Genomic DNA, 222,927 nt, shown 5'->3' with positions numbered 1-222,927 from the left:
GGGGTCTTGGTTGCCCTAGTTTATTTAGTTACTGTGGAGAAAGAAGAGATTGTAAAAGAGGGTTACAATCCGTTGGTCGTTAACACATCTTTTTCAGCGGATGATGTTAGGAAAGTGCTCTCTATTCCAGGGTAGTGCCCCATTATAAAAATTCTTCAAGCCATTTGATCTGAGTCACAGTAGAAGGAAGGGATCTTAGATTTCAATCCCCACTTTAATGCCCTTTTCTTTTTCCAAACCTTTGAGGAGGAACATTATCTTCTCCCCATCTAAGGGAACCCCTCTTAAGTGCCGATATGCTTCGAGTAATTCGGTTTTTTCTTTTCCCTCAGCCCTCTCTGCCAAGTATAGCAGGAGGGAAAGCAGAACGCCTTTCATGCTCTTCTCGATTAGGGGAACTAATTTCCATCCGTTGTCGTATACGTAGAGGGCTTGTGGAATTTCATCACCGCTTAGGTGCTCCAGAAGGAAAAATCCTGGTCTTATCGTGCTTTGTAGGTATGAAAGTAGATAATCTCTCGAGTAGCCCCTTGCCTTGAGCATCTCAAACCCCCAATCAAAGGCCTTTAGGTAACTGACGTATTCTTCCAGCGAGGTGATCTTCTCCTTTGAGAGAAAGCTGAGTTTTAGGGAGCTCTTTTCGAAGGGCTCGTTGAAGAGATCTATCTTTAGAAGAACCCTCTCTTCAAGAGTGGAGTTTTCTTCGAAGGACTTCACTACCTTCCACTGTATGCCGTTTGTTAAGATGCCGTATTTGACTCCGTGAGAGAAGCAGTATTTTGCGAGCTGTCTTAGAGGCTTTTCACTTCTCAAAACGTTCACGCTTAAATTTTTAGCCTCCAGATAAGCTACCACTTTGTCATGAATTACAAGGGCATAATCGGCCCTCCCCTCTTCCGTCCTCTCTTCGGGTCTTACCTCCTTTGGATTCTCCCAGTTCCATCCTAGGGCTTTGAATATCTCCCCTATAAGGTGCTGTTTTACCGCCTCCTCGTTCCTTTCATAGAGCAGTCTGTGTTCTCGAACCTTTTTGAGAACGCTTATTACAGCCCTCTGGATTTCAAGCATCTCTCACACCTTTCAGACTCCAATAACATACTTCTTGCTCTGCTTCCCGAATCCTCTAAAGCTTCCGAGCTTTAGATTTATAAGGGCTTTCTCCACATCGATAACCTTTGCAGAGGCCAGATGGGTAATCCCTGTTCCGTTAAAGAATTCTGGTAGGGCTTGGGCTGTTGCTCCTGTTAGCACAATCTTTTTTGCCCTTTTACTTCTCTCGACTATCATATCAATGGTGCAGTTTAACAAAGCGGAACCACTCACGATTACAGCGTCCATCTCGGGGAGAAGAACGTACTCAAGGGCATCACTTAAGGTCTCTCTGTCCCAGAGCTTGGGGTTTCTCTCGAACACGAACACCTCTTTGTTCTTATCTTTCAACGCTTTTACGATAGGCGGCATGTTTCCTATAACCGCAACTTTTTCTTCCTCTATTATATCTACGGCGTCTCTCTCCTCATCCACCTCCAAGTAGTACTGAGAGACCGCGTTGATCGCAGCGAGCCCAAGGGTTCTCTCTATGATGTTAAGGCTGTCTGCCTTTTCTATAAACTCCTCCAAGCTTGGCTTTGTAAAGGTATTTTTATATTCGCCAACTTCCTCCGGGAGAGTCATGGCCAGCCCTACGGATTTTCCCTTTTCCCCTTCAATAACAACGTAAGTGTATGGTAAAGCGAAAGAAAAGTCCACCAGCTTAAATTCCTCTTCGATTGCTTTTATTGCCCTCTCTTTTAACAGCTTCAGCATCATTTCTACTCCTCCAATCTTTTTAAACAGTATTGCCTAAAAAAGTTTGGTGGATAAAATGTGCAGGGTGCTGTTTGCAGTTGGAAATGGAGAAGCGATGAAAGACCTTGTAGATGCGCTGGTAAAATCCTCTGAAAATGACCTTTATAAAGTAGCATTAGGTAAGAGTCCCTCCCATAAAGATGGATGGGGATTCTTCTGGATGTCCAAAGACAAAGCCGAACATTACAAAACGATCAAACCTATTTTTGAGGATAAAGAAGGAGTTGAAAAGCTTTTAGACTCCTTAAAAGGTTTTGGAGTTTTATTGGCCCACACGAGAGCTGCAAGCCAAGGAAGTGTCAACCTATTCAATGCTCAACCGTTTTCTTATTCGTCTCCAAAGGGCTTTGCATTTTGGTTTTATCACAACGGCGACCTAAAAAAGGATGAACTTATAAAAATGGCGGGGCTTAGGGAAGAAGAACTTAAAGACGCTTCCGACAGCTATGTATTTGGCCTATATCTTTTGAGCAAATTGTCCTCATTTGAGGAAAGTGAGGTTCTTAGCGCATTTAAAGCTGCCCTTCCCGTAGTTAAGACCACGCTCAACACGGGCACCCTTTTAATAACTCCGGATGAGGTTAGGGGGTTTGTAACTGCCTACATGGTGGAGAAGAGAGAGAAAGACCCGCTGTACAGGAGATATTCACGCCTTTTAAAAGTTGAAGAAAAAGGTCTCTTTGCCATTGTATCTTCAACCTTTGAGCTCTATTCGTCCCTTCCCTTTGAAGAAATTCCAAACGGAAGGGCATTTTACACAACCATAGACTTAAAGGAGGAAAAGTTCGAGGTGAGGGAGCTCACTCTCTAAACTTTTTTATGAAGTTCGCCATCTTTACGGCATCGAGGGTCTCTTTAACGTCGTGGGTTCTTACAATGTTAACACCATTCCATACTGCTATCGCTGTTGCACTTAAACTTCCGGCTAATCTTTCCAGCGGGTCTTTTCTTCCGGTTATGGCTCCTATAAACGACTTCCTCGATACTCCAACCAGGATGGGAAGCCCAAAGACTTTTAGCAGGTTCAGGTTTGCGATAATCTTAGCATCCCACTCATACCATGGAGGATATTTAGGCCTTAGAAATCCAATTGCCGGGTCAATTGCTATTCTCTCTTTTTCAATGCCGTTTTTATATGCAATCTGGAGGCTCTCTTCGAGGGCATCAATGACTTCATGAACTGGATCTGTGAAGTTCTTTACTTCTTTATGGGCACAAACTATCACCGGAACATCGTACTCCTTGGCAACTTCTGCCATCCTTGAGTCTCCTTTAAGACCGGTAACGTCGTTTATGATGTCCGCTCCCACCTTGATAGCTTCCTCGGCAACCTTTGCATTAGTTGTATCTATGCTTATTGGAACTTTAACATGCTCCCTGATGGTGCTTATCGCCCAGACTGCCCTTCTAATCTCTTCTTCTACGGGTATCTGGGTTTCTAAGTACGGTGCTGTGGACTTCGCCCCGATGTCTATAAAAGAGGCCCCTTCCTTCACCATTTGAACTGCAGTTTCTATCAGCTCCTCCTCATTTTGCCTAACGCTTCCCTTATAGAAGCTTTCTGGGGAAACGTTAATAACTCCCATAATTTTTGGCTCATCTAAACTTACCCCTGCAAACTTCATGCTCTCACCGAAAAGTGTTTTAATGCCCACACTATAAAAATTTGGGGTGAGAAAATGTTAATCGAGACACCGAAGAGGCTACACTTGGGTTTGATAGATCCTTCCGGATCATTGGGGAGGAGATTTGGATCACTTGGAGTTGCCCTTGAGGGAGGGTACAGAATAAGGGTAATGCCCCATGATAAGCTTGAAATAAGGGCAAGTGAAGAGGACACTAAAACAATACGCCATGCTGTTGATAGAATGAATCAGAAATTTACAACGGGATTTAACTACCTCATTGAGGTTGAGAAAGCCATCCCAAGGCACGTCGGCTTAGGCTCCACTACTCAGCTAACGCTTGCTGTAGGATTGGGAATAGCAAGGCTTAACTCCCTTAGGATTGAAATCGAGGATCTGGCTCATCTTCTTGGCAGGGGAAAAAACTCTGGTGCTGGAATTTACGCTTTTAAGTACGGTGGGTTTGTGATAGACGGTGGTGTTAAAGGCAAAATTTCACCTTTAATTATCAGGGAGGAGTTTCCAGAGGAGTGGGGATTTCTCTTAATAATCCCGGAAGCAAAGAGGGGCTTTGACGAGGAGGAGGAAAAACCAATAATGCAGAGCGTGAAAGGAGAAAGCAGCATAGCGGAGAAAATCTCCCACAGAGTTCTTTTGGGACTGTTGCCGGCGTTAAAGGAGAGAAACATCGAAGAGTTTGGAAAGTATCTGAGTGAAATTCAAAAACTGGTTGGGAAGCATTTTGAAGAGTATCAAGGTGGAGAGTTCAGGGAGGACGTTAAGCTCATCATGGAGTTCCTGAATGAGAACACATACGGCTATGGACAAAGCTCCTGGGGACCAACGGTCTATGGACTGATAAAAAGGAGTGAATATGGGAATATAAAAGCAAAGGCTCATGATTTTCTCAAGGAGCATGGGATTAGAGCTACTATCGACTTAGGCATCCCAAGAAACAGGGGAGCAACAACCGTTGAAGAGAACACTTACATCTTGAGGCTCATTAACAAAGTTGCCCAGAAGTAGTGCAATTTTGTTTTTGAGGTGGGTCTTTCAAGCCCTACTTTGCTTCATCAAAAGTAACCCCATGGACGCGGTTATTGTTTTTGCCATTGACAGGCTCGGGAGGAATATGGAGGACAGGGAGGCTAGGAAGCAGAAAGAGAGAGCTCCAAAGCTGAGTGATGCGACACTCAAGCGCTACTTCAAAAAGTGCCCAGACTTGCCTATCAAAAGCCTATGGAAGATCATGAAGGCGGATGGGGTTGATATAAGCTACGATTGGCTTAGGAAGAGGATTAAGAGACTGAAAAAGAAAGAAGTTAACAAGCGCTAACTCATGCGAACTTATAATTTCTGTCCTTTTCACAAGAAGCACAATAAAAAGAAAAACTCAATTGAGAAAGTCAGACCAAGTTACAAAATTGCTTTTCCGGTTTTCTTGTTGAAGACGTGCGCCTTCCGCATGTCGAAGACCACGTCAACCTCCTGACCCTCCTTAACTCTCGACTCCGACCTGAAAGAGCCAACAAAAGTCACATCACCAACACGCAAATGCACAATCCTCTCACTACCCAAATTCTCCACAATCTCAACCACAGCCCTAACCAAATTCTCCCCAGGAACCTTCACCTGAGCAAACACTGCATCGTAGAGATCCTCCGGGCGAATGCCGAAGATAACTTCCTTACCGATGAGGTTGGCCTCCCTGAGAACCTCCACCTGCTCTGGGAGGAGCTTGAGTTTGAATTCTTCAAAGTCGGCGAAACCGTCTTCGGTAATGCTCGCGTCCATGAAGTTCATCGGAGGCGAGCCGATGAAGCCTGCCACGAAAGTGTTTGCGGGCTTATCATAAACCTCATCCGGCGAACCGACTTGCTGTAACTCGCCAGCGTTGATGACGGCAATCCTGTCGCCCATGGTCATTGCTTCAACTTGATCGTGGGTTACGTAAATTGTCGTGACGCCTAATTGCCTCTGGAGTTTTTTCAATTCGGCGCGCATTTTCACCCTAAGTTTAGCGTCCAGGTTGCTTAACGGCTCGTCCATGAGAAAGACCTGGGGTTTCCTCACGATGGCCCTCCCGAGGGCTACTCTCTGCCTCTGTCCTCCGCTTAATTCCCTGGGTTTTCTTTTGAGTAGTTCTGTTAAGCCGAGCATTTCCGCGACTTCTCTAACTCTTTGATCGATTTCTTGCTTTGGGACTTTTCTTAGCTTGAGTGGAAAAGCAATGTTGTCGTAAACCGTCATGTGGGGGTAAAGCGCGTAGCTCTGGAAGACCATGGCGATGTCCCTATCCTTGGGTGCGATGAAGACTCCTTTTTCCGGATCTGCGACGAGTTTGTCTCCAATGTAGATTTGGCCTTTTGTTGGCTCTTCTAAGCCTGAGATCATTCTCAGGGTGGTTGTTTTACCGCAACCGCTTGGGCCGAGGAGTATCATGAATTCGCCATCCTTAATGTCTAAATTCATGTTCTTGACTGCGGTGACTTCCCCAAACTGCTTCCAGACGTTAACAAGCCTCACACCAGCCATAAAATCACCTCCTCTCTTTACTCGTTTGAACGTTCTTTGGGTAAAGGATAATTCCTACCTCTTCATAGTCCTCAAGTATCGAAAATGGCCCTCCGACAAGAACTTTTCTTTTTCCTGTGTCTAAGAGTAAATTGTTTATTATTTTGGTGCTAGTAAAATCAAGCACCTTTCCTTTGAGTGTCTCCCCTGAGGTAGTGTAAACTTCAGCATCAAATTCAACTCCCTCAGTGAACAATTGCTCAATAGTCTGGAGGGCATGAAAATATATCGCAAATTTTATCTCTTTGTTTCTTTTCAAAACGGAGGAAATAAGAGTGGATTCTTCAAAAATGTCCCTGAGGTAGATATAATACGAGAAAATTATCTCAGGAAAGTTTGATTTGAATCCCGAGGGGAGTTCCTCACCAACGTTAAAAACGAGGCTGGGGGAAACTAAAACCTCCCTGATATCATTCATAGCAATAATATGTCCAGTTTTGTTAGTTCTCCTAACAAATAAGTTTCCATTGGTAGGTATGCTAACTTCTTCGTTAGTGTATATTGAGACAGTAATTCCTCTGTTTAAAAGTACCTCCAATTCGTCTTTAATTCCTGAAATGAAATCAGAAGGTGCTAATAATGTGAATTCAAACTTTGTGTCTTGCATCATGTTTTTTAGGCTTAATATGGCCTCTTCTGGAGAAGAAAATCTCCATATTGCATACTTTTTCCTCTCTACCTTCATATCTTCGGCAAACTTTTTAATTTCGTCAATCAGCTCCCTTAGCGACTTACTGTAGCGGTGAAAAGCTATTTCGGGCTCAACTGCAACAAATGTTCTTGTCTTACCTTCCAGTTCCTCAACAAATCCCCTTTCCTTAAGAGATGTCAAAACATCGTAGGTTCTATTGTAGGGTATTTGAGCCAACTGAGATATTCCTCTAGCAGTAAGAGGGCCATTAGCCAAGAGAGTAATATATGTTAAAGCTTCGTACTTTGTGAATCCAAACCTCTTTAACTTTTCTAACAGACTTTCCACATTACCTCACCTTTACCAATGTTCCTTCTCTACTAACTACCTCCGAAGCAACTTCTACTCCAAACCATATAGCTTCTTCCATGTCATATCCTTGTGAAAGCTTTGCCAACACTGTTCCCAGGAGAGAATCACCCGCACCAGTAGGATCGACTAACTTAACTTTCTTGGCGGGTATTTGAATAAATTTTCCATCCTCCGTTAGAGCCAAGACTCCCTTAGAGCCCATACTGAGGATAACATTATTTGCTCCGAGCTTCTTAAAATTTTGTAAGACATCTATTGGATCCTTGGTTCCAAAGAGCTCCTTTGCATCATCAAGAGAAGGCTTAACAAAGTCCGCAAGCGAAATTGCTTCAAGCAGAGCTTTTTCATCAGCTCCCCATCTTTTCCAGATCTCCCTTCTATAGTTGGGATCAATGGAGATTAGGGCCCCATTTTCCTTGGCTTCTTTTAAGACTTCTAAAATCACTTCTTTAGAAGGAAAAAGGGAGAGGGCAAAAGCAGAAGTATGCACAATCTTCGCGTCTTTCCAGTTCTTTTCTACCTGTTCTTTTGTTATAAACCTATCAGCATCTCTGTAGATTACTGGGATAGGACTTTCTTTCTCGGTCTTTATTAGTACCAAAGTTGTATTGCTGTCGACGACTGAAAGCATGGGCTTAAACTCAAGCTCGTTGAGTTCCCTTATTATATAATCTCCCAAGAAGTCGTTGCCTATGGTACCTATAAAGGAAGAACGAGCCCCTGCCTGACTAGCATAAAAAGCAACATTGAGGCAAGAACCACCAGTGTGCATGCTAAGCTTACTGTCTATAATTTTCAGGTCAACCAATACTTCTCCAATTGAAAGTACATCGAGCATCTCTTTCACCTCACAGCTTTTGATAGAGACTGCGCATTTCTTTAGCAACAACCTTCCACGAGTACTTTTCTCTGACTTTTTGGTAAGCCCTTTCTGCGAAGATTTTCCGTAATTCATTATCCTCAAGAAGTAGTGCTATTTTCTTCCCCATCTCCCTTGAGTCCTTCGGGTCAACGAGAAAGCCGTCGTATCCGTCCTGGAGAACCTCCGCCGGGCCGCCGAACTTGGTGGCGACTATGGGGGCCTTGCATGCCATTGCCTCGAGCATGACTATCCCGAAGGGCTCGTAGGGGGAGGGCAATACGAAGACGTCCGCCGCGGAGTAGTACCTAGGAACCATGGTAATGGGCTCTATGGCAGGGATTATCTTGACGTGCTCCTTCACCCCGAGGCTCTCGATGAGGTTCAAGAGCTTGTTCATCTCCTTCTCCTCTTCCTTCGCCCCGGTGCCTGTGCTTATGAGCACGAGGAAGTCCCCCGAGTAGTATTCCCTTATGTACGGGACGCTCTTTATGAGGAGGTCGAGCCCCTTCCTCGGGTCGAGCCTCGCTAGTGCAAACACCAGAGGGACGTCCGGGAGGCCGAGTTCCCTCTTCAGCTCTCCCTTCTCTCCCATCGGCCTGTAAAATGCTGTGTCCACGCCTATGGGAATCACGTGGATTTTTTCTCTTGGTATCTCGTAGAGGGTTGCTATGTCGTTCTTTTCAATCTCGGTCGTTGCTACTATAGCGTCGCTCGTCTCGTAGATCTTCTTTTCGAGCTCTATCCTCTCCTTATAGGGCTCGAAGTCTCCTAAGGCCTTCGCCTTTAGTATCCCGAGCGAGTGGGAGGTGTGCACCATTTTGGCCCCGTGGCGCTTCTTGAGCTCCATCCCTACGAAGCCGCCGTCCCAGTAGTGGGTGTGAATGACGTCATAGGCTTCCCTCTCGAAGTACTCCGAGACCCTGTCCGTGAACTCCGGGAGGTACGGCATGAGCTTTTCCTTGGGGATGAATCCCTCGGGCCCGCACTCTATCCTGATGACCCTAACGTTCTCGTTTATGTGCTCTATCCCCTTTCTTCCGCCCCTCTGCCTCGTGAATATGTCCACTTTAACTCCGAGCTTTCCGAGGTGTTTGCTGAGCTCCTTGACGTAAACACATTGCCCGCCCGTGTCGGGTTCGCCGAGCTTTCCGAGCGGGTCACCATGGGGAGTTATCATGGCAACCTTCATCATTAATCACCCCTTAACTCCTGTTGTAGCAATACCCTTGATGTAGTACCTCTGGCCGATGAGGAACAGTAGTATCGAGGGAAGTGATACAAGTATTGTTGCGGCAGTTAAGAGATGATACTGGGCTATAAATTGCTCTTGGAAGATAATAAGGCCTAGCTGTACGTTTCTTATCTCCGGAGATTTTGTTAAGATTAGCCATTTGAAAAGAGAATTCCATTCTGCTATAAACGTGAACATTGAAAGCGTTAACACTGCAGGAGTTGCTAGCGGAAGCATTATCTGCCAAAGTATCCTAAATCTCGAAGCTCCATCTACTATAGCAGCTTCTTCTATGTCCCTTGGAATTGTTAAAAAGAACTGCCTGAATAAGAACACACCAAATCCATTAAAAAACCATGGAATTGCAAGTCCCCTGTAACTGTCGATCCATCCTAATTTTGCCAATATTAGGTACAAGGGTACAATAATTATCTGCTCTGAAAGAAGCATTGTTGCTATTGCAATACTGAATATCAGGTCTTTGCCTTTGAATTCCATTCTGGCAAGGGCATATCCGGCCATTGCCGATGTTATAACCTGACCCAGCGTTACTGTGAAAGCTACTATTAAACTGTTTAGGAACTTTCTTGGAAACTCACCTTGGGCCCATGCCAGCTTATAATTTTCCCAGTGCCATACTTTGGGCAATAGCCCCCCTTGAGCGATCTCTATCGGGTCTTTGAGTGATGTGAAAAATGTCCATATGATTGGGATTAAGACTATTATAACCACGACCAAAATAATCCCGTGAATTACAATATTTTTCCACTTCATATCCCCCACCTCAATATATTGCCTCCTCCCCAAACGCCTTTCTCTGGAGATACTGAACAAAGAGGACAAGAATTAGGAGTATCACTGCCACAGTCGCTCCTTGGGAAAATCTAAAGCGCTCAAAGCTTAGCACGTATATGTAATACGCAAGCGTTGTAGTTGACATCATGGGGCCTCCTCCAGTCATAGCATATATCTGGTCGAAATCTCTGAAAGAGAAAATCGTTAGCATAACAAGAACGAGCACATGAGTTGGCTTTAGCAGAGGCAGTGTTATTTTAATGAACCTCTGAAGTGAGTTTGCACCATCTATGCTGGCAGCTTCATAGTAATCTTCGGGAATTGTTTGAAGCCCTGCCAAATAAATGACCATGAAATATCCAACCCTTGCCCATACCGTCGCTATTATGACGGCAACCATAGCCCACCGTGTACTTCTAAGCCAGTCTATACTTGAAATTCCAAAATACTCCAGAACTCTATTAACGAGACCATAATCTGTATTAAACATCCAAACCCAAATTATCCCTGTAGCAACAAAAGATATTGCAGTTGGAGAGAATATTGATGTTCTGTATATGCTCCTCATTCTTATTTTTGAGTTTAAGAAAACAGCAAGAAAGAGGGATATTACCATTGTGGTTGGGACAACTCCCGCCAAATAAACCAGAGTATTCTTAAATACATTCCAAAATTCAGGATTTGTCAAGATATTTTTATAATTCTCCAGAAAAACGAATTCCTTACCTCCTAGCCCTCTCCAGTCAAAAAAACTGATATACACTAAATAGACTACAGGATAAGCAAGAAACGATAACATGATTATAAGTGCCGGGCTTAAAAACATGTAGGCTTCAAGTTGTTGTTTGAATTCCCGGATTGCCATTTTTCTCCCTCCAAAAAAATTAGAAGAGAAGTATCAAGAACTAAATAACGACATTATTTTTTCCTGTGCTTCTTTTAATGCTTGGGCGGGATCTTTTTTCTGAAGTAGCGCTGCTTCAATTGCTTCACCGATTGCGGCAGACATATCTGGGTACTGTGGAACTGGTGGTCTAGCTTTTCCGTACTGTAAGTTTTCTACATAAATCTTAATGAAGGGATTCTCCTCAAGGAATTTCTTGTATTCTGGATCCTCTGCAGCGCTCTTACAAACTGGAAGGTACCCAGTTTTTAAAGCCCATGTGACCTGGAATTCAGGACTCATAATGTATTTTGCAAATTCCCAAGCGGCTTTTTCTCTCTCAGGTGTAGTTTTAAAGATGAAAAGGTTCTCACCACCAATGTTTGTTGCAATTCTTTTGTCGTAGGGCATTAGCATAACTCCTACCTTGTCGAGCCAATTTTGCTCTTTAAGGACTGGGAAATTCCAAGGTCCGTTTATTGTCATTGCAACCCTTCCGGCAAAGAAGTCATCTAGCTTGTAACCTGCATTGGGTTCGCTAAGCTTAGCAACTTTGTCTTTGTAAACAAGATCGACCCAGTATTGAAGTGCCTTAACTCCAGCATCACTTGCAAATGCAGGTTTTCCATTTTCATCAAGTAATTCTCCACCTGCTGACCATAAGAAAACCTCCCAAGTCCAGACTGTCCACTCATATCTACCAAAAGGAACCATAAAGCCGTACTGATCTATTTCACCGTCTCCATCTTTGTCCTTTGTGAGTTTTCTTGCAAGTTCTCTAAATTCCTCCCAAGTTAAGGCTTTACCCATGTAAGCCTCGGGGTCGAGACCTGCTTCTCTGAAGAGCTCTTTGTTATAATAAATCGCCAAGTTGTTTGTATCAAAGGGGGCCGTATATATCTTTCCTTTGTATGTTCCAAGCTCCCAGAGCCCCTCGTATATGTCATCCTTGTTAAATGACGGGTCGTTCTTTATGAAATCCTCAACAGGAGCTAAAACTCCTGCTTCTGCAAAAAAGCCAGTCTGGGCTGGGTTCAACCATACAAGATCTGGAGGAGTGCCTGCTTGTACAGCAGCCATAATCTTTGGAACAGCCTTATCTTGGGCTCCATAGTTGACAATCTTTATCCTAATGTTTGGGTGTTTCTCCATAAATTTGTTGACTAGTTCTTCGAGAACCTTTTGATTTTCTGGGGCTTCAATCCCATGCCAGAATTCGAGTTCAATAATCTTCTGTTCTTCTTGGCTTGAAGACTGTGTTTGTGTTGCTGTGCTAGTTGTTTTGCCACCCCCAATGCACCCACTTGCTATTACACTAAAACCCAAAATTCCAAGGAGCAACACGGCAAACACTAATTTTCTCATGTTTAGCACCTCATGTACTTGTAGTAGTATATAGTACTTTCAGTAAATTAACAACCAACTTCATATATAAGCTTTTCTGAACATATGTGTACATATAATGCTAGGGTATACATTAATGTTAGCTCTTCGATTTTTCCAATTCCTGATTCTCTTTGTGATGTTTTTGCAAATGAGCTCTCAAGTTAACAGACAATTTAACATAACCATTATGGAGAAGAAGCCATGTCTTCTACAATAAGAGTAGAAACAGGGGAGAAAGGCTCACGCTCAATTCTTTTAAAGTCTTATTGGAACTCGACTAAGCCGTATTCTTCCGCTCCAAAACTCACCGACTTTCAATTCTTTTAAAGTCTTATTGGAACCATTGTTGAAACCTTCGATATATACCCTATAAGGAGCGCTTTCAATTCTTCTAAAGTCTTATTGGAATGTTTTTAACTGTGATCGAGAGCATTGAGAATATTTTCCTTTCAATTCTTCTAAAGTCTTATTGGAACAGCACAAGTAGGGCTGGAGGGACGAGCTCCTCAGGGAACTTTCAATTCTTCTAAAGTCTTATTGGAACATGGAAACGGGAACATTAATAGCAAACTTAACTGTCGACTTTCAATTCTTCTAAAGTCTTATTGGAACAGAGATCAAAAGGCCGTCTCATTCGTCAAGGAGATCGCTTTCAATTCTTCTAAAGTCTTATTGGAACAAGACATTCTCACGGGTGCGCTGGTCGGTTTGATTGGTACTTTCAATTCTTCTAAAGTCTTATTGGAACCAAGGCTCTTGTGCTCAACGATGACTTCCTTTGTTTCGGCTTTCAATTCTTCTAAAGTCTTATTGGAACAATCTTGCGTTCCCGGCACTTGGCGAGCTTGTCGTGACTTTCAATTCTTCTAAAGTCTTATTGGAACTCGATGGATCCTGGATTGCAAAGACTCCACCACCCTCTTTCTTTCAATTCTTCTAAAGTCTTATTGGAACCGAGTCATCATCTTCAAGGCATACCTCAATCTTCAGATCTTTCAATTCTTCTAAAGTCTTATTGGAACACCACCCAATATCTCCGATCTCAAAAGATAGTAATACTTTCAATTCTTCTAAAGTCTTATTGGAACCCTTCACCACTATCCCGGTCCTTTCCTCGAATTCCTTACTTTCAATTCTTCTAAAGTCTTATTGGAACCCCCTACACTTCTTTATAAACTTCGAATACAAAATCCCTTTCAATTCTTCTAAAGTCTTATTGGAACTCAGACGATGTTCCGAACCTGCTCGTTGCAAAGATTCCTTTCAATTCTTCTAAAGTCTTATTGGAACCACAAATTGGGGCGGCGATAGTGAACGGAATAAAAGCCTTTCAATTCTTCTAAAGTCTTATTGGAACCTTTTGAAGAGAACGTTAAAACGATTTTGCAGAACATTCTTTCAATTCTTCTAAAGTCTTATTGGAACACCCTTGTCGACGACCCGAACCTTCTCGTCATCCTGCTTTCAATTCTTCTAAAGTCTTATTGGAACTGAGCTCCTTGAGTGCTCCAAAATCTCCCTGCGCCATCTTTCAATTCTTCTAAAGTCTTATTGGAACATGCAACTATTATGATGAAGACGCTCAGCATCACGCCAGTTGCTTTCAATTCTTCTAAAGTCTTATTGGAACGATTTCGTTTTTCTCTCGTCTTTGCGAGGTGAGGAAAACTTTCAATTCTTCTAAAGTCTTATTGGAACGCATTGCAGGCACTGAAAGAACCATTAACAGGCCCCACTTTCAATTCTTCTAAAGTCTTATTGGAACGGGTTACGAGCTCGCAAGAACCATCGCAGCACTACCACCTTTCAATTCTTCTAAAGTCTTATTGGAACCGGTACAAACGGTATACACGCTATCGCTTCAACAGCTTTCAATTCTTCTAAAGTCTTATTGGAACATTTTCCACCACGCACAGGTAGTTCATCATCGACTGACTTTCAATTCTTCTAAAGTCTTATTGGAACTGCAATATATACCGGTGATACAGATTTTCCACCACGCACCTTTCAATTCTTCTAAAGTCTTATTGGAACAGTCCATCCGTTAAGCCATGCCATTTAAACCCCTCATCTTTCAATTCTTCTAAAGTCTTATTGGAACCAAACATAGCGCAAAGTCTCGTGTACATGTCATATGCACTTTCAATTCTTCTAAAGTCTTATTGGAACTCAGCCACACCCCTCGTGCGGGGAGGTTAATTATTACCTTTCAATTCTTCTAAAGTCTTATTGGAACTGCCAAAACAACAACGTACATTCCTCCTGCTATCAGTATCTTTCAATTCTTCTAAAGTCTTATTGGAACTTTTGGACGAAGCCGATATACTTATCGCTAAAATGCCTTTCAATTCTTCTAAAGTCTTATTGGAACGAGATATACTGGAATTGGAGGTTCAGGTTTAAAGCTTCTTTCAATTCTTCTAAAGTCTTATTGGAACGAAGTTAAGCCAACATACAAAACTAATGAACAAATTACTTTCAATTCTTCTAAAGTCTTATTGGAACAGAAAAATATACGGGCGTTAAAGCTACTAAATTGACCTTTCAATTCTTCTAAAGTCTTATTGGAACGAGTGAGTAATTTCTCATAGTAAAATCCCAAAACCCTCCTTTCAATTCTTCTAAAGTCTTATTGGAACAAGGTTGTCCTCTGGATTAGCCGGCACAAGCCGTTGCCTTTCAATTCTTCTAAAGTCTTATTGGAACGCCATTAGCAAAATTCCATGCAAGCATAAACGTTAACTTTCAATTCTTCTAAAGTCTTATTGGAACCTCGTCTATTTTGTGCTTGCCATCGCTGTGTAGTGTTCCTTTCAATTCTTCTAAAGTCTTATTGGAACTTGTAATATACTCATACTATGAAAGTGCAATATATACCTTTCAATTCTTCTAAAGTCTTATTGGAACCTTTTGAGTTCAATGGCGATGATGGCGAAGGCGTAGTTGCTTTCAATTCTTCTAAAGTCTTATTGGAACGCTCGCTCAGAAGTACAACGTCTCGCTCGATGAGATCCTTTCAATTCTTCTAAAGTCTTATTGGAACAAGCTTGATCGGAAGGTTCGTGAGCTGAACTCTCTGTTTCTTTCAATTCTTCTAAAGTCTTATTGGAACCTCTTTCGGAAGACGAAATTAAACTTCTCTACTATGCCTTTCAATTCTTCTAAAGTCTTATTGGAACTTAACCGTTCCCTAGCTTATTTGACTGAATTAGAATTCTTTCAATTCTTCTAAAGTCTTATTGGAACTTAGGCCGTCCCCTTTCGCTGGGACTCCCAAATAAACCCCTTTCAATTCTTCTAAAGTCTTATTGGAACATAACGACATCGAAAGGCTGGCGGACGAAATAGAAAGACTTTCAATTCTTCTAAAGTCTTATTGGAACGCCGACGGTCTAACCGGTACGGCCGCGGTTACTGAATACTTTCAATTCTTCTAAAGTCTTATTGGAACAATGGGGACTGTCGAGAGCCTTGAAGATGTGGGGAACTTTCAATTCTTCTAAAGTCTTATTGGAACTCCAAACACTCCGTATCCAGTGAGTGCTGATTTCTCCTTTCAATTCTTCTAAAGTCTTATTGGAACACTTTATAAAAACGGTGAGTTAGTCGACACAGCTGATTTCTTTCAATTCTTCTAAAGTCTTATTGGAACAATGTTCTGCAAAATCGTTTTAACGTTCTCTTCAAAAGCTTTCAATTCTTCTAAAGTCTTATTGGAACATTATCGACTGATGGTGACATAATACCAAACCCAACCTTTCAATTCTTCTAAAGTCTTATTGGAACTAGATCACCTCTTTTTCATGTACTTAAACATGATACCTACTCTTTCAATTCTTCTAAAGTCTTATTGGAACCTCAAGCAACCTCCTTTTGTTGTGCCGTCCCCACCATGCTTTCAATTCTTCTAAAGTCTTATTGGAACTAAATCAAATATCCGTTATGAGTTACGTCCACGATATCTTTCAATTCTTCTAAAGTCTTATTGGAACCAAACCAAAGCACCAGCCCGTCCTGCGGTGGGTGCAACCTTTCAATTCTTCTAAAGTCTTATTGGAACTTTGTGCATTGTCTATTGTGCTGAGTTTAGTAATCTTTCAATTCTTCTAAAGTCTTATTGGAACAGATGACTTTCCCCATTTGACCACCTGTTAGTAATATCTTTCAATTCTTCTAAAGTCTTATTGGAACTGGGGGGAATTCTAAAGTCGACCATTTCTCATCACCTCTTTCAATTCTTCTAAAGTCTTATTGGAACTGGTAACAATACTCGCAGACAGCATAAGGCGTAATTTTCTTTCAATTCTTCTAAAGTCTTATTGGAACGAGAAGAAGGGAAAACATTGCAACGAAAGGCTACTTTCCTTTCAATTCTTCTAAAGTCTTATTGGAACACCACATGAGGGTGGTGTTGTGATGTTGGACAATGAACTTTCAATTCTTCTAAAGTCTTATTGGAACTAATTGACCCGTACGATTTTGAGATAGAGCCTATATTTCTTTCAATTCTTCTAAAGTCTTATTGGAACGCACCCTCCCCGCAAAATAAAGTTAGCAACAGTGTATGAACTTTCAATTCTTCTAAAGTCTTATTGGAACCGTAGTTGATGAGTTGCTTGATGCTATAGACCACATGCTTTCAATTCTTCTAAAGTCTTATTGGAACTAACGTCGATTCAAGCATTGTTTACGTCTACGTGGACTTTCAATTCTTCTAAAGTCTTATTGGAACGTCTAAATAGAAGTCCTACCATAACCCCTGCAAGCCCAACGACCTTTCAATTCTTCTAAAGTCTTATTGGAACCTCTATTGTGAATATGTCGGCATAGCTATCGTAAAGCTGAACTTTCAATTCTTCTAAAGTCTTATTGGAACGAGTGTTTGGACGCTCTCGAAAGAAGAGCTTGAGTTCCCTTTCAATTCTTCTAAAGTCTTATTGGAACTGTGTAGTTTTCTGACTCCATTGCCACCATAACTGCTCTTTCAATTCTTCTAAAGTCTTATTGGAACACGAGGTCCGCGTCTACAATCGCGCCCTGAGCCCTGCTTTCAATTCTTCTAAAGTCTTATTGGAACACAATAGCACGAGATGAAAAAGAACTGAAAGTTCAACCTTTCAATTCTTCTAAAGTCTTATTGGAACGTGGCTCAGCCTGGTAGAGCGACGGACTTGTAATCCGTCTTTCAATTCTTCTAAAGTCTTATTGGAACAGAACCTTTGTGTTCAAAGTTGATAAAGGTGCGAATACTTTCAATTCTTCTAAAGTCTTATTGGAACTTAATATCTCCATCCTTGCCAACATGTACCGTTCATACCCTTTCAATTCTTCTAAAGTCTTATTGGAACGTTGAGGATATCCTCACATACGTTGATAGCATAAACCTTTCAATTCTTCTAAAGTCTTATTGGAACTTTCCCCATCCCTCTCTCCAGTGATCGCGACCGCGTAACTTTCAATTCTTCTAAAGTCTTATTGGAACATACATAAGCTTTTACGAAGATGAAAGCAAACAAACCTTTCAATTCTTCTAAAGTCTTATTGGAACCACCAACAAACGCATCTAGGCTTTACTTCTATGATAGCTTTCAATTCTTCTAAAGTCTTATTGGAACTCGTTATCACTGGATACGACGCACCGAGCCAGCCAGCCTTTCAATTCTTCTAAAGTCTTATTGGAACTTAGTGGTTATCCTAGCTGTTGCAATAGCGATAGAGCTCTTTCAATTCTTCTAAAGTCTTATTGGAACGTAACTTTGCGCGTTCAATCTTTAAGTGATGTGAGTGCTTTCAATTCTTCTAAAGTCTTATTGGAACTCCCCAAAATGTACTTCAGGTATGTGATTTCCATTTCGCTTTCAATTCTTCTAAAGTCTTATTGGAACGTTGTTCAATCTCCTTTTCGTATGCCGCTAAATCACACTTTCAATTCTTCTAAAGTCTTATTGGAACTGCCCTCTCCTTAGCATTTCTGCTATTTTTTACACCTTCAACAACTTTCAATTCTTCTAAAGTCTTATTGGAACGCCGGCTTTCTGCAATTTTCGTTTCCATTTCCAAACTTTCAATTCTTCTAAAGTCTTATTGGAACGCAGTAACGCTTGTCTGGTTTGGAAGAATTGATGATGTCTTTCAATTCTTCTAAAGTCTTATTGGAACAGGGGCGAATTTTCCTTTAAATCCCTTACAAAGTAATTAGAGAGCTTGAAATTTATAAGCTTTTCCTCAAAGGGGGGCGTGTTTATAGTAACCTTTATTAGGGTTTTTGCTGAATTCTTTCGGGTGGTTGTCGTGATCCCCAGATGGGATCACAGACTCAAAGACCCTGAAAGCGTGGCATTCGCAATTCTTGACGTTTTAGCAGACTTCGAATCAGAAGGAAAGCTGAAGAACCTGCCAAAATCCAAAAAATTTCCAGTAAAAACAATACTGGCAATACTCCTCTTTAAACAATACTACAACCTACCTCTCAGAGACGCCCAGCACTACGGCAGAAAATTCTTCGGAGCAAACATTCACTACTCAACCCTCCACAACTGGGAGAAAAAGCTGAACCTCGAAGAACTGACAAACCACCTCCTGAAAAAACTCCAGAAATTACCCTACGCCAGCACTCAAGCAGACTCAACCATTATTACAAATAAAAAAAGGGCAGGATAGAAGTTCAGGCAATAACGAGAATCCTGCCGGGTTTACTGTATCCGGTTGCTGTGAAGATCACAACTTCTGAGAACGAGCTGATTGAACTCCTGCCGGGGGGTTCTGGGAATTTTTATGCTGATGGGGCTTATGATTCAAAGAAAGTTCTGAACACTGTGGTGGAAAAGGGTTATCGGCCGATTGTTAAGAAAACTAAGAACGCTCCAGGTGGTTTTGGTAGTAAGAAGAGAGACAGAGTGTTTTCTGAAGAAGAGTACAGGCGTAGGAATCCTCATGAGGGGTTCTGGGGTGCGTTTACAACGTGGTTTGGCAGTAGGATCCCCTGTTTTCTGAAAAAGACTACTGTAACCCGAATCCTGCTTGGGGTAATGTGTTATGGTCTGAAAATCCTCCTCAGAGTCAAATACTGTTTAAATAACAGGGGGTGAAACTAAACACGCCCCCTCAAAGGGTCAATAAAACTCCCCTCAAAAAGCTCGGATTCGAGCCTTCAGGAAAGATTTCGAAGCACTCACTCGTCTGAACTTACTTCTTTTCCCGCATGCACGAAAATGTTCATGAGACTTCCAGAGACAAAACAAAAGCCTAAACCAAAAACAAGTCCATAAAAAAGCATTAAATCCAAGAAGGTTAAATTTCCACGAGGAGAGAATATCAAAGAAGTCCTGATAAGCCTCCGCTCAAAATTCCGAAAAAATTTCGTTACAAAAACCTCAAAATACCATAACTCTTTGTTTGATAGTAACTTATGGTTACTAAAGACTTCCAGAGCAACCTTAGAGCCTTAACATCAAAACTGACCCACCAGAAGAAAGAAAATCCAAAAAAGGAAAAGCTAAACGTGATACAAAGAATCTTCGGCTATTCACTCACGTAGTAGTACTCCCCTATCTCCTTCTGTTCTCTGTCCTTGACGCTTCCCTCTTTATTTGCCCTCGGCCTTCCAGTGTCTGGGTCTCTCCTGAAGGTTATGCCCACGTTTGCTAAAAACCTGTTCATTCCTTCTCTCATACCCATTGGAGGTAGAGCCCTACCGTGTTTGCCTGGCTCGCCTTCAAATACCATTATGCGGTCGCTTATGTAATCTATCATCAGCACATCGTGCTCAACTACAAGTGCGGTTTTCTCGTTCTTTTCCATTAAATGCCTTATAGCCCTTGAAACCGCCAACCTCTGCTCGACGTCGAGATAAGCGGAGGGCTCGTCGAGAAGGTATAAATCGGCATCCCTTAACAGGCAGGCAGCTATTGCTACCCTTTGCAATTCACCACCACTTAGGTCGTTTACGGTTCTATCGTAGAGCTCTGGAATTCCCAGAGGATTGAGAAGCTCGGTTTTGTAGAAGTTGCTCATGAGCTTTGTAGCATCGATTTTACTTAAGAGCTCATAAACTGTCCCTTCGTAGTCGGCTTTTATATACTGGGGCTTGTAACTCACTTTGAGCTCCCATTCTACTTTCCCTTCCGTTGGTTCTTCAACTCCAGCCAGCATTTTTACGAAAGTTGTCTTACCTATACCGTTAGGCCCCACTATGCTCACAACTTCTCCCTTGTACAGCTCTCCCCCCTCTGCTTCGAGCCTAAAGCTTCCATAGTCTTTAACTAGTCTTGGATACTCTACAAGAATATCTCCAGCTTGACTGTGCCTCTCGCTGAGCTTTGTGAACCTTATTTGGTAAGGCCTGAACCTTACGTTTTCCTCGGGGAGATAGCCCTCCAAGAAGGCGTTTATACCGACTCTGGTTCCTTTGGGCATTGAAAAGATACCATATGCTCCGGGCTTACCATAGACTATGTGAATGATGTCGCTCAAATAGTCAAGAACCGCTAAATCGTGCTCAACGACCATAACGGATTTCCCTTCTTCTGCAAGTTTTCTAATTGCTCTTGCAACTTTAAGCCTCTGCCTTATGTCAAGATATGAAGACGGCTCGTCAAAGAAGTAGAAATCTGCATCCCTTGCCATGGCTGCCGCTATCGCAACCCTTTGCAATTCACCACCGCTCAAATGTTGAATTTCCCTGTCTAGGATATTTGAAAGCTCAAGCTCCTCGACGAGCTTCTCCAGAATACCCTTTTCATCTGCTTTCTGAAGGAGGTCTCTTACCTTCCCTTTAACGACCTTGGGGATTAAGTCAACGTACTGGGGTTTAACTACCTTCTTTATGTTGCCCTCTTTGAGCTTTTCAAAGTAGTTCTGGAGCTCATTTCCCCTGAACATCCTTATGACATTGTCCCAGCTGTCGTTGGAACCGCAGAGGTTAGGGATAATTTCTCCAGAGAGTATTCTAACAGCAGTGGTCTTACCGGTACCGTTTGGGCCCAAGATACCAACTACCATGCCTTCCTTGAGCACTGGTAATCTGTAGAGGGCAAAGCCGTTAACTCCGTATCTGTGTACACACCCTTCTTCCAGCTCCTCTGGGAGGTTAACTATCGTTATAGCATTGAAGGGACATTTGTGGACGCATATCCCACACCCAGTACAGCTTGCCTCTTGAATAATGGGCTTATAGTTGTCTTCGTCGATGATTATAGCTTCTCCACCCATTCTATTTACTGGACATACCCTCTCACACAGGAAATGACCGCACTTGTCGGGATTACACTTGTCGTAATCGATGACCGCGATCCTCATAAGCCTCACCGGTTACCATTTCTGGAATGCCTTTAAAAAGTTGTTGAAGAATTGGCCTCTATTTGCTGGAGTTGGCCATTTTTGACCAGTATTTCCCTGTAGTGTGATGTAGTGATGTTTGGCTTTGAGGGTTTGAGAAGGTTTTGGAAAAATGAGAGGAAACCTGAAGTTCAGAGAGAATACGTGAAATACCTGGCAGTGAACTTCCAAAGAAGGCTATTGTGATATAGCTATTAAGGAAGGATTTAAGGATTTTTAGTATTTAAATTATGTTGACCTATCAACCACCATTATTTTTAATATTAATCATCTGAGATCGTTAGTATGGTTTAACTATGTCAAAATGTTTTTATACTACTTTTAGATATAATATTATCGCAATATCTCATCTGGAGGAGGAGTAGATGGAAAGGAAGAGCAAGGTTGTAGTAACTGCATTAGTTATTGTTTTGGTGGTGTTTGTAGGGATTCCTATAGCTCAGGGAGTCTCTCCAGAGAACTCTGATGTTCTTTACAGCGTATACTTAGACTGGCTTCAAGGAAAGCCTGTAGGGCTTGCAAGCATTGAGATAAAAGTTAATAAAAGTCTCCATAATCCGGTTGTAATAGTTCAGGACTATAGCAAAGAGCATCCAAGGACTTTGTACTCAGGTCCTCTTCTCTCACCAACTGTAAAAATAGAGAGAATACCCATTGATACATATGTGGAGAATGTGCAAGAGAATGGAAAAAGTGAGAGCGTCCTTAAGACGAGGTTCAGACCAGTTTCTCTCTTAGTAATAGTTGCAGATGAAAATTATTGGGGTGCACGAGTGATAAGTTTCGAGCCTAAAAAACCCTTGGCAAGAATCTCTGCAGAGATTCCCCTTCATTATGAACCTGCCAAAAAAGGAAATTACGTTCAGACTGCTTCGGTCACAGACCATGGCACGGTCAGGATGAATGGAATAAAAACAGCCATAATAAGAAGTATTCCAGGAGTAGATGTTAAGTGGGTCATTGAAAGAAACGATGCAGTAACCTACGAGAGCTTTTCTCAGGAAACATGGGGTGGAACGCCGGATCCAAACGGTTGGTTGAGTAATGGCCCCACCTTGGTTCAAGACAAAGACGTGTGGATAACTTACACTGCTTCCAATGGTGATGTTAGGCTGGTGACTTCTGATGTTCTTTACCAGATAACTGAAAACGAAATATGCACCTCCCTGTGGTGCAGGGACATTTGGTCCTTAATCCCTGTGAGAATAAAAAACTTTCACTCTACAGTTACGGGCTCTTACAGCGGAGGAATACCCTCAAACCTTGAGAGAGAGACAAGATATAAATGGGAGGGTGCAAATGAGTTCGCTATAAGCTTTGACGCACCAACAGACAATGGAGGGGTTTACTTCAGTACTTCTCTTTCAGTATGCGGTGGTGAAGGAGTACAAGTGTGCTTTACAGGGAACGTTGAAACATACAGAGAGAGTAAATCCAACTACAGGCCACATTATGAAGTCAAAATTAATAATTGGGGAAGCCATGATGTTCTTTACTATGCATATCTAGACAAGAGTAGCAGAAACTATTACGAAATATTCTTGGAGTGGGGTTAACAACAGCAGATCCTTTTTTGTTTTTAAATTTTAAATATCACTTAGTGGTGACAGTTTTGATTCTAGATATCTCAAGTTTTTCAATCTCGGCAAAAAGTACTTTAACCAAAAAGCAAAATTATTCTTGTCATGCTGAGCATCTTTGAGGGATTAAAAAGTGAGATTGTAGCCCTTAAAGAGTTTAAGCCTAAGTGGGGTAAATACGGCTCTTTTGAGTTTAAAAACCCTGAAGTGAACAAGCTAGTTGAAGAAATGGGCTTTAAGCTCTATAAGCATCAGGTTGATGCCTTGAAAGCCCTCTATTCTGGAGAGAACATAGTGGTGACAACCCCAACCGCCTCCGGCAAAAGCGAAATTTTCAGACTGGCTATATTTGACAATTATCTTTCAAATCCTCAAGACACGTATCTGCTCGTTTATCCAACGAGGGCATTAATAAACAACCAATACGAAAAGTTCAGCATTGAGAACTTCCACTTTTTCCAGCTTACAGGAAAGATGGTTAGTGCAAGAATTCTAACGGGCGATGTTGAGTGGAGCGAGAGGAGAAAACTCATTAAAGAAAAGCCGAGGGTTGTTTTCACGACTCCGGATATGCTGCACTATAACATTCTAAGGAACAGAAAAGATTACGAGTGGCTTTTAAGGAATGTGAGGTACCTCGTAGTTGATGAACTTCATATTTACAGAGGTGTTTTTGGAACTAACGCTGCTTACGTTTTTAAAAGGCTTCTCAAGGCGCTGGAGAGATACGGGAGGAGACCACAAATAATAGCCCTCTCAGCAACACTTAGGAATCCAAAAGAGTTTGCGGAAACCTTTTTTGGAAAGCCCTTTGAAGCTATCACAAAGCCTGCAAACCCCTTTCCAAAACGATACCTCGTGATGTTCGAACCAAGAAGGCTTAATGAGATGCAGCTTTTAAGGGCAATCGTCGAAAAGCTGGCTGAGGAAGGCATTAAAACCCTTGTTTTCTTTGATTCAAGAAAAGGGACTGAAAAGCTCATGAGGTTTCTTTTGACGTCTCCAGCGGTTTACAAAACCACTACTTACAAGGGCACCCTTCCAAAGAATATCCGCTGGGAAATCGAGAGGGACTTTAAGGAGGGAAAACTTCTCGTGCTTTTGACGACAAACGCTCTGGAGCTTGGAATTGATATAGGCGACCTAGATGCCGTTGTAAACTATGGAATACCACCTGATGGGCTGTTCTCCCTTATCCAGCGCTTCGGAAGAGCAGGAAGAAAACGGGAAAGGGAAGCCATAAATGCAATCATCTTAAGAAAAAACGGCCTAGACTATTACTATAAGGAGCACGTTGAGGAGCTGGTAGAAAAACTTGAGAAAGGGATAATCGAGTACATGCCCATAAACCTCAAAAACCGACTCGTTGTGAAAAAGCATCTCCACTACCTCTTGAGTGAGCTCAAGATTCTTGATTGGGACGAACTGAACGAGTTCGAGAAGGAGCTTGCCATGGAGCTCGTGGATGAGAAAAAAGCAAAGCTCTACGATAATCCGATTACGGGTAAAAGGGAAATCCGCATCCTGAGGCCAGCTTTTAACTACTCCTCTATAAGAACGGCAAGTGATGAGAGCTATTTCCTCCTGCTCGATGAACCATGGATAAGGTACAAACTTTTGGAAAAGTCCAGTGCAAGGGACTTAATCCGATTTATAAACTGGCTCAAGCTTAAGGGGTATGTAATAGAGGAAGTAGATAAGCCTGAATACTACAGGTCGCTCTTGCCGGGAATGGCGTATTTCTCGAGGGGAGAGCTGTACATCACAAGGGACAAGCTCAGTCTTGGAAAGTTTCACTTTATCTTCGCCTATCCACTCAACAAGTTCTGGGAAGTTGATACGTTCCCGTCAAAGAGAGAAGAAGTAGAGGTTCTTAAAATCTATGACAAAAAGGAGTACAAAGGAGTAGAGATTTATATCGGCCGGCTGAGGGTTAGGCACCACTATTGGGGATTTGCAGTCAAAGGAAAAGATACGCCTCAGTATCTTCAAGAACTGTTGAAGCTCAAGGAAGAGGGAATTTTGAAAGGGGAGCTTTACTCTCCAATGCTGGAGCTCAAAGAGAGTGCTGAGGTTGATGAGGAGTGGAGCATTCTTAACTGGGAGAAGTTTGCGAAGGTTGAGTTTGATGAGCCTTTAATGTGGGAGTTTGAAACGGATGGAATATGGCTTGTATTTCCCGAGAGCATTAGGGAGATTGCAAACGAGGAGTTTAGAGAGTTCTTTAGGATTGCTGTGGAAAAGGGCTATGAAGATATTGCCTTTAGTCTTTACGAGCGCTTGGATAGGAAGTCTCTTTTCCCCGAACTTTTGGGCGCAACGAGTCACTACCTAAGAAACTACATCAAAGAGAGCCTAAAGAATTCGAAGATTGAAGATGAAGAGCTTGCTTTTGCAGTAAAGAAAATGGTGGACAGTAAAGATGGAATCGGAAGCGGACTTCATGCAATAGAGCACAACATGATTAAAATCGCCCCAATTTTCACATATGTGGACAGCAGGGAGCTCGGTGGATACAGTTATGAAAGTTTTCCAAATCCTCCCTTTGTGGGCAAGCCTATAGTGTTCATATACGATGGAAACGAAGGTGGCTTTGGATTGGCAGAGATCCTCTATAAAAACGCCGAAAAGCTCATGGAGAAGAGTCTTGAACAAATGAAAAAGTGCGAGTGCAAAGACGGCTGTCCGTTGTGTGTTTATTCGCCAAAGTGCGGTACGTTTAACGAGTTCCTTGACAAGTGGCAGGCCATAAGGGTTTGGGAAAAACTCCTTAGCGGAGATAGTACTGAATGAGCTTTCTCAGCTCTGGATTTCTCTCTATCTTTTTTCTTAAAAAGCGCTTTAACTGGAAATTTTCTGCAAGAAGGGCGTTAAGCTCGATAGCCAAGATTTTGTTATCTTCACTAACCCCATACGCTTTGTATCTTAACGGTGCCCACTCCTTCTCAAGCTTTCCCACTTTTTTCTCAAGTTCCTTGACCTTGTTTTCGAGTGTCTCTACATTGCCTTTTGGTTCTTTGAAGTCCCCAGAAAGTATTATCTCGAGAACTTTTTCCTCACTGACGCCATAGCGCTTGCTGAGAGTTTTTATCTTCTCCACAAGTTCATTGGGAAGATCAACTTCGATTTTTCCGAGGCCCTTTTTAGGTCTTATTATCAATTTCACGCTTCCTCTCCTCCAGTTCTTTTTTAAGTTCTTTGTTCTCCTTTCTCAGTTTTTCTCTAATGTTTGTCATCAGCTCTTTATCTTTCAAAGCCTTTCTGTAGAAAATCCTGAGCTCTTCTAATTCGTCCTCGATTTCCTTTAACTTCTCCTCGAGCTTTGCTTTTTTCTCAAGAAGAAATGCCTCTCTCTCAGCCTGCAAAGTTTTTTCAGCTTTTAAGAGGTTGTTTTCTATCAGCTCTGGAATATCCAGGTCTTTTAGCTCTCTAAACCTTTTTCTTTCTACCTTTATTTCTACTGGCATTTTTCATCATCTCGGTCTTCCTGTCATAGCAGAGAATATAAAAAGCAAGCAGGGACTTCCATTTCCCGTACGGCTCGATGATTTCTCTAACATCTTTCTCTTTTACCTCCTTAGGATTCAAATGAAATATCTTCGCTATTCCTCTTCTGAGTCCTAAATCTCCAGCAGGATACGTGTTTTTCCCAAGGCCATAGGCCAAGAAAAGCTCAGCACTCCATTTTCCAATGCCTCTGAATTTTGTGAGGTATTTTATGGCTTCTTCCTCGCTGAGTTCCTCAAGGTCTAACTTTAAATTCCCCTTAACATGCTCTTCTGTAAGGTATTTTATGTAAGCCCCTCTATAACCAAGCTTAGTCTTCCTAAGCTCTTCATCACTTAAATTTAAGATATCTTCCGGCTTTGGAAATAGGTAGAGGTCTTCAATTTTCCTTCCCGCAGTTTTTACGAGGTTGTTAATTGTCTTCATTGCAAACTCGAAGCTTACCTGCTGCTGAGCTATTACCTCCACGAGGGCTTGATACCTGCTAGGTGCCCTCGGAATGGTTAATCCATAAAACTCCTCAATTAAAAACGAGAACTTTGAGTCCTCTATCTCTGAATAAAACTTCTCAAGGTCGATCTCCAAACCGAGTATGAATTCAAGCTTCTTTTTGGCATTTTTTCGCTCTTTCTCTGAAAAGTGCTGTGGAAAATAGAAGCTTTCTCCATCAAAGCCCACTATTCCACTCTCTAACGCTTGTTTGAAGACCCCATTTTCAAACTTCCAAGTGCCGTTTTTTATCATCTCGTGAGCTACCTTCTTGAGGTCGATCACTTTAACCATCTGTCCAGCTTAACAGGGTTTTCCTTTATATCCTTTAGCGTTGATACGTAGAGCCTCTTCCCATCCACGGAACGGTGAATTCCAAGTTCTCCGACCTCTTCCAGAAAACGCATGATTTCTTTAACGTCTTTTTCTCTTATTCCAAAGTTTTCTCTTAAGAACTCCCAGTAAGGCTCTGTATGGGAGTATTTGGCTACCTTTCTAATTAAACTCCAAGCAGCCTTGATTTTCTCATCTCCTTTGGATAGTTTGAACTTTCTTATCTCCTCTTTCATGCCCCCTCATATGATTTTGGCTTCTATTCTTATTAACTTTTCTTGAGAAAACTTAATTAAGCTGAAGAACTATATTTACACAAGGTGGTGGTTATGAGAAAAATCATTCTCATCTCGTTGTTTCTGCTCATATTCTTAGGCCCAGCGCTAGCTGAAGCAAAAACCGTTTACGTTGCTCAAATAAAAGGCGAGATAACGCCCTACACGTATGATCAGTTTGACAGATACATAAGCGAGGCAGAGAAAGTGAATGCAAATGCAATAATAATTCTCCTAGACACCCCAGGAGGCAGGGCAGATGCAATGCAAAACATAATTGAGAGAATAAAGTCTGCCGATGTTCCCGTTATAACCTACGTCTATCCCCCTGGAGCTATGGCGGCCTCTGCTGGAACATATATAGCCTTGGGTTCACATTTAATAGCCATGGCACCCGGAACAAGCATCGGCGCATGCAGACCTATTTTGGGTTATTCCCAAAATGGAAGCATCATAGAGGCTCCCCCGAAGGTCGTTAACTTCTATATCTCCTACATAAAGAGCTTAGCAAAGGCCAGTGGAAGAAATGAAACAATAGCGGAAAGGTTCATAACAGAGGATTTGGCCATAGATCCTGAAGAGGCCCTAAAGTACGGGGTTATTGAAGTTGTTGCAAACGATATAGATGACCTTCTGGAAAAAGCAGACGGCATGAAGACTAAGGTTCCCGTAAGGGGAGAATACGTTACTTTAGATCTTAAGGGGGCTGAAGTCAGATATCTAGAACCGAGTTTAAAGGATAGGGTGATAACATACATCACTGACCCAGCCGTTGCCTACGTTCTTCTAACACTTGGCATATGGGCTCTTGTTTTAGGCTTCCTAAGCCCAGGATGGCATGTTCCAGAAACGGCTGGAGCAATAATGATTGTCTTGGCTATAATAGGCCTCGGATACTTCGGCTACAGGAGTGCAGGATTGCTCTTGATCATCCTTGCGGTGATATTCTTCATAGCAGAAGCTTTAACGCCTACTTTCGGTCTCTTTACTGTTGCAGGCTTTATAACGTTTGTTTTGGGTAGCATAATGCTCTTTAGTGGGGGTGGGGGAGTGGACTACCTGATTTCAAGAGAAGTTTATTCCCAGATTAGATTGATAATAATAACAATCGGCGCACTGCTTGCTTTGTTCTTTGCCTTTGGAATGGCTGCAGTGATAAGGGCTCATAGAAGAAAAGCCCAAACAGGGAAGGAGGAGATGATAGGCCTTTCGGGAGAAGTGGTAGAACCTTTGGCCCCAGAAGGGATGATAAGAGTCAGGGGAGAGCTTTGGAGAGGGGTAAGTAGGGATGGTGAAACAATAAATGTTGGAGAAAAGGTTAAGGTTGTTGGGATGGATGGACTCAAACTTATAGTGGTTAGGGAAAAAGAAAAAAAGCATGAAAAAGAAAATACTAATGAGGTGAAGTAGAATGGCCTTTGAGTGGATTGTGTATGTTATTATTTTAGTTTTTATTTTGGTGTTTTTAGCCTCAGCTATAAAGATAGTGAAAGAATACGAGAGAGCAGTGATCTTCAGGCTTGGTAGGGTTGTTGGGGCAAGAGGACCAGGATTGTTCTTCATAATTCCAATCTTCGAAAAAGCCGTGATAGTTGATTTGAGAACCCAGGTTTTAGACGTCCCGGTGCAGGAGACAATAACAAAGGATAACGTACCCGTAAGAGTTAACGCCGTTGTTTACTTTAGAGTCGTCGACCCGGTAAAAGCCGTTACCCAAGTTAAAAACTATATAATGGCAACATCCCAAATCTCTCAAACAACTCTGAGGAGTGTAATTGGTCAAGCGCACTTGGATGAGCTCCTTAGTGAAAGAGAAAAGCTTAACAGAGAGCTGCAGAGGATAATTGATGAGGCAACGGATCCATGGGGAATAAAAGTTACAGCGGTGGAAATCAAGGATGTTGAACTACCTGCTGGAATGCAAAGGGCAATGGCAAGACAAGCAGAGGCGGAGAGAGAAAGAAGAGCAAGGATTACGCTCGCTGAGGCAGAAAGACAGGCTGCTGAGAAGCTTAGAGAAGCTGCAGAAATTATCTCTGAGCACCCAATGGCACTCCAGCTTAGAACCCTCCAAACAATAAGTGACGTAGCGGGAGACAAGAGCAACGTTATAGTTTTGACGCTTCCAATGGAGATGTTAAAGCTGTTCAAGAGCCTTTCTGATACAGCTGAAGTTGCAAAGAAAAAATTAGAGAAAGAGAACGAGTAGGCTTTCTTTTATGTTTTTAATTGCCCTTTAATTCTTTTTTAAGAGCAATTGAGTTAACTATAAAAAGTTAAACATCAACATATAAGTTAGATGCATTGATTACAAATTTCGTACATTGGAGTTAAAAGACATGGAGGGATTAAATTGGGGAGGTCTATCGTTTTCGCCTCTGGAAAAGGTGGCACGGGTAAAACCACAACACTAGCAAATGTTGGTGTTGCTTTGGCACAGTTTGGAAAGGAAGTCATAGTGATTGATGCAGATATCACAATGGCAAATCTGAGCTTAATCCTCGGCATGGAGGACATTCCAATAACCCTCCACGACGTTCTCTCAGGAGAAGCAGAGCTCAGGGATGCCATCTACGAAGGCCCAGCAGGCGTTAAAGTAATTCCGGGTGGACTGAGTCTTGAAAAAATAAAGAAGGTAAAGAACCCGGAGCGATTGAAGGAGCTTATAAGAGAGATCTCATCAATGGCGGATTTTGTTTTAATCGATGCTCCTGCTGGTCTTGAAATGACTTCAATCACTGCTCTGCTCATAGGAAAGGAGCTTATTTTGGTAACAAATCCAGAAATTTCCGCGATTACAGACTCTCTTAAAACAAAACTTGTGGCAGAAAAGCTTGGAACCCTTCCGCTAGGGACCGTTTTAAACAGGGTAACAAGTGAAAAAACAGAACTAACCAGAGAGGACATTGAAGCCATCTTAGAGGTTCCGGTACTTGCAGTAATACCAGAAGACCCAGAAGTTAAGAGAGCCAGTGCTTATGGAATCCCCCTTGTTATCAAGAATCCAATGTCGCCGGCAGCAATAGCCTATAAGCAGCTTGCTGCAAAGCTTGCGGGAGTTAAATACAAGCCTCCAGAACCAGAAAGTCCAATAAAGAGGGTCTTCAAAGCCCTGTTTGGAGGGGGAAGAAGATGAACCCGCTTACTTTCTTGGTCATTATTCTCCTAGCTACAAACATAATCCTTGCAATATTGTACATAGCGGAGAGAAGGTCCCCAGCCTATACTGTGTATGACACAGAAACGAAGAATACCTTAAAGAGGAGGGTTACCCACCTGAAAGAAGAGCTGGAGTCAGAATTAGTTGAATTTGACGTTGAGGAATGGGAAAGAGCCCTTGAGGAATCTCTGGAGGAAGAAATACGGAACTTATGACCTTCTCTGCCCTTTAACTTCTTTTTTCTCTTAAAGAAAAGCTTAAGTATTCTCGAGTAATATTGTTATACCCCCACTCATTTAGGAGGGTGAAAACATGAGGGCAAAAGTGAAGATTTTGGATGTAGAGACCGGGAGGTTTATGGTAGTAATCAACGAGGAAGACGCTAAGAAATCAAAGCTTCATCCGGAGGATCTGATTAAAATAGAAACCGCAAAAAGAACGATATATGGAGATGTGGTCATAAGCAACATGGTTCAGCCGGGAGAGATAGGAGTTACAAAGGACATAATGCGTGCTTATGCATTTTCTGAAGGAGAAATGGTAAACGTGGTTCCTGCAGGAACTCCCGAAAGTGTAAGGTATGTCAAGAAAAAGATGAACGGTCAAAAGCTTAAGAAAGTTGAAATAGAGGCTATCGTTAAAGACATTGTCGATAGAAAGCTTAGGGACATAGAGATAAGTTCTTTTGTGACTTCTCTTGAGATAAACGGGCTTGATATGGATGAGATTGCATGGCTTACAATGGCAATGGCCGAGACTGGGGATATGTTGGATATAGATAGAAAGCCGATTATGGATGTTCACAGCATAGGTGGAGTTCCTGGAAACAAGACAAACGTGCTTGTAGTCCCAATCGTTGCTGCAGCTGGCTTGACAATCCCCAAAACATCCTCAAGGGCAATAACAAGTGCCGCTGGAACGGCAGATGTAGTAGAAGTTCTTGCTCCAGTAACCCACTCATTGGACGAAATAAAGAGGATTGTGGAAAAAATTGGTGCCTGTTTGGTGTGGGGTGGAGCCCTTAACTTGGCCCCCGCTGATGACCTAACGATTAAAGCCGAAAGGGCATTGAGCATTGACCCCAGAGGCCTTATGCTTGCGAGCATAATGTCAAAGAAGTACGCTATGGGTTCCCAATACGTTCTTATAGACATTCCAACGGGCGAGGGAGTAAAGGTTGAAACCATAGAAGAGGCAAGATCTTTGGCAAAAGACTTCATAGAGCTGGGGAAGAGACTTGGCCAATATGTGGAAACAGCGATTACCTATGGAGGCCAACCCATAGGACACACCGTTGGCCCTGCGCTTGAGGCTAAGGAGGCCTTAGAGACCATAATGACGGGCAAAGGGCCGGGAAGCTTGGTAGAGAAGGCCACAGGATTAGCAGGAATTTTGCTTGAAATGGGTGGAGTAGCACCTGCGGGGATGGGTAAAAAGATGGCAAAAGAAATCCTCGAAAGCGGAAAAGCTTACGAAAAGCTAAAGGAGATAATAGCCGAGCAAGGTGGAGATCCAAACATAAAGCCGGAAGACATCCCGATAGGCGACAAAACTTACACATTCGTAGCTCAAACTTCAGGATATGTAACAAAGATTGACAACAAAGCAATAACGACGATAGCAAGAGCCGCTGGAGCCCCGGAAGACAAAGGTGCTGGAATTCTACTCCACGTTAAAGTTGGAGAAAAAGTTAAGGAAGGGGATCCCCTCTTTACGATACATGCGGAGAGCGAAGTTAGGCTTGATCAGGCAATAATTCAGGCAAGGAGAATGGAACCAATAAGAATAGAGGGTATGGTGCTCCAGAGAATCGGAAATATCTAACGTTTTCTATGCCTCTCGTACCATCCCCATTCTTTCTTGCTTCCAAAACTTCTTACCCCTTCTTTCACAAGCTTTATTCTGAGTTCTTTGGCCAGTTCAGGAGTTATCTCTCCATGCTCTTCCATCCAGTTAATAATCTCTAATGCTTCCTCATCTGTCTCGCATCTTCTTATGAAGTCAATGACCGTTGGATTATATCCGGAAAAGTCCATCAATTCCTCCTCTTCTTCCTCTTCCACTCTGTACCCTTCAATAACAAGGCCTGGCTCTTCTTCAAGCTCTTTAGCTAGGTGGGGATATTTTTCCTCAAATTCTTCCTTATCATATTCCTGCCAGGGAAATTCATCAATAGGACGCTTTTTCTTTTTATCTACCATATTGGGGCACCTCTCTTCAAACTTTACTCTGCTGGTCTGCTTTATATACTTTGTTGCTTTGCCCTTGCAAAGCCCTTATATATCCTCTCATCGATCACCGAACATGAAGGGTTCGTATCTTCTTGTAATCCATTTAGAAAGAGACACAAACATAAGGACAAAAGCCCGAGAGTTTCGCTTGAAGAAGGGGTATTACATTTACGTTGGCTCTGCGATGAACTCCCTCGAAAAAAGAGTTGCGAGACACTTTAGAGAAAACAAACGTCTTCACTGGCACATTGACTTCCTCCTTCAAAAAGCACAGCTTTTGAGTGCTTATTTAATACCCAGCGGGGAGAGAATTGAAGAGACACTTTCTCAGATCGTGGGGGAGGTTTTCCAAGGGGTTGAGGGTTTTGGGGCAAGCGATATTAGTGTGAAAACGAATTTATACTACTCCTCAACTCCTCCAGATGAAGCAATATGTAACATCTTAAGCTCAAAGGGCTTTTGGTGGAAAAGGGTTAAAAGTCCTGAGGAAATTATGAAGTGGAGGGAGGAGAATGCTGAGGATAGGAAAAGTTGAATCTTATATTCACAAGAAGCTCGAAAAAGAAAAACTTCACTTTGTTCTCTTAGACCCGGATGATGTTTCTCCCGAAGCTGCTGAGAAGCTTGCTAAAATGAGTGAGGAACTCGGCGTGGATGCGATAATGGTGGGTGGCTCCACAGGGGCGGAAGGGGAGATCCTTGATGAAGTAGTTAAGTCAATAAAAGAGAGCTCCAGCTTACCTGTGATACTTTTTCCGGGTTCACACGGTGGAATAAGCAAGTATGCAGATGCGATATTCTTCATGAGTCTTCTCAATTCGCGAAATCCCTTTTTCATTACCGGAGCTCAAGCACTTGGAGCTTTTACAGTAAAACGCTATGGAATTGAGCCAATACCGATGGCGTATCTAATCATTGAGCCAGGTGAGACCGTTGGATGGGTAAGTGATGCCAAGCCAATTCCGAGACATAAACCAAAAATAGCTGCCGCTTATGCCCTAGCTGGGCAGTATATGGGGATGAGGTTCGTTTACCTTGAAGCAGGAAGCGGTGCTCCAAAGCACGTTCCTAATGAGATGATTAAAGCCGTGAAGAGTGTTATTGATGTCCCTCTTATAGTTGGAGGGGGCATAAGGAGCTATGAGGATGCAAAAGAGGTTGCCCAGAGTGGTGCAGACATAATTGTCACCGGAACTGCAATAGAAAAAGCAGGTTCTCTGGAGGAAGCCAAAAAAAGGCTTGAGAGAATAATAAAAGGCGTCAAAGAAGTTAAACCCTAATCTCAATTTTTGACGACACCAAGTGTCGTTTCTATTTCTTTGATATGCCAAAAATATCCTCAACAACTTCCGAAATCCCCTTCCAAAATCCTTGAAGAAACAATAAAATGAACGCTATAACAACTATCCATACAATAAGTCCTATGAGTATTCTCAAAAACTCAACTATTGCACCCATAAAACCACTTGATTGAGGTTTGCTCTCATGATATTTATTGATTTTGATAAGATATTTAACTTCTCATCATCAAATTCATGTGGTGATTTAAATGCGGGCCTTTATTTCTGTAGATTTAGAGGGGATGCCATTTGTAGTTAGTCCCCATCACTTAGTGGAAAAAGGTGTCCTCTACAACGAAGCTCGAAAAATAGCTACAGAAATAACTTTAACCGCTGCAGAGGCTCTTCAAAGGGCAGGTTTTGAAGAGGTGGTGATAGCAGATAGCCATGGCCCTATGGTGAACCTTCTTCCAGAAGAGCTTCCCGAATATGTCCATCTGGTTAGAGGGTATCCAAGGCCTATAGCCATGATTGCTGGGGCTGAAGGATGCGATGTTGCACTGTTTTTAGGGTATCACGCAAAGGCTGGAACAGCTTATGGGATCTTTGATCATACCTACAGCGGAGCAAACGTTGGCAAGCTTGAGCTAAATGGCATTGAAGTTAGTGAATTCCTCCTAAACGGCTATGCTGTGGGGCATTTCAACATCCCTGTGATCCTTGTTGGAGGAGACAAAATGCTTCTTGAGGATGATGTAAAGAGATTTGCCCCGTGGGCCGAGAGAGTTGTATTTAAAAGAGCTTTCTCTCGTTATTCTGCAATAAGCCCAAGCATGAAGAGAATAAAGAAAGGCCTCGAGGAAGCTGTCTTTAGAGCTGTTGAAAAATACAAAAACGGGGAAACAAAGCCTCTAAAACTTGAATATCCCGTTAAAGTGAAACTCGCCTACAACAACAGCGGCATGGCAGATGTGGGAGAACTTCTACCTGGGGCAAGAAGGATAGATGGAAAAACGATAGAGTTTGAAGCAAAGGACATTATCGAGGCATACAAAGCATTTCAGCTGCTGGTGTTTGCCGCCACCGGAGTTACATCAATACTAAGGCGTTAAGCTTCACTCAGTACCCTAAAGCTGACTTTTCCATCCCTTACTATCTTTTTGATATCCGCAAGGAGCTTTTGAACGTTCTCTTCTGCAACTTCCATTCTGATTTCACTAACACCTTTGCTTGTGGGGGGCAAGAAGTGTATGTCCTTAATTTTTCCCCTAACCTCATTTAAAATCCTAGTCAAAATTTTTCCCCTTTTCTCATAAGGCAATTTTATGTCCAGTTCAACAATTTTCATAGCTGTCACCATTTTATTTTAGAAAAGAAGCCCTATATAACCTTTTTCATAAATCGGAGGCATGAAGCTTTTGGGCATTTATTCCTCCGGGTTATAGGAAGGTTTTTGATTTTTTCATCTAACTACTAATGCCCCGGAGAAACCGCGGGGGATGAGCGAGGGGCGAGCTGTGAATCCCCTTCGCTCCTCCGGGGCACACTTTAAATGTCGAGTGGCTTAAGAATGTTTATCCTGAAGCCCTCTTTTTCCTCGATTGAAATAACCACCGTTGAAATCTCCTCCATAATAGGTAGAACTTCTGGAACCGCTGACTTTATCAAATCTGCGTTGATGAAGTAGAAGGCAATCCTCTTTTTGTTTCCAAGGTATTTCAGCATTCCATATATGCTGGGGATAAACTCTTTTCTCTCGCTGTGAAGAATAAAAAGCTTATCAAAGCCCAATACAAGATTTATCATTTTCTCTTCGGGCAGAGTTTTAAAGATTTTATCATATTTTCTTTCCAAAACCGTGCTCTCGGTTATTGGGACTTTTCCCAAAACCTTTCCTATATTTATGGCCCCTCCCATCTTTATTACGTTAAGGTCGTCGAGAAGGGAGGTATCTATTCCGGCAATCTCCATCTGGGATTTATACATGTGAAGCGTGTCCAAGAAATCGTCTACAAGAACCGGATAATTCTTTTCCTTGCTCCACTGTATAAGTTCATGAAGGAGCAGATAAATTGGGGCTTTTGAAGAGTATTCTATCAAAACGGTCTCACCAAATTTTAGTTTTTCCAATATAGAAAGAAGGTTGTGCACAGCAACACCCCCTTGTGGTTTCTTTTATTGGTTAGATAATTTTGAAAATCTTATATATTTTTCTCTTCCTCCTCTTCATATGGTGCTGTTATAACTTTTCTTATTTCTCTGGCGATTTTCTCTCCAATCCCTTCTACCTGCATTAATTCGCCCTCTTTTGCTGTGAAAACCCGCTCCACACTCCCAAAATGTCTGAGAAGTCTCCTTGCCAAGGTTGCCGATATGTATGGGAGCCCTTCAACAATTAGTCTCTGCCTTTCCGCTAATGTTAACGCCTTCTTCTCACTTCTAACGGCCACCTCTTTCTTTCTTTCCTCCTGTTCGCGTTTGGCTATGAGGTAAATGTAGCTGGCAACTTCACTCGGATCTTTAGCGAAAAGAACCGGGATTTCCCAATCTACAGTTAAAGCGGCTAAGGCACCTCTAATAGCATTGGGATGCACGTTCCTAATTCCGTAGAGCTCTCCTTCGATAATAATGACCGGTCTGAGATAGGCCTCTTTTAAACGCTTTGCTTGATCGAAGAGCCTTCCATCTATTATTGACTGGATAAAATCATTGGCTGCTTTCCTCTCTATGGCCACATCTTCACTCACTATGTAGTCCCCAACGTCGAGGGTTCTAACTTCCAAATGGGCACCGAGTTCCTTTAGCACTTTTGGAACTTGACTTTTAAGTTCACGTGAATCAACATAAATGACGATTCCTTTTGGCCTTTTCACAAAAATTGGCTTTATGGGGAGCTTTTCATAAACTTCCTTTGGCTCCTCCCTCTTTTCGGCAACTTCCTCAGATTTTTCTTCTTTTTCCTTAGGCTTTACAAAACCTAAGAGGGAGGCCTGTTTCTCTTTTTTAACCATATCCTCCACCTTCTTTAAAATAGAGATCATCTGCTTCTCCTTATGACGGGAACTCCAGTAATAAGCTTCATCCCTTGTGCCCTTTGCCATTAATATAACAACCCTACCCGGTCTGTGTCTTCCGGTTCTCCCCCTTCTCTGAATGCTTCTTATGGCAGAAGGCACAGGTTCGTAAAAGATAACCAAATCCACTTCAGGAACGTCCAAGCCTTCTTCACCAACACTTGTGGCAACAAGAACGTTGAATTCCCCCTGAGAGAAAAGATCTAGGATCTGTTTTTGCTTCTTTTGGCTTAAGCCCCTGTCATTTTCTCTGTTAGCTTGTCCCACAAAACGCATGCTCTTTATTTGCTCTTGAAGGAGCTCTTTTACGATCTTTTTTGCAGTTTCTCTGTAGTTTGTAAAGACGATTATCTTTGAGGCAGGTTTCTTGCTCAACTGCTCTTTAATTAGTTCTTTCATTTTATCTAGCTTTGGATGGTCAATTCCCAATTCCTTTGCTTGGACGAGAAGGGCTATTGCCTTTTTCATCCTCTGATCCTGCATCAGCTCTTTTGTTGATTTTGTCTTCCCCCTCTTGGCTTCTTCATAGAGCTTTTTGAGATATGCCCTCAAAGCAGATAAACCCTGGGTTTCAAGGAGTTCTATTGCATGGTGGAGCTTCAGAGCTTTTGCTTGATAGAACATGAGTTTTCCAATGTCGTAGTTGCCCTTTGCCATTTCTGCATTTATTATCTGTCCCGCCTTGAGTATCTCTTTTTTTGGAATATCCGGGGAAGCGCTCTCTATAAGGGCCTTCTCAGCCAAAGGCTTCAATGAATCTCTGAGCATTTCTCTTAGAATTTTTCTAACCTCTTTGTAAATCCCCGGTAGTTCCACCTTAACCCATTCAAACTTTATTCCTTGGACGTAAGGTCTAACATCGGGAGAATTCTCAGTTCTAACTTCAATGTGCTCTATAAAGAGATTCCTAACAATCTCCCTAATCTTCGCCTCGTCACTTCCGGGGGAAGCTGTAAGGCCCAAAATGAGGGGATGCTTTGCCTGTCTCATATATTCTTTGGCTATGTAAACGTACGCATAGTTTCCCACTGCCCTGTGAGCTTCATCAAAAACTAGTAAAACTACATCTTCAAGGGTTATTCTTCCAACAACAAGGTCGTTTTCTATTGTTTGCGGAGTAGCGGTGATGATGATGCTTTTCCTCCATATTTCCGCTCTCTTTTCTGGCTGAATCTCGCCGGTCAAGGTGTTTATCTTCTCCTCAGGAAGGTCAAAAAGTCTCAAAAAGCTTTCTCTATGCTGAAGTGCCAGGGGTTTTGTTGGTGCGAGCATTAGGACCTTTCCCCCGTACTTAGAAAGCCTATAGTCGGCTATCATCTGAGCTATTAGAGTCTTACCTAATCCGGTTGGCAGAACAACTAAGCTGTTTTTGTCTTTGCACTTCGCGTATATTACTTCTTGATAAACCCTCGGCTGGATAAGGTCTTTTCGCAGATACATTAATCTATATTTTTGCGAAGAGGTTTATAAATACGCCGTTGCTAACTGTTCTTGGAAAAAGTATAGAAGTTCTAAGGTGGAGCGGGGTTTAGATGTGGGGCTCTGGAGTTACCCGAAAAATTCCCCATAGGAAGAGCCTGCCACACAAAACCTAAAAAGGGAAAATTTAAACTGTAGTTTAGGTGTTAAAATGCCGCGCGGGATGGGATGGAGAAGAGGAAGAAGGCGAAAAATGAGATTTATAGGATTTATTCCCGAGGTTAGGCATTTCTACCCTGCTAAACCTCCTTTTGGCCCTCCACAACCCCCGATTTTCATGAGCTATGAAGAGTTTGAAGCATTAAGATTGGTGGACTACGAGGGCTTAACTCAAGAAGAGGCTGGCCAAAGAATGGGGGTTTCTAGGGGTACTGTGTGGAGAGCCCTAACATCTGCAAGGAAAAAAGTTGCCCAGATGCTTGTTGAGGGGAGAGAGCTTATAATTTTAGCTCAAGGAAATGAAATTCCCAGATTATCTCAGGAGCCAGATATTTCCAATGAAGACTCGTTTTAGTCCTTCTTTTCTAGCTTCATTGTAAACATTTTCCATTTGTTTTTTGCTGGTAGTTGGGATGTCGTGCATAAGATGCTGGGGAGCAAATGCCAGAAGAATATACGGTATATTCGGATCTAGCTGGGCAAGGTATCTTGCTATTCCACCGACTTCTTCCTCATCTATGTAATGAGGCACAACAAGGGTGCTTACAACTAGCAGGGGAGGCTCTTTTCTCTTGTCCATCGAAGCTATAATTCGTATATTTTCCTTTATTCTTTGGAGGGCTTTTTCTCCGCTAACACCTGTTAAAGCCTCATAGACACTTGGGGTATATGCCTTCCAGTCGATTTTTAGTATTCCCCCACTTTTCAAGCTTAATCTTGCCATCTCTTCCATTATTTTTGGGTTTTCAAGGCCATTTGTTTCCCAGCAAATCCTCTTTGTTGTTCCAATTTTTTCGGCCCTTTTGAGGACATCTCTTGAAGTTTTTATTGCATATGGAGAATGAGGTGTTGGGTCTCCTCCAAAGTAACATACACATGAAACCTTACCCCTCATTGCTATATCTGCTAGCTCCTTTGAGCCTATGACGATTCCCTCAAAGGGATCTATACTCCCATTTTTTATCATATATTTATGCTCTATGTTCTGGCAGAAGAGGCAATCTAAGTTGCACCCAGCGAAGAAAACGGCGAGATTATAAAAGCCTCTATGTTCTCTTTCGGGGCAAACTGGTCCTGCAACGCAGTTTGTTGGATGAGGGTCAAGGTACCAGTGGAGATATGCTTTACCAAAGCTTCCGGTTATAGGAATTAGCCTTCCTCTTTTGTTCCATATTATTCCACAGTATCCAGAGCTCTCTTCTGGAATTTTGCACTCGTTTACGCAGATTGAACATTTGATCCCCTCTTTCGGGGGCTTAAGGGGTAATCCTATGAGTTTTCGCCATTTTTGGTGGGAGTCATTTGCTATTTTCAGCGCCTCTTGCGGATTTTTTCTTAAACAGTTAACGCAAACTCCAATTGATTCGCTAATTTCCTTCGATTCATATCCGCATATTTTGCATCTCATTGATATCTTATACGTCTTCTATCTTAATGAAAGTTTCCGAAATCCTTAAGCACATTTAGACCAATCTAATTCTGGTGATCTCATGATAGCTTTTGGTCCAGTACCCTCAAGACGACTGGGCAAGAGCTTGGGAATAAATAACATTCCTGATAAAGTCTGTTCCTATGCATGTGTTTACTGTCAGATTGGAAGAACTCTAAGAATGGAAGTTGAAAGGAGGACTTTTTACTCTCCTGCATTCCTTTTTGAAGAAGTTAAGAAGAAAGTCAGGGAGGCTAAAGAGCAAGGGGAACATATAGACTACCTCACATTTGTGCCTGACGGAGAACCTACCCTTGATGCAAATTTAGGAGAGGAAATAGAAATGTTAAAATCTCTCAATATTCCATTGGCTATTTTGACAAACTCCTCCCTTATATGGAGGGAAGATGTTAGGGAGGACCTCCTAAGACTTGACTTCGTTTCTTTAAAGCTTGACGCGGTGACTGAAGAACTCTGGAGAAAAATAGACAGGCCTCATAAGAGCCTGAAACTTGATAAAATCCTTGAGGGAATGCTGGAGTTCAGGAAAGAGTTCCAGGGCAAACTTGTAACTGAGACCATGCTTATAGATGGAGTAATCTATGGGGATGAATTTGAGAGAATTGCTGATTTTTTAAAGGAATTAAGGCCAGATGTGGCTTATATAGCAGTTCCTACTAGGCCTCCATGGGAAAAATGGGTCAGACCTGCTGAGGAGAGAACTATTAACTTGGCTTTCCAGGCGTTTGCTAATGCTATCGGAGAAGAGAGAGTTGAATACCTTATAGGATATGAAGGGAATGCCTTTGCGTTTACTGGAAACGTGGAGGAAGACATACTCAGCATCACTGCGGTTCATCCAATGCGCGAAGAGGCTATAAGGGAGCTTTTGAAAAAAGCTGGTGCTGGGTGGGACGTTATTGAGAAGCTTCTTGCAGAGGAAAAGCTAGTAGAACTAGAATACGAAGGAAAGAGGTTCTATATGAGAAAATTAAAGAGCCGAGAGTTATCCTAAAATTTGCTCTTTAATGATCTCTGCAACTTCTTTGAGGGCTTTTGATGCTTTGGAATTGGGAAACGCCTCCACTACCGGTTTAAGCATTGTCATACTCTGTGGGATCGCCCTGTCGTAGGGTATTTCACCGATTATTGGTATTCCCTCTTCCTCAGCAAATTCATACAGCCCTCTGAAGCTTGGATTCAAGTCGGCTTTGTTTATTATAAGATATGCTGGCTCTCTGAAGTGCTGGACAACTTTGTAAATCCTCTTCACGTCACTTAGAGATGCTGGGGTGGGCTCTGCCACAAGGAGTGCTACATCTGCTTCACCAAGGCTTGCTATCACCTGACATCCTATTCCAGCTGCAGAATCCACTATCATATGTTCTAGGTTTTGCTCTTTCATAATTCTCTTTGCCCATTCTTTTTCTTCTGTAACAAGTTTCCCACTGTTTGGCCTTCCTACGTCAAGCTGGGCTGAAATTAATGGAAAGCCATATTTGGTTGTTGTTTTTCTAATTATGCCTGAACGGACTTCTTCTAAAGTGATTGTCCCCTCCACAGGACATACAAGCTTACAAACTCCACAGCCTTCGCATGTTAGTTCATTAACCACATAATTTCCATCAACGATCTTTATGCAGTCATAAGGGCATCTTTCGGCGCAGATGCCACATCTTACACAGGTGGTGGTGTTTATTCTTGCGACTTTTGCACCTACGAGCTCTTTTTCCTCTTCCCACTTTTCAACCCCAAAGAGTAGGTCGAGGTTTGGAGCATCGGCATCAGCATCGACCGCTATTAGGGAGTATTCATCTTTGAGGAGGTATATGAGTGAGGCAGCCACACTTGATTTTCCTACACCACCCTTTCCACTTGCTATTGCAATCTGCACTTTAATCACCCCAAATAATTGGCTATTCTCTCAGCAAGGTTTTTGAAGATCTCCGCTTCTTTTTTATCGGTTAGAACTATAGGCTCTCCTTTAACATAACTCCTGATAATAGCTTCACTGTATGGAATTTCTGCAACTATCTCGGCGTTATATCTTTGGGCTATCCTTTTTACTCCATCCTTTTCTCCAAGGTCGCTTCTGTTGATAACAACCCACGCTTCTATATCCATAAGCTTAGCAAGCTCAAGGATAAGGGCCAAATCGTGAAGACCCAATGGAGTGGGCTCTGTAACTGCTATGAGAAGCTTTGAATCCTCTAATGCCTTGGAAACAGTGTTGCTTGTGCCTGCAGCAGTATCTACAAGTAGGAATTCCTTGTTAAGGGAAGCGGCTCTCTTTTTTGCTGCAGTTACAATAGGCATTGCTCGCTCTTCTCCTTCTAACAGTTTTCCGGTAACCAAAGGAAATCCATAGGGTGTCTCGGTGAGGTAGGTGTGTCCCATAAGCTTTTCTCCTTTCAATATTGCTCCCGTAACAGGGCAGACTATCTCGCAAGCCCTGCATCCGGAGCATAGGGTGGGCATAAGGAAAGGGGTTCCATCCTTCATTGTGATTATTGCGTTTTCTTCACAAACCTCTGCACATTTTCTGCATTTTATACATTTCGAATACTCAAAGCGCGGCATGAACATGTTAACCGGTTCCTCGTTCTGCAACTCAACCTTAAGGAGGATGTGATCATTCGGTGCCTCGACATCTAAGTCCGCCAAGGCTAAGTCAAAATATTCCCGTAGGGCTATCGCAAGGTTAACTGCTACCGTTGATTTTCCCGTTCCGCCTTTACCTCCACTTACGGCTATCTGCATCCCTCCACCTCCACAGTTAGGGGAACCTAAAACTTTAAAAATTTTGTGCATATGCTATGTTGGTGGTAAAAGTGAGGTGCTTAAAGATAGCATTCGGAATGGAAGATGATAATACCCTTACCGGTGCCCATTATGGGGATTCAGAGTTCTTTGCTATCTATGAAATTTGTGAAGACGGTAGCTTTAAATTTCTAGAACGGAGACCAAACAAGGCTAAACATATGAAAGAGCATGACGAGGGGCATGGAGACCCAAAAAAGTTTAAAGCTGTGATGGATCAGCTGGATGACGTGCACGTCCTTGCGGCATTTAGAATGGGTCCGAATTTTCTTAGAGTGAGAGGTGAGGGTAAAAAGGCTGTGTTCTTCACAAGAACTCGGGATTTAGAAAGTGCCATCAGGAGAGTTATTGAACACTTTGAAGAACTCTTGGAGGAAATTTGAGGGAGGAATCTAAATAAAATATGTGTGTATTGGCTACTTCACTCTTATCAATTAGGCTAACCGAAAAACTTTTAAGTTTTTGTGCATATGCACATAATAGAAGGAGGTGAGAGGTATGAGGATTGCAATACCAAGTGCAAATGGTGGAGGGTTGGAAGACACAATTGCCCCTGTATTCGCAAGGGCACCAGTTTTCACAATAGTTGATGTTGAAAACGGAGAAATAAAGAACGTAAAGGTAATTCAGAACCAAGCCGCATATGCTGGTGGCGGAGCAGGCCCAATGGCTGTGCAGATGTTAATAAACGAAGGGGTGGATACAATAATAGCCCCACAAGTAGGCCCCAATGCCATGGGAGCTCTCCAAGCCGCGGGAATAGCCTATTATCTCTTCCCCGCTGGAACCCCCATTAAGGAAGCTGTGGAAAAGGTAATTAAAGGGGAAACACAACAGGTAGCACAACAAACTTACCTTCCAGTAGTTCCGGCAAATCCCCCGGCATATGGTCCAGCTCCAGCCCCCTCTTATCCACCCTATGGGTATGGATGGGGTAGAGGTAGAGGTTTTGGCAGAGGATTTGGACGTGGATGGGGCAGAGGAGGAAGAGGATGGGGAGCAGGGTTAGGTTATTGCCCTTGGACAGGAATGCCAAATAGAAGGAGCTGGCTTTCTAGGTATTTTGGCTGGTGGTGAACTTTTTCTTTTAAATTTTTGGAGGACGCAAAATGGCGCGTGTATTTGGAGGACGTCATCGCAGAAATTTGTTAAATTCTCAGTTTAAAGGCTTTTATAGTATTTTAGATTTGCTTCTTTTGATTGGAGTGCTATATTTTTTGGTGAAGCTCTTCTTGGTGGCCTTGCCCTATGCATTGGGCTTTTTAGTTATTTTTGTCGTTAGGGATCTTTTGAAGCCAAGGCCAGGCAGATTTTTTTGAGCTTATGCAAAATTTTTTAAATTCGGTTTTCCTAATTTGTTTGGAGGTGGTAAGATGAGGATAGCAGTTGCAACTGTAAATGGAGGTTTAGACGATTTTGTCAACCAGCACTTTGGGAGAACTCCAACCTTTACGATAGTTGAGATTGAAGACGGTGAAATAAAGAGCGTTAAAGTGGTTCCAAATCCGGGCGCGAGTGCTCCTAGAGGTGCTGGGGTTCAAGCGGCTCAGTTTTGCATAAATGAAGGGGCAGACGTTGTGATAGCTGGACAATTTGGACCAAATTCCGCCCAAGTGCTTCAAGCTTCAGGTATAAAGTTTGTCTCAGCTCCCCCCACAATGAGGGTAGAGGAGGCTGTAAGAGCATTTCTGAGAGGGGAATTAACCCAGGCTATATTTGGATCTGAAGGAGGTGGAGGAAGTAGAGGGTATGGTATGGGAGGTGGGAGAGGCTTGGGGAAAGGTCAGGGAATGAGAGGCAGAGGACAAGGAAGGTGGTGATCTCTTAACTTCTAAGGGAAAGCCGTTTATACTTCTTTCTCCTATTCTCTTTGGTGAGCCTTATGAAGTACAGCAAACTTGCTGTAAAGATTCTGGAGTATGAAGAGAAGGAGATATACTACGACCCAGTTTACCATGGCAGAACTCTAAAGGTTTTCGGCATAGATGATGACCCCACGAGGGTTATAGACTACATTGGAGACCAATTTCTGGAAAAAGAGTATGGACTGATTTTCTTTGATACGAGGGGGAAGTATCCCAAGGAGAAATTCGACACCATAATAGGAATAGAGGACAATAAGCCCACAGGCCTTGACCCTATAAAGATGGTTAAAAAAGGCCTCTTGAAGGATTTTTACACTGCGGCGACGATAATTCAAACCATATATGGGTTGGATCGCTCTCTTACCGACAAACTCTACGCCGACATTTTAGGGGGTAAAGTTAAGAGTGTTGCAGATGCTGCCAAGTCAAAGGAACAATACGGAGAAGTTATAAGGGAGGTCTACACTTCCCTCGATGAGACATTTTTTGAGGGGGAACCTCCAGAACTTGGCAAGAGCATTTTGGTGGACTTTGGAAAAACCTACAGTATAAGCACCGTGGGAATGGCTTTTCTAATCCTCGCGGCGGCGGTTAAAGATAGAAGGAGCACGTTAATTGGAATCGATGATGCTGCAGTGCTTTTCTACACAACTCCTGGAAGTGCGGCAATTCCTCTATTGACTCAGCCCATGAGGGGCAGAATTACAGTGCTGGGTTCCAGATATGTTGCAGAGAATCTTCTTAACATACTAGGGCCAACTTTAGTCCTGTATAACGACCCAGATCTGCAGAGCATGATTTATGAAGCTAACGGGGTTCCACAGGGAGACATGAGAAAGCACGTTCTTAAAGGGGAAGGGGCTTTTATCTGGAGAACAACGCAAACGCTGGAAGTGGAATTTGGCAAACTTCCCTTTGAGGGATGAAAATGGAGATGCTGGTGCTATTTGAAAATCATGCAGGATTTAAAAAGGGCCTTCTTGGGACCCATGGTTTTTCTCTTTTTGTGAAGCACGGCGAAAAGAATATTTTGGTAGACGTAGGCACAGACGGCATTGTTTTGCTCCACAATATGGAGGCTCTCAATATCTCTCCCGACGAGATTGATGCAGTATTCCTCACTCACGGTCACTACGACCACACGGGAGGATTAGAGGAGTTTTTAAAAGCGAGAAAAAGTTCTGTAGACATCTACGCCCATCCGGATATATTTTTAAGAAGGATTGCCCTAAAACCAAAGCGCAGGGAAATTGGGATTCCATTTTCGCAAGAGCATCTAGAGAGACTTGGAGCCAACTTTATACTAAAAGAAAAACCAGTTAAGATTTTTGAAGGAATGCACACAAGCGGTGAGATAGAAAGAACGACTTGGGATAGGGCAGTTGGCTATATCGTGGATGGGAAAAGACTGGTAAAAGATCAACTAAGGGACGATATGTCCTTGCTCATTGAGATTGGAGATAAAATAGTTGTTATAACCGGCTGTGGCCATAGTGGAATTTTGAACATAGTGAATCACTCAATGAAACTCATGAATAAGCCAATTTTTGCTCTGGTAGGTGGATTCCATCTAACTGGAGCCAAGAGGAATATCTTGGAAGATGCCGTTAAAGGCATTAATCTCTTTAGGATTGAGAAACTCTATCCTGGCCACTGCACAGGGTTTGATGGGATTTGTGCCTTTGCGTCTGCTTTTGGGAGCAAAGTAGAGCCTTTACACGTAGGGAAAGAGGTCAAATTTGTCCACTAACCTTTTTATCCTATGAGTATTCTCTAATTATGGTGGTCCCCATGTTGAGCATAGATCTCTCTGGAAAATTAGCCTTCACTACGGCCTCAAGCAAGGGCATAGGCTTCGGCGTCGCGAGGGTTCTGGCAAAGGCAGGAGCGGACGTAATTCTGCTGTCGAGGAGCGAGGAGAACCTGAGAAAGGCGAGGGAGAAGATAAAGGCCGAGAGCAATGTAGAGGTCAGCTACATCGTTGCGGATTTAACGAAGCGCGAAGATCTTGAGAGAACGGTTGAGGAGCTGAAAAACATCGGCGAGCCGGATATATTCTTCTTCTCCACAGGCGGCCCAAAGCCCGGCTACTTCATGGAGATGGACATGGGGGACTGGGAAGGAGCGGTTAGGCTACTCCTCTATCCGGCGGTCTACCTCACTAAGGCCCTCGTCCCTGCCATGGAGCGGAAGGGCTTCGGCAGGATAGTCTACTCCACGAGCGTGGCAATAAAGGAGCCAATACCGAACATAGCCCTCAGCAACGTGGTTAGAATTTCCATGGCCGGCCTAGTGAGAACTCTCGCCAAAGAGCTCGGCCCGAAGGGCATCACCGTGAACGGTATAATGCCGGGCATAATAAGGACGGACAGAATGATACAGCTGGCGAAGGACAGAGCTAAGAGGGAAGGAAAGACCGTCGAGGAGGCTCTCCAAGAGTACGCGAAGCCAATACCGCTCGGAAGGCTCGGAGAGCCCGAGGAGATAGGATACCTCGTTGCCTTCCTCGCTAGTGATCTTGGAAGCTACATAAACGGTGCCATGATTCCGGTCGATGGAGGGAGGTTGAACTCGGTATTTTAGTTGTCATATTAAACTTTTCTTTTTACCATTAATTCGATTTTTAAACGAAAGTGTTTTATAGTTTGACAACTTACTATTAAATATAATCACATGGTTTTTTGACGTTTTTGTCGCCGTGTGAAAAAAGATGGTGAAAGTATGAGAGGCAGGTTTGCAGGCTTTGCCCTGCTTTTGAGTGTAGTATTGCTTGGAGCGTTCATCTCTGGATGCATAAACCAGAGCGTACAAACAGAAACCACCAGCAGGCCAACAGAAACCGTTACAGAAACAAAGACCGAAACAGAAACTACAACATCAACAGAAACCAAAACAGAGACAGAAACGGAGAGCCCGATAACGGACACAAAAACCCCAACTGACACTGAGACAAAGACGGAAACAGAAACAAAGACACAAACACCTACAGAGACGCCCACAGAAACCCCCGCCAAGGGACTCTGGGGCAACATGACCGAGGAAGAGGTTGAGAAGTGGCTTGAAGAGATGGTTAGTATTATAGAGTTCTACAACGACGACATTGAATACAGCAAGGGGCTTCTGGAGAAGCTCGGGGCGTCTCTGGATACGATGATGCAGAGCCCGGGGATAGTGACCCCAGATGATGAGTTCGCCGCCCTTATGGAGCTTGCCGAAAATACGGACAACAAGACCCTTAAGCTCGGCTACCTCATCAACGCGTCCCTCATAAGGTTCAGGCAGGCAATGGCAATGAGGAACCTTGTCACTGCAGTTGCTGTGGAAAAGAGCTACTGGGATGCCTTTAGCGAAGGTGCCCCTCTGGAGGAGTACTACAGGGACAACAGTGGGAGACCGGTCCTCTCCATGGTGTTTGAGGTGCATTCGGACGCAGTTTTTACCCAGCAGCTCACAGGAGAGGAGATGGCCGAGGCAACGAAAAAGCTCATCGGGAACAAGGAAGTGGTTGGAGTCCACATAATTCAACCCTCAAGCGACCTTGGGGCCATTATCGGCGAGGGAAGAAGGGATATCGAGCAAAGGGCAGTGCCGAGCATCGTCCTCTCAAGGGACAGACCCACAACCTTCAGGGTAACCACGCCGTCGGGAAAGGTTATCATAAAAGATATAAAGAAGAAGTTCAATATTATGGAGTTTTCCCCTCAAGAGCCCGTGAAAGTGGACTTTGAAGTAGGGGGCATTTACACTGTAGACGGCGTTAACGGGTGCATTCTCATACCCCCCGAGAACCCCTTTGAGGTAATCCTAACCCCCGCTCCGCCCTTCAACCCGTGCCCCTACCCGACAGAGAGCACGTTCTTCGTTGTGGATAATTATACGGAGCCTACCAAGCTCAGCGAAGAGGAGGTCGCAAAGCTCTCAGCGACGGGAGTTTTTGGGCCCGAGTGCTGGAGTTGTAACGTCATAGGCGTCCCACCGGGGACGTATCAAATAGCCACCAAAGACTTCAACACCGCGATAGTCGTCGACCCGAGGACGGGGGAGATCATCCACAGGGCCGACATGAGCAGAGGATCCTTTGAACTTCCACCCCTCGATGGAGAGGCCGTCCTTTACATACCCTACGCAAAGGGTAACACCTGCAGGAGAATACTCCCTGAGGTCTCGGAGGATGCGGTCTACATAAAGTTCGAAGCTGTCAGGAGCGACTGCGGCTACCCACCCGATGACTGGCTGATCCCAGACCCGGAGAACATGCTTGTAGTCGAGCCGGAAAAAGGTGAGCCCTGGGAGACTAAGGACATACCACCCTACATCGTTTACCGTCAGCCCCAGGAGGGCTACCTCGAACCCGGGAACTACTCGGTAATAGCCATCAACGTCACGGTAACGCCAGAGACAGTGGTTGTTGAAGAAGTCATCCCCACGCAAACGTTCGCTGTCGGCCCCGGGAAGACCATAGAAGACCTCCTGAAGCCATCGCCGACCTTCCCCGACCCGCAACGGGTTTCGGGCAAGTTCGAGAACGCACCGTGGGGCTACCCCATGGAAAGAAGGGACTCGATACTGGCCCCGGCATCGGACTTCGGGAGTCTTGGGATGGTCTACAACGACACAATTGGCTCCCCAGGGCCTTACAACCCCATTGAGATTCCGCCGCTCATGATAAATGAGAGCATAGGTTCCCCTGGCCCCTACGATCCTTTCGGCCCATCAAGAGTCGGGCCTATAACGATCGAGATAAAGATAGTCATCAAACTAGGCAAGAGCACAATGATGGGAAGCGAGCAGCCGGAGGTACTCATAACCATAAGCGAGGAAGATATACACAATGGCACGAACAAAATGATCAACCCCTACTATATACCACACTTCTCCCTGGACAGGCTCATAATAGAGGTTTTGACGCTGAGGGACCCCAAAACGGGAGAAGACAGCCAGGCGGCCTTTGTAAAGCTGATAGGGATCGACGGAAAGTTCGATGCAAGAAGTACACTGAGCTTGGCCGGGAGTCCAAAGTACGGAATCCTCGACTGGCCGGGAATAACCATAAACGAGGAAGAGAAGCACAAGTGAAGGATGAACCGGACGTTATCTCCCGCACCCTTTCATTTTTTATCGCTGAGCCTTTCGTAGGCCCCCTTTATCTTTTCGTAGTCGCTTTTCGTGAAGGTGCACTCCTTTATGCAGACCGAACAGCCTAGCGTCCTGGAGAATACCACGGCGCACCTCTTGTAGTCCACGTGCACCTCCGCCCCGTTCTCAAGGACTTTGGGCTTAAGGTAGATTGCCTGGGCAGGGCATGCCCTAACGCAGGCGTTGCCGTGGTCGCAGAAATCGAGAATCCAGGCGTGCTCTTTCGCCCCTCCGTCCGTGTAGTGGAGCTCAAGGTCGGTGTAGACAGCGGTGATTCTCACGCTCGGCCCGTACTCCGGGGTTATCAAGAGTCCGTGCTTCCCAATCCCCCCGAGGCCGGCCTTCTGGGCCAGCAGGGGAAAGTTTGTGCTTCCCCCAACGGCCGGATCGGGCTGGGCTCTGTAGCCCCTCTCCCTCAGCCACTCCGCTATCCTGTAGGCCGCTTTGGTGAGGCGGTAGTATGTCCTCCACACCTCGATGCCCGCTCTAACGCCGGGGGCCTTTGAGATCTCGCCCTTCCTCATCTCGCCTATCAGCACTATGGCGTTCTCGAAGAGCACGGCCCTGTTGGAGAAGACCCGCTCGGGGGTTAGCTTCGTGTAGCCGACCTTTGAAACACCGAGGGATTTTGCATAGCCCTCAAGCTCCTCGAAAAACTTATCTCCTGCTTTCTTCCTGCCCCGCCGGGGGTTTCTCTTCACGCTTGTGACGCATTTTCTGGAGTAGTAGGCGGTGCCAATGAGGTAGGGCAGGACGAGGAGCATCTTGAGAATGTGAATCCCTGGCTTACCATATAAAGCGACCACCTCGGGCACTAGCCGGCCCTCTGGAGAATTGGGGAAGTTCTCGAAAGCCGGCTTTACGTCAGTGAATTTCCTTACGTCCGGAAAGACGGTATAGACAAACCTTCTCGCGAGCTCTGCCTTGAGGCTCATAAGGACCCACCTTCAAGGGACTGTGGAGAGGAAAGAATAAAAGGATATTGTAACTACTTCGGTTACATAAATTTTATAGTTCTGCATCGGATCCAAGATTAAGGGTGGTATCATGGAGTACATCAGAGACCTTGCGAGTGTGAGAAAAGAGGACGTTAACATAGCGGGCGGGAAGGGGGCGTCCCTCAGTGAGCTGGTGAATTCAGGCTTCCCCGTGCCAGAGGGCTTCGTGATAACAACTCACGCTTATGATGCATTCATCAAAAGAACAGGGCTTGAGGAAATACTCAGGGAAGCTCTCAAAAAGAGGCCAGTTGAAGTGGAGAGGATCCAGAAAGCGTTTCTGGAGGCCGAAATACCCGGTGATGTGGCCAACGAAATCATAAGGGCCTACGAAAAAATGGGTTTCCCATCCGTCGCGGTTCGCTCCTCTGCAACGTCCGAAGACCTTCCGAACGCCGCGTTCGCCGGCCAGCACGAGACTTTTCTCAACGTAAAGGGAAAGGAAGAGCTTCTCAACGCTGTTAAGAGATGCTGGGCGTCACTGTGGAGCAAAAGGGCCATAGAATACCGGGAGAAGATGGGCATTCCCCACGAATCAGCCAAGATGGCCGTTGTTGTGCAGAGGATGGTCAGGGCAGAGGTTTCGGGTGTTATGTTCACGGCCAATCCCGTTACTGGAAGGAGGGACGAGGTGATCATAAACGCCAGCCCCGGTCTCGGTGAGGCCATTGTTTCAGGAGTGTGGTTACTCCCGACCATTACGTTCTCAGAAAAACGCGGTTTGGATGGAAGGTTGTTGAAAAGCGCCCCGGAAGAAGAGAAGTTGTGATAGGGGCTGGAAGGAAGAAAAGCATAAAACCCGGAGAACCGGTACTCACCGAGGGTATCCTGAAAAGGCTGGCCAAACTCGGGGTAAAAATTCAGGAACATTTTGGCAGGCCTCAGGACATTGAGTGGGCGATGGAGGCAGGAAAAATTTTCATCCTCCAGGCCAGGCCGATAACCACCCTGCCTGAGCCCCTGCCACGGATGGGCAGGCTTACAAGAACGCTGATAAGGACGCTGGCCGAGATCGTGCCCGAAAGACCGTACCCAATGGACCTTGAATGGATAAGGGCCCTGTTTTCAAACGCTGTGGGCAAGGTTGCGCGCTACTTTGGAATGGGCGTTCCGACTATAGACGAGATATTCGTTATAGAAGATGGGATTGCGGTGGAAGTTAATCCCCGTTTCAGGGTGAGACCCACACTCCGCATTCTCGGAGCGCCCCTTATAGCCCTCTGGCTTGCACTGAAATACAAACCACTGGAATGGGAAAGGGGTCCTCTCCTGAATGAATACCTGCACAGGATTGAGGCCATAAACTCCAAAGATTTTGAAAACCTCGATATGGGGGAGCTTAAAAGGGACTTAAAGGACCTTCTCTCAAATCTATCCCTAATCGGGGAGATTAGAAAACACTATCTGCCCGGCATTGCCTTCTCGTACCTTAAAGTGCGCCTCATGCTGAAGCTCGCCCGCATGGATGAACACGCCTCAACTCTCCTCTTTACCTGTGTGGACACAAAGGTTACCGAAGCCAACAGAGAGCTTGAAAAGCTTGCCCAACTCGTCAGAAGCCAGCCCGAGCTAAGAGCCCTCTTTGAGAACCACGAGCCCGGCGAGATACTAAAACGCCTTCCAGAAATCCCAGTGGGGAGGGAGTTTTTGAAAAGGTTCTGGAGGTTCTTGGAGAAGTACGGCCACAGGGAAGCCGCAGGTTCCGCTTTAATATCCCGCGGAACGTGGAGTGAAAACCCAGAGGTTGTAATAGGAATCATAAAGGGACTCTCCGCGGCTGAGCTTGGAAAAAACGAATCTTGCAACAGGTTCCAGGAGGTACTCGATAGGGTTCTCTCGGGTTCGTTCCTTGGAAGGTGGCCCTTCAGGAACTCCTTCCTGAGAAGCCTTGAAAACGCCCGCCAGCTCCACAGACTTCGTGAGAACACGAGGTTCTACGCGATGAAGACAATACCCGGGGTAAAGAGGATTTTAAAGCACGTCGGCGAGCGGTTGAGCAGAGGAGGGGCACTCGATAGCCCTGAGGACGTGTTTTACCTTACCGTTGACGAGCTTGACGAAAGAATTGGAGAGCTCAAGAAAAAGGTTCAGCGGAGAAAGAAGAGATGGGATGAGCTTAAGAACAGGCCCTTCATTAACCCTCAGTTGCTCCTGGAAAGTACCGGAAAAGGAGAGGCTGTACTGAGAGGACTCCCGGGAAGTCCTGGAATTGCTGAGGGAACTGTGAAAGTGATAACAAACCCCTCAGAGTTCCACAAGCTCAAACAGGGGGACATACTTGTGGCTCCCTACACGACTCCCGCATGGACTCCCCTGTTCAGGCTCGCGGCAGGAGTTGTCGTTGACACCGGTGGGCCACTGTCCCATGCTGCCATAGTTGCAAGGGAGTACGGAATCCCGGCAGTTATGGGGACTGGGAGTGCAACAAAGGTTCTTCGAGACGGCATGAGAGTAAGGGTTGACGGAACGAGGGGACTGGTTTTCCTCCTGGAGGAGTGAAAAATGGACTTTGACGGCTTCTTTACTGTTCCTAACCACCATCATCCTAATCTCGCAGATGCGTGAAGTAATTAAAGGATGAAAACAAAAACCAAAAAGTGAGTGGTAATGCTTGACGACAAACTCCTCAAAAACCTCATGCGCCTCGGCCTGACGGAATACGAGGCGAGGGTCTATGCCACCCTAGCATTGCTTGGTCCATCAAAGGCGAGCGAAGTCGCCAGAGAAAGCGGAGTTCCAAGACCGAAGGTCTACGATGTCCTCAAGGGGCTTCACAAAAAGGGCTTCGTTGACATCAGTGAGGGAAAGCCGGCATTCTTCCGGGCGGTTGAGCCAGAGAAAGTCATAGCGGCCTTAAGGGATGAGTACATAAAGTCGGCGGAGGAAGTCATTGTCTCACTTAAGAGCGGGAAGAAAGGAGAGGAGGAGTGGTCCCCGGTCTGGTACCTTCAGGGAGAGTGGAACATCAGAGGGAAGGGGGAAGAGCTCATAATGAGGGCCGAAAAGGAAGTTATGGCGGCTTTTACGGAGGGGAGGTTCTCCCGAAAGTTCGCGAGGGCCTTGAAGAAGGCTAGAGAGCGTGGTGTTGATGTCAAGGTTATCCTCCCTCAGGGCGGGAAGACGCCAAAGGCCCTTGAAGGGCTTGAGGTGGCAAAGGTGAACCTCAAAAACCTTAACGAGGCTGGCGACTTCAGGGACTCCCTCGCCCGGTCGCTGTTTGGAGGAGAGACATACGCCCCCAAAGCACTCCTAATTGCGGATTCGAGGGAATCCCTAATGATCTATGAAGAGGCCGGCTTCCTGAAAGGAATCTTGGTGACTATGCCCTTTATTCCAACGTTCCAGCGCATCGTACTCTTGCACCTCATTAGAGAAAAGCGTTGAATTCACAACAGCTATTGCATGATAACCAGCAACACCGAAAAAGCCTAAGTACTCCAGGACAAATATTGAGTGGGAGTTCCGATGCCAGCCACCGCTAGGGAAAGCCCAAAGAAACTTCAAAGATACGTCTTCTGGTTAATCCTTGGGGCGCTGTCAACTTACTTCGCCGAGGTCGTGACTGCCTCGACGCCTTTCCCGTTCTTCACTCCCTCGGGAATCCTCGTGACCTACCCCTTCTACACCCTGAACGTACTGGTTTTTTCACATATAGCCTTTCGGAAGAGGAAAGTTGACCTCTACACCCTTTTTCTTGCCGGCCAACTCTTCGGGCTTTTCGAGGCTTACGGCACTAAAATGCTCTGGAGCCCGGGCTGGGGCATGGAACCAAAGTTTCTCGGAATCTCTGTTGTCCCGTTTCTTTTACTCGTGTTCTTCTGGCACCCCCTCATGTCGTTCACCCTCCCCTTGGTGCTCAGTGAGGCCTATCTCACGGACTCCCGCGAAATACTCTCCGGGTTCCCGCCCAAGATTCGAGCCATTCTTGAGAGAAGGGCACTTAGAGGGGGTCTCTTCCTATTCTTTATATACACCTGCGCGATCAATCAGGCCGTCAACTCCCCCTCAAAGCTGGTCTCCCTGCTCTCCCCCTCCCTCTCGTGGGCACTCATAGTCTCGGTGGTGTGGTTATGGAGGCGAAAGGGCCTTAGTCTGGGTCTCAGAGAGCTTTTACCCACAAAACGGGAGATTTTGGTTATCTTTCCCTTTTTCTTCCTGATGTACGCCCTGCTCGGATTTTATCTGTTCCCCGGGGGTCTGCCCCCGCTGAGGGAGCAGGTGGGAGTGTGGATTCTGTACCTGTTCTTTGGAACCCTTCTTTACCTCGACCTCAAATCGCCCCACTCAGAGAGGTCAGAACCTCTCCCGGAGGTCCCTTGGAGGGTTTTTGCGTTCTTGGGATTTGTGGTTGCGTTTGCCTCTTATTTGCTACCAAAATCCGTGCCCCTGGTAGTCATCTCCTGGGTTCCGGGTGTTGCCCTTGGGATTTTCCTTTTCTGCTGCGCCGTGGGGAGAACACTTAAAATTCTCCCGAACCATAAAGGGTGATCGAGATGAAGCCGCAAAAAAGATACGCCTTCTGGTTCATTCTCGCTTCCCTTTCGGCGCTCTTCGGCGAGGTAGCACTGGGAGCGACCCTTTATCCGTTCTTCTCTCCCTGGGGTATTCTCGTCATTCTTCCACTCTACGGCCTCCACGCGCTCGTTCTGGCGTCCATAGTTTACCGCTTTGGGAGGCCGCGCTTCGAGACGCTCTACCTCGCGGGTGTTATCTTTGGTCTCTATGAAACGTACATCACGAAGATAGTGTGGAATCCCGACTGGGAGTCTCCCATCCAGGTGGGAGGGATCAGCGTCCTTGAGCTCCTCGTTGTGGTATTTTTCTGGCACCCGTTCATGTCCTTCATGATGCCCCTCGGGGTGGCCGAGCTGATGACATCGGGGAGAAATCTACTCCCGAAGTTTGTTTTAAAGCGGCCCCTGCTCTTTGCTTTCATCCTGGGGGTCCTGGAAAGCTCAAACTCCCCGTCACCGCTCCACTCTTTCCTGTCCCTCACATCTACACTAACGGTAGTTCTCCTCCTCGTGCGGTGGTGGAGGAGGCACTATGAGGGAGAAGACCTGGACAACCTCCTGCCCACCGTGGGGGAGTTGAAGGCTCTCATCCCTCTCCTCCTGATGTATTACGTTGTCCTCGGCTTGGGAATAAAGAGGGAAGCAATACCAGGGGTTGGGCCTCAGGCCTTCATCTGGTTTCTCTATGCCCTCACGGGCTTTCTCCTTTACAGGGCACTCAAGAAGTCAAGGGGAGCAGAGGTGGATCGTATCGTTGCTCCCTCCTTGAGAGGGCTGGCCGTGTTTTCAGCCGTCTGGACTCTCTCGGGGGTTGCTTTCTCCACCATGGAGCTCTCCATCCATGAGCTGAAGTACGTGATAATTGCAGCCCTCTGGCTCTCTGGAGCCGTGATCGGGCTCGTAAGTTTCTTCAGGAGCACCAGATGGGCACTGACAAAATGAGATACCTTTTTATAGGTCAGTGGGTTATATAGTGGAGGTGTTAAGTATGGCAATTATGAGGCTCTGGCACGGCAGAGTGCCGAGAGAGAAGGGCGACGCCTACGAGCGCTTTCTGGTGGAGAGGGCCGTCCCGGACTACGGCTCGGTTGATGGCCTCCTGAAGCTCTACTTCACGAGGAGGGACGAGGAAAACGAGACCCACTTCCTTCTCGTAACCATCTGGGACTCGTGGGAGTCAATAAGAAAGTTCGCCGGCGAGAACCCCGAGCTGGCCAAGTACTATCCGGAGGACGACGAGTTCTTGCTGGAGAAAGAAAAATATGTTCAGCATTACTGGATTTTCTACGAAAAAGTGATGGGAGGATGCGAAAGCGATATAAAACAGAAAAGACAATAATGAGTTAATCCGAAAACTGCCCTTAGGTGATTATCATGGGACTAATAGAGGATAAGGCCTTAGTGGAGGCTGCCCTGTTTGTTGCGGGACGACCGTTAAGTGTTAAAGAGCTTTCCAAGGCCCTTGGGATTAAGTCTCTCGACTATCTCGAAAAACTTATTGAGCTTATAGCGGCCGAATATGCTGAGAGGAAAAGCGCCATAGAAGTTGTAAGGGTTCTCGGCGATAAATACGTGATGCAGGTTAAACAAGAATACTCCCAGAGGGTTATTCATCTCATGCCAAAGCCCGATCTAAGAACTGGAGAGCTCAAAACTCTCGCTTTGATAGCTTACCTCCAGCCAATAGAGCAGAGCAAACTGGTAAAGCTCAGGGGAAGCCAAGCTTATGAGCACATAAAACACCTATTGGAAATGGGCCTCATTTATGCAGAACCCTATGAGAGGACTAAAATCCTTGGAACAACCCAAAAGTTTGCAGAACTCTATGGATTTCCAGAAAACGACCCATTGATAATAAAGGAAGCCTTTAAAAAGGTTGTTCATGCCGAATATTCCGACTTGATAGCAAAAATAGAGAAGCAACAAGAAGAGAAAAACGTGGAGTAGTAATTTCTTATACCCCTCGTTTTTCTTTTTCTGCACTATGAAGAAATTTTAAGGGTCTATTGAAGATTCAAAAACTTTAAATACCTGTTCTGCGAATTACTATTCAGGTGAGTGTATATGACGGTTATAACAAAAGAGGAGATTGTGAATAGGATAAGGAAAAAAACGGGCATGAGCCTAAAGGAAATAGAGCGTAAAATCAAGGAGATAGCTCAGACTAATGAAATCTCCGAACATGCAGCCGCGCTTCTTTTGGCAGAGCAGCTAGGAGTAGAAACTGAAGAAGAGGAACCCACTCTAATTCATATATCCGATTTGGTTCCTGGAATGAGGAACATAAACGTGGTCGGTAGAGTTTTGCGCAAGTATCCTGTTAGAGAATACACTAAAAAGGATGGCTCAACGGGAAGAGTTGCTGCTCTTTTAATTTACGATAACACTGGAAGAGCAAGAGTTGTTTTGTGGGATTCCGAGATTGCAAAGTATTATAATGAAATCCAGCCCGGTACAGTGGTCAAGATCATAAATGCAGATGTGAGGGAAAGCCTAAGAGGCCTTCCAGAGCTTCATGTTAACTTCAGAAGCAGAGTTATAATAAACCCTGAAGATCCAAGGGTCAAGGAAATCCCACCAATTGAGGAAGTCAGGAGCTACAACTACACTAGAAAAAGTATAGGGGACTTAATGGGTGGAGAAAAGTTTGTCGAAGTTAGGGGTACAATAGCGAAGCTTTACAGGGTTATAGCTTATGATGCATGTCCTCAATGTAGACGAAAAGTGGACTACGACCCAGCAACGGAGACTTGGGTGTGTATAGAGCACGGTGAGATTAAACCTATAAAAGCTACCATACTGGACTTTGGTCTCGATGACTCAACAGGCTACATAAGAGTTACCCTCTTCGGAGACGATGTAGTGGAGATTCTTGGGGCTGAGCCGGAGGACATTAGTGAGAAGCTTAAAGAGCTTGTAAACTCTGGATTAACCATGAGAGAGGCTGGAAGAAAGTTGGCAGAGGAAGAGTTCTACCATGTTCTCGGAAAAGAGATAATCATCAGGGGAAACGTCGTTGAGGACAGATTCTTAGGGCTTATATTGAAGGCCTCCTCATGGGATGAGGTTGAGTACGAAAGAGAAATTGAAAAGGTCAGGAGAGAGCTCTTGAAGGAGGTAGAGTGAGATGGAAGAGGTTCCCCAAGTTAGAAGGAGAAAACCTGCGGTTGAAAAGAAAATTGCAGATATAACCCCAGAAGATGTTAGGGTTTCACTGGTCGGTAAGGTTGTTAAAGTTGACAAAATAGACTATATCTTTTGGCTTGATGACGGGACTGGAGTGATTGCGATTGAATGTGAGGAAAATATCTTGCCAAAAATTGGACAAATGGTTAGAGTTATCGGCAGAGTCATTAGGAATGAGAAGGTGCACATCTACGGAGAGGTGGTTCAAGATTTCAGCAATGTAAATCTGGAATACCTTGAGGAAATTCAAGAACTCGAGAAGAAACTCTTGCCCAAACTTGAAAACGCTCTTGTGTGGTGGTTAGAATGAAAAAGAGGCTACCTTCAACAAGGGTTTATATAAAGGATATCTTGGAGGGGTTTTATGTTAAGAGCGAGGGGGACTTTGAACCAAATTATCTTATCACAAAGGATGCAAGAAAGGTGTATAGGGCAAAGATAGTGGGAACTGTAGTTAGAGAGCCCATAATTGCGGAAGATGAAACTTATGGAAAATTCCAAGTAGATGACGGAACTGGAGTGATATGGGTTCTTGGATTTAGAGACGACACAAAGTTTGTTCGCCTGGTAAAGAGGGGGGACATGGTTCAGTTAATTGGAAAAATAGCCGAGTGGAGAGATGACAAGCAAATACTAGTCGAGGGAGTTAGCAAAGTTGATCCCAACATGTGGATACTGCACCGATACGAGGCACTTAGAGACAAAGTTGAGCACATCAAAAAAGCCAGAACAGCGTTTGAGATATACAATACATATGGAATTACCGCAAAGGCTAAGGTTATTGCAAAGAACAAGGGGATAAGTGAAGATTTGCTCACTACAATAGATGAGCTTTACAGCATAATAATGGAACAAAAAGCCGAAGAGGCAGCTTTTGAGGAGGAACTGTTTGAGGAAGAATCTGCAGAAGTTAGTAAAGAACTTGAAGAGGTCAAGAAGGCCGTGTTAGAGATACTTAGATCAAAGGGCACTGCAGTTTCATTGAAGTTCATCCAGAGAAAGCTTCAAGATAAGTACGATCCGGAGACAATTGAGGACGCAGTTAGGGTCCTTCTTGCGGAAGGAGAAATTTTTGAGCCTGAGGTCGGTTATTATCAAATACTCGAATAGCCTTTTCTTTTAAATTTTATTAAAAAAGAAGATTAATATTGTTCTCTCATTGTCCTAATTACCGGGTCGTAGATTAGGGTTGAAGTTATTCCATCTATAAGTCTATAGAACTCGTTTTTGCCCTTCTCTAAGTCCATGCTCTCTATCTTTAAAAGCTCGCACTTGTTGCCCAGTATCCATCTTCCAAGCACGATCTTTTCTCTTCCATCCTGCTCGATATCTATTCTTATAACTCCGTAAGGGATATCTGCAGTCCACCAGTTAGCTTTAAACATAATCTGCCAACCAAGCTCTTCTAAGATATTGGCAAGTCTGTCCATAGTTTCCCCAGGGCCGTAGGGGGTTTTGAATGTGATGACCATCCACAATTCCTTATCAGATAATTTATCTTTGATCTGCTTCTTAAATTCCATGTTCTCACACCTCCTTTGTCAATGATCCTAACAAAAAACTGAATACAGCTAAATAAATGGCAAGCTTTAACTTTCTTTGAACTTTCCCAGCAGTAATTGGGGAGGGGTCTTTTAAAATTTCGTATGAGGAGAATAAGATTATCCCGTCTACGGCTATTATCGGGAGGTATCCAAGGCCAATTCCAGCTTTCACTGGTAAGAATGAAGCGATTACAGTCGCAATACTAAATAGAACACCGAGTTTTGAGGATTTTTCAACTCCCCAAACGATAGGAAGGGTTTTAGCTCCATGGGCTTTATCGCCCTCAACGTCCTCTACATCCTTAAATATCTCCCTCGCGACGTTCACTAAAAATGCGCAAAGTGCAAGATAACCGGCAAGACCAATTTTACCTACAGCAATAGCTCCATAAAGAGGGGTAGCTCCCGTAAGGGTTGCTACTGCAAGATTCCCAACAAGGGGTGTGGGTTTGAGCTTCCAAGCGTAGAGGTACATCAGGAGATATGCTCCAAGGGCAAAGAAAAATGCCCCCAGATTAAGCATATATGCTATCAAAAGCCCCAATGCCGCTAAACATACTCCATAAATGAGGGCAACTTTTCTTGATAGTGCTCCTCGGGGAAGTGGTCTGCTGGGCCGATTGATTTTGTCGATCTCATAATCAAAATAATCGTTGATTATATTGCCCCAGCTACACCCCAAGAATACCACAAGAAAAATCATCAAGCTTTTTTCATAGCTGGGAAGACTACCTAACGCCACGGTAGCGCCTAAAATTCCAACTAGGCCTGCCACAATACAGTTAGCTGGCCTTAGAATTTCCAAGAACCCTTTAAGTTCCATTAGGCACACCTAATATTAAAATGGTTAAGCGGTTAAAAACCTTTCTCTAAAGGGCATCCCTGTTTAAAAGTCCAAGCTCCTCTCCATCTTCCCTTACTCTGATTCTCCCAAACCTTATTTCAACGGCATTTTTAACTTCGTTTTCATTTAAAGGCGTTAGCACATGGGCTTTGAGCTCTTTAAAGTTTATTAGCTTTAGAATCCCAAGCCCCAGGCAAAAACCGTCTTTGTCTATAAAACCAATAAGGAGATTGCTCAGATTCTCCAGGTCTACTGCATTCATGGCATTTTTATCAAAATTTCTCGGGAAACTTCCGACATCTGCCTTTACAACAAAATACTTGCTGGCAATTTTTCTCCCATGAAAGATGAGCCATCTAAATAGACTCTCTAGGATATTTCTTTCCTCTTCGCTTATCTCCCTTCCCTGAAACATCAGGGTGCCACTGATGTAAAACTTTCGAAGGTCTAAAATGTGTTCTTTGGAGTTTTCGAAGTATTTTTTCCACTTTTCTTTTCTTATCTTCCTTCTTTCCTCCCTTGTATGGAGCTTTGCATTTTCACTGATTACCAGTCTAATCACTCTTGTTTTGTTTTCAAAAGGTCTAAGGATGTCCTCAAGCTCATCTTTTCTTTGTAAAGCAAGTATCAAATCCGGCTTAACGACCTCTATTTTCATTCTTTTTAGCTCAACTCCGGAACCATGCACTAAACCAGTAGTGTCTATTATAATAATCTCAGCTCTTCTCTCCATAGCTTCATTCACAAGGAGCTTAACTCCAGTTACCATTTCCCCAAAAAACTGATTTGGGGTTATTGTGCCGACAAAATAGTGCTTTACAGGCTTTATTTCCTCCATTGATGTAAAAATGTTCTCGGGAAGTCCAAGACTTATGAGGCCAGGAGGCAAAATGCCTTTTTGGCCGATATCACTGTCCACAATTGCTACTCTAAATCCTTGGGAGAGAAGTTCATTAGCTAGAAACACAGTTAGAGTTGTTTTCCCACTATCAACCCCACCTAATATCATAACCTTAAGGGGCTTTTTCTCTTCTTGGATGATCTTGAGGACTTCGTTTCTATCTTCTGGAACTTCCTGTGTGTATTTCGCCTTATTCATGATTGAAAGTAAAAAGAAAACAATTAAAAAGTTAACCCCCAGAATCTATGGGGGACTAAGTAGCGGAATCAATTTACAAAGACCAAAAGATTTATTAAACTATTAAACCTAATAGTTTGTGATTGCAAAACAAACAAAATGAGGTGGTAAAAAATGAATACCGAAGCCACACTTACATCAAGACAAGTGGAATTGCTCAAAAAGCTTTACAAAGAGGGAAAAACCATAGAAGTGCATACTGTTGAAAAAACCCAAGATGAAATAGCTGAGGAATTGGGAATAACGAGACAAGCCTTAAGCAATCATCTCAAAACCCTCAAGGAGCTTGGATATATAAGAACGGGCAGAGGGTTTATAGACCTCACTGACAAAGCATTGGAGTTTTTGGGTGAAAAGAAAGGAGATGTGTTCATTTTTGTCAGAATTGAACCTACGAAGAGAAAATCCGTTTACGATGCAATCAAAAAGCTCAAAGTTAAGCGCGTTTACAGGGTTACTGGCGACATAGATCTTATTGTTGAAGCAGATAAAACCAGACTTGATGAGATACTTGAGGAAATAGCCTCCCTTGATGGAGTTAGGGAGACAATCACCCACGTTGTTCTCGAGACTCTTTGATCTTTTCTTCTATCAATTTTCTAAGCTGGTCTAAATTTGTCCCAAATTTTGCAGAGATTGGAACAAAGGTATCTTTGTAATCTTCCCACGTTCCATTGAGCCCAAATTTCTCTATGAGACGATTTATGGTTGCATTTAAGTTTTTCACTTTGTCCATCTTGTTAACTGCGACTATGGTTGGTATGTTGAGTTCCCGGAGAAACTGGAAGAACTCGACGTCGATGGGTATTTCCCCTCTTTTCTCCCATCGTTCGATAATTTCAAGAACACTTTTCCCATCCACAACCAAAACCGCAAGCTCAATTTTATCGGCGTTGTCTTCTATAAAGCGCACTATTTCAGTTTTTATCTTTTCTTGAACATGTTTTGGTAATCCACTCATAAACCCAAAACCTGGCATGTCAACTATCGTTTTCCCTCGCCATCCTATTTCTACTGGTTTTCTCGTTACGCCCGGCCTCTTGCCTCTTTTAACATACTTCCCAGTAAGCCTAAATATCAGCGTGCTTTTCCCAACATTTGACCGTCCAACAAAGATTATCATTGACTCTCACCTTTTGACCTTGGAAAGGCTTAAGTAGAGTAACTTCAAAAATCTTTCTTAGGTGAGTGCCATGGAGAGCCAACAGGGGAACCAGCTTGTTAATAAGTTTGTTGTTTCATTGACCGATGGACAGATACTCGGTTATGTGACTGACATTAACGTGGAGGTTGATCACGACCAGTTTTATTTCATTCTAAAAATCAAGCCCTTGGAGAACATAAGCAAGAGCGGTGAACTCCAGCCCGGCATGTTCTCAAGTGAAAGAAAGATAAAGATCAAACCCACCGATATTGTCAGCGTTGGTCCAGATGTCATAATACTTGGAAACGGCCAAGTTCCACCAATAAGGGAGATAGAGAGACTTCACAACATAGCATCAGAATATAACGCTTTAGTGAAAGAACTGGAGCACAAGGAAAAAGTTATTGCAGAACTTAAGGAGGAGAATTCAAAGCTGATTAAACAAATTGACGAACTTAGCAGGGAGGTAAAGAGACTTCAGGTTCTTAAAGAAGACTTTGAGCACCTAAAAGAACAGCTTATAAAACAAGAAGGGCAGCTCGAGATGGCAAAAGAATATATAAAGCTCTTGGAAGGGTTAAGGCACGATATAGACCAGATAAAAGCAGACGTTGAGACCCTCATCAAGGGATACATCGAGGACGTCATTAGAAAGATAGTGAATGAAGAGTTAAACGCGAGGGGTTTGAAGAAAACTCTCCTCTAACCAAATATCTGATGACCAAACACATTGAGCAGTATCTCAATAGCCACAAATATCAATACTATTGCTATTGCCCCTTTGGGGCTTATTTTTATTGCCCTTGTGTCTTCATCAAAGAATCTCATCAAACCTGCACCAGTTGGGGGTAAGGTTGTTTTTTCCTTGGCCATTGTCTCACCTCTTGTTGGGAGGATAACCATAAGAATATAAAAAAGTTTTGTTGAAGAAACCTTTTTAAATGAAGCCGCTTAGCCCATGGTGGACAAGGGGTTTACCCAATGAATCCCGCTAATGAACGTGGAGGTGGGAGGAAATGGCAACATTTAAGCTTGTAATATCCGACCCAAAGAGTGGTGTAGCAAAGCAGATTGAAATCACTGGGGCTGAAGCGGATAAGCTAATTGGCCTTAGAATAGGAGACGAGATAGAGGCTAAGGAGTTGGGGCTTAATTTGAGTGAAATCTTTGGAAGTGAAATCCCAGCGGATGTTAAGCTCAAAATAACCGGTGGGACTGACAAGGATGGCTTCCCTATGAGGCCTGACGTTCACGGTCCAAGGAGGGTTAGAATTCTCCTTTCAAGGGGTCCCGGATTTAGGCCTCAAGAAAGGGGAGAAAGAAGGAAGAAAACTGTCAGGGGCAATACAATAAGCCCTGAAATTGCCCAGATAAACGTTAAAATTGTCTATCCATGAAGCTTCCTTCTCCATTCTTTAATCTTTAATCGTCATCGATTAATTTAAAAGTCCTTGTGGTAAGGTTAATAAGGGAGAATAAACCCTTAATTTTGGAGGCGAGGAAAAATGGCAAAGAAGAAGTTTAAGCAGGCTGAGGTTAATATTGGTATGGTTGGTCACGTTGATCATGGTAAGACAACGCTAACAAAAGCTCTAACCGGGATTTGGACTGATACACATAGTGAGGAACTGAGAAGAGGTATTACGATCAAGATAGGCTTTGCCGATGCTGAAATAAGGAAGTGTCCGAGCTGTGGAAGGTATTCTACTTCTCCAAAATGTCCGTATTGTGGTGCTGAAACTGAGTTCGAGAGGAGGGTTTCTTTTATAGATGCTCCGGGACACGAGGCTCTGATGACTACAATGCTGGCTGGAGCCTCTTTGATGGACGGTGCGGTTCTAGTTATTGCGGCAAATGAGCCCTGTCCAAGACCTCAAACGAGAGAGCACTTAATGGCACTGCAGATAGTAGGCAATAAGAACATAATAATCGCCCAAAACAAGATTGAACTGGTAACAAAGGAACAGGCTATAGAAAACTACAAACAGATTAAGGAGTTCATTAAAGGTACCGTAGCGGAAAATGCCCCCATAATACCGATATCCGCCCTTCACGGAGCAAACATAGATGTGCTGATAAAGGCTATAGAGGACTTTATTCCAACACCCAAGAGGGATCCAAACAAACCACCGAGAATGCTTGTTTTGAGAAGTTTTGACGTCAATAAACCTGGAACTCCTCCGGAGAAGCTTGTTGGTGGAGTTATTGGAGGCTCAATTATCCAAGGAAAGCTCAAAATTGGAGATGAAATTGAAATAAGACCGGGGGTCCCCTATGAAGAGCACGGAAGAATAAAATATGAACCCATAACCACTGAGATAGTCTCCCTTCAGGCAGGGGGAAGGTTTGTAGAAGAAGCATATCCCGGTGGATTGGTGGGAGTTGGAACTAAGCTTGATCCCTTCTTGACTAAAGGAGATTTAATGGCTGGTAATGTCGTCGGAAAGCCGGGCAAGCTCCCACCGGTTTGGCGGGATCTTAGGTTAGAGGTGCATTTGCTGGAGAGAGTAGTTGGAACTGAAGAAGAACTTAAAGTAGAGCCGATAAAAAGGAAGGAAATACTCCTTCTCAACGTGGGAACGGCAAGAACAATGGGTCTCGTAACGGGATTAAGCAAAGACGAGATCGAACTCAAGCTCCAAATTCCAATATGTGCAGAGCCTGGAGAGAGAGTTGCAATCAGCAGACAGGTAGGCTCAAGATGGAGGCTTATCGGCTATGGTTTCATAAGGGAGTGATTCTTTCCCTTTTTTGGTGATTTTATGCGCAAGTGGATTGTTATTCCGGACACGAATTTTCTTTTAATCCCTGGCCAGTTTGGGGTTGATATAGTTGGTGAACTCCATAGAATCCTTGATGTAAAGTTTGAGATACTTATTCCGAACGTTGTTCTTGATGAGCTCAGTGTAATAGAACGTAAGGTCAAAGGAAAAGATCTCATAGCTGTTAGAATGGCCAAAAGGCTTGCTGAAAAGTTTAATACTGTGGAAATAGGCAGGTTTGGAGAAAAACCCATAGACCAGCAGATACTTGAGTTTGCACTAAAAACTCCAAATGTGATAGTATGCACTAATGACAAAGCATTAAAGAGAAAACTCCGTGAAAGCGGTATTCCTGTGGTATATTTACGACAAAAAAAGATTCTTGAGCTTGAAGGTATGCTCTCTTAAGGTGGAGAAAGGTATATAACTACGTTTCACCTTAATTCGGCTTAGGTGTTAAATATGCCCTATGTAGAGAGACTGGAGATGAAAGGTTTCAAATCATATGGAAACAGAAAGGTTGTAGTTCCTTTTTCTCGTGGGTTCACAGCGATAGTTGGTGCCAATGGAAGCGGTAAAAGTAACATCGGTGATGCTATTCTCTTTGTTCTCGGCGGTTTATCAGCGAAGGCGATGCGTGCAACAAGGATAAGTGACCTGATATTTGCCGGCACGAGGGAAGAACAGCCGGCCAAATATGCAGAGGTTGCGATATATTTCAACAATGAGGACAGGGGATTTCCAATAGATGAGGATGAAGTAGTCATAAAGCGACGCGTTTATCCGGACGGGAGAAGTGTTTACTGGCTCAATGGAAAGAGAACCAGCAGAAGTGATATCCTCGATTTGTTAAGCGCTGCAATGATATCTCCCGATGGTTACAACTTAGTTCTCCAAGGGGATATAACCAAGTTTATTAAAATGAGCCCAACCGAAAGGAGAATGATAATAGACGAAATTTCCGGGGTAGCAGAATACGATGAGAAGAAAAAGAAGGCTCTGGAAGAGTTGAGGCAGGCAGAAGAAAATTTGGCGAGAGTTGATCTGCTGATTAGAGAAGTGAAAACACAGCTCGACAAGCTCGAGAAAGAAAGGAACGATGCTTTAAGATACTTAGATCTAAAAGAGAAGCTGGAGATAGCTAGGACAACTCTGCTAGTAGGAGAAGTGAAAAGACTTGAAAGCCTAATCGCAGAAAGCCAGAAAAGAGACAAGGAAATTGAGGAAGAAATCGGGGAGATTAGCAAAAAGCTGGAAGAGATTGCAAAGGAGATAATCGAAAAAGAAAGGACCCTTAATCAGATTGAAAGAGAGCTCGAAGAAAAGAGCGAAGATGGCATTCTTGAAGTAACAAGGAAGATAAGTGAAGTTACTTCCAAAATAGAGCTGGCGAAGAGAAACATTGAGATAGCGAATAGGGAAATTGAAGAAAGTCAGAGAAGGCTTATGAAAACGAAGGAAGAACTTAAAGCTGTTTCTGAGGAAATCGAAAAGAGCAAATCTGCAATAGAAAGATGGAAAAAGAGAAAAGAAAAGCTTCTCAAAGAAATACAAGAGAAAGAGAAAGAAAGGAATGAACTCGTTCTAAAGCTGGCAGAGATAGACAAGAACTTCTCAATAGCTAAGGAGGAATTTGACAAAGTTGAAAAGGAACTTGAAGACTCAAAGAAGGAGTACTACCTCAAAGAAAATGAAATAGAAAAGATGAATGATGAAATAGAGAGAATAAAGACCAAGAATGCTCAGTACTCTGCAAAAAGATTGGCGCTTAAGAGTAAGATTGAGGAAACTAAAAAGGAGATCGAGGAGAAGAAATCCAAATTGTCTGAAATAGAAGGCAAGATGGAAAAAATCATCAGCAGGCTAAGAAAACTTGAGAAAGAGCTCGAAGAAAAGCAGCAAAAACTGGAAAAAACCCTTCCCGAGATTAAAAAGGTGAATGAAGAGCTGATAAAGGCCGAAGCGCAGAGAGAAATTAGTGGCAATAAGACCCTTGAGGCATTAAAGAGAGCGGACATCCCCGGGATTTACGGTTCTCTAGCGGAGCTTATAAAGGTCAAGGATGAGAGCTATCTTACTGCGGTTGAAGTCGCCCTTGGCTCTCATGCTGACAACGTGGTTGTTGAGGATGATAAAGTTGCAGAGAAAGCAATAACTTTCCTCAAGAGAAACAAGCTTGGAAGGCTTACGTTCCTTCCGCTAAATAAAATAAGGCCGCGTAAACTGACTGAGACTTCAAAAGGAATTCCCGTTATGGAAGTTATTGAATACAATCCGAAGTTCAAAAACGCTGTTTCATTCGCTGTTGGGGATACTTTGATAGTCACAGATATGAATGAAGCCAGAGAAGTTGGAATTGGGAAAGTTAGGATGGTCACGCTTGAGGGGGAGCTCTTAGAGAGGAGCGGAGCAATCGTCGGAGGATATTACAGACCAAAGGCAAAGCTTGGGATAAACACAGATGAGATAAAGAAACGCTTGGAAGCTCTGGAGAGAGAGAAGGATTCTCTGGAATCCAAGATAAATGCCATCAAAGTTGAGCAGAAGGGACTGGAGAGGGAGCTATTTGAGCTGAGAATGAAAAAGAGCGATCTCTCAAAAGATCTCCAAGTTCTCCAAAAGGAAATGGATAGACTGCTAGGTGAGGACAGTGCATTAAAAGAGGAAATCGAAGAGGGAGAGAATAGAACAAAAGAGCTCGAAAAAATGATTCATCAGACAAAGGGTGAACTTGCAAAGCTCAGCGGAAGAATAGAGAGACTTGAGAGAAAGAGGGAAAAACTGAGAAAAGCACTCGACAACCCAGAGGCAAGAGAGCTCAACCAGAAGATAAGAGAAGTGGAGCATGAGCTGAGTAGCCTTAGGGAAGAGCTCAGCAAAGTTGAATCAAAGCTTGAAAACCTCGATATTAGAATTAACGAGGAGCTAATCCCAAGAAAAGCAGATCTGGAGGAAGAGATTGAGGGGCTTATAAACAGAATAAATGCTTTCAAGGCCAGCATAAGCAAAAATGAAGAGGACATTGCCAAACTACAAGAGGAACTCAAGGAGCTACAAGAAGCGGAGGAAGAAGTAAAAGAGGAACTTAAGCATCTTAGGGATGAGAGGGAGAAAGTTAGGGAGGAAATTTCCCAGTTAAGAAGGAAAAAGGAAGAGCTCAAAGATACTTTACAAAAACTCAGAATTGAGGCAAACTCCCTCAAGATAAAAATCGCCCAGTACGAAAATCTGCTTCAAGAGAAGAACAGAGAGCTTAAGCATCATGATGTTAAGCTTGTTAAGGAAATTCCTCTCGACTTGGAGAAGCTCAGAGAAGAAATAGACGAGATGGAGGACGAGATTAGAAGGCTTGAGCCCGTTAACATGAAAGCCATTGAAGACTATGAAATCGTAGAAAGGCGTTATCTTGAACTCAAATCAAAGAGAGAGAGGCTCGAAGCAGAAAAAGACAGCATTGTTGAGTTTATAAATGAAATAGAGGCACAGAAAAAGAACGTCTTCATGAGAACGTTGAATGCCATAGCAAAGAACTTCTCAGAGCTGTTTGCAAAGCTCTCTCCCGGTGGAGAAGCTAGGCTAATACTCGAAAATCCTGAGGATCCTTTTAGCGGTGGACTCGACATAGAGGCAAAGCCAGCTGGAAAGGAAGTAAAGAGAATAGAAGCAATGAGTGGTGGAGAAAAGGCACTGACGGCATTAGCTTTTGTCTTTGCAATCCAACACTTTAAGCCAGCCCCGTTTTATCTCTTTGATGAAATCGATGCCCACCTTGATGATGCAAACGTAAAGAGAGTTGCCGATTTGATAAAAGAAGCCTCTAAAGACAGCCAGTTCATAGTAATAACCCTCAGAGATGTTATGATGGCCAATGCAGATAAGATCATAGGTGTCTCAATGCGCAACGGGATTTCAAGGGTTGTCAGCCTGAGCTTGGAGAAGGCGATGGAATATTTAGAGAAGGCAAGGGCGAAAAATGCAAACGCAGCAATCTAGGTGAAGGAAAATGGAACACAAAAGAGAAGAAGAGATAACCCCTATTGACATCCTCCTTCAGCTCGTCACAATGGGCAAAGTTGATCCTTGGAACATAGACATAGTTGACCTCACAGAAAAGTACATTGAACGGATTAGAGAAATGCAGGACCTTGACTTAAGGATATCCGCTAGAGCTATTCTTGCTGCTTCAATTCTCCTTAGGATGAAAACTGAAGCCTTGCTCTATGGCAATGGTGAAGAGGAAGAAGAAAAGGAGGAAGAAAGGATAAGGGTTGATGTAGAGCCTTACGTGCCGCCGCTGAGAAGGGTGGAGCGTTATTACACTCTTGATGATCTCATTGAGGCCCTCATGGATGCACTAGAAGAGGCAGAGAAGAAAAAACCCCGGAAGAAAAAGAAAGTTGAGATTGAAGAGGAGATATTCGTTGTTGATGACTTCAGGGTGGATATAGAAAAACACGTGAACAGGCTTTACGCGATAGTCAAAGAGCTCTACGAAGAAACAAAGGAAAAAATACCCTTTTGGGAGCTGATATTTGATCCAACTCCTAAGATAATAGCAAGAACATTCCTTTACTTGCTGTTTTTAGCAAACATGGGCAAAGTTGAGTTAATTCAAGAGGAACCCTTTGGGGAAATATTTGTAATCCCTACGTAGTCCCTCTCTTTCCTTTTTGCAGGTCTGAATGTTATGACGAGCAAAGGCTCTTCTTTTCCAACATAGATAACCCTCTTCTCCCTGTTTATGTAGAAGTAAAAGCTGTCATTAGGAATTTCGTTTAAAAACTTCCGTGGAGTAGTTTTCTTTGCGACCTTCTTGTCTCCCCAAAATACGCACTCGTAGGTCTCTTCAATATCTTTGACTTTCTCAAAAATTTCTGCAGTGGGGAGTTTTCTCCATTCCAGTTTGGAGCACACAAGGGACTTTCTTTTATCCGTGAATATAACGATCTTATCATTAACCTCAATTTTTTCTGCTCCTCTAAGGAAATCCAAAAGAGCCGAGTAAATCTTTTCATATCTTCTGCTTTTTGAAAGGCGTTTGATTATCCTCTCCTTAGCATGGTTTGTGAGTAGCATAAAAACACCAAGAAAAATTTTAATGGTGCCGGGGGCGGGCTTTGAACCCGCGACCTCCCGGTTTCTCAGGCTCCCCCGAAAGGGAGCGGCCCTATGAGCCGGGCGCTCTGACCAGGCTGAGCCACCCCGGCACTTCCGCATATACCTCTCTGTGATTCATTTTTAAATCTTTCGCCTAGGAGGATTAATGTTAAGAAAGTTGAAATTAAGGTGAAGGAGTAAGAGTTAAACTCCCTCTTAAACCCCAAAAAGACGATTAGCAAAAAACTAAAGCGTATGGATGACTCCAGCATTCTTCACATCCCACCTTCCTATTAACTCCTTTTTTTATTTTCCTTGTCTTCCCCTCAGCTCTTAAAGACAACAAATCCCATGAAGCCGTGGATTGACATGTTAAGCTTTCTTCCAGCCCATTTTCCAAATCATTTCAAGGTACATGCTGATTAGGCCAAATTCAAATGCTGCTAAAAGCAATGTTAATGCGGGAAGTTTTTTGACGTTTTCAACTGCCAAATACGCTAGAGGAATGCTTAAGAGGACTCCAACCGTGCTGATGAGTATGATCTCCTTTACAATCCCAGGCAGGGTAACTAAAAGAGGCATACGGTACAGTACGTAGAATGGGTGTTTAACTTGGCCAGTTAGGAACGCTAATATTCCTAAGAGAATGCCAAAAATGGAAGCAAAAATTATGGAAACATCAGATTTTTTTCATTTTGCATCCCCTACTTTGATTCTTTTTCTTTTTATGAAGTGGATGAGGATGCTAAGTGCTCCTGAAGTGGTTGCTACTATGCCGTAGTATCTTAAGGGTATTTTGTTTCCATTAGAGTAGAATGAAGCGAAAATTAAAAGAAGGCCGATCACAAGGACAAGCACCCGAAGAGTTTGCAATGAAGGCACCCCAATCACCTCAATGTCCAGGCGAAAATTCTTTTCTACCACACTTTTTCTCCCACTCTTCACAGCACGCCCATGGAACAGCACCGGACGCAAAGACGCATGCTAAACAACACCACACATCTCCACTAATACAGCAAGTACAAACAGCTCCCTGAGCAAGTCCCGCATAATAAAGACATAGGGTATCCCATTGGAGACATGTATCCCCACAAGCTGAAGTACAAACATACCCACTTGGACATTGAGAGTCATATTCACATACAGTGGAAGTGCATGTCCAGTCCGTAACCATAGGTGTTATTTTTTCTTTGCTTATACCATTATTTTGAATAATCTTTGTTTGCTTTTCTGATATCAATATAACCACGCTATTTTTACGTTCGAGGGGTATTCTGGCTTCTGTAGTCATGCTATCTGTTATTACTAATACCATAGTAGTTTTATTTAGAGGAATTCCGACTACAGTTCTTTTTATTAATTCGCTGTTAATTTTGAGTAAAGATGTCTTAACTATTACTTTCGAAAAATCGAGAGTAGTAATCTTTTCAGAAAACACGCTCTGATTCTGAAGTACTATCAAAGCATTTTTAATGCCTATATCTCTTGTAATCCCTGATGCTTCGGTAAGAGAAATAAGAGCACCTCCTGGTAACCTATTACATTCCCTAGAATATCCTAAAGGAGTAAATTCTGGTTGGCTCATTGCATACGCGGTGTACGCTCCCACTAAAAGTAAAACCACAAACATGCTTAACAATGCACGCTTTCTCATTCTCCCCCCCCAAGCATGAGGAAACCTTCACCAATAATTCGCATTTAAAATATATAAAACTTACGCATAAAGAAAATATACATTATTACAAGAATAATTTGCGCATTACTTTCTAAAGCTATTTAGTAACCACACTAAGCAAAGAACCAAACAAGAATAAATTCCAATGAAATTATGCCAGAAAGCAAACAAGAAAGCAAACTCACAAAATCCTTGACCATCTCAAATTACCGCACGCCATCCCCAGGGTTCTTCTAACTTGCCTGTAACTCAACCCGTGTGAGTACAAGTTTATTACCAACTTTCTTCTTTACTAGAACTTTAATCCAGCAAGAAAGTCTTTAAGACTGAAAACAGACAATTAAAAAAGTTTTTAGGGAAGAACTCTATTTTGTCATGCCTCTTTTTCATTCTTATTGTTTGCATCGTGATAAGTTAGTCTTTCTAAATATCTATGTAATTCTGACAATTATTATGCTAATTTAAAAGTAATGCATAAATACAGTCAAGTACAATATAGAAAAACAAGGGATAAACATGGGGAACATTCCATCACTTATTCGTAGCTGGGTATCCCTCGTACTGATCGCCTTTATGGTAGTCGGATGCATAAAAAGCCCTTCGCAGCCTTCAACAAGTGAAACTTTACAATCGTCTCCTGGATACCATGGGAAAGAACTTTTAGTGACTTCTCTACCTCCCGAGCAAGTTATACAAAAGCTCTTGCCAAATTTGAACTTTTCTTGGCTTCTGGAAAGGGGAGATGAAAGTAACTCTATGCATAGTTATTCTGAAATTCCAAGGATTCCAGAAGTCTTGTTAATTAAAAACGTCACAGCAAATCTTCATGGAGAGGTTGCAACTCCTTTGGTGGAGGATGGAAGAATATTCCTTTCTGATGGTAAAGCGGTTTACGTCTTATCAGAAAGCGGTGAGAAGATATGGGAAGTCTCTATATATGAGAGATTTGATAGATTTGTATCGGCATATGGCCTTGGCAAGTATCTTTTTATTGGAACGACATCATATTTAGACATGGGAAATGGATACCTTCTTGCCCTCGATAAAGATACAGGAAAGATTATGTGGAAACAAGAGTTAAAAGTTGATCCTGAGGCATTATCAAAATCTTCAGTAACATCAAACTTGCTTGTAATAGGGGACAAAATCTTTTTGGGGTCTATAAGAGATGAAGGCTATGTATTTTCTTTTACTCAGGATGGAAAACTTCTATGGAAGACCAAGCTAGGAGGCACTATAAGAGGTCTGGCTTATGGAGAGAACATCCTTTTTGTGACATCTGAACCATTGAAAAATGTTTGGGCCCTTGACGCCGAAAATGGAAAAGTGCTTTGGGTCTACAAGCACGATTCCAGCGTTTCTACTCCAGTGTATACAGACGAAAACCCTATGGCGGAAGGAGGTGAAAAACTATTTTTTATTGATGGCAGGGGCCATCTTGTATCTCTGGACGCTTTGACCGGTAAACTTGAATGGAGAAAAGGAATTGGGGGAGGAAGCGATGTAAACACAAATGCATTTCTTGGAATTGATGGGATTGGCGGGAGAATATATGCCCCACGAGTTATAGGGGAGAGGCCATTAACTCTCCATACAATTGGCTTTGATGGGGAGGTTCTTGGTACATTCCAATTAAAGGAAGATGAAAGGCTTGGAATCCCGTTAATTGCCAGGCAAATTGTAATATTGCCAGTTATTGCCAACAATTACTTCAAGCTCTACTTTCTTTGGAAGGGAGTTAGCAAATTATATGAGTTCAAAATGGAAGGAGAAGAAATTTACATGCCAAAGGTGGCAGTTGGTTCGGGAAAAGTGTATGCAGTATTTTCTTATGATAGAATGCACCAGGTGCTGGTGGTATTTGGGGACACCAAAAAACCTGAAATAAAAAATGTGGAAGAGAAAGAACACGATGGAATTTGGGAGGTGAAGGCCCTAGCCCAGGATGAACAAAGCGACATCTACATGCTTGTAATCGCATATAAAGAGGGAGAAAATTGGCATTACGTAGAAATGGAGCTTTCAAGGAGGTACGTTATGGAGCCTATTGGAGGATATGGGTTTAATGAAGAAGAATATGTGGCAACAATCCCGACTCGAGAATACCTTTTGATCTGCATAGATAATGTTGGGAATTATGTCTTGTGGAGGAGCTAACTCTCTTTCTCAATCTTTAAATTTCTTCGAGTATCATTTTGAGGAGTCTCTCATCGTTCGCTGCTATTATGTTGAGCTTCTCAGATGCAGTTAAATTAAACTTGAGCTCTTTTCCGCTGTCATCGGTTATAATAGCTCCAGCTTCTTTTGCGATTATGTAACCTGCTGCTATGTCTGTCGGCCTTACATAGTTCCTTATGTCTATTACACCGTCTAGAGAACCTCTAGCGAGGTATGCAAGCTCAACTGCTATAGCACCTAAAACCCTCGTTCTCTTAACTTTCTCAACGAGCTCTGCTCCCCTACCTCTTGTGTAGAAGCTTATTGAGATAGATTTTTCATTTAAATGCCTAACTCGTATTCTCTCCCCGTTTAGATAGGCTCCTTCACCGGGAATTCCTTCATAAACGTTCTTTGTGATGAATTCGTAAATCATAGCATAGACGGGTTTTTCATTTTTGAAAACTGCAAAGCTGAATCCAAAGATAGGGATGCCTTGGATAAAGTTGAAAGAACCATCGATGGGGTCAACGACAATAGTGTATTCACTTCCAACCTCTATGTTCCCTATCTCCTCACTTATCACGTTTACGCCAAGGGGTCTGAGGTACTCCAGAACAACATCTTCTGCAACTTTATCTACGAGTTTAGTTTTGTCACCACTCGGACTAAACCCGATGAATTCTCCAGCCTTTTTTGTCCCAAAGAGAGGCATTACTTCTCTTTCAATATCCTTTGCGAGATTTAGGGCTATTTCATTCCATTCATACATATCTAAACCCCCATAAGCATTCTTAGAAGATTTCTCGTTCCAGGGGCAAAGCCGAGGATAAACATTACCATCTTTATAAAATCCATAAGCTCCTTCTCACTTTCGCTCTCCTGAAGCTCTTCCATCAGGTAGAGGGCGACCATTAAAACGGAAAACTTCAAAAGGTACATAACTGCGGCAGTTCCGGTTAGGCTCATGAGGTATCTTGGCAGCACGTGTTGTTCCCAGTAACCGAGAAAATCAACCCCTACAAACGTTGTCGTTGCGTCGTAAAAGTGGGCATAGAAAAGGTAGGAGTTTTCTCTTACGAGCCTTATCTTCTTGGAAAGGAGATAAACCACAGCCAGGGCAAGCGATGCAAAGGGCATGAAGTACTTTAAAACCTCAAAGTTAAAGTGTACCTTATTCAAATTAAAAAGCAGAAGCAGGACTTCTCCTCCAACAAGGCTCCACCCAAGGTAAAGGAAAATTTTTCTCCAGTCTTCAAAGAATTTGTGAGTTATTAAAAGAGCAGAGAATGTTATTGCAAACACGACAAAATATATGCCCGGTGTAACTGTAAGGTAAGTCCTAGGTATTATCGTTGCATCTGTAAGGGCTCTTCCGAAGGCGCCCAGGATCATATAAGGAATCAAGGCTCTAAAGAACGCGTTGTCGTATTTTATGCCAAGTTTTTTAAGAACCTTATAAACCCCAAGGGCTGCCAACCCAAGAACTATTGCATAGGTAAGGGTGTTTACAACGTTGTAGCCTTGATTATACCTTATTGGGTCTATGAAATATCTCTGAAAGATTTCTCCAATGCCCATTTAATCACCTGAATGAATATTCCGGGATTAGTTAAAACTTTTTCCTCCAATTATTTTTTAAGCTCTGAGGGAGAAGAATAAAAGGGGGATGATCATGCATTTAATGGAACTGCCAAGGGAGGTTCTTCTTGGTGAAAACCTTAAGGATAAGGTTAGCCAAGTTGCCAAGCGGCTCAAATTAGGTGAAAAAGCTCTAATTCTTTATGGCTCAAAAACAAAGGAAATTGCTGGAAGAGATGTAGAGAAGCACTTAAAGGATTTCTTTGACGTAAAGAGCTTGGTGGTGAAGGAGGCCTCAATGAGAGAAGTTGAAAAGACCCTCAGCATGATAAAAAATGAGGGCATAAACTGGGTTATCGGTGTTGGGGGAGGAAGTATAATAGATGTAGCAAAGCTGGCTTCTTTTAAGGCCGATATTCCCTTCATAAGCTTTCCTACAACTGCTTCTCATGATGGTATTGCAAGCGCAAACGCTTCAATAAAGGACCTCGACACCAAAACTTCAGTAAAAGCCCGTCCTCCTGTAGCGATTATTGCAGATGTTGAGGTCATAAAAACAGCTCCCTATAGATACCTTGCAGCTGGAGTTGGGGATATGATAAGCAACCTCACGGCGGTAAAGGACTGGGAGCTGGCCCATAAGATTAAGGGGGAATATTTTAGTGAATACGCTGCTTCGCTTTCTCTTATGAGCGCAAAGATGGTTATCAAAAACGCTGACATTATACGATTGGGCAACGAGGAAAGCGTGAGAAAGGTGATAAAGGGATTGATCTCAAGTGGTGTAGCAATGAGCATAGCCGGTTCCTCCAGACCTGCAAGCGGTGCAGAACATCTCTTCAGCCATGCATTGGATGCAATAGCTCCAAAGCCTGCCCTTCATGGAGAGCAGTGTGGAGTGGGAACGATAATAATGGCCTATCTCCACGGCCTTAAGTGGCAAAAGATTAGGGAAACCTTAAAGAAGGTTGGGGCACCTACTAATGCATACGAGTTGGGAATTGATCCAGAGTACATTGTGGAGGCATTAACAATAGCCCACACAATTAGGCCCGAGAGGTACACGATTTTGGGTAAAGATGGCCTCACAAGGGAAGCGGCTGAGAAAGCGGCTAAAATAACGGGTGTAATATGATCATCCTTCATAGGAGGTGTTAAAATGGTAATCACGCTGGTTGGAGAAAAGCTTGCAAAACCCGGGGTAGAGTTCATTTATTATGGTCCGGCAGATCCATGTAAAAGCTGCAGATTGGCAAGGGTCTGTGTAGGTAACCTCGAACCTGGAAGGAGGTACAAAGTTGTAAGGGTCAGAAACATAGAGCACTCCTGTCCCCTCCACGAGGGGAAAGTAAGAGTGGTAGAAGTAGTGGAACCAGCAATAGAAATAGCAATAGAGCCAAGAATTGCAATAGTCGGATCAAAGATAAAGCTGAGTTTTGTGGATTGCAGTGATCCGGAGAAGCAAAACCTTGTTAGACCCGAGGGGCTTTTTGAAGGTGATAGTGTCAAAATTCTTGAAATTCTCGGGGATTTTGAATGTGATGGGAAAAAATACAAACTTGCCCGTGTTATGCGGGAAAAAGAGTGACTACCTCTTCTTTTCTATTTTTGTGAAGGCTATTAGCTCTTCTTCAAACACTTTCAATTTGTAAGCCCTCAGCTTCCCGAGGAGGAACATCTTTATGGCCTCCATGATTGTCTCGCGTCTTCTTAAAGCCTCCTGAGCCTCTTCAACGCTAGCGGCTCTAAATTTGAGCTTTCCTCCCGGCCTTGTTTGAGCTACTTTTGGGACATCTATCCTAGCAACAACTCCGATCTTCGCGTATCCTCCAGTTGTTTGTCTATCAGCGAGCATTATTATCGGCTTGCCACTTTTTGGGACTTGAATAGAGCCAAGGGGAATGGCATCGGTAATTATATCGGCACCTCTTTCCGAGTGTTCTATTGCCGGCCCTTCTAAGCGATACCCCATCCTATCGGATTCTGGGGTGACCACATAGGCTGAGCTGAGAAACGTCTCTATTCCCTTTTCCGTGAAGTGATCCTCCTGAGGACCTAAGATTACCCTTACCTCGCTCTCGTTCGTGTATCTGGGGGTAAACTCCTCTGGAAGCTTTCTGCTTTCTCTCCCAGGCAGTAGGGCGTACCCAAGCTTTAGGACATCGCCGTTTTTCAATACTCTGCCAAACTTTGCTCTCAGATAGGTGGAGCAGCTGCCAAGAATCGGTTCGCACTTTATGCCCCCACTAAAGGCTATGTATCCATACATGCCGCTCTTAAGCGTCCCTATCTCCAACACATCACCTCTTTTTGCCCAGTAACTCTCCCATGGGTTAATAGGAATGCCGTTTAACCTGACATCGACATCTCCACCTACTGCAAAAACCGCCGATGCGTGGAATCTTATTGTCGGCCCTCTTAGGACAAATTCAAGCAATGGGGCATTGTCCTCATTTCCCACAAGGTAGTTTGCAAGCCTTGCAGATACTTCGTCCATAACACCGCTGACAGGGACTCCGAATTTTTGGTAGCCGTGCCTTCCCAAATCCTGAATGGTTGTCAGTGATGGAACGCTCACAAGCTCGATCATTGCTTTTCACTCCATTCTTGCTTATAGAGCTCCCAGAACTCCTCTTCACTTATGGGCTTAAACTTCACGTAATCGCCGGGCATAACAATACTTGGCGGGCTTTTGGAAGGGTCAAATGTTTTCAATGGTGTTCTTCCAATTAACCTCCATCCTCCTGGGCTCTCTATGGCATACCATCCCGTTTGCTTCCCAGCTATGCCCACACTCCCGGCTGGAACTTTTAAGCGAGGCTTCTCAAGCCTTGGTGTTGCAATCCTCTCGTCCATCCCGCCAAGATAAGCAAACCCCGGGAGAAATCCAAGCATATAAACTCTATAGAGGGGCTTTGAGTGTATCTCAATGACTTCCTCAACCGTTAGTCCATTGTACTCCGCAACGAACTCTATGTCCGGGCCGAACTCTCCTCCATAGGCAACAGGTATCTCGATGATTCTCTTTTTCTCCTCTCTGGGCTCCGCAGAAAGGAAGGGCTTTACGGCTTCGAGAACTTCAGAGTATGAGATTTTGAGGGAATCATAGTAGATATAAACGCTTGTGTAAGTTGGCACAACTTCAATGAGCCACTCTGGAGCTGCTTCCTCAATTGCTTCCGCAACGGCATGGACTTTTTTATTAACATTTTCATCGATTTCATTGCCAAAAATTATTGCTATGGCTGAATCGCCAGCCGGTTTAAAAATTGGAAACATAGAAATCACCTATAGTCGGGTTTTAGAATATTCAGCCCAGAAATCTTTTTCAAAATGCCTTGTGTTGTAGGTTACAATTGTTAGTCCATTTCGTAGTGCAGTGGCGGCTATTAATGCATCAGCAATACCTACTTGGTAATCTCTTCGAAGCTCGCCCCCGAGGATTGCTATCTCTTCGTCAAGTGGAATTACATTAAAGTGGGATAGAAATCTCAGTATCTTCTCTTTTTTAACGACGTCTCTGGTTTCTTTTCCTGAAAATATCTCTGCGATTGTTATTGTCGAAATGTGTATCCCTTCCTTCGAGATTTTTAGTAAAAATTCCTTTGATCCAGCTACTCCTCGAAGGATATCAATTATTATGTCAGTATCCACTAGATACATCTCGATCCCACTCTTTTCTGAGCTTTTTGAGATCTATTTTCTCACGTATAATCCCAAATACTTCTTCAATGTCTTTTTCGAGTTCATCTATTATGACTAGCTTGACTTTCTTTGGAGCTTTTACCTTCTTCACTGGCTTAAATACTCCATTTTCATATATGGCATCAACAATGTTCGGCATATTCCTTCCCTGCAGATGTTATTGTGTTGATTCATTATTAAACTTTTCAGGAGCCTAAACAAACTTTCCCATAGGAACGACTTTCACTCCCTCTTCTTCGAGGCGCTTTCTTATGTATGCTGTTATCTCAACAGCTTGAGGATTGTCTCCATGAACGCAGATTGTGTCCGCTTTGAGCTCAACCCATTCGCCGTTAATAGCTTTAACACCCCCGTCTTTGACCATTGAGATTACTCTCTCGGCTATAAGCTCTTTATCATGAATAACTGCTCCCGGCTTTCTTCTTGAGACGAGGGTTCCATCTGGATTGTATGCCCTATCGGCGAACACTTCGTGGGCTACTTTTAGCCCCATCTCTTCTGCAATCTCCAATGGCTTTGACATTGAGAGCCCAACGAAAATAAGCTTCTTGTCGAAATCTGCAATTCCCTCTAGGACTCCCCTTGCAAGCTCTTCGTCTTTAACCAGAGCGTTGTAAAGTGCTCCATGGGGCTTAACGTGCTGGAGCTCCAGCCCTTCGGTCTTCACGAACGCATATAATGCCCCAACCTGGTAGAGAATGTAGTTCCTTGCCTCTTCCCGCGTTATGTCCATGTACCTCCTTCCAAAACCCATTAAGTCTGGATAACCCGGATGTGCCCCAACAGCGACGTTCAGCTCTTTGGCAAGCGTTACAGTTTTTCTCATTACCATTGGATCACCAGCATGCCAGCCGCATGCAACGTTTGCCGATGTTATGTACTTCATAACCTCTTCATCAAGACCCAGCTTGTACCTCCCAAAGCTTTCACCAAGGTCAGAGTTGAGGTCTACTCTCATTGTTTCCACCACCCAATAATAAAGCGATAACCCTTTAACCCTTTTCTCCAATCACACATTATGCTTGTTATAGACGCCGCAATATTCATTCAAGGAATTGATGTTGAAGGTGTTACAAGCCCAAAGGTGCTTGAAGAGGTTAAAGACCCGGAATCCAAGGTATTCGTTGAAAGCTTGATTAGTGCGGGAAAGGTTAAGGTTCTCGTCCCCTCGAGGGAGAGCATAGAGGCTGTTAAGAAGAAAGCTTTAGAGAGTGGGGAGCTTGGAGAGTTAAGCGAAGCAGATATTGAAATCTTGGCCTTAGCTTATGAACTCAAGGGAGAGATTTTTACCGATGATTACAACCTTCAAAACATTGCAACCCTTCTCGGCTTAAAGTTTAGAACGCTGAAGCGTGGGATAAAGAAGGTCATAAAATGGCGCTACGTCTGCATTGGCTGTGGGAGAAAGTTTGAAACTCAACCACCAGAAAACATATGCCCCGACTGCGGGAGTAAGGTTAGACTGCTTCCAAAAAAGAAGAGAACGAAGCGTCAGCGCTCATAGGGTTCTTCATCACTCCGCCAGAGTTTCTCATCATCCGCCTCTCTTAACTACTCCTGATTACCTTTTAACTTTCCGGAATTGTTGTACAATTAACTAAACTCCTCAACCCCTAAGCGTTGCTATTAACCTTTTCTCATTTAGCAGCAGATTAATAGCATCTTTAACATCCTTAACCACTATATCACTTGCCAGCAATGCCTCGACGCTGGCTCCTTCTTCCCCTATTACGCATATGGCAAGCTTGGCATTCTCAAGCATTCTGACGTCGTTATTGCCGTTGCCAACTCCAATGTAGGGTTCATATTTTAATGCTTTCTGGAGCTTTTCGTTGCCATCTTTGACCTTTTCTATTTTAACTTTCATGCCCTTAAACTCGTCTTCCAGAGTCCCAAATGTATCGGAGCTTAGAACAACGATCTCGTATTTTTCGCCAAGTTTCCTTAAAAGCTCCTTTACCTCTTCCCTTACTTTTCCTTCAAGGCCTAGTGTTCCATTTAGGTCAAATATAATTGTTCGTGCGCTTATTTTTCCATAGTTTGGGATCTCCATTCTGTCCACCAGAGGAAGTTTAGCAAAAATGCTTAAAACTTTGTTCTCAACATCCAAGTGGTGGAAGAGTTGTGAGAGTGGCATGGGGAATCAGTGGGGCTGGGCACTTGCTTCTGGAAAGTGTTGAGGTACTAGAAAAATTAAAAGACAAGCATGAGATCAAAATATTCCTATCCTCGGCTGGAGAAGAGGTAGCCAGAATGTATGGAGTTCTCGAAAGGATAGGAAGCTTCCCTCTCGTTAGGGAATCCAAACAGGGGCATTCGTTTCCTTCATGCGGTGCTTTTAATCTGGGTAAATTTGACGTCTTTGTAATATCCCCCGCAACTTCAAACACGGTTGCAAAGATAAGATTGGGCATAGCAGATTCTTTGCTTTCATGCTGTGCATCTCAAGCCTTAAAAAGTAGAGTGCCGTTAATACTAGTCCCAACAGATTCCAAACCAGTTGTGGAAACCAAAGCCCCTAACGGGGAAATCTTTAAAATCTATCCACGCAGAATTGACCTTGAGCATCTCGAAGCGTTAAGAAAAGAAGGGGTAGTAGTTCTTGATCACCCTTACGATGTGGAAAAAGCTTTAGAGCGGTTTTTGTGGATGTAGTAGAATTTTCCATCTTTTGTTACTGTTACGTAGTCTGGGGTGTATTTTGGACCATAATAGAGGTTGTGTCCATCCAGTCTGTACCATAAAGCTCTTGCCGCTTCGAGCTTGTTAAGTTCATCTAAAACGCTCAAGTTCCCTTCCTTTACCATCTCCAGCAACCCCTGCACATATTGCTCGCTTATGTTGAAAGTCACGTAAGAGGCAAAGAACTCATATCCTGTGATCAGCTCTTCCATGAGGTTTTTGTAGGGATACGCTGGAGTTACAGATATATTAAAGCGCTTGTAAAAATCCTCTACTGCAGTAACGTCGGGCCTGTAGGGAAGTATCCCAAGAACCATCATCTCTACTGTATCATCATAGTATCTCCTAAACCAATCCCGATCATATGGATAGAAAAGGTTCTCATTTGATATGTAAGGGTCTTTTCCAAGGACGTAAAGGGCTCTATAGTTGCTTCCAACTAGAAGGGGCACATCCCATATTACTATTATCTCTGAGTGATCGAGCTTCCATCCGCTAATGCTTGCCGGGATCTGAAGTGCCCACGCTTTGAGGTTGAAGTCCATGAAAAAGTTGTTCATGAGAACAACTTGGGTTTCTCCATCGTAACCACATATGCCTGATCTTAGGGTTTTTATTACGGGCAAATCGTAGGAGTGGACGTAGCTGTTTACAAAATAGGCTATGTGTAGGGGGGTTATGGAGTAAAAGGGTAAAGGTTTGTTGTAAAATCGGAAGAAGTCTTCTTTAGCTCTTTCGTAAAAGAATTTCATGGCTCTTCCCATCTTAATCTTGCCGTACCTATCAAACCCCAAATCCGGATAAATGATCTTGTATATGTGGAGGGGTTTGTAAGTAGCTGCCGATCGCCATATGTGCTCCAGCTCTTTCCTGCTATAAGGATGAGCATTCTGAAACCATTCGCCGCTTTCATCAAATTTTATCTCAAAAATTTCCGGATAATGGGAAAACTCCACTCGGATTGAATTGGAATTTCCATGATAATCTCTCCCTTTTATCGTTATGTTGTACTCTCCCCATCCCAGCGAAAACTCTATTATTGAACTGTAGGTAAGAGATTGCGTTTTAATGTTGACTTTGTATTCTCTCTCCCCCACATTAATAACGAGCTCCTTCGGGGGATTCACATTGTCCCTTATTGTAAACGCAACTTTAACTTTCTCCCCTTCACTTTCTATAGTTCCCCATATTTTAGGAGCTTTCTTATCGCTTTTCTGCTCTTTTTGAAAAACTTCCCAACTAAGATTTACCTTGGTGATTTCAAATCTCGCCGAGTTTTCTATGAACCACTCCCTAAAGGTTTGATTGGTGATTAGGTAGCTCTCTATTGAGCCAAGGCTTTCAAGAAATTCTTCTATCTCATAAGGCTCAAATCCATCTATTATTCCATTCATGTTGTCTATAGCGTTTTTCACGTCAGGGGGAAGTTCATAGAGGGCCATGTGAAGATCCTTTATTAGGGCAATATAATTCTGCAACGTACGGGCGGCGTAGATGTTTTGAGAGTTTTCTATGCCGTTTCTAATCCTAGGTGGCAACTGGTTGTAAGTTTCAAGGAATTCGCTTACCTGATCCTCAAATATTGTTACCTTCTTAGAGAATTCTTCAAGCGTATAGGGGCTTTCTGAAAAAAGAAAACGAATCATGTCATCTCTTAGGGGGTATGGAACTTCTTCAAGAACTCTGCTGACCCTTTCGCTTAAATTTGCGAGGAGAATTAAGTTGTCGGTCTCTACTTCATCAAGCAGTGTACTCCTGTATTTGTAGAGAGGGTATATTTTATTTGCTATGTCTTTCTCTTCTTCGCTTAACTTCCCATCATCAAGAAACCCCAGTTTTGAGGCAATCTCATATATCTCCTGGTCTCTTTGGGTGATCTGTTGCGGAGGAGGCTGTACAGCTCTCATGCTCCAGAAAAGGAGGATTAAATACGCCAAGAAGAGTCCAATGAGAATTTTTTTGGCATCAACAACAAATTTTTTCCCCATGTTTTATCATTATCTCTCAATGCTTATCTACTTTTCTTTTGCCAAAATTTAAATATCTGGGATATAAAAATACAGTGGTGATTGTAGTGAGGATAATCCGTTTTGGTGTCTCGATGCCGGAAGATCTCCTAGAAAAGTTTGATGCTATTATAGAGGAAAAGGGATACGCTAACAGAAGTGAGGCTATTAGGGATCTGGTGAGGGATTTTATAGTTAGACACGAGTGGGAGGAAGGGGATAAGGAAGTTGCTGGAACTATAACCATTGTTTACAACCATGATGAGGCCGATGTGGTGAAAGAACTCCTTGGCATGCAGCACGATTATGTGAATGAAATTATCTCAAGCCTTCACGTTCATATGGACGAGCACAATTGCCTTGAGGTCATTGTAGTTAAGGGAAAAGCCAGCAGGATAAAGAGAATAGCCGAGAGGCTAATTAGCCTGAAAGGGGTAAAGCATGGAAAGCTAGTCATGACCACTACGGGCAGAGAACTGGTATGAAAAAGCTTATAAATTTCTCTTTTATCAACACACTTGGGTGTGCCGGGGTAGCCTAGCTCGGTAGGGCGGCGGACTCGTAATCCGCAGGTCCCGGGTTCAAATCCCGGTCCCGGCTCCAGACATTACCTTCTCCATGAATCAAATTCCCAAAGTAATTCTTCTGCTAAAGTTTGTTCTCTTCAAAGCCCTTTATTTTCCTTTCAAGTTTTCATCTAAATGTTTTATAATTGTAAAATGGGTTTGTCCTCCACTATCTCTCAAATTTTGACTTAATTTTTTACTTTTTGTTATGGTTATTTTTAGTACAATTTATAATGTTTCTTTTTATTTATTTGTAAATTAGTAAAATATCTAAATATGCTCAACTCATAGAAATTACATAATATAATAGTAAAATACTGCGAATTTTTACTCCTATAGAGAATAATAGAATTTACTCGCTGGATGTTTGGGATTCAGTGGTACTTCCTTCTGTTTTAGAGTCAGTATGTGCCATTAGATATACTTTTAAACTCTGGATGTGTTATAATATGAGGTGATAAGACGTGTTGGACATACTCGGTTTTATTTTCTATGCTGGGGCCTCGCTTGTTATCCTATTTATAGCAGCGTTTTCAGGAGGTATATCAAGAATACTAGCTCTTCCAGCAGCGCTTGGATACATCCTGCTGGCCTTTTGGTCAATTGAGCAGGCAAGCTCTGACATAATGAGGAAGGATAGAAAGAGAGATGCAAGGATTATACTCCTTTTGAACATAGTCTCCTTTGGATTAGGAGCATTGTCTTTCTATATCTACATGAATAGTATAGTGACGCCAATACTGCTCCTCGGACCCGCGTTTGTGATTGGTCTCTGGAGATCCCTACGAGAAAATAAGGGGCCTTGAACTCTTCATTCTTTTTTGTTTTCAATGTTCTTCTTCGTACAGGAGTTTTGGATATAAGGCACATTATATCCCAATTATGTATAGTAGTAAAATCAACAACTTTAAAAAGAGTTCAGGATTATCAATAAGAGGCGCAGGTGATTAAAATGGCAAGAGCGGATATTCCAAAATACCCTTCCTTAATAGCCCTTTCAAGGGAGATAATTGTGGCAAAGCTCCAGGAGGCCGTTCTTAATCGGAGTAATACTAAACCATTTTTCAGAGAAAACCAGAAAAGCGGTCGACTAGAGCTGGTGATCCCAGTTGGTTGTCTTTCTTCATTGGAAAAATGTGTATTGGATGAGCTTAATTATCCAAAGAAGCCTGTGAGAGTTGGAAATGGCTTTGTTAATGCGTTTATAATAGACCCTCGCAAAGAAAGTGATCGTGGGTTAGCCCAAGAGGTAATCAATACCTATAATAAACTCCTAGGATAGAGCCGTATTGCCCCTTGTTACAACTATAAAGCCGATCAGCTTTAATAAGAGGTTTTAAACTGGGTTTCAATTCTATTTATCAGCATTTGTCTCTTGTTTCCTTTAAATCTCCTCTTAGCGTTTGCTAACATATTTTGATTTCAACGGAATATAGTGCGTAAAACTGTCCAAGATTCTCCTCATATCTGCCGTAACTTATATATCTCACCTGGCATATGGAATAACTGGCAACAAAGCAAGGATATACTTTCTAATTATTACCACCTGGCATTGTAAAGGAAAAAATTGGCGATGATGCCGGCTTATACAAGCACAACCCTATAACCTTGTGAAGCATCACCTCTAACCCAAAACCCATGCAAGCTGCTAAATTTCCGGTTATTCAACTCTAGATCGTAAAAATTTGTGTTTTGCAACTTATAAAAATAGTAATATAACTCATAATCAAATTCTGAAAAATACTAGTAGACCATCTAGATTAATGAAAATTATATTTTTACTTGTATCTATTTTTACAATCTTCTATATTAAATATTAAAACTCTTCATTATAGTAGCAATTTCAAGTAAAAGTTAAGAGATAATTGGGAAAGTTGCCCCTAAAAATACTATTTTAAGTAGTAAAAGATTCCGGAGGGTATTTATATCACGAAGCTGTTACAATCTCTCAGGGGATAAATATGGAGAACACTCAAACATTTGTGTGCCCGTTTTGTGGGTATAGGGCAAAAAGCCTAGAGGAGTTGAAGCATCATATCCTTGAAAAACACACGCTGAATAGAGAAGATGTGAGAGGAGTCAGATTTATTCAAAAATATTAAAAGCATCTCTTGCTTCTTATTTATGGTGATGTTTATGTTCAAAATAGTTGAGAGGAAAATTGGGTGGCACAAAGACTTTGACAGCTCCCATTTCTTGGCCTTGCCTTATGAGAGCAAATGCCTTAGAATTCATGGACACACATATAATGTCGACGTGGAAATATGGGGTGAGCTGAACGAAAATGGCATGATATTTGATTTTAATCATCTAAGCAACCTCATCAAACTCCTCGATCATAAAATACTCATCAGTGAGAATTGGGTAACCAACAAGAATGACGGATACGTTGTTGTGGAAAAAAACGGCAAGCGCTTAGAGCTTCCCGAAAATGAAGTTGTGATCCTCAACAAGCCAAACGTAACTGCTGAACTAATAGCGGAGTGGTTTGCCGAGAGGATAGCAGAAAAGGCAGGAGAGAACGTGAGGAGGATAAAGGTAAGGATCTGGGAAGATCCGAGAAGCTATGCCGAAATTACCTTGAGCGTTTGAGGATTTTACCTAAAAAGTTAACCCGCTATAACTTAGGAGGTGGTTGGGATGAGGTTCTCAAAGGGTAGAAACTTTCTGTTTAGAATACCTGCAGGGAAAGAGTTTTTGAGTGCTGTAAACGAGTTCGCAAAAAAGCACAATGTCTTGATCGGAACTATCAGCGCAATTGGAACCCTCAAAAATCCAAAAATTGGGTATTTTGAAGAGGAAAAGGGGCGATATAAAGTAATTGAACTAGAAGGAACCTATGAATTGGTATCTGCTTTGGGGAACATAAGCATAAAAGATGAGGAGCCCTTTGCCCATATTCACGTAAGCTTAGGGGACAAAGAAGGGAAGCTATTTGGCGGCCACTTAGTTGAAGGGGAGGTTTTTGTTGCTGAAGTCTATATTCAAGAGCTCCTTGGTGAACCGTTGATAAGAAAGCCCCAAGAAAACGGGCTAGCTCTATGGGATGTTGAAGAAGAGTAAGACGAGTATCAATCCAATTTCCGTTTCTTAAATCTTTTAAATGCAATTCTTAAGTAAAGTATTTTAGGGATGAGTGAGATCCAAATATCATGTTGAGGATTTTCAAAATTAAAGCCAAACTGGAGCGAGAAAACTCTGAAGTTGAAGAGGTTAGGTATGTGTCTCTACTTGTGCTGGCAAGTAATGAATGGGAAGCAAAAACCCTTGTGGAGAAGTATTTCTTGGAGGAGGGCATTAAAAAGGAAAATATCAAAATTTTAAGCGTAGAAGAAATGAAATTTGAAAAGGCTCAGGTTTTGGGAGTAATTATTGGTTAACCGCTTGTAAGAACACCTGCTTATCTTAAAGTTGACCTTCAAGATTTGGGGTCGACATATTTTAGAAAAAACTATTTAGGCACTAGATATAATTTAGCTGGAGGTGAGAAAATGAAACCAATTATTGGAATTGTGGCTTCCTTTGATTGGGAAACTGGTGCCCTCACCATAAATGATACTTACGTCAAAAGGATTAGAGAAGCTGGTGGGATACCTGTAGCAATTCCGCCACTTTTGGGGATAACTGATGTTATCGAAGCAATAGATGGACTTATAATTCCCGAGGGGCCCGATATTCACCCAAGGTACTATGGAGATACTCTCTCTGATAAAATCGAATGGCTTGATATACAGAGGGATGAATTTGAGCTTACACTCATTAAAGCTGCTCTAGAGAAAGATTTGCCCATGCTGGGGATAGGCAGAGGGGCACAGGCAATAAACGTCGCCCTAGGGGGTAGCCTGTATCAAGATGTTGGAGAAATTCCAAAAGCTATAAGGCACAATTGGCTTAAAAACGGAAAATTCTTGGTACACCCTGCCGCAAAGGTTCATGAAGTAAGGATAAAACTGGATTCTTTACTCTTTGAGATACTCAAGGAAAACCTGAACGTTGAGTCTACGAGCGAAGTTTTCATAGGTGTTAACAGCTTCCATCACCAAGCTATTAAGAAACTTGGAAATGATGTAAAGCCAGTGGCATATGCAGAGGACGGAATAATAGAGGCCATTGAAGTAGAGGGGAAGTTTGCAATAGGAGTTCAGTGGCTTGCTGAGTACCTTGACGAGATGGAGCCACTTTTTAGAGCCCTCGTAGAGAAAGCTCTTGAATACAAAAAGAAAAAGCTTGGTCTGTTAGACCCTGAAAAGAATTCAATTGATCTTCCTGTGGAAGAATTGTGATACCAAATGAGAGCCATCGCAGCTGGGGTATGAATAATAACCCTCTCTGCAGGATCCAAAAGTTATGTCTTTCCCCTCTATCTTTTTTCTCGCTTCATCTAGAATTTTAAATCTTAGGTCTCTCGGCAGGTAATAATAACCTCCTATTCTCTCCCCTTTTTTGTAAAGGGGGGCGAGCTTTTTCATGACTTCTGGGAACTTTGCTTCCATTCGCTTCCATGAATCCGGTCGAAGTTTTAAAGTGGAGACGGTTATGTGAGACACAAAGCTCAATGCATTAAGGGTTTCATCAAAGTCCTCCCATGTGTAGAAGGGTATTATTGGGTCGATTCGAGCATAGACGGGAATGCCTTCTTTCTCTGCTTTTTTCAATGCTTTGACTCTTTCCCTCGGCAGGGGTGCATTTGGCTCCAAAAGTTTTGCTTTTTCTTCATCTACGGTTGTAACGGTGATTCCAACGGCACATTTTAGAGTTTTCAAGATGTCCAAATCCCTTTCGAACAAATTTGATTTTGTCAAGATCAGGCAGGGGATGTCGTATCTCTTGAAGAGTTCAAGCACTTTTCGGGTTATCCCGAGATCCTTGTCTATTGTTGGGTATGGATCAGAGGAGTAGGAGAGGGCCACTATGAATTTTCTGTTAAATTTTCGGAGCTCTTTTTCTAGGTTTGGGAGGAGGTTTTCCTTTATCCTTACCTTAAATGCTTTGGGAATGTAAGAGGTTATGTAGCAGTAGACACAGGCATGATCACAGCCCGTGTAAATGTTGAGGGTATACTTAAAGGGACATGTGCAGAGTTTTGACTTCCAGGGATCGAAAGGCCTTATGTACATACACCATAGGTTCACAAAAGACATTTAAAAATTTCCTGCCATCTCAAAGTGGTGGTTTTATGAAGGGAAAGGTTAGATGGGTAGGAGATTCTAAGTTTGAAGCGCTTACAGAAGAGGGTGGAAAGATACTCTTTGGAGAGAAAGGCATCTCACCGATGAAAACACTTCTCCTCAGCGTGGCTGGTTGTACGGCTATAGATGTTGTAATAATCCTCCAAAAGATGCGCGAGCCTCTTGAGAATCTTGAGGTCGAGATAAGCGGAGAGCGAAGAGAAGAACATCCGAGAATTTACACCAAAGTCCACATTCATTATAAAATTTATGGAAATGTAAATGAGGAAAAAGCAAAAAGGGCTATAGAGCTTAGCCAGGAAAAGTACTGCTCCGCCTCAGCTCATCTGAAGCTCAGCGGAACTGAAGTTACTTACTCCTATGAGATTATTAGGGAAAAAGTTTAAGTCTCTTTTTCCCATTATATTGTGGTGAATTGGATGAGAGGGGAGCTTATTAGGGTTCTAAGTGCCGTTGAGGAAAAGGCTAACGAGCTTAAGATGGATGGATTTGAGCCAGATTTGGTGCTCTTTGGAAAGGAAGCTTACGAGTTTTTAAAAGAACAGGTCAATGAAGAGTTTGGGGGGGAGGATGCAGTTTCTGAAATTTCCGGGCTCAAAGTTAAGGTTGTTGAAGAATTTGGGAAAGATGCCGTTGTCATTGACTCGAAAGTCCTAGGCATGGGTCTTGGAGGAGCCAAAAGGATCAAGATCATCAAAGAGTAAGGGAGTAGCCGCTTAAGATTAACAAGCTAAGTGAAACCGCCATTATATCAGCTAAGCTTCCAGGATTCCTCAGGTCTTTCTTTTCCCTTAAAAATTCATCAAACTCTTCAAGAGTGAGCTTTCCGGCAAGCGTTTCCTTTGCTTTCTTTTGAACGAGCTTCGCCTCTTCAACTCCGGCTTTTCTCATGATTAGGGTGTCTATATGGCGAGAGAGAAGCTCAAGAAATGCCTTGATGGTAGCCTCTTCAAGCGAAAGATTGGAGGTTAGGTCTTTAAGCCTGTAAAAAGTTGAATAACTGAGCCTGTAACCTGTGAGCCATTCCTTAAAAATTAGCTCCCTTTCGCTTGAAATCTCGGCAAGTTTTTTGAGATTGATCTTATCTCTGAGAAGCTCCTCAAAGGATGCATCATCATAAACGTCGTATTTTACACCTTTCTTAACTCCCTTTGGATTTGCGGTTCTTATGGCTTTGTAAAATTCTACGCTGTCTTGCGGGGAGGAAAAGGCAATGACACTCTTAACTTCTTCCGCTGCTTCAATGTTGTCTGCCCAAGTTAGTGCGATTATGAGTGGGATTTCGAGGGTGATTATTCCAAAATTGGGGTTTGAGTTTTGGACTTTCTTGGAGTTTTCAATGGCTTTTCTTATCAACACCCCTATTCCGGCTTCCTCTGGGGAGATTTTGCCTTTTCTAATTAATTCACCCTTTTCTGCAGCCTCAAAGAGAACGTCTATGACAGAGGTATTTGCAAAAAGAAAATGGTAGAGGGTAAGGTCTTCAAAGTCTCTATATCGGTTTACGTTGCCTGGTTTGGGTATTGCAGCTTCGAGCAGAGGACCGAGGATAAAGGCTTTGACTACTTCCCACTTCTCCATGCTCATCATTCCACGACTATTTTTCCAATGAAGTTTTTAACTGTTAGTTTTAGTGTTTTCTCCCCGGTTTCAAATCCTTTGTTTATGGTGAGCGAAGTTAGAGAGCCTTCAATTATGGGAACTACCTTAGTGCGATCTGGAACGGAAATATTGACTTCCCCACTTCCCCTGTATATCTCAATTTGGGAGCAGTACTCTTTGCTTTCTATTTCTGGGCATCTTTCCAGCTCTACTCCCATATCCCCAATGAAGTTCCTTGCAACGAGTGAGCTGAATACCCCTAAGATAGTGACATCACCAACGACGTTGTCCAATGTAAGCGAGGAGATCTCTCCTAAATCAAGGTCTACGTCCCCAACTGTGTTCCTTAGGGTTAATGAAGTTACTTTGCTTTCTCCAATTTTTATCAGAAGTTTTCCATTTTCATAGTCTCCACATTCAGCGCATGAAATTCTCAAAGTTTCGTCATTCTCTATCTTCACCGGCAGATTGCTGAGAACTTCTATTGCATCTCCTGATCCTCGTTCTACTGTTATTTTTGCGGCAATGTTCTCTATCAGTATCTCCGAGGAGTTAAATTCTCCGAGCAGTGAGATCTCTCCGGCATCTCTAGAGGAAAATCTCCATGAATAATATGAGCCGGGAGTTACGAGAAATATGGCCAAATATAGAATAAGTGCCAGTGCTAGGATTGTTCTTGCGGTTTTGTTCTTGATTAGTACATAAAGTCCTGCAGCAAGAAGCAATACTCCCCAAAATGCTTCTCTGATATAGGGTGCATATGGGAGGAGGTAATTGTACAAATCTGGTCTGATGCTTTTTAAAAGGATTAGCAGGCCTAAAAAGGTTAAAAAGAGTCCAAGAAGTTTTTTCATTTTTCATCCCCTCACTACTAGGTATAAACCTAAAACAAGTATGAGGACTGCTACAACCTCTCTAAGACCCAAAAATGGGAGGTCGATAAATTCCTTCAGGAGTAGTAGCGCGCCCAGAAGGACAAGGGCGATTCCAAAAAGTTTGGTCTCATCCCTTTTCTCCACTTTTGGGACTTTTTTGGTTAATTCCTCAACTTTTTCTCCAGCCTCCCCAGCTAACTTTTCGACTTTTTCCGGGATCTTCTCTGCAGTTATCACTTCTTCCTCTTCTTCAGGCATGACAATGGCCATTAGGAAATACGCCAGAACGAAAACTGGCTCGATCAAGCAGAGGAGTATAAAAAGCACTCTGATTATTGTGGGATCAATTTCTAAGTATTCTGCAATTCCCCCTAACACTCCCAAAAATATTTTATTCCTTTTACTCCTCTTGAGTCTCTTCTCCACCTAACTCACCTCCATTTTCAGGTTCCTCTGGCATTACAATCGCTAATAAAAGGTACAACAATATCGCAGTCCCTACACTTCCCAGAAGCAGGATTATAAAAAGTATCCTGACAAGGGTGGGGTCCACGTTAAAGTACTCGGCAAGCCCTCCACAGACTCCAAAAAGCATCCTGTTCCTTTTACTTCTGTAGAGCCTCTTTTCCATCAAACTCACCTCGTCTTTGACACCTATACTGGGATTGTTCGTTCCCCTATATAATTTTAATCTTTTACAAGTGTAGTGTTACTACGAGTTTCAATGGTCAAAAGAAAATATCCTCCCCTCATTCTTGAACAGAAAGACCTTTATACTAACCCACCAACAATTTTTAGGTGAGCCTAATGAGCAAGCTTATACTGATAAGACATGGCGAAAGTCTGTGGAATAAGCTAAATCTTTTCACAGGCTGGGTTGATGTGCCTTTAAGTGAAAGGGGTATTGAAGAGGCTTTAAAGGCTGGAGAGCTTCTAAAAGGCTGGAGGATAGACGTGGTATTTACCTCAGAGCTTGTAAGAGCAATCCAGACTGCAATGCTCGTTATGAGCAAAAATACATCGGGAGTTCCAAAGATAGAGCATGAAAAAGGAAAGATGAAAGATTGGGGAATAGTATATGGGGAACACGGGAAAAATTACATCCCAGTTTATAAGTCGTGGCATCTCAATGAGCGCTATTATGGTAAACTGCAGGGTTTTAACAAGGATGAGGCGAAGAAAATCTATGGGGAAGAACAGGTTTTGTTGTGGAGGCGGAGCTATGACATAGCCCCACCTGGAGGGGAAAGCCTTAAGGACACTGCTGAAAGAACAATTCCTTACTTTAAGAAAAAAATAATCCCTGAGCTTGAAAAGGGAAAAAACGTGCTTGTTTCTGCCCATGGAAATAGCCTGCGCTCAATAGTCATGCACATAGAAAAGCTAACTAAAGAGCAGGTTTTGAGGCTTAATATCCCTACCGGGGTACCGCTTGTTTATGAGTACTCCGAAGGAAAACTTGAGAGGGTAGGTTATCTCTATGAGTGGGGATATGATAGGAGTCTTCACATAGAATAAAAGGGGGAGAAGAAGGCGATCATAATCAAATTATCTCAACTTCAAATCCGATAATATCTCTCCCCGACTTCTCTCTCGCTATTTTGAGGGCCTTTTCCACTCCGCTAACCACAACTATCTCCTCTTCGGGTATGGAATTCCTCTTGTAGTATACTATTCTCGCGAGCATGTTTTTCACCCCTTGTATCACTTCAAGTGATAATACAGGAATACCAAACCTTGATGATTGTAAACACATTTATAAGCTTTTCTGTATTAATTTGTTCATTAATGAACAAAAAAGATTTAAAGATCTGAGGAAAAGAAGCACTCATGAGGAATCTTTCCATAAAACGTGCACATTTGGAGGAAATCCTAGCCAAGGCCAGAGAGAGCGAAGTTGAAATATGCGGATTTTTGATAGGGACGATAAAAGGAGGAGAAGCTTTTGTGGAATATGTGGCCTTTGCAAAAAATCGGCTAAACTCTCCAGTTGGGTTTGAAATTGATCCTCTAGAGACGCTCAAGGTTCTTGAAAAAGCTGAAGAAAAGGGAAAGGAAGTCGTTGGAATATTCCACTCTCACCTTAATTGTCCACCGTATCCCTCATCTAGGGACTTGAGAGGGATGGACTTGTGGAGAAACGTATGGTTGATAGTGAATAACATTGGGGAGTATAGGGCGTTTATTCTTGAAAACGGTCAGATAAAAGAAGTTAATGTAGAGGTGATTTAGTCTCCCTGAATTATGATCTCTATTTTTCTTCCTTCTTTGTAGCCTTTCATGGCAGAGAGCATGCCCTTAATGGTTTTTTCTACAACCTCCTGAACCCAATCTTTCATTGGGAGCTCTTTTCCATCGACCCTAACAATGACTTTTGGTTTTGAATTCAAGACAACGCAGTTATCTGTGCTCTTTTTGCCCTCTACGATGAGCTTTGCCATTTCATAACAGTCAAATCCACACAATCCGCAGTTAATGTTAGGCAGCATAAACGCTTTCTCCTCTATTAAATCAGCCAGTCTTCCGGGATTTTCGAGAGGGTTTATCACCTCGAGACCTTCGATGCTTTTGGCTTCATTTGATATAACACCGCTAACAGCTATTGCAAGCCCATCGTTCAGTACTTTTACTTCCTCTTCGCTTCTGGCACATATTACCTTAGGCAAATGCTTGGCATCTTTGAAGCCCTCAAGGAGGAGAAAATCTACTTCTGGCATCGTTGAAAGAAGGGCGTTTAAGTCCTTTGCCTCAAAAAGAAGAGCATCTGTGTCTTGGGCTCTCACTACTACATAATCGGCCACTCTCTTTAGCTTCCAAGTGTCGCTTTCCTTTCTATCAAAGTTTGTGTGCATACTCTTTGCTACTCCCACCTTATAGCCTCTTTTTTTGAGCTCTTTTGCAGCTTTTTCCACTGCAGTGGTTTTCCCGCTCTTTTTAAACCCTACAAACGCAACTGCTCTCATTTTTATCACTCTAGGAGCATTATCCAGTTAATATCATCTATCTTTACTACCAGGGCTTTTCCTCTATTTCCAACGACATCGGCAACGTTCTCTAAGACTATTACTTCCTCATCAAAATCTTTTAGCACTCCAGTAAAAGAATGGTCTCCACTGACCGCTAAGGCCACGCGTTTACCTTTCCATGTTTCGAGGGTTTTGTCCAGCAAAAGGGGTTTCTCTTCGCTCATGTTCTCACCCATACAAAAAGACTATAAATAACTTTTAGCCTTTTCCATCTGGTGGTCGCATGAGGTTGCTTACAAAGAATGAGGTTGTGAAAGAAGCCTTTTTAAACGAGCTTAAGAGGGAAGGAATTAAGTTTGCTGTCATGGAAAGACTTGGGTATGAAGCCTTTATAGGCTACATGATTGAAGGAACGCTGGAAGAGATAAATAATGCTATAGAGTCTTTTGAGGGTGAGGAGAAGGAGCTACTTCTTGAAGGCTTTCTCACATTTAAGGAACAAATAAACCATGCACTTGAGCATCTTAAGAAGGGTGAGGAATTGAACCATCTCCTTCAAGAGGGGTACTGGATGGGCGATGTTCTCGATCAATTATTTAAAAATGATGCAGTTATCATTGAGGAGAACAAAGCAAAGCTAAAAGAGGGTGTTGATGTTACAAAACTCAAATTCCAGTTCAGATTTCCATATCAAATTGCAAAAAATCTCGAGAGGATCGAGAAGATAGCAAAGCAATTTGCCTTTGTTGATCTAGTTCCCGAATATGAAATAGAGATTAAGGAACTCGAAATAGAAAAAATCAACAGAGCAATGCACATAGCTGCGAAGTACTTTGAAGAAGAGATGATTATGGGAGTTTATTTTGCTCTCATCTCAAGGGGAATAGTGGCCAACGAGGTGTTGAATGTCCTTGGCAATGACAAGATCCCCAAAGAAGACCTAACCATGGCATTTCTTAAGGCAATGCCCATGGAGATACCCACTGAAAAGGGCACCATGATAATAAACGTGATGAACGAGAAGGCATTCGAAGAGATTTTAAGAATGCTGGAAAAAGAAGGGCGAATAGACATAAAGGGTGGGAAGGTTAGGAAGTTGAGGTAGAATTCTCTGAAGGCAGCAGTGCTAGGCCAATGAGCATTAAGATCCCGCCAGCCCTGCTGGTTAAAATTAGTGCAATTATTGCTGGAATTAAAAGTTTGTCTTTTGCTTTTTTGTATTCTTTGTTTTCGATCAGTTCAAGAGCTTCTTCTGATCTTTTAAATATCCAGTAACCGAGTATTGCAAATGGCAGTGCAAACAAAATTCCTATCACTGTGAGCAAAAGGAGAGCCGCTATAAGAAATGGTTCTATAACGCTTAAAATCCCTCCAACTTTTATTAGGATTTTTGCCATCTCTACATCGGCCATTTAACCACCATTGATAGTAAGAGAAAAATCTTTAAAAGAGTTTCCAGATCTCGTCTGTTTCTGGTCTCTTTAGTGGAATCTCTTTTCCATCCTTCACGAGAACCTTTACGTTCTTGTCTTCCAGGAACTCCCCAACTATTGCTACCTTAATTCCCTCTTTTCTTATTGCGTTCACGACTTTTTCGGCTTTCTCTTTTGGCGCCGCTATTAAGAGGGAACCTGAACTTATCAGGGCTAGGGGATCCAGGTTGAAGTATTCGCACATTTTTTTGGTCTCTTCCGCTATGGGGATCTTATCGTAGTAAACTCTAAATCCCAGTCTGGCGGCATCCGCCATCTCATGAAATCCATTCGCTATTCCCCCTTCCGTTGGGTCATGCATAGCGTGAACCCCAATCTCTGCAGCGATTAATGCCTCTTTTACAACACTGATCTCTTCCAGAAATCGTTTTGCCCTCTCTACCAACTCATCTCCAAATACCTTTCTCAGCTCTTTCTCCTTTTCACTTGCTATTATTGCTGTTCCTTCAATTCCCGCTCCTTTGGTCAAGATTATGACATCTCCAGCCTTTGAACCATTGGACTTTACTAGCTTCTCCCTTTTGACCTCGCCAAGCATTGTTCCGATGACTATCGGCCTGTTTAGTCCAACTGTCACTTCTGTGTGGCCACCGACTATTGAAATGCCGAGCTTTTCAGCACTTTTGTGCATATCCTCCATTATTTCTTCGAGAAGATTCTCATGAGCATTCTCTGGCAGCAGGATTGTTGCTAAAAACCACCTCGGCTTAGCTCCAAATGTTGCAACATCATTTGCGTTCACGTTTATTGCATAAAACCCTATATGCTTTTCCGCTCCCGTTATGGGATCGCTTGAGGCAATGAGAACTTTCTCCCCAAACTCGATTGCAGCAGCATCAATCCCTACGCCAGATTTTACTATAACCCTCTTATCTTCAACTCCTAGGCGGTTAAATACAATTTTTTCAAGCACTTCTGGAGGAACTTTTCCCGGAAGCATTTTTCATCCCCATCAAAGTGAGATAGAAAAGATAAAAAGGTTACCCAGAAATCAAGCGTTAAACAAGCCTTTTCTCCTTCAGCACTTTTTCCATTCTGTCCATTGCTTCCTCAAGCTTTTCGTAAGCTGTGGCATAGCTTATCCTCACATAGCCCTCTCCAGACTGCCCAAATGCACTTCCCGGAACTAAAACCACTTTTGCTTCTTTTATCATTAGCTCGCTGAATTCTTTGCTGCTTAAGCCTGTATCTTTGATCCTTGGGAAGATGTAAAACGCACCTTTTGGTTTAACCGTTGGAAGGCCCATTTCGTTCAACCTTTTCCAAACAAGATTTCTTCTTCTCTCATATTCTCTACGCATCTTCTCTACAGCGTCCCAGCTTCTCTTGTCCCTTAGGGCTTTTGCAGCTGCATATTGGATGAATGTTACCGGGCATGTGGCGTTGTACATCTGGAAGCGAACCATCTTTTCAACAACCCATTCTGGAGCAGCTAAAAAGCCCAAGCGCCATCCAGTCATTGCGAAGGTCTTTGAAAAGCCGTTCATTGTTATGGTTCTTTCAAACATGCCATCTAGAGAAGCAATACTATAGTTTTTGACGCCGTCATAGACAAAATACTCATAAACTTCATCACTCAAAACCATCAAATCATGTTCCACGGCAAAATCCGCAATTTCTTCCAAATCTTTTTTTGTCAGCACTGCTCCTGTCGGATTGTTTGGAGTATTTATGATTAAGGCTCTTGTTCTTGGGCTTACGTGTTTTTCGAGCTCGTCAACGGTTAGGCGGAATTCATTTTCCTCGTATGTGGGGACTTCAACAGGTTTTCCTCCTGCTAAGATGACTGCTGGGGCATAGCTGACAAACATTGGAGAAGGAATGAGAACTTCCTCATTGTCCCTTAAGAAAGTTGAAAGCCCCATTAGGATCTGCTGGTTAGTGCCAACGGTGATCATTATCTGGGTTTTTGGGTCTGCATCAATTCCATTATGCTTTTTGAACTTTTCTGCAACGGCCTCTCTAAGCTCTAAAATTCCTATATTTGGGCTGTAGTGTGTTAGTCCCTTGTCAAGGGCTTCCTTTGCATATTCCTTTATATGTTCCGGTGTGTCAAAGTCCGGCTCTCCAATTCCAAGTGAGATTATTCCCTCAATGCCTTGAGCCAAATCAAAAAGCTTTCTTATTTCAGAAGGGTTTACCATTTCGAGCCTGTCACTCAGCGCCATAATCTTCACCAGTAAGATTTCTCCTTGATGTTTATAATTTTACCGACATGAAATATTTGGCAACGATGAATAGAACGGCTCATTGATAGACAACAAAGTTCTCCAAAATAAGAGCATCGAGCTTGGCTTTTTCGAATGTTCTTAGAGCATCTGCTGGAGAGCAAACTATCGGTTCTCCATGCATATTGAAGCTCGTGTTTAGAACCATCCCAACCCCACTTTCTGCTTCAAAGCGTTTTATTATGGTGTAATAGCGTGGATTGTCCCATTTAAGAAGAGTTTGGGGCCTTGTTGTTTTATCAACATGGACAACTGCTGGAGCCTCCCTAATCATTCTTTCTGTTGCCTTGTAGCTCATCGTCATAAACTTGTTTGGGTAGGGGTCCTTAAGGTAGTCTTCAATCCTCTCCTCCAGCATTGAAGGAGCAAAGGGCTGGAAGACATCTCTGTTTAAAGCTTCATTAAGCTTTTTTACCACCTCTTTGTTTCTTGGATCTGCAAGGATAGATCGATTGCCAAGTGCTCTTGGTCCGTACTCCATTCTTCCTTGGAAAAAGCCTATAATCTTTCCTTCCAGAAGCATTTCTGCTACAAATTCCTCAACGTCCTCCCGGTGTTCAAATTTGACTCCCTCTATTCTTAAAAGCTCTTCAATCTCGCTCTCATCATAGGATGGTCCCAAGTACACGTGCTCCAGCTCAAACGGCTTCCATTTCCCATCAAGCCTTTCGAACTGTGCCTTGACAAAAGCCCCAGCACCAAAAGCTAAGCCAGAATCATCCATTGCTGGGAATACCCAGAGATCGGGGAAATACTTCCTCAAAACGGCGTTTGCCTTGACGTTCTGTGCAACCCCACCAGCGTAGGCAAGTTTTAAGTCATAACCTCTAAGTTTTAACCCAAGCTCCTCGATAATCTTTTCAAGATATGCCTGAGCTGAGGAGGCGATTTCTATTGCCTTTTTTTGCAATTCCCCATCTAGGTTGCCTTTTTTCATCTGCTGAGCGATTTCTCTGGCTCTTGATAAGGGATAGTCGAAAAGTTCAGCGAGCTTTTTTGTGGCTTCAATGCCAACTACCTTTAGCTTGTTCTCAAAACTCAGCCCGCTCAGCTCTATTATGTTGGAGAGGTCGTAAGATGGCTTACCATAAGCTGCCAAGCTCATGACCTTTCCTTCGTGCCTCATCGGTTTAAAGCCCAAAAGTTCTGTGACTGATGCATAGAAGTCTCCAAGAGAGTCCAAATAGGTGCTCTGAGCTATTCTGATCATCTCGCCCTCTCTTCCAACGTAGATGGAAGAGCTTAATCCATCTCCAGCGGCATCTATGCTTAGAGCTAAGGCTTCTCTCCATCCCGAGGTGAGGTAAGCTGAGGAGGCATGGGCAAGGTGGTGCTCGACAAAGAGGACCTTTTTCTTGAAATCTTTGCCAAATATGGATTTGAGATTTCTCTCAAGTTCTAACAATCGTGATCGCTTCCTGAAAAGACCCGCTACTGCTATTATGTCCACTTCTTCTGGATTTACTTCCCCCATTTCTAGAACTTTCTTTATACTGAGCTCTGGAAATCCGCGGTATTTCTTTATCCGGTTTAATCTCTCTTCATTTACAGCATAGATCTCCTTTTCCTTGAAGAGCACTGCTCCAGCATCGTGTCCATCGTGCACTCCAAGTACAATCATGTTTTGGGATTAAATGAAGGATTTTTAAACATAACTTTGATAATGTGAGATGGGGATTAAAATGAGGGCAGAGGTCAGGGAGTTTATTGATAGGGGGACATATAGAAAAGCACCGCTGTTTGAGGGCGAGCTTCCCGAGGGTAGTTACGCTCAGATAGTCGAAATAAAGCCAAAGCAGATTGTCCCAAAGCATTATCATGAAAAGCAATACGAGCTTTTTTACATAATCAGCGGTGAAGCAAAGCTGGGCATTGGAGAAAAGGAATACAAAGCCAGACCAGGGAATATCTACCTTGTAAAACCAAAGAAAATCCACTGGGTCGTAAACGAAAGGGAAGAACCATTTAGGCTCTTCGTTGTTAAGCTGAACTACTTTGGAGAAGACAGCGTCTGGCTGAGTGATTGATATGGGCAGGGTAAGAAAGGAGAAAGCCGAAAGTTTTCCCCTATCTCCGGAATCATGGTATTTGCTGGTGTATTTTAATGAAAAACTTGAGTACCTTTACGTATCATCATCTAATAAATCAGACTTGAAAAGACTTGGGTATCTTCTAGCAGCTTTTAAGTTGTTGGATATTCCCTATTTGCTCTTTGGAATTCATGGGAAAGATGTTTTTGAGCTTGGGGATGACTTCGAAGAAAGATTAATGAGAGAGGGGGTAAATGTTAATGAGAAAGCCCTTGCTGAGGAATTTAGAAGCTCACTTCGGAATATCGAGAGTTTAAGGACATTTTATGAAAAGCTTGGGTTTTTTGAAGATATTGAGGAACTTGAAAACCTAAAAAGGTTGTATGAAAAGTATTTAAAAAAGGAAGTGGAATGAACCAGTTGATACTGTCAGGATAACTGGGGTATCACCTCCTGAAGCCATTCAGTCACATCACCAGGCGGTCCACCAAACCGAGAATGAATTCTAACAAAATTATACCAGAATGAAAACAGAAAAACAAACCTGTGAACCCTCCTCCAGTCTCTAGCCCTGAAGTTATTCCAGAAACGCTTTGTTCTCTCTTTAACAGTCCTAAACCAGCGCTCAACACAGTTCCTCGGCCCGAAAGTCACATGCAGATAATCCAGCCCGAGAGATTTAAACGCTGATTTATACCACGGCCCTTTGTCAACCAGGAAAATTGGCTGTCCCTCGCAGGATTTCAAAACAACTAGAATGAAGTCCCTGGCAATCCACCAGTTCCTAACGCTTGTAATCCATACTGCTAGGATTTCTTTGCTCTCAACGTCGATTGCAGCCCAGAGAAATCTCTTCTGGCCGTTGATCTTTATCACTGTCTCGTCAATTGCGATGAAGTTTCTCTGTTTTTTGACTGCGAGGATTTTCGGCTGGTAAACTGCTTTCGCGAATTTTTGGACTGTTTCCCAGACTGTTGTGTGGCTGATTTCGAGGATTGTTCCTACCTGTCTGTAACTTAGTCCGTGCAGGTACAGGTTTATTGCCCTGGTTTTCTTTTTTGCTGGGATTTTGTTCCGGCGAAAGGTTTTTAAGACTGAAACCAGTAAGTAAATAATGGTTTCAGTCCTCATTTCTCTCCCCTTTTCTGAAGAGGTATCAGAAACTTAAACCTAACGTCCCACTGCTTATCCTGACAGTGTCAACCAGTTAATCGAAAAATTCTTTAAACCTTCTTTTTATCTAAGAGCATGAACATTTACGAAATGCTTGCTTTAATAGGCACTGGTCTAATCCTTCGAAGGATGATAAAATCTGAAAGGCCCTTTGTTTATTTAAACAAATTTGCATCCCAAGTGCTTTTAACTCTCTATGTCTTTTCAAACGTTGCCTCGAAGGATATCGCCTATCTGATGGAGATTAAGATTGTGTTCTTGTACGTCTTCTTAGTTATTGCCCTCAGTCTTGGGGCGTCCTTTCTCTATGCGAGGTTTTTTGTAAAGGATAAAAAATGGCAAGGGGCTTTGATGATACTCTCAACTTACCCAAACACAGTCGCAATGGGATTCCCGATAGCGAGCCTATTTTTAGACGATTTGACTCCTGCAATAATCTATGCAAGTACAAACACCTTAATAGTCCTTCCATTAGCGACGTTCGTTGCTGCACATTATTCGAGTGGAAAAGCCTCGTTTAGGGAAAGCATCGTAAGAGCGCTTAGGTTTCCGCCTACAAGTGCCAACATACTTGCCCTCTTCTTTGTGTTGCTCAGTGTTAAGCTTCCCTCGGAGGTGCTGAGCTTAATGAACAAAATCGGCTGGTGGAGCATCCCTCTAATCTTGATTTACTTTGGTTCCCGCGTAAACCTGCAGAAGTTTGAATGGAGAAAGCTTCTTGAAGTGGGAATGTTTAGAATAGTTCTGCCGTTTGTTTTCGTGATTTTAACATTAAAAACGAGCTCAGGAATATTCTATGCGGTGTTGGTTGAGGCCTCAATGCCCCCTGCAATAATGGCAAACGCAATTTTAGCCCACTACAGACTCAGGGAGGAAGAAGGAATAGGGGTTACGATTGTACTAACTATCGCAGTTTTGATCTTGTTTTTGGTGCTCAGGACTTTTGTTTAAACTTCCACCTCCTCCGATATAGATTTCTCGACTTTGGGAATTATTTCATCGTCCTTTTTATGTATCTGCAGGACGGTTGTTGCCAGTTCCTCTAACAGTGGGACAACGTAAGGGACACTATTCTTTAGGACATCGATATTAGTGAAATAAAATGCTGTTCTTCTTCTGCTCCCAGCATATCTGGTCAGCATGTTTACCAAGGCTAATACTTCTATTTTTGAATCTGCAAGCAGAAACAGTCTCTCAATCCCAAGCACGGGAACAATTGCATGTTCCATTTCAGAAAGAAGGACTTCATAATTTGTCTCAAATTCTTGGATTAGGGACATTATATCGCTGACGCGGAACCTCTTTATAACGTTTCCAACCTCTAGTCGACCTCCAGTTTTGATAACCCTGACATCGTCTAAAATATCGGCATCAATACCCGCAAGCTCCATGTGAGTTTTGTAAACATAGAGGGTATCAAGAACGTCATCCACCACAATTGGAATTTTGTTTTCTTTCCCCCAGGTTATTAGCTCCACTAGTTCTTTATATGGCAGTGTTGAGGACGGATACTCTAAAAGCACAGTTTCTCCAAACTTTGGGAATTCCCAAATGTTTTTGAATTTCAAGGCTTTCACCTCCCACTCCTCTCTTCAAGTTTTGCTGCGATCCAAGCTAGCAGCAATATGAAAATTATTCCTCCTACAAACCCCCCTCCTGCAAAAAGGAGCTTCTGTTTTGTCGGGAAAACTTCTATGGTAGTGTTTTTAATTTCTGTATGAGTGATAGTTTTTGTGAAAGTTTTCACGATTTCTGTGGAATTTGATGGAGTTTCAGCTTCTTTGGTTTCCTCGGATGTTTTGGGGTTTTGAAGATTCATTGGAGCCTCGATCTTTACTATGGTGGAGTTCTTAGTTATGTAATCCCTCTCTTTGAGTGCTACAAGCACTTCAAATTCCCCTTCTTTTGTTGGAATAAGGAAGAAGCTGTATGTTTTGTTTTCTCTGGGCTTTATAGAGTCGGTTATATATGCAAATCTTCCAGAGACTGTTAGTTTATCTCCTATTATTCCAAAATGTTCTGGTAGGGCAATTGTAATAGTAAACGGTCCGTGTGTATTTCCCTTGTTTGCAACAGTAACATTTAGAGGGATAGGCTTTCCAATGCTTCCATTAGAGTCTTGGATTGATATCAAATAATAAGGAGATGCATTTTCAACATTTATCCATCTGATCTCTGATGAAAATGATATCCTGGCAAAACCATTGCACGATAGCTGGAAAGGAACGTTTCCACGCACTTTTATGGAACCCAGCTTAAGAAATCCGAAGTTTTCTGGTAAGATGGTTAGGTTGAAACGAATACTCTCTTTTGCTTCAAGCTTTGGAATGTATACTGGGTAGGGGTTTATTATTCTAAATCCATTGGTAAGGTTGGGAATTATCTCAACGAAGTGAAGGTCTTTTTCTCCCTCGTTTTTAATTACTACAGTGGCGTTGAAGGGTTCAAATTGCAATGCTTTTTCGGGGGTTGAGAAGGAGACATTCACAAAAACATCCGCTTCTGGTTTCGGGATTTTTTCATTTTCAAGAAATCCAACTAAAGCTACAACTTTCTTTGTTCTCAGGTTTTTTATTCCCTCAACTCCTATGTAAAGCCCTCCATAGGAGATTAGTGTGTTGGCATTTCCAATATACACTCCTTCGCTTTTGAGAATCATTCCACAGGAATTTCTTATAGTCACATAAGCTCCTTCTGAAAACACCTTTTCAACTCTCACTAAATACGGCCCTATTTGGATATCTTTCCCCTCTTCCACCTCTTTATACACTGAAGGAGAAATTGATAATGTCGCGTACACTCCTTTTAATTTTATTACAACCCTCAGGTAACTTGATCCGATAAGGTCTTTTACTTCTATTATGATTCCATCAGCATCTATTGTTTTTCCTACCTCGACCCAGTGTTCTTTCCCATTTATGGATATGCCAACAAACTCTCTAAGCTCTCCGTTGACTTCTGTTATGTTGAAGTCTTCGAACTTCACTCTCCACTCATAAATCTCTTTGCTACTCCCCCTGTAGAGATAACCGTCGAATATAGTTGGCATTATTGTAAATGAGCCGCTAAGCTCATTGAACTCAATTCTTCCTCCACTGTATAGGATTTCCTTTGACATATTTTTATAAGACACTTTTATCTTTGCCCCGTTGTCGCTCACACTTATTAGCGAGATTTTGTAATCTCCAAGCAGCAGAGTTTGATTTTCTAGTATGTATGGAAATGTGATGTTCAGCTTTGCATATCCTCCATCTTCTTTTACAAAGCCTGAAATGAGGCGAAGGGAATAGATACTTGTATTAACAGTATTTCCAGGAGTTGCCAGAAAGTTGCCTTCAGGGGTTAACACTAGAAACCTACCATCTAATGAGACGTCTTTGAGCTCTATTTCCTTTCCTTCTATTCCCACATGGGAGGGCACTTTAATCCATCCAGTGAAAACTGACTGTGCACTTGCATATGGGAATAGAAGGATTAAGAGAAAAATCATAAAGAGCTTTTTCACAATCCCACCCCCATTAGAGGCAGTATCATCCCTGAAAAGCTCATCATCTTCCCCATTACGAACTCGCCAAGATAAAGGCCTATGGCGGACATCCATGCGAGTATTACAAAGTAATAGAGGGCTATACCCAGATGTCCACCGTCTGCAATTTTTATTGAAAATGCTGAGATTAATGAGTGCAGCAGGAGTATTGAGATCAGAATGTAGTTGGTTAGCTGAAGGCCCTCCGCACTTGGTATAAAAAGGATATCTTGGATGAACTCTCCTTGAAGCTGAATGTTGGAGAACAGGTGGGTCATGTAGACTGCAACTTGGAACGCAGCTGCAACTGAGAACGCAAATGCTCCCGTAACACCATATATTACACCTTTAAAGCTTGCAACACTCTGCTTTCTTTTCCTCCTTAACCTGAGAAGCCTTTCAAAGTTGTTTGAAATCACCCTACCCACGTAGTCTGGATCTGCTCCAAGATGGAGACTTTTTCTGAATATATCTGAGAAGATGTCTATAAGCCAGCTTCCCGTATCTGAAACGAAATATTTCCAGGATTTCGTATCGTCTATTTTTAGGGATATTCTCTTGTTCAAGTTTTTAATGTCCTTTGTTAATGTTCCGAAGTCATGAGAACTGAGATATTTTAAAACAAGTGCCATAGAGGCTCCACTTGCTGCAAGTGACGAGCTGAGACTTCTCATGAATGCCGGAAAGTTTTCGTCTTTTATCAGAATGTTTTCTTCCTCTTTTGTGAGAACATAGCCCAAATAAGCTAAGGGGCTCATAATCATTGCTAAGGCTATCTCTGTTGGAATATTAAACCGCGTCCTTAATAGAAGAAGATACAAAAGGGCGACGATTGCAGTCCCGATAATAGATATTAAGGCTCCCCTGATAACTTTAGCCTTTCTCTCTGCATTCATGGCGTTGCTGGCCCATATGCTGTCTTCGGGCATTTTGTGCTTTATTAGGATAAGAACTCCTATTTCAACCACCATAACCAGAATGAAAGTGAAGATCGTCAGGGTTACCAAGTCTTGGCCAGTTATTATAGGCCCTATTATAATGAAGGTAACCATAAACACCACGGAGATTATAAGTGAGCTGTAGACTTCTTTAAAAACATCCAAGTCATAGAGGGCTCCTTCATAGAATGTTTGGTAGTCATCCATCACAATTTTCTGTTCCTGCAACAGGTAGTCCTTCAACTCCACACCGCTGTCAAGGGAATATGCAAGCCGTTCAAGAAAGTCCGAGAATACTTTGCTCGGTGTCCTTTTTGCGAGGAACCTAAAGGCTTCTGGCATTCCTCTGTTGAACTTTGCTATCAAATAATAAATTTTCTCCATGTCTCTGGAAATGGGCTCAAGGACTTTTTCCTTTGCTAGATTTAAGATTAACTCGTTTCTGCCGACCTCACTTGTTGATAGAACGGCAAAATACGTCACAAAGTAGGGAATTTTTGAATTTATTTTGACCCTTTTTCCGCTTGCGGCAGAGTAAGGGTGCATAACGGCATAAATAATTGGAAGCAGGGGAATTGCATAGAGTGCTATTCTGATTATAGATGAGAGAGAGATAAACGTTGTGAGAAATGAAAGTACGACAAAAAGGATTACACTAGCCGCTATACTTGGCACTAATATTTTTCTTACATAGGTTTTCATGTCCAAATCCGCCTGTACAAATATGTTGGCCTTTTGTTTTGGCATTTTAACCACCTAGATCCTAAAGCTTAGTCCTTGGATGCCCTTTTCGTAGAAGTTCTTTATTTCCCGATAAACGTCCCAGTAATCCGTTATTCCCAATTCTGCCATTCTCTGGATTATCCTTGCCCTCAAGAACAGCTCATTATAGATGTCTTTTGGATCTTCATACCCCGCTACCTCAGCTATTTTTCTCTCCAAAATGTAAGAGTTGTTCATTCCCCTAAAGATATGCTTGTCGCTAACTGAATCCCATTCAAAAACACTTCTCGTGGCAACTCCTCCAAGTTCTTCATAGTATCCCTCTATCTCCACAACGTTGAGGACTCTCCTCAGGAACCTCCCTCTTACGTACACTGCTTGTTGGAAGAGGGCAATGTTGAGGTTATCTATGAAAGTTACGGGAACGTTTATCGGGTGTCCGGTGAAACGCTGTATCATCTTCTTAACATCACCCGCGTGGAATGTTGCCATAACCGGGTGACCTGTCTGCATTGCTTGGAATGCTATTGCTCCCTCTGCACCTCTTATCTCACCGACTATAATGTAGTTAGGCCTTGATCTCAAAGCAGCCTTAAGGAGGTCAAAAAGTGTTACTCTGCTCTCTTCGGGGCCTCTCTCTCTTGTTGTTAGCCTTTGCCATGTTGGATGTGGTACGACAACTTCTGGAGTGTCTTCTGCGGTGAATATCTTCGCTTGGGGTTTTATGAATGGAATGATAGAATTCAAAGTCGTAGTTTTTCCGCTCGCTGTTTCTCCACACACAAAGATACTCATCCCATACTCCAAGGCAAGCCACAGATAAGCTGCTATTTCAGCTGAGAAAGTGTTCCATTTTACGAGCTGAACAACACTCAAAGGAGTTGCGGAGAATTTTCTTATAGTTGCCGAGGGGCCCTTTATGCTGACGTCTGGGCTGTATATGATGTTTATTCTTGAACCATCTGGGAGGGTTCCATCAACAATCGGGTTTTTGTCGCTTACTGGCCTTCCAATTCTCTCACTCAAGGCCTTAAAGTAATCCGCAAGGGCTATGTTGCTCTCGAAAGTTATGTTAGTAGGAAGTGCATCGAAGATTTTGTGTATCAGGGAGATGTAATCGGCACCTATTATGTGTATATCCTCAATATATGGGTCTCGGATTAAAACTTCTAAAGGCCCAATCCCAATTATGTCTCTCTTCAGCAGATACCTAAACTTCTCTATTTCTCTTTGAGTTAGTTTTACACTATTTCTGGAAAATAGCCCTCCACCATTGATTTTCTTTAGGGCTTCGTTATAGAGCTCGTCTAAGAATACCTCAAATTCTTCCCTTTCCTCTGGAATAACCTTGGTGGGGGCCAACTCAAGAATTTTTTCCTTTATCAACTCGTACTTTGCCTTTTCCTCTGCATTTTGGATCTTGGGTTCTATTACGATATACCTCTTCTCGGTTTTTGGATCCCCGTAAATGTGAACAAAAATTGGGTCTCCAACCGGGTATATTATGTTTGGGTATTTTATTTCCTTCATGTCTCTGCTAAGCTGAACATGGAACTCGGGCATCTTGCCGTATTTCCTAACGAAGTCTTCAACATATTCCCTTAGGTGGGGATTTCTTGCCATTGCAGTTTCGAGGGTTTCGCTGATCCTCTCGGCCATTTCACACCACCGCGGCTATCTCTACGATAAATCCTGCCTTTGGTTCAACTCTAAATGGAATTATCTTCTGGAAAATCCCCATGGCGTTGTTATACTTGACGATTGTCGCTGAATTCTTTAGATCCCCTCCAAAAACCTTAACTTGGAGCCTTATCAGCATTGTAGAAATCTCCTCCAATACGGAAAGAATAGAAGGATCCATGCCATTGGGGCTTGAGGTTAGTATTATCACCTTGTTTAAGGCGCTGAGCTTTTTAAGATGTTCGGTAAACTGCCTGAGCGTATCCTCGTTCAATTTTGGGGGCAGAATAGGAGCAAGTGAGTCTATGATAATAACATCCTTCTCCCATAGTCTCTCCTCGCTCAAAAATCTGGGTAGGAATTTCTCTCTTTTAGAAACACTACTAAGGAGGGGATAAAGGGAAACAAAAAGCAGTTTTCTCTTTATCAGAAAGGGAATTACACTATAACCAAGTGATTCCATTTGGTTTATGAATTCAGGAGTGGTGAGCTGGGTTGAGACATAGCTGACAGAAACATCATTTCTCAAAAATCCATAAGCAAGGCGTTGAGAGAAGATGGACTTACCAGTACCCCTGTCCCCCTCTATTAGAATTATACTACCAGAGGGGATACCACCTCCAAGCCTTCTGTGAAGCTCATCATTGGGTATCTGAATTTTCAGTAAATGTGCCATAGTTATCACCCTATTTTGAAGATGAACTCTCTTTGCTTCCCATTCCCAATGACTACCACGAGTTTATGATATCCAGCTGATAGTGTTGTTGTTACCCTTAATTCTCCAACATCATGGGGAGCCAATAATGAAGGTGTTAAAGTGAGATTTGAAGCCGGTATAAGGTTCCCATCTATGAAGACTACAACTGTATCGGGGGTAAAGGAGAACGCCTCATTCCCTGTGTTTTTTATATAAAACACGTATGCTCCGCCGGAGGTTGGAATGTTTTCAGGGTCGTTTATCACGGTGAAGTCCGTTCTCAGATTTTGGGCTATTACAGTCCCGCGGTACGTTATTCCATCGGCTAGGTCTTGAGTGACAACATAAAGCCCTCCAGCTACGGTTGCCGCAACGAGGAGTGAAACTATGAAGAGTATGATCTCTGAGACTACTGAACTTGCCATCATAATCACCTAGTTGCAGTACCATGAAGTTCCAGCTATAGATGGCTCTCCTACAGTCTGATTTTGATCTAGCCATACCCATCTCCACTCTATTTTTAGGGAGCATCCCGTTTCTGTAACCACCACTAAGGTGTGAATGTTGTTATCTTTAATCTCGGTTGTTGTGAGCGTTATGTACTCCCCAGGGAGGAGATAGGGCTTGTCCTCAATAATGAGGGTTGAGCCATCAGGTGTTTTCAATCTTCCATCTCGGATGAAATTCCAATATTTAGGGGATAGGGTAGAGCCGTTGTTTGTAATGTTGAACGTTATAGAGTATATCGAGGCAGTTGGACCCGGATCATTGTAGGAGTAGCCATAAAGGGATAGTTTGGAGGTCTGCCTCTTTATGAACGAATCTTTATACACTTCCACCGAGTCTGCTACTGAAAGATAGCTGTTTTCAAGGGATAAATAGAGGGTTCCAAACGCCACGATTGACGCGATGAATATCACAGCGAAACTTGCGGATACGCTGAACCCCATACCCTATCCCCTAAACTCCATAAACATGCTCTAATATCTTATTCATCATTTTTAGTTCCCTTTCAATAGAGTTCAGCACCTCTGGAGTTATCCTTGTTCCTCTCAGCCTCTCGATGAAGAGTAGGGATATCAGGTGGTCTTGAATAGTAAGCTTGTCGTCAGGCTTCCAGTTTGGCTCTCTCTGATGGGGTCTAGTCCCGTTTGCATATTTTAGCAGTGTCTCGAGAACTTCTTCGGATATCCACCCTATTGTATAGTAAAACTCGAGCACATTTTCCAAGTTCTGCATCCCAGCTCTCTCTATGAGGAATCCCAGCCACTTTAAGGCTATCATCGTAGAGACTGCGTCATCAGGAAGTTTTTCCAATCTTGCCCTGCTTTTTGTAGAGGTAACTAACACGTCTCTTATTTCTTTAGGTATTTGGATTTCCTCAGTCATTGAAAAATCCCCCTTATCTTCTTTTTCAAATTCCCTCTCCTCTTTCGGGGGTTCGACCCTTTCAAACTCAATTTCTTGGGGTCTCCAGTGGTTCAAATTTTCTGAAATTCCTGTATCCTGCCTCTCGACTTTCTCAAAGGAGCCCCGGTTTTCTGAGAGTTTTTCCCTTATCTCTTCTAGGTACTTTCCTATCTCCTCTATTCTCTTATCCAATCTCCTAAGCCTCTCAACTTGGCTTGAATAGTTTTCAAGCACCTTTTTTATTATAACATCAACCTGTTCGGGCGTTAGTATGTCTATTTTTGAAACAAGCTTATCCTTCAGGTCTTTAATGAGGACACTTGGCACTTTCCCCTGAAGTTGCTGTAGTTTTGCGTCTAGTTCATTTTCAGTGATCATGTTTCTCCCTCCGAAATTGCTTCGTAGATTATCCTGTCCAGATCAACTCCGTGGTAGGCAAGAAGCTTTAGGTCGGCTTTTATCTGGGCTATTTCCTTTTTGATATCATCAATTTCCTGTTTTAGCTCATGAATCTCTTTCACTATTGGATTCTCGCTCTCTAAGTCCCTGAATGGGTTGATCTCCTGTGAAACTACCTCATAAAGCATCATGACATCTTTGATTGTCTTGTCGAGCTTTTCTATGTCTTCCCTAAGCTCTTGAATCTGGCTTTTCAGAGTGTCGATGTTCACCTTTATTCTCGGGAGCTCGTTTTCGATTTCATTTAATCTGTTCATTATCATGGTTAGCTTTTCTTCTTCCTCTTTCTTCTGCTCCTCTATTGCCTGCGGCTGCTCGCCTAATGCAAGCTCTAGCTTATCCTCTCTGCTAACCTCTTCCTTCTGCTCCTCTGGCTTTTTCTTGAACTTCTCTTTCAAATAGCTGAACGACATTGCTGGCCCCTCCAAGAGTTAATGAAATGGAGAGAAGGTAGAAAAAATCAAAAGAGCTGGTGTCACTTGAGGTCTACAATTTTGTCGTTGCTGCTCAGTCCATAGGCTGTTGGGGTTACAACTCTTGTGAATCCTGGGGCTCCAAACTCTGGTCTAACTTCAATTGTTAAAGTTGTTCTTGGTTCAATCCCTCCAAAGACAGCAGTTGCGTTAACTGTCAGTATTGCAATATCTCCAGGTGTTAATGTTGGTATGTCGCCACTTAGGGATCCATCGGCATCTTGGACGATTAATATTCCAAACTGAGTTGCTGGGAGAGGTTGCCCTGTAGAGTTCTTCCAGCCATCTAAACTGGTATCAAAAAGACTTCCTGTTAAAGTGCTCTTGTTTCCTCCATATACCAGAACAACTTGTTTTGCGCCATCATCAAGGTAAAGTTTGGTTTGGTTAAGATCAATTGGCTCACTTCCGGCGTTGAGTGAGACTTGAATTGCCAATAGGGTTATATTATTTTCCCCTCCTGCGTAACCAACCACTTTGTCAATCTTTACTCCACTAGCGACTTCTTTTGTTGTCTGCCTTCCAGTAGCTTCTGCCCTCTGCTGGAGGTAGCCGCTTGTGTTGATGAGGACTGCCGCAGCTACTGCCGCTACTAGCACCATGGCTATGAAGACTATCAGGGTACCGATACCAACGGCACCCCTCTTCTTACCAAAAATCTCCTTCATCCCTTGGCACCTCCATTGGAAGTTTTGCAATATATGGTAGAAGGGTTTGGATATAAAGCAATTTTTTGTTTTTACATTGGTTTTTGCACATGTAGGTACATATGTAGGTATCTACAAACCTGGATAGTAATTATAAAAAGAGGGCGATAAAAACAAGCAAAGGTCAACCCAGTAAAAATCAATAGAGGGGTTCAAGAACAAGAAAAGACTTTCCGTATTCCTTTATCCTCGCTTCCTTTCCGTAATATTCAAGGGCATCCAATATGTCTGCCTTTCTTGGGAACCTGTGGAACTCTTTAGTTAGCTTTTCAAAGAACTCCCATGCGGCTATATTTTCAAAGTTTTCTCTAAAGGGCTCCACTATTATCAGCTTCCCACCTTCATCAACAAAATTAAGCGCCTTTACCACAGTCTGGTGGATCTCCGGGATGTACTCTAGCACAAAGCTCATCACTACCACATCGTATTTTCTCTTTGGTATTGCTCGTCTTATGTCCATCTCCTTTAAGCTTACCCAGTCCATGCCCAGATCCCTTACCTTTTGGCGAGCAATGCTTAAGAGTCCCGGAGAGAAGTCAACACCCACGTATTCACCATTTGGACCTACGTATCCCCCGAGCTCCACTGGAGAAACCGATCCACATCCTAAGTCAAGAACCCTAATCCCGTCTCTGAGGTTTCCTATCTTGGCTATTATTTCTCGATACAAAGCATTGAGTGGGTTCGAAAGTCGAATATCCCAGAAGTCTGCATCCTTGTCAAAGTCCATCATCACCTTGGAGTTTTCAAATGACAAGAACGCATAGTTGGCCATTTCAACGATTTTATCCTGTATCGGAATCCATTCTGGAATTATATCTTTTAATCTGTCGTATTCGAGAAGGAACGTCCTTAGAAAGTTTTTGCTTCCCACTCCTCTTTCATTGACATCTATAATCCCAAGATTGTAGTATGTGCTGAGAAGTGATTTTAGATAGGGTTTATTTTGAACATCTATTGAATTTAAAAGCTCCTCAAGGGTTTTAGCCTTATCAATATTCTTAAAAACGCCCAATTCTAGGCCTATCTTTATTACATTAAAGAAAGAGAAGTCGATTAAAGTTTCCAGATTAAAGTCAAACTTTTTTATTTGATCTTCCATCTTTGGCACCTCACATAAATCTGGTGTAGTAAGTTTGATACGTTTTTAAAAATTCTACAACTTTTTTTCCGTACTCGGTTAACCTGTAGTACCTAAACCCATTTTGATTAACCTCTTCAACAAGTCCGAGATAAACGAGGGAGCTTTCTCCATTGTATCTGTTGCCCATACCAACGAGAGCGCCCTTTACATTTGATGGATCAGACCTGACAACTCTGGCGATCTCCGATAGATAAGTGCCGGAAGGATAAATCTCGTTTAGATAAAAGAGTATCCTCTTCCTTAGCTCACTTCTGTGTAATGATCGTAACACGTGCGGGTCGATTATTAGCCCCACTGCCATTCACCCCCTAGAAGAAGTGATACCCCTAGTCCTATCACACCTAGTAATATAACAATTGCAGAATATTTAAGATTTTCGGTTTTGTTTTGTAACTTGTGGCATATATTAAACGTCAGTGTTGTAATTAAATCAAGAATAATATAATCTTGCTAACTATGATCCAATACCCTTGCCGTATTCTTAGTGCTTTGCCAATGAATTTTATAACCTTAGAACCTATATGGAAAAGCCATGATAAGAGGTGCCCTTTATTTTGTGTATTTTTGTCATTTTGTCAATTTTTCTTCCAAAAACTTTAAATAACTTTCAATGATCTTTGGTCTGTACTTTCAAGAGGTGCAGAAAGATGAGCGTAGTTTGGACGACACTTGTTTTGTACATGGGAGCAATGCTAGGAGTTTCAGCATACGCCAGAAAATACATCAAAACATCGGCCGACTTTTTGGTGGCCGGTAGAAGACTTGGGTTAGCATTAACCACTGCGACCTTGGCAGCCACTCACTATGGTGGTGGCTTTCATCCTAGGAGGAGCTAGTTGGGGAGCCACCTATGGATTAGGAGGAATTTGGTACGGTTTTGCCTGTGGTTTGGGACTTCTGCTCTTGGGTTTGACCCTTGCAAAGCCTATGCGGGCTTTGGCCTTGTACACAGTCCCAGACGTCTTGGAAATGCGTTATAAGAGCAAAGCAATAAGGTTTTTAGCAGCAACACTATCGCTTTTAGCTCTCGTAGGCATACTTGGAGCGCAAGTGTGGGCGGCTTCGGCAGTTTTTGAAGCTATAGGATTACCCGGAACTGCTGGGGCAGTGTTTGCCACATTGATCTTCATAGCCTATACGGCTTTCTCGGGGCTATGGGCTGTCGCACTTACAGACTTTATTCAAATAATACTTGGAAGCATTGGAGTTCTAATTGCTGTAATTTTAGGGTTAAATAAGGTAGGAGGCTTTGAGGGTCTTAAAATAAGTCTTTCAGCAATTCCAAACTTGCCACAGGCAACTGGGGAGTATTTCAACTTCATGTCCCTTGGAGTTTCGCTTTTTGCTTTGACACTAGCGGCAACTGTCATGTATACTCTAATAGGCCAGGACTTTTACCAGAGGCTCTTTGCCTCAAAAGACGAGAAGACAGCCAGAAAAGGAGCAATTTATAGTGGAGTCTTGCTCATGGTGCTATCCTTCCTTCCGGCCCTTGCAGGAATGCTTGCGTTGGCCCTTTCAAGCGATCCACAAGCGATAATAGACTCGCCCAAGACAGCAGTACCAAAACTAGTAATTACAGTCTTTGGAAGTGGAGTGGGAGCGATATTTGTAGCTGCAATTCTTGCGGCGGTAATGAGCACGGCTGATTCATTATTATCAGCGGCAACCTCCCACGTGGTTAAAGACTTTTACCAAAGCTTTATAGAGCCAGAAGCAGAGGACAAAAAGTTGTTAAGGCTCTCAATAGGGACTACAATAATCATAGGGCTCTTGGCACTTGTAGCGGCACTCACTATTCAGGGAATAGTTGAGCTCCTCATATACTCCTATGACATCTACACTTCGGGAGTCTTCGTGCCGTTGATACTTGGAATCTATTGGAAGAGAGCAACAAAGGAAGGAGCACTCCTTGGAATGATTGCTGGATCCCTAACTGCGGTTGTAGGAATAACCGGGATAGTGAGCTTCAGCTACTGGGAATACATTTATGTCAGTGGAGCCCTTGTTTCAGCAGTGGTTATGGTGCTTGTTAGTATTTTAACTTCCTCAGAGCCTGTGGATAAAGAATTTGAAAAGGCTTTTGATCTCGGCTGAAACTTTTCTTTTATCTTAATTTTCTTTTTATACTACTTAATAGAGTAAACTTTAAAAAACGTTAGAGGGTGTTCTTCTTGGGGTGGAGAGCATATGGAGTGGGAAGTACTATTTCTTCCACTGCTAGCAGTCCCAGTTGCCTGGTTTATCGGAAGAGGAGTTTTGAAGGAAGATCGGCCAGAGGAGGAACTCAAATATAAGCTAGTTAAAAGACAGCTAATTTCTATCGGACTAGTTGTAACTCTAATGATATCCGCATTTTTAGTTCTCGGCTTTGAGGGCATTGATTCTTTGTTGGCCAGATTTGGAAACCCTAAACTAGAACCTCTAGTATTTTTTGGAGTTTTGTCGGGCCCGGCTCTTTTGGCCATAATCATTATCACCCTGATTTACGTAAATTTTGAGGGAAGAGTGGTCCCAAAGGTTCCCGGTTCTGAGGAAACTCCTGCATGGAGAATTGTAGTGATGCTTGTAATATCCATTTGCTTGATGCTTTCATGGCCTCTCCTATACTGGTTTCTTCTGTCTGATAAGATAGGAGACAGCATACCTTTAACTACCATATCTTTCGCAGCTTATCTTTTTGCCATTTATGCGTTCATTCCTTACATCTCTATGCTCTACGAAAAAGCAGAGGAAAATGAAGAACTGGAAAAAGACCTCTTGGAGTTTTGCTCCTCTCTGGGAATCAAGGTCAGGGGAGTTAGGATAGTTAAGGGAGAAGAGTTGAATGCAACGGTTTCTGGAATCCTTCCTTTTTGGAGGTATATAACCCTGACAAAGCCTCTGGTTGTTAACTTCACACCAGAAGAGATAAAGGCCATACTTGCCCATGAAATAGGTCACATAAAAGGAAAACACCTCTGGATAAACTTTGTCATGTCCTTTGGATGGTTCCCGTTTGTTGTTGGTTTCGTTGATGGTTTGGATCGTTTGGAGGAGTTTTTTGACTTTTCTATTGTTGATATAGACTTTAGGGTAACACTTGTGATATTTGTGGGAATATTCGCTATACTGTATGTAGGATACTTCTACGTTTTTGGAGGATATGTTTCGTTCAGAAATGAGTTCAAGGCTGATGAATACGCTGCAATGGTTGTGGGAACAGAGACGATGGTCTCGGCTCTTCAAAAGATCGCTAGATTCAACAAGATTCCAAGCAATACTCCGAAGTGGTTCAACTTTCTCAACTATCATCCTTCTATTGAGGAAAGACTTGAGAACCTATACCGGAAGTGTTCTGCAGAGAATGAAAATGTGGAGCACTCGGCGATTGTGTGAAAAAGCTTTAAAGAGAAACCTCAAATATCACTCGAGGTGAAAGCTATGGAAAACCCCTTTGAAATTACTGGAATAGTAGCAAGGGAAATTTTAGACTCTAGAGGAAACCCAACAATTGAAGTTGATGTGTACACTCCGGTTGCAATGGGAAGGGCAGCTGTGCCAAGTGGAGCCTCTACTGGAATCCATGAGGCCTTGGAGCTCAGAGATGGGGGGAAGAGATACCATGGAAAGGGCGTTAAGAGGGCCGTTGAGAACGTTAACAAAATAATCGCTCCCGAGCTTATCGGCATGGATGTTACACTTCAGAGGGACATAGACATGCTCATGCTTGAGCTTGATGGCACAGAGAACAAGAGCAACCTTGGGGCAAATGCCATCCTTGGGGTTTCCCTTGCCGTTGCGAAAGCAGCTGCCAACACTCTTGGAATGCCTCTCTATAGATATCTTGGTGGAGCGAATGCTTACATTCTGCCGGTTCCAATGAGCAACGTTATCAACGGAGGAGCTCATGCAGGCAATGATTTAGACTTTCAGGAGTTTATGATCATGCCAGTTGGGGCAAAAAGCTTTAGAGAAGCTATTCAAATGGTAAGCGAAACATACCACACCTTAAAGAAGATTCTCATGGAGAAATACGGAAAGCTTGCAGTCAACGTTGGTGATGAAGGTGGATTTGCACCACCAATGAAGGAAGTAACTGAGCCCCTAGATGCACTTGTAAAAGCAATTGAAGAGAGCGGTTACAAGGTGGGAGATGAAATAGCGTTTGCCCTCGACGTTGCTTCGAGTGAGTTCTACGAGGAAGAGAAGAACGTTTATGTCGTTGGAGGCAAGGAATACACGAGGGAAGAGCTTATCGACCTCTACAAGGAGCTCATCTCTACCTACCCAATAGTCTCAATAGAGGACCCAGTTCAAGAGGAGGACTTTGAGGGCTTTGCAATAGTCACAAAGGAGCTCGGGAAGAAAGTACAGCTAGTTGGAGATGACATCTTTGTTACGAACGTTAAGAGGCTCAAGAAGGGTATTGAGATGGGAGCTGGGAACGCATTGCTTCTCAAAGTAAACCAAATTGGAACACTTAGCGAAGCAATAGACGCTGCTTACCTTGCCTTTAGAGCGGGCTATGGGGTTGTTGTATCTCACCGCTCCGGCGAAACGGAAGATTCAACAATTGCCGATATAGCCGTTGCCCTTAACGCTGGACAGATTAAGACTGGAGCACCGGCAAGGAGCGATAGAAACGCCAAGTACAACCAGCTTTTAAGAATCGAGGAAGAGCTTGAGGGAGTTGCATACTACCCGGGCAAAAAGTTTAGGAACCCTCTGCTTTGATCCTTTCCCTTTCTTAACAAATTTAAATTTAAAAATTGGAAAAAGTTTAAGGCTTTCTCACAACTATCAGCGCGTGATCCTTTTCGTAGGGCTCTAAAGAGATTCTCTCCACGACTTCGAAATATTCACTGAGCTCCTTCTCAACCTCTCTGAAAACTTCCTCTGGCTCCTTTGTGACGTCTATGCTCCTGCTTTTGATAGCAATCATCCCGTAGCCGCCGCTCTTGAGGTAAGCCCTTGCGTTGTCTATGAGTATTTTTGCTTGAGTTGGCTGGGCTACGTCCTCAAAGATCACATCGACTTTTGTAACCAACGCCCTGTACTCTTCAGGCTTTGTGGCATCGCCCAAAATGGGCACTATGTTTCTTCTCTCTTCCACAAGGGGAACTAACTCTCTGAGAACTCTTGGGGAGAACTCGATACCAAATATTTTTCCTTCCCAGCCAATTATGTCACTTACGTGTGAAGCCGTTGTACCGCTTGCTATTCCGAGGTATAGCACGTTGGTTCCGGGCTTTATTGGGAAGTTTTTGAGACCATTTAGGATTGCTGCGGCAAGTTTTGACCTGTTTGGGTTCCATATCCTGTACTCTTCTCCTTCCCATTTTACAGTTCTCTCACCATAAACCTTCTGACCGGGCACTAGGTTTTTAGTCGCTATCCTCTCGCTCCCATCATCCTCGATGACGATATAAACGCCAGGGAATTTGTGCTTTTTAACGTTCATTTATCTCACCTCCTCCTGCTCCTCTCTTTGCCTTTCTTTTTCTTTTCTTTTCCTTTAAACTTCTTTCCTTTTTCCTTCTTTTTGAATCTTTTCTTTTTCTTCTCTTTCTTGGGCTTCTCCTTGCGCTTTGGTGGGTTGGGGTATTTTTCCTTGATCTCCTTAATTCTCGCTTCAATCTCTTTCTTAAGCTCCTCCGCTATGTATTCTCCTGAGAAATAATCAACTCTAGCAGCTATTGCCAATTTTCCAGCCAGCGCTCTTGCAATTTTACCCCTTTGCCACCATGGGGACTTGTTGATAGCTGGATACTGATAGATTACACCGTGCTTTGGTGGCTTTGCACCGCTCCTTAAGTGTCTGAAGAGGGCTTTCTCTGCACCAAGAACTTGAATTGTTGAGGCTGGCATCATCGCCAATTCCTTTAACCCTCCAGCGAGGCTTATCAGCCTAGCGGCGAGCTTTGCCCCTACCAATGCCTTTAAGTTTGGAGCAACGTCGTCCATTGCTTTATCTATATAGTCCTCAATCTCACTTCTCAGCCTATACAAATCGTCAATTTCTTTTGCTAGGTCTTGGATAACCTTAATGTCTTTTTCATCCATCCATGCTCCCATAGTTTTCTCCTTGGCCTCGAGAACTTTTGCTATCTTGTTTTCGCTCAACCCAAGGGATTCCAAGTTCTCTTTTGTAACGTTCTCTCTGTGTCCAATGCTCTTAACAAAACTTACATACTGTGGGTGTTTGGGCAAAAGCTCATCAACCTCTGGGAAGTGAAGCGAATACCACTCCCTTAGTCTAGAGACGAGAAGGTTTATGACCTTGTCAATGTCATCCAAGGCCTCTATTGCCTGGATTATCATTTTATCTCTTGCACCACTCTGCTCCTGTATCCGAATTCTAGTTAAAGCCACTCCCACCGTGAAGTATCTCTCGAACCATTCTTCTCCCAAAAACTCCTCTGGGTTTTCTCTTAGTCTCTCCCCGGCCAAGTTAGGGAATTCAAATTCGGATTCAAATCCAAGCTCTCTTACGTTTCTGCTCAGCTCTGGGTGTTCAAACACAAAACTTGAGTACCCTTTCTCTTTCAATTCTTCTAAAAGGACATTGAGGTCTTCTGTGACCTCTCCCTTTAAGAGCTTGTCCAGTGCAATCTCTGGTTTTTCCGTGAAAATTCTTTTTCCTATTAGGTTGCCTTCTTCATCAAAGGCGTAAATGCCTTGCACATTTTCGCTTATGTATGCTTTCATGAGCATCACCTTTTTTATTCTTTGTTGAAGAAGTATAAAAGAGTTGAGCTTTTAAACCTACTCCGTGGTATGCTCCTATCGCTAATTGTCGAAAAAACGTTACACATTTACCGAAAGGCTTTTATAATGTACATCCTTAACCTTCGAGAGAACACATTTAAGCTGATCTTTTGGAAAGGTGATGCCCAATGAGAAGACTGCTAAAGCCAATAAAAGATGTCGGAATTGTTGGTTATGGTGCCTATGTGCCAATGTACAGAATTAAAAACGAAGAAATTGGAAGAGTTTGGGGAGTGGACAAATTCCCTATCCAAGAAAAGTCCGTAAACAATTTGGATGAGGATGCCATAACCATAGGAATTGAAGCGGCAAGAAATGCCCTCAAAAGAGCTCAAATAGATCCAAGAGAAATCAGAGCGATGTGGTTTGGGACTGAGTCAAAGCCCTATGCGGTTAAACCTTCCGCAACCGTTATTGCCGAGGCAATTGGGGCAACTCCAGATTTAGATGCCGCGGACTTTGAATTTGCATGTAAAGCTGGAACTGAAGCCTTACAAGCTGCTATTGGTTTTGTTGGAAGCGGAATGGCAAAATATGCCATGGCAATTGGAGCAGACACCGCTCAAGGAAGGCCTGGGGACCATTTAGAATTCACAGCAGCAGCTGGAGGAGCCGCTTATATCGTTGGGGAGAAGAGCTCAGAAACCGTTGCTTATTTTGAGGGGAGCTATTCCTACGTAACCGATACCCCAGATTTCTGGAGAAGGCAACACGAACATTATCCAAGGCATGGGAATAGATTTACTGGAGAACCCGCTTATTTCCACCAAATAATAAGCGCCGCGAAAGGTTTAATGGAAGAGCTGGGCTATTCGCCAAGTGATTTTGACTACGCTGTTTTCCACCAGCCAAACGTTAAGTTTCCGATAACAGCCGCAAAGATTCTCGGAATCCCAAAAGAAAAAGTTCTTCCGGGACTGTTAAGTGGAATAATAGGAAACACATACAGCGGTGCTACGTTAGTTGGCATTTCAGCGGTTTTGGACATAGCAAAGCCGGGAGACAGGATTCTCTGGGTAAGTTTTGGAAGCGGTGCGGGTAGCGATGCATTCAGCTTAGTGGTGCAGGATGCAATTGAAGAAAAGAGAGACCTAGCGCCAAAGACCATGGATTACGTAAACAGGAAGAAGTACATTGATTATGCCCTCTACGCAAAGCACAGAGGTAAGTACATCATGTGAGGTGGTTAAAATGAGAAAGCCGGTTATCATTGGTGTGGGATTGACTCCGGTTGGAGAGCACTGGAAGCTGAGCCTTAGAGATTTAGCCGTTGAAGCTTTGCTCAATGCCATGGAAGATGCGGGCGTTGATAAGGTGGATTCACTTTATGTTGGCAACATGGCTTCTGGTTCATTCGTTGAACAGGAGAACCTTGGGGCATTAATAGCTGATTGGGCAGGTCTTGGTAACATTCCAGCAGTTAAAGTTGAGGCAGCGTGTGCAAGCGGTGGAGCCGCGGTTCAGGAAGGAGTAAAAGCAGTTATGAGCGGTCTTGAAGATGTTGTTGCTGTTGTAGGCGTTGAGAAGATGACCGATGCCTGGCCAAGCGACGCTACGAGATATCTTGCCTATGCGGCAGATGCAGAGTGGGAGCTTTTCCATGGTGTGAGCTTTGTAGCGCTAAATGCACTTGCCATGAGGCTCTACATGAAGGAATATGGATACACCGAGGAAGATTTAGCTCTCTTCGCAGTTAACGCTCACACAAATGGTGCCAAAAACCCATATGCAATGTTCAAAAAGCAGATAACAGTTGAAACCGTTATGAAGAGCCCATATGTAGCTGACCCGCTGAAGCTCTTTGATGCTTCCCCGATAGCTGATGGAGCCGCTGCAGTGATAATAACCACTGAGGAGAAGGCCAAGGAGTTCGTGGACAAGGCGAAGATGGTCGAGGTTGCGGGAATGGGAAGGGCAATTGACACAATAAACCTCGCAAACAGAAAGGAGTTCTTGTTCCTCAGAGCGGCGAAGGTTGCTGCAGAAAGGGCATATAAGATGGCCGGTATTGAAGTTAAAGACATAGACTTCTTTGAGGTTCACGATGCCTTTACCGTGATGGCAGCCTTAAGCCTAGAGTCAATAGGCGTCGCTGAGAGAGGAAAAGGCGCAATGCTTGCAAAAGAAGGGCAGATAGCAATAGATGGCGACTACCCAATTCAAACACTCGGTGGACTAAAAGCTAGAGGACACCCTGTGGGAGCTACGGGAGTTTATCAAACCGTAGAAGCAGTGTGGCAGCTTAGGGGAGAAGCTCCAAACCAAGTGCCTGATGCAGAGATTGGGTTAACTCAAAACATAGGTGGAACGGGTTCAAACATAACTGTGACCATATTAAGGAGGGTTTAAAATGGGGAGGCCGATGCAAGTTTCTAGATATTGGAGACACTTTAAAGAGAAATATCGCCTTATTGGTGGCAAATGTAAGGATTGTGGTCATGTTCACTTTCCAAAGAGGCCTGTTTGCCCAGAATGTGGAAGCCAAGAAATTGAAGAGTTCCAGTTCAGCGGGAAGGGCAAAGTGGTAAGCTGGACTATAGTGAGAAACCCGCCAAGCGGTTACGAGTACTACAAGCCGTATCCCATAGCCCTAATTCAGCTCGAAGAGGGGCCGGTGATTTTGGCCCAGCTCACAGATGTTGACCCAGAAGAAATCGACTTTGGCATGGAAGTAGAAATGGTCACGAGAAAGGTTAGGGAGTTCGAAGAGGACGGAATAATCCTCTACGGCTACAAGTTCAGACCTCCGATAAAATGACTTTCTTTTGTCTTTTTTAATTCCTAAAGTAAAAAAAGAGAAAAACTTAGAGAAGATAACCTAAACCAGCGGCAAGCACGATCCCTAAACCTCCCAAGCCTCCAAGTATTATTCTTTCTATTTTGTTTAGTTCTTTTTGGAGATATCCAACGATACCTGCTCCTAGAAGTACTGTGCCAACTACAGCAAGCGAGAACGAGAGTATGGTCATGCTATAGTTGCCTTCAAACAGAAGTGATGGATTATATAAGGCTAAGAACGGAGCTATGAATCCCATTATACCAAGCTTGACAGCATGCGCCCCGATTTTTCTTGGATCTCCTCCAGAGATTGAGGCTGCGGCATATACTGCCAGAGCAACTGGATATGTAATGTTGGAGAGTATTGCATAATAAAAGACAAAAAAGTGTGACGCTAGTGGGAGGAATCCTAATCTTGTCAAAGCAGGAACTGCTATTGCTGCTACGACTACATAAGCGGCAGTTGTTGGAAGACCCATTCCCATAATTACTCCAATTATTGCCACAAAGATAGCTGCAATGATACCAATACCTGCTGAGAGGTCAACAATTCCACCGACAATTTTGAATCCAACTCCCGTAAGGTTTATTGCTCCAACTACAACACCGGCAGATGCACATGCTGCTGCCACGGGAATTGCTTTAATTGCACCATCTGAGAGGGCCTTAATAAAATCATTCAGTGACAATCTAGTGTCTTTGGAAATAAAAGCTACTGCTATTGTAGCAAATATTCCAATTACTGCAGCATACTGGGGAGTTCTGAATATCAAAGTATAAATTAGCACAACTATTGGGGTCAGAAGGTATAATTTCTTGATGACTTCCTCTTTTGGAGGAATAGCCTCATCTGGAACAACTCCTAGGTTGTCCTTTACTGATTTAAAATGGACAATGACATAAACACCTAGGTAATACAATAATGCAGGGAGTATTGCCGCTTTAACTACTCTCAAATATGGGATTCCAAGTAATGAAGCCATTATAAATGCTCCTGCTCCCATGATTGGAGGCATTATTTGGCCTCCGGAGGAGGCAACAGCTTCGACAGCTCCGGCGAAATCTTTAGGAAATCCAACTTTTTTCATCATTGGTATGGTAAAACTACCTGTTCCATATACATTGGCAACCGCACTGCCCGAGAGCATTCCCATAATTCCACTCGAGATAACCGCTACCTTTGCAGGGCCCCCCTTTCTCTTGCCGGCTATTAAAATAACAAGCTTCATAAAGTAATCTCCAATTCCAGAGACTTCTAAAAACGCAGCAAATATCAGGAAAAGTATTACATAAGTAGCAGAAACTCCAACAGGTATACTTAGAATACCCTCAGTTGTTAAGTACATTGTTTCTAAAACTTCTTCTAGCGTAGCGGATCCTCCCCTTAAAGCTCCTGGGAGTGAGGATGCTATTAAGGGATATATCAAAAATATTGTTGCAAGAACTGCTAGTGTTATCCCCACAGTTCTTCTGGTAGCTTCTATTACTAAAACAATAAACAAAATTCCCAGTATTTTCTCTATTGGAAGGAGGGGAGTAACTCCCCATGTTCTGCTAATAACCCAGTCAAAATTAACAACCATATATAAGCCAGGTAGCAAAGCTAAAATTGCCAGTACAATATCGTATATTGGGATTTTATCTTTTGGTGCATTTTTATGGGCCGGATATAATAAGAATGCCAATGGCAAAAGAAACATCAAATGGATACTTCTTTGAAGCATCGAGTGAATGGTACCAAAAATACCAGTGTATATGTGAAAGAGAGATGCTATCACAGCATAGCCGATAATTATGTATTTAATCTTCCCTTTAATCTCTCTCATTGGTGTCACCTCCTTTTACTCTGAACTTATAAAAAGTTAAGTAAGAAAATTTAAATATAGAAAAAAGCCTATGTAACTCAGCTTATAGCTCCAATCTCCTTATAATATTTTTCTGCTCCTGGGTGAAGTGGAAAGCCTGTGTTTTTAGCCGCTTCTGAGGCATCTAGCTCTCCTAATGCTTTTATAGATTTGGCTAGTTCATCTTTGTTTTCAAAATATAGCTTTGTTATTTGATACACCAAATCTTCTGGAAGATCTTTTCTTACTATAAGTACAGTATAAGTTCCAATCGTTGGCACGGGCTCTTTTATAGATTTATAAACACCAGGTTCAAAAGTAAAGGTAACTGTTCCATATGTATCTGCCATTTTCTTTCTTACTTCTTCAGATATTGGGAGAATGTATATTTCTTTTTGAGCCTCGATTTGCATAATGACTGTACTTGGCATTGAAAGTGTAAATGCAAAAGCATCAATGTTTCCATTTATGAGTTGGTTAGCTCCATCAGAGTATGAGGCCCAAACAACTTCACCGCCCCAGCTCTTGATGTCATCATAGGTAACTCCATATCCTGTTTCTAGGAGAGCCTTAAGCGTAAACTCTGAGAGAGTTCCTGGTTTAAGAGAAGCCAATCTAATTGGGACTTTCTTTTTGAAAATATCGTCAACACTCTTGATACCATATTTGTCTGCAAAGTCCTTACTTATTATGAAGTAAAACCATTGCCTATAAAGGTTTGCAATTGCAGCGACATTATCTATCTTTTTCTCAAAAGGCGGATCTCCTCTCATTGCAGGCATTCCTAAAACAGCCCCTGTAAGACCTAAATCCCCCTTTCCATCGTTGAGGTTTATAATGTTACTGACTCCCCCACCAGTTCTTGTGGTGGTGGGAACCAAGTTCTTTGAAATTAATTCTGCAAAGACTCCACCAATTTGCTCCCATGTTCCTCCAGGAGCACCATGAAGGAATCTTAGGGTGGATGGCCATTCACTTTTAGGCTGTTCACTACTCGAAGGTTGCTCTGTTGATGTCTGTTTTCCACCTATACACCCGGCTGCAAACGCGGAGGCTACTAAAATTCCCAGAATTAATACACTACCAACAAGTTTGGCTAGTTTTGGTTTCATTAGAACACCTCCTATGGGATATAATTCATTGAAAGTTTAACAGAATGATATATAAGGTTTTTTATGTTTTGATCAAATGATTTGAATGTTATGTATTATGGAAATCATTTTCATAATATCCAAAAAGGAAAAAAATACTAGAAGTTTATGGACGGTGCCATTATTTATTATACCTTAAACCCATTTTTTCTCCAATTTTTTTGTAACTTTCAGACAGCTCACGCTTAGGTTTTAGTTCAAACATCCAAGGATATCCCCACCCATGTTCTTCCAGATATTTAAGGGCTTTTACGAGGGGTTCTAACATCTCTATAGGTGCGGAAAATATTATTTCATTGTACTGTGTCATTGCAATGCGTCTGTCTCCTCTACAAGGAGAAGCAACTACGCATTGTTTATTCTGCAATACAGGAACAACGGCATAGACACATGCAGCATGACCACCTAATCTGCAAGTGATATCCTCCCCATCAAGGCAATTCTTTGCTATTAGAAGTTGGGTTAACTGGGAAGGATCGCAGTAAATAACAAACAAATTAGGCTTAAAACTACATTTTGTTAAGGGAGCGGAAATTATCCCAATATATTTTCCAGCTTCTAAGCGAGGAAACAAATTAGCCCACTTTCTAGCGGCTTCGCGAGTCATTATAGAATTTGGGTATCTGTTTTCTCCGTTAAGAAACTCCTGCGGTGGCTCTGCTAGCCCATACCCTACAATTGGCTCAAAACACCACATGTCTTCCTTTAACATAGCAATAGTTTTTCCACCCCACCGCGACATTGCAAAAGCTTGGCAAAGATCTAAATGGTGACCCATATCTTTTAACGGTCTTATCGCATTTGGTGGAATCTCTCCTTCAGTTTTTAGCATTTTAATAGCTAATGGCGAGGTACGCAAACGTAAAATTTCCATAATATCCTTCGCATTATTATGGATGGTTTCTAATTCCATATATAAACACCTCAAATGTAATATCTGCAGATATTCCAATAAAGGTTTCTTTAACTTCATGAACTTGCTATTAAGTACTATAATATAATCAAGACTTTCTTTTAGTCCTTAATATAGTTTTCTTGTGAGCTATTGAATTTGAAAAAACTTTTGAGTGGAATTTACCTAATTGATGCTTGTCTAAAAGAGAAATTCACGAAGAGACTGTTGTATTTCACTGATTTTAACCCTTTTAGTAGGGGTTCTTATGGTGGATTTTTTATTGATTGTTGTTTCATTTTAGGTCTTTTACCATTCTTATCCATATGCCGCTCTTTCCAGCTATTTTGAAACCGAGCTTTTTGTAGAATTCAATTGCTTTGGTGTTCTTTTCTCCAACCCACAGCTCTATTCTGTCGTTGTATTTGCTCAGATACTCCAGACACTTTTCCATGAGCTTTTTGCCAACGCTTTTTCCCTGGTAGCCCTTGTCAATTACAAACTCGTGTATGGCCCCTACCACCCTGTCCTCGTATCTGCTGTGCCAGTCGTTGTCGCATACTATAAACCCAACTATCCTATCACCATCTTTTGCCACAAAGAAGCCATCGCTGGCTTTGTTCCAGCACCACCGGAGGTACCTTTTAGCGTAGCTCTCTCCCTCTCCGCCGTATTCCCTCAAGCCCTCGTAGCCCCTCATGTAAATTCCTACAAGGGTCTCGAGTGTTTCTTGGTCCATTTTCTTTAGTTTCTCCACTTTGATTTCATCCGCCATATTTATCGGTGTTATGTTATCAGATGGGTTTATAAAATCTAATCCTAAAACTCAGAGTAGAGAGCGCTGAAGGTGATCTTAATGGCAAAAGCCAAACCGAGGATTTGTGAAATCTGTGGGGCAGAGATTAGAGGACAGGGGCATACAATAAAAATAGAGGGTGCAGAGCTCTTGGTTTGTAACAGGTGTTATCAAAAGTACGGTAGGAAAAAACCCGGAACATGGAGCCCAATGCCCACTGGAAGAGAGCCGAGGAGAACTTACACGCCGAGACCAAAGCCAAAACCAGCCCCAAGGAGGCAAAGGCCGCTTTACACGGAGGATATTGTTGAGGATTATGCAGAGAGGGTTAGGGAGGCTATTCAAAAAAGCGGTTTGAGCTATGAAGAACTTTCCCACAAAGTGGGCCTTTCTACCAACCTCCTTAGGAGAATAGCCCATGGGGAGTACATGCCGACCATAGAGGAGGCAAAAAAGCTCGAAAGATACTTTAGGATAACCCTAATTGAAAGAGTAGAGGAGAACGTGCAGGAAAAGGTTACAATTCCAAAGGACTACGAGCCGACCCTTGGAGACGTTGCGAATATAAGAATCAAGAAGAAGAAAAAGAAGTGATTACTCCTCGCTTTCTTCTCCCTTTCTGGATTTCTTAGGAGGATAAAACCCCTTCAGCACTTCAAAAGTCCCCCACATTTTGAGGAGCTCCCTATGAACGGGTGAATCCGGAGGGATAACTATTATGTGTGCTGGGGGGTGAATTTCCCTTAATCTGCCTATTGCCTTTGAAGGAGGCAGATCTATCTGTGCTACAACATGGGCGCGGTACTTCTTCTTGGGCTTTTCTCCCACAAGTTTCTCAAATGCCCAATCGGAGAGGGCTGGAGGTATTATCCTTGGCTTTCCCCTTATCTCCATCCCGGCATACCTAACGAGGTCTGCCAGCGCTATTAGTGCTTTGTCGAAGTTGTCTGTCCTTATCAAAACCATCGTGTTTAGCATATTCTCACCGAGAAGAAGTAAGCTGGTGGGTATTTAAAGAATGTGGTAAAAGAAAATAAAGAAGTCAAGAGACTGCTCCCACGGCAGCATCGGCTTGTACTAATCCTGAACCTACAGCATCGTCTCCCCATGTTATGGTCTCATATTGCCCCGTGAATGGGTCAATGACTGAAGCGGTGTACCAGTCTATTGGCATTGCTGTGCTTTCGAGGATATATTCAACATCTGCTTGAGTTAAGTCGATGCTTCCGTCTTCCATATCCTTTTGGAGCATCAATGCCACTATTCCGCTCACGTGTGGAGTTGCCATGCTCGTTCCACCGAGGTAGTAGTACTGGCCAGGAACTCCCTGCGCCCAGTATGGTGGGTGTGCGGCACCATAAGCAAGGTAAGGTCCAACTACCCAGCTTCCTGGAGCTAGGACGTCAAGATCCTGCCCTTCTTTTTCTCTTCCACTGAAGTCGGTTACGTAAACCTGTTCGTAGAGATCTTCTGGAACATCAGCGGTTCTCCACCATGCTGGTGCCGTCCACTCTCCAACCCATCCTGCAGCCCCAACCGAGATCACTGGCTCGTAAGCTCCTGGGTAGTCCATTCCAGCTTCTCCGTCGTTTCCTGCAGCGGCAACTATAAAGACACCCTCGCTTATAGCATAGTCTATAGCATATTTTTCAATTGGGCTTAGAGAAGGCCCTCCGAGGCTCATGCTTATGACTATTGGGTTAATTTCATCATATGGTGGGAGTACTTTACCGCCAGTTGCCACTTCCTCTTTGTAGAGATCCGCGATGTACATTATTCCCGCGGCTATGTCCGTGCTCCAGCCGAACCCGTAGTTGCTAAGGACTTTAACGGGGATTACCCTTGCATCGGGCGCTACCCCACTCACTCTGTATGCTCCATAGACCCAGAAGCCTATTATTGTGCTGGTTACGTGTGTTCCGTGACTGTTGGTGTCAGCTTCCCATGCATTGGGGTTGTAGTGGGCGGTTAATGCATTTGCCGCTAGGAATGCTCTGGCAAACTCAGTGGCTATCTTATCCTCTTCGAAGTAGTCCCTCCAGTTGGGAACTAAACCTGTGTCAAGGACAGCCACGTAAACGCCTTCACCTGTGTAGTTCTCGTGCACCGTCGGGACGTTTATCATATCGAGGTTCCATGTGTATATCCCTCCGGGACCTGAACTTGGCAGGGCCTCAACGTCTTCACTAGTCACGTGGACTTGAACATCTTCTCCCACGCTCTTTACGAACTTGAGTCTTGAAATTCTCTTAAGGTCTCTATCCTTTGCAATGCCTGCAACAAAGCCTATCTCATCAAAGACATACAAAACGTTCATTCCGTTGGCTTTTAATTCGTCGAGAACTTCTTGAGTTATTGGGCCATCTATCTGGACAAAAATGCGTTTTGGAGCACTGTTACTTACTGCAGATACCGGCATCAGGCTTACTAACAAGGCAAAAACTAGTACTCCAACAAGCAGTTTTCTCTCCATTAACTTCCCTCCGACATATCTTTGTCATATATCTTAGCGTTGTTTATGTATATAAATATTCCCCATTGAGTGGAAAAATTTTTTAATGAACAAAAATTCTACAATCGAGAGAGAAATATAGTACAACGTAAAATGCCCAAATGGAGTAGAGGGTAAGAAAAATTTATAAGCAAAGCTTGGAGAGATATGAGTGGCTGCTAGGGCGGGCCCGTGGTCTAGCCTGGTTATGACGTCGCCCTCACACGGCGAAGGTCCGGGGTTCGAATCCCCGCGGGCCCACCATAACATTGATTTTTAGAAAACTTTTTCTGTTCTTGAAAGTTCATTAAGGTTGTTTTTAATCTTCGTTAGAACTAAGAACTTAAAAGGTATAAGTTATAACAAAAAATTAAGAAAAGAAGCCCCAATCACCAGTTGGGGATGAACTCGTAGTCGATTCCCGGGTTAACGTCATGTGCGTTCCAGGGTGCCATCGGCGGTGTGAAGTAAAAGCTGGTCACCGCGGTGTGCTTGAGGTAAACCACAAAGTCCTCAAGTTCCTCTCCGGTATCTGCGCTCACGAACTCGTGAATGTGGACGTAGCCGTGGTCCTTGAGCCATGTCTCCCTCTCGGGACTGAGCTGCTCTGGCGGGACGTCTATTATGCCATCAACCTTGTAGAGGAGAATTCCATAGGGGTCATACATTGCCCAGAATGGCATTCCCATACCCGTGTTGTAATGTAAACCGATTACTCTTCTCGGGCCGGTCTGGAGCCAGTAGTGTCCTGGGACATCCTGCTTATATGGTTCGTATGGATCAGGTATGGACATCCCCTTGTAGTAGTAGCCTTGCCCGTCAATCATGACGAGATCGCCATGCTCAAACGCTTGGGGAACATTATCTACTGTAGGGTTCGCAAATGCGAAAGAAGCTACAAAAAACATAAACATTCCAAAGAAAGCTATAAGTTTTCTCAATTTCTCCACCTCCATGTTATGTGTTAAATTATGCTTTGATTAATATAAAATTCTTTGTTTACATAATGAGAACAATGTTGACAAAAATTTTGTATATAGAAAATGGAGTAAACCCAAAAACATTATAACTTCTTTTAGATTATTATCTATTGGCTAAGATCATTATCTACAGTCTGGTGTTGAAGATGGAATACATCATAGAAACCAAAGATCTCACAAAGTTTTTCGGAAAAAGAAATATAATTTATCATTTGAACCTTAAAGTTCCTAAAGGAGTTGTCTATGGCTTTTTGGGACCCAATGGTGCCGGTAAAACCACCACTATTAAAATGCTCACGGCAGCGTTAAGGCCTACATATGGAGAAATTAGAATTTTTAACCTTGAGATGCCCCAAAATAGAGTTGAAATAATGAAAAATGTTGGTTATATGCCAGAACTCCCAATAGCCTATGATGATATGACGATCTTTGACTTTCTGACTTATATGGGCAGGCTCTCCGGCTTAAAAAAGGAAGAAGCGAGAGAACAAGCGAAGAAGCTCATGAAGTACGTTGGGGTTGGTAGGTTGGCATTGAACAAAATAAAGGAGCTCTCCTCGGGACAGAAGCAGAGAGTTTCTTTTGCTTCAGCCCTAATTGGTGATCCGGAACTTTTAATACTGGACGAGCCCACGGCAAACCTTGACCCTCTGGGAAGAATAGAGTTCATAGGGAAAATCCTCTCCCTTGCAAAGGAGGAGAAAACTATTTTCGTAAGCTCACACATAGTGAGCGAAGTTGAGAAGATGTGCAACTACGTGGGGCTAATCAACCAAGGTCGCTTAATAGCCCAGGGGAAGATAAGTGAGCTGACGGAGATAGAGGAGAACGATTACGATGTTTCCACTTCGGACAACAAGACAGCAATTGAGTTCCTAAAGGAAAAGCCATACGTTAGGGAAGTATGGGAGGAGGAGAACATAATTAGGGTTAAAGTGGATCCTAGGTTTCTTGATGAGTTTTTCCTGCAGTTCCCGAAGTATTTAACCTCCCAGGGCATTCGCTTAAAGCTCTTCAGACCCCACACAAGTCCGCTTGAGAGAATTCTTATGGAAAAGTTCAGCATAGGTGACGAAAGTGATTAGCGTTCTATATCAAAACGAGGTTTACAGGCTTTTAAAATCAAGGCGTCTTAAGGTAATGCTGGCGTTGATGCTTCTTCCCGTGATAGTCTACTTTTTCACCCACGAGGAGATAACTGAATACAGTGCAAAAGCCCTGGAGATTTCATTCCAGATAAACGTTTCTCAGTTTTTAATAAACTTCTGGGCGAGTGTGATTGGCCAGCTGGTCGTTATAATTGTCATGAGCGATTTGCTTGCAAGTGAAATTGACAGGGGCACGATAAGGCTTCTCCTTGTAAAGCCGATAAAGAAGAGTGAGATAGTCTTTGGCAAGTTCTTTTCTGGAATTACTGCCGTACTCATGATTTTTGGCATTCCCTACTTTGTGATGCAGGTTTACATGGTTCTCCTCTACAAGTCTGGCTTTGAGGGGTTTAGGGCAACTTTTGATGACTTCCTGTTTGCCCTTGGGGTTACAGTTCTCGTTCTTGGAAGCCTTGGAGCGGTTTCGATGCTCCTCTCGGTAGTTCTTTCAAGACCTCTCTATGCATCTCTTGCAAGCTTTGGACTGGTGTTTACTGCCCAGTTCATACTTCCACAGTTGCCTTTCTTTGACAACCCAGAGCGCTTTAACCTGAGCTATCAGATAGGGGTCTTGCTAAAGAGGGGCTTTACGCTCCACACTGGATTGGACACCTACAAAGGAGATCCAACTATGAGTGCTCTGTTTTTCATTTGTGTTATCCTGCTGGGCCTTATTTTTACTCTCGTGGGATTATACAGGAAGGAGTATGAGGGATGAGCCATGAGGAAAGTCTTACCACTTTTCGTGCTTCTCCTCTTTGCCGGAAATGCTCTTGCCCTATCGGTTGAGCTGGGAATAGATGAGGTTTTGATAGTTGATAACACCGCCGTAACCTTTGATGTGTCCCAAAACAATCCAAGCCTGGTTTTTCTATTGCTAGAGAGTGAAAACACAAGCCTAATCAAAGGGCTGCACTTTGGCGAGAGTGTTTTCTTTGAGGGAGTGAACTACACTGTTGGGAGCTTAGATTTGAATACGCTTACCCTCAAGCTTCATTTGAGCGGTAACTACTCTAGCGTTGAAGTTCTGAAAAAGAGGGACTTCAGTGTGTCCCTCGTGGATTCCTTTGATGCTTATGTGAAGGTGAAGGTTGAGAATACAGGTTACTACGAAATCAACGACACTCTGGTGGTTCTTGCTCAAGGGATGGAGATAGCGGAGCAGCCTATTGTCCTCAAACCCGGAGAAAGCTTAACTTTGAAGGTTTCCCCCTCATATAATCAGCTAACCTTCATGCTGAAGGAGGCTAAACTCTCAAAAACAATGACGATAGTCTCTCTTGAAGAACTCGTAACGATTGAGCGCATCTGGAAGGATGAAAAGCTTCACGTCCTTCTGAGAAACCATGGGGATCCCGTTAACGTCACCGTTAAGCTTCTGGTTAGCGGAATGACCTTTGACAAGAAGGAGGTCTATCTTAACTTAAAGGAAGAGAGGGAAGTGGTCTTTGACACGGATGCAACTCAAGGCACAATCTTGATTGACTATGGCGTAGTAAAGCAGGAGAGCTTCTACTTCGAAATGCCGAGGATATCTCTTGTGAGAGCAGAGAAAGGGAAAGACAGGCTAAAGATATGGCTGAGGAACGATGGAAAAGTTGCGTTCTCGGGAAGGGTATCTATCTACCAGAACTCCGTTATCGTAGGGGAGCCTTACTTTGCGGATGTTACAATAAAACCTAACGAAGAGGTTTATCTTGAGTTTAAAGTACCGGAAGATGCTCAAATTTTGACCGTTGGGGTCTCTTCAAGCTCCTACTCCGCAACTTTCCCCATTTCATTAAGGGCAGGGCTGAGCGCAAAAGCGGTCAATTCTTACGCCAAGGGCATACTTGGAGGAAGCGTGAGCTATGTTATAACTGTTGTTGGCAACGGAAAGGTGCACTTTGGCATTAGAGGTCTGCCGGATTCTATAAAGGGCTACTTCTACTATGGTGACACTCAAGTTAAGGAGCTCGACGTGGTCCAAAATGCCCAGGTAACGCTAGTTTTAAAGCTTCCAAGCCTACCGCAGGGTTTCATGCTCAATAAGCCCATCAACTTCAGCGTGATAGTTAACGACATCGAGATTCCCTTAAAGCTGGAGGTCAGTGGAATGGGGATACTCCCGGTTTACGGCGACAACTGGCTTGCCAAGGTCAATTATACAAGTGAACACCACCATGTAGGCTTGCCCTATAGGGTAATGGGGAACGAGATAACACCTCCTTTTGCCTTTGAGCCATGGGACGGAGAGAAGATTGCCATCCTCTATGGGAGGTACATACGGCAAGGAAAAGACCTTAGAATTCATCTCCTAGACCTTTCGGGAAAGATCATAGCATCCTCGACGCAAGAGAGGGGGAGAAGCGACTACATAGTGTTCAATGAGAGCGAGTTTATGATAATGGTTGAAGGAGAAGGCTACTTCGAGGGAGTTCTACTAGTGTCGGATTATCTCAACGAGCTGAGGAACGTTACTTTCGAGCTTAGGAGAAGGGAATTCGGCGAAGGACTGAGAACTTTCATAATAAATGCCACTCCTCTCAGAGGTCAGAAGCTGAAGTTTTCCCTTTCCTCAGATAAGGATGTGGAGCTGAGGGTGTATTACTTTACCCTAAACAACGAAAAAGAAAACTTCGATCCCTTATCAACGAACTTCAAGGGGACCTTTAAGGAGAAGGGAAAGGTTATTGACGGAGAAGTCGGCGTAAGGAGCTATGAGGACTTCATAGCTCTAGCAGTGATTGGGGAAGGTAATGTCACGCTAAACTTTGAAAAAGCAGGCAGAGGGGCAGAAGTTAGTGAATTGAAGTCAAGGGAGGTATATCTTATAATTGGGGCACTTTTGATACTCCTTGCTGTTGTGGTATATTTAGAAAAGAAAATAGGATAAATCAGAAGATGAGTGGGGCTCTGTATTCGCCCCAAACCTCCCTTAGAACATCAGTGACTTCGCCGAGGGTTGCCAAGTGCTTGTGTGCCTCAATGATGTAGGGCATTAGGTTTTCATCTTCGGTCTCTGCAGCCTTCCTGAGTTTGTCAAGGGCCTCTTCAACCTTCTTGTTGTCTCTTGTGCTTCTCAGCTTCTTTAGCCTCTCTATTTGTTTGTCCCTAATGCTTGGATCTACCTTGAGAATTTCAACCTCTATTGGCTCGTCAACGACAAACTCGTTTACTCCGACTATGATGCGCTTCTTTTCCTCAATCTCTTTCTGGTATTTGTAGGCTGAGTCTGCAATCTCCTTCTGGATGTAGCCCCTCTCAATGGCCTTCATCATGCCTCCCATGGCCTCGATCTTTTCGATGTACTTCATAGCCTCTTCCTCTATGTGGTCTGTAAGCCATTCGATGTAGTAGCTTCCTCCGAGGGGATCTATTGTATCAACGACGCCGCTTTCGTAAGCTATGATCTGCTGTGTCCTCAAGGCTATTCTAACGCTCTTCTCGGTTGGAAGGCTTAAAGCCTCGTCGTATGAGTTGGTGTGCAGGGATTGGGTTCCTCCAAGAACCGCTGCAAGGGCTTGGATAGCAACTCTTACTATGTTGTTCTCAGGCTGCTGGGCAGTCAAAGTTGAACCAGCCGTTTGCGTGTGGAACCTTAGGAGCATTGATCTTGGGTTTTTGGCGTTGAACTTCTCTTTCATAATCTTTGCCCAAAGTCTTCTTGCGGCTCTGAATTTGGCTATCTCCTCAAGGAAGTTGTTGTGGGCGTTGAAGAAGAAGCTCAATCTTGGAGCGAACTTGTCAACATCCATGCCCCTTGCTATCACCGCTTTGACGTACTCAATACCATCCGCTAGTGTGAAAGCAACCTCTTGAACCGCATTTGCCCCGGCTTCTCTGATGTGGTAACCGCTTATGCTTATCGAGTTCCACTTTGGAACGTTTTCGGCACAGTACATTATAATATCGGTTGTTAGTCTCATGGAGGGCTGGGGTGGGAAGATGTAGGTACCTCTTGCTATGTACTCCTTAAGAATATCGTTTTGGACTGTACCCCTGAGCTGTTCCTGGGGAACACCCTGCTTTTGACCAACTAAAATATACATGGCCAAAAGATTGGCAGCTGTGGCGTTAATTGTCATTGATGTGGAGACCTTATCAAGAGGAATTCCATCGAAAAGAATCTCCATGTCCCAAAGAGAATCAATGGCAACACCTACTTTTCCAACTTCTCCCTCAGCCATTGGGTGATCGGAATCGTAGCCAAGTTGGGTTGGCAAATCAAAGGCAACACTCAAACCGGTCTGCCCTTGCTCGAGAAGGTATTTGTAGCGCTTGTTTGACTCTTCAGCGGTTGCGTAACCGGCATATTGCCTCATTGTCCAGAGTCTTCCTCTATACATTGTAGCGTAAACTCCTCTGGTGAACGGATATTGACCGGGGAAGTTTAGCTTCTCCAAATAGTCCCAGTTCTCGAGGTCTGCAGGTGTGTAGACCCTCTTAATTTCAAAGCCGTCGTCTGTCATGAACTTCTCCTTTCTTTCAGGTCTTTTTTGAATGAATGGTTTTACGGTTTTTTCTTCCCATTCCTGCTCGGCCTTCTTAATCTCCTCAATTTTCTTTTTATCGAAAGTCATTAACACCACCGTAAAGGGATATGTTTTAAGCCTATAAAAATCTTTTACATATTCAAAGGTCTCACTTTCTATTGGACATTTTATCCAGCTTTCAAAAAAGAGAAAAGAAGATTACATCTTCCACTTGGGATTGTCCTTGACGACAACCTTTCCGTTTTCTTCAACCACTATCTTAGAAAAGCCTTTTTCGGCGATTGTTCCATAGTCATGGCCCGCATCTGCCGGGTACAGTGCGAGGAAGATAAACGGCTTATCCCCGGTGTTTATAGTTCTGTGAGCCCAGTATGGAGGAACGTAAACTATAGTGCCTGGCTCCATCTCGATAAACCTTGCCTCTCCCTCGGGTGTTTGAAGCAGCATACCGCCCTTGCCTTTAAGGGCAAAATAGACCTCTGCTCTGTCTATTTTTGAATGGTAGTGACCTTTGGTCATGAAGAACTCATTTCCCACTTTGCCGGGGTAGAGAACAGTAGTTGCAAAGTTGAGGTCGCCCTCTTTTTCTTCCTGCTCTATTGCATAGACCTCGTAAACCACTGGATCTCCCTCTTCCACCATTTTCTTCCAAGCTTCCTCATCAATGAAGTAGCCTTTCATGTCGCTGAGCCTTCTGACGCTTTTCTTTGCGTTCTCAATGATCCCGGTTTCAAAATCGAGCTTAACACCGAAGGGTTCTTTATACTTCATTTTTTCACCCCCGTTAGACGATTGGACTTGTTGTATTTTAATCTTTCCCTCCTGTATCACCAAGAGTGAAACTAAAGGAGGGACTGGAGAAGGAATGCTACTCCTATAGCCACTCCCCAGTAGCCGGGATTCCACCTTAAAACCTTATAGCCATCCAAAGGAGGAATCGGTAGAAGGTTAAAGAATGCCAGCCAGAGATTTATGAAGGCCGTATAGTACAGAGAAGCCCACAAAATACCGGAAAATTTTCCAAATAGCAGTAAAATGAGTGCAAACACTCCCACCAATATGTTCGTTACAGGCCCAGCAAGGCTTATCTTTCCGTAAATCTCTCTATCCTCCCAGCCTGCATAGAGAGAGTAAACTTGAACGGCCCCCACTGCTGCGAAAATGAACCTAAGGCCTAGGAGCTTGTTTAGTATCCCCAAGAGCAAAGCCAGCATGATCCCTGTGTCCCATCTTCTATAAACTGCGTAGTATCCATACTTCCTTGCAACCTGTCGATGGGCGATTTCGTGGAATACAAACGCCGTAAATATTCCAAGGGCAACATAGGGAATTAATCTGAGCTCAAATCGGGAAAAAACAAGGGTAAGAACAATGAAAGATATAGCTAAGTCTTCGAGCTCCTGTTTCCTAAAGCCAAGTGCCATTGCTCATCTACCTCTAATCTCGATTTTCTTGCCAAGTACAAGCTCTGCTGCCTTTACAGCGCTTCCTCCACTCCCCACGGCCATCCTGACCTGATCCTTGGGAACATAAACGATCACTTTGTCTCCCTCGTATTCAATGTCGAGAATATCAACTTTAAGCATGCGCTTCAGTTCTTCCCTCATTTCCAACCCCAAGAAAAATTTGGACGAGGGGAATATAAAGTTTAAGGGAGTCAAGGGATATTGAATCATTAAGTTTTAGTTTATATAGTTAGTCTGCAACATACTTCACACTTATTTTAGGACTTTTAGAATCTTCAAAAGGATTTTTAAAAAGCTCTATGATTATCTCTGCAGTATTTTGTAATGCATCACTTAGTTCATTTAGTCGTGGGGTAATGACAATAACATCTTTCCCTACCTTTTTAGCTTCAATTACAAGAGGTAAAAAATGAGCATCTCTAATTGCCAATGCCAAGATATCTATTTTTGAATCATAAATAATTTTCATAGCTTCTACAGCAACAGCTACATCTACTCTTCCATTAACAATGACTGGTTCTAAACCTGACTCAAGGATAGTTTCTATTAGTTTGGGATTTATGTTGTGACTAAGAACAACTTTTCCTATAGTAATTTTTCCAAAGCTTAGTAGACTTGATGAGATGTCTTTTATCTTGACATTGAATCTTTTCAAAAGAACATTAGGACCATTTACGATCAATCCAATTCGTGGAACTTTTTCCCTCATAGTTGAGTTCCTCCTATTTACTGTTTCATCTCTTATTCTTAGTGATGGTAGTATGATTCTAGAGATGATATCTAAGATCATGGTTTTTTATTTTGTAAAAATTCTTTATACCGTCGATATGCATAAATATGTCTCCTCCTAGTTTTTCTGTCATACTGCCAATAAAATGTCCTAACGTCTTCTTCAGTAATTTCTAGTAAGTTTCCAATATTTTTTGAGATATTAATGAGTGGCTTGATGATTCTATACCTCAAGGCATAGCTATAGTATTGACTCAAATATTGTTCAAATTCTTTAAGATATGGGATATACTGTTCAGCATTTTCTTTTTTGGCCCATAAATATTTTCTAGTACTTGCTGCAACTTTGTTTTCCATGTTATTCCCCCTAATTAAACTCTATCTGGGACCAGGAACCATAAAATCTTTGCAGAGACATCCGAAGCATTTTCAGTATAGTGAGGAGTACCAGGTCTGTTATACATAAAATCACCTGCTTTAAGATATGTTGTCTTTTTAGGTGTTCCAAATATAACCTCTCCATCTATTATGTACGCAAATTCATGAAAGTTTTCGTGTACACTGAATCCTGTTTCTGGTAACCGAGTGTTTGGGGTTAGTAATAATATTCCAATCTGAATATGATCATTCTTGAAAATTTCGAGTGCTTCATTTTTGGCAGCATCCCATATCTCGTTTAAATGATGTACTTCATAACTCATTGATATCACCCGCCATATGTATCCATTAATGCTCTTTAAAAGGCTTTTGTGCATAATTTTGTCATATGATGATGTACAAATTTTGACGCAATATTAAGCAATATTCTTTAATGAAACGTTAAATAATGCAAAAATTTAACTAAAAAAGTTTAAATATTTACTATCTACTGTTATAGTTTGAATGCCATAATGGTGTACTCTTCAAGGGGTGAAATGCCATGTATAGATTGGGAGTTGACATTGGAGGGGCGTTTACAGATCTAGTCGCTTATGACGACGAAACTGGAGATTTTGTATGGGTAAAAGGCGAAACAACACCAAAAAATCCGGCAGAAGGGGTTCTTAATACAGTTGAAAAGAGCAAACTAGATATGTCAAAAGTAAGCATGGTATTACATGGTCAGACCCTTGTGATAAACTCAATTATAACTCGTAGTGGAGCTAAGGTTGGTCTTTTCACTACAAAGGGACATAGAGATGTTTTAATTCTCCAAAGAGCAAATAGAAGAGATATTTACAACTTCAGATACAAAAAACCTGAACCGTTCGTTCCTAGACGTCTTACTGTAGAAGTCAGAGAAAGAATTGGCGGAGGTGGGGGTGTTATAGAACCTCTTCACCCAGAAGATGTCAGACAAGGTCTCGAAAAGCTTCTGAAAGAAGGGGTTGAATCCATATGTATCAGCTTCTTAAACTCCTACGCAAATCCAACTCATGAAATAGAGGCTAAAAAAATAATTCAAGAAGAGTTGGAGAAAAAAGGATTTGACATACCAATAACAACTTCTCACGAGATAACAAGAGAGTGGTATGAATACGAGAGAACTAACACTGCAGTTTTAAACGCATTCGTAAAACCTAAAATGAGAGCATATCTGAACATCCTTGAGAGAGCAATAAGGGACATGGGCTTCAAAGGAGCTTTCTATTCAATGCTATCAAACGGGGGAATGGCTTCTTTTGATTTCGTAAAAGAATATCCAATCTACGCTGTTGAGTCAGGACCAATTGCAGGAGTTATAGGGGGGATAGCAATAGCAGAACTTGTTGGGGAAAAGAACGTAATAGTGCTTGATGGAGGTAGTACAACAACCAAAGCTAGCCTTGTAGAGAATTTAACTCCAAAAGTGCACAGTGAATATCATGTGGGAAGAGACAGATTTAACCCAGGTTATCCAGTAAAAGTTCCTGTTATTGAGATTGAAGAAGTAGGTAATGGTGGAACCAGTATTGCATGGATAGATGCAGTTGGAAATCTGAGAGTCGGGCCAAAGGCCATGGGAGCTGATCCAGGACCAGCTTGTTATGGAAAAGGTGGAGATCAACCGACTGTAACCGATGCATATGTTATAAATGGTTTGATCAATCCGAACTACCTCCTTGGGGGAGAGATGAGAATATATAGGGATCTAGCAATCGAGGTAGTAAAAGAAAAGATAGCTGATCACTTTAATGTTTCTGTAGAAGAAGCAGCAGAGGGAATAATCAAAATAGCTAACGAAAATGCTGCAAATGCAATAAGAATTATCTCTGTACAGAAGGGTTATGATCCTAGAGACTTCACTTTAATTGCTCATGGTGGTTCAGGGCCTATGTTCGCTCCATTTATTGCTCAAGACTTAGAAATTAACAAAATAGTGATCCCCGCGATACCACCAGGAGTTTTCTCTGCTTGGGGAATGCTCTTGACGGATATAAGGCATGATGTTCTTGTTACCCACGTAGTTGAAGTTAATTCCAAAAACTTAGAAGACATAAAAGACCTATTTTCAAATGCCGACGAAAGACTACTTAATGTTTTTGAAAAAGAGGAAGGTATTCTAAGAGAAGAAGTAATAAGTTTCCATTACGCTGATATGAGATATAAGGGACAGGAGCATACCGTAAAAGTCCCAGTACACACTACAGATTTGTCAGAAGAAGGTCTGAACTCGTTAATTGAAAGATTCCATCAGTATCATGAGAGGGCTTATGATTTTAGACTTCCGCAAAGCCCAGTCCAAATAGTTAACTTCCACAGTGTGGGAGTTGTGAAAGTTAAGAGACCCAAGATTTACGAAAACTTAGTTGAAGGGCACCCAGAAGATGCTATCAAAGAAGATAGAAAAGTTTTCATCAATGGAGATTATTCAGTACTTCCAGTTTTTGACAGACAAAAAATCCCAACAGGTGTAACGATAGGAGGACCGGCAATTTTGGAGGATCCAACTTCAACTGTCCTTGTTTTGGACTTCCAGGAGTTTGTGAAAGACAAATATGGCAACATTATAATTACAAGTAGAAGGGGGTGAAAAGGATGAGTATCGATCCTTTTACTTTAGAAATAATAAAAAATGGACTAATCGTTGCTAATGAAGAAATGTTTTGGGCATTTGCTAGAACGGCAAAAAGTCCGGTAATTTATGAGGTTTATGACTTTGCTGTTGGAATGACTGATGCGGAAGGAAACCTTGTGGCCCAAGCTCCTGGAGTTCCAGCATTCTCTGGAGTACTTGACTTCGCAGCTAGGGAAGTGCTTGAGAAATGGGGGGATGAGATCTATCCAGGAGACGTTTTTGTAAGCAATGTACCCTACAAGTCAGGAACTCATTTGAACGACGTTACTTTGATAATGCCTATGTTCTACAAAGACGAACTTTTGGGTTTAATACTTAACAAAGGACATTGGACTGAAGTAGGAGGAATGGCTTTTGGAAGCTGGAATCCAAATGCGACAGAGATATATCAGGAGGGATTGCAGCTCCCATGTGTAAAACTGTATGAAGAAGGAAAGCCTAACAAGAGCGTGATAGACATAATTCTCGAGAATTCTAGACTGCCAGATTATACCTATGGTGACATGGAGGCACAAGCAGCTTCTATGAGAGTTGCTGCAAAGAGAGTCGAAGCTCTTATCAATAAATATGGATTTGAAAACGTAAAGCTCGCTATGAAAAAAATATTAGAAGATGGTGAAAGATACGCAAAATTGAAATTACAAGAACTTCCTAAGGGAGAATTTGAAGCCGAGGACTACATTGATGCAGCGATTGCTGGTACTGACGAGCCCGTATACGTTAGAGCAAAAGTCACAATTACAAATGAAAAAGTTGTTGTCGATTTCACCGGAAGTTCCGAGCAAGTCATGAGTCCAATAAACTCCCCATTCCCCGCAACAGTATCTGGAGTAAGGGAGGTTTATATGGCTGTTACAGACCCCCATGCATATCCAACTGGAGGATTCTTTAAGCCTTTAGAAGTAATAGCTCCCGAAGGTACTATCTTCCATCCAACTAAGCCAGCGCCCACCTCCACTGACTGGGAAGCAATCGCTTTTGCTACTGATTTAGTTTGGAAAGCTCTCGCTCCACATGTTCCAGATAAATTAACAGCTGGACACTTCCTTTCAATTATAGCCACGATTGTTGGAGGAGTAAATGACAGAACAGGAGAGCCATTTGCGATAGTAGAACCTCAGCCAGGAGGATGGGGTGCAGGATATGATATGGATGGAACAAGCTGTTTGGTAGCCTGTGGAGATGGAGAAACATACATTGCTTCTACAGAAGTATACGAAAGAAACTTCCCAATCCTCGTAGAGAGATATATGCTTAATACCGAAGACGGCGTTGGCCATGGAAAGTTCAGAGGAGGTTTTGGAGTTATTAGAGAGTACAGGATTTTAAACAGTCAAGCCTTGGTTACCATTCAGGTTGGCAGACATGACTTTCCTCCATGGGGTGTTGATGGAGGACTCCCGGGACCGGGTAATAAAGTGATAATCTACAAAGATGGAAAAGCCCAAGAAGTTCGTAGGATTTCTGCAGAAGTATTCAAGAAAGGTGATTTAGTAAGTATTAGGACATCAGGTGGAGGTGGATGGGGAGATCCACTTGAAAGAGATCCAAAATTAGTCCTCGAAGACTACAAAGACGAGTTAATAACCTTAGATACTGCAAAAGAAGTTTATGGTGTTGTTATAAACCCTGAAAAATTAGAGATTGACTGGCAAGCAACAGAACAGCTAAGAAGGAAGCTACGTGAGGAAAGGGGGCAAAAAACATGAACTACAAACGACGAATATATAATTTTCAATCTCATGTAAAAAAGAGGGGGTTTGAGGGGGCTCTCATAGTCCCCGGCTCTAATTTTTATTATTTGACTGGCTTGAACCCTCTTGGAACCTTGGAGAGGCTTTTTGTGCTTATTGTTCCCTCACAAGACTCTCCAACAGTAATCGCTCCACAGATATATGAAGAAGAGCTCTCAGAGTTCGATGGTGAAGTAATCCTCTGGAGTGACAGTGAAAATCCCTACAAAATATTTGCCACTAAGGTTAGAGAGACATTCAAAGAAAGCGAAAAATTATTGATAGATGATACAATGCCAGTTGGCACATTTTTAAAAGTGCAGAAAGTACTCGATAAGTATTCTCTATATTCACTAAGCCCAGTAATATCAGAACTAAGAGAAATAAAAGATGAAGATGAGATTAAAGTACTTAAAAAAGTAGCAAAAATAGCTGATAAAATGTTTTACAAGCTCATGGATGAAGAGCTAGAAGGAAAGTCTGAAAAAGAATTGGCAAATATGATAGAGTACATGATGAAAAATGAGTTTGGCGCTGATGGTGTTTCCTTTGATCCAATTGTCGCATCTGGACCAAATGGAGCAAATCCACATCACACTCCCTCAACCAGAAAAATTAGAAAGGGGGATGTAGTAATATTTGACTATGGAGCAAGGTATCTTGGATACTGTTCTGACATAACAAGAACTGTAGTTGTAGGATCTCCATCGGAAGAAGTTAAAAAAGTCTACGAAATTGTTAAAGAAGCTCAAGAAACTGCTTTTCAACAAGTTAAGGAAGGAATAACCGCAGGAGATATAGATTCAGCTGCAAGGAATGTTATGGCAAAATATGGGTATGACAAATATTTTATTCACAGAACAGGACATGGATTAGGAATAGATGTTCATGAAGAGCCTTATATTTCCCCAGGAAATACGAAACTTCTCAAAGAAGGGATGGTATTTACAATTGAGCCTGGCATTTACCTACGTGGAAAATTTGGCATTAGAATTGAAGATGATGTTGTTGTGCTTAATAAAAAAGGTGTTAGACTTACTGAAGCTGAGAGGGATTTAATGATAGGTTAGGGAGTGTACTTTATGCGTATTTTTAATTACTTAAAAACGGGAGGGTAGAAATATGGGGTTGATAGATAAATTAAAACATTCGGAAGAAAAAGACGTAGCAATAGACGCCGTGCCACTAGAAAGCAGAGAATCATGGGTAAGTCCAGCAGTAGTATATGCAGGAGTAGAATTCACATTGAGTGTAGTTATGGTAGGTGCAGGGTTGGTAGGAAGCTTTAGTGTTGCTAAAGTGGCAATGATAGTAGCAATAGCCTTACTAATAACTTGGGTAGGAGATTCACTAAATGCATATATCGGTGCAAAAACTGGTAGACCTTCCACGGTGATAGCTAGGCAATCTTTTGGAAGTTTGCAAGCAAGAACTTTAATTGCTCTGTTAGTAATTCTTATGGGTCTGGGATGGTGGGGTATCCAAACTGCAATTATGGCTAATGCTATCTCGGCAGCGTTAGGCATAGATTACACTTCCAATTGGGGAGCTTGGGCAGTAATAGTAATAATCCTTGGAATAATATTTGGAATACCCGCTATCCTAGGATATACTTCAATGAAATGGACTGATTATTTAGCGGTTCCAGTAGGGTTACTTGTTTTTGGAATGGGAGTTTATCTTTCAGTGTCAAAGCATGGAGTTTCAGGAATAATGAACTGGAACCCAACTCCCCAAATGGCTGTAGCTGTAGCAATATCAACAGTTATTGGAGTGAATGTTGTCCAGTGGGTAATGATATCGGATTATAGTAGGCAAATGAAACCCGGGTGGAAAAATGCGTTCCTAATGCCTTCACTAACCATGATAGTAGGTTTTATTTTAATGACAGTAGGAGCAATAATGGCAGTAGGGGTTGGTACTTGGGATATTGTAGCAGTAATGGTTGCATTGGGATATCCGTTTTGGGCTTATTTCCTAATGTTTGTTGCACAGTGGACTACACAAATTGTCAATGTGTACACTCCAGGTCTAGCAGTTGCCAATATGCTTGACTTAAGAACAGGGAGAGGAAGAGCATTGGCAACTGCAAGTATAGTAGTCATTGGAATTGTATTGGCTCTAGCAGGTATACTGGACAGATACATGGACTTCTTATTGCTTTTAGGAATTGTCTTCCCTCCAATAGCTGCAGTCATGATGACAGACTTTTTCATCTTAAGAAAAGAGCAATGGGAGGATATCCCAGGATGGAATGTAATAGCAACAGTCTCAGTAATAATTGGAATCCTTTCAGGATATTATATGCAATATATAAAATTTGTTGGACTTCCCGCAGTTCAAACATTTATCATAACCGCAATAATTTACTACCTGCTTATGCGCATTAAGGCGAGTATTGCTCCAGATCAGTTTACCCCAAAACACTGGATCAGTCACTGACATATGGTTTTCTTCATTATTTTTTAAGTTACTTTGTTTAAGGTGGTGGAAAGATGGGGTGCAAAGGACAAAATAATTGTGGCTCCAACAAAAAGAAAAGGTGGGTTCCAGATGCATATGTGATAATATTCGTAGTAATAGTTCTGGCAACAATAGCTACATGGGTTGTCCCAGCAGGAGAATTCGAGCGCACGCAAGTAAATGGGAGAACAGTTATTGTCCCTGATACGTTTCACTATGTGGAAGGCAACCCTATTGGGCCGTGGGAGATGTTTCTCTCAATAGTCAAGGGACTTCAAGAAGCTGCCCCCATAATATTCTTTGTATTCATAATTGGGGGTTTAATTGGCGTTACTGAGGCTACTGGTGCACTGCAGGCAGGGCTTTCTGCGGCGGCATTAAAGATGAGGGGTAAAGAGAAGCTGTTTATACCAGCTTTAATGGTCCTCTTTGGATTAGGCGGGTCAGTCTTCGGAATGGCAGAAGAGACACTAGCCTTTGTGCCTTTGATGATTGGGCTTGCAGTTGCTATGGGATACGACAGGGTTGTGGGAATCTCGATATCATTCCTTGGTGCCGCGGCAGGCTTTGCAGGGGCTTTCATGAATCCATTCACCATAGGTGTTGCTCAAACAATAGCAGAACTTCCGCTATTCTCAGGTATGCAGTTCAGGATTATAGTGTGGCTCGTGTTTATGGCAATCACGATCCACCACGTGATGTCTTACGCTTCAAAAGTCAAGAAAAACCCAGAAGCAAGTATCGTTGCAGATGTTCCCTATGAAGAATTTGAAACGACTCAAAAATTGGAGGAAGTTACTCTAACCTCCTCTCAAAAGCTAGCTCTGCTGGGGTTCCTAGGAACCTTTGCAATTTTAGTAGTGGGTGTTCTAAAGTATGGATGGTACATAGATGAACTTTCGGCATTATTCCTTGTGGGTGCAATAGTCGTAGGAATTTTAGCAAGAATGGAGCCCAACCAAATAGTCAGATACTTCATAAAAGGAGCTTCTTCACTTACGTATGGGGCTTTGATTATAGGGTTTGGTAGGGCAATAGCAGTAGTGCTGAGAGACGGAAGGATTCTTGACACCATAGTATATGCATTGTCCCAGCCACTCGCAGGCCTTCCAGCTGGATTAATAGGTGTAGGAATGTTTTTTGTGCAGACCTTAATTAACTTCCTTATCTGCTCAGGGAGCGGGCAAGCAGTGGCTACGATGCCTATAATGGTTCCGTTGGCCGATGTAGTGGGAGTCACAAGACAAGTTGCAGTACTTGCATTCCAGTTTGGTGATGGAATAACCAACATTATATACCCAACATGCGGAGTTGTCATGGCGACAATTTCAATGGCAAAGATTCCATATGATAGGTGGCTGAAATACGCAGTACCCCTTGTAATCAAGCTCTCAATAGCAGCAATAATCTTGGTCTATATTGCAGTAATGATAAATCTAGGTCCCTTCTGAGTTCTGTTTTTATTTTTGTACTTATGAAGTATAAGGGGGCAGGGCTGTGATTAGTGAAACTGAAAAGAAAGTTTTCGAAAAAATCGAACAAGAAAAAGATAAGATAGTACAGATACTTAAAGAGCTCGTGAAAATACCAACCCAAAACCCACCTGGAGAAAATTACGAAGAGTTTGTTATGAAAGCCAAGGATTACTTAGAGGAAAGAGGTATAAGGACAAATATTGTAAAGGTGCCAAACAGCTTTGCGAAGGAGTTCATAGAGAATCCCGAGGAGTATCCAAGGTATATCCTTCTCGCTGAACTGAAAAAAGGAAGTCCAACAATACACTTTAACGGACATTATGACGTAGTACCCGCGGGTGAGGGCTGGCAGTTTAATCCATTCTCCGGAAAGATCGTAGACGGCAAATTATATGGCAGGGGAGCAAGCGATATGAAAGGTGGTATTGCAAGTATTATCAGCACATTGAGGATTCTCAGCGAATTTGAAGACAGCTTGAATATTGGAATAAACGCATCGCTAGTTCCAGATGAAGAAACGACGTCTCTTGGGACTAAATATCTCTTGAAGGAAAACCTTGTTACGGCGGATTATGCAATAATTACCGAACCAACATCGCTGAAAAGCATAGACATCGGATGTAAAGGGGGTTTATGGCTACAGGTGAAAGTTAAAGGCAAAGCAGCCCATGCATCTAGGCCTTGGCTCGGAGAAAATGCATTCGAGAAGGGAATACTGCTTGCTAACTCCATACTAAAGGAACTAAAGCCAGTGATTACTTCGAGGGTATCTGAATATGATTTCCATGATCCTAAATCAAGGAGAGCAACAATGGAGCTAGGGGGTTATGTAAAGGGAGGCAGCAAAACAAATGTTATTCCTGAGGAATTCTGCTTTTCAATAGACAGAAGAGTTCTACCAGACGAAAATATAAACGAAGCTTACGATGAGCTGGTTAATTTCATAGAGCAAAAGAGCAAGGAATTGGGCATTTCTTACGAAATTGTTGTTGAGGATATCGAGCCGCCATATGTGTTGAAGAACGGAGGAAGATTTTTGGACTTGCTCTCTGCGACCGCTGAAAGAATTACTGGCGTGAAACCTCAAGCAGGAGTCAAAACCGGCTTTACTGAAATGGCACTCTTTGGAGCTAGAGGGATAAAGGCAATTACATTCGGTCCAGGAAATGAAAACCTTGCGCATGTCGTTAACGAACATATTGAAATCAAAGAGATTATCGACTCGGTGGGGATATTTGTGACGTTTCTTTTATCTCTTTAGCGAAATTCTTTTAAAATACTACTGAGACATTTAATATTATGTATGAAGATGAAATCGTTGTTTTAAGACGTATTTTAAAAGACAAACTTGATGACCTCGACATTAAGATATACCAGTTATTGAGAGAAAATGGCAGAATGAGTGATACTAAAATAGCCGAGAAGTTGGGTGTATCTGTTACAACAATCAGAAGACGCAGGATGAGGTTACAAGAGGAGGGTATTCTGCAGATAATAGCGTTGATATTACTTAGAGCTGCCGATGTTGCATATGCTGATGTGTTAGTTAAATTTAAAAAACAGGCCAAAATGGAAAATATCAGAGAATTTCTTAGTAAAGCAGTTATGAACCCGAGGATATATGAAGTTACGGAATATATTGGAGGAGAGTGTGATGTCTTACTTAGATTTTTTGAAGCTAATCCGGAGAAGCTTAAATATCACATAGACAAGTTTCTTAGAGAAGAAGATATTGTAGAGAAATATACAATTTATCTTGCAATTGGAAGTCCAAAAGCGTGGTATCGCCAGTTTAAATTGAGGTTTTAGTGATACTTAGATTTTCAATTTTAAAAGTCAAGATTTAGAAAATAGATAGAGATTTAGAGATTAAAATAAAAATATCTCATGGGTTAATCAAAGTCCCATATCGTTCTTCCTTTGTAGAACATCATAACATAACCACAGTTTTCGCAGATGACTATCTTCACCTTATGCGCTGTAAAGCCCCACTTGCTGTCCAGCTTTCCTTCTTCAACTTTAAAGCTTGTTCCTCCGCATAGAGGACATTTTAAGCGTTGCCTTTCCATGATATCACCCACTATAATCTTGTTGTCATTGTATAAAAGTTCTTCTCTTCTCTGTAAGAATTCAAAAGCTTTTCTATGCCTTTTTTGTGCCCAAGACCTACCACGGCTACTACTTTTGGCTTTTTGACTCCTCTCCTCTTGAGCTCATCAACAATTGCTTTTAGGTTCCTTGCCATTATCTCATTTCTTTCCTCCACGAGAATCCTAAAAAGGTAGGGATAGCGGAGCTTAAATCTGTGCATCATCACCTTATAGCTCTCCATTATATCCTCTTGACTTTCTGCTTCTGGAGCAATTGGAAGAAAAACCAGGGAGCTCTCAAGTAAGAGGAGTATCTTTTCCCTCAAAGGTGCTCTGAGAAGCTTTCCCATGATACTTTGGATGTCTTCATCGATTAAATACAGCGGAACTCCGAGAAGAGATGCTGTCTGGATTGCTTCCATCATTTCTCCTCCGGGCTTCATGCCAAATTCTTCTCCAATCTTTTCCTCAACCTTCATAAGGATGTATCCCAGGAGGGCTTTCTTTCCGAGCTTTACTGCTTCCTTAAACGTGATCCTCTCCGAGGATTGGAGGGAGTAAAATCTCTGCCTGTCAAGTTCGATAGCAATTGCATCGGGCTTTTCTTCTAGTATAGCTTTTCTGACTTCTCTTCTGCTCTTTGGGGAAACGTGCATTGTCCCTATGACCTTAACGTAGCGAAGATAGCTCATACTCTTCACCAATCCTAAGCACATCGAAGTCTTTGGGTATTATAAATCTATGCCTGCAAAGTTTTTCCGCCCCCTGCTTATACTCTTCGTACGTATATCTGGGGGCTCTGTGGAAGAGAACTAGGAGTTTAACTTTTGCTTTTTTTGCAACTTCGCAGGCCTCTGGAACTGTTGAGTGATAGCTCTCTCCTCTATCCTCTTCGCTGAGGTAAGTTGCTTCGTGAATTAATACATCTGCCTTTTCAGAAAAGAGCTTCACCCTTTCGCAGGGCTCGGTATCGCCGGTATAAACGACTTTCACCCCTCTCTTGGGATTTCCAGTCACATCTTCGAGGTGGATAACCTTGCCATTAATCTCAATCTTTCCCTTAGTCTCAAGCTCTCTCATCCAGGGACCGGGCTTTAGGCCGAGTTCTCTAATTTTATCAAGATCAAAACTTCCTCTTTTGTCTTTCTCCTTGAAAACATAGCCTAAAGCAGGGACGCCGTGCTCCACCTTGAAGCTCCATATTTCATAGTCTCCAAACTTCAGCCTTGCCTCTCCGAGCTCGTGGACATGTATATCAAAGCTTGGCCTGAAAAATCCACTTTTTAGGTAGTTTTGAATGAACTCGAAGGTGTACTTCGGACCGTAAACGTGGAGGGGCTTTTCCCTGTTCCAGAGGGTCATTGTTTGAATAAGGCTCATCAGACCAAGGTAGTGGTCTCCGTGGAAGTGGGTTATGAAAATCTTCTCAATCTTCATGGGGCTCAGCTTGGCTATGTTCAGCTGTCTTAGAGTTCCCTCCCCAATATCCCAAAGGATAATCTCTCCATTGTATCTTAACGCTATAGAGGGCACGTTTCTTTCTTTGTTGGGCATTATGCCACCAGTGCCGAGGAAAATCACTTCAAGCATGATTTGTGATTGGCGAGATAGTTTAAAAGGTATTCTCATGACGCTTGCTTCCTTTTCTCACGTGTCCACAATGCTATGGCAAATACCAGTGCCAATGTTGAAATCCCAAGGGCAATATTCGTTTTTCTTTCATTAGGTGGCACTACATAGTAGTCCGGGTTTCTGTGCAAAGATGCATCAAGACTTATCAGGGAGATATTATTTCCAAAATACCAGAATCTAATTGGGGAATTTACCATTTCGCTGAAGACAACTTCATCAACCTTAATCTGCAGGAGCCGCCTTCCGTCGGGGATTCTAATCAAAGATACCTTTAAATTGTGTATTTTCTTCATTGGGAGCAGAGAGCAATGCTTCTTTTTGCCATAATATAGGGTGTAGAGCTCAGCACAGACTTCGTTGCGTTTTATTGATATTCTGGATATTTTTTCGTTGCCGAAGTCAAAGACCAGGACATCTCCTTCGCCTTTTGCTTCAAACCATGCCTCGGTACCTCCTCTGTCCCACAGCATAGCTCCGAAGGGGTAATCAAGATCTGTGTGGTTTTCTTTGTCTTTAATCAAGAGGTCTCCGTTAATTTGCTCCCTCTCCCGAGCATAATAAGCGGTTGCACTTACTCCAGTTCCGGGTGGGAGGTTTAAGGCTAGTGTTACCTCTCCACGTATATCTTCACCAGGTATCCATGTCCACCCATCCTTTACTGGTACTGTGAAGTTTCTTGTCCCATTTTCCCATTCTACTATTCCCGAAACCTCCTTTCCCTTATAATTGTAGAGCTTTACATCAATTCCTAAAAGCCTCCCTGAGGCATTGAATCTTAGCTTTGAGGAAGAGTTCTTGGATACGGTGCCATTCCATTGCAGCTCAATCGCTTTCCCAACCTTAACGCTGATGTCTCTAAGCTTGTTGAGGTCTAGTCCAGCAATAACCCTATATCCCGCAGGCTTTACCTCACAGGAGAAGTTTGGAGAGAGATAAACGATAAACTCATCGTAGAGCTCCAGAGGGACTGTTATGTAGAGAGTTCCTTTAAGCCATTTGATTTTTGCGGTTCCCTCTTTTACGACCTCTCCATATTGGTAAACCTTATAGCTCGCCGAGACGTTGCAGCTTTCATTGGACAAAAAGATGAAATCAACCCATTCGGCGCTATAGCTGGGGGGAACTTCTGCGTGGAGAGGGTTTGTGAATTCTCCTTCAATAACTTTCAAGCGCTCAAGTCCTTCAACCTGAGCAGGATAAAAAAGCAGAAAGATAAAAAGCAAGCTTAGGATTTTCTTCATTGTCACCCCCTCACTGGAGAGTTGAATTCTACACCGACGTATACCCTTCATAAGCCTTTTTATGTTTTGTTCTGACCTCCTCCCCGCCTTGAAAAGCGAGGCTTCCAACGAGTTAACCCCTCGCCAATGGCGGGAAGGTTTACGGACGACTCATAACCTACTTGGCGTTACCGCCTTTCGGTTCAGCCCGAGGGGACGGTCTTGCCCCCGTTACCCCTACCGCAAAGCGGATTGGGGTTATGGTTTGAGAGGCCAAACCTCCAGCAAACCTTCAGTCTTTGGCCGCCTGAACGGGCGGTTTTTGAAGGACGCCTTACGGCGTCCACTCTCCTTCAGCTTGAAGGGGACACTTAAACCCCCGTCTCATCGGGTTCTAAGTTTGGCCTTTTCAAGCTTTTATTACTCTGCAAAGTTTAAAAAAGTTTCGACTCTTTAAAGGTGGGTCTTCAATTACTGCATCCCCGCCCTAAAGGGCAAGGCTTTCAGAGAAAAGTAAAGATGCTACAAGCTGAGGAATTGAGACAACTTATGCGTAAGGTTAAAAGGTTCCATTGCCTAATTTTCTTGAGGTGCAGTAAAATGGAAGAGATACTTAAGGCAATTCAGGAGAAAGACTGCAAAAAGCTGGCAAGTTTGCTATATTACAAGGCCGATGAGCTTAGTGAAGAGGAGCTGCGAGAGGTTCTTGAAAAAGCTGAAAAGCTCGCCTTAGAATGTAGAGATTATGAGCTGTACAAGCTTGTGGTTTATTATTTCCTAGAGTTTCTTGATGTTGACAAGGTTGAGGAGTTTGAGAAGCTCGCTGAAGAAGAGGATACCTTTGAAGTTAAATATCATCTTGCCGATTTATATTACCTTCTGGGTGAATTAGAAAAGGCGCTTGATCTCTACAGAGGACTGCTTGAAGAAGAGACTGAAAAGGGCAACTTGGAGAACATCGCAAAAGTATACTACAACATGGGGCTCATTCATGAGGAGCTCTTAGAGTACGAAAAAGCATTGGAGCTCATGGACAAGGCAGAAAAAGCCCTGGAAGAGCTTGGAAAAGAGGAGGATGTTAAGCAGATAAGGATTTACAAAGCTTACATAACCTTTGAGATGGGGGAGATAGCAAAAGCAAAGGCCGAGCTTGCCGAGCTTCTCTCACAAAACCTAGACGAGAGGTTGAAATCTCAGATACACCTTGTCTTTGAGGAGATATTTGAGGATGAAGACGACTATGAAGCGGCCCTGCATGAATGCCTCTATGCAATGCTCTATGGAAGGGACAGCGAGTACTTTGACGTTGCGTTTGATGCTCTAATAGATGTGGTGTGGCAGATGATGCTGGAGGACAGGTTTGAGGAGATTTACAACAACATAGACATGTTTGCTAGAGCATTCCCAGAAATGAAGGAGTTCTTTGAAGGAGTAAAGGCTGTTGCCCTGTACAAGGACGGCAAAATCGGAAGGGAGGAGGTTAGTGACTACATAACGAAGATAAAGGACAGGAGGCTTTTGGATCTTCTTGAGTTCTTGAGCGAGGCAGAGCTTTAATTTTCTCTCTTTTTTGGTGGTTTTTATGAAAGTTAGGATTGCAACGCTTGATGACTGCAGAGGCATAGTTGATGTTCACTGCTCCGGAGTTGAGAGGTGGATAAAGAAAAGCGAAGGTAAAGAAGCGAGTTACGAAGAACTCAGCATAGAGGAGCGTTATCTCCACGGTGGCCCTTGGATGAGCATTGAAACCTGTGCAATCCACATGAACAACCTCCTTTTAGAGGAGCAGTTTCCCATAGTTGCGGAAGAAAATGGCAATATAGTAGGGAACGGGGAAGTCTTAATCAGTGAAGAGCTCATAGGGAGCAAAATTAGGAAAATCGCCCATATAGATGTGCTTGAAGTGCATAAAAGCTTCAGAGGCAAAGGTGTGGGCAGAGCTATTGTTGAATTTGTCGAAGGGTTGGCCCGTGAGAAAGGCTGTGAACTGGTTACAGTAACCCCGGAGAAATCGGCAATCGGCTTCTATGAAAAGCTCGGCATAAGGGATGTCTTTTACAGTGCAAGCTTTGTGGAGTTTGACTTAAGTTCTTTTTCTACTATTGAGTTAGAGCCTGAGGTGTTTGAATTCTCGTGGAAAGAGGTTAAGGGTCTAGAAATGGCCGCGGGAAAGTTCCAAAGCTCCTACCACCACTGGTTCGTGGCTTTTAGGGATAAAATAGCAGGGATAGATGATAGGGTTTATTTCGAGAGCGGAAGGCTGGGAAGGTCTTATTATGTTCTCGAGGAGGTCTATTATGATAGCTCTGTTGTTACGGGCTACTTGTGGGGCAAAGGAGAGGATTTTCCCATTTTGCTTGCTAGAGCAAAGGAGCTTGGCTTCAAAAAGCTCCGCACGATAATTGGAAAAGAACTTGTGGAGAAGTTTAAGCCGAGAGTGATTGAGGGCGTTATTATACTCTCGAAGAGCCTCTAATCTTCCTTAAATCGCTTTTGGTGTTTACGTTAAAGAAGCTCTCGCGCCATTCTTCAGGGAGATATTCTATCTCTATGTAGCAAGGATTGGAAAGCCTTATTGCTTCGTTAAGCATATATCTGCCTTTGGTTATCTGCTCCTCCAGTATTTTCAGGAAGTTTTTTGAATATGCAGCGTGGAGGGGCTCTAGGTAGCCGTTTTTCCATTTTGGGACGCAGGCAAGAGGCCTAAGCTCGTAGAACTTCCCTATGATATAGTCAACGAATTTAGGCTTTATGGATGGCATGTCTCCCGCTATTACAAAAACGTCACCCAGTTTTTTTAGAGCGGTGTAAACACCTCCAGCTGGGCCAATTTCAAGTTCGTCAACGATAACCTTGAAGCCAAGCTCTTCAAAGGCCTCTTTTTTCTCTCTTGAAGTTATTATTACAGCTTCGTTTATCCCTTCCGCTTCAAGAACGCTCTCTATGGCGTGGAGTATCAGAGGCTTCCCACTAACTTTGTAGAGTAGCTTCTCTTCTCCAAAACGCTTTGCTTTTCCTCCGGCGAGCACAGCGGCAATCATCTTGGGTTCCCTATATGGTAGAGGTGTGTTAGGTTATAACCTTTGTTTCCGAGAAAATCCCCTTCAGAGGTAGGACTTTCAAAAGAAAGGTTGGAATCACATTTATTTTTCCCTATGCGATGGTAAATTTTATATCGCTAGAGTGCTCAATAATTGATTAATGGAGACCTTCCTATGATGAAGGCAAAAGTGGAGATAGAGGCATCGTTGGGGTGTTTTGCCCTTGCTGAATCTCCCTCCCAGTACTTTGCTAAAGAATAAGGGGGATGTGATCATGGAGCGCCTATCGATTTTGATTTTTCTCCTATTGTTCTTTCTTTCAAATGTTTCAGCTTCATCTTGTTGGATAGGGAACTATGGAGAAAGCTTTGAAGATGTGCTTGCAACCTCTGATGGTAGAGTTTTTGCAGTAGGGAGCAGTGTTTTAAGTGTTAATCTTCGAGGAGAACCCTTGTGGGCAATAACGACAGCACGCAGGGATATTAAAATTCATAGGATCGCTTTCACGAGTGAAAAGGATTTAGTAGTGGCTGGAAAGGGGTTTATTGCAAAGTTTAGCCAGACGGGGGATCTCTTATGGATGAAAAAACTAAATGTAACTGATGTTTCTGTGGCTCCCAATGGGGAGATAATCTTTGTTTTTGGGAATGTTGTTGCAGCCTTAACTCCCGAAGGCCAAATTAAATGGGTCAAAAAAGCTATGAAACAAAATCAGAGTTCCTTGGAGTTTTCTGGAGTAACTGCAAGTGAAGACAAGATTTTTGTTGTTGGGTATACTTTTGCTCCAGGAGAGGATTATAACGCATGGATTGCTGCTTTTGATTTTGAAGGAAACATCATTTGGCAGAGAGCTATTGATCTGGGATACGATGAATTTGTGGATAAAGTTGATGTGAGCAATGTCTCTGCAGTAGTTGCAGGAGTTTCTGGCTCCCAGCACACTCCATGGATTGGAGAATACTTCGTGATAAAGCTGGATAGAGAAGGCAACCTTATCTGGGCGCATGAGTTTCTTCCGCTGAATCTTCCTGAAAAGATAAGTGAGAGCATATTTTGGTCGATAAAAATCAATGATGTTGATTGCAACTTAAATGGGCAATGTCTTATTGGCGGGAATTTTGTAACTCTCCTCCTTGATGAAAGCGGAGGGCTCTCATGGGCGAAAGGTTTTTCGAGTAACGGTGTTGCATTAACTGATTCCTTAGCTATATCCGCAAAGAATGTGATTCTCGCATTTCCAGTCAATGGCTCAGAGAGTGTTGGAAGAGATGTGCAAGTTGTTTTCTCTGGGATATCCCCAAAACTTATCCCCTTAAAATTTGAGTTCCAAAATTTTTCACTTGCCCTTGAAAATGCTTCCATCAATTTTGTTCCATTAATAGCTCACGGAGAATTTTTGTATTACAACAAAAATTGCTCACAGCTACAGTCCTCTTTGAACACTAGGGAGAGCTTTGTACTCTCTTCGGCAACCCCTGAACAAACAACTACAAGTAGAGAAATTTGCGGTCCTGGTTTTATGCTGTTGATACCCTTAATTTTCCTTGTCAAAAGGTTATTCAAGGATTAACAACTTATGAGAGCAAATCTTTTTTAACTTTTCATGACAAAAACAAATGGTGGTGGCATGAAAAAGGCTTCACTAATTTTATGCCTTCTCGTTCTTATCGCCGCCACACCAACGGCCGCAGAAGAGCCAAAGGTTATTATAGAGGTGAACCCGAACCTTGAGCTTTTCGCTGTTGTATATATTCTCGCTTTTAATGGAAATGATCCCTTTATAATCGCCCCTCAAAGCTATATCAACGATGTTTTAGATTATTTTGCTCCCTATAAAGATCACCCAGCTGTTTATTCGGTTAGAGAAGCTATTCCACAGGATTTGTCTCACTATAGAAGGGACTACTCAATAAATGAATTTGCAGCTTCTCTAGTTTCAAAACCCTATCTCGGCAACATGAGCGAGAATGATTTCACTTTGAGCGAGTTCTACAGATCTTTGATAAGTTTTGCCAAGGAAAGTAACTTCATGGAATTCTACAAAAAACATAAGAAAGAATACGAAGAAGCTTTAAAACCAGCAAGGGGAGCCCTCACGCAGGACATCTTCCAAAAGTTTGAAGAACTCTTTGGAAAGCAGTACAAAACCTTTCATATAGCTCTTTCGTATTCTTTAAGAGTCCATCCCGGGAGCAAGGCTGTTGGAGACACTGCTTATTACTTTGGTTATGTGGGTTTTATGCCCGAGCAATATGCTGAAATCTTTTACCTCTATATCGCCACTCATGAGTATTCTCACTCCTTTATCAATCCCCTTATTTCAGAATATCCCACTGAGTTTTCAGAGTTGGATTATTACCTCCTTCAGGTGAGGAGTGAGTTGACCTATACAACCTACGATCTACACTTTGATACAAACTACCTGTACATCTCTGAGAACCTTGTTGAAGCGCTTACAAACTACATTCTAATGTCTCTTAAGCCTAACGTTGTTCATGATCTTCCCAGATACTTCATTTTGCGGGATCATGTGCTTGGATTTTATTTGGTTGATGATTTGGTAAGGGAATTTAGAAATTTTGAGAACTCTAAAGACTCGAATGAAACCTTTGAGGATTACATTCCGATATTAATCGAGCACATGAAAAGCTGGGCAACTCCGGAGAATGTTAGTGAATATTTCAAAAAACGAGTGCCTTTGAGTGGCCTATGGCTTTTTGATAGAGGTTATGAAGAGGGAAAAATTATAATCGTTTACGGAGCAAAAAATCCAGACCCAACTGGAATAGAATACGATAAAGAAACCGCTTTCATGCTTAAGGAGCTTATTGAGAAGGACGACACATGGAAGCTCTATAATGGCAAGCCGAAAATTATAGTAAAAGCGGAAAACGAGCTTGGTGAAGAGGACTTGAGAACGAACCTCATATTCGTTGGAGGGCCTGCTGCCAACGGCTTGGTGAAGAACTTAACATTTCTCCCCATAAAATTCATTTTTAATGGCACGTGGGTTTTAGCGAAAAACGCAACTGGCTTTGAGAGTTTTGCGGGATTTGATATTGAGAACGAAGTTTATAGAGAGCTTAGAGAAGTGAGCGGAACCTTCCAGGCTTACCCCTTAGGAGTTGTGGAAATTGTAAAGAACCCTTGGAACGAGAGGAACCTGATAGCTGTAATAGCTGGAGTGGATAGGTATTGTACAAGAAAATTGGCAAAGGATTTCACAGCTTATCCGCGGAGCTATGGCATTGAGAGCGGCAACTATACAGAAGTTGGGTTTTATGTCCAAGGGTGATAGCATATGAAAAAGGTTACCCTGATGCTCGCTCTTTTAATTTTGGCCGCCTCAGTATTTGTATGGCACGAGAGCAATAGAAGCAATGAGGTGGTAGTTGATGTTTCAGAGCTTAGTTCATCAAACTTCACCCTCACTTCCTACATCCAAAACTCAACTACTTTTGAGTACAGTTCTTTTGTTGAAATGAGTTTCCTTGAAAATGGGACGATAAGGGCAAATGAGACATTAACATTAATGAACGTGGGGAATGCAAGCTCTGGAAGGATGGCAGTATCTTATCTCTACCCTATCACAAAAATCAGAGATCTTAAGCTGAAAAATGCAGATCTAATAACTGCTTCAGTTTCTCAAGGAAAAGATGTTATTTACCTGGCATTTAAGCCCTTAAAAGGGAAAACAGTAGAGATAACGCTCTATTATGAGCTTAACTGGAAAAATACATTGCCATCGGGACTGGGACTTTCTGGAATGCTAATTAATCAAAGCTCAACAGACGATGAAGAGGTAATATTGGCCTCAATGTATTTTCCCTCTGTGGTGCTAAAAGGCACAAAGACCAAGGATACGCTTATTTTAAAGCTACCAACGGGCTGGTGGGGTTTTGTTGTTGATTCTTTGTCATATGCTCCATGGAAGATTGTGAATTCAAAAGTCTCTAGTAATCAGAGAATTCTGTACTTTGAGCATGAAGATCACTCTTCTCCACTCATTCTCGTTGGGAGGTTCGATAAGTTTGTAAAAAGCCTCAATCTCCAAGAAAAAAGCGTGAATACCACAGTCTACATGCCACCAAACGAAAAAGAAAAAGGTGAGACAGTCCTTCTAAGGGTTGAAGACATGGTGAGAACATTTTCTCAATGGTACGGGCCTTATCCCTATGACTCCCTTAACATAGTGATTTCAAGGCTTTTCAAGCCTCATAGCGGAATTAACATGGGGGGAAGCTTTGTTGTGGTCTCCGCTAGAGGTTATGATGTGTGGTTGCTGTCTCATGAAATATCCCATTCATGGTTTGGAACGTATGCAGAGTTGGGTAAAATCTCCGAGTCTCTCGCTACATTTTCTGCCATGTCATACGTGCTAACTCATTCTGAGGATGTACCCGCTGAGTTTTTAGACTTCTCTGAGAATATCAGCATGATGTACAATATCTCATTGGCTAGCGCCTATAGATCATCGTTGAGCTGGGAGAAAATGTATCCTGTGGTCTACCGTAAGGGAGGTTTTGTGTTTCGATCTTTACAGTTCGTTCTCGGCAATGAGACATTTTTCAAAGGATTAAGGCAAGTTGTAAAAGAGTGCCACTACATAAGTTGCGGGCTAAGTAGAATCCAAGAGATCTTCGAGAATGTAAGCAACCAGGATTTGGACTGGTTTTTTGAGGAATGGTTCTATTCAACGGGGGCACCTGATTATAGGGTCGAGAACCTCACCATTATTCAGGAGAACGAGAAGTATTTCTTGAACTTTGAAATCGTTGATGAAAGCAACTTTACAATGCCTCTTGAGGTAAAAGTGGAAACAAATAAAGGGAGCTTTGTGAGGAGAATCTGGATAAAGGGAAAGGCAAGGATCAGCATTGAGTGTGAAGGGAAGCCAGTGGCTGTAATCCTTGATCCATATGATTGGATAATAAACAAAAACAGGGAATACCAGATAAATGGTATTAAAATTGTGGTCGAATAAATTTGGCATTTTCTTGTCAATTTTCGTCGTTTACCTCATCCGAAACTGTTTTAAAGGTGTCATTCTCTTAACTATGGGTAAGGAGCCATGCCAAGCTACATTGTTGTTGGTGGTCAATGGGGAGATGAAGGGAAAGGGTCGATAATCGCTTATCTTGCGACGCATGACAAACCAGAGGTCATAGCAAGGGGCGGAGTAGGAACAAACGCAGGGCACAGCGTTTTTATAAACGGAAAGAAGTATGCGGTAAGACAGCTTCCCACGGGTTTTATGAACAAAGATGCAAGGCTTTTGGTTGGGGCTGGAGTTCTGGTTGATCCAGAGGTTTTCTTCCATGAACTTGAGCACCTGAAAGATTTCAATGTTAAAGATAGAGTGGGCATCGATTATCGCTGTACTGTAATAGAGCCAAAGCATAAGGAACTTGATAGAACAAACGGCTATCTCCATGGAAAGATAGGAACTACCGGCTCTGGCTGTGGTCCAGCGAATGCGGATAGGGCATTAAGGAAGGCTAGGCAGGTAAAGGACATTAAGGAACTTGAACCATACCTAACAGACGTTGCGGCTGAAGTTAACGATGCCCTCGATGATGGAAAGCTCGTTTTGGTGGAGGGAACGCAGGGGTTTGGCTTAAGCCTCTATTTCGGCACTTATCCCTACGTTACGTCAAAAGACACCTCCGCATCGGCTATAGCAAGCGACGTTGGAATAGGCCCAACAAGGGTTGATGATGTTATAGTGGTTTTCAAGAGCTTTCCAACGAGAGTTGGGGCAGGGCCGTTCCCAACGGAGATGAGTGAAGAAGAGGCTGATAGACTGGGATTAGTCGAGTACGGCACAGTTACCGGAAGGAGAAGAAGAGTAGGATGGTTTGACTTTGAATTCGCAAGGTACTCTGCAAGGATTAACGGTGCGACAATTTTGGCAGTGACTATGATAGACAAGTACGATAAGGAAGCCTTTGGAGTGACTGATTTTGACAAGCTTCCAAAGAGGGCAAAAGACTTCATTGCGGAAATAGAGGAAAAAGTTGGGGTGCCAGTGGGCCTTATAAAGACCGGGCCAGAGTTGGAGCACATCATTGACTTAAGGGAGAACATTTAGCGTAGAAACTCTAGGATTTTGCTTTTGATCTTTTCTTTTTCAAGCTTTGCAATTTCTTCAAGAGAATACTCCCTTTCAAGCCAGCGGATAAATTTATAACCCAGATAGTAGCCCAAGAACTGCTTTCCAAAGAGTACATACCATGAGCCGAAGAATGGATTTAGAGGCTCTTTCTCTTTAATTCTCCTTAGAAACTCCTGCTTGAGGAGAGCTTCGTTCTCTTCACACCATTCGAACCATCCCTCCTCCTCAAAGTGCCAAGGCCTTCCAATTATTAAATCCTCAACTCGCTGGGCGAACCCCTCTGTATAAAGCCAGAACATTTGCTCGTCTTCAAGTTTCTCTATATTCTCTCCCCTTAAAAGCCAGTGAACTAAGTGACCGAACTCGTGGGCGATTAATCCTTCAAGCTTATCATACCAATTAAGCTCGGCTATTGCTTCTAAACCGAAGAGAATTGAGGGCTTTCTCATAAATTCCGTTACCCAGCCGGCACCATTTTCAAGGCCGACGTAAATGACAATGTTGTAATCCTTGACCTCAAAGTATTCTCTAATCTTCCGTTCAACTTTGGGAAGGGCATTTAAGAGAGCTCTGTGAGCGAGTTTGAGCTCATCAACACTTCTTTTTGAAAGAACTCCTAAAAATTCCCGCCAGTCCATTTTGTATCTTTCATAGTCCCATCTAATCTTCTCAAAAAGCTCTGGATACTGTTTGATGTACTCTATCCAACTATCTATACTGCCGTCCCAATGTTTGAGGAAAGATGAAAATGTGTCGATTAGCATTACACTCCCCAGCCTTCTTCTCTAAGTTCGACTTTAAGTTTGTATGTGAGTAACTCTCTTGCTTTGGGTTTTGATAGTTTAAAGGTTAATAAAAACTCTCCATGTCCAAGGGCAATTCTTGATAGGTTTAGACATTTCAACAAATTGGCTATGCTCAGACTTTCATACGTGCTGAATATTACGATTCTTTCCTCTGGAAGCAGAGAGTACCTAAACTCTTGAACGGAGGAATCAGCTATTTTCACAGCAATTTCAGGGCTTTCAGGGGCACTTATAACAACATCTACTTTTCGTCTCCCGGTTGTGAGATTATAGAATCTTCCTGCTATCTCTTTTCCCCGTGCTTCTACCTCGACATTCAGAGTTTCTTCCAATATTTTGGGCGTGAGGATGCTTTTGCCAGCTATTACCCCTTTATTTGTCATAAAGAGAATTGCCGCTCTTTCATAGGGCTTTGTCAGTATTTTAATTGCTGGGAAACTTGCAAAGCCTCTGTCATAATCACCTACAAGTTTGAACTCCTCATCGGGAAATTCAAATACTGAGGATTTTCTCTTTTCTAGAACCTTAAATCTTTTTCTTGGGTGCTCTCTATTGAGATACGTGGAAAACTCAATTCTCCCGTACTCGAACTCAAGCTCGTGGGGAAAGACTATGCGATTTTTCTTGAACATAGTATTCGCTGCCAGTAAACTAGCTTTTTTAGCTTCCTCTTTCAGTTTCTTTAAAGAGAAAACCAGCAAGCTGATCAAGATGAGGGCAAATAGCAGATATGCTATCATTCCAAAGAAGCTCTTCTTTAAGGTCCCACCTCTTATGAGTGAGAAAAGCACTGAGGCTATAATGAGTATAAAAAGCGTTAGGAACCCCAGAAATACTCTTACGAAAATTTTTGTTTCGTAGCTCTCTAAGACAAGTTTTTTCATTTACATCATCTTTTAACTTTTCATTGGCCACTCTCTACGGCCAAAGCAGAGTCTACCTCGTTTTTAAGCCCGATTTTTTCTTTAGTGGAAGAATGAGCAATAAGCCACTTCACTATTGTCCTGTGGAATTCCTCGCTCCATTCGGGGTCTTCAAAAATCTCGTGGTAAGCTCCTTTGAATTCTTTCAGTGTTTTGTCCTCCACTTTAAGCTCCGCGAAGAGCTTTCTTGCTCCATCTGGAGGGGTTATTACATCCCCCGTGCCAACAAGCAAAAGTACAGGCACCATTATTTTGTGGGCCTCTTTGTGTGCACGCTCCATGTTGTCAAAGATACTCATACCAAGCTTTGCCGAAATCCTGTCGTGGACTAGGGGATCTTCGACATAGCGTTTAACTGCTTCGGGATTCCTTGAGAGGAGCTTTGGGTCAAGACCATTGGAAAGCGTCAGACCAGGGGTTATTTTTCCGAGAACTTTGGCGAGGGCAACCATAAAGCTTGGTGTTTTGGGGCTTTTGGCAAGGGCTGGAGAAGAAGATATGACGCCCCTTATCTTATCTGGCCTTGTTTCCGCATATCGTATCACTGTTAATCCGCCAAGGCTGTGACCGAAGAGGAAGGGCTTTTCGCCTAGTTCTTCAATTATGGAATCAATTATCTCCATTGCTTCCTCTATGCTTGCATGACCCTTCTTTCCCCCACTTTTTCCATGTCCTGGCCAGTCGAAGGTATAAACAGCAAAGCCTTCTTGAGTTAACATTTTTATTAGCTTGCTATATCTTCCACTGTGCTCCCCAAGGCCATGAACTAGAATTACCCACCCTTTTTCGGGGGTTCCGAACTTTGCCTTGTATATCAAACCCAACACCCAAAAAGAGAGATAACAAAAGAAACTTAAATCCCTTTCGGACAGTCAAGCTCTTTCACGAGGGGCTTTATATCCACTATAGGAGTACCATCAAAGGCGTCTATCTCAGTGATAAAGATTCTCGTCCCCTGTATCTTAACAATCTTCACGGTGTAAATGGCAACGGGATTTGGTCTAACCGGCGAACGTGTGGCAAAGACTCCCCTTAGAGGATTCCTTGGATCTCCTCGCGGGTGAACTTTTAGGGTTCTTCTTTTTTCGGGTGTGTCACTCTCGTGGAACCAGAGGATAAGCTTTATCCAATCGCCCTCTTTCAGCCCCTCAATAGCTTCAGCAAACTCTGAGTAGATTTCGAGGAAAGTCTCGCTGTCTTTATGAACTTGGCCAATTGGGACTAGTTTGAATTTTTCCATTTTAAGTACCCATCTTTTGTTTCTGATGGTTATATAAAAAATTTCTTTTTTACTTTGTTTTATTGTTTGTTGTTTTTACTTTATCTTTTCGTTTTTTCCAATGGTAAATTTTATATGTTTTGAGTGCTTATTATTTGTGAAAATGTCCTCATGCTTGGGGGGGAGGGAGTGAAGAAAATCTTATCACTTTTTTTAATTTTAGGGGTCTTGATAGTTCTGGTCTATTTGGTCACTGTGGAGAAAGAAACTGGAGAAGAGTATTACAATCCGGTGGTTGTTAATACATCTTTCTCAGTAAGCGATGTTAGGAAAGTGCTCTCTATTCCAGGGGTACTAACATCTTATGAAAATTCCTCGAGGAACTTGATAGAGTTCATAATAGATGACACGATAGTAATTAATCATGGTTCAAAAACCTCACGCATTAGGGTTGATGATCTCATTGCAGGGGCACAAATGGCCGGTTACAAGGACATGCTCATACTATTCTTAAACGGTACTTTTGAAGTTTATAATTTAACAAGTTTGCAGAGGATATACTTGATTCCAGATGTGGAAAAGGCATATCTATCTAATTTGGAAGCGTACCTTAAGGTAAATGGGACATCTTATAATTTTTACTATGAAACCCTGCATCTGGAAAAGCTACGTTCTCCTTCGATCATGTTCAAAACATCTCGCGATGTTATTGAGATCAAAGAAGATACAATCTTAGTAAATGGAAAAGAGATTCTGAAGTTTAACGGAACATTCTTGAAATTTTTGGAACTCCCAAACAGGGTTTACGCTGTGTTCTTAAAGGATGAAAGGGCAAAATATGTAGTGATCTTCAATTCAAAAAGGCATAGCATTTTTAGATTTTATGGTCGGATATGGGATTACAAAGTTCATAAGGGGATGTTCTTTATCTCAACGGCCAATTTGGGAAAAACAAGTTTGTCTTACCCTGACTTTTCAGGGGGCAGTATGAATGTTGAGAGGCTGTATTCTTCAGATATTCTGGTAATAAATTTAACCACCCTTGACTTGGTTAAAAAGCTTGAGGTTGCGGGTTCTGGAATTGCAGTTTATAAAGGAATACCTTACACATTGTGTGTTTCTTCTGAAAGATCGATCTCTATTTCTCCTATAAATTCAAGTAAGTGTGATGGAGTTCCAGAATTTTTAAATTCAAGAGAAGTTTTGAGTATTTTAGGAGCTGGTGGGAACGGGTTTTTGCTCTATGAGACTAGGTACACAAGATTCAGCGATGGATCAATAGCCTTTCGGCTTGTTTTTTACAGATTTGAAGGGGGACTTCATAAGGTTCTTGAGCCTACTCCTAAAGGAGTATGGATCGTCCCGTACGACACTGTGGTAGCTGGCATGTACTCGTGGGATAGATTCGTTGCCCTGTTGTATAAGGACGGAAGGATGGACGTTTACCAAATTACAGGGGAGTAGCCTCAATGAGTAGCTCGTTGTTTGTATTTTTGCTTCTCCTGCTACCCTTCTTTGCAGGAAGTTCAATTGCATCCTGTTAGATAGCTGATTACGGAGAACACTTTGAAGATGTGCTCACAACCTCTGTTTCTTTTTTGAGCATCAACTTCTATGGGGAAAATAAAAACCAGAAGCAACAAAATAGTGCCTTAAGTCCCGTGCTCCCAGCTTTCCAAGTATCTCCTCTGCTCCTCAGTTAGCTCTTCAATCTCAATTCCCATGGCCTTGAGCTTAATCCTCGCGACCATTTCGTCGATCTCTCTTGGAAGGACATAGACCTTGGGTTCAAGCTTTCCGCGGTTGTCCTTGATGTACTCTGCTGCTTTTGCCTGCAAAGCGAAGCTCATGTCCATAATCTCTGCTGGATGTCCATCAGCGGCAGCTAGATTTACGAGTCTTCCCTCTGCGAGGAGATACAGTCTTCTACCATCTTTCATCTTGTATTCTGTTATGTTGGGTCTTGGGTTGTTAATCTCAACCGCCAAGCTCTCCAAATCGGGCTTTGAAATCTCCACGTCAAAGTGACCGGCGTTTGCCATTATTGCTCCGTCCTTCATTACCTCGAAGTGCTCTCTCCTAATGCAGTTTATGTTTCCGGTTGAAGTTACAAAGATATCACCAACTTTAGCCGCTTCTCTCATTGGCATAACTAAAAACCCGTCCATTCTTGCCTCTAATGCCCTGATTGGGTCTACTTCGACCACTATGACCGTAGCTCCCAGTCCCCTTGCACGCATGGCAATTCCTCTTCCACACCAGCCATAACCAACCACAACAACATTTTTACCTGCAACAAGGAGGTTTGTGCTCCTTATTATCCCGTCCCACGTTGATTGGCCCGTTCCATAGCGGTTGTCGAAGAGATATTTGGTGTATGAGTCATTAACTGCTATAATTGGGAACTTGAGAACTCCGTCTTTTTCCATTGCCCTCAGCCTTATCACACCAGTGGTTGTTTCCTCACTTGCACCCCATATTTCCGGTATTAGCTCCTGTCTCTCCTTTAAGACCGTTGAAACCATATCCGCTCCATCATCTATAATAATGTTTGGTTTTATATCGAGGGCTTTGTGCATGAACTCGTAGTACTCTTCTCTGCTTTCTCCCCTTATGGCATATACTTTCACTCCATTCTTGGCTAAAGCTGCAACAACGTCATCCTGAGTGCTCAGGGGATTGCTTGCGGTTGCTGATACCTCGGCTCCGGCGGCTTTTAATGTTAGGAGCAAGAAGGCTGTTTTCATCTCGAGGTGGAGGGTTGCGGCAATTCTAACTCCTTTGAAAGGCTTTTCCTTCTCAAATTCCTGCCTTATGTGCTGGAGAACGGGCATAAACCTCGAAACCCAGTCGATCTTTTTCTCTCCTTCCGGTGCGAGGGAAATGTCCTTTACGCAGTAATCTTTTGTGCAGTCCATAACATCACCTTTTGAGGATAAGGTTAAAGAGTTAAAAAGGTGATTATTAAAGCTGAGTTGCTGCTGAGCTGGAGTGAAAAGCTCATACTTAAAGGTTGCCATTTACAAAGCCTGCATATTGGGGTGGTTGGATGATAATTGATTTAACCCTTGAACTCAGCGAAGAGACTCCTGTATACCCGGGCGACCCAAGGGTTGAGGTGAAAAGATGGGCTACTATCGAGAAGGACGGCTATTATATGAACGCCCTCTTTCTTGGGGAGCACAGCGGGACGCACGTTGACGCTCCGGCGCATTTCATTACCCATGGAGCGACAATAGATCAAGTGCCGCTGGAAAAGTTCATTGGGAGAGGAGTAGTTATTGACGTTTCTTACCTACAGGGAAACATAGAGCCCGGAGACATAAAAATGGTAGAAGAGATGGTCTTCTTCTACACTGGAGGAAAAGACATTTACCTCAGTGAAGAGGGAGCAAGATATCTGGTGGAGAAGGGCATTAAGGCCGTAGGAATTGACAATCCAACCATAGGGGGCTTTGAAGTGCATAAAATTTTGCTCTCCAATGAAATTCTTATTTTCGAGAATTTGGCTAACCTCGAAAAACTCATTGGAAAAGAGTTTACTTTCTTTGGAGTTCCCTTAAAAATCAAAAATGGTTCAGGAAGTCCCGTTAGAGCTTTTGCACTCCTTTAGAAAAATTTTTATTCCTCTTTCCACATTGATAGTGAGGATTATGAGTCAAAAATATGCAATAGCATCGGTGTTGCTGTGGTCAACGGTTGCGAGTGCATTTAAGCTTTCCCTGGCTTATTTTACTCCATTGCAATTGCTTTTTTACGCTTCTCTCACTTCACTTATCCTCTTTGCGTTTATATATGGCAAGAGGTTCTCGCTTCGAAATGCGGCCCCTTCTGTATACCTGGGGGCAGTAAATCCCTTCTTCTATTATATGGTTCTCTTCGCTGCATATTCTCGACTTCCCGCTCAGGAGGCGCAGGCGTTGAATTACACCTGGCCCCTCATGCTTGTGATTTTTTCTGTGTTATTCTTAAAGGAGAAAATTTCGCTGAGAACTTTTCTCGGCTTGGTACTGGGCTTTATTGGGGCTTTGGTAGTCGCAACAAGGGGTAACCTCCTCAGCCTGAAATTTTCAGACCCTCTTGGAGTTTTTCTCGGCCTGGGAAGTGCGTTTATATGGGCATTGTACTGGACGTTGAACCTTAAAGACAAGCGACCTCTGGTTGAGAAGATGTTTTGGAACTTCTTCTTTGGATTTATCTACATCTCGGCAATGGTTATAGCCACTAAGAGCTTCGTTATTCCTTCCCCCATGCCTCTCTTGGGTGCCGTTTATGTAGGGCTCTTTGAGATGGGGGTGACGTTCCTATTATGGTATAAAGCAATTGAAAGTGATGTCTCCTTTGCGTCAAACTTAGCCTATCTTGTCCCCTTTTTGTCCCTCGTGTTTATTCATTTCCTGGTGGGAGAAGAAATAGCACCATCAACTATAGCTGGCTTAATCCTCATAGTTGGGGGAATAATAATAGGAAAGAAATAGGAGATCACTCCTCCCTAAATGCTCCGTACTTCTTGGGGTCGTAGAATGGAGGAGCGACAGTTACTGCCTTCTTTTTGTCCCCTCTTATGTCGATTTCTATCTCCACTCCGGGCTTTGCGTATTCTGGCTTAACGAACGCTATACCTATGCCTATTCCAAGGAGCGGAGAAAGCGTTCCGCTTGTAACTTCTCCAATTTCTTTGCCCTCTGCATATACCTTGTAGCCCGCTCTTGGTATTCCCTTATCAACCATCTTGAAGTGCACCATCTTGCTTGGGAGTCCCCTCTCCTTCTGCTTGAGCAGTGCTTCTTTTCCTATAAACTCCTTATCCCAGAAGATTGCAAATTCAAGGTTTGCTTGTAGCGGTGTAACCTCGTCGATGTCAGTGCTCAAGAGCTGGAGCTCTTTCGTTTCGTTGCCGTAGAGGGTGTACCCTGCCTCAAGCCTTAGGGTATCCCTAGCGCCAAGTCCAGCGGGCTTTATGCCGTACTTTTGCCCGGCCTCGAGAATCTTCTCCCATACGTATAGGGCTTTCTCTGGCTTTCCTCTCTTCTCCGGGTTTGGATGGTATGGGTTTGCGTCCTCAAAATAAACCTCAAAACCGTTCTCTCCAGTGTAACCGCTTCTTGAGAGGAGCATCTTGATTCCATCAAGCTCGACTTCCTTGGCCTGGAACCACCAGAGCTGGTTTATATCTATTCCAAAGAGATCCATAGCGAGATCCCTTGCTTTTGGTCCCTGAATCGAGAACATTGCCATATCATAGGTCTTGTTCTCTATCTCAAGGTCAAGCTTTGTGTACTGCTCAATTGCCCCTTTAATTGATGTGAACCATGCGTAGAGCTTTTCAAAGGCATCGCTGTCGCAGACCATCATATAAGTGTCATTTCCCATGTTGAAGACAAGGGTCTCATCTTTCACCGCTCCCCTTTCGTTGAGGACTAAGCTATAGGTTCCGCTTATTGCAGGGGGCCTGGAGATGTCGTTTGTAGTCACGTATTGAAGGAATTTGAGCGCGTCCTTTCCTCTGAAGAATATTTCTCCCATGTGAGAGACATCAAAAATTCCAACTCCATTCCTAACGGCAAGGTGTTCCTCTTTTATGCTTGAGTACCAGATGGGCATTTCCCAGCCTGCGAACTCTTCAACTTTCTTTGCATGTTCTTTGTGCCAGTCGAAAATGTGTACCCTCTTCATAGTATCACCGCCATAAAGTAAAGCTTATCTCAAATATAATGTTTTCCTTCTTCTTAAAGGCTTAAATACCTCCATGACAATATATATTTAGGTGGTATCATGTTTGAAAAAATACTCTTTCCAACGGACTTTTCCGAAGTTTCTATACATGGCCTCAGAGAATGCATTCCCCAGCTTTTTGAACTCGGAGCCAAGAAGCTGTACCTGGTTCACGTAGTCGATATAACAGCCACGGATATAGAGGCAGTAGAACTCATGAGAATAGACGAAGAGGAGCTAAATAAGCTTGCCGAAGAAATGAGAAAAAAGGGAATTGATGTTGAGCCCATTGTAAAAATTGGGATACCCTCGCTTGAAATAGCTGAAATAGCCCAAGAAAAGAATGTTGATTTAATTGTTGTCCCATCTAAAGGTGAAAATATCCTAAGGCAAATGCTTCTCGGCAGTACCGCCTCAAACCTCGTTAGGGCAACTAAAAAACCGGTCTTAGTTGTAAAATACGAATGGGATGAGGAAGAAGAGAAAATTAAATGCCTCTCCAATTGTACGGAGATATTCAGGAGACCCCTAGTTGCACTGGACTTCTCTGGGTGCTCTGAAAAGGTTGTAAACGCTGTAAAGAAATTTGAAGAGCTCATTGAGGAGGTAACCCTTATCCATGTCGTGGACTACGGAAAGCCAGAGGAGCTCGAGAAGAACATTGAGAACGCAAAGACAAAGCTTGAGGAATTCGCGAAGGTGTTTGAAGTCCCTGTAAAGACGGAGGTGCTTACAGGAATAGCTTCCCACTCCATACTGGGCACTGCTATAGCTAAAAACTGTTCGCTCATAGTCGTGGGTAAAAAGGGTAGGAGCGTTCTAAAAGACCTCCTGCTCGGAAGCACGGCAGAAAGGGTTGTTAGGGACTCAAAGCTCCCTGTCCTTTTAGTGCCGTGTGAATAACCTCAGACTGGAACGGCTTCCACATCAAATTCGGTAGCTACCCTGTTGCCATCATCGGTTATTCTTTCTTTTTCCCTTGAGTTTAAAAACCTTTCATTGCCTGCTCGAGTCCTCAAGCAGTTTTGAAAGCAGTAGCTTTAAGGGTTTGTTTTTTACAAGTGCCACGGCCTCTTGGATTTCTTCAGGACTTACGGTATCCCTGGCAAGGTAAATGTAGAGGGCATATGCCATGGCCTTTGGATTGCCCTCATTGAGTTCTTCCGCAGCTCTTGCAAGCTCCCCCACGCTTATATATTCTGCCAGCTCTTTTAACTTGGCTTTGTCGTCTTTTTCGAGGGCCTCTTTCAGAGGTTTGTAAAAGCGATTTATGAGCAGACGTGCCATCCTTTCTCTTTTATTGAGGTAGTCCATCGGGGTTTCTTCTTCGGGTTTTCTGGAGGGGATTGCATAGTACACAGCGGGTAAGAGGATTAAAATAACCATCAAAAGAATATAGGGGGTTAGCGAGAACGGCAGCACCTCTGCATACTTATATTTGAGGTATAAGAGGAGCACCAGCCCTATAAAGCCCCAGAGCATGAAGAACAGTATATATATTTCGCCAGCGCTCTGCTGTCTTTCCAGGAGTTTATACTTGGAACTAGCCCCGATTTTGTCCAAAAACTCCAGCCTGCTTTCTATTAGCTCTATCTCAGCCTCAAGTCTTTTTATCCTTGTATCGATCTCTCTTAGGACTTCTTTCATAGCACTCCTTCCAGGATTTCTGATATTTTATCACTAACTACTTCCAAAATCTTTTCTCCCCTTTCTCTTGTTGCTCCTTGGGGATTATCATTGACTCCGTCCGGGAAAAGCTCAAACCCTATGTCTCTCCTTATTACTCTAACTGGAGAAATCTTCTTTTCTCCCTTTGCTTTCTCCATTTTGACGAGTTCTGGGGCTATTGCAAGCATTACTGAGGTCTCATCTTCTCCTGCGTGTCCTTGGGAAGAACATATTTCAAGTATTTCTTTTCTGAAGTCCATCCACCAGTTTATGAGGACAATCTCGACATCATAACTCTCTGCAACGTCTTCACTTGCCTCTACAAGTGGATAGACGTTTCCACCATGCCCATTTAATAGGATTATCTTTTTAAAGCCCTCCTCTGCGAATTCACTCAGCACATCCCTAACGTATCTCCTCAAGCTGTCTGCTTTCACGTTTATGGTTCCCGGATAAACGTTCAGCACAAAGCTGTGCCCATACCAGATTGGAGGCGCTACTAGAATCTCCATTCCTTTATCCTTCAGCTTTTTTTCAACTCTCCTTGCAATTTCAAGGGGGGCAAAGACATCAGTGCCTAAAGGTAAGTGCTTTCCATGAGCTTCGACACTGCCCACGGGGAGAAGAATAGCGGATGCTTTGGCTTTTGCCATTTCAAATTCTTCCCATGTCAGCCTCTCCATTCTCATGAATTTCCCCTCTGGATATTTGAGAGAATTTCCTCATAAATCTTTTCTATTTCCACAACGACCTTATCCCAGGAATACTTTTCCTCAACGGCCTTTCTTCCCTTGCTTCCATACTGCTTTCTTAGCTCTTCATCGTTCAAAAGCTTCTGGATTGCCTCTCTCAGCTCAAGTTCATTTCCTGGAGGTACAAGAAGGCCGGCTTCATTTTCTTTAACTACTTCGGGTATCCCACCGACGTCTGTAGCTACAACTGGTACTCCAGAAGCCATGGCTTCAAGGACAACTATGCCAAATGCTTCCGAAGATACTGATGGTAGTACAAATACATCTGCCATTCTAAAAACCTCTGGAAGGACGTCATCCGGCACATATCCCATAAATACAACCCTGTCTTCTATCCCCAAGAACTTGGCTTGGGCTTTTAGGAAGGGGAGCATTTCTCCACTCCCGGCCATTACAAGGGTGGCATCTTCTATTTTGGAAAAGGCGTTCAAAAGCACGTGGGGCCCCTTGCGGTAGCTCATTCTGCTCACATAGAGCACTATATTGCCCTCAAGTCCGAACTTGGCTTTTATCTCTTCCCTATTCTTCGCAGGGAAGAAACGTTTATCATCAACCCCATTGGGCACTATTGAGATTGGAACTGAAGTAAAATGCTCTATAAAAGCCTTTGCAGCCTTGCTCACCGCTATTATTCGGTGGGGATACTTTAGATAGCTTGTGAAAAGAGGAATTGTGAATCCTAAGGCCTCCCAGAGCTTCGATTCATGGGCAAAAGAGATGCTGTGTGTTGTGAGCAGAGTGGCTTTTCCCATTGCCCTTCCGGCCTTAACTGCTTTTAAAGCGAGGGGGGTAAATGCGTGGTGAGAGTGAATTACATCAAAGTCCTTTAGAAATTCGTTGAGCTCTTCTGAGGACTTTAGCCCATATGTTAAGTTTACATCCAAAATAGGGCTCACAATCCCGGGAATTTTTATAAGTTCTATTCCATATCTCTCAAGATCCTCTTCTTTTCCGGTGGTTCTGTTGTTTGTAACTATCGCTACTTCATGCCCTCTTTTTCTGAGCTTTATGGCCAAATTGTGCATATGGGCCGCTACTCCCCCAATTTTGGGATAATACCAGTCACTGACCAATGCTACCTTCATGTTCACCACCTAGGAGTCTGTAAAACACAAATGCGCCGATTATTGAATATTCATATTGAAAAAGGAATTTATAAAGGAATGCCGTCAAAGCCCCTTTTGTTGATGGGCCGATTCCTACAAGGATGCCAAACTCATTGGCTCCAATTCCGGAAGGTATCCCACTGAGGGAAGCGAAGATAACGCTCATAAGGAACGCATAAAACGCCTCCTTGACTGAGATTTCCAGTGAAAAGGCTTTTCCTACAAGGATTAATCCAAAAACCTGGAGAGCTATTATGGCGAATGAAATCAAAAATGCGGTGGCAAAGCTGACCTTGCTTTCTTTTGCCTTTGTCCAGCCTGAGTAGCCCCGGTGCCACCATCCTTTGAGTGTCTTTGAGATTCTCTTGGCACCCAAATTTTCCCAGAGCTTGAAAAAGGTGAGCGCGACTTTGTGGAATGCTTTATCGTAAATAAAAGCGATTAGTATTATTGCTATTCCTAGGAGACCCAGCTTTGTGAAGCCAAGGAATATCAAACCGAAGGAAAGGAGAACAATTAGTTCAGTGGCCATTCCAAAGGCAAGAGAAGAAAGGGCCGCAAAGTAATCTCCTCCAACAAGCTTCACCTTTGCCATATGTCCTAACGTTGGGGGGAGGATCGCCATAAAGTAGTACCCGCTTACAAAGGCCTGAAGGGTTTTTCTGAAACTTGCTTTTTGAACTTTTCTTAGGATTAGGTACCACCTCAGTGCGCCAAGCAAAACGGTAAAAATTGACAAAAGAAGGGATAGGAGAAGATATTCATAGTTTGCTTCACTTATTGCGAGGATAAGCTCTTTGAAATCAACGCTCCTGTAGAGGTAAGCTAAAGAAATTAAAAAAGCCACAAGACTAAAAGTCCTTCTTAAAGCCTTCTTTTTCATTTCTAAACACCTGATATGGCCTTTACGGCGTAGATAGCGAGGATTAATACTATGGCACTATCCCAGATTCTGTAGTTTATCTTTCTATTTAACACTATGGCCCCTGCAATTCCAACCATTCCGGCGGGGTAGTACAGGGAATTCAGCAGGATAACCAATGCTGCCGCTGAAAAGATGTTAACTAACCTCTCTGAGGTGCTCTTTCCCAGCAATATAGGTGTTGTTTTCAGGTTGGCCTTCTGGTCGCTCTCGTAGTCCTCCAAATGGTTTCTAAGTTCCATTGCTAGGGAATATATAAAGAGAGATACTGCAACGAGCATTTCGGCTTTGTTTAGTGCTCCATCAAAATATGCCCCATAGATAAACGGTAGTGCCCCAAAAAAGAGGCCATGGGAGATAATATCCGCTATGGGGATACTTTTAAGCCTTGGTGGGGCTGAGTAAAGGGTAGCTAAAACGGCCATTGTGGCATAAATAATAAAAGCGGGGCGCGACACAAAGTATGCAAGCATGCCTCCCAAAAGTATCATAGCCAAGGAAGTAATGAAGCCAGCTTCAAAACTTAATTCCCCGCTTGCAATAGGGTTTTTATGCTTTTTCTGAGGATTTAGTGAATCGGTGTCAACATCAAAACAGTTGTTTATAGCAAATGCATAAGCTACATACAACACTATCGAAACCACAAACAGGAGAGCATCAACGACATCGGGATTGTTTTTGAAGCTTACAAGCATACCCAAAAGACCCATGCCAATGAATGATCTCCCATCCATTATTCGCGTATTCTTGACTATCGCCTGAATCATTGCAATCCCTCCACTAAAAGTTCTTAGGATTCTGCTTAAGGCCTCTTCACAAAAGTGAGCGATACTCCTTGCGAAAGAGCCCTTTATTCACAGAGTAAATTAAAAAATGAAAATTCAAGCCTTTTCCAGGAGTTCTCTAACGTACTTCGGCATCTGGAACAGAGTTTCGTGCCTTTCTGGATCATAGTACTGCAAGTTGAGGTCCTTAGCTCTATCTAAATCAATTTTTGTGAAATCTACGTCGCCCTTAACCCCAACTAGGAAGCTCCAGGGGGAGGCATAGCCTATCACGGGGAAGCTGAAGTAGTAAACCCTGTCAAAGACCTTCTTCATGTTTTTGTAGGCATCAAGCAGCTCGTCTGTGAAGAGGTAAACGCTTCCAGCTTGTGTAATATACAAACCTTTTTCTCCCAGAGCTTCGTACGCATTTCTATAGAACTCTTCACTGAACAGCAACTTTGCAGGGCCAACGGGGTCCGTTGAGTCCACGATTATGACGTCAAAGTGATCTTTGTGGCTCTTCATGTATTCGACGCCGTCTCCTATTATGAGCTCCGCTCTCGGCTCTTCTCCTTTGAGAGCTCTCTCTAGAAGCCCTCCATCAATTTTCAAATATTTCATTGAAATCTCAACGACTTTCTCGTCAATTTCCACCATAATTGCCTTTTCAACGGTCTTGTGCTCAAGCACTTCTCTTAAAGTTCCCCCGTCTCCTCCTCCTATGACAAGAACTTTTTTTGGATTTGGATGAGCGAGCATAACGGGGTGAACTAGTGGCTCGTGATAGCTTCTCTCGCCATGCTCAACGAGCTGAACAGTACCATCGATTACAAGGAGTTTTCCAAAACCCTCAGTCTCATAAAGCTCTATCTTTTGATATTCGCTCTCCGCTTCCGTTATTTTTGAAACAACTTTAAATCCCACACCATATCCTCTTGGATACCACTCAATGAATTCCATTATGCTCACCTCGGTTGAAAGCTTATTGGATGTCTTTTAAACTTTTTGCCTTTATGTTGCTGAATATTTGACAAAAAATTGGATTTAAGGGAGGTAATAAAAGAAAGGAGGTCACTCCTTAAAGAGAAGCCCTCTATCGAGCTTTACAACGGTTGGCCTCTTACATTTTAATTCTTTGATAATATACTCACTCGCTTTAAGGGGCATTGTGTGATCCCCACATGTGTAAACATCAACGGCAGCATAGCCATGCTCAGGCCATGTGTGAATTGCGATATGGCTCTCAGAAACGACAACCACACCAGAAACGCCCTGAGGAGAGAACTTGTGGAAGCGTTTATCAATAATAGTCGCATTCGCTACTTCAGCAGCCTTGGTAAGTATTTCTTCTATCTTCTCTATGTCGTCCAGTATTTGAGGATCGCATTCGTAGAGATCCAAAACAACGTGCATTCCTATTGGGGTTTCGACTACTTGAGCCATCGCCTTCACCTCCCTCCATCAACAACACCTCCCTTAACTTTCTCACTAAAGACAGTAGGATAAATTGAAAGGGTCAATAGGGCAGCATAACAACGGCTGCAACGGCAGCAACGGGCTTGTCCTTAACAGTTACCTCAGCAACGGCGGCTTTGAATTCCTTAAGCTTCCAGCCTCTGACCCTAAAGCCTTCTTCAACCATTTTCTTTACCATTTTCTCGGCTTCTTCCTTGGTGCAGTAGCCGCTGTATTCATAAATAAGCCCACCACTGTTGTCCTCGCTGATTCCCACGCCAAGGGCAGCGCTGATTGTCGCTCCCGGTTCGTCGCTCTCTATGTGAGCGTAAACTGTTGGGAGAAGCATTCCTATTGGGATGTTCTTGGGAAGTTCGTCGATCCACTCGATGTGGGCGGGAATGACACTGCTGAGCTTCACTAAGTTAACGTTTCCGATCCCCATTTTGAGCAAGGCGTTGTCAAATGCGTTTAATTTTGTTCCTCCCTCAGCGCTTGCAGCGAGCAAAATGGCTTTTTTTGGAGTTGTCCAGCTCATATCTGTTTACCTCCCCTTTTTTCGTATATTTCAAGGTTAATCACGATTTTGAGCTTATTTAACCAGTAATTTTATTATCAATTGGGTTTTACATTTAGGTTTGCTTATAAACCTTTCGTCTTTGCTTAGAATAATAGCAAAAAGGAATAAACATCCCTGTGTCCCTGCAGAACCCCTTAAACGGGCCCAAAATTAAAAATGAAGTGGAAAAGCTAGGAATTTTTAGCCGATAGAATTCTTCCAATTGTGACGGAAACAAACATTCCTAAGATGCTGGTCAAAGATGCAAGTGCATAGAGGTGCTGACTCAGTACTCCATACTCATATCCCAGCTCACCTACGAGCAGTCCAAGGACTCCGAAGCTAGCTACCCCGCTGGCCCTTATTATTGTTGTTCTGATATCCTTGTTCCAAGTGAACCCCATTGTCAGGAGGATTCTGAGGACATAGACCAAGACAAAGAGATACACCACTTCCACTGAGAATTCAGTTTCAAAGTTTATTCCTCTCCATGCAAAGAAAATTGGGGCGAAAATACCGTAGGTTACTCCAGATATTATTGTGTGGACTCTCTTATACTGCTTGGTTCCTATTAGGTCACTGTGAAGCAAAAGTCCAACGACGAAAGCACCGATACTAAAGTGAAGCCCAATCATTTCGCTGATAAGTGCTATTGAGGTTGCGAGAATCATTACCAGCCCAAAAACTGCCTCATCACTTTTTAAATTCCTGAGTGCCCGGATAATCAGTACTTTATGCTTAACGTTTAGGAAATAGTTTATTCCAAAGAGGGCTCCTAAGAATACGCCGTCTTTCAGCAGCTCAACAAGCAAGCCCAAATACGTTAAGGGGTAAACTTCAAAGTTAATCAGAAGGTATAAACTGAGAAGGGCCCCAATTTCGCTTATCACGGCATATGAGAGGGCTACATGCAGGAAATCGCCTCCAAAAAATCTGGACAATCTAAGAACTATGGGGGCTGAGGCTACAGATAGTATTGAGCCGACTATAAGGTTCTCGTGAGAGAGCGTATAGTTTGTGAAAGGAAGAGTTACAAAAGTCATTAAGGCGTAGGTTAAGATGTACAGGGGAAGGCTCTTTTTACCGCCTAGGTGGACCTCTTCTGGAGTAACCTCCAACCCAGCATACATCATCAGGAAGAATACACCAAGTTCCGCAAGAAGGTTCAACTCCTCCCTGGGCATTGAAACGAGAAAGCTTCCCAGTAATAGGCCCGCTGAGATCTCTCCAAGGAATCCGGGATAGCCTATGCGCTCAAATATCTCGGCAAGAACCCTTGCAACTGCAATTATGATGAACACATAGCCAATTACACCAATTTCCACTGACATCCCCATCTTTTTGGCGTCGCCTTATATTAAAAAGGTTTTCTAAAAAGGCAAATCATATTAGCCAGATGTCCAATATCTATTTTTTCTTGCCACATAATTTTCGGAATATTCATAATCCGTTGAAGGCAAATGTTAAGGCAGTTAAAGAATGAGTAAGATTACAGAAAAGTTTTTACTCTGTAAAGCGCTATTTGTGTTTATGAGGCACTACGAGATTTTGAAAATTAAAGAGAACGGAAAGGTAGAGATACCTCTGGAATGGGCATATGAAGTCGGGCTTGTTAAAGATGCCTACTTTCTGGTGGAGATTGATACTAATCTCCATGAAATCCACCTCGAAAGGATAGCCCTTCCCGGAAAAGAACTTGTAGAGATTGAACTCGTTGTTAAGGACAAACCCGGAGTTCTGGCTAAAATTACCGGCACTCTTGGGAAGCATAGGGTTAACATCTTATTCAGCGAAGCTGAGGAAATGGAGCAGATTGGCCTTGGAGCAATAGTTGCGGTTGTTGATGTAAGTCAGATGGATATAAGCAAAGAAGAGCTTATCGCAGAACTGCAAAATATCGAAGAGGTTATGGAAGTTTCGCTAAAGGAAATTGAATAAAAATAATAGCAATACAGCAGTGAAGAGGAGCATATAGGCGTTTATTTCTTTGCCCAGAGTTTTGAATTGCTCCGGCGTAAAAGCCTTAAAGGATACCTCAAAGACTCCCAGCTTCCTGAGCAGGTAGAATATAAAGATGGCAATGACAAGGCTGATGGAGTCCTTGAAGACACTGAGATGCGGATAGAGGTAGATACCTCCGAGAAGTGTTAGAATTCCAAGAGACAATGAAATCGCTTCTTTTCTCCTGGGGATTTCGATTTTTTCTCCTCTTTTCGAAAGATAATAGTTGAGCTTTGTAAACGACACCAGCGTACCGATTCCGCCTGCATAAAACGCGTATTTCAGAAATCCTTTAAGGTTCTCAATTAGCATAGCCTTCCCAAATGCTCCGATAAATGGGCTGACACCTCCGATAGCGAGGCTTAGCAAGACGATTGCAAGCATTAAACTCTTGTTGTTTCTATACGATAGTTTTTCCAAGTCCCGAGTCCCATAATGCTCCGCTAAGCTTCCTACACTTAAGAAAAGTCCTCCTTTAAATAGAGAATGGGCTAGGGCGTAGTAGGCGGCAGCCAAAGGATTTAAGAGGGCTATTCCGAGAAGCACGTAGCCCATCTGGGAGACTGTATGATACGCTAGAAGCCTTTCGGAGTTTTTTTGTAGAATCGCCATTGCTATGCCGAAGAACATGGAGAGGAACGCCAGAGTGAGCAATGGTTTTTGCATGGAAGTATTGATTGGGAACGTCAATGTGAGAAGAATCATTCCATAGGTTGGGGCTTTAACAACCAAGCCGGAAAGCAGAGCACTTACTGGAGCATCTGCCTTGGAGTGGGCATCTGGAAGCCAGAAGTACAGAGGGAAGATTCCGCTCTTCAAGAGCAGAGATGTAAAAGATAGGGCTAAAGCCACGTTAATCTCCCTCGACATTTCCAGATTTTCTTTTATAAGGGCTAGGTTCAGGTAGCCTGTTTTCAGGTAGATAATCCCTATCCCCAAGATGAAAATGTAAGATGCTAAGAGGGAAAAAACTGCGTATTTAAAAGCTGCTCTTCTTGCTCCTTTCTCCTTTGAAATCCCCACAAGGGCAAAGCTCGCCACAGATGCTATCTCCATGTAGATGTAATAATTGAAGAGATCCCTGCTTATAAAAGCTCCCAGGAGTCCCGAATGAAGAAGGAGGATAAGGACATAGGCTTTGTTTTCAATTTTTCTTGGGTAATAGCTCCACACATAGAGGGCAACAAAAGCCGAGAGAATAAGCTCTGCCACTATAAAGGGGACGTTATAAGTATCTACGGCAACTTCAATGCCAGAGATTCTGCTCCAGTTTCCGACAACTTCATTGGAGGGGATGTTATTGATTATTTGGGGTAGACTGAGCCACGGAGACAGCATGCCTATCAGGAACAAATACTTGGAGAACTTTTCCCTTCTTAAAGCTGGAAGGATGGAGGTTAAAAATGCCGCAGCAAGCGGAAATGCAACGATAAGAGGAATCATTCTTCTTCCCTCCTCATTTTTAGGATTAATGCCAACGCAAGAGATGTTATAGCGACATCAACAACGAGAGTGGTAAGCATAAGGGTAGCGGGTAAAGGATCGACAACTTTTTCTCTGGGCATTATTGGAACGTCCCCCCCTTCTATGTATCCAGTGCCGATGAAGAAGAGGACGAGCCCTATGGACACTACGTTTATGGACAGGACTATCTTGATCAGGTTTTCCTTTGTCATGAGGCCATAAAGTCCTATGAGGATTATTATAATTCCAGCAAGTTCGGGGTTAATCACGTTCCACCCACCTCAGCAGAATGTAAAACATGAACGTAAATGCCGCTCCAACCTTCAATGCAACGCCTATGTTGAAGAGAGGTATTGTCCCTCCGCTTATGAGAGAGCCAATCTCTCCTCCTCGCAGAAAGTTGTAGAAAAATCCACCAAACACTACTCCAGCTGTTGCCAAGAGGACCAAAAATCCTCCTGAAATCCCCTCGATGAGCTGAACCTCCCAGAATTTGAAAGTCTTTCTAACCCTCCTATAGCCGTGAGAGGTTATCAAGAGGATAACACTAACAGCTAAAATGACTCCCGCCTGAAACCCTCCTCCCGGGCTTAGGTGGCCGTAGACCATTAAATATGCGGAATAAACCACCAGAAATGGACTTATGAGCTTCGTTGTTGTTCGCACTATCAAGCTCATCTTCATTTTTTCTTCCCTCCCAGAAGAAGGTAAAAGCCCGCAATTGCTGTAAAAAGGAGAGTTGCTTCTCCTAAACTATCGTATGCCCTCCAATCCGCCAAGATTGCCGTTACTAAATTGGGAATTCCAACTTCTTTCCAGTTAGTGATATAGTACTCGTAACTTCCCCCTTCACTTTTGGAGTAATCCAAGCCAGTGAAAACATAAGCAAGAGCTAGGAGTAAAAGAATGGCAGCTAATCGCTTCACTTTTCCACCTCCCGAATCGTAAAGAGAAACACGCCTATGACAACCGCTCCTACAACAATGGCAGAAAGGGCAACGTCAGGAGCCTTTAAAAGGGTCAACACAAGAACAAAGGCTAGGCTGAGAAAGGCGTATTTAACAACTGCGCTAACCAGGTTCTTTTCTTCTATCACGGCGATGGATAGGAGGATCATGGTCAAGAGAAGCACATCAAGGATTATCCCAGCCATACATATCCACCACTACTTTTGGCTTTATTCCGTATTTATAAGCCCCCCTGGCTATTGCATGGGAGACCATGGGGTTTATCAGGGCTATTAAAAATGCCAGCACGAGAAATTTCAGTTTAATCAGCAGAGGAGCCTGTGAAGCAATTGCCAAAGCTATGAGAATGCTCATAGCCCCACCAGTATCGCACTTTGTTGCCGCATGAAGACGAGTATACACATCGGGAAAGCGGAGTATCCCGAGAGTTCCGAATATCATTATGGACTCTCCAAGGAGAAGAAGGAGGTATTCTATCACTTTGCTCCCTCCATGTACTTTGCTAATATCAGCCCTCCCACAGCGTTAACCATGAGAAGAACAACTGCAAGATCTAAGAAAAAGTACTCTTTTGCTATGAAAGCAAATATTGCCAATATAACTACGGTTTTTGTTGTTACGGTGTTGATGCCGACTATTCTGTCAGCTAAGGTTGGTCCAAACAGTACGCGATACGATAAAACCAGAGAAGTAATCACTAGCACTACTGCGCCCCATCCAAAAGGGCTTACCAGAAGATTTTCTTCAACCATGACTCAATATCCCCCTTGATTTTCTCGCCTGCAATCTCTCTATTGAGCGTTTCAACATCTATCCAATGCACGTAAAGATAAGTTTCCCCGAGTTTTTTGTCGACGTCAAGGGTTAAAGTCCCGGGGGTGAGGGTTATAGAGTTTGCTAAAATCGTTATTCCAGTATCTGAATGCAGGTCGGTCTTGATCTTTATTATCCCCGGATTTATGTCCATTAATATGGCATGTTTTGCTACTTTGAAGTTGCTCTCTATTAACCGGAATGCCATGATAAAAAGGTACTGAGGAATGACAAAGAGACTTATGTAAAGAATCTTCTCCACAATATGGCCCGTCTGCCTTATATCTTCGGTGAGCATTTCATACATGAAAAGAGAAATTACCAGAGTTGCTATTCCCCCAATGAATAAATTCTCACTCTGTGTATTCCCACTTATCACTATCCAGAAGGAGAAGAGTGCGATCCACGTAAGGACTACCTGTTCCCATTTTGGGAGTTTTTGGGCTTCATAGGTTTCAAACAATATCCTCTGCCTTATCTCATCAAGTCTTTCCCTAAGATAAAAAGGGATTCTGCTCATGTTTTTTACTAGACTTTCATTGATTATAATCTTTTCGTCCGGCCGTTTCCTTAAGTTTTTTATACTTTAAAGCCATAACTTTTCCATGTAGAGTTTTCATACTGATTGCGGTGATAACGATGCCCAGCAATTGGGAGAAAATAGTCTCCATGACAAAGGAAGGAGTTAAGAGTATCGCAACAATGAGAAGAAAAATCCAAAGAGGAAAGAAGATTGCCCTCCTTATAGATGGGCCAAATATTCTAAGAAAGGAATTTAACGTCCACCTTGAAGACATTGTTGCAGCATTGGAAGAACTGGGGAATATCAGGGTGGCAAAAGTCATTTTGAACCAGTATGCTCCCCAGGGACTTATAGAAGCTGTCGCAAATCAGGGCTTTGAACCAATAATCGTTGCGGGAGAGACGGGAGTAAAACTTGCCGTCGAGGCCATGAGAGAAATATACAATCCGAATATAGATATTATTGCTTTGGCAACAAGAAATGCTGAGTTTCTTCCGATAATTTTGAAAGCAAAAGAAAAAGGAAAAGAAACCGCCATAATTGGAATTGAACCCGGTTTTAGTGCTGCTTTAAAACACGCCGCCGATTATGTGATTATTCTTGAAAGGGGTGAGGTGGATGAGAACAGCGCTCTTCAAAATACTGAAAAGAGAAGAAAGAGAGCCTAAAGAAAAAGAGAAGCCGGAAAAAGTTGAAACTCCCAAGAAAAGCATAGGGCTGATAATAGACGGTCCCAACATACTGAGAAAAGAATTTGGGATTAAGCTTGAGAATATCAAAGAGGCGCTTGAGAAAGTTGGAAAAATCAGAGTAGCTAAGGTTGTCTTAAACCAGTACGCTCCTCAGGGACTTATTGAGGCAGTTGTTAACCAAGGATTTGAGCCCATAATAGTTGCTGGAGATACAGACGTGAGGATTGCCATTGAGGCGATGGAGCTAATATACAACAGTGATATAGAGGTGATAGCCTTGGCTACGAGGGATGCGGATTTTCTCCCAATAATAAGCGAAGCAAAAAGGAAAGGCAAGGAGACTGTAGTTATAGGGGTTGAGCCTGGGTTTAGCATTGCACTTCAGAATGCGGCTGATTATGTGATAAAAATGGAGGGAAAAAGCGGTCAGAGTGAAGGATACGATGAATAACTACTTTTCGAACTCAAGTTTTAGGGAGGTATGTTCTCTTTTGAGTCTCTCAACAGTCTGAGCAATTTCATCACTGAGCTCTCTCAGTTTCTCCGAAAGTTTGCTCAGCTCCTCTATCGCAATCTCTAAAGCTTTCTCGCTTTCTTCGACCTCCTTCATAGCTTCAGCAAGCTTCTCCTCTTCTTCCTTCTTGTAGACCTCGATTCTTAGCGTGTCATAGTCCCACTCTATCTCTCCATTTTTGATGGTGAACTCTATTGAAATTCTCACAACGTCTTCTTTTTTTACGCCCATTTCTTGAAGTTTATCAAAGAGATACTGGTTTAGCTGGGCAGAAGCCCTTATAACCTCCTCAGGGTTGAGCTTACCGCGTGTTAATGCAAAGAGGACTTTTCTAATTTTGTTGGCATAGCCGCTTGCCCTAACAAACCCAGTTGAAAGTTTGGGCATGAAGCATCACCATAATGCTTTAATGTACTGGAAATATATATCCATATTGGTGATCACATGAACATTTTGATTTTTGGCCCTCCGGGTTCTGGGAAGTCGACACATTCTAGGAGAATTGTTGAGAAATACGGCCTTGAATACATAGCTTCTGGGGATATAATCCGGGCGGAGATAAACAAAGGAAGCGCCCTTGGCCTGGAGATGAAGAAATACATAGAAAAGGGAGAGCTTCTGCCTGATACAGTTATAAACACCCTAGTACTGTCGAAATTAAGAAGAAAGAGAGAGAACTTCATCATTGATGGCTACCCAAGAACGGCTGAGCAAGTATTAGCCCTTGAGAACTTCCTCTACGACCACGGCATTAGGATAGACCTCGCAATAGACATTTTCATCTCAAAGGAGGAAAGCATAACGAGAATCTCTGGAAGGAGGATATGCAAGAACTGTGGGGCAGTATACCACATAAAATACAACCCGCCAAAAGTTTCCGGAAAATGCGACATTTGCGGGGGAGAGGTTGCACAGAGAGATGACGACAGACCAGAGATAGTCTCCAGAAGATACGACATTTATATCAACAACATGGAACCTATCATTAAGTTTTACAAGAAGCAGGGAGTTTACGTGCAGATAAACGGGCACGGGGGAATTGAGGAAGTCTGGGAGAGAATAAGGCCCCTATTGGACTACATATGGAACAGGGAACGAAAGAGAAAAGAGTTTAGATGATAAGAAATATCGGCTAAAATTTTTAATCTTTTCTTGAAATCCAAACATCGACCGTATGGGAAGTAGTTACTAAGAAGTACTGCGGAGCTGGTGTGTAAGATGGAATACTTCAATAAGATAGCTCCTCGCTACGATGAGTGGTATAAGACTAAAGTCGGGCGTTATGTTGATAAAACGGAAAAAAGGTTAGTATTCTCTATGATAAAAACCAAAAGCGGAAAAGCCCTTGACCTTGGATGCGGAACTGGTAACTATACCTTGGAACTTTATAAAAGAGGGTTTGAAGTTGTTGGAGTGGACGTAAGTGAAGAAATGCTAAAGATAGCAAGAAAAAAGCTCCCAAATGTTAAGTTCATTAGGGCAGATGCATATTCGTTGCCCTTTGAAGACAACACATTTGATTTAGTTTTGAGCATTACAATGTTTGAGTTTATACATAAGCCCGAGAAAGCTCTTGGGGAAATTTATCGTGTTTTAAAACCTGGAGGAGAAGCGATCATCGGCACAATGAACGGTAGAAGTTTATGGTTCCTCTTCAAGCGCTTAAAAAGTCTTTTCGTGGAAACGGCATACCGCTATGCAAGATTTTATACACCAAGGGAGCTTGAAAGGCTAATGAAGGGGGCGGGTTTCAGAGATGTGGAGAGCAGGGGAATTATATACTTTCCTTCATTTTTCCCCTTCTTAGGGCTTGCTGAGAAGCTTGACCAAAAGTTCAGCGATAAGCTAAAGAACTTTGGAGCATTTATAGTTGTTAGGGGAGTTAAAGGTGATTAGACTTATAACCAGAGAAGAGGCATTTAAAAGAGCAGAGAGGATAAAGAAAGAAAATGAAGCCCTTTATGGTGTGCCGTTTGAACGAAAGCACAAGTATCTCCCCCTTGATGTTCTTATACCTACCCAATGGGAGCTGAGTGAGAAGAAGCTTTTGGTGGTTCTTCAAGAGATAGTTCACGGTTATGATGCTCCTGTTATAGTTCTAGAGCACAAGGGAAACTATTATATCTTGGACGGTCATCACAGAGCTTATGCCAGGAAAAAGCTGGGCTTTTCACAAATTGAGGCAATAATCCTTAAACCTCTCCGGGAAATTCCTATAAAAATTGAGGAATCTGTGAAAAGGGCAAGACTAAAAAGTCTCGATGATATTGTGATAGTCAAGGAGTAACTTTGGTGAGAGTATGTGCGAATACATCTTTGAAAATGGTGAAAAATGCAAAACAAAGTCTTTAGCGGGTTCAAAGTACTGCTCACTCCATATTCCTTTTGATGAAGGTGAGTTGATTTATGGAGAAAAAATAAAAGAAATTAAAGAGAGGGCCTTTAAGAGGAAACTGGAAAGGGGAGTTAGGTACTTTGAAGGTGTACAGCTATATGAGGCTAAAATCTCTAACCTAACAAGTGAGAAGCCTCTCGTCTTTAAGAACTCGAAGATAAAGACGCTTATCGTTGAAAATTCCAACCTGAAAGGACTATCCATTTTCAACTGCGAGATTGAGAGGGTTATACTGCTGGCATCGTCTATAGGAACAGTATGGGTAAAGAACTCTGTCTTTTTTGGGTTTAATATTCTTGATATCAAGTTTGAGAACTCAATTTCTGTGAAGAACAGCACGGTTCGATATTTGATGATGAATTCCGTTCAGTATGCGGAGCGAGCTATATCAGGTGAGGAAGAATATGGGGAAAAGGAAACAATCCACGGGAGAATAGAATTCTCAGACCTCAAAAACGTTAGAAGGATAGGAGTAAACTCCAGATACCCTCTGCTTAAGGAACTTTTAGAGGAACATGGAATAAACCTATCCGGAATGTCAAGGAAGCATGTAAAGGCAAGGATTTTTCTCATAAAAAATGTAGAATTTGACCCCAGTCCTAGGTTTAAGAGGCAGGTTAGAGTATTTATTAGAAACTTTGATGGGGTTCTTCAACTTGAGAACCTTGAAGTTCCAGGACATGTTGAGATAAGAGGTGGGAGGTTAAAAGTTCCTGAGTTTGTACACACCACAATTTACAATAATCTGGTCTTTAGGGGCGTTGTATTTTATGGGGATACAACATGGAACTTAACGGTACTTCCAAACCTTCTGGCAGAGTTGAGTGTGAGAGGGTTCGTGATTCTTGAAGAGTGCAGCTTCAATAACCCGGCAATGGAGGAATTTTTCTACCGTCTGGCAAGGATTACGTGGGAAAAAAGCGGTGACAAAGAAAAGGCGGATGAATATTACTATTTGGAGATGCTTGCCAGAAGAAAGCAGAAGATGGGAAGATACGTGACATACCTGCCCAAGCTCGGAATCAGAGTACGCCTCCCGCACCTCCCTCTTGGTAGAATTGGAACCAAAATAAAACACTACTTCCATCTTTTGGAAGGCCTTTTTGAGTGGTTTTTTGCTGATTTGACGTGCAAATACGGAACAGATTGGAAAAGGCCAATTGTTATTTGGATATTTATGGTCAATCTAGTATTTCCGGTTCTCTTCTATTTCACAAAAAGCGTCACAAGCTCCGGTGTGCCGCTGAAGAGCTTTCTTGACTATGAATATTTTAGTGTAGTGACGGCAACAACCCTCGGTTATGGAGACCTTCATCCCGTTGGTATTGGAAGGGTAATTGCTTCAGTCGAGGCCCTTTTCGGCATGTTCATGTGGGCTGTCTTCCTGACGGTCTTTGCAAGGAAATACATGAGATAAAGGTGAGAAAAATGATAGTAGGCTTGATAGTAAATCCAATAGCTGGAATGGGTGGCAGAGTTGCCCTTAAAGGGACTGATGGGGTTGTAGAGGAAGCTATAAAACGAGGAGCAAAGCCTGTGGCGCTTGATTTTACAAAGCTCTTTTTAAATGAGCTTTCTCATTATGATGTTGATGTTAAATTTTTAACAGGGCATGATGGACTGGGAGAGGATGCCCTTAAAGAGTTCAGCTTTCCCTATAAAGTTATTAAGCACAGAGAGATCAAATATAGAGAAATATCGGGAGTTAAAATTCCGGATACCACAAAGGAGGATACAAAAACACTCGCTAGGCTAATGAAGGACAAAGTAGATATACTGCTCTTTGCAGGAGGGGATGGAACAGCAAGGGATATATATGAAGCAATAGACAAGGAAAAGCCCATTCTTGGAATTCCAACCGGAGTTAAGATGTTCTCAGGGGTTTTTGCCACCTCTCCAGAAGATGCTGCAAAACTTCTTGTTGCGTTCGCAAAAGGAAACGCAAAGCTTGTGGAAAGGGAAATCCTCGACCTTGATGAGAATGCATACAGACACGATGAAGTGAGAGCAAAGCCCTATGGAAAGGCCTTAACTCCCTATATGGAAACCCTCGTGCAGGGAGCAAAAGAGAGCATTCCCGTAGATGAGGAAGAAGAACTCGACGCAATAGCTGAAGCTATTGTAGAGGAGCTTGAGGATGGGGTTTACTTTCTGGGAGCTGGCTCAACGATAAAAAAGCTCAAAGACATGCTTGGAATAGACGGGACACTCTTAGGAGTGGATATAGTTGAGATAAAAAACGGGAAAGCGAAACTCCTCGTGAAAGACGCCCAAGAAAAAGATTTGCTGGAATACATTCATAGAAATCCAAAAATCATTGTGACTGTTGTAGGGGGCTTGAACTTTCTTTTTGGTAGGGGCAACCAGCAGTTCTCTCCAGAAGTTTTGAGGCATATACCAAAGGAAAATATTATTGTTGTGGCAACTCCTTCGAAAGTTAAAGGGGCGATTAGGGTTTATACTGGAGACAGGGAAGTTGATGAGAGGCTTAAAGGCTACATAAAGGTTAGAATCTCTCCTTGGGCGGAGAGAATTGTAAAAGTTATCTAAGCTCAAGGTTTATAACTTGGGAACCCTTTTCTATTTTTGGTGGATAAACGTGAGATTTGAGGTGCTTAGTAAAGAGGATATGATGAAGCTTTCGAAGGAACTCAGCAAAGAGGGGATAATGAACAAAACCCAGGAAGAGCTTGGATGGGAGCTTCACCACCTCATTGTAATCAAAGACAAGTTCAGTGAGCTGATTAGGAAATCTGAGGGTATTGAAGTACTTGAGGATACTCTCGAAGAAATAAGAGCAACTTTTGATGCCCTTATGGATGAATGGAATGTCGGAGAAGAGAAAGAATTTAAGGAGCTCTTTGATGAGGTAAATATTCCCAAGCTAACGCTCATAACCGCCTTGATAGAGAACGGATATGTTGAGGGGGAAGAGAGGCTCAGGCTTGTTAAAAAGCCCAAACTTGATGAACTTGAAATTGAGCTCAGGTTTAACATTGATGAGCTTGAAGACGTGCTGGAAGAAATAGAAGATAAGCTCGATGCAACCCTTACAACTGAGCTCTCCCTTATGAGAAAGTACTTTGTTGAAGTCCTTGAGATTGAGGAAGAACTGATAAAGAGGGCCTTGGAAATAGCGGAGGAATATGCTACCGAGGAATCTTTAGTTGAGGCAATGTTCGTGGGGATTGGAAAATCTGTGCTGGCAAATACAATACTAACAATAGCCGAAAAGAAGAATACAAAAATGGAATTAATCGAAACTCTCCTGGAGCATGAGCCTCTAACCGTAGAAGGGAGGAGGGAGAGGATAAACATATACTTTGACGAAGAGGCAATAGAGGATATATTAAAAGAACTGCAGAAAATGGGTTATTTGAAGGTAAAAGGGAATAGGATATGGTTTTAATAGGGGGATAAAGCTTAAAAATCAATAACTAAATTAGAGCATGGGGGTGGAGGAGAGTGGCGGTGCTTAAGGCAATAAAAATCAAGGACAGGGACGGGGAGATCTTTTTTAGATGTCCAAGATGCGGAATGGTCTTTAGAAAGAGCAAGGATTACATTAGGCATATAAACAAATCCCATGGACATCTCTTTAGAAAGGCCTGAGTTTGTTCTTTCCTTCCTTTATATAGGGGATGAAGAAAAGTCAGGACGCTGAGATGTGATGAGCGGTAGGGCTTTCTGACCTCTATTCCTTAAGGTCTATTTCCTTCACAAGCTTGACAATGAAGGTTTTGCCGATTTTTTCTCTCTCAACCAGCTGCTTCTTTTCAAGCTCTTGGATTATTCTGCTCACTGTTGGTCTTGAGTAACCGGTAAGCTCTGGAAGGTCTTCTTGCTTTACTTTTCCGCCCTGTTCTATCAGGGCTTTTACAACAATCCTTTCCTTTTCTGTCAGCACTTCCACAGGGATCTTGTGGGAATACCATTTCTTCTTTGCCCAGTACAGTGTTATCGGGAGGGCAATTGCTAGTGATAGTATGGCACCTATGAGAGAATACCTGTATGGAGATGGCTTTTCTGGAGGGGACACGGGAGGCTTTTCTACGTTCTTTCCGAGCCAGTAGGTTTCGTATCCCATATTTTTCAGCTTTACTTCAATAGTCTCATTCAATCCTGTTCCAACCAGAATAACAAGGTTTGGCTTTAGATGGTTTAACCCCGCGATTGCGTGCTCTGAGAGATCGTTTTCTAAAGTTAGTAAGAGTGGTAGAGTATATTCCATTGCAAACTTTGATGCAGCAAGGGCAGAGCCGTAATCCAAAGCACTAGCCAGAACCACTGCTTTTGACCCTTGAGGGTAAAAGTGAACAGCTAATTTTTCCGCTGTTTCAGTCCTCACATCCCCTCCTATCCTCGTAACGCTATACCCCATCTTAAGGAGCTCGTCCTCAACTTCCTTGCTAACCGCGTTTGAGTTCCCAACTATCAGGACTTTTTTCCACCCTAACTGGATGTATGAATAAAGCTGAGCCCATGTCTTTTCATCCAACTTTTGGGGATTAACGGGAAGAACAGGAATATTAAGAAGTCTCGCATAGGGTTGAACGGTAATATAATCTATGAGGTCATCGTTTCTAACTATTATTAGGTCGTACTCAGGTCTATTCTCTTCCTGCTGAGCATAAATCGGGATGGCTATGAAAGAGGCAAGTATTAAGGCCGCAATGATTGTTAATGCGATATACTTAGTCCTCAATACACTCACCACATTGAAGCTAAAAAAGAAAGTTTAAAAGGTTTTTCAAAGCTCAAAGACTTCTCCTGGTTTTAGTATAACGACCTCTGCTTTGTCCCCAACAAGCTCTTTGAATTCTTCTGGATCCCTAGCTATTGGTGGGAAAGTTCCATAGTGCATTGGTATAACGTATTTCGGCTTGAGGAGTTCAACTGCCTTTGCCGCCTCTTTGGGTCCCATCGTGAAGTGCCCCCCTATTGGAAGCAAGGCAAGATCTATCCCATAAAGCTCAGCGAAGAGCTCCATGTCCTTGAAAACATAGGTGTCTCCAGCGTGGTAGATTTTCTTTCCTTCAAGTTCTATGATGTATCCGCAGGCGTTTCCAATGCTGTATTTTCCGTCGCTGCTTGAATGCCATGCCGGAACTTGAATTATTTTGACCCCTTCAACCTCAGTTGGGCCGTAGTTCATTCCTATTGTCGTTATACCCTTGTTGTTTTCTACAAGATAGTTGGCTATGTCGTACATTGCTACTATCTTTGCCCCAGTTTTTTGGGCAATTTTTACTGCATCACCAACGTGATCTCCGTGTGCATGGGTTACAAGAATCAGGTCAACCTTATCAAAGTCCTCAGGTTTTGCTGCTGCATTTGGGTTCCCGGTCAAAAATGGGTCTATTAGTATTCTTTTTCCTTCTCCCTCTATTTCAAATGCCGCATGCCCTAGAAACCTTACCTTCACCATCATACCACCTCCCTAAACGTCCGAGTACAAATAATAACAAAAGATTACTTAAACCTTTCGAACAATTCGAAGGTGAAGTTTTCCGTTTTAATATGTGATCGGCCAAAATCAAGGTCAAAATGGGCGGTTTGTCTATAGAGAAGGTTTCACGTTTTTTGAAAGGGCATTCATAAACCAAAAGTTTATAAGCTCTTTAGAATTCCTACTCACAGGGAGAGTGTATGGGTAAGTTAATAAGGTTCTTCTTCATAGTTATATACAGGAGGGTTTAGATTATGAGCGATGTTGAAGATGTCAACGTGAAGCACGAAGAGGGGTATGACGATTACGTTTACTATCTCAAGCGTAGAATAAGACAGCTTGAACTCCAAGTGAGAACGCTTGAGGCTGATAAGGAGAGACTTGAGAGGGAGCTTTCACGCTTAAGGATGGAGATGTCCAGACTGAGGCAACCTCCAGCCTTTGCTGGTACTTTAATTGAGCTTTTGGATGAAGATAGGGCTATTGTTCAAAACTACAATGGCCCAAGGTTCGTTGTGAGAATTGCACCGTGGATAGAAAGGGAGAAGCTAAAGCCTGGTGCCAGAGTTGCCTTGGATCAAAGAACAATGGCGGTTATAGAACTCTTACCGTCCCAAAAAGACCCATCTGTGTTGGGTTTTGAGGTAATTGAAAGACCTAAGGTCACCTACAATGACATAGGTGGATTGAAAAAGCAACTTATGGAGCTAAGAGAGGCTATAGAGCTTCCACTCAAGCACCCTGAGCTCTTTGAAAGGGTTGGGATTGAACCACCTAAAGGGGTACTTCTCTACGGTCCTCCCGGCTGTGGAAAGACCCTAATGGCAAAGGCACTAGCTCACGAAGTAAATGCAACCTTCATAAGGGTCGTTGGCAGTGAACTTGTAAGGAAGTACATAGGAGAAGGCGCTAGATTAGTTAGCGAGCTCTTTGAATTGGCAAGAGAAAAAGCACCGTCAATAGTTTTCATTGATGAGATAGACGCAATAGGTGCAAAGAGGTTGGACGAAACAACTGGTGGAGAGAGGGAGGTTAACAGAACTTTAATGCAGCTCTTGGCTGAACTAGATGGCTTTGATCCGAGGGGCAATGTTAAGGTTATTGCCGCTACAAACAGGCCTGACATTCTTGATCCAGCTTTACTTAGACCGGGAAGATTCGATAGACTAATAGAAGTTCCCCTACCGGACTTCAAAGGAAGATGGGAGATCCTTAAAGTCCACACGAGAAAGATGAACCTTAAGGGCGTTGATCTCAAAGCCATAGCGGAGATGACAGAAGGGGCAAGCGGTGCAGATCTTAAGGCAATTGTAACCGAAGCAGGAATGTTTGCCATCAGGGCGAGAAGAGAATACGTAACTCATGAGGACTTTATAAAGGCTGTTGAGAAAGTTCTTGGCTCGGAGGAAAGATTAGCTCAGCAGATAGCTTCACACGAAGTTATGTACGGTTGATCTCAAAAAGTCTTGCCCAGTTTTCTCTCTTTTTTCTGCAGGAAGCCTTAAATATTTTCAATGCTATTTTAACAATGCTAAGGGACATTGTTGGGAGTTGGAATGTTCGCTTAAAAGCTCTAAAGATCTGAGGAGGTACCGTCCCCCGAAAGCCAGCCAATGAAGACAAGAGGAGGAAGCCTACCCGTTACGAAATTAACACTTTATTCGAAAGCAACGTGTAGGCAGAACGGCTTGGCTTACTTTTTTCTTTTGAAAGCCTCGCCATTTAGGGCGGGGATGCAGTAATCGAAAGACCAGCCTAAAAACAGGAAAGCGTAACTTTTTTAAAGCCGAAAAAATATACTACTTAATGTGATGAAGAGGGCAGTAACAGTAAAACTCCAGCCTTCAAAAGCCCAAGAGAAAACACTCAAAGAGTTAGTCCTCATCAGCTCCAAAGTCTGGAATAGGGTGAACTATTTACGGAGACAGGAGTTCTTTGAAGGCAAACCCGTTGATTTTCTCAAAACCGAGAAAATAGTTTATGAAGAGTTCAAAGGCAAGATAGGCTCGGCGACATCCCAGCAAATTTGCAGAAAGAACGCCGAAGCTTGGAGAAGCTTCTTCACTCTTCTGAGGAACAAGCGGAACGGAGAACTCCCCAACTGGCTCAAGCCCAAACCACCAAACTACATCAAGGGAAACTATCTTATAGTCCTCAGGAACGACCAGTACAAAATTGAGGGGAACAAACTAATCCTCAAAGGCCTTGGCAAATTCAAGCGTTTAGAAGTCCAGTTTAAAGGTAGAATTCACTTAAAGGGAAAACAGGGAAGGTTAGAAATAACCTACGACCCGATAAGGCGGAAATGGTATGCTCACATCAGCATCACCGTGGAGAAGAAACTTCAGGGAGAGGAATGGGTTGAACTCCCAAGGCAACCCTTAGGAAACCTCTCCGCTGGAATTGACTTGGGAGTGAATAACTTGATGGCCGTTTACGTTGAAAACGGGGAAAGTTTCTTAGTCAATGGAAGACCGATGAAAAGCATAGCCTTCTACTGGCGGAAGAGGATTGCGGATTATCAGTCAAAAATCAACAAATCGGGAGCTAAGAAGAGTAGGAAACTCTCCAGAATGCACCAAAAGGCTAAACTCCAAGCCAAACACTACATCAACACGGCGGTAAGACAAACCGTTGAGAGGCTCTACCAGATGGGTGTCTCCAGAATTGTACTCGGTTATCCAAAGGGAATAGCAAGGAACTCTGATAAGGGTAGAAGGCAGAATTATCTTCTCTCTCACATCTGGCGGTTTAACACGGTGATTAAACGCTTGAGAGAAGTTGCGGAAGAGTATGGTATTTCCGTTATTGTCGTTGATGAGGCTTTCACTTCAAAAACGTGCCCCGTTTGCGGGAAGCCCCACAAAGGGGCGAGGTTTGTTAGAGGACTTTTTAAGTGTCCCGCAACGGGCCTTATCTTTAACTCGGACTTGGTTGGAGCTTTCAACATTTTGAGAAAAGCGGTAAAAACTATAACCCCGAGCCTCTCGGCTTTGTCGGGAGGTAGGGGTAATTGGGGCAAGGCCGTCCCAGAGGGGTCGAAGCCCACTTTAACCTGGGCTTTAATGAGACCCCTCAAACCTTCCCGTCATTGGCGAGGGGTTAAAGCTGAACTCTCGCCGTTCACGGCGGGGAGGAGGTCAGAATGCAACAACTGGTGAACTTCTCTTCGAGTTTACTCTTGTGCCTTCTTCGAGCTGACTTCTTATTTTATTTTGAACAGATCTGAGCGAGTTATTATTCCCACGGGTTTGCCTTCTCTGTTCTGGACTATAACTGCCGGATGCTCTTCGAGGAGGTACTTTACAACTTCAATGCTTTCATCCTCATTTATTATTGGAAAAGGCTCATCCATAATCTCCATAACCTTCTTTGAAAGCAAGTCTTCATATTCAAAGCTCTTCCTAACGAGAGTCTTTTCCGTAACAGAACCGACTACCTTATTGCCTGCTATTACGGGAACTTGGGAAATGTTGTGTTTGTTCATCAGCCTAACAACGTTTTCAACCGTTTCATATGGTTTGACTCCTATTATGGGAGAAGACATTATTTCCTTGGCCCTAAACCGAGCCTTTTTACACTCAGCCAAAGCCTGGAGAATTCGATTGAAAGTAGATAATCTAGGATCAACTTTACCGCTTTCAAGTTTTGCTATGTAAGCCTGCGTAACCCCTGCTTTTTCCGCAAGCTCTTCTTGTGTTATGCCAAGTTCCTTTCTAAGCTTCTTTATCTCCCGTGGGTCGATGGGCTTGGGGATGATAACCATAAATAACCACCAGTTATTAATGCAGCCAAAGTTTTAAAAACTTTAGTAGGGGGGCGTTAGGGATGTCGCCCCCCTGGGGGTCCCGAGGTCATCGCAACCCAATACTCCTCGGGCAATAAACATTAGCCCTAAAGACTTATAACCCTTAGGGAATGATGAATCTTCAAGGTGTAAAGTATGGCCGGCACGGTAAGTAAAGTAGTTAGATTTACCAATGAAGAGGAGTTTTTGGAGGATATGGAAGAGGCTATGGAAAGGTTTACATATCTCGCGAGCAGATACGGAGTCAATGTCATTGAAGGAGTTCTCCTATGGGATTATGTGGGCATAAGGGACGATGAAGGCGTGAAGATATTCAGGGTTGGGGAGTTCCCATACGTAGAGGGGACGCTTAAAGTTGATTTGGAAACCCTAAGAACCCTTGAGAGGTACTTTGACGAGATGGAGAGCAAATGGGAGGACTTAACGACGGATGAGATAAACTATTTCGTTGAGATGCTTAACGAAGCCCTGGGAGAGGAAAGGGTTTACTATGAAGCCTATGACCTTGGCTTGGATAGAGACGAGGCTTACATAATTCTTAATATAAAGGGTCTCTATTACTTAGAGAACGTTGTAGACGCCGAAGATAGACATGTTCTGGAAGAGGCTGTCTCTATTTTGATGAAGTACGTGTAGGTGAGGGAAATGCTGTTTAAGAAAAAGGGGCTCTTTACCGTTAGCGATGCTATGAAGGTCATAGAAATAGCAAGCAAAGAGGATCCGAGGGAGATCATTATTATGTGCGAGGCTATTGATGAAGAAGCAAAAAGAAGACTTTGGGACTACGCTAGAGGAGTAGAGCTTATGGCAGATCTGACTGGAGAAAATAGAAGCGTCAAGATTGAAATACTTGAAGGATACGTGAGTGACAAGGTGAAGGGCATAGAGCTTTAGGTGATTCCATGTTCTTAGCTGAAATCTTCAACAGCTGGCAAGGAGAAGGGGGAAGTATAGAGGGAAGTGCCTTTGGTAGAAGGCAGATTTTTGTTAGATTCGCTGGCTGTGACCTTAGATGCATCTGGTGCGACTCCGCAAGCTATATCCTCGCTTCTAACGTTCCAAGGTGGCGCTACGAAGTGGAACCGTTTACTGGAAAGTTTGAGTACAAGCCCAACCCGGCAAAGCTTGAAGAAGTTGTTGATGTTATCTTAAAGCTGGACACCGGAGATATACACTCAATAAGCTACACCGGCGGCGAGCCAACTCTGCAGACAAAGAACCTCTACGCCCTCATGGAGGGGATGCACGATTTGGGATTTAAAAACTTCTTAGAGACCAATGGGAGCAGGCCGGAGAGAATAGGAGAAGTTGCCCATCTTGTAGATTACGCGAGTATTGATATAAAAGATGAGACCACCAAAGCAAGTAAAAATTGGCGAGAGCTGGTGCTCAGAGAGGTAGAGAGCATTAGGATACTTAAGAAAGCAGGGGCAAAGACTTATGCAAAGCTCGTGGTCACAAAAGACACAAAAGAAGAAAATGTGAGATGGTACGCAGAGCTGTTGAAAGGCATTGCTCCTCTTGCCATACAGCCCAAAGAACCGATTGATATTTCCCAACATCAGCTTATGAGGCTTTACAACATCGCTGCAAAGATAATGGGAAGAGAAAACGTTGGTCTAAGCTTTCAGGTGCATAAGTATCTAAACGTCCTTTGAGGTGAATTTTTTAAACTGCTCATGGAATTTTTCTTAGGCGATGATGTAGATTGGCCTTTGGGGTACTGATGCCCGGGATCGACGAAGCTGAGCCTATTTGAGTATGTGCTTGTAGTAGTACCAGAGCCCTCTTATTATGTCCCTAACTTCTATCATCGTGAACATTGGGCTTCTATCGATGAACTTTGCAGTTTCTTCCCATGTATGTGCTTGAAGAACGCGGTAAATGAGGAGGTGTATTTGTCTCTCATCGAGATAAGGCTTCATCCAGCCATCCAAGAAATAAAGCTTTACCACTGGCTTCACCGCATCAAGAACGGTATCATAGGTTAAGACTTTACCCACGAACATCTCAAGCCTCTTCTTCTGCACATCTGTTAGGGTTATCGGGTAGTTGACGCTCTCTCCAAAAGGTGTTTCAAAGAGCCATCTCGCTATCTCGGGCTCCAAATCCCTATGCGTGTCCCCAAGCCACTCCGTAAGCCTAATTCTAAATTCATCGTTGGCTTTCTTAACTATCTCTTGAGCCTTCTTGCTTATTGGCTTTATCACTATTGCGGTGTATTCTCCGCTTACGGGATTCCTCGAGGGGCTTAGATGCACTACCGCAAACCCGTTCCTTATCCAGAACCTTATGAGCTCTTCACTAGCTCCAAATCCACTCCCTACCCAATCGAGGCCTTCTCTATCGGCCTCTTGAATTAACAGCTCAAGCGCCTTACTCCCAAGGCCCATATCCATAGCATCTGGGTGCGTGGCTATTCTAACCACCCTATAACCTTTTAACTTCGCAAACTCTTTTGCATAGTGGTGTTTCACCATCATGTCGGGGATTATGTTCCCCCTCGGCTTGTATCCCTTTGCCATTCTGTCTATATCCTTCTTTGGTATTCCTCCTTCTTTGGCTATCTGCACGGCACAGACTATCTTTCCATTCTTGAGCCTCAAAACCCTCGCTTCGTGGTGTGGCGCATCGGCTAAAAGTGCTACATCACTTGGCCTGTTCCTGTAGTGAGCAAGAACGTAAATACCGACGAAGTGCCTCAAATCTTCTCTATCGTTTTCAAACCAGTCATCGAGGTCGGGCTTTTCAAAGTAGACCTCTTTTCTCCTAATAAGCTCGTAGTCTTCCTCAGTTAGCTCTACAGGCTCAGCATCCAGCAGGAGAACATCAAAGAGCCACCTCTCAATCGGGTCGTTGCTCTCGTATCTAATCGGCACCGAGAGATGTATCTCCTTGAACTCTCTCTTCTCCTTGGCCTTCTTTAGGAACTTGACAGAGAAACCCCTTCCCGCTCCCTCATATCCGTGGATTGTGGAGGAGTAAATTACTTTGGGCTTTTTGAGGTATTGGTGGAGGATCGGGACGTGAATTCCAGCGGCTTCGTCAATTACGTAAACGTCTGCGTTCATTCTATACCCTTGAGTTGGGGGGTAATACCTTATCCCAATCCCCTTGGCGTATATTTCCTTTATGAGACCGTTTTCTTCTATGACCTTTGGCTTGTAGCCAAGCTTTTGGAGGCTTTTCTTCGCAAAGCGGAAGAGACTCTGCACATTTTCAAGTTCTGGGGCCGTGACAACAATCCTCACACGCTTTTTCTTTGATTTCACCGCGAGACCAACAGAACCTATACCAACGCTGACACTCTTTCCTCTTCCTCTATCCGCCGTTAGGACGACCATCCCATCGTTTTCTATCAACTCTTCGAGGGCCTTAAGAACCTCAACCTGGCCGTTTGTGAGGCAGAGCTCATAAAGCTCCTTTGGAAATTTTATCTCCTCCGGTATTTCGATCTTTTCCCTTTCAGGGAGCTTTGCCTGACTCTTCTCGTTTTTTGGACCCTTTAGAATTTTCTGGTTTTCGGCGTTTAGGATGTAAATTCCTTCGTGCTCTTCAAACTTTCTGATGAGTCTCCTGTTAAACCTCTTTTTCACGTCATCTATGGTGTAGGGCGGAGTAACGAGGCTCTTATGGAAGCCAGTCCACATGTTTTTCCACTTTTCAAATGGGTTGGCAAGGATGAATATTACTCCTCCACCCCTAACAGTCTCTATTATCCTACCGAGATCATTGGGGGAGAAATCATAGCTGAGATCAAGAACAAGTAAGTCATAAGTTCTCCCAAGAATATCGCGGGTGTGTTTAAAGGTAACGGCGGTAACGTTTACATTTTCTCCAGCAAGAACATCAAAATGCTTTCTAAATTCTTCATACCTCTTTCTCCCAAAAGTTTCCTGTCCAAGGGCATCGGTTGCATAAAGAACTTCCACCTTATCCTCGCTCTCATCCCTGAGCTTTTTCCCCATAAGTTCCTCAAGAATTGCGGATATTATTTTGGCAGAAGCTCCGGCAAGAATTCCAGCCAAAGTGGCTTTTTTCATTGTATCCCCAGCTAAAACTATCATTCTCCGGTGGAATTCTTCAATAGCCTCAGCGAGAGCGGTTTCAGTGAGCTTTAGAGTTGAATCCTTAATACCCTCGCTTTTAGCATAGTCTCTCACTTCTTTGTCGAATCTCACTTTCACGGTCATTTTTTCATCCCCACAAATGAAAAAGCCGGGATGTTTAAAAACCTATACTTCATTAAGATATCAATTTAAACGCTAAGCTTTTATACGAAAAGAGCCTACTTAATATGGTGGTCTTAATGAAAAGGATTGATATCAAAGACTTGGGGAACTTTAAGCTTGTCGGTGGACTTGATGTATACAGAAGAAAAGTTGCCTTTACGGTAAGCGAAATCAGCATGGAAAAAGACGACTACTTTTCAAAAATCTATGTTTATGATGGTAGGAAGGTTGTGCAGTTCACCTCTGGACCAAAAGACTCGAATCCGCGCTTTTCGCCAGATGGTAAGTTCATAGCTTTCACATCCAAAAGGGACAAGGAAAGCAAGGAGGCTGAGCTTTACTTAATCCCGACCACCGGAGGGGAGGCAAGGCTTCTCACGAAGTTTAAATTTGGAATAAATGACTACGAGTTTTCACATGACGGCAAAACACTCGCCGTTATAACCCCAGTGGAGATCGAGAGAAAAAAGAAAAAGGACGACGTGCACATAATCAAGGAAATCCCCTTCTGGTTCAACGGTATTGGATGGGTTTATGGAAAGCGGAACCACATCTATCTTGTCGATGTTGAGAGCGGGAAGAAGAGGAAGCTGACGAGAGGAAACCTTAACGTTCAAACTCTAAAGTGGAGCAAAGATGGAAGCAAAATCTACTTTGTTGCCCAGGAGGATAGGGAAAAGAAACCCATGATAAGTGACCTCTTTGTTGTTGATCTTAAGAGCAAGAAAGTTGAAAAGCTGACCGAGTCAAAATGGCGCATGGGTGATTTAGTTCCTCTTGAAGATGGCACGTTTATACTTAGAATGAACACTCTTGAGAGAGGCATTCCAACGAACACTCACATCTATCACTTCAATCCCGAGACGAAAGAGGTCAAAAAGCTCACGGCAAAGCTTGACCGCTCGGCTTACAACTCTCTCAACTGCGATGTAAGAGGCCCCTCTCGGAACCCGCTTGTTTATAAGGACGGCTGGGTTTACTACATAGCCACAGACGGCCCAAGGGCAAACCTCTTCCGTGTCAACCTCGATGGAGAGATAGAGCGTGTAATCGGCGGAGATAGAAGTGTTGAGACCTTCGGCATCGGGGAGTATATAGCCTTCATTGCTCAGGATGCAACAACTCCAACGGAGCTTTACATCCTTAGAGATGGAAAGGAGAGGAAAGTCACCGACTTTAACGCATGGATAAGGGAGTACAAGCTCTCGAAGCCCGAGCACTTCAAAGTCAAAGCGAGTGACGGCGTTGAGATAGATGCGTGGATAATGAAGCCCGTAGATTTTGAGGAAGGTAAAAAGTACCCGGCAGTTCTTGAAATCCACGGCGGGCCGAAGACGGCCTACGGCTACTCCTTTATGCACGAGTTCCACGTTTTAACCGCTAAAGGCTTCGTTGTAATATTCTCCAATCCAAGGGGAAGCGACGGTTATGGAGAGGATTTTGCTGACATAAGGGGCCACTATGGCGAGCGCGATTATCAGGACATAATGGAGGTTGTGGACGAGGCTTTGAGAAGGTTCGACTTTATAGATGGGGAGAAGATAGGAGTAACCGGCGGCTCCTACGGCGGCTTCATGACGAACTGGATAGTTGGACACACCAACCGCTTTAAGGCGGCTGTAACCCAAAGGTCAATCTCAAACTGGACAAGCTTTTTCGGAACAACGGACATAGGCTATTACTTCGCTCCGGATCAGATAGGCGGTGATCCCTGGAGCAACACAGAGGGTTACTGGGAGAAGAGCCCGTTGAAGTACGCACCAAACGTCGAGACTCCTCTCTTGATAATACACTCAATGGAGGACTACCGTTGCTGGCTTCCAGAGGCTCTGCAGTTTTTCATAGCTTTAAAATACCTCGGCAAAACCGTCGAGCTCGCAATCTTCCCAGGCGAGAACCACGACCTCTCCAGAAAAGGAAAGTCCAAGCATAGGATGAAGAGGCTTGAGCTTATCATTGGATGGATGGAGAAGTGGTTGAAGTGATTTCTTTCCTTTATCTTCTGTTTTTTAAAATAATTAAAATTTGAAAATCACAGCGTATAATCCAACACTCTCTTGGCTTCCTCGATGTGTTCAGGATAGACGTTCCTTATCTCCGGGTGGAGAGCTTTGATAACCCTCCCTATGAGGACGAAGAGCGTTCCAGTAATTATAGGGAGTTCATCGACTAACTCCTCTTCTAGGGGCATTTCGGCAGGTATGCTTGCAAGTACGAACTTTCTTATAGGCTCGATCTCAACCTTCTCATCCCTGATTACGGCTCTGAAAAGGTTCATTGAGTTCTTGAAGCCCTTTGTAAGTGGCAGGTGCCTGAGCTTTATTGTGTCACTCCCCTCTGCTATTGCGTTCTCATAGGCAACCTCAAAGAGGTCAGCAAGCTTCTTCTCCACTATATCCATCATTTCCTCTGCTCTTGGCTTTGTGAGTGCAAGCTCACATGTCTTCTCAAGAATCTTCTCCAGCTGTGGGAAGGGGATTATCATGTTCGCCATGTCCCTCACCCCCTCCTTCCTTTTGCTCTCGATGTATATTTAAGTAACCAAAGGTATTTAAATTTTTCTCAGAACTTACTAGAACACTCCGTGCAAAAACATAAAGAATGAAGAAAAATCGCACTGCCTACCCGAGAAATCCTCTGATACCAGCCGCTTCTACCACAAGGCTCTCTTCAATTTTTCCATTCAGTATCTGAGTGGTTATGCTTAGATGCCTTTCATCCTTTTCTATGCCCATTTCTTTTTGCATTTTAGCTATATCCTCCAAAAATTTGAAATGGGAAGCCGCTTTTGGATTAAAAAATCTTAACGCAAAACATATATCGTTATAAAGCCCCCTGTAGTGTTCACTTATTGTCTCCAGCTCCTTTTCACTTAGCGCTCTTAACCCTAGGATTTCTGGAGGTATTCCGAGAGAGTACAGAGATGCCGTGAACTTTATAGCCCTCGGAAGAGCTTCTCCATTGACCTCTCTTGAATACCCAAAGAGCCCTATGTGAAGCTTCCTTTTCCTTCTTGAGGGAACAGCCTTTGCAACCTCTCGTATATATGGGGCGAGAATCTTAAGTTCCTTGGTATATTCTTCTTCATATTTGTCGAGTATCTCAAATATCTTCTCATCAATTGCTGGCGTTTCTTTTCTTTTTGTATTGTTTACTTTTTCAATAGCCCTGATAACCTCTTTAGGCTCATTGTCGTATTTAAATGAGCTTTGGACAGTGAAGGTCTGGACGCTGGGATATTCTTTCATTGTCGCATCAACATTCTTGGGTGTAAAATGCCCTCTAAAAGGGACTCCGCCAACACCAATTATAGGATATATGGGAACACTGAGTTCCTCTTCAAGTTCTTGGAGCTTGAATAGGGCATATTTATCATATATCACCGCACTTATTAGGCCATAGTTCATTGCAGGGTCACTCCTGGCCAAAAACACCCTCTGATATTCAAAGTTTTTTCCGGTTAGATATTCCTCCAGGATTTCGTGAGAGTTGAGGATAGCTTCTTTTGTCTCAAATAGGGGGATGACACTTATCTCTTCTGGATAGAATTCTCCAATCCACTCGTAGATTTTAACGTCGTACACCCTTTTGTACTGCTTTCCTATAATGTACCTTTTATATAGCTCATACACCCTTTCAATCTCTTCAGAAGAAGTCGTCATGGGCAATATAACTTCAAAAATTGGAGCGATTTCTTCTCCGTAAAAGAGCTTTGCATAGTCGGCAGATCTGGGAATACTCTCAAGGGTTTCAAGCAAAAGCTTTGCCTCTGCTTTCTCTACACTTGGATTCGGTACACGGGGTGTAATCCTAAACTCTTTGCCGAGTTTTCTTTTTCTGAAAAAGTCCCCATATTTTTCCAGTAACTTCTTTACAACGAATTCATCAACTTCTTTTCCTTCGAAATCCCACATTTGCTCTTCTACTCCAAGAACGCTGAAAGCATAGAACGCTTCAACTACTTCATCCTCTCCCCCAAGGGCAGCGTCATGTGCAAAAAATGGTATGAATACATTGTCAGGATGCTGAGTGCTCATTGTTCTTGGTATCATTTTGCTCACCATTTCCATAAAGAGTGCACAAAATTTAAGTTTTTTGACAAATTTTTTGAAAAAATGGCAAAAGACAGCAGCAGTTTTTTCTCCCGGCTTGCACAATATTTTAAATCTTGTATGGTACAACTTTTAATGGTGATATCTATGGGACTCCTGAAGCATCTGAACAGGTTTCCACCTCGTTATGGTCCCGAATGGGGAAGTGGTGGAATATTCGGCTTGAGGTATCACAACAGCGTTTTGTACTTTACGGTGGCATTTGAGGCTCAGGCTCACTTTATACGGGAGGAGGCGAAGAAGGTATACGAGTTTGATCTCGTTGGTGAAGGCCCAACCTCAGGAGGAGATACATACAATGCGGTTGAAACGGTTGATGAGTTCATATACTTTGGCGGATGGGTTCACGCTCCGGCAGTTTATGAGGGGAAGAACGAAAAGTCAACAATAAGTTTTGTCAACAAATACTCGCACGTTCACGAATATGATACGGAAAACGATGAGGTAAGGCTTCTGTGGAAGGACTCAATTCATCACAAAACAGATTGGGCGGGAGAGGTGAGTGATATAATATATGACCCCTACGAAGATAAGCTCCTTATAGCGAGAGAAGATGGACACGCTCACCTCGGGATATACGAACTTGACAGAAAAACCGGGGATGCAAAACTCCTCAATGAGAATCCCAGCCTTAAGGGAACGCTTGTTCATGACACCGTCTTCTTTGGGGTTGGAAAGAACTTTGAGTGGGGAATAAAAGAACTACATGCATTTGACTTAATTACAAGAAAATGGGAAGCTTTTCAGGTAGCTGTGAGTTCTGTAGATGGGAACCCTCCTGTGAGGCCAGTTCTGGGGGACATGGAAAGTGCATATAACAGAGTTTTTGCCTTTGTGAGGGGTGGATTGTTTGTTGGCAATCCTCTCAACGGTGAGGAGATGGCCTTCCTTAGGTTGCTAGACTTTCCAAACTTCTATGCACCTATGAGAACAAATGCCCTCCCGATAGGAGGGGGAATATTGATTGCTTACAATGCCCATCATGATGCAGTCTATAGGCCAATGGACGAGGAAAGTAAGGTCATGGCGGAATTTACAAACGCCATAAGCGCTCCCTCCCTGCTCCTTTATGTGGCTCCCCCAATGGTTAAGGTTGTGGGCGTTTTTGGTGCAAGAATAACTAGCATAGAGAAAGCATTTGGAAAGATACTCTTGGGAACAAACACCACTCCCAATACAGGAGCCTTGGAAGCTACGCCTTTTGATACCGGTAATAAAGATATTGTTGTTCTTGACGAAGATGTACTCCATAGAAAACCACCAGCTCTCAGTATATCCCTCAACACGGCCGCTCTGGCAAAGGCAGGTGAGCTCTTTGGGACAAAGGCCTTTGGGGGAATTCCTCTCGACGGATATAAAGAGGCCGAGCTAATAATAACCTCAAGCAAAGATAACAAATTAATGATATATGAGTACGACCTTTCCCTTCCACCTGAGAGGGCTTATGAAGAGTTCATTGGTATAAAAAGTGGTAGAAACATTATTGATCTGTCTGCATTCAGTGGTATAGTCTCATTTAAACTGGAGGAACCGGATATTGCAGGAAAAATAAAAATAAAGCTTTTATAGCCTTTAAAATTTTTAAATAGGAAGTCACACAGCGATTGTATTCTTCCAGCTCAAGCTGCTTTCGATGAGCTCTTGTGGGCTGAGTTTCTTTTCGCTAATGACCTCTGGTTTAAAAGGCTTGAGCATTTCCAAAAGCTTTTCTTTTGGCAGTTTTGTTTCATCAAATACCACATACCCGTTTTTGGAGTATCCATTGATAAAGACCCTGTAGACAGCTAGATCGAGTGAGAGCTTGTACTGCATCTCTCTGGCTTCATCTGGGGTTATTTCGTTGAATTTGAGATCCAATCTTATCATTGCCATCACCCGAAGTAGTTCTTTATGTCAATGTAGGTTTTTCTATAGAGCTCACTTTCTTTCATTTTTTCAATGAACTCCTTAGTTCTCACGTATTTGTCTTTATGGTATTCCCAGTCTGGGTGAAGAGCTTTCCATTCTTCCCAGGTGTAGCTGAATTGGGCTTGAACTTTGTCTCTATAGAGCTCTGGTATTACGTTAAAGGTACAGAAGGGCACAATCCTTCCGTCGGGCATTGCGTAGTGGATTACACAGCGTTCTACTCTTTCTACATCGTAGTTGTACTCGTCCATGAAGTGCATCATTCCGAGGAAGAGTGTCTTGTAGTGGAACTGTCCAAGTGCCTCGTAAGTCCCGTGAGTGAATGCCTCTCTCATAATCTTTAACACGTCAAAGCTCTTTGGTGCGTATTTTTCGTCATAAAAGCTCTTAAACTTGAGGAATATCTCTGCCCCGAGCTTAAGCTTCTGAAGCCTTCCTAAGGTTTTCCATTTTTCAATCTCTTCAGCCTTACTCTCAAGGAATTCTACGAACCCTTCGACATCGAGAAATCTTGAAATTGGAATTACCCTGTCTTCATCGAGGAACACATAAGTTGCAGCTCCACAGCCAAAGTGTGAAGTCATGTAGTATTTCTTGCCGGCAAATGCCTCAAAAAACCTCGCAATATGTCCAGCAATTGGTATTGGATACCAGTCATCCTTTGCTATGGCACCGTTGGTTTGTTCTTCTATTCTCTTTATTGCTCCGGGAATGGTAATCCTAAACCGCTGTCTTTCTTTCTTTGGGACTCTCCCCACAAGAGAAATTGGCTGAAAGTTAACTCCCCTAACTATGTCGAGGTGGTTAAGGCCAAAGTTGATTATAGCACCAAGCTCATGATCGTTTACGTTTCTTATAGTTGTGGGCACTAAAACAATTCCAGGTCCTCCGGCTTTTCTTACATTTTCGAAGATCAACGGAATTTCCCAGTGGTTCTTCCAATTGGTCTTAGGGGTCATCCCATCGTAGCTTAGATATAGAGTATTGACTCCAGCTTCTCTAATTTTCTTTACAAGCTCGGGTTCAAAGGCAAGCTTTATGCCATCCGTGTTAAGCTGAACGTGGTCGTAACCTTCCTCCTTTGCAATTTTTATGATCTCTATAAGATCATCCCTTAGTGTTGGTTCCCCGCCGGTGAACTGGACGGCATTAGCTCCAATTGGCTGTTCCTTCTTTGCGTTGCGAAGCATCATACGTATCTGTTCAAGTGTCGGTTCGTAAATTGGCTGTCCTTCTTTGGCGTAGAAGAAACAATACCAGCAGCTCAAATTGCACCTGTTTGTTAAAACTATGTTGAGCAAGCTGGTATGGGAGCGGTGTCTTGGACAAAGACCACAATCGAAAGGACAGTTTACACCGGTGTTTTCAACGTTGTAGCTCTTTATCTTAAAATCATATCTCCATTCCTCAAAATGCTTATACATTTCGGCATCTTCATAATAAACATCAGTTATCATGCCTTCCGGACATTTTTTCGTTATCCATACTTTCCCATCCTTTTCCCAAACCACAGCAGGGACAACTTTCCTAGTCTCAGGACAGAGGGACCAAGTTCTATGGGGGAGAGGTCCACCGTAACCTCTGCTGGCTTTTGTAAGGAGCTCATGAAATTCCTCCTCACTTATTTCTGGATATTCGATGAGATCGCGAACCCTCTTAGTAAGTTCACCAAATTCTCTCTCCCCACTTGGTACTCCCTCTGTTATCTCTTCCATTCTAATCACCTCTACAAGTTTTTTACAAATATAGAGTATAAAAACTTTTGCGTAAATATGAAGATTTACTTTCATAGGTGTACCAAAAGCTTTGAAGTCCCTTCTACTCCAGAGTATTTGTAGATATCTCCAACATGTGTGATCTCTTGAAAAGGATTAAAAACATCAAGAATCCCAAATAAGATGGTGGTGAAAATGCCTGCAAGAGAGATGAGAATGGAAATGTTTCTCAGAGCGCTGATGAGGGGAGACTACACCAAGGCGAAAGCTCACCTGGACAAACTTGAAAAGATAGTGGGAGATGATGAATGGGGTAGAGGATACAGCAAGGCTATAAACGGCTTTTTATCTGCGTTGAAGGACAACGACACCGATTCTCTGATAGTCCAGCTTATAAGAAACCCGGACAATGAAAAGGCTCAAAAACTCCTTGAACATTTTGAAAGCATACTTCAACACGAATTCAGGGATGATTATGAGAAAGGATACTACACAGCATGGAAAGAGCTTTTAACGGCTTATTTATCCCAAGAAAGACTGGGTGTTAAGCATGGGAAAAAATGAAGCTATGAAAAAGCTTGAAGAAAAGATAAAAACATGTAAAAAGTGCTCCTTGGGGGAACTAAGGACAAATGCAGTACCCGGGTCGGGGAGTTATGATGCTAAAATAATGTTTGTTGGAGAAGCCCCCGGTTATTGGGAAGATCAAAAGGGTCTGCCTTTTGTTGGAAGAGCTGGGAAAGTACTGGATGAGCTTTTAGAAAGTATTGGACTCAAACGCGAGGAAGTGTACATTACCAACGTTGTAAAGTGCCGTCCGCCAAATAACAGGGATCCAACGGAAGATGAAATTAAGGCTTGTTCTCCATACTTAGACAAGCAAATAGACATAATCAGGCCGAAAATTATAGTCCCCTTAGGAAGGCATTCAATGGCTTACATTCTTAAGAAGTTTGGTTTTGAGCCCGAGCCCATAAGTAAGATTCATGGAGAGAGATTTGAAGCCAGGACCCTTTTTGGGAGGATTGTCATTATGCCAATGTATCATCCAGCTGTTGCCCTTTATAAACCCCAGCTTAGAGAAGAGCTTGAAAAAGACTTCAAAAAGCTGAAAGAGACATTAGAAGGCTCATCTTAACTTTGTAATTTCACTTCGAATTCTTTTTTGTTATTGTCCTCTTTAATCTAATAACCTTCGTGAGGATTTTCAAAAACCGTCAAAAAACGTTAGGAAAACGTTTTTATGGTAAGAGAGCAGTACTGTATAATGTTAAACACAATGTCCCGTTGGCATGCAATGAGGAACAAAAACCTGCAACATTTTATCCCGAATTTATTTCAGTAAATCGTGGCAAATATACAAAAAAATTCGAAAATTACCAAAAAGACAACAATATTTGCGAAAAACTTATAAAGGGCTCGAAAAATTTGAGCTCACGAAAAATGTGTATGGAGGTGTAAGCTGTGTCGGACTTTGGGGTGTTGTCTTTATTGCCCCCACTTGTGGCCATTATATTGGCTATATGGACAAAAAGGGTTATACTAGCGTTGTTTTCGGGTGTATGGATTGGTGGAGTAATGGTCTCTGGATGGAATCCAATAACAGGAACTACTCAGACCCTTGACTGGATTGTAGGGAATGCTATCGATGATTGGAATGCGAAGATACTGCTATTTGATTTCTTGATTGGAGCTGGGGTTGGACTGATTTATAAATCCGGAGGAGCGTTTGCTGTTGCAAGGGCTTTAACAAAGACAGTAAGAACAAGTAGAGCTGCATCTCTAATGGGTTGGCTCCTTGGTGTGCTTGTGTTCTTCGATGATTATACAAACACAATTATTGTTGGTAACACCATGAGACCCATAACCGATAGAACTAGGGTTTCGAGAGAGATGCTCGCGTACATTGACGATTCAACAGCAGCCCCAGTAGCAGGGTTAGCGCTGGTGTCTACATGGATAGGCTATGAGGTTGGCTTGATTGGAGACGCTTTCAAAGATCTTAACGTAAGTTTAGGACCTTATGCGGCATGGCTCTCAAGTGTTCCATACAGGTTCTACTCAATATTCGCAATAATCTTAGTGTTCCTTGTTGCTTATACTCACAGGCACTATGGGGCAATGCTCCATGCTGAATACAGGGCGAGAACAACTGGAAAAGTTCTCCGTGATGGTGCAAAGCCATTAATGACTACTGAAATTGACCTTGGAATGCCAAAAGAAACCGGGAATGTTCACCTGTTTATATGGCCAATCTTAACACTTGTCTTTGTTACTCTCTATGGAATGTGGTACACCGGCGGAGGAGGGGAAGTGTACGCCACAGATGGCCTGATGGGCGTCCTCAGTAACTCAGATCCTGCTTTGGCTCTATTGTGGGGTTCATTCGCAATGGTAGTGGTAGCATTCTTCTTGGTGCTCGGATTCAAAGCAATGACAGTAGAAGAAGCTGAAACAGCTATTGTTCAAGGAATGAAACAGATGATCATAGCAAACACTATACTTCTATTAGCATGGAGTATCAAAAGTGCAACCGATGCTGTGGGAACTGCTCCTTACGTAGTTGACCTTGCAAAAAGTGCTGGCGTTACAGCTGGAATAGTTCCACTTATAGTATTCCTCGTAGCAATGTTCATATCGTTCACAACGGGAACCTCTTGGGGAACTTTCAGTATTATGATGCCGATAGCAATACCTCTTGCATATCACGTTAGTGGTGGACTTGGCCCAGCAGTTTACGCTTCAATAGGTGCAGTATTTGCTGGAGGTATCTTCGGTGATCACTGCTCTCCAATAAGCGATACAACAATTATGAGTTCAATGTTCTCTGGAAGTGACCACATAGACCACGTTACGACTCAAATACCGTATGCAGTAACAGCAGCGAGTGTGGGTATTGTATTGTACATACTCTTTGCTATCGGTCTTACGAGCTGGATAGTACTCCTTCCAATAGGACTTGTGCTTCTAGTTGCAGCACACTACGTTCTCAGCGAGTGGTACGGCAAGAAATATGGAATTCCACACGGAAAAGTGCCAGTGTATGTTGTTGAAGAGTGACTTTTTTCTTCTTTTTGATTTTTAAGCATTGTTGGGCATAAAGACTTATGTTTAAAAATCCAAAATATCTACTTTTTCTGGAGGTGAAGTGATGTTGATAAGGACTTTTGTTCCAGCACACATTACGGCTTTTTTTGTTCCCAAGTTCAACGAAGAGCCTCTTTTGGCTGGTTCACTTGGGGCGGGCATAAATTTAAGCAAAGGAACCAATGTCTTTGTAAGCTTGGAGGAAGGCTTAGAGGAGCACGTACACATTGCCTTTAATGGAGAACCTGTTAAAAGAGAAGATGCAGTGATCAGCTACTCCGTTGCTCATGAAATTCTCCCAAAAGATTTTGCTGGAGATGTTGAAATCTGGCAGTATTTCGACTTTCCAAATGGTTATGGTTTTGGAAACAGTGCCGGTGGGGCTCTTGGAACTGCCCTTTCTTTGGCGTTTGCTTTCAAAGAGAAAACTTTTCTCCAAGCTGCTCAAATAGCACATAAGCATGAGGTTCTTCATAAAGGTGGGCTTGGCGATGTTATAGCCCAAATTCATGGTGGGATAGAAATCAGGATAAAACCAGGTGCACCAGGAGTTGGAGTGGTAGACAATATCTTTTTTGAGGGATACAAGGTTTTAGCAGTGCCGATGGGAAAGATATCCACAAGAGAGGTGCTTGACAGCGATGTTGTTAGGTTAATTGAGAAAGAGGGGGAAAAAGCTCTTAACACACTTCTCTCCTATCCTAAAGTTGAGGTTTTGATGAAGGAAGCGAGAGAGTTTTCTGAGCGTACGGGCCTGCTATCTGGCGAGCTCTTAGAAATCGCTAAGGAAGTTGATAAGGTTCTTCACTTGCCCTCATCAATGATTATGCTGGGAAAGAGCTTATTTGCTCTTTTGAAGGAAAGTGAGATAGAGAGGGTGAAATCTCTCTTGGACAATCTTTCCATAGATGAGTATCACATATGTGACATTTACACCCAAAGGCCTAGTGTAGAAAGATGGGTGGAGGGGGGAAGATGAACCTATTGTATCTTACCCTCTCAGTCCTTTCCCTCCTTTTGGCAATATACCTAAACAAAAGCAATCAACGAGAAATTGGGCTTGTTGCATCTGGGTTTGCTGGAGGATTTGCATTTTTATTTGCTTTTGAAAAAAGCGGATATCCCCTCCCTCTGATATTTGTTGGTGGATTTGTGGCGACGGTATTTTTTGAATTCTTAAGGTTCAGACCAATGCAGAGGGACTAATCTTTTTATTCTTTGATGCGATACTTCACTATGGTGGTGTTGATGCTCTACAAAGAACTGGCCGAGTTGTATAAAAGACTTGAGAAAACAACCCTAAAGACCCTTAAGACAAAATTTGTGGCAGAGTTTTTAAAGAAAGTTGAAGATCCGGAGCTGTTAGAGATTGTCCCTTATCTAATCCTCGGAAAAGTCTTTCCGGATTGGGATGAGAGAGAGCTGGGAGTTGGTGAGAAGCTGTTGATAAGGGCTGTTTCTATGGCTACTGGGATAAACAGCGATGAGATAGAAAATTCCGTAAAAGACACCGGAGATTTAGGGGAGAGCGTTGCCCTTGCCCTTCAAAAGAGGAAGCAAAAAAGCTTTTTCTCTCAGCCTCTTACAATAAAAAGAGTTTATAGCACTTTAGTTAAAGTTGCTGAAACTACTGGCGAAGGAAGTCAGGATAGAAAGCTGAAATACCTTGCCAATCTCTTTATGGATGCTTCTCCAGAAGAGGGGAAGTATTTAGCAAGGACGATACTAGGAACTATGAGAACGGGAGTTGCAGAAGGGCTGCTCAGAGATGCCATAGCCGAGGCTTTTAGGGTAAAGGTTGAGCTTGTTGAGAGAGCTTATATGCTCACAAGTGACTTCGGATTTGTGGCTAAAATAGCAAAGCTCGAGGGGGATGAAGGGCTTTTGAAAGTAAAAATCCAAGTTGGAAAGCCAATTAAGCCGATGCTCGCCCAGATGGCAGCCAACGTTAGAGAGGCATTAATGGAAATGGGAGGGGAGGCAGAGTTTGAGATCAAATATGATGGTGCGAGGGTTCAGGTTCACAAGGATGGGGACAAGGTTATCATTTATTCAAGGCGTCTTGAAAACGTTACGAGGTCAATTCCGGAGGTCGTTGAGAGAATTAAAGAGTCTTTAAAACCAGAGAGAGTTATCGTAGAGGGCGAACTTGTCGCCGTTGGAGAAGAAGGGAGACCGAGGCCTTTCCAATACGTGCTAAGGAGATTTAGAAGGAAGTACAACATAGAAGAGATGATTGAAAAAATACCCCTCGAGCTCAATCTTTTCGATGTTCTTTACGTTGATGGCAAGAGCATGATAGACGTTCAGTTCATAGAGAGGAGAAAAGTCCTCGAAAGTATTGTGAACACAAACGAATGGATAAAAATCGCTGAGAATTTGATAACAAAAAGCCCAGAAGAAGCCGAGGAATTCTATCACAGAGCCCTTGACCTGGGTCATGAAGGGCTAATGGCAAAAAGGCTTGACTCTGTGTATGAGCCCGGTAACAGAGGTAAAAAGTGGTTGAAGATTAAACCCACAATGGAAAACCTTGACCTTGTTATCATCGGAGCAGAATGGGGTGAGGGGAGAAGAAGCGGGGTCCTGAGCTCATTCCTTCTGGGAGCTTACGATCCCATAAAAGGGGACTTTGTTCCGGTTGGTAAAGTTGGGAGTGGATTTACCGATGAGGATTTAGTAGAGTTCACAAAGATGCTTAAGCCCTTGATAAAAAGAGAACACGGTAAGTTCGTCGAAATAGAGCCTAAGATCGTGATAGAGGTAACCTATCAGGAAATTCAGAAAAGCCCCAAGTACGAGAGCGGTTTTGCATTGAGATTCCCGAGATATGTTGCGTTAAGAGAAGACAAGGGGCCGGAGGATGCAGATACCGTACAGAGGATAGCCGAGCTCTATCAGCTCCAGGAGAGAATGAAGGGGGGCAAGTGACTGCATTTTCACTTTTTCGCCCATTAAAGCTCTCTGGTTGGAATCTCATATATTTTGTAATCAAGTATCACAAACTTGGTCGTACTAGGGACTACTGGCTATGTTTATTGTTGGGAATATCACTCATGAACTCTTGTATTTCTTTATTAAGCCGAATAATGGGCTGGATGGGCAGATACTCCGATAATTGATGGCTTTGTAGGGAGATACGTTAACGGGTTAACTGCCATCACGTTTACTTCATTCTCCCGCCCCAAAAACTATCAAAAAAGTTCTCACGAAGTGTAAAAGATATTCCCTTGTGGCACACCACTTATTATTTGCTCTCTTTAAAAAGTGCTTTAGCGTAAAGTTTTTAAACTCATTTCTAGGATACGTATCTGGCTTGAAGAAGTGGGCCGGTAGCTCAGCCTGGGATGAGCGCCGCCTTGGCAAGGCGGAGGCCCCGGGTTCAAATCCCGGCCGGTCCACCACAACTTTTCGGGCGGGCCCGTGGTCTAGACTGGTTATGACGCCACCCTGACAAGGTGGAGGTCCGGGGTTCGAATCCCCGCGGGCCCACCATTCACCGAAAAGAATTTTTGTGAGAAGTTTCTAATTTTTCTGGTGGTGTTCCATTATAATAAGTAGACCTTACTATGTAGCTAGTCTTAAAAGAAATTATGAAATTGGAACATATTACCCTAGAACTCCAGAAGAGTTGGCATTAGCAGTAGAAGAACTAATCTCCATTTCTAAGCCATTGAGGATTTTCTAAGAGAATGTGGCCCGCCCGTAACGACCGCTCTCATTGAAGCCATAAGGCAATCTCAAGCGGCTTAACCCAGGCGGGCCAGAAGAGTGTACTCGGCCAGGGTTTCCCACGGTCATTGCGCTCCGTAACGCGGAAGGCCCTCCCGTGGGGACCTCGCTATGGCCGAGCTGTTGCCCCCGCATCGCCCCCACCTTCATTAATTAGGTGGGTCCTCGCGCAGGGGCATTATAAATTAGGTTATTCCTTTATAAATCCTTATCTGTTAATGAGCTCACCAATTGTACAAGTTCGTTTAAATCTTTCACATAATAATCTGCGCCCTCTATTTTGCCAAACCGCATTACTTGAACGGCCTTGGCTCCAGCTCTGTGGGCAGCTATTATATCTGATAGAGAATCTCCTACAACTAAGGCTTCTCTTGGGCCCACTTCAAGAGCATTAAGGGCTTTATTTATGAGATACGGGTCTGGCTTAGCTCCATTGAGGTAGCGGTAATCCTTTCCAAAGATAACATCAAAATATTTCTTCAAATTGAAAAGCTCCAACACAAACTCCGTACACTCTTGAGAAGCATTGCTGACAGCTGCAGTTTTTAAGCCCATTTGCTTGAAATCCTTTAAAACACTAACATCGGGAAAAGCTTTTATTAGTCCATGACCTGCAGCCCATTTTCTATATTTGAGCTTTGCTCTGTCTATGGCTTTCCAGAATTCCACATGATTAACTCCCATGTTTTCAATCCAGCTTCGTGGTAGCTCTCCTTTGACCATTCTTCTGTAAGTTTCATAATCAACACTGACTCGGAGTTTTTCTATTTCTCTCTTACCCCACTTTTCAAACCATTCTCTATCGTTGTAGCTCTCATAATAAACGAGGGTTTCGTCAACGTCAAATATCAGTGTCTTTAACATATCTTTCCCTCTCTGCCTCTCAGATAGGCTAGACATCATCATCTTTCAGTCGGTTGATCCTTCATCATTGACTAAAGGATATTGGGAAGAGTGAATAAAAAGTTTTGGAAGGTATGCATCCTTAGGACAGACATACTCCCTTACGATATCTTAGTAAGGTAAGAAAGAAAAACGGGAAAGCATTAGAAGAGATCCTCGAGCTTCACATCAATCTTATCCGGGATAAATGGCAGAACGTGCCTGGTTGTCTTTGGAGAATAGACTTCTCCTCTCTTTACAAGCTCCATGACCTCTTCCTTGCTTGGGGCTTTTCTGATGAAGACGTAATCGATCTCGCCCTTGCCCATGTCTCCCCTCGCATCTTCCTTGAGACCATAGTAAATAAGCTCTATCTCTCCCTCAACGCTCATCTCATCAAGCACTTTGCTGACCTTCTTCTGTTCATCAAGTGCTCCTGGGATGGCGAAGCTCTTCTCTTTGCCAATGAGAGCAAAAGCTATTTCTCCCTTTTCGGCTTTTTCTTCGGCCTCTTTGTCTTCAACTATTTCCAAGCCCTCTGCCTTTAATCTTTCCAGAACCTTGTTGAGGTCTCCTTTAAATGCCGGATACCAGGTGTATACCTTAACATCGTCGCTGAAATAGTCGAGAATTACAGAGGGTGCCCTCTTTGCTCCGAGCTTCTCTAAGCCAGCCCACCTGTGGTGACCATCAACGATGAGGTACATATCTTCACCGGGAACTTTTGCCAAAAGCATTGGCTTCCAGAAAACACCAGATCCAGTTACGCTTTCAATAAATGCCTCAAGCTCCTTTTGGACGAGCTGTTCGTGAGGTTTCATCTTCTCCAGCTCAATAAAAACGTATTCAACTTTTTTTACTGGTATGTTGTATTTGGGAACTTTTTCGACACCCATTTTATCATACCTCCTAGGGGTTACACTATTGTAAAACAATTCATGGAATAAAAGCTTTTTTCTTTTAACTGGCTATCCAAGGAAGGAGCAACTCATATTGCTTTGCGAAAACTTTAAATACTCCCTCAGTTAAACCCCCATTGTAACATTTGTTTCTATTCTCAGGCAAAACGAATATCCTAAAAGGGGTGTTGGCTTTGGACAAAATTAAAGGGACAACAACAGTAGGCATTGTTTGTAAGGATGGGGTAGTATTAGCTGCGGACATGAGAGCTTCACTAGGCAACATGGTCTTATCCAAAGGAGTTAGCAAGATATTCCAAATAGACGACCATCTAGCCCTAGCAGGAGCTGGGAGTGTGGGCGACATACTGAGCCTTGTAAGGCTTTTGAGGGCAGAGGCAAAGCTTTACAAAGCAAGAGTTGGCAAGGAAATGAGCACAAAGGCATTGGCAACACTGACTTCCAATGTCTTAAGTGGAAGGAGGTACTTCCCGTATTTTGGTTGGTTTTTAGTAGGAGGTTACGATGAAAAGCCAAGTCTTTATTCAATTGATATGGCCGGAGGAATTACTGAAGATAAATATGTTTCTGCAGGTTCTGGTATGGAGTTTGCTTACTCTGTTTTGGATAATGAATACAGTGAAAAAATGAATGTTAAAAAAGGCGTTAAATTGGCCATAAAGGCCATAAATACTGCGATAAAAAGGGATGTCTTTACTGGAGATGGTATAATGGTTGTTGCTATTACAAAGGAGGGCTATAGTGAGCTTTCTAAAGAAGAAGTCGAGAAGATCGTCAAGAAGCTTTGATTCTAGGGGTGAGTGGTGTGATAAAAAGAGAAACAAACGTTGATGAAGTTCTAAAGGAAATTAGGGAAATTATTAACCAAATGGTGCCTAGAGAAGCTAGAATAACTGAAGTTGAGTTTGAGGGACCAGAGCTGGTTATTTATGTGAAAAACCCTGAGGTTGTAATGCAGGATGGGGATCTTATAAAAAACCTTGCAAAGGTTCTCAAGAAGAGAATTAGTGTGAGGCCTGATCCAGATGTTCTTCTCCCTCCTGAGAAGGCCGAAGAGTTAATTAAGCAGATAGTTCCGCCAGAGGCGGAAATAACGAATATAAGTTTTGATCCTTCTGTGGGTGAGGTGATAATTGAAGCTAAAAAGCCTGGACTTGTAATTGGAAAGAATGGAGAGACGCTTAGGGAGATAACCCAAAAAGTTTACTGGGCGCCAAAAGTTGTTAGAACACCACCTCTGCAATCCCAGACCATCTACTCTATTAGAGGGATTTTGCAGTCTGAGAGTAAAGATAGGAGAAAATTCCTAAGGCAGGTTGGGAGAAACATCTACAGGAAGCCGGAGCTCAAGAGCGACTGGATAAGAATAACGGGACTTGGAGGATTCAGAGAAGTGGGAAGAAGTGCCCTTCTGCTCCAGACAAATGAGAGTTTTGTGCTGGTTGACTTTGGTGTAAACGTTGCGGCGTTAAATGACCCTAAGAAAGGATTCCCCCACTTTGATGCTCCAGAATTTACTTACGTCCTTAAAGAGGGGCTTTTGGATGCAATAATAATTACTCATGCACACCTTGATCACTCTGGTTTGTTGCCTTACCTCTTCAGGTACAACCTATTTGATGGTCCTATTTATGCAACCCCACCTACAAGAGATTTAATGGTTCTTCTTCAAAAAGACTTCATTGAAATACAGCAGAGCAACGGTATTGATCCACTTTACAGAATGAGAGACATAAAAGAGGTCGTTAAGCACACAATAACCCTCGATTATGGCGAAGTTAGAGACATCTCGCCAGATTTGAGACTTACCCTGCATAATGCGGGCCACATTCTGGGATCGTCAATAGTTCACCTTCACGTTGGAAACGGTCTCCACAACATAGCGGTTACTGGTGACTTCAAGTTCATTCCAACAAGGCTCTTTGAGCCAGCAAATGCAAAGTTCCCAAGACTAGAGACTTTGATAATGGAATCAACCTATGGAGGAAGCAGAGATTACCAGATGCCGAGAGAAGAAGCCGAAAAGCGGCTTATAGAGGTTATTCTCCAGACAATCAAGCGCAAAGGAAAGGTTCTTATCCCTGCAATGGCTGTTGGAAGGGCTCAGGAGATAATGATAGCCCTTGAAGACTATGCGAGGGTAGGAGGCTTGGACGTTCCAATATACTTGGATGGCATGATATGGGAAGCGACGGCAATTCATACAGCATATCCAGAATATTTAAGCAAGAACCTTAGGAATCAGATATTCCACGAAGGGTATAATCCGTTCTTAAACGAGATATTTAAACCGGTCGCAAATGCAAATGAAAGAAAGGACATAATAGAGAGTGAAGAACCTGCAATAATCATAGCCTCCTCTGGTATGTTGGTTGGCGGGCCTAGCGTGGAGTACTTTAAGCATCTTGCCCCAGATCCCAGGAACTCGCTAATATTCGTAAGCTATCAGGCAGAAGGGACTCTGGGCAGGCAGGTTCAAAGAGGCTTGAGGGAAATACCAACAATAGGGGAAGGCGGAAAGACAGAAGTTATCCAAGTAAACATGGAAATCCACACGATAGACGGATTTTCAGGTCACGCCGATAGGAGGGAGTTAATGAGCTATGTAGCTAGGGTAAAGCCGAGACCGGAAAGAGTGATAACAGTCCACGGAGAGCCCCAGAAGTGCCTTGATCTAGCCTCAAGTATCCACAAGAAGTTTGGCCTTTCTACAAGAGCCCCAAATAACCTTGACGCCATCAGGCTCAAATGATTTTTAACTTTTTGGTGGGTGAGGATGATAAAGTGCCCCAAATGTGGAAGAGAGTATAAGCAGATGATCCCGCCAAAGTGTTCATGCGGAGCCTTCCTCGAGGTGTTATATGATTATTCTAAAGTAGATGTTAAAAGATGGAAAAACAGAGAGAAAGGCGTATGGAGGTATAAGGAACTTCTCCCCAATGTAGCCAAAATAATTTCCCTAAAAGAAGGTGGGACGCCTTTAGTTAAAGCAAAAATCGGCGAAAAGCTTGGAGTGGACGTCTTTATTAAAGATGAAACAAGGAATCCAACGGGCTCATTTAGGGATCGACTTGCTACGGTAGGGGTTTCATATGGTTTGCCATATGCCGGCAATGGATTTATAGTCGCCAGCGACGGAAATGCGGCAGCTTCTTTGGCAGCTTACGCTGCTAGAGCCAATAAAGAAGCCTTCGTTGTTGTTCCTAAAAAAGTTGATAAGGGAAAGCTTATTCAGATGATAGCCTTTGGTGCTAAGATAATCCGGTATGGAGATAGTGTGGACGAGTGCATAGAATATGCTAGAGAGCTCTCCCGGTTAAATGGCCTCTATGACATAACCCCTGAAAACAATGTAATTGGGCTTGAAGGGCAGAAAACTCTCGCGTTTGAACTCTGGGAAGAAATAAATCCAACCCATGTAATTGTTCCAACTGGGAGTGGGAGCAATATTTACAGTATTTACAAGGGGTTTAGAGAGCTTTTGGAAATTGGAGCTATTGAAGAACTTCCTAGATTAATTGCGGTACAAACTGAAAATTGCTCCCCAATAGCGGCAGAGATATTGGGAGTAAAAAGCAAAAGGGAATTCACCAAAGCCTTGGGGTTGTACGTCAAAGACCCGGTAAACAAAGAACTTGCAATAAAGGCCGTTAGAGAAAGCGATGGAACTGCTGTGGTTGTGAGTGAAGATGAACTTGATTTTGGGGAGAGGGTTCTTGCCAAAGAGGGTGTTTTTGCTGAATATTCTTCAGCAGTTGTTATTCCGGCTCTGATAAAGCTTCACGAAAATGGGTATCTTGAAAAAGGGGACAAAGTGGCTTTGATAGTTACAGGTTCGGGGCTAAAAAGCTACTATGTAGAAGAGAGAGAACGTTTTTCAATTGGTGGAACAAAGCTGGAAATCTTAAAGCTCCTACGAGAAAAGCCTATGTATGGTTATGAACTCTGGGAGAATCTCGAAAAGCCAATGAAGTATCAAGCAGTTTATCAGCATATAAAAGAACTTGAGGCCCTTGGTTTGATAGAGGAGGCATACAAGAGGGGAAGAAGAGTTTATTACAAGCTTACTGAAAAAGGGGAACGACTGCTAGAGAACTTTGAGGAGTAATGGAAAGTATTTTAAATGAATCCTTAAACTAAGTTTTAGGTGATAGAGGGTGAATGCCGAAAACAAGATGTCGCTCATATTTTACGCAATCGGAACAATAGCAGGGGTAGTAAGTGGAATCCTGTCAACTCAAG

239 protein-coding genes, 5 tRNA genes and 1 CRISPR repeat array (2 of these 245 cut by a window edge) are annotated in these 222,927 nt (G+C 42.9%); of the genes, 121 read left to right on the top strand and 123 right to left on the bottom strand.

Going from position 1 to position 222,927, the window contains the following annotated elements:
- Positions 1–135 carry the 3' portion of a hypothetical protein gene (locus ACZ5NL_RS02430; RefSeq protein ID WP_464842752.1) on the top strand. Its footprint begins 57 nt before the window's first position, so the window shows 135 of its 192 coding nt (coding positions 58–192); the start codon falls outside the window, past its left edge; its stop codon occupies positions 133–135.
- 60 nt (positions 136–195) lie between these two features.
- On the opposite strand, the gene ACZ5NL_RS02425 is transcribed toward ACZ5NL_RS02430, so the two are convergent.
- Together ACZ5NL_RS02425 and ACZ5NL_RS02420 are read right to left on the bottom strand one after the other, a co-directional pair.
- Positions 196–1,068, bottom strand: a complete 873-nt coding sequence (locus ACZ5NL_RS02425; protein ID WP_464842750.1) for a type I restriction endonuclease — start codon at positions 1,066–1,068, stop codon at positions 196–198.
- 12 nt (positions 1,069–1,080) lie between these two features.
- Entirely contained in the window at positions 1,081–1,809 is a 729-nt protein-coding gene (locus ACZ5NL_RS02420) for a Rossmann-like domain-containing protein (protein ID WP_464842748.1), read from the bottom strand.
- 55 nt (positions 1,810–1,864) lie between these two features.
- On the opposite strand from ACZ5NL_RS02420, the gene ACZ5NL_RS02415 reads away from it, so the two are divergent.
- Positions 1,865–2,659, top strand: a complete 795-nt coding sequence (locus ACZ5NL_RS02415) for a class II glutamine amidotransferase (protein WP_252743530.1) — start codon at positions 1,865–1,867, stop codon at positions 2,657–2,659.
- Here ACZ5NL_RS02415 and folP read toward each other — a convergent pair.
- Entirely contained in the window at positions 2,649–3,473 is an 825-nt protein-coding gene (folP, locus tag ACZ5NL_RS02410) for a dihydropteroate synthase (protein ID WP_252743492.1), read from the bottom strand. The two genes, ACZ5NL_RS02415 and folP, sit on opposite strands and share 11 nt — an antisense overlap.
- Before the next feature lie 54 nt (positions 3,474–3,527).
- Here folP and ACZ5NL_RS02405 point away from each other — a divergent pair, with 54 nt between their 5' ends.
- The gene (locus ACZ5NL_RS02405) at positions 3,528–4,499 is read left to right on the top strand and encodes a beta-ribofuranosylaminobenzene 5'-phosphate synthase family protein (protein WP_252743491.1); all 972 of its coding nucleotides are present in this window, start codon (positions 3,528–3,530) and stop codon (positions 4,497–4,499) included.
- Positions 4,500–4,560: 61 nt separating this feature from the next.
- Positions 4,561–4,809, top strand: a complete 249-nt coding sequence (locus tag ACZ5NL_RS02400; RefSeq protein WP_252743490.1) for a hypothetical protein — start codon at positions 4,561–4,563, stop codon at positions 4,807–4,809.
- 80 nt (positions 4,810–4,889) lie between these two features.
- On the opposite strand, the gene ACZ5NL_RS02395 is transcribed toward ACZ5NL_RS02400, so the two are convergent.
- Genes ACZ5NL_RS02395 through ACZ5NL_RS02365 form a run of 7 tightly spaced genes read right to left on the bottom strand, consistent with a single transcriptional unit; the run spans position 4,890 to position 12,186 of the window.
- Entirely contained in the window at positions 4,890–6,008 is a 1,119-nt protein-coding gene (locus ACZ5NL_RS02395; RefSeq protein ID WP_252743489.1) for an ABC transporter ATP-binding protein, read from the bottom strand.
- Positions 6,009–6,012: 4 nt separating this feature from the next.
- Positions 6,013–7,026: a TrmB family transcriptional regulator gene (locus ACZ5NL_RS02390; RefSeq protein ID WP_252743488.1), complete on the bottom strand. Its 1,014-nt coding sequence runs from the start codon at positions 7,024–7,026 to the stop codon at positions 6,013–6,015.
- A 1-nt stretch (position 7,027) separates the two neighbouring features.
- Positions 7,028–7,888 (bottom strand): carbohydrate kinase family protein, encoded by an 861-nt coding sequence (locus ACZ5NL_RS02385; protein WP_252743487.1) that lies wholly within the window; start codon positions 7,886–7,888, stop codon positions 7,028–7,030.
- 10 nt (positions 7,889–7,898) lie between these two features.
- Positions 7,899–9,101 (bottom strand): glycosyltransferase, encoded by a 1,203-nt coding sequence (locus ACZ5NL_RS02380; RefSeq protein WP_252743486.1) that lies wholly within the window; start codon positions 9,099–9,101, stop codon positions 7,899–7,901.
- Positions 9,102–9,107: 6 nt separating this feature from the next.
- Positions 9,108–9,917: a carbohydrate ABC transporter permease gene (locus ACZ5NL_RS02375; RefSeq protein WP_252743485.1), complete on the bottom strand. Its 810-nt coding sequence runs from the start codon at positions 9,915–9,917 to the stop codon at positions 9,108–9,110.
- Positions 9,918–9,927: 10 nt separating this feature from the next.
- Positions 9,928–10,803: a carbohydrate ABC transporter permease gene (locus ACZ5NL_RS02370; RefSeq protein WP_252743484.1), complete on the bottom strand. Its 876-nt coding sequence runs from the start codon at positions 10,801–10,803 to the stop codon at positions 9,928–9,930.
- 33 nt (positions 10,804–10,836) lie between these two features.
- Positions 10,837–12,186 (bottom strand): ABC transporter substrate-binding protein, encoded by a 1,350-nt coding sequence (locus ACZ5NL_RS02365; protein ID WP_252743483.1) that lies wholly within the window; start codon positions 12,184–12,186, stop codon positions 10,837–10,839.
- 264 nt (positions 12,187–12,450) lie between these two features.
- Positions 12,451–18,366: direct repeats of the CRISPR family, unit length 30 nt; unit sequence CTTTCAATTCTTCTAAAGTCTTATTGGAAC.
- Positions 18,367–18,444: 78 nt separating this feature from the next.
- On the opposite strand from ACZ5NL_RS02365, the gene ACZ5NL_RS02360 reads away from it, so the two are divergent.
- Together ACZ5NL_RS02360 and ACZ5NL_RS02355 are read left to right on the top strand one after the other, a co-directional pair.
- Positions 18,445–18,867 (top strand): hypothetical protein, encoded by a 423-nt coding sequence (locus ACZ5NL_RS02360; RefSeq protein ID WP_156882076.1) that lies wholly within the window; start codon positions 18,445–18,447, stop codon positions 18,865–18,867.
- Between the two features lie 50 nt (positions 18,868–18,917).
- Positions 18,918–19,295, top strand: a complete 378-nt coding sequence (locus tag ACZ5NL_RS02355; RefSeq protein ID WP_042697605.1) for a hypothetical protein — start codon at positions 18,918–18,920, stop codon at positions 19,293–19,295.
- Positions 19,296–19,728: 433 nt separating this feature from the next.
- On the opposite strand, the gene ACZ5NL_RS02350 is transcribed toward ACZ5NL_RS02355, so the two are convergent.
- Positions 19,729–21,504 carry a ribosome biogenesis/translation initiation ATPase RLI gene (locus ACZ5NL_RS02350; protein WP_252743529.1) on the bottom strand — a complete coding sequence of 592 codons (1,776 nt, stop codon included), beginning with the start codon at positions 21,502–21,504 and terminating at the stop codon, positions 19,729–19,731.
- 404 nt (positions 21,505–21,908) lie between these two features.
- Here ACZ5NL_RS02350 and ACZ5NL_RS02345 point away from each other — a divergent pair, with 404 nt between their 5' ends.
- Positions 21,909–23,099: a hypothetical protein gene (locus tag ACZ5NL_RS02345; protein ID WP_252743482.1), complete on the top strand. Its 1,191-nt coding sequence runs from the start codon at positions 21,909–21,911 to the stop codon at positions 23,097–23,099.
- Between the two features lie 129 nt (positions 23,100–23,228).
- On the top strand, positions 23,229–25,916 hold the full coding sequence (locus tag ACZ5NL_RS02340; RefSeq protein ID WP_464842743.1) for a DEAD/DEAH box helicase: 2,688 nt from the start codon (positions 23,229–23,231) through the stop codon (positions 25,914–25,916).
- Here ACZ5NL_RS02340 and ACZ5NL_RS02335 read toward each other — a convergent pair.
- The 4 genes from ACZ5NL_RS02335 to ACZ5NL_RS02320 are packed head-to-tail and all read right to left on the bottom strand — an operon-like array spanning position 25,894 to position 27,688.
- Positions 25,894–26,289 carry a hypothetical protein gene (locus ACZ5NL_RS02335; protein WP_464842742.1) on the bottom strand — a complete coding sequence of 132 codons (396 nt, stop codon included), beginning with the start codon at positions 26,287–26,289 and terminating at the stop codon, positions 25,894–25,896. The genes ACZ5NL_RS02340 and ACZ5NL_RS02335 overlap by 23 nt on opposite strands.
- Positions 26,267–26,590, bottom strand: a complete 324-nt coding sequence (locus tag ACZ5NL_RS02330; protein ID WP_464842740.1) for a hypothetical protein — start codon at positions 26,588–26,590, stop codon at positions 26,267–26,269. The genes ACZ5NL_RS02335 and ACZ5NL_RS02330 overlap by 23 nt, the downstream gene beginning before the upstream one ends.
- Positions 26,553–27,413, bottom strand: coding sequence for a DNA-3-methyladenine glycosylase family protein (locus ACZ5NL_RS02325; protein WP_464842738.1), 861 nt, complete (start codon positions 27,411–27,413; stop codon positions 26,553–26,555). Before ACZ5NL_RS02325 ends, ACZ5NL_RS02330 begins: the two co-directional genes overlap by 38 nt.
- Positions 27,401–27,688 carry a hypothetical protein gene (locus ACZ5NL_RS02320; protein ID WP_464842737.1) on the bottom strand — a complete coding sequence of 96 codons (288 nt, stop codon included), beginning with the start codon at positions 27,686–27,688 and terminating at the stop codon, positions 27,401–27,403. The genes ACZ5NL_RS02325 and ACZ5NL_RS02320 overlap by 13 nt, the downstream gene beginning before the upstream one ends.
- Before the next feature lie 93 nt (positions 27,689–27,781).
- On the opposite strand from ACZ5NL_RS02320, the gene ACZ5NL_RS02315 reads away from it, so the two are divergent.
- From ACZ5NL_RS02315 to ACZ5NL_RS02295, 5 genes are all read left to right on the top strand, one after another.
- Positions 27,782–29,137: an NfeD family protein gene (locus tag ACZ5NL_RS02315; RefSeq protein ID WP_464842736.1), complete on the top strand. Its 1,356-nt coding sequence runs from the start codon at positions 27,782–27,784 to the stop codon at positions 29,135–29,137.
- Between the two features lies 1 nt (position 29,138).
- Positions 29,139–29,936 (top strand): slipin family protein, encoded by a 798-nt coding sequence (locus tag ACZ5NL_RS02310; protein ID WP_464842735.1) that lies wholly within the window; start codon positions 29,139–29,141, stop codon positions 29,934–29,936.
- Positions 29,937–30,080: 144 nt separating this feature from the next.
- Complete coding sequence (gene minD, locus ACZ5NL_RS02305) at positions 30,081–30,863, top strand: cell division ATPase MinD (RefSeq protein ID WP_464842734.1); 783 nt, start codon at positions 30,081–30,083, stop codon at positions 30,861–30,863.
- Positions 30,860–31,102: a hypothetical protein gene (locus ACZ5NL_RS02300; RefSeq protein ID WP_464842733.1), complete on the top strand. Its 243-nt coding sequence runs from the start codon at positions 30,860–30,862 to the stop codon at positions 31,100–31,102. Before minD ends, ACZ5NL_RS02300 begins: the two co-directional genes overlap by 4 nt.
- A 97-nt stretch (positions 31,103–31,199) precedes the next feature.
- Positions 31,200–32,711 (top strand): AMP phosphorylase, encoded by a 1,512-nt coding sequence (locus ACZ5NL_RS02295; RefSeq protein ID WP_464842732.1) that lies wholly within the window; start codon positions 31,200–31,202, stop codon positions 32,709–32,711.
- Here the strand turns inward: ACZ5NL_RS02295 and ACZ5NL_RS02290 are convergent.
- Positions 32,708–33,088, bottom strand: a complete 381-nt coding sequence (locus tag ACZ5NL_RS02290) for a DUF2095 family protein (protein ID WP_252743474.1) — start codon at positions 33,086–33,088, stop codon at positions 32,708–32,710. The genes ACZ5NL_RS02295 and ACZ5NL_RS02290 overlap by 4 nt on opposite strands.
- A 103-nt stretch (positions 33,089–33,191) precedes the next feature.
- Here ACZ5NL_RS02290 and ACZ5NL_RS02285 point away from each other — a divergent pair, with 103 nt between their 5' ends.
- The gene (locus tag ACZ5NL_RS02285) at positions 33,192–33,653 is read left to right on the top strand and encodes a GIY-YIG nuclease family protein (protein WP_464842731.1); all 462 of its coding nucleotides are present in this window, start codon (positions 33,192–33,194) and stop codon (positions 33,651–33,653) included.
- Positions 33,631–34,398 (top strand): phosphoglycerol geranylgeranyltransferase, encoded by a 768-nt coding sequence (locus tag ACZ5NL_RS02280; RefSeq protein ID WP_464842730.1) that lies wholly within the window; start codon positions 33,631–33,633, stop codon positions 34,396–34,398. The genes ACZ5NL_RS02285 and ACZ5NL_RS02280 overlap by 23 nt, the downstream gene beginning before the upstream one ends.
- A 31-nt stretch (positions 34,399–34,429) precedes the next feature.
- On the opposite strand, the gene ACZ5NL_RS02275 is transcribed toward ACZ5NL_RS02280, so the two are convergent.
- Positions 34,430–34,576, bottom strand: a complete 147-nt coding sequence (locus ACZ5NL_RS02275; protein ID WP_464842729.1) for a hypothetical protein — start codon at positions 34,574–34,576, stop codon at positions 34,430–34,432.
- Between the two features lie 91 nt (positions 34,577–34,667).
- Between ACZ5NL_RS02275 and ACZ5NL_RS02270 the strand changes: the two genes are divergently transcribed.
- Positions 34,668–35,510, top strand: coding sequence for a M55 family metallopeptidase (locus tag ACZ5NL_RS02270; protein WP_464842728.1), 843 nt, complete (start codon positions 34,668–34,670; stop codon positions 35,508–35,510).
- Here the strand turns inward: ACZ5NL_RS02270 and ACZ5NL_RS02265 are convergent.
- The 3 genes from ACZ5NL_RS02265 to ACZ5NL_RS02255 all read right to left on the bottom strand — a co-directional run bounded on the left by ACZ5NL_RS02265 (position 35,507) and on the right by ACZ5NL_RS02255 (position 38,912).
- Positions 35,507–35,746 carry a hypothetical protein gene (locus tag ACZ5NL_RS02265; protein ID WP_464843534.1) on the bottom strand — a complete coding sequence of 80 codons (240 nt, stop codon included), beginning with the start codon at positions 35,744–35,746 and terminating at the stop codon, positions 35,507–35,509. The two genes, ACZ5NL_RS02270 and ACZ5NL_RS02265, sit on opposite strands and share 4 nt — an antisense overlap.
- 200 nt (positions 35,747–35,946) lie before the next feature.
- Positions 35,947–36,549 carry a DUF257 family protein gene (locus ACZ5NL_RS02260; RefSeq protein ID WP_464842727.1) on the bottom strand — a complete coding sequence of 201 codons (603 nt, stop codon included), beginning with the start codon at positions 36,547–36,549 and terminating at the stop codon, positions 35,947–35,949.
- A 50-nt stretch (positions 36,550–36,599) separates the two neighbouring features.
- Complete coding sequence (locus ACZ5NL_RS02255; RefSeq protein WP_464842726.1) at positions 36,600–38,912, bottom strand: DEAD/DEAH box helicase; 2,313 nt, start codon at positions 38,910–38,912, stop codon at positions 36,600–36,602.
- Positions 38,913–39,102: 190 nt separating this feature from the next.
- On the opposite strand from ACZ5NL_RS02255, the gene ACZ5NL_RS02250 reads away from it, so the two are divergent.
- On the top strand, positions 39,103–39,465 hold the full coding sequence (locus ACZ5NL_RS02250; protein WP_464842725.1) for a DUF134 domain-containing protein: 363 nt from the start codon (positions 39,103–39,105) through the stop codon (positions 39,463–39,465).
- Here the strand turns inward: ACZ5NL_RS02250 and ACZ5NL_RS02245 are convergent.
- The gene (locus tag ACZ5NL_RS02245; RefSeq protein WP_464842724.1) at positions 39,424–40,518 is read right to left on the bottom strand and encodes a radical SAM protein; all 1,095 of its coding nucleotides are present in this window, start codon (positions 40,516–40,518) and stop codon (positions 39,424–39,426) included. The genes ACZ5NL_RS02250 and ACZ5NL_RS02245 overlap by 42 nt on opposite strands.
- Before the next feature lie 82 nt (positions 40,519–40,600).
- On the opposite strand from ACZ5NL_RS02245, the gene ACZ5NL_RS02240 reads away from it, so the two are divergent.
- Positions 40,601–41,554 carry a radical SAM protein gene (locus ACZ5NL_RS02240; protein ID WP_464842723.1) on the top strand — a complete coding sequence of 318 codons (954 nt, stop codon included), beginning with the start codon at positions 40,601–40,603 and terminating at the stop codon, positions 41,552–41,554.
- On the opposite strand, the gene ACZ5NL_RS02235 is transcribed toward ACZ5NL_RS02240, so the two are convergent.
- Together ACZ5NL_RS02235 and ACZ5NL_RS02230 are read right to left on the bottom strand one after the other, a co-directional pair.
- Positions 41,546–42,433 (bottom strand): nucleotide-binding protein, encoded by an 888-nt coding sequence (locus tag ACZ5NL_RS02235; protein WP_464842722.1) that lies wholly within the window; start codon positions 42,431–42,433, stop codon positions 41,546–41,548. The genes ACZ5NL_RS02240 and ACZ5NL_RS02235 overlap by 9 nt on opposite strands.
- A gap of 5 nt (positions 42,434–42,438) precedes the next feature.
- The gene (locus tag ACZ5NL_RS02230; protein WP_464842720.1) at positions 42,439–43,299 is read right to left on the bottom strand and encodes a P-loop NTPase; all 861 of its coding nucleotides are present in this window, start codon (positions 43,297–43,299) and stop codon (positions 42,439–42,441) included.
- Between the two features lie 71 nt (positions 43,300–43,370).
- Here ACZ5NL_RS02230 and ACZ5NL_RS02225 point away from each other — a divergent pair, with 71 nt between their 5' ends.
- The 7 genes from ACZ5NL_RS02225 to ACZ5NL_RS02195 all read left to right on the top strand — a co-directional run bounded on the left by ACZ5NL_RS02225 (position 43,371) and on the right by ACZ5NL_RS02195 (position 50,300).
- A complete protein-coding gene (locus ACZ5NL_RS02225) occupies positions 43,371–43,742 on the top strand; it encodes a NifB/NifX family molybdenum-iron cluster-binding protein (protein ID WP_464843533.1) in 372 nt (123 codons plus the stop codon).
- A gap of 115 nt (positions 43,743–43,857) precedes the next feature.
- Positions 43,858–44,436 (top strand): NifB/NifX family molybdenum-iron cluster-binding protein, encoded by a 579-nt coding sequence (locus ACZ5NL_RS02220; RefSeq protein ID WP_464842718.1) that lies wholly within the window; start codon positions 43,858–43,860, stop codon positions 44,434–44,436.
- Between the two features lie 296 nt (positions 44,437–44,732).
- On the top strand, positions 44,733–45,179 hold the full coding sequence (locus tag ACZ5NL_RS02215) for a NifB/NifX family molybdenum-iron cluster-binding protein (RefSeq protein WP_464842716.1): 447 nt from the start codon (positions 44,733–44,735) through the stop codon (positions 45,177–45,179).
- Positions 45,180–45,241: 62 nt separating this feature from the next.
- On the top strand, positions 45,242–46,150 hold the full coding sequence (locus ACZ5NL_RS02210; protein WP_464843532.1) for a hypothetical protein: 909 nt from the start codon (positions 45,242–45,244) through the stop codon (positions 46,148–46,150).
- 2 nt (positions 46,151–46,152) lie between these two features.
- Entirely contained in the window at positions 46,153–46,974 is an 822-nt protein-coding gene (locus ACZ5NL_RS02205) for an MBL fold metallo-hydrolase (RefSeq protein WP_464842714.1), read from the top strand.
- 41 nt (positions 46,975–47,015) lie between these two features.
- The gene (locus ACZ5NL_RS02200; protein WP_464842712.1) at positions 47,016–47,807 is read left to right on the top strand and encodes an SDR family oxidoreductase; all 792 of its coding nucleotides are present in this window, start codon (positions 47,016–47,018) and stop codon (positions 47,805–47,807) included.
- A gap of 138 nt (positions 47,808–47,945) precedes the next feature.
- On the top strand, positions 47,946–50,300 hold the full coding sequence (locus tag ACZ5NL_RS02195) for a hypothetical protein (protein WP_464842710.1): 2,355 nt from the start codon (positions 47,946–47,948) through the stop codon (positions 50,298–50,300).
- A 32-nt stretch (positions 50,301–50,332) separates the two neighbouring features.
- Here the strand turns inward: ACZ5NL_RS02195 and ACZ5NL_RS02190 are convergent, their stop codons facing one another.
- Positions 50,333–51,295: a 4Fe-4S dicluster domain-containing protein gene (locus tag ACZ5NL_RS02190; protein ID WP_464842709.1), complete on the bottom strand. Its 963-nt coding sequence runs from the start codon at positions 51,293–51,295 to the stop codon at positions 50,333–50,335.
- A gap of 112 nt (positions 51,296–51,407) precedes the next feature.
- On the opposite strand from ACZ5NL_RS02190, the gene ACZ5NL_RS02185 reads away from it, so the two are divergent.
- The 10 genes from ACZ5NL_RS02185 (at position 51,408) to ACZ5NL_RS02140 (ending at position 60,168) form a co-directional block, all read left to right on the top strand.
- Positions 51,408–52,127: a PEP/pyruvate-binding domain-containing protein gene (locus ACZ5NL_RS02185; RefSeq protein WP_464842708.1), complete on the top strand. Its 720-nt coding sequence runs from the start codon at positions 51,408–51,410 to the stop codon at positions 52,125–52,127.
- Positions 52,040–53,857 (top strand): PEP-utilizing enzyme, encoded by a 1,818-nt coding sequence (locus ACZ5NL_RS02180; protein WP_464842707.1) that lies wholly within the window; start codon positions 52,040–52,042, stop codon positions 53,855–53,857. Before ACZ5NL_RS02185 ends, ACZ5NL_RS02180 begins: the two co-directional genes overlap by 88 nt.
- Before the next feature lie 108 nt (positions 53,858–53,965).
- Positions 53,966–54,742 carry a TrmB family transcriptional regulator gene (locus ACZ5NL_RS02175; RefSeq protein ID WP_464842705.1) on the top strand — a complete coding sequence of 259 codons (777 nt, stop codon included), beginning with the start codon at positions 53,966–53,968 and terminating at the stop codon, positions 54,740–54,742.
- Positions 54,743–54,823: 81 nt separating this feature from the next.
- A complete protein-coding gene (locus ACZ5NL_RS02170; RefSeq protein ID WP_464842704.1) occupies positions 54,824–55,846 on the top strand; it encodes a hypothetical protein in 1,023 nt (340 codons plus the stop codon).
- Positions 55,847–55,851: 5 nt separating this feature from the next.
- Positions 55,852–56,814, top strand: coding sequence for a hypothetical protein (locus tag ACZ5NL_RS02165; RefSeq protein ID WP_464843530.1), 963 nt, complete (start codon positions 55,852–55,854; stop codon positions 56,812–56,814).
- 46 nt (positions 56,815–56,860) lie between these two features.
- Positions 56,861–57,211 (top strand): antibiotic biosynthesis monooxygenase, encoded by a 351-nt coding sequence (locus tag ACZ5NL_RS02160; protein WP_464842702.1) that lies wholly within the window; start codon positions 56,861–56,863, stop codon positions 57,209–57,211.
- Between the two features lie 35 nt (positions 57,212–57,246).
- Positions 57,247–57,819: an SMC-Scp complex subunit ScpB gene (gene scpB, locus ACZ5NL_RS02155; protein ID WP_464842700.1), complete on the top strand. Its 573-nt coding sequence runs from the start codon at positions 57,247–57,249 to the stop codon at positions 57,817–57,819.
- Positions 57,820–57,936: 117 nt separating this feature from the next.
- A complete protein-coding gene (locus tag ACZ5NL_RS02150; protein ID WP_464842698.1) occupies positions 57,937–58,998 on the top strand; it encodes an OB-fold nucleic acid binding domain-containing protein in 1,062 nt (353 codons plus the stop codon).
- A 1-nt stretch (position 58,999) separates the two neighbouring features.
- The gene (locus tag ACZ5NL_RS02145; protein ID WP_464842696.1) at positions 59,000–59,368 is read left to right on the top strand and encodes a replication protein RepA; all 369 of its coding nucleotides are present in this window, start codon (positions 59,000–59,002) and stop codon (positions 59,366–59,368) included.
- Positions 59,365–60,168 carry an OB-fold nucleic acid binding domain-containing protein gene (locus tag ACZ5NL_RS02140; protein WP_464842694.1) on the top strand — a complete coding sequence of 268 codons (804 nt, stop codon included), beginning with the start codon at positions 59,365–59,367 and terminating at the stop codon, positions 60,166–60,168. The genes ACZ5NL_RS02145 and ACZ5NL_RS02140 overlap by 4 nt, the downstream gene beginning before the upstream one ends.
- 32 nt (positions 60,169–60,200) lie before the next feature.
- Here ACZ5NL_RS02140 and ACZ5NL_RS02135 read toward each other — a convergent pair whose 3' ends face one another.
- The 3 genes from ACZ5NL_RS02135 to ACZ5NL_RS02125 are packed head-to-tail and all read right to left on the bottom strand — an operon-like array spanning position 60,201 to position 62,545.
- Positions 60,201–60,581 carry a ribonucleoside-triphosphate reductase gene (locus ACZ5NL_RS02135; protein ID WP_464842693.1) on the bottom strand — a complete coding sequence of 127 codons (381 nt, stop codon included), beginning with the start codon at positions 60,579–60,581 and terminating at the stop codon, positions 60,201–60,203.
- Positions 60,582–60,585: 4 nt separating this feature from the next.
- The gene (locus ACZ5NL_RS02130) at positions 60,586–61,425 is read right to left on the bottom strand and encodes a geranylgeranylglycerol-phosphate geranylgeranyltransferase (RefSeq protein WP_464843529.1); all 840 of its coding nucleotides are present in this window, start codon (positions 61,423–61,425) and stop codon (positions 60,586–60,588) included.
- Between the two features lie 46 nt (positions 61,426–61,471).
- Positions 61,472–62,545 carry a Clp1/GlmU family protein gene (locus tag ACZ5NL_RS02125; protein WP_464842692.1) on the bottom strand — a complete coding sequence of 358 codons (1,074 nt, stop codon included), beginning with the start codon at positions 62,543–62,545 and terminating at the stop codon, positions 61,472–61,474.
- A gap of 153 nt (positions 62,546–62,698) precedes the next feature.
- On the opposite strand from ACZ5NL_RS02125, the gene ACZ5NL_RS02120 reads away from it, so the two are divergent.
- Entirely contained in the window at positions 62,699–63,163 is a 465-nt protein-coding gene (locus ACZ5NL_RS02120; protein WP_087035410.1) for an Lrp/AsnC family transcriptional regulator, read from the top strand.
- Here the strand turns inward: ACZ5NL_RS02120 and engB are convergent.
- Complete coding sequence (gene engB, locus ACZ5NL_RS02115) at positions 63,135–63,707, bottom strand: GTP-binding protein EngB (RefSeq protein WP_464842690.1); 573 nt, start codon at positions 63,705–63,707, stop codon at positions 63,135–63,137. The two genes, ACZ5NL_RS02120 and engB, sit on opposite strands and share 29 nt — an antisense overlap.
- Positions 63,708–63,777: 70 nt before the next feature.
- Here engB and ACZ5NL_RS02110 point away from each other — a divergent pair, with 70 nt between their 5' ends.
- Complete coding sequence (locus ACZ5NL_RS02110) at positions 63,778–64,434, top strand: hypothetical protein (protein WP_464843527.1); 657 nt, start codon at positions 63,778–63,780, stop codon at positions 64,432–64,434.
- On the opposite strand, the gene ACZ5NL_RS02105 is transcribed toward ACZ5NL_RS02110, so the two are convergent.
- A complete protein-coding gene (locus tag ACZ5NL_RS02105; protein WP_004069658.1) occupies positions 64,431–64,601 on the bottom strand; it encodes a preprotein translocase subunit Sec61beta in 171 nt (56 codons plus the stop codon). The genes ACZ5NL_RS02110 and ACZ5NL_RS02105 overlap by 4 nt on opposite strands.
- A gap of 143 nt (positions 64,602–64,744) precedes the next feature.
- Here ACZ5NL_RS02105 and ACZ5NL_RS02100 point away from each other — a divergent pair, with 143 nt between their 5' ends.
- From ACZ5NL_RS02100 to ACZ5NL_RS02080, 5 genes are all read left to right on the top strand, one after another.
- Positions 64,745–65,125, top strand: a complete 381-nt coding sequence (locus ACZ5NL_RS02100; RefSeq protein ID WP_464842689.1) for a 30S ribosomal protein S6e — start codon at positions 64,745–64,747, stop codon at positions 65,123–65,125.
- Positions 65,126–65,233: 108 nt separating this feature from the next.
- Positions 65,234–66,466, top strand: a complete 1,233-nt coding sequence (eif2g, locus tag ACZ5NL_RS02095; protein ID WP_464842688.1) for a translation initiation factor IF-2 subunit gamma — start codon at positions 65,234–65,236, stop codon at positions 66,464–66,466.
- A 24-nt stretch (positions 66,467–66,490) separates the two neighbouring features.
- On the top strand, positions 66,491–66,898 hold the full coding sequence (locus tag ACZ5NL_RS02090) for a PIN domain-containing protein (protein WP_464842686.1): 408 nt from the start codon (positions 66,491–66,493) through the stop codon (positions 66,896–66,898).
- A 54-nt stretch (positions 66,899–66,952) separates the two neighbouring features.
- Positions 66,953–70,483 carry a chromosome segregation protein SMC gene (gene smc / locus ACZ5NL_RS02085; protein ID WP_464842685.1) on the top strand — a complete coding sequence of 1,177 codons (3,531 nt, stop codon included), beginning with the start codon at positions 66,953–66,955 and terminating at the stop codon, positions 70,481–70,483.
- Positions 70,484–70,493: 10 nt separating this feature from the next.
- Positions 70,494–71,144 carry a segregation/condensation protein A gene (locus ACZ5NL_RS02080; RefSeq protein WP_464842684.1) on the top strand — a complete coding sequence of 217 codons (651 nt, stop codon included), beginning with the start codon at positions 70,494–70,496 and terminating at the stop codon, positions 71,142–71,144.
- On the opposite strand, the gene ACZ5NL_RS02075 is transcribed toward ACZ5NL_RS02080, so the two are convergent.
- From ACZ5NL_RS02075 to ACZ5NL_RS02055, 5 genes are all read right to left on the bottom strand, one after another.
- Positions 71,102–71,566: a hypothetical protein gene (locus tag ACZ5NL_RS02075; RefSeq protein ID WP_464842683.1), complete on the bottom strand. Its 465-nt coding sequence runs from the start codon at positions 71,564–71,566 to the stop codon at positions 71,102–71,104. The genes ACZ5NL_RS02080 and ACZ5NL_RS02075 overlap by 43 nt on opposite strands.
- Before the next feature lie 23 nt (positions 71,567–71,589).
- Positions 71,590–71,697, bottom strand: a tRNA-Met gene (locus ACZ5NL_RS02070).
- A 262-nt stretch (positions 71,698–71,959) separates the two neighbouring features.
- On the bottom strand, positions 71,960–72,169 hold the full coding sequence (locus ACZ5NL_RS02065) for a hypothetical protein (protein ID WP_464842681.1): 210 nt from the start codon (positions 72,167–72,169) through the stop codon (positions 71,960–71,962).
- A 108-nt stretch (positions 72,170–72,277) separates the two neighbouring features.
- A complete protein-coding gene (locus ACZ5NL_RS02060; protein WP_464842680.1) occupies positions 72,278–72,469 on the bottom strand; it encodes a hypothetical protein in 192 nt (63 codons plus the stop codon).
- A gap of 10 nt (positions 72,470–72,479) precedes the next feature.
- Entirely contained in the window at positions 72,480–73,241 is a 762-nt protein-coding gene (locus tag ACZ5NL_RS02055) for a hypothetical protein (protein WP_464842678.1), read from the bottom strand.
- Positions 73,242–73,778: 537 nt separating this feature from the next.
- On the opposite strand from ACZ5NL_RS02055, the gene ACZ5NL_RS02050 reads away from it, so the two are divergent.
- Positions 73,779–75,419, top strand: coding sequence for an outer membrane protein assembly factor BamB family protein (locus tag ACZ5NL_RS02050; protein ID WP_464842677.1), 1,641 nt, complete (start codon positions 73,779–73,781; stop codon positions 75,417–75,419).
- A 16-nt stretch (positions 75,420–75,435) separates the two neighbouring features.
- On the opposite strand, the gene ACZ5NL_RS02045 is transcribed toward ACZ5NL_RS02050, so the two are convergent.
- On the bottom strand, positions 75,436–76,191 hold the full coding sequence (locus ACZ5NL_RS02045; protein WP_464842676.1) for a bifunctional fructose-bisphosphatase/inositol-phosphate phosphatase: 756 nt from the start codon (positions 76,189–76,191) through the stop codon (positions 75,436–75,438).
- Between the two features lie 2 nt (positions 76,192–76,193).
- Complete coding sequence (locus ACZ5NL_RS02040; protein ID WP_464842675.1) at positions 76,194–77,000, bottom strand: DUF63 family protein; 807 nt, start codon at positions 76,998–77,000, stop codon at positions 76,194–76,196.
- Positions 77,001–77,094: 94 nt separating this feature from the next.
- Between ACZ5NL_RS02040 and ACZ5NL_RS02035 the strand changes: the two genes are divergently transcribed.
- A complete protein-coding gene (locus ACZ5NL_RS02035; protein ID WP_464842674.1) occupies positions 77,095–78,135 on the top strand; it encodes an NAD(P)-dependent glycerol-1-phosphate dehydrogenase in 1,041 nt (346 codons plus the stop codon).
- A 24-nt stretch (positions 78,136–78,159) separates the two neighbouring features.
- Positions 78,160–78,588: a UPF0179 family protein gene (locus ACZ5NL_RS02030; RefSeq protein ID WP_087037676.1), complete on the top strand. Its 429-nt coding sequence runs from the start codon at positions 78,160–78,162 to the stop codon at positions 78,586–78,588.
- On the opposite strand, the gene ACZ5NL_RS02025 is transcribed toward ACZ5NL_RS02030, so the two are convergent.
- Genes ACZ5NL_RS02025 through ACZ5NL_RS02005 form a run of 5 tightly spaced genes read right to left on the bottom strand, consistent with a single transcriptional unit; the run spans position 78,589 to position 81,663 of the window.
- Positions 78,589–79,590, bottom strand: a complete 1,002-nt coding sequence (locus tag ACZ5NL_RS02025; RefSeq protein ID WP_464842673.1) for a 5-oxoprolinase subunit C family protein — start codon at positions 79,588–79,590, stop codon at positions 78,589–78,591.
- Positions 79,587–80,279: a 5-oxoprolinase subunit PxpB gene (gene pxpB, locus ACZ5NL_RS02020; RefSeq protein ID WP_464842672.1), complete on the bottom strand. Its 693-nt coding sequence runs from the start codon at positions 80,277–80,279 to the stop codon at positions 79,587–79,589. Before pxpB ends, ACZ5NL_RS02025 begins: the two co-directional genes overlap by 4 nt.
- A 9-nt stretch (positions 80,280–80,288) precedes the next feature.
- A complete protein-coding gene (locus tag ACZ5NL_RS02015; protein ID WP_464842671.1) occupies positions 80,289–80,654 on the bottom strand; it encodes a PIN domain-containing protein in 366 nt (121 codons plus the stop codon).
- Positions 80,644–80,844 carry an antitoxin AF2212-like protein gene (locus ACZ5NL_RS02010; RefSeq protein ID WP_004069265.1) on the bottom strand — a complete coding sequence of 67 codons (201 nt, stop codon included), beginning with the start codon at positions 80,842–80,844 and terminating at the stop codon, positions 80,644–80,646. Before ACZ5NL_RS02010 ends, ACZ5NL_RS02015 begins: the two co-directional genes overlap by 11 nt.
- 54 nt (positions 80,845–80,898) lie before the next feature.
- Positions 80,899–81,663 (bottom strand): LamB/YcsF family protein, encoded by a 765-nt coding sequence (locus ACZ5NL_RS02005; RefSeq protein ID WP_464843526.1) that lies wholly within the window; start codon positions 81,661–81,663, stop codon positions 80,899–80,901.
- A gap of 60 nt (positions 81,664–81,723) precedes the next feature.
- On the opposite strand from ACZ5NL_RS02005, the gene ACZ5NL_RS02000 reads away from it, so the two are divergent.
- On the top strand, positions 81,724–82,209 hold the full coding sequence (locus ACZ5NL_RS02000) for a type II toxin-antitoxin system VapC family toxin (RefSeq protein ID WP_464842670.1): 486 nt from the start codon (positions 81,724–81,726) through the stop codon (positions 82,207–82,209).
- Positions 82,210–82,311: 102 nt separating this feature from the next.
- Here the strand turns inward: ACZ5NL_RS02000 and ACZ5NL_RS01995 are convergent, their stop codons facing one another.
- The gene (locus ACZ5NL_RS01995; RefSeq protein WP_464843525.1) at positions 82,312–82,758 is read right to left on the bottom strand and encodes an HAD family hydrolase; all 447 of its coding nucleotides are present in this window, start codon (positions 82,756–82,758) and stop codon (positions 82,312–82,314) included.
- A 71-nt stretch (positions 82,759–82,829) separates the two neighbouring features.
- On the opposite strand from ACZ5NL_RS01995, the gene ACZ5NL_RS01990 reads away from it, so the two are divergent.
- Positions 82,830–83,360 (top strand): flavoprotein, encoded by a 531-nt coding sequence (locus ACZ5NL_RS01990; RefSeq protein ID WP_464842669.1) that lies wholly within the window; start codon positions 82,830–82,832, stop codon positions 83,358–83,360.
- Here ACZ5NL_RS01990 and ACZ5NL_RS01985 read toward each other — a convergent pair.
- Positions 83,318–85,375, bottom strand: coding sequence for a hypothetical protein (locus ACZ5NL_RS01985; RefSeq protein WP_464842668.1), 2,058 nt, complete (start codon positions 85,373–85,375; stop codon positions 83,318–83,320). The genes ACZ5NL_RS01990 and ACZ5NL_RS01985 overlap by 43 nt on opposite strands.
- 86 nt (positions 85,376–85,461) lie before the next feature.
- On the opposite strand from ACZ5NL_RS01985, the gene nikR reads away from it, so the two are divergent.
- From nikR to ACZ5NL_RS01945, 8 genes are all read left to right on the top strand, one after another.
- Positions 85,462–85,878 carry a nickel-responsive transcriptional regulator NikR gene (gene nikR, locus ACZ5NL_RS01980; RefSeq protein WP_464843524.1) on the top strand — a complete coding sequence of 139 codons (417 nt, stop codon included), beginning with the start codon at positions 85,462–85,464 and terminating at the stop codon, positions 85,876–85,878.
- Between the two features lie 41 nt (positions 85,879–85,919).
- A tRNA-Thr gene (locus ACZ5NL_RS01975) sits at positions 85,920–85,996 on the top strand.
- A 427-nt stretch (positions 85,997–86,423) separates the two neighbouring features.
- Complete coding sequence (locus ACZ5NL_RS01970; protein WP_464842667.1) at positions 86,424–86,765, top strand: hypothetical protein; 342 nt, start codon at positions 86,424–86,426, stop codon at positions 86,763–86,765.
- Positions 86,766–86,911: 146 nt separating this feature from the next.
- Positions 86,912–87,241 (top strand): hypothetical protein, encoded by a 330-nt coding sequence (locus tag ACZ5NL_RS01965; RefSeq protein WP_464842666.1) that lies wholly within the window; start codon positions 86,912–86,914, stop codon positions 87,239–87,241.
- An 842-nt stretch (positions 87,242–88,083) separates the two neighbouring features.
- Positions 88,084–88,551: a 6-carboxytetrahydropterin synthase gene (locus tag ACZ5NL_RS01960; RefSeq protein ID WP_464842665.1), complete on the top strand. Its 468-nt coding sequence runs from the start codon at positions 88,084–88,086 to the stop codon at positions 88,549–88,551.
- Between the two features lie 48 nt (positions 88,552–88,599).
- Positions 88,600–89,022, top strand: a complete 423-nt coding sequence (locus ACZ5NL_RS01955; RefSeq protein ID WP_464842664.1) for a PPC domain-containing DNA-binding protein — start codon at positions 88,600–88,602, stop codon at positions 89,020–89,022.
- Positions 89,023–89,111: 89 nt separating this feature from the next.
- Positions 89,112–89,339: a hypothetical protein gene (locus tag ACZ5NL_RS01950; protein WP_464842663.1), complete on the top strand. Its 228-nt coding sequence runs from the start codon at positions 89,112–89,114 to the stop codon at positions 89,337–89,339.
- 111 nt (positions 89,340–89,450) lie between these two features.
- The gene (locus tag ACZ5NL_RS01945; RefSeq protein ID WP_464842662.1) at positions 89,451–90,242 is read left to right on the top strand and encodes a gamma-glutamyl-gamma-aminobutyrate hydrolase family protein; all 792 of its coding nucleotides are present in this window, start codon (positions 89,451–89,453) and stop codon (positions 90,240–90,242) included.
- On the opposite strand, the gene ACZ5NL_RS01940 is transcribed toward ACZ5NL_RS01945, so the two are convergent.
- Entirely contained in the window at positions 90,213–91,076 is an 864-nt protein-coding gene (locus ACZ5NL_RS01940; RefSeq protein ID WP_464842661.1) for an SPL family radical SAM protein, read from the bottom strand. The two genes, ACZ5NL_RS01945 and ACZ5NL_RS01940, sit on opposite strands and share 30 nt — an antisense overlap.
- A gap of 59 nt (positions 91,077–91,135) precedes the next feature.
- Here ACZ5NL_RS01940 and ACZ5NL_RS01935 point away from each other — a divergent pair, with 59 nt between their 5' ends.
- Both ACZ5NL_RS01935 and ACZ5NL_RS01930 read left to right on the top strand, forming a co-directional pair.
- Complete coding sequence (locus ACZ5NL_RS01935; protein ID WP_464842660.1) at positions 91,136–91,534, top strand: OsmC family protein; 399 nt, start codon at positions 91,136–91,138, stop codon at positions 91,532–91,534.
- A 33-nt stretch (positions 91,535–91,567) separates the two neighbouring features.
- Positions 91,568–91,852: a family 4A encapsulin nanocompartment shell protein gene (locus ACZ5NL_RS01930; protein WP_464843523.1), complete on the top strand. Its 285-nt coding sequence runs from the start codon at positions 91,568–91,570 to the stop codon at positions 91,850–91,852.
- Here ACZ5NL_RS01930 and ACZ5NL_RS01925 read toward each other — a convergent pair.
- The 4 genes from ACZ5NL_RS01925 to ACZ5NL_RS01910 are packed head-to-tail and all read right to left on the bottom strand — an operon-like array spanning position 91,842 to position 94,256.
- Positions 91,842–92,729, bottom strand: a complete 888-nt coding sequence (locus tag ACZ5NL_RS01925) for a triphosphoribosyl-dephospho-CoA synthase (RefSeq protein WP_464843522.1) — start codon at positions 92,727–92,729, stop codon at positions 91,842–91,844. The two genes, ACZ5NL_RS01930 and ACZ5NL_RS01925, sit on opposite strands and share 11 nt — an antisense overlap.
- Positions 92,730–92,734: 5 nt before the next feature.
- Positions 92,735–93,604: a hypothetical protein gene (locus tag ACZ5NL_RS01920; protein WP_464842659.1), complete on the bottom strand. Its 870-nt coding sequence runs from the start codon at positions 93,602–93,604 to the stop codon at positions 92,735–92,737.
- Positions 93,605–93,607: 3 nt separating this feature from the next.
- Positions 93,608–94,051: a PspC domain-containing protein gene (locus ACZ5NL_RS01915; RefSeq protein WP_464842658.1), complete on the bottom strand. Its 444-nt coding sequence runs from the start codon at positions 94,049–94,051 to the stop codon at positions 93,608–93,610.
- On the bottom strand, positions 94,026–94,256 hold the full coding sequence (locus ACZ5NL_RS01910) for a PspC domain-containing protein (RefSeq protein ID WP_464842657.1): 231 nt from the start codon (positions 94,254–94,256) through the stop codon (positions 94,026–94,028). Before ACZ5NL_RS01910 ends, ACZ5NL_RS01915 begins: the two co-directional genes overlap by 26 nt.
- Before the next feature lie 176 nt (positions 94,257–94,432).
- On the opposite strand from ACZ5NL_RS01910, the gene ACZ5NL_RS01905 reads away from it, so the two are divergent.
- Positions 94,433–95,143 (top strand): 2,3-bisphosphoglycerate-dependent phosphoglycerate mutase, encoded by a 711-nt coding sequence (locus ACZ5NL_RS01905; protein WP_464843521.1) that lies wholly within the window; start codon positions 94,433–94,435, stop codon positions 95,141–95,143.
- A 25-nt stretch (positions 95,144–95,168) separates the two neighbouring features.
- On the opposite strand, the gene ACZ5NL_RS01900 is transcribed toward ACZ5NL_RS01905, so the two are convergent.
- Entirely contained in the window at positions 95,169–95,312 is a 144-nt protein-coding gene (locus ACZ5NL_RS01900; protein WP_464842656.1) for a hypothetical protein, read from the bottom strand.
- Positions 95,313–95,455: 143 nt separating this feature from the next.
- Here ACZ5NL_RS01900 and ACZ5NL_RS01895 point away from each other — a divergent pair, with 143 nt between their 5' ends.
- The gene (locus ACZ5NL_RS01895) at positions 95,456–95,857 is read left to right on the top strand and encodes a M67 family metallopeptidase (RefSeq protein ID WP_464842655.1); all 402 of its coding nucleotides are present in this window, start codon (positions 95,456–95,458) and stop codon (positions 95,855–95,857) included.
- Here ACZ5NL_RS01895 and mobB read toward each other — a convergent pair.
- A complete protein-coding gene (gene mobB / locus ACZ5NL_RS01890) occupies positions 95,854–96,588 on the bottom strand; it encodes a molybdopterin-guanine dinucleotide biosynthesis protein B (protein ID WP_464842654.1) in 735 nt (244 codons plus the stop codon). The two genes, ACZ5NL_RS01895 and mobB, sit on opposite strands and share 4 nt — an antisense overlap.
- 5 nt (positions 96,589–96,593) lie before the next feature.
- Positions 96,594–96,815 carry an LSm family protein gene (locus ACZ5NL_RS01885; protein WP_152878875.1) on the bottom strand — a complete coding sequence of 74 codons (222 nt, stop codon included), beginning with the start codon at positions 96,813–96,815 and terminating at the stop codon, positions 96,594–96,596.
- 59 nt (positions 96,816–96,874) lie between these two features.
- Here ACZ5NL_RS01885 and ACZ5NL_RS01880 point away from each other — a divergent pair, with 59 nt between their 5' ends.
- Complete coding sequence (locus ACZ5NL_RS01880) at positions 96,875–97,696, top strand: hypothetical protein (protein WP_464842653.1); 822 nt, start codon at positions 96,875–96,877, stop codon at positions 97,694–97,696.
- On the opposite strand, the gene ACZ5NL_RS01875 is transcribed toward ACZ5NL_RS01880, so the two are convergent.
- The 4 genes from ACZ5NL_RS01875 to ACZ5NL_RS01860 form a co-directional block, all read right to left on the bottom strand.
- Positions 97,680–98,003 carry a hypothetical protein gene (locus ACZ5NL_RS01875; RefSeq protein ID WP_464842652.1) on the bottom strand — a complete coding sequence of 108 codons (324 nt, stop codon included), beginning with the start codon at positions 98,001–98,003 and terminating at the stop codon, positions 97,680–97,682. The genes ACZ5NL_RS01880 and ACZ5NL_RS01875 overlap by 17 nt on opposite strands.
- A 31-nt stretch (positions 98,004–98,034) precedes the next feature.
- Positions 98,035–99,024: an AIR synthase family protein gene (locus ACZ5NL_RS01870; protein ID WP_464842651.1), complete on the bottom strand. Its 990-nt coding sequence runs from the start codon at positions 99,022–99,024 to the stop codon at positions 98,035–98,037.
- Between the two features lie 58 nt (positions 99,025–99,082).
- Positions 99,083–100,252, bottom strand: coding sequence for a pyridoxal phosphate-dependent aminotransferase (locus ACZ5NL_RS01865; protein ID WP_464843520.1), 1,170 nt, complete (start codon positions 100,250–100,252; stop codon positions 99,083–99,085).
- 79 nt (positions 100,253–100,331) lie between these two features.
- Positions 100,332–101,933 (bottom strand): carbamoyltransferase family protein, encoded by a 1,602-nt coding sequence (locus ACZ5NL_RS01860; RefSeq protein WP_464842650.1) that lies wholly within the window; start codon positions 101,931–101,933, stop codon positions 100,332–100,334.
- 61 nt (positions 101,934–101,994) lie between these two features.
- Between ACZ5NL_RS01860 and ACZ5NL_RS01855 the strand changes: the two genes are divergently transcribed.
- Positions 101,995–102,339, top strand: a complete 345-nt coding sequence (locus ACZ5NL_RS01855) for a cupin domain-containing protein (protein ID WP_464843519.1) — start codon at positions 101,995–101,997, stop codon at positions 102,337–102,339.
- Position 102,340: 1 nt separating this feature from the next.
- Complete coding sequence (locus tag ACZ5NL_RS01850) at positions 102,341–102,757, top strand: hypothetical protein (protein ID WP_464842649.1); 417 nt, start codon at positions 102,341–102,343, stop codon at positions 102,755–102,757.
- A 14-nt stretch (positions 102,758–102,771) separates the two neighbouring features.
- On the opposite strand, the gene ACZ5NL_RS01845 is transcribed toward ACZ5NL_RS01850, so the two are convergent.
- Positions 102,772–103,473 (bottom strand): IS6-like element ISPfu5 family transposase, encoded by a 702-nt coding sequence (locus ACZ5NL_RS01845; protein WP_011011653.1) that lies wholly within the window; start codon positions 103,471–103,473, stop codon positions 102,772–102,774.
- A 117-nt stretch (positions 103,474–103,590) separates the two neighbouring features.
- On the opposite strand from ACZ5NL_RS01845, the gene ACZ5NL_RS01840 reads away from it, so the two are divergent.
- Positions 103,591–104,466, top strand: a complete 876-nt coding sequence (locus ACZ5NL_RS01840) for an AEC family transporter (protein WP_464842648.1) — start codon at positions 103,591–103,593, stop codon at positions 104,464–104,466.
- Here ACZ5NL_RS01840 and ACZ5NL_RS01835 read toward each other — a convergent pair.
- The 12 genes from ACZ5NL_RS01835 to ACZ5NL_RS01780 all read right to left on the bottom strand — a co-directional run bounded on the left by ACZ5NL_RS01835 (position 104,463) and on the right by ACZ5NL_RS01780 (position 115,573).
- On the bottom strand, positions 104,463–105,092 hold the full coding sequence (locus ACZ5NL_RS01835; RefSeq protein WP_464842647.1) for a DUF257 family protein: 630 nt from the start codon (positions 105,090–105,092) through the stop codon (positions 104,463–104,465). The two genes, ACZ5NL_RS01840 and ACZ5NL_RS01835, sit on opposite strands and share 4 nt — an antisense overlap.
- Entirely contained in the window at positions 105,089–107,020 is a 1,932-nt protein-coding gene (locus ACZ5NL_RS01830) for a hypothetical protein (protein ID WP_464842646.1), read from the bottom strand. Before ACZ5NL_RS01830 ends, ACZ5NL_RS01835 begins: the two co-directional genes overlap by 4 nt.
- The gene (flaJ, locus tag ACZ5NL_RS01825; RefSeq protein ID WP_464842645.1) at positions 107,017–108,726 is read right to left on the bottom strand and encodes an archaellar assembly protein FlaJ; all 1,710 of its coding nucleotides are present in this window, start codon (positions 108,724–108,726) and stop codon (positions 107,017–107,019) included. The genes ACZ5NL_RS01830 and flaJ overlap by 4 nt, the downstream gene beginning before the upstream one ends.
- 9 nt (positions 108,727–108,735) lie before the next feature.
- Entirely contained in the window at positions 108,736–110,361 is a 1,626-nt protein-coding gene (locus ACZ5NL_RS01820) for a type II/IV secretion system ATPase subunit (protein ID WP_464842644.1), read from the bottom strand.
- A gap of 1 nt (position 110,362) precedes the next feature.
- Positions 110,363–111,058 (bottom strand): archaellum protein ArlH, encoded by a 696-nt coding sequence (arlH, locus tag ACZ5NL_RS01815; protein WP_464842643.1) that lies wholly within the window; start codon positions 111,056–111,058, stop codon positions 110,363–110,365.
- A 5-nt stretch (positions 111,059–111,063) separates the two neighbouring features.
- On the bottom strand, positions 111,064–111,504 hold the full coding sequence (gene arlG / locus ACZ5NL_RS01810) for an archaellum stator protein ArlG (protein WP_464842642.1): 441 nt from the start codon (positions 111,502–111,504) through the stop codon (positions 111,064–111,066).
- Between the two features lie 9 nt (positions 111,505–111,513).
- Positions 111,514–112,029 carry a hypothetical protein gene (locus tag ACZ5NL_RS01805; RefSeq protein WP_464842641.1) on the bottom strand — a complete coding sequence of 172 codons (516 nt, stop codon included), beginning with the start codon at positions 112,027–112,029 and terminating at the stop codon, positions 111,514–111,516.
- Positions 112,030–112,039: 10 nt separating this feature from the next.
- Positions 112,040–112,867: a FlaD/FlaE family flagellar protein gene (locus ACZ5NL_RS01800; RefSeq protein ID WP_464842640.1), complete on the bottom strand. Its 828-nt coding sequence runs from the start codon at positions 112,865–112,867 to the stop codon at positions 112,040–112,042.
- A complete protein-coding gene (locus ACZ5NL_RS01795; RefSeq protein WP_464842639.1) occupies positions 112,864–113,361 on the bottom strand; it encodes a flagella accessory protein C in 498 nt (165 codons plus the stop codon). The genes ACZ5NL_RS01800 and ACZ5NL_RS01795 overlap by 4 nt, the downstream gene beginning before the upstream one ends.
- Positions 113,362–113,423: 62 nt before the next feature.
- Positions 113,424–114,089 (bottom strand): flagellin, encoded by a 666-nt coding sequence (locus tag ACZ5NL_RS01790; protein ID WP_464842638.1) that lies wholly within the window; start codon positions 114,087–114,089, stop codon positions 113,424–113,426.
- A 178-nt stretch (positions 114,090–114,267) separates the two neighbouring features.
- The gene (locus tag ACZ5NL_RS01785) at positions 114,268–115,230 is read right to left on the bottom strand and encodes a methyltransferase domain-containing protein (protein WP_464842637.1); all 963 of its coding nucleotides are present in this window, start codon (positions 115,228–115,230) and stop codon (positions 114,268–114,270) included.
- A gap of 10 nt (positions 115,231–115,240) precedes the next feature.
- Entirely contained in the window at positions 115,241–115,573 is a 333-nt protein-coding gene (locus ACZ5NL_RS01780; RefSeq protein WP_464842636.1) for a helix-turn-helix domain-containing protein, read from the bottom strand.
- Between the two features lie 346 nt (positions 115,574–115,919).
- Here ACZ5NL_RS01780 and ACZ5NL_RS01775 point away from each other — a divergent pair, with 346 nt between their 5' ends.
- From ACZ5NL_RS01775 to eno, 4 genes are all read left to right on the top strand, one after another.
- A complete protein-coding gene (locus ACZ5NL_RS01775; protein WP_464842635.1) occupies positions 115,920–116,108 on the top strand; it encodes a hypothetical protein in 189 nt (62 codons plus the stop codon).
- Positions 116,077–117,369 carry a sodium:solute symporter family protein gene (locus ACZ5NL_RS01770; protein ID WP_464842633.1) on the top strand — a complete coding sequence of 431 codons (1,293 nt, stop codon included), beginning with the start codon at positions 116,077–116,079 and terminating at the stop codon, positions 117,367–117,369. Before ACZ5NL_RS01775 ends, ACZ5NL_RS01770 begins: the two co-directional genes overlap by 32 nt.
- 93 nt (positions 117,370–117,462) lie before the next feature.
- On the top strand, positions 117,463–118,650 hold the full coding sequence (locus ACZ5NL_RS01765) for a M48 family metalloprotease (RefSeq protein ID WP_464842632.1): 1,188 nt from the start codon (positions 117,463–117,465) through the stop codon (positions 118,648–118,650).
- 45 nt (positions 118,651–118,695) lie between these two features.
- On the top strand, positions 118,696–119,988 hold the full coding sequence (eno, locus tag ACZ5NL_RS01760) for a phosphopyruvate hydratase (protein WP_464843518.1): 1,293 nt from the start codon (positions 118,696–118,698) through the stop codon (positions 119,986–119,988).
- 46 nt (positions 119,989–120,034) lie between these two features.
- Here the strand turns inward: eno and ACZ5NL_RS01755 are convergent, their stop codons facing one another.
- Both ACZ5NL_RS01755 and ACZ5NL_RS01750 read right to left on the bottom strand, forming a co-directional pair.
- Positions 120,035–120,715 carry a fibrillarin-like rRNA/tRNA 2'-O-methyltransferase gene (locus tag ACZ5NL_RS01755; RefSeq protein WP_464842631.1) on the bottom strand — a complete coding sequence of 227 codons (681 nt, stop codon included), beginning with the start codon at positions 120,713–120,715 and terminating at the stop codon, positions 120,035–120,037.
- 5 nt (positions 120,716–120,720) lie between these two features.
- Positions 120,721–121,962 (bottom strand): C/D box methylation guide ribonucleoprotein complex aNOP56 subunit, encoded by a 1,242-nt coding sequence (locus tag ACZ5NL_RS01750; RefSeq protein WP_464842629.1) that lies wholly within the window; start codon positions 121,960–121,962, stop codon positions 120,721–120,723.
- A 188-nt stretch (positions 121,963–122,150) separates the two neighbouring features.
- Here ACZ5NL_RS01750 and ACZ5NL_RS01745 point away from each other — a divergent pair, with 188 nt between their 5' ends.
- From ACZ5NL_RS01745 to ACZ5NL_RS01735, 3 genes are read left to right on the top strand one after another with little or no spacing between them, the layout of a single operon-like run.
- Positions 122,151–123,203, top strand: coding sequence for a hydroxymethylglutaryl-CoA synthase (locus tag ACZ5NL_RS01745; protein WP_464842628.1), 1,053 nt, complete (start codon positions 122,151–122,153; stop codon positions 123,201–123,203).
- A 10-nt stretch (positions 123,204–123,213) separates the two neighbouring features.
- Complete coding sequence (locus tag ACZ5NL_RS01740) at positions 123,214–124,371, top strand: thiolase domain-containing protein (protein ID WP_464842626.1); 1,158 nt, start codon at positions 123,214–123,216, stop codon at positions 124,369–124,371.
- A gap of 1 nt (position 124,372) precedes the next feature.
- Positions 124,373–124,780 carry a Zn-ribbon domain-containing OB-fold protein gene (locus ACZ5NL_RS01735; protein WP_464842624.1) on the top strand — a complete coding sequence of 136 codons (408 nt, stop codon included), beginning with the start codon at positions 124,373–124,375 and terminating at the stop codon, positions 124,778–124,780.
- Between the two features lie 46 nt (positions 124,781–124,826).
- Here the strand turns inward: ACZ5NL_RS01735 and ACZ5NL_RS01730 are convergent, their stop codons facing one another.
- The 4 genes from ACZ5NL_RS01730 to ACZ5NL_RS01715 all read right to left on the bottom strand — a co-directional run bounded on the left by ACZ5NL_RS01730 (position 124,827) and on the right by ACZ5NL_RS01715 (position 129,462).
- Positions 124,827–126,626: a TRAP transporter permease gene (locus ACZ5NL_RS01730; protein ID WP_464842623.1), complete on the bottom strand. Its 1,800-nt coding sequence runs from the start codon at positions 126,624–126,626 to the stop codon at positions 124,827–124,829.
- A 77-nt stretch (positions 126,627–126,703) separates the two neighbouring features.
- The gene (locus ACZ5NL_RS01725; RefSeq protein ID WP_464842621.1) at positions 126,704–127,756 is read right to left on the bottom strand and encodes a TAXI family TRAP transporter solute-binding subunit; all 1,053 of its coding nucleotides are present in this window, start codon (positions 127,754–127,756) and stop codon (positions 126,704–126,706) included.
- A 160-nt stretch (positions 127,757–127,916) separates the two neighbouring features.
- Complete coding sequence (locus ACZ5NL_RS01720; protein ID WP_464842620.1) at positions 127,917–128,708, bottom strand: DUF169 domain-containing protein; 792 nt, start codon at positions 128,706–128,708, stop codon at positions 127,917–127,919.
- A gap of 274 nt (positions 128,709–128,982) precedes the next feature.
- Positions 128,983–129,462: a GNAT family N-acetyltransferase gene (locus ACZ5NL_RS01715; protein WP_464842618.1), complete on the bottom strand. Its 480-nt coding sequence runs from the start codon at positions 129,460–129,462 to the stop codon at positions 128,983–128,985.
- 81 nt (positions 129,463–129,543) lie between these two features.
- On the opposite strand from ACZ5NL_RS01715, the gene ACZ5NL_RS01710 reads away from it, so the two are divergent.
- The gene (locus ACZ5NL_RS01710) at positions 129,544–130,077 is read left to right on the top strand and encodes a multiprotein bridging factor aMBF1 (protein WP_464842616.1); all 534 of its coding nucleotides are present in this window, start codon (positions 129,544–129,546) and stop codon (positions 130,075–130,077) included.
- Here ACZ5NL_RS01710 and ACZ5NL_RS01705 read toward each other — a convergent pair whose 3' ends face one another.
- Complete coding sequence (locus ACZ5NL_RS01705) at positions 130,078–130,461, bottom strand: DUF356 domain-containing protein (protein ID WP_004068231.1); 384 nt, start codon at positions 130,459–130,461, stop codon at positions 130,078–130,080. It lies immediately after the preceding gene.
- 64 nt (positions 130,462–130,525) lie between these two features.
- The gene (locus ACZ5NL_RS01700) at positions 130,526–131,956 is read right to left on the bottom strand and encodes a S8 family serine peptidase (RefSeq protein ID WP_464842614.1); all 1,431 of its coding nucleotides are present in this window, start codon (positions 131,954–131,956) and stop codon (positions 130,526–130,528) included.
- A gap of 204 nt (positions 131,957–132,160) precedes the next feature.
- On the opposite strand from ACZ5NL_RS01700, the gene ACZ5NL_RS01695 reads away from it, so the two are divergent.
- Positions 132,161–132,238 (top strand) — tRNA-Val (locus ACZ5NL_RS01695).
- Between the two features lie 125 nt (positions 132,239–132,363).
- On the opposite strand, the gene ACZ5NL_RS01690 is transcribed toward ACZ5NL_RS01695, so the two are convergent.
- The gene (locus ACZ5NL_RS01690) at positions 132,364–132,930 is read right to left on the bottom strand and encodes a hypothetical protein (protein ID WP_464842612.1); all 567 of its coding nucleotides are present in this window, start codon (positions 132,928–132,930) and stop codon (positions 132,364–132,366) included.
- Positions 132,931–133,100: 170 nt separating this feature from the next.
- Between ACZ5NL_RS01690 and ACZ5NL_RS01685 the strand changes: the two genes are divergently transcribed.
- From ACZ5NL_RS01685 to ACZ5NL_RS01675, 3 genes are read left to right on the top strand one after another with little or no spacing between them, the layout of a single operon-like run.
- The gene (locus ACZ5NL_RS01685) at positions 133,101–134,039 is read left to right on the top strand and encodes an ABC transporter ATP-binding protein (RefSeq protein ID WP_464842610.1); all 939 of its coding nucleotides are present in this window, start codon (positions 133,101–133,103) and stop codon (positions 134,037–134,039) included.
- Positions 134,032–134,820 (top strand): ABC transporter permease, encoded by a 789-nt coding sequence (locus ACZ5NL_RS01680; RefSeq protein WP_464842608.1) that lies wholly within the window; start codon positions 134,032–134,034, stop codon positions 134,818–134,820. The genes ACZ5NL_RS01685 and ACZ5NL_RS01680 overlap by 8 nt, the downstream gene beginning before the upstream one ends.
- Before the next feature lie 3 nt (positions 134,821–134,823).
- Positions 134,824–136,977, top strand: coding sequence for a hypothetical protein (locus ACZ5NL_RS01675; RefSeq protein WP_464842607.1), 2,154 nt, complete (start codon positions 134,824–134,826; stop codon positions 136,975–136,977).
- Position 136,978: 1 nt separating this feature from the next.
- Here ACZ5NL_RS01675 and ACZ5NL_RS01670 read toward each other — a convergent pair whose 3' ends face one another.
- The 7 genes from ACZ5NL_RS01670 to ACZ5NL_RS01640 form a co-directional block, all read right to left on the bottom strand.
- Positions 136,979–138,664, bottom strand: a complete 1,686-nt coding sequence (locus ACZ5NL_RS01670; RefSeq protein WP_004067943.1) for an acyl-CoA mutase large subunit family protein — start codon at positions 138,662–138,664, stop codon at positions 136,979–136,981.
- Between the two features lie 111 nt (positions 138,665–138,775).
- Complete coding sequence (pgiA, locus tag ACZ5NL_RS01665; RefSeq protein WP_087037726.1) at positions 138,776–139,348, bottom strand: glucose-6-phosphate isomerase; 573 nt, start codon at positions 139,346–139,348, stop codon at positions 138,776–138,778.
- Between the two features lie 71 nt (positions 139,349–139,419).
- Positions 139,420–140,001, bottom strand: a complete 582-nt coding sequence (locus tag ACZ5NL_RS01660) for a site-2 protease family protein (protein ID WP_087037728.1) — start codon at positions 139,999–140,001, stop codon at positions 139,420–139,422.
- 3 nt (positions 140,002–140,004) lie between these two features.
- Positions 140,005–140,184, bottom strand: a complete 180-nt coding sequence (locus ACZ5NL_RS01655; protein WP_087037730.1) for a KH domain-containing protein — start codon at positions 140,182–140,184, stop codon at positions 140,005–140,007.
- An 88-nt stretch (positions 140,185–140,272) separates the two neighbouring features.
- Entirely contained in the window at positions 140,273–140,833 is a 561-nt protein-coding gene (locus ACZ5NL_RS01650; protein ID WP_464842606.1) for an NYN domain-containing protein, read from the bottom strand.
- A complete protein-coding gene (locus tag ACZ5NL_RS01645; RefSeq protein WP_004067948.1) occupies positions 140,830–141,129 on the bottom strand; it encodes a hypothetical protein in 300 nt (99 codons plus the stop codon). The genes ACZ5NL_RS01650 and ACZ5NL_RS01645 overlap by 4 nt, the downstream gene beginning before the upstream one ends.
- Positions 141,130–141,143: 14 nt before the next feature.
- Positions 141,144–141,473: a cupin domain-containing protein gene (locus ACZ5NL_RS01640; RefSeq protein ID WP_464842605.1), complete on the bottom strand. Its 330-nt coding sequence runs from the start codon at positions 141,471–141,473 to the stop codon at positions 141,144–141,146.
- A 218-nt stretch (positions 141,474–141,691) separates the two neighbouring features.
- Here ACZ5NL_RS01640 and ACZ5NL_RS01635 point away from each other — a divergent pair, with 218 nt between their 5' ends.
- The 7 genes from ACZ5NL_RS01635 to ACZ5NL_RS01605 are packed head-to-tail and all read left to right on the top strand — an operon-like array spanning position 141,692 to position 151,289.
- Complete coding sequence (locus tag ACZ5NL_RS01635; RefSeq protein WP_464842603.1) at positions 141,692–143,764, top strand: hydantoinase/oxoprolinase family protein; 2,073 nt, start codon at positions 141,692–141,694, stop codon at positions 143,762–143,764.
- 5 nt (positions 143,765–143,769) lie between these two features.
- Entirely contained in the window at positions 143,770–145,518 is a 1,749-nt protein-coding gene (locus ACZ5NL_RS01630; RefSeq protein ID WP_464842601.1) for a hydantoinase B/oxoprolinase family protein, read from the top strand.
- A complete protein-coding gene (locus tag ACZ5NL_RS01625; protein WP_464842600.1) occupies positions 145,515–146,612 on the top strand; it encodes a M24 family metallopeptidase in 1,098 nt (365 codons plus the stop codon). Before ACZ5NL_RS01630 ends, ACZ5NL_RS01625 begins: the two co-directional genes overlap by 4 nt.
- Positions 146,613–146,664: 52 nt before the next feature.
- Positions 146,665–147,984 carry a cytosine permease gene (locus tag ACZ5NL_RS01620; RefSeq protein ID WP_464842599.1) on the top strand — a complete coding sequence of 440 codons (1,320 nt, stop codon included), beginning with the start codon at positions 146,665–146,667 and terminating at the stop codon, positions 147,982–147,984.
- 53 nt (positions 147,985–148,037) lie between these two features.
- Positions 148,038–149,456 carry a YfcC family protein gene (locus ACZ5NL_RS01615; protein ID WP_464842598.1) on the top strand — a complete coding sequence of 473 codons (1,419 nt, stop codon included), beginning with the start codon at positions 148,038–148,040 and terminating at the stop codon, positions 149,454–149,456.
- 46 nt (positions 149,457–149,502) lie between these two features.
- Positions 149,503–150,741 carry a M20 family metallopeptidase gene (locus tag ACZ5NL_RS01610; RefSeq protein ID WP_087037738.1) on the top strand — a complete coding sequence of 413 codons (1,239 nt, stop codon included), beginning with the start codon at positions 149,503–149,505 and terminating at the stop codon, positions 150,739–150,741.
- 38 nt (positions 150,742–150,779) lie between these two features.
- Positions 150,780–151,289 carry an Lrp/AsnC family transcriptional regulator gene (locus ACZ5NL_RS01605; RefSeq protein ID WP_087037739.1) on the top strand — a complete coding sequence of 170 codons (510 nt, stop codon included), beginning with the start codon at positions 150,780–150,782 and terminating at the stop codon, positions 151,287–151,289.
- 83 nt (positions 151,290–151,372) lie between these two features.
- Here the strand turns inward: ACZ5NL_RS01605 and ACZ5NL_RS01600 are convergent, their stop codons facing one another.
- Genes ACZ5NL_RS01600 through ACZ5NL_RS01585 form a run of 4 tightly spaced genes read right to left on the bottom strand, consistent with a single transcriptional unit; the run spans position 151,373 to position 154,443 of the window.
- Positions 151,373–151,549 carry a zinc ribbon domain-containing protein gene (locus ACZ5NL_RS01600; protein ID WP_179193053.1) on the bottom strand — a complete coding sequence of 59 codons (177 nt, stop codon included), beginning with the start codon at positions 151,547–151,549 and terminating at the stop codon, positions 151,373–151,375.
- Positions 151,550–151,560: 11 nt separating this feature from the next.
- Positions 151,561–152,262: a TraB domain-containing protein gene (locus ACZ5NL_RS01595; RefSeq protein ID WP_087037741.1), complete on the bottom strand. Its 702-nt coding sequence runs from the start codon at positions 152,260–152,262 to the stop codon at positions 151,561–151,563.
- Positions 152,240–153,160 carry a ribonuclease Z gene (locus ACZ5NL_RS01590; RefSeq protein ID WP_464842596.1) on the bottom strand — a complete coding sequence of 307 codons (921 nt, stop codon included), beginning with the start codon at positions 153,158–153,160 and terminating at the stop codon, positions 152,240–152,242. Before ACZ5NL_RS01590 ends, ACZ5NL_RS01595 begins: the two co-directional genes overlap by 23 nt.
- 35 nt (positions 153,161–153,195) lie before the next feature.
- The gene (locus ACZ5NL_RS01585; RefSeq protein WP_464842595.1) at positions 153,196–154,443 is read right to left on the bottom strand and encodes a hypothetical protein; all 1,248 of its coding nucleotides are present in this window, start codon (positions 154,441–154,443) and stop codon (positions 153,196–153,198) included.
- A 579-nt stretch (positions 154,444–155,022) separates the two neighbouring features.
- On the opposite strand from ACZ5NL_RS01585, the gene ACZ5NL_RS01580 reads away from it, so the two are divergent.
- Entirely contained in the window at positions 155,023–155,979 is a 957-nt protein-coding gene (locus ACZ5NL_RS01580; RefSeq protein ID WP_087037746.1) for a tetratricopeptide repeat protein, read from the top strand.
- Positions 155,980–156,004: 25 nt separating this feature from the next.
- On the top strand, positions 156,005–156,898 hold the full coding sequence (locus tag ACZ5NL_RS01575) for a GNAT family N-acetyltransferase (protein ID WP_464842593.1): 894 nt from the start codon (positions 156,005–156,007) through the stop codon (positions 156,896–156,898).
- Here the strand turns inward: ACZ5NL_RS01575 and mobA are convergent.
- Positions 156,876–157,463, bottom strand: coding sequence for a molybdenum cofactor guanylyltransferase MobA (gene mobA / locus ACZ5NL_RS01570; protein ID WP_464842592.1), 588 nt, complete (start codon positions 157,461–157,463; stop codon positions 156,876–156,878). The genes ACZ5NL_RS01575 and mobA overlap by 23 nt on opposite strands.
- Before the next feature lie 274 nt (positions 157,464–157,737).
- Here mobA and ACZ5NL_RS01565 point away from each other — a divergent pair, with 274 nt between their 5' ends.
- The 4 genes from ACZ5NL_RS01565 (at position 157,738) to ACZ5NL_RS01550 (ending at position 163,554) form a co-directional block, all read left to right on the top strand.
- Positions 157,738–159,033, top strand: a complete 1,296-nt coding sequence (locus ACZ5NL_RS01565; protein ID WP_464842590.1) for a hypothetical protein — start codon at positions 157,738–157,740, stop codon at positions 159,031–159,033.
- Positions 159,034–159,090: 57 nt separating this feature from the next.
- The gene (locus ACZ5NL_RS01560) at positions 159,091–160,758 is read left to right on the top strand and encodes a DUF4932 domain-containing protein (protein ID WP_464842589.1); all 1,668 of its coding nucleotides are present in this window, start codon (positions 159,091–159,093) and stop codon (positions 160,756–160,758) included.
- A gap of 6 nt (positions 160,759–160,764) precedes the next feature.
- Positions 160,765–162,447: a M1 family aminopeptidase gene (locus ACZ5NL_RS01555; RefSeq protein WP_464842588.1), complete on the top strand. Its 1,683-nt coding sequence runs from the start codon at positions 160,765–160,767 to the stop codon at positions 162,445–162,447.
- Positions 162,448–162,534: 87 nt separating this feature from the next.
- Positions 162,535–163,554, top strand: a complete 1,020-nt coding sequence (locus tag ACZ5NL_RS01550) for an adenylosuccinate synthetase (protein ID WP_464842586.1) — start codon at positions 162,535–162,537, stop codon at positions 163,552–163,554.
- On the opposite strand, the gene ACZ5NL_RS01545 is transcribed toward ACZ5NL_RS01550, so the two are convergent.
- From ACZ5NL_RS01545 to tsaA, 4 genes are read right to left on the bottom strand one after another with little or no spacing between them, the layout of a single operon-like run.
- The gene (locus ACZ5NL_RS01545) at positions 163,551–164,342 is read right to left on the bottom strand and encodes a DUF2268 domain-containing putative Zn-dependent protease (protein WP_464842584.1); all 792 of its coding nucleotides are present in this window, start codon (positions 164,340–164,342) and stop codon (positions 163,551–163,553) included. The two genes, ACZ5NL_RS01550 and ACZ5NL_RS01545, sit on opposite strands and share 4 nt — an antisense overlap.
- Positions 164,342–165,268: a hypothetical protein gene (locus ACZ5NL_RS01540; RefSeq protein ID WP_464842583.1), complete on the bottom strand. Its 927-nt coding sequence runs from the start codon at positions 165,266–165,268 to the stop codon at positions 164,342–164,344. The genes ACZ5NL_RS01545 and ACZ5NL_RS01540 overlap by 1 nt, the downstream gene beginning before the upstream one ends.
- Before the next feature lie 20 nt (positions 165,269–165,288).
- Entirely contained in the window at positions 165,289–166,125 is an 837-nt protein-coding gene (locus ACZ5NL_RS01535) for an alpha/beta hydrolase (protein ID WP_464843517.1), read from the bottom strand.
- Positions 166,126–166,160: 35 nt separating this feature from the next.
- Positions 166,161–166,547 carry a tRNA (N6-threonylcarbamoyladenosine(37)-N6)-methyltransferase TrmO gene (tsaA, locus tag ACZ5NL_RS01530; RefSeq protein ID WP_464842582.1) on the bottom strand — a complete coding sequence of 129 codons (387 nt, stop codon included), beginning with the start codon at positions 166,545–166,547 and terminating at the stop codon, positions 166,161–166,163.
- Between the two features lie 168 nt (positions 166,548–166,715).
- Between tsaA and ACZ5NL_RS01525 the strand changes: the two genes are divergently transcribed.
- A complete protein-coding gene (locus ACZ5NL_RS01525; RefSeq protein WP_464842581.1) occupies positions 166,716–167,990 on the top strand; it encodes a hypothetical protein in 1,275 nt (424 codons plus the stop codon).
- Between the two features lie 188 nt (positions 167,991–168,178).
- Here ACZ5NL_RS01525 and ACZ5NL_RS01520 read toward each other — a convergent pair whose 3' ends face one another.
- Positions 168,179–169,444 (bottom strand): adenosylhomocysteinase, encoded by a 1,266-nt coding sequence (locus tag ACZ5NL_RS01520; RefSeq protein WP_464842580.1) that lies wholly within the window; start codon positions 169,442–169,444, stop codon positions 168,179–168,181.
- Between the two features lie 131 nt (positions 169,445–169,575).
- Here ACZ5NL_RS01520 and ACZ5NL_RS01515 point away from each other — a divergent pair, with 131 nt between their 5' ends.
- Complete coding sequence (locus tag ACZ5NL_RS01515) at positions 169,576–170,139, top strand: cyclase family protein (RefSeq protein ID WP_464842579.1); 564 nt, start codon at positions 169,576–169,578, stop codon at positions 170,137–170,139.
- 40 nt (positions 170,140–170,179) lie between these two features.
- On the top strand, positions 170,180–171,004 hold the full coding sequence (locus ACZ5NL_RS01510) for a DMT family transporter (RefSeq protein ID WP_464843516.1): 825 nt from the start codon (positions 170,180–170,182) through the stop codon (positions 171,002–171,004).
- A gap of 4 nt (positions 171,005–171,008) precedes the next feature.
- On the opposite strand, the gene gcvT is transcribed toward ACZ5NL_RS01510, so the two are convergent.
- Entirely contained in the window at positions 171,009–172,202 is a 1,194-nt protein-coding gene (gene gcvT / locus ACZ5NL_RS01505; protein ID WP_464842578.1) for a glycine cleavage system aminomethyltransferase GcvT, read from the bottom strand.
- 99 nt (positions 172,203–172,301) lie between these two features.
- Between gcvT and ACZ5NL_RS01500 the strand changes: the two genes are divergently transcribed.
- Positions 172,302–173,144 carry a universal stress protein gene (locus ACZ5NL_RS01500; protein WP_464842576.1) on the top strand — a complete coding sequence of 281 codons (843 nt, stop codon included), beginning with the start codon at positions 172,302–172,304 and terminating at the stop codon, positions 173,142–173,144.
- Between the two features lie 93 nt (positions 173,145–173,237).
- Here the strand turns inward: ACZ5NL_RS01500 and ACZ5NL_RS01495 are convergent, their stop codons facing one another.
- From ACZ5NL_RS01495 to ACZ5NL_RS01455, 9 genes are all read right to left on the bottom strand, one after another.
- On the bottom strand, positions 173,238–173,888 hold the full coding sequence (locus ACZ5NL_RS01495; protein WP_225806871.1) for a hypothetical protein: 651 nt from the start codon (positions 173,886–173,888) through the stop codon (positions 173,238–173,240).
- On the bottom strand, positions 173,885–174,598 hold the full coding sequence (locus tag ACZ5NL_RS01490; protein WP_042699402.1) for a creatininase family protein: 714 nt from the start codon (positions 174,596–174,598) through the stop codon (positions 173,885–173,887). The genes ACZ5NL_RS01495 and ACZ5NL_RS01490 overlap by 4 nt, the downstream gene beginning before the upstream one ends.
- On the bottom strand, positions 174,595–175,746 hold the full coding sequence (locus ACZ5NL_RS01485; RefSeq protein ID WP_004066193.1) for a glycosyltransferase family 4 protein: 1,152 nt from the start codon (positions 175,744–175,746) through the stop codon (positions 174,595–174,597). The genes ACZ5NL_RS01490 and ACZ5NL_RS01485 overlap by 4 nt, the downstream gene beginning before the upstream one ends.
- The gene (locus tag ACZ5NL_RS01480) at positions 175,724–176,650 is read right to left on the bottom strand and encodes a lysylphosphatidylglycerol synthase transmembrane domain-containing protein (RefSeq protein ID WP_464842575.1); all 927 of its coding nucleotides are present in this window, start codon (positions 176,648–176,650) and stop codon (positions 175,724–175,726) included. The genes ACZ5NL_RS01485 and ACZ5NL_RS01480 overlap by 23 nt, the downstream gene beginning before the upstream one ends.
- Before the next feature lie 2 nt (positions 176,651–176,652).
- On the bottom strand, positions 176,653–177,456 hold the full coding sequence (locus ACZ5NL_RS01475) for a UbiA prenyltransferase family protein (protein ID WP_464842574.1): 804 nt from the start codon (positions 177,454–177,456) through the stop codon (positions 176,653–176,655).
- Positions 177,457–177,570: 114 nt separating this feature from the next.
- The gene (speE, locus tag ACZ5NL_RS01470; protein WP_464842573.1) at positions 177,571–178,416 is read right to left on the bottom strand and encodes a polyamine aminopropyltransferase; all 846 of its coding nucleotides are present in this window, start codon (positions 178,414–178,416) and stop codon (positions 177,571–177,573) included.
- Positions 178,417–178,527: 111 nt separating this feature from the next.
- Entirely contained in the window at positions 178,528–178,899 is a 372-nt protein-coding gene (gene speD, locus ACZ5NL_RS01465) for an adenosylmethionine decarboxylase (RefSeq protein WP_042699395.1), read from the bottom strand.
- Positions 178,900–178,972: 73 nt separating this feature from the next.
- Positions 178,973–179,449 (bottom strand): pyruvoyl-dependent arginine decarboxylase, encoded by a 477-nt coding sequence (locus ACZ5NL_RS01460; RefSeq protein WP_464842572.1) that lies wholly within the window; start codon positions 179,447–179,449, stop codon positions 178,973–178,975.
- Positions 179,450–179,661: 212 nt separating this feature from the next.
- Positions 179,662–180,807 carry a cation:proton antiporter gene (locus ACZ5NL_RS01455; RefSeq protein WP_464842571.1) on the bottom strand — a complete coding sequence of 382 codons (1,146 nt, stop codon included), beginning with the start codon at positions 180,805–180,807 and terminating at the stop codon, positions 179,662–179,664.
- 193 nt (positions 180,808–181,000) lie between these two features.
- On the opposite strand from ACZ5NL_RS01455, the gene ACZ5NL_RS01450 reads away from it, so the two are divergent.
- Complete coding sequence (locus tag ACZ5NL_RS01450; protein WP_464842569.1) at positions 181,001–181,408, top strand: ACT domain-containing protein; 408 nt, start codon at positions 181,001–181,003, stop codon at positions 181,406–181,408.
- On the opposite strand, the gene ACZ5NL_RS01445 is transcribed toward ACZ5NL_RS01450, so the two are convergent.
- Genes ACZ5NL_RS01445 through ACZ5NL_RS01410 form a run of 8 tightly spaced genes read right to left on the bottom strand, consistent with a single transcriptional unit; the run spans position 181,391 to position 185,236 of the window.
- Positions 181,391–182,914 (bottom strand): proton-conducting transporter transmembrane domain-containing protein, encoded by a 1,524-nt coding sequence (locus ACZ5NL_RS01445; RefSeq protein WP_464842568.1) that lies wholly within the window; start codon positions 182,912–182,914, stop codon positions 181,391–181,393. The two genes, ACZ5NL_RS01450 and ACZ5NL_RS01445, sit on opposite strands and share 18 nt — an antisense overlap.
- The gene (locus ACZ5NL_RS01440; protein WP_042699383.1) at positions 182,911–183,204 is read right to left on the bottom strand and encodes a cation:proton antiporter subunit C; all 294 of its coding nucleotides are present in this window, start codon (positions 183,202–183,204) and stop codon (positions 182,911–182,913) included. Before ACZ5NL_RS01440 ends, ACZ5NL_RS01445 begins: the two co-directional genes overlap by 4 nt.
- Positions 183,197–183,619, bottom strand: coding sequence for a Na(+)/H(+) antiporter subunit B (locus ACZ5NL_RS01435; protein WP_042699381.1), 423 nt, complete (start codon positions 183,617–183,619; stop codon positions 183,197–183,199). The genes ACZ5NL_RS01440 and ACZ5NL_RS01435 overlap by 8 nt, the downstream gene beginning before the upstream one ends.
- Entirely contained in the window at positions 183,616–183,861 is a 246-nt protein-coding gene (locus ACZ5NL_RS01430; protein WP_252743349.1) for a hypothetical protein, read from the bottom strand. The genes ACZ5NL_RS01435 and ACZ5NL_RS01430 overlap by 4 nt, the downstream gene beginning before the upstream one ends.
- Positions 183,858–184,088, bottom strand: a complete 231-nt coding sequence (locus ACZ5NL_RS01425) for a hydrogenase subunit MbhD domain-containing protein (protein ID WP_464842567.1) — start codon at positions 184,086–184,088, stop codon at positions 183,858–183,860. Before ACZ5NL_RS01425 ends, ACZ5NL_RS01430 begins: the two co-directional genes overlap by 4 nt.
- A complete protein-coding gene (gene mnhG, locus ACZ5NL_RS01420; RefSeq protein ID WP_464842566.1) occupies positions 184,069–184,383 on the bottom strand; it encodes a monovalent cation/H(+) antiporter subunit G in 315 nt (104 codons plus the stop codon). The genes ACZ5NL_RS01425 and mnhG overlap by 20 nt, the downstream gene beginning before the upstream one ends.
- Complete coding sequence (locus ACZ5NL_RS01415; RefSeq protein WP_252743346.1) at positions 184,380–184,655, bottom strand: monovalent cation/H+ antiporter complex subunit F; 276 nt, start codon at positions 184,653–184,655, stop codon at positions 184,380–184,382. The genes mnhG and ACZ5NL_RS01415 overlap by 4 nt, the downstream gene beginning before the upstream one ends.
- Positions 184,631–185,236: a Na+/H+ antiporter subunit E gene (locus ACZ5NL_RS01410; protein ID WP_464842564.1), complete on the bottom strand. Its 606-nt coding sequence runs from the start codon at positions 185,234–185,236 to the stop codon at positions 184,631–184,633. Before ACZ5NL_RS01410 ends, ACZ5NL_RS01415 begins: the two co-directional genes overlap by 25 nt.
- A gap of 119 nt (positions 185,237–185,355) precedes the next feature.
- Between ACZ5NL_RS01410 and ACZ5NL_RS01405 the strand changes: the two genes are divergently transcribed.
- Both ACZ5NL_RS01405 and ACZ5NL_RS01400 read left to right on the top strand, forming a co-directional pair.
- Positions 185,356–185,907 (top strand): TIGR00288 family NYN domain-containing protein, encoded by a 552-nt coding sequence (locus tag ACZ5NL_RS01405; protein WP_152881231.1) that lies wholly within the window; start codon positions 185,356–185,358, stop codon positions 185,905–185,907.
- A complete protein-coding gene (locus ACZ5NL_RS01400) occupies positions 185,858–186,382 on the top strand; it encodes a TIGR00288 family NYN domain-containing protein (protein ID WP_464842562.1) in 525 nt (174 codons plus the stop codon). The genes ACZ5NL_RS01405 and ACZ5NL_RS01400 overlap by 50 nt, the downstream gene beginning before the upstream one ends.
- On the opposite strand, the gene ACZ5NL_RS01395 is transcribed toward ACZ5NL_RS01400, so the two are convergent.
- The gene (locus ACZ5NL_RS01395; protein WP_464842561.1) at positions 186,383–186,832 is read right to left on the bottom strand and encodes a single- stranded DNA-binding family protein; all 450 of its coding nucleotides are present in this window, start codon (positions 186,830–186,832) and stop codon (positions 186,383–186,385) included.
- A gap of 57 nt (positions 186,833–186,889) precedes the next feature.
- Here ACZ5NL_RS01395 and ACZ5NL_RS01390 point away from each other — a divergent pair, with 57 nt between their 5' ends.
- The 7 genes from ACZ5NL_RS01390 (at position 186,890) to ACZ5NL_RS01360 (ending at position 192,452) form a co-directional block, all read left to right on the top strand.
- Positions 186,890–187,564: an adenylate kinase gene (locus ACZ5NL_RS01390; RefSeq protein ID WP_464842560.1), complete on the top strand. Its 675-nt coding sequence runs from the start codon at positions 186,890–186,892 to the stop codon at positions 187,562–187,564.
- Between the two features lie 99 nt (positions 187,565–187,663).
- The gene (locus ACZ5NL_RS01385) at positions 187,664–188,341 is read left to right on the top strand and encodes a class I SAM-dependent methyltransferase (protein WP_464842559.1); all 678 of its coding nucleotides are present in this window, start codon (positions 187,664–187,666) and stop codon (positions 188,339–188,341) included.
- Positions 188,334–188,732, top strand: coding sequence for a ParB/RepB/Spo0J family partition protein (locus ACZ5NL_RS01380; RefSeq protein ID WP_087037808.1), 399 nt, complete (start codon positions 188,334–188,336; stop codon positions 188,730–188,732). Before ACZ5NL_RS01385 ends, ACZ5NL_RS01380 begins: the two co-directional genes overlap by 8 nt.
- 13 nt (positions 188,733–188,745) lie before the next feature.
- The gene (locus tag ACZ5NL_RS01375) at positions 188,746–190,257 is read left to right on the top strand and encodes a potassium channel family protein (RefSeq protein WP_464842557.1); all 1,512 of its coding nucleotides are present in this window, start codon (positions 188,746–188,748) and stop codon (positions 190,255–190,257) included.
- 11 nt (positions 190,258–190,268) lie between these two features.
- Positions 190,269–191,390, top strand: a complete 1,122-nt coding sequence (locus tag ACZ5NL_RS01370) for an ATP-NAD kinase family protein (protein WP_464842556.1) — start codon at positions 190,269–190,271, stop codon at positions 191,388–191,390.
- A gap of 49 nt (positions 191,391–191,439) precedes the next feature.
- Entirely contained in the window at positions 191,440–192,249 is an 810-nt protein-coding gene (locus ACZ5NL_RS01365) for a hypothetical protein (RefSeq protein WP_464842555.1), read from the top strand.
- A gap of 56 nt (positions 192,250–192,305) precedes the next feature.
- Positions 192,306–192,452, top strand: a complete 147-nt coding sequence (locus ACZ5NL_RS01360) for a C2H2-type zinc finger protein (RefSeq protein WP_004066221.1) — start codon at positions 192,306–192,308, stop codon at positions 192,450–192,452.
- An 82-nt stretch (positions 192,453–192,534) separates the two neighbouring features.
- On the opposite strand, the gene ACZ5NL_RS01355 is transcribed toward ACZ5NL_RS01360, so the two are convergent.
- On the bottom strand, positions 192,535–193,545 hold the full coding sequence (locus ACZ5NL_RS01355; RefSeq protein ID WP_464843515.1) for a cell wall-binding repeat-containing protein: 1,011 nt from the start codon (positions 193,543–193,545) through the stop codon (positions 192,535–192,537).
- Between the two features lie 45 nt (positions 193,546–193,590).
- Positions 193,591–194,268 (bottom strand): metal-dependent hydrolase, encoded by a 678-nt coding sequence (locus ACZ5NL_RS01350; protein ID WP_464842553.1) that lies wholly within the window; start codon positions 194,266–194,268, stop codon positions 193,591–193,593.
- Between the two features lie 275 nt (positions 194,269–194,543).
- On the opposite strand from ACZ5NL_RS01350, the gene ACZ5NL_RS01345 reads away from it, so the two are divergent.
- Both ACZ5NL_RS01345 and ACZ5NL_RS01340 read left to right on the top strand, forming a co-directional pair.
- Positions 194,544–195,743, top strand: coding sequence for a proteasome-activating nucleotidase (locus ACZ5NL_RS01345; RefSeq protein WP_087037816.1), 1,200 nt, complete (start codon positions 194,544–194,546; stop codon positions 195,741–195,743).
- Positions 195,744–196,100: 357 nt separating this feature from the next.
- On the top strand, positions 196,101–197,450 hold the full coding sequence (locus tag ACZ5NL_RS01340; RefSeq protein ID WP_464842552.1) for an RNA-guided endonuclease InsQ/TnpB family protein: 1,350 nt from the start codon (positions 196,101–196,103) through the stop codon (positions 197,448–197,450).
- A gap of 44 nt (positions 197,451–197,494) precedes the next feature.
- On the opposite strand, the gene ACZ5NL_RS01335 is transcribed toward ACZ5NL_RS01340, so the two are convergent.
- Positions 197,495–198,055 carry a CBS domain-containing protein gene (locus ACZ5NL_RS01335; protein WP_252743331.1) on the bottom strand — a complete coding sequence of 187 codons (561 nt, stop codon included), beginning with the start codon at positions 198,053–198,055 and terminating at the stop codon, positions 197,495–197,497.
- Positions 198,056–198,232: 177 nt separating this feature from the next.
- On the opposite strand from ACZ5NL_RS01335, the gene ACZ5NL_RS01330 reads away from it, so the two are divergent.
- Genes ACZ5NL_RS01330 through ACZ5NL_RS01320 form a run of 3 tightly spaced genes read left to right on the top strand, consistent with a single transcriptional unit; the run spans position 198,233 to position 199,755 of the window.
- Positions 198,233–198,733, top strand: a complete 501-nt coding sequence (locus tag ACZ5NL_RS01330) for a hypothetical protein (RefSeq protein WP_464842549.1) — start codon at positions 198,233–198,235, stop codon at positions 198,731–198,733.
- A gap of 9 nt (positions 198,734–198,742) precedes the next feature.
- Positions 198,743–198,991, top strand: coding sequence for a hypothetical protein (locus tag ACZ5NL_RS01325; RefSeq protein ID WP_058946669.1), 249 nt, complete (start codon positions 198,743–198,745; stop codon positions 198,989–198,991).
- An 8-nt stretch (positions 198,992–198,999) separates the two neighbouring features.
- Positions 199,000–199,755 carry a 7-carboxy-7-deazaguanine synthase QueE gene (locus ACZ5NL_RS01320; protein WP_464842548.1) on the top strand — a complete coding sequence of 252 codons (756 nt, stop codon included), beginning with the start codon at positions 199,000–199,002 and terminating at the stop codon, positions 199,753–199,755.
- A 93-nt stretch (positions 199,756–199,848) separates the two neighbouring features.
- Here ACZ5NL_RS01320 and ACZ5NL_RS01315 read toward each other — a convergent pair whose 3' ends face one another.
- Positions 199,849–202,290, bottom strand: coding sequence for a tRNA(Met) cytidine acetyltransferase TmcA (locus ACZ5NL_RS01315; RefSeq protein WP_464842547.1), 2,442 nt, complete (start codon positions 202,288–202,290; stop codon positions 199,849–199,851).
- A gap of 116 nt (positions 202,291–202,406) precedes the next feature.
- Here ACZ5NL_RS01315 and ACZ5NL_RS01310 point away from each other — a divergent pair, with 116 nt between their 5' ends.
- Positions 202,407–204,314 carry a S9 family peptidase gene (locus ACZ5NL_RS01310; RefSeq protein ID WP_464842546.1) on the top strand — a complete coding sequence of 636 codons (1,908 nt, stop codon included), beginning with the start codon at positions 202,407–202,409 and terminating at the stop codon, positions 204,312–204,314.
- Between the two features lie 47 nt (positions 204,315–204,361).
- On the opposite strand, the gene ACZ5NL_RS01305 is transcribed toward ACZ5NL_RS01310, so the two are convergent.
- Together ACZ5NL_RS01305 and ppcA are read right to left on the bottom strand one after the other, a co-directional pair.
- Positions 204,362–204,823, bottom strand: coding sequence for a DUF1931 family protein (locus ACZ5NL_RS01305; protein WP_004066249.1), 462 nt, complete (start codon positions 204,821–204,823; stop codon positions 204,362–204,364).
- A gap of 127 nt (positions 204,824–204,950) precedes the next feature.
- Positions 204,951–206,381 carry a phosphoenolpyruvate carboxylase gene (ppcA, locus tag ACZ5NL_RS01300; RefSeq protein ID WP_464843514.1) on the bottom strand — a complete coding sequence of 477 codons (1,431 nt, stop codon included), beginning with the start codon at positions 206,379–206,381 and terminating at the stop codon, positions 204,951–204,953.
- Positions 206,382–206,528: 147 nt separating this feature from the next.
- On the opposite strand from ppcA, the gene ACZ5NL_RS01295 reads away from it, so the two are divergent.
- Complete coding sequence (locus tag ACZ5NL_RS01295; protein ID WP_464842545.1) at positions 206,529–208,010, top strand: DUF2139 domain-containing protein; 1,482 nt, start codon at positions 206,529–206,531, stop codon at positions 208,008–208,010.
- Between the two features lie 24 nt (positions 208,011–208,034).
- On the opposite strand, the gene ACZ5NL_RS01290 is transcribed toward ACZ5NL_RS01295, so the two are convergent.
- Together ACZ5NL_RS01290 and tes are read right to left on the bottom strand one after the other, a co-directional pair.
- Positions 208,035–208,307 carry a DUF3213 domain-containing protein gene (locus ACZ5NL_RS01290; protein WP_464842544.1) on the bottom strand — a complete coding sequence of 91 codons (273 nt, stop codon included), beginning with the start codon at positions 208,305–208,307 and terminating at the stop codon, positions 208,035–208,037.
- A 5-nt stretch (positions 208,308–208,312) separates the two neighbouring features.
- Entirely contained in the window at positions 208,313–210,064 is a 1,752-nt protein-coding gene (gene tes / locus ACZ5NL_RS01285; RefSeq protein WP_464842543.1) for a tetraether lipid synthase Tes, read from the bottom strand.
- 195 nt (positions 210,065–210,259) lie between these two features.
- Here tes and ACZ5NL_RS01280 point away from each other — a divergent pair, with 195 nt between their 5' ends.
- The 8 genes from ACZ5NL_RS01280 (at position 210,260) to ACZ5NL_RS01245 (ending at position 216,646) form a co-directional block, all read left to right on the top strand.
- Positions 210,260–210,628 carry a hypothetical protein gene (locus tag ACZ5NL_RS01280; RefSeq protein WP_464843513.1) on the top strand — a complete coding sequence of 123 codons (369 nt, stop codon included), beginning with the start codon at positions 210,260–210,262 and terminating at the stop codon, positions 210,626–210,628.
- Positions 210,615–211,202 carry a type-4 uracil-DNA glycosylase gene (udg, locus tag ACZ5NL_RS01275; RefSeq protein ID WP_464842542.1) on the top strand — a complete coding sequence of 196 codons (588 nt, stop codon included), beginning with the start codon at positions 210,615–210,617 and terminating at the stop codon, positions 211,200–211,202. The genes ACZ5NL_RS01280 and udg overlap by 14 nt, the downstream gene beginning before the upstream one ends.
- Before the next feature lie 326 nt (positions 211,203–211,528).
- Positions 211,529–213,124 (top strand): Na+/H+ antiporter NhaC family protein, encoded by a 1,596-nt coding sequence (locus ACZ5NL_RS01270; protein WP_464842541.1) that lies wholly within the window; start codon positions 211,529–211,531, stop codon positions 213,122–213,124.
- Between the two features lie 91 nt (positions 213,125–213,215).
- Positions 213,216–214,130 carry a pantoate kinase gene (locus ACZ5NL_RS01265; RefSeq protein WP_464842540.1) on the top strand — a complete coding sequence of 305 codons (915 nt, stop codon included), beginning with the start codon at positions 213,216–213,218 and terminating at the stop codon, positions 214,128–214,130.
- Positions 214,127–214,357, top strand: coding sequence for a hypothetical protein (locus ACZ5NL_RS01260; RefSeq protein WP_464842539.1), 231 nt, complete (start codon positions 214,127–214,129; stop codon positions 214,355–214,357). The genes ACZ5NL_RS01265 and ACZ5NL_RS01260 overlap by 4 nt, the downstream gene beginning before the upstream one ends.
- Before the next feature lie 42 nt (positions 214,358–214,399).
- Complete coding sequence (locus ACZ5NL_RS01255) at positions 214,400–216,082, top strand: ATP-dependent DNA ligase (protein WP_464843512.1); 1,683 nt, start codon at positions 214,400–214,402, stop codon at positions 216,080–216,082.
- A gap of 395 nt (positions 216,083–216,477) precedes the next feature.
- Positions 216,478–216,555 (top strand) — tRNA-Ala (locus ACZ5NL_RS01250).
- A gap of 13 nt (positions 216,556–216,568) precedes the next feature.
- Positions 216,569–216,646 (top strand) — tRNA-Val (locus tag ACZ5NL_RS01245).
- 435 nt (positions 216,647–217,081) lie between these two features.
- On the opposite strand, the gene ACZ5NL_RS01240 is transcribed toward ACZ5NL_RS01245, so the two are convergent.
- Positions 217,082–217,747: an HAD family hydrolase gene (locus tag ACZ5NL_RS01240; protein WP_464842538.1), complete on the bottom strand. Its 666-nt coding sequence runs from the start codon at positions 217,745–217,747 to the stop codon at positions 217,082–217,084.
- A 182-nt stretch (positions 217,748–217,929) separates the two neighbouring features.
- A complete protein-coding gene (gene serK / locus ACZ5NL_RS01235; protein WP_464842537.1) occupies positions 217,930–218,661 on the bottom strand; it encodes an L-serine kinase SerK in 732 nt (243 codons plus the stop codon).
- A 188-nt stretch (positions 218,662–218,849) separates the two neighbouring features.
- Here serK and psmB point away from each other — a divergent pair, with 188 nt between their 5' ends.
- The 4 genes in view from psmB to ACZ5NL_RS01215 are tightly spaced (at most 49 nt apart) and all read left to right on the top strand, a layout consistent with a single transcriptional unit that may run on beyond the window.
- A complete protein-coding gene (psmB, locus tag ACZ5NL_RS01230; protein ID WP_464842536.1) occupies positions 218,850–219,473 on the top strand; it encodes an archaeal proteasome endopeptidase complex subunit beta in 624 nt (207 codons plus the stop codon).
- A gap of 17 nt (positions 219,474–219,490) precedes the next feature.
- Positions 219,491–221,437 carry a beta-CASP ribonuclease aCPSF1 gene (locus ACZ5NL_RS01225; protein ID WP_464842534.1) on the top strand — a complete coding sequence of 649 codons (1,947 nt, stop codon included), beginning with the start codon at positions 219,491–219,493 and terminating at the stop codon, positions 221,435–221,437.
- A 24-nt stretch (positions 221,438–221,461) separates the two neighbouring features.
- Positions 221,462–222,793: a pyridoxal-phosphate dependent enzyme gene (locus ACZ5NL_RS01220; protein WP_464842533.1), complete on the top strand. Its 1,332-nt coding sequence runs from the start codon at positions 221,462–221,464 to the stop codon at positions 222,791–222,793.
- A gap of 49 nt (positions 222,794–222,842) precedes the next feature.
- Positions 222,843–222,927: the 5' end (the start) of a hypothetical protein gene (locus ACZ5NL_RS01215; protein WP_464842532.1), read on the top strand. 239 nt of this gene lie beyond the right edge of the window; only the first 85 of its 324 coding nucleotides appear in the window; the start codon lies at positions 222,843–222,845; its stop codon lies beyond the right edge, outside the window.

The sequence above is a fragment of the Thermococcus aegaeus genome, from assembly GCF_055393685.1.
The sequence above is the reverse complement of the archived record's forward strand: the minus strand, read 5'-3'. Positions and strand labels throughout refer to the sequence as shown.

Coding starts and splice junctions, on each gene's coding strand:
- ACZ5NL_RS02425 (WP_464842750.1), bottom strand. CDS start 1,068: ATGCTTGAAATCCAGAGGGCTGTAATAAGCGTTCTCAAAAAGGTTCGA.
- ACZ5NL_RS02420 (WP_464842748.1), bottom strand. CDS start 1,809: ATGATGCTGAAGCTGTTAAAAGAGAGGGCAATAAAAGCAATCGAAGAG.
- ACZ5NL_RS02415 (WP_252743530.1), top strand. CDS start 1,865: ATGTGCAGGGTGCTGTTTGCAGTTGGAAATGGAGAAGCGATGAAAGAC.
- folP (WP_252743492.1), bottom strand. CDS start 3,473: ATGAAGTTTGCAGGGGTAAGTTTAGATGAGCCAAAAATTATGGGAGTT.
- ACZ5NL_RS02405 (WP_252743491.1), top strand. CDS start 3,528: ATGTTAATCGAGACACCGAAGAGGCTACACTTGGGTTTGATAGATCCT.
- ACZ5NL_RS02400 (WP_252743490.1), top strand. CDS start 4,561: ATGGACGCGGTTATTGTTTTTGCCATTGACAGGCTCGGGAGGAATATG.
- ACZ5NL_RS02395 (WP_252743489.1), bottom strand. CDS start 6,008: ATGGCTGGTGTGAGGCTTGTTAACGTCTGGAAGCAGTTTGGGGAAGTC.
- ACZ5NL_RS02385 (WP_252743487.1), bottom strand. CDS start 7,888: ATGCTCGATGTACTTTCAATTGGAGAAGTATTGGTTGACCTGAAAATT.
- ACZ5NL_RS02380 (WP_252743486.1), bottom strand. CDS start 9,101: ATGAAGGTTGCCATGATAACTCCCCATGGTGACCCGCTCGGAAAGCTC.
- ACZ5NL_RS02375 (WP_252743485.1), bottom strand. CDS start 9,917: ATGAAGTGGAAAAATATTGTAATTCACGGGATTATTTTGGTCGTGGTT.
- ACZ5NL_RS02370 (WP_252743484.1), bottom strand. CDS start 10,803: ATGGCAATCCGGGAATTCAAACAACAACTTGAAGCCTACATGTTTTTA.
- ACZ5NL_RS02365 (WP_252743483.1), bottom strand. CDS start 12,186: ATGAGAAAATTAGTGTTTGCCGTGTTGCTCCTTGGAATTTTGGGTTTT.
- ACZ5NL_RS02350 (WP_252743529.1), bottom strand. CDS start 21,504: ATGAGGATCGCGGTCATCGATTACGACAAGTGTAATCCCGACAAGTGC.
- ACZ5NL_RS02345 (WP_252743482.1), top strand. CDS start 21,909: ATGGAAAGGAAGAGCAAGGTTGTAGTAACTGCATTAGTTATTGTTTTG.
- ACZ5NL_RS02340 (WP_464842743.1), top strand. CDS start 23,229: ATGCTGAGCATCTTTGAGGGATTAAAAAGTGAGATTGTAGCCCTTAAA.
- ACZ5NL_RS02330 (WP_464842740.1), bottom strand. CDS start 26,590: ATGCCAGTAGAAATAAAGGTAGAAAGAAAAAGGTTTAGAGAGCTAAAA.
- ACZ5NL_RS02325 (WP_464842738.1), bottom strand. CDS start 27,413: ATGGTTAAAGTGATCGACCTCAAGAAGGTAGCTCACGAGATGATAAAA.
- ACZ5NL_RS02320 (WP_464842737.1), bottom strand. CDS start 27,688: ATGAAAGAGGAGATAAGAAAGTTCAAACTATCCAAAGGAGATGAGAAA.
- ACZ5NL_RS02315 (WP_464842736.1), top strand. CDS start 27,782: ATGAGAAAAATCATTCTCATCTCGTTGTTTCTGCTCATATTCTTAGGC.
- ACZ5NL_RS02310 (WP_464842735.1), top strand. CDS start 29,139: ATGGCCTTTGAGTGGATTGTGTATGTTATTATTTTAGTTTTTATTTTG.
- ACZ5NL_RS02300 (WP_464842733.1), top strand. CDS start 30,860: ATGAACCCGCTTACTTTCTTGGTCATTATTCTCCTAGCTACAAACATA.
- ACZ5NL_RS02295 (WP_464842732.1), top strand. CDS start 31,200: ATGAGGGCAAAAGTGAAGATTTTGGATGTAGAGACCGGGAGGTTTATG.
- ACZ5NL_RS02290 (WP_252743474.1), bottom strand. CDS start 33,088: ATGGTAGATAAAAAGAAAAAGCGTCCTATTGATGAATTTCCCTGGCAG.
- ACZ5NL_RS02285 (WP_464842731.1), top strand. CDS start 33,192: ATGAAGGGTTCGTATCTTCTTGTAATCCATTTAGAAAGAGACACAAAC.
- ACZ5NL_RS02280 (WP_464842730.1), top strand. CDS start 33,631: ATGCTGAGGATAGGAAAAGTTGAATCTTATATTCACAAGAAGCTCGAA.
- ACZ5NL_RS02275 (WP_464842729.1), bottom strand. CDS start 34,576: ATGGGTGCAATAGTTGAGTTTTTGAGAATACTCATAGGACTTATTGTA.
- ACZ5NL_RS02270 (WP_464842728.1), top strand. CDS start 34,668: ATGCGGGCCTTTATTTCTGTAGATTTAGAGGGGATGCCATTTGTAGTT.
- ACZ5NL_RS02265 (WP_464843534.1), bottom strand. CDS start 35,746: ATGAAAATTGTTGAACTGGACATAAAATTGCCTTATGAGAAAAGGGGA.
- ACZ5NL_RS02255 (WP_464842726.1), bottom strand. CDS start 38,912: ATGTATCTGCGAAAAGACCTTATCCAGCCGAGGGTTTATCAAGAAGTA.
- ACZ5NL_RS02250 (WP_464842725.1), top strand. CDS start 39,103: ATGCCGCGCGGGATGGGATGGAGAAGAGGAAGAAGGCGAAAAATGAGA.
- ACZ5NL_RS02245 (WP_464842724.1), bottom strand. CDS start 40,518: ATGAGATGCAAAATATGCGGATATGAATCGAAGGAAATTAGCGAATCA.
- ACZ5NL_RS02240 (WP_464842723.1), top strand. CDS start 40,601: ATGATAGCTTTTGGTCCAGTACCCTCAAGACGACTGGGCAAGAGCTTG.
- ACZ5NL_RS02230 (WP_464842720.1), bottom strand. CDS start 43,299: ATGCAGATAGCCGTAAGTGGAGGTAAAGGCGGAACGGGAAAATCAACG.
- ACZ5NL_RS02220 (WP_464842718.1), top strand. CDS start 43,858: ATGAGGATTGCAATACCAAGTGCAAATGGTGGAGGGTTGGAAGACACA.
- ACZ5NL_RS02215 (WP_464842716.1), top strand. CDS start 44,733: ATGAGGATAGCAGTTGCAACTGTAAATGGAGGTTTAGACGATTTTGTC.
- ACZ5NL_RS02210 (WP_464843532.1), top strand. CDS start 45,242: ATGAAGTACAGCAAACTTGCTGTAAAGATTCTGGAGTATGAAGAGAAG.
- ACZ5NL_RS02205 (WP_464842714.1), top strand. CDS start 46,153: ATGGAGATGCTGGTGCTATTTGAAAATCATGCAGGATTTAAAAAGGGC.
- ACZ5NL_RS02200 (WP_464842712.1), top strand. CDS start 47,016: ATGTTGAGCATAGATCTCTCTGGAAAATTAGCCTTCACTACGGCCTCA.
- ACZ5NL_RS02195 (WP_464842710.1), top strand. CDS start 47,946: ATGAGAGGCAGGTTTGCAGGCTTTGCCCTGCTTTTGAGTGTAGTATTG.
- ACZ5NL_RS02190 (WP_464842709.1), bottom strand. CDS start 51,295: ATGAGCCTCAAGGCAGAGCTCGCGAGAAGGTTTGTCTATACCGTCTTT.
- ACZ5NL_RS02185 (WP_464842708.1), top strand. CDS start 51,408: ATGGAGTACATCAGAGACCTTGCGAGTGTGAGAAAAGAGGACGTTAAC.
- ACZ5NL_RS02175 (WP_464842705.1), top strand. CDS start 53,966: ATGCTTGACGACAAACTCCTCAAAAACCTCATGCGCCTCGGCCTGACG.
- ACZ5NL_RS02170 (WP_464842704.1), top strand. CDS start 54,824: ATGCCAGCCACCGCTAGGGAAAGCCCAAAGAAACTTCAAAGATACGTC.
- ACZ5NL_RS02165 (WP_464843530.1), top strand. CDS start 55,852: ATGAAGCCGCAAAAAAGATACGCCTTCTGGTTCATTCTCGCTTCCCTT.
- ACZ5NL_RS02160 (WP_464842702.1), top strand. CDS start 56,861: ATGGCAATTATGAGGCTCTGGCACGGCAGAGTGCCGAGAGAGAAGGGC.
- scpB (WP_464842700.1), top strand. CDS start 57,247: ATGGGACTAATAGAGGATAAGGCCTTAGTGGAGGCTGCCCTGTTTGTT.
- ACZ5NL_RS02150 (WP_464842698.1), top strand. CDS start 57,937: ATGACGGTTATAACAAAAGAGGAGATTGTGAATAGGATAAGGAAAAAA.
- ACZ5NL_RS02145 (WP_464842696.1), top strand. CDS start 59,000: ATGGAAGAGGTTCCCCAAGTTAGAAGGAGAAAACCTGCGGTTGAAAAG.
- ACZ5NL_RS02140 (WP_464842694.1), top strand. CDS start 59,365: ATGAAAAAGAGGCTACCTTCAACAAGGGTTTATATAAAGGATATCTTG.
- ACZ5NL_RS02135 (WP_464842693.1), bottom strand. CDS start 60,581: ATGGAATTTAAGAAGCAGATCAAAGATAAATTATCTGATAAGGAATTG.
- ACZ5NL_RS02130 (WP_464843529.1), bottom strand. CDS start 61,425: ATGGAACTTAAAGGGTTCTTGGAAATTCTAAGGCCAGCTAACTGTATT.
- ACZ5NL_RS02125 (WP_464842692.1), bottom strand. CDS start 62,545: ATGAATAAGGCGAAATACACACAGGAAGTTCCAGAAGATAGAAACGAA.
- ACZ5NL_RS02120 (WP_087035410.1), top strand. CDS start 62,699: ATGAATACCGAAGCCACACTTACATCAAGACAAGTGGAATTGCTCAAA.
- engB (WP_464842690.1), bottom strand. CDS start 63,707: ATGATAATCTTTGTTGGACGGTCAAATGTTGGGAAAAGCACGCTGATA.
- ACZ5NL_RS02110 (WP_464843527.1), top strand. CDS start 63,778: ATGGAGAGCCAACAGGGGAACCAGCTTGTTAATAAGTTTGTTGTTTCA.
- ACZ5NL_RS02105 (WP_004069658.1), bottom strand. CDS start 64,601: ATGGCCAAGGAAAAAACAACCTTACCCCCAACTGGTGCAGGTTTGATG.
- ACZ5NL_RS02100 (WP_464842689.1), top strand. CDS start 64,745: ATGGCAACATTTAAGCTTGTAATATCCGACCCAAAGAGTGGTGTAGCA.
- eif2g (WP_464842688.1), top strand. CDS start 65,234: ATGGCAAAGAAGAAGTTTAAGCAGGCTGAGGTTAATATTGGTATGGTT.
- ACZ5NL_RS02090 (WP_464842686.1), top strand. CDS start 66,491: ATGCGCAAGTGGATTGTTATTCCGGACACGAATTTTCTTTTAATCCCT.
- smc (WP_464842685.1), top strand. CDS start 66,953: ATGCCCTATGTAGAGAGACTGGAGATGAAAGGTTTCAAATCATATGGA.
- ACZ5NL_RS02080 (WP_464842684.1), top strand. CDS start 70,494: ATGGAACACAAAAGAGAAGAAGAGATAACCCCTATTGACATCCTCCTT.
- ACZ5NL_RS02075 (WP_464842683.1), bottom strand. CDS start 71,566: ATGCTACTCACAAACCATGCTAAGGAGAGGATAATCAAACGCCTTTCA.
- ACZ5NL_RS02065 (WP_464842681.1), bottom strand. CDS start 72,169: ATGCCTCTTTTAGTTACCCTGCCTGGGATTGTAAAGGAGATCATACTC.
- ACZ5NL_RS02055 (WP_464842678.1), bottom strand. CDS start 73,241: ATGAGAAAGCGTGCATTGTTAAGCATGTTTGTGGTTTTACTTTTAGTG.
- ACZ5NL_RS02050 (WP_464842677.1), top strand. CDS start 73,779: ATGGGGAACATTCCATCACTTATTCGTAGCTGGGTATCCCTCGTACTG.
- ACZ5NL_RS02045 (WP_464842676.1), bottom strand. CDS start 76,191: ATGTATGAATGGAATGAAATAGCCCTAAATCTCGCAAAGGATATTGAA.
- ACZ5NL_RS02040 (WP_464842675.1), bottom strand. CDS start 77,000: ATGGGCATTGGAGAAATCTTTCAGAGATATTTCATAGACCCAATAAGG.
- ACZ5NL_RS02035 (WP_464842674.1), top strand. CDS start 77,095: ATGCATTTAATGGAACTGCCAAGGGAGGTTCTTCTTGGTGAAAACCTT.
- ACZ5NL_RS02030 (WP_087037676.1), top strand. CDS start 78,160: ATGGTAATCACGCTGGTTGGAGAAAAGCTTGCAAAACCCGGGGTAGAG.
- ACZ5NL_RS02025 (WP_464842673.1), bottom strand. CDS start 79,590: ATGATCGAGCTTGTGAGCGTTCCATCACTGACAACCATTCAGGATTTG.
- pxpB (WP_464842672.1), bottom strand. CDS start 80,279: ATGTTTCCAATTTTTAAACCGGCTGGCGATTCAGCCATAGCAATAATT.
- ACZ5NL_RS02010 (WP_004069265.1), bottom strand. CDS start 80,844: ATGCCGAACATTGTTGATGCCATATATGAAAATGGAGTATTTAAGCCA.
- ACZ5NL_RS02005 (WP_464843526.1), bottom strand. CDS start 81,663: ATGAGAGTAGACCTCAACTCTGACCTTGGTGAAAGCTTTGGGAGGTAC.
- ACZ5NL_RS02000 (WP_464842670.1), top strand. CDS start 81,724: ATGCTTGTTATAGACGCCGCAATATTCATTCAAGGAATTGATGTTGAA.
- ACZ5NL_RS01995 (WP_464843525.1), bottom strand. CDS start 82,758: ATGGAGATCCCAAACTATGGAAAAATAAGCGCACGAACAATTATATTT.
- ACZ5NL_RS01985 (WP_464842668.1), bottom strand. CDS start 85,375: ATGGGGAAAAAATTTGTTGTTGATGCCAAAAAAATTCTCATTGGACTC.
- ACZ5NL_RS01965 (WP_464842666.1), top strand. CDS start 86,912: ATGGCAAGAGCGGATATTCCAAAATACCCTTCCTTAATAGCCCTTTCA.
- ACZ5NL_RS01960 (WP_464842665.1), top strand. CDS start 88,084: ATGGTGATGTTTATGTTCAAAATAGTTGAGAGGAAAATTGGGTGGCAC.
- ACZ5NL_RS01955 (WP_464842664.1), top strand. CDS start 88,600: ATGAGGTTCTCAAAGGGTAGAAACTTTCTGTTTAGAATACCTGCAGGG.
- ACZ5NL_RS01950 (WP_464842663.1), top strand. CDS start 89,112: ATGTTGAGGATTTTCAAAATTAAAGCCAAACTGGAGCGAGAAAACTCT.
- ACZ5NL_RS01945 (WP_464842662.1), top strand. CDS start 89,451: ATGAAACCAATTATTGGAATTGTGGCTTCCTTTGATTGGGAAACTGGT.
- ACZ5NL_RS01940 (WP_464842661.1), bottom strand. CDS start 91,076: ATGTACATAAGGCCTTTCGATCCCTGGAAGTCAAAACTCTGCACATGT.
- ACZ5NL_RS01935 (WP_464842660.1), top strand. CDS start 91,136: ATGAAGGGAAAGGTTAGATGGGTAGGAGATTCTAAGTTTGAAGCGCTT.
- ACZ5NL_RS01930 (WP_464843523.1), top strand. CDS start 91,568: ATGAGAGGGGAGCTTATTAGGGTTCTAAGTGCCGTTGAGGAAAAGGCT.
- ACZ5NL_RS01925 (WP_464843522.1), bottom strand. CDS start 92,729: ATGGAGAAGTGGGAAGTAGTCAAAGCCTTTATCCTCGGTCCTCTGCTC.
- ACZ5NL_RS01920 (WP_464842659.1), bottom strand. CDS start 93,604: ATGAAAAAACTTCTTGGACTCTTTTTAACCTTTTTAGGCCTGCTAATC.
- ACZ5NL_RS01910 (WP_464842657.1), bottom strand. CDS start 94,256: ATGGAAAAGAGGCTCTACAGAAGTAAAAGGAACAGGATGCTTTTTGGA.
- ACZ5NL_RS01905 (WP_464843521.1), top strand. CDS start 94,433: ATGAGCAAGCTTATACTGATAAGACATGGCGAAAGTCTGTGGAATAAG.
- ACZ5NL_RS01900 (WP_464842656.1), bottom strand. CDS start 95,312: ATGCTCGCGAGAATAGTATACTACAAGAGGAATTCCATACCCGAAGAG.
- ACZ5NL_RS01895 (WP_464842655.1), top strand. CDS start 95,456: ATGAGGAATCTTTCCATAAAACGTGCACATTTGGAGGAAATCCTAGCC.
- mobB (WP_464842654.1), bottom strand. CDS start 96,588: ATGAGAGCAGTTGCGTTTGTAGGGTTTAAAAAGAGCGGGAAAACCACT.
- ACZ5NL_RS01885 (WP_152878875.1), bottom strand. CDS start 96,815: ATGAGCGAAGAGAAACCCCTTTTGCTGGACAAAACCCTCGAAACATGG.
- ACZ5NL_RS01880 (WP_464842653.1), top strand. CDS start 96,875: ATGAGGTTGCTTACAAAGAATGAGGTTGTGAAAGAAGCCTTTTTAAAC.
- ACZ5NL_RS01875 (WP_464842652.1), bottom strand. CDS start 98,003: ATGGCCGATGTAGAGATGGCAAAAATCCTAATAAAAGTTGGAGGGATT.
- ACZ5NL_RS01870 (WP_464842651.1), bottom strand. CDS start 99,024: ATGCTTCCGGGAAAAGTTCCTCCAGAAGTGCTTGAAAAAATTGTATTT.
- ACZ5NL_RS01865 (WP_464843520.1), bottom strand. CDS start 100,252: ATGGCGCTGAGTGACAGGCTCGAAATGGTAAACCCTTCTGAAATAAGA.
- ACZ5NL_RS01860 (WP_464842650.1), bottom strand. CDS start 101,933: ATGATTGTACTTGGAGTGCACGATGGACACGATGCTGGAGCAGTGCTC.
- ACZ5NL_RS01855 (WP_464843519.1), top strand. CDS start 101,995: ATGAGGGCAGAGGTCAGGGAGTTTATTGATAGGGGGACATATAGAAAA.
- ACZ5NL_RS01850 (WP_464842649.1), top strand. CDS start 102,341: ATGGGCAGGGTAAGAAAGGAGAAAGCCGAAAGTTTTCCCCTATCTCCG.
- ACZ5NL_RS01845 (WP_011011653.1), bottom strand. CDS start 103,473: ATGAGGACTGAAACCATTATTTACTTACTGGTTTCAGTCTTAAAAACC.
- ACZ5NL_RS01840 (WP_464842648.1), top strand. CDS start 103,591: ATGAACATTTACGAAATGCTTGCTTTAATAGGCACTGGTCTAATCCTT.
- flaJ (WP_464842645.1), bottom strand. CDS start 108,726: ATGCCAAAACAAAAGGCCAACATATTTGTACAGGCGGATTTGGACATG.
- ACZ5NL_RS01820 (WP_464842644.1), bottom strand. CDS start 110,361: ATGGCCGAGAGGATCAGCGAAACCCTCGAAACTGCAATGGCAAGAAAT.
- arlH (WP_464842643.1), bottom strand. CDS start 111,058: ATGGCACATTTACTGAAAATTCAGATACCCAATGATGAGCTTCACAGA.
- arlG (WP_464842642.1), bottom strand. CDS start 111,504: ATGGCAAGTTCAGTAGTCTCAGAGATCATACTCTTCATAGTTTCACTC.
- ACZ5NL_RS01805 (WP_464842641.1), bottom strand. CDS start 112,029: ATGGGGTTCAGCGTATCCGCAAGTTTCGCTGTGATATTCATCGCGTCA.
- ACZ5NL_RS01800 (WP_464842640.1), bottom strand. CDS start 112,867: ATGATCACTGAAAATGAACTAGACGCAAAACTACAGCAACTTCAGGGG.
- ACZ5NL_RS01795 (WP_464842639.1), bottom strand. CDS start 113,361: ATGTCGTTCAGCTATTTGAAAGAGAAGTTCAAGAAAAAGCCAGAGGAG.
- ACZ5NL_RS01790 (WP_464842638.1), bottom strand. CDS start 114,089: ATGAAGGAGATTTTTGGTAAGAAGAGGGGTGCCGTTGGTATCGGTACC.
- ACZ5NL_RS01785 (WP_464842637.1), bottom strand. CDS start 115,230: ATGGAAGATCAAATAAAAAAGTTTGACTTTAATCTGGAAACTTTAATC.
- ACZ5NL_RS01780 (WP_464842636.1), bottom strand. CDS start 115,573: ATGGCAGTGGGGCTAATAATCGACCCGCACGTGTTACGATCATTACAC.
- ACZ5NL_RS01775 (WP_464842635.1), top strand. CDS start 115,920: ATGAGCGTAGTTTGGACGACACTTGTTTTGTACATGGGAGCAATGCTA.
- ACZ5NL_RS01770 (WP_464842633.1), top strand. CDS start 116,077: ATGGTGGTGGCTTTCATCCTAGGAGGAGCTAGTTGGGGAGCCACCTAT.
- ACZ5NL_RS01765 (WP_464842632.1), top strand. CDS start 117,463: ATGGAGTGGGAAGTACTATTTCTTCCACTGCTAGCAGTCCCAGTTGCC.
- eno (WP_464843518.1), top strand. CDS start 118,696: ATGGAAAACCCCTTTGAAATTACTGGAATAGTAGCAAGGGAAATTTTA.
- ACZ5NL_RS01755 (WP_464842631.1), bottom strand. CDS start 120,715: ATGAACGTTAAAAAGCACAAATTCCCTGGCGTTTATATCGTCATCGAG.
- ACZ5NL_RS01750 (WP_464842629.1), bottom strand. CDS start 121,962: ATGAAAGCATACATAAGCGAAAATGTGCAAGGCATTTACGCCTTTGAT.
- ACZ5NL_RS01745 (WP_464842628.1), top strand. CDS start 122,151: ATGAGAAGACTGCTAAAGCCAATAAAAGATGTCGGAATTGTTGGTTAT.
- ACZ5NL_RS01740 (WP_464842626.1), top strand. CDS start 123,214: ATGAGAAAGCCGGTTATCATTGGTGTGGGATTGACTCCGGTTGGAGAG.
- ACZ5NL_RS01735 (WP_464842624.1), top strand. CDS start 124,373: ATGGGGAGGCCGATGCAAGTTTCTAGATATTGGAGACACTTTAAAGAG.
- ACZ5NL_RS01730 (WP_464842623.1), bottom strand. CDS start 126,626: ATGAGAGAGATTAAAGGGAAGATTAAATACATAATTATCGGCTATGCT.
- ACZ5NL_RS01725 (WP_464842621.1), bottom strand. CDS start 127,756: ATGAAACCAAAACTAGCCAAACTTGTTGGTAGTGTATTAATTCTGGGA.
- ACZ5NL_RS01720 (WP_464842620.1), bottom strand. CDS start 128,708: ATGGAATTAGAAACCATCCATAATAATGCGAAGGATATTATGGAAATT.
- ACZ5NL_RS01715 (WP_464842618.1), bottom strand. CDS start 129,462: ATGGCGGATGAAATCAAAGTGGAGAAACTAAAGAAAATGGACCAAGAA.
- ACZ5NL_RS01710 (WP_464842616.1), top strand. CDS start 129,544: ATGGCAAAAGCCAAACCGAGGATTTGTGAAATCTGTGGGGCAGAGATT.
- ACZ5NL_RS01705 (WP_004068231.1), bottom strand. CDS start 130,461: ATGCTAAACACGATGGTTTTGATAAGGACAGACAACTTCGACAAAGCA.
- ACZ5NL_RS01700 (WP_464842614.1), bottom strand. CDS start 131,956: ATGGAGAGAAAACTGCTTGTTGGAGTACTAGTTTTTGCCTTGTTAGTA.
- ACZ5NL_RS01690 (WP_464842612.1), bottom strand. CDS start 132,930: ATGGAGGTGGAGAAATTGAGAAAACTTATAGCTTTCTTTGGAATGTTT.
- ACZ5NL_RS01685 (WP_464842610.1), top strand. CDS start 133,101: ATGGAATACATCATAGAAACCAAAGATCTCACAAAGTTTTTCGGAAAA.
- ACZ5NL_RS01675 (WP_464842607.1), top strand. CDS start 134,824: ATGAGGAAAGTCTTACCACTTTTCGTGCTTCTCCTCTTTGCCGGAAAT.
- ACZ5NL_RS01670 (WP_004067943.1), bottom strand. CDS start 138,664: ATGACTTTCGATAAAAAGAAAATTGAGGAGATTAAGAAGGCCGAGCAG.
- pgiA (WP_087037726.1), bottom strand. CDS start 139,348: ATGAAGTATAAAGAACCCTTCGGTGTTAAGCTCGATTTTGAAACCGGG.
- ACZ5NL_RS01660 (WP_087037728.1), bottom strand. CDS start 140,001: ATGGCACTTGGCTTTAGGAAACAGGAGCTCGAAGACTTAGCTATATCT.
- ACZ5NL_RS01655 (WP_087037730.1), bottom strand. CDS start 140,184: ATGAGGGAAGAACTGAAGCGCATGCTTAAAGTTGATATTCTCGACATT.
- ACZ5NL_RS01650 (WP_464842606.1), bottom strand. CDS start 140,833: ATGATCTTAGATATCATCTCTAGAATCATACTACCATCACTAAGAATA.
- ACZ5NL_RS01645 (WP_004067948.1), bottom strand. CDS start 141,129: ATGGAAAACAAAGTTGCAGCAAGTACTAGAAAATATTTATGGGCCAAA.
- ACZ5NL_RS01640 (WP_464842605.1), bottom strand. CDS start 141,473: ATGAGTTATGAAGTACATCATTTAAACGAGATATGGGATGCTGCCAAA.
- ACZ5NL_RS01635 (WP_464842603.1), top strand. CDS start 141,692: ATGTATAGATTGGGAGTTGACATTGGAGGGGCGTTTACAGATCTAGTC.
- ACZ5NL_RS01630 (WP_464842601.1), top strand. CDS start 143,770: ATGAGTATCGATCCTTTTACTTTAGAAATAATAAAAAATGGACTAATC.
- ACZ5NL_RS01625 (WP_464842600.1), top strand. CDS start 145,515: ATGAACTACAAACGACGAATATATAATTTTCAATCTCATGTAAAAAAG.
- ACZ5NL_RS01620 (WP_464842599.1), top strand. CDS start 146,665: ATGGGGTTGATAGATAAATTAAAACATTCGGAAGAAAAAGACGTAGCA.
- ACZ5NL_RS01615 (WP_464842598.1), top strand. CDS start 148,038: ATGGGGTGCAAAGGACAAAATAATTGTGGCTCCAACAAAAAGAAAAGG.
- ACZ5NL_RS01605 (WP_087037739.1), top strand. CDS start 150,780: ATGTATGAAGATGAAATCGTTGTTTTAAGACGTATTTTAAAAGACAAA.
- ACZ5NL_RS01600 (WP_179193053.1), bottom strand. CDS start 151,549: ATGGAAAGGCAACGCTTAAAATGTCCTCTATGCGGAGGAACAAGCTTT.
- ACZ5NL_RS01595 (WP_087037741.1), bottom strand. CDS start 152,262: ATGAGCTATCTTCGCTACGTTAAGGTCATAGGGACAATGCACGTTTCC.
- ACZ5NL_RS01590 (WP_464842596.1), bottom strand. CDS start 153,160: ATGCTTGAAGTGATTTTCCTCGGCACTGGTGGCATAATGCCCAACAAA.
- ACZ5NL_RS01585 (WP_464842595.1), bottom strand. CDS start 154,443: ATGAAGAAAATCCTAAGCTTGCTTTTTATCTTTCTGCTTTTTTATCCT.
- ACZ5NL_RS01580 (WP_087037746.1), top strand. CDS start 155,023: ATGGAAGAGATACTTAAGGCAATTCAGGAGAAAGACTGCAAAAAGCTG.
- ACZ5NL_RS01575 (WP_464842593.1), top strand. CDS start 156,005: ATGAAAGTTAGGATTGCAACGCTTGATGACTGCAGAGGCATAGTTGAT.
- mobA (WP_464842592.1), bottom strand. CDS start 157,463: ATGATTGCCGCTGTGCTCGCCGGAGGAAAAGCAAAGCGTTTTGGAGAA.
- ACZ5NL_RS01565 (WP_464842590.1), top strand. CDS start 157,738: ATGGAGCGCCTATCGATTTTGATTTTTCTCCTATTGTTCTTTCTTTCA.
- ACZ5NL_RS01560 (WP_464842589.1), top strand. CDS start 159,091: ATGAAAAAGGCTTCACTAATTTTATGCCTTCTCGTTCTTATCGCCGCC.
- ACZ5NL_RS01555 (WP_464842588.1), top strand. CDS start 160,765: ATGAAAAAGGTTACCCTGATGCTCGCTCTTTTAATTTTGGCCGCCTCA.
- ACZ5NL_RS01550 (WP_464842586.1), top strand. CDS start 162,535: ATGCCAAGCTACATTGTTGTTGGTGGTCAATGGGGAGATGAAGGGAAA.
- ACZ5NL_RS01545 (WP_464842584.1), bottom strand. CDS start 164,342: ATGCTAATCGACACATTTTCATCTTTCCTCAAACATTGGGACGGCAGT.
- ACZ5NL_RS01540 (WP_464842583.1), bottom strand. CDS start 165,268: ATGAAAAAACTTGTCTTAGAGAGCTACGAAACAAAAATTTTCGTAAGA.
- tsaA (WP_464842582.1), bottom strand. CDS start 166,547: ATGGAAAAATTCAAACTAGTCCCAATTGGCCAAGTTCATAAAGACAGC.
- ACZ5NL_RS01520 (WP_464842580.1), bottom strand. CDS start 169,444: ATGGACTGCACAAAAGATTACTGCGTAAAGGACATTTCCCTCGCACCG.
- ACZ5NL_RS01515 (WP_464842579.1), top strand. CDS start 169,576: ATGATAATTGATTTAACCCTTGAACTCAGCGAAGAGACTCCTGTATAC.
- ACZ5NL_RS01510 (WP_464843516.1), top strand. CDS start 170,180: ATGAGTCAAAAATATGCAATAGCATCGGTGTTGCTGTGGTCAACGGTT.
- gcvT (WP_464842578.1), bottom strand. CDS start 172,202: ATGAAGAGGGTACACATTTTCGACTGGCACAAAGAACATGCAAAGAAA.
- ACZ5NL_RS01500 (WP_464842576.1), top strand. CDS start 172,302: ATGTTTGAAAAAATACTCTTTCCAACGGACTTTTCCGAAGTTTCTATA.
- ACZ5NL_RS01495 (WP_225806871.1), bottom strand. CDS start 173,888: ATGAAAGAAGTCCTAAGAGAGATCGATACAAGGATAAAAAGACTTGAG.
- ACZ5NL_RS01490 (WP_042699402.1), bottom strand. CDS start 174,598: ATGAGAATGGAGAGGCTGACATGGGAAGAATTTGAAATGGCAAAAGCC.
- ACZ5NL_RS01485 (WP_004066193.1), bottom strand. CDS start 175,746: ATGAAGGTAGCATTGGTCAGTGACTGGTATTATCCCAAAATTGGGGGA.
- ACZ5NL_RS01480 (WP_464842575.1), bottom strand. CDS start 176,650: ATGAAAAAGAAGGCTTTAAGAAGGACTTTTAGTCTTGTGGCTTTTTTA.
- ACZ5NL_RS01475 (WP_464842574.1), bottom strand. CDS start 177,456: ATGATTCAGGCGATAGTCAAGAATACGCGAATAATGGATGGGAGATCA.
- speE (WP_464842573.1), bottom strand. CDS start 178,416: ATGGAATTCATTGAGTGGTATCCAAGAGGATATGGTGTGGGATTTAAA.
- speD (WP_042699395.1), bottom strand. CDS start 178,899: ATGGCTCAAGTAGTCGAAACCCCAATAGGAATGCACGTTGTTTTGGAT.
- ACZ5NL_RS01460 (WP_464842572.1), bottom strand. CDS start 179,449: ATGAGCTGGACAACTCCAAAAAAAGCCATTTTGCTCGCTGCAAGCGCT.
- ACZ5NL_RS01455 (WP_464842571.1), bottom strand. CDS start 180,807: ATGGGGATGTCAGTGGAAATTGGTGTAATTGGCTATGTGTTCATCATA.
- ACZ5NL_RS01450 (WP_464842569.1), top strand. CDS start 181,001: ATGAGGCACTACGAGATTTTGAAAATTAAAGAGAACGGAAAGGTAGAG.
- ACZ5NL_RS01445 (WP_464842568.1), bottom strand. CDS start 182,914: ATGATTCCTCTTATCGTTGCATTTCCGCTTGCTGCGGCATTTTTAACC.
- ACZ5NL_RS01435 (WP_042699381.1), bottom strand. CDS start 183,619: ATGAAGATGAGCTTGATAGTGCGAACAACAACGAAGCTCATAAGTCCA.
- ACZ5NL_RS01425 (WP_464842567.1), bottom strand. CDS start 184,088: ATGGCTGGGATAATCCTTGATGTGCTTCTCTTGACCATGATCCTCCTA.
- ACZ5NL_RS01415 (WP_252743346.1), bottom strand. CDS start 184,655: ATGGTTGAAGAAAATCTTCTGGTAAGCCCTTTTGGATGGGGCGCAGTA.
- ACZ5NL_RS01410 (WP_464842564.1), bottom strand. CDS start 185,236: ATGAGCAGAATCCCTTTTTATCTTAGGGAAAGACTTGATGAGATAAGG.
- ACZ5NL_RS01405 (WP_152881231.1), top strand. CDS start 185,356: ATGCCCAGCAATTGGGAGAAAATAGTCTCCATGACAAAGGAAGGAGTT.
- ACZ5NL_RS01400 (WP_464842562.1), top strand. CDS start 185,858: ATGAGAACAGCGCTCTTCAAAATACTGAAAAGAGAAGAAAGAGAGCCT.
- ACZ5NL_RS01395 (WP_464842561.1), bottom strand. CDS start 186,832: ATGCCCAAACTTTCAACTGGGTTTGTTAGGGCAAGCGGCTATGCCAAC.
- ACZ5NL_RS01390 (WP_464842560.1), top strand. CDS start 186,890: ATGAACATTTTGATTTTTGGCCCTCCGGGTTCTGGGAAGTCGACACAT.
- ACZ5NL_RS01385 (WP_464842559.1), top strand. CDS start 187,664: ATGGAATACTTCAATAAGATAGCTCCTCGCTACGATGAGTGGTATAAG.
- ACZ5NL_RS01375 (WP_464842557.1), top strand. CDS start 188,746: ATGTGCGAATACATCTTTGAAAATGGTGAAAAATGCAAAACAAAGTCT.
- ACZ5NL_RS01370 (WP_464842556.1), top strand. CDS start 190,269: ATGATAGTAGGCTTGATAGTAAATCCAATAGCTGGAATGGGTGGCAGA.
- ACZ5NL_RS01350 (WP_464842553.1), bottom strand. CDS start 194,268: ATGGTGAAGGTAAGGTTTCTAGGGCATGCGGCATTTGAAATAGAGGGA.
- ACZ5NL_RS01345 (WP_087037816.1), top strand. CDS start 194,544: ATGAGCGATGTTGAAGATGTCAACGTGAAGCACGAAGAGGGGTATGAC.
- ACZ5NL_RS01340 (WP_464842552.1), top strand. CDS start 196,101: ATGAAGAGGGCAGTAACAGTAAAACTCCAGCCTTCAAAAGCCCAAGAG.
- ACZ5NL_RS01335 (WP_252743331.1), bottom strand. CDS start 198,055: ATGGTTATCATCCCCAAGCCCATCGACCCACGGGAGATAAAGAAGCTT.
- ACZ5NL_RS01330 (WP_464842549.1), top strand. CDS start 198,233: ATGGCCGGCACGGTAAGTAAAGTAGTTAGATTTACCAATGAAGAGGAG.
- ACZ5NL_RS01325 (WP_058946669.1), top strand. CDS start 198,743: ATGCTGTTTAAGAAAAAGGGGCTCTTTACCGTTAGCGATGCTATGAAG.
- ACZ5NL_RS01320 (WP_464842548.1), top strand. CDS start 199,000: ATGTTCTTAGCTGAAATCTTCAACAGCTGGCAAGGAGAAGGGGGAAGT.
- ACZ5NL_RS01315 (WP_464842547.1), bottom strand. CDS start 202,290: ATGACCGTGAAAGTGAGATTCGACAAAGAAGTGAGAGACTATGCTAAA.
- ACZ5NL_RS01310 (WP_464842546.1), top strand. CDS start 202,407: ATGAAAAGGATTGATATCAAAGACTTGGGGAACTTTAAGCTTGTCGGT.
- ACZ5NL_RS01305 (WP_004066249.1), bottom strand. CDS start 204,823: ATGGCGAACATGATAATCCCCTTCCCACAGCTGGAGAAGATTCTTGAG.
- ppcA (WP_464843514.1), bottom strand. CDS start 206,381: ATGATACCAAGAACAATGAGCACTCAGCATCCTGACAATGTATTCATA.
- ACZ5NL_RS01295 (WP_464842545.1), top strand. CDS start 206,529: ATGGGACTCCTGAAGCATCTGAACAGGTTTCCACCTCGTTATGGTCCC.
- ACZ5NL_RS01290 (WP_464842544.1), bottom strand. CDS start 208,307: ATGATAAGATTGGATCTCAAATTCAACGAAATAACCCCAGATGAAGCC.
- tes (WP_464842543.1), bottom strand. CDS start 210,064: ATGGAAGAGATAACAGAGGGAGTACCAAGTGGGGAGAGAGAATTTGGT.
- ACZ5NL_RS01280 (WP_464843513.1), top strand. CDS start 210,260: ATGCCTGCAAGAGAGATGAGAATGGAAATGTTTCTCAGAGCGCTGATG.
- udg (WP_464842542.1), top strand. CDS start 210,615: ATGGGAAAAAATGAAGCTATGAAAAAGCTTGAAGAAAAGATAAAAACA.
- ACZ5NL_RS01265 (WP_464842540.1), top strand. CDS start 213,216: ATGTTGATAAGGACTTTTGTTCCAGCACACATTACGGCTTTTTTTGTT.
- ACZ5NL_RS01260 (WP_464842539.1), top strand. CDS start 214,127: ATGAACCTATTGTATCTTACCCTCTCAGTCCTTTCCCTCCTTTTGGCA.
- ACZ5NL_RS01255 (WP_464843512.1), top strand. CDS start 214,400: ATGCTCTACAAAGAACTGGCCGAGTTGTATAAAAGACTTGAGAAAACA.
- ACZ5NL_RS01240 (WP_464842538.1), bottom strand. CDS start 217,747: ATGTTAAAGACACTGATATTTGACGTTGACGAAACCCTCGTTTATTAT.
- serK (WP_464842537.1), bottom strand. CDS start 218,661: ATGGGTGTCGAAAAAGTTCCCAAATACAACATACCAGTAAAAAAAGTT.
- ACZ5NL_RS01220 (WP_464842533.1), top strand. CDS start 221,462: ATGATAAAGTGCCCCAAATGTGGAAGAGAGTATAAGCAGATGATCCCG.